The following is a 230,686-nucleotide window of genomic DNA, read 5'->3' as shown; positions in this document are numbered from 1 at the left end:
CCAATGAGTCAAGAGAAATGCCCGTGGTGTTTATCATTGATCCGGCTTTGCCAAAAGGTATAAAAAATATTACTTTGTCGTACACATTCTTTGAGGTTGGTGCTGGTCAGAAAGTGATCACTGGTGAGCACAACAGTAAGCCTTCAAAGATTTAAGATGGAAAATCAAAAAAGAAGTTCCATCGTGATGTTTTTAATCTCCATGAGAGCAGTTTTGTGGGGGTTTTTGGGAGTAAGAAAGAGGTCTGGTCAGGATGCTGATATGGCATCTGTGACTTTTGTTCACATTGTGCTTGCTGGTATTTTGAGCGCAATTATTTTTATGACAATATTGTTGTTCATTGTCAAAGCAGTTGTATCGAATTGATTTTTTAGGAGAGAGAGAATGTCTTCCAGTGTTACTAAAGCCCCGTATTACTTTGTGCCGGCTCCAACACGCCATCCAATTGTTACAAGCATAGGTTTGCTTGGCTTTGGTTCAGGTGCAGCGATGTGGGTTAATGGCAGCACACTTGGTATGTTCCTTTGCTTGGCTGGTGTTATTTGGACCATTGCATCTTTGTATGTGTGGTTCGGTGAAGCCATTGGTGAAGCTGAGAGCGGCATGAATAGTGTGAACGTGGACGTGTCTTATAGATGGTCTATGGCTTGGTTCATCTTCTCAGAAATCATGTTCTTCGGCGCTTTCTTCTCAGCTCTTTTCTACGCAAGAAGTATCGCAATGCCTTGGTTAGGTGATATTGATAACAAACTATTGTGGCCAGATTTTGCAGCCACTTGGCCAAATGCTGGTCCAGCTGGTTTGGTTGAGAGCTTTAAGACCATGGGTCCATGGCCAATTCCAACCATCAACACTATTTTGTTGTTGTCTTCTGGTGTAACCGTTACTTGGGCTCACCACGCGATGCGTGAAGGTCACCGCAAGCAAGTGATCCAAGGTTTGGCAGCGACTGTTGCCCTTGGCGCGATTTTCATGTGCTTCCAGGTTTATGAGTACATCCACGCATACAGCGATTTGAACTTGAAGTTGAGCTCAGGTATCTATGGCTCAACATTCTTCATGTTGACTGGTTTCCACGGCTTCCACGTCACAATGGGTGCCATCATGTTGGCAGTTGTTTTGGTTCGTGTCGCGAAGGGTCATTTCACACCAGAGAACCACTTTGCATTTGAAGGTGCTGCGTGGTACTGGCACTTTGTGGACGTGGTATGGCTCGGTCTTTATGTTGTGATTTATTGGATGTAAAAAACCAATCAGTCTGCAAAGATTGAAAGATTAAAAAACGCCGCAAATGCGGCGTTTTTTAATACAGTGGTGAATATTGGTTCAGTCGTTTTAGTTCAGTGTGCTTGTTTTATTAAGCTGAAACACGGATGCCAGTACTTTGGATGTAGCCCAAGGTGTGAGCAATCCAAATACCAGCAAACAGCACAATAGATAAACCAATGCGTAGCATCAGGGAGTAAACAGTTTTTGAGCTTTTGCCTTTATCGCGCATCATAAAAAACAAAGCAGAGCCTAGGCTGCCCAAAATTAACAAGAAAGCTATAGGGATAATCCAATTCATAGGGGTACATCGTATCATTGCTTTATGTTGAGAAGATTAGTTTTATCGCGTCCGATTGCAACAGCTGCAACCATGATTGTTTGCTCGCTAGGATTGTCTTTGGGTTTTTGGCAGTTGGATCGAATGCAGCAAAAGTTAACGCTTGCAGCTGATATTGCTAAAAAAGAAGAATCACGTCCCTTATTGGCCAATGATAAAGATTGGCAATTGAGTGAAGTGAAACATCACAGGATGATCGCTAGAGGTGTCTATTTGGCAGATCAATCTGTGTGGTTGGAAAACAGACCGCATCCTCAGGGAAGAGATCCTAAGACAGGTATTTCCACGGGTTTTTTGGTGATGACACCTTTGAAGCTAGATGGCAGTCAAAAGATCGTGTGGGTTAACCGCGGCTGGGCTCCACGCGACGGCATGAATCGAGAGGTATTACCAAAAATCAGTACCCCATCAGGAGCTGTTCAGATAGAGGGTTTAGCGTTTGAGTATCCTTCACGCGTCATGAGCATGGGTACTCAAGGTTCTTCAGCAGAAAGTCAAAAAATTCAGCAAAATCTTGATATACAAAAACAATCTAAGTATTTGGGTTTTGATTATTTGCCATTTGTTTTAAGAGAAGTGGCAGAGGCCAATAATGATGGTTTACAAAGAGATTGGCCCTCGATGACGACAGGCGTTGAAAAGCATCAAGGGTATGCTTTTCAGTGGTTTGCACTAACAGTTTTTGCACTTTTATTTTGGTTGATCACAGGTATCTTAAGGAAAAAAATTGATGAATAAAGACAGTGATTTGAATCCACTGATTCCCGCTTCGGAAGGGCAGAGCATTGATGCGGCCACTAAGCGTGGACGTATTCAGATGATCTTGTTATTTTTAGTGTGCGCTGCTCCAGTCATCGTGTCTTACTTTACTTTTTATGTGATCAAGCCAACGGGGGGTAATACCAAAATCGGAGAACTTGTTTATCCAGTCCAAAGTGCGCCTATTGATTCAATCGAGGCGCCACTTCAAGGTAAGTGGACCATGTTGATTGCACGTCCAAGCGTCGAGTGCAAGGTTGGCAATGATCAGTGCGTCAACTTACTCTATTTGATGCGCCAGGTACGCATTGCCATGGGTCGAGAGAGCCAGAGGGTGCAGTTGGTCTGGTTGGTGACCGATCAAGGTGATATTGATCCTGAGATTGCTAAGGCCTATGACCAAGAGAAGGCGGGATTTACTTTTGTGAGGATGCCAAAGGATCCAGTTAAAAAAAATGAAGTGGAAAAATGGCTTGAGTTAGATGGCAAAAAAACAGCGATTCATTTATTGGATCCACGTGCGGACAGAATGATGCGGTTTGCGACTGACAAAGAAGTTCCTGACTTTAAAAAGACATCCAAGGATTTGGAAAAGTTGTTGAAGTGGAATGCCACGGGTAAGGCTACACAATAATGAGCTTGATCGCCTGGATACAATTGTTATTGATTGGTGCTGCTATTGGTGCAGTCTTGTTGCTGATCATGTGGTGGAAATTCAAGCAATTTAGTTTTCATCGCTTGGTTTTATTAACAGTATTTTTCACATTTGATTTGATTTTATTTGGTGCCTTCACACGTTTAACTGACTCAGGATTGGGTTGCCCAGATTGGCCTGGTTGTTATGGTGTGTCAAATCCAATCGCTGCGTTGACGCAAATACGTGAGGCTGAAAGCTTGATGCCCACAGGGCCAGTCACCTTGAGTAAAGCTTGGATAGAAATGTTGCATCGTTACTTTGCCATGGGCGTTGGGTTTTTAATCATCATCTTGGTTGTCTGGTCTTGGATGAAAAAGCAGGCCATTGGAGCAAAGATCAGCAGAACATCCATCGGTATTTTGATCTTGGTGTGTGTTCAAGGTGCATTTGGTGCATGGACTGTGACACTCAAGTTACAGCCAGTGATTGTGACGATTCATTTGATGCTGGGCTTAACTTTGTTGGCCGCACTGACTTATTTATCAAGTCTGAGTTCTCGTTTGCACGCGGATGCAAATTTGAGACCAGTTAAAACTGATGTGCCATTTAAGAAAATTGCCTGGTTTGTTTTAGCCGTTTTGATTTTGCAAATATTCTTGGGTGGCTGGGTGAGTACCAACTATGCAGTTTTGGCTTGTGATGATTTTCCACTGTGTCACGGCGCATGGTATCCGGAGATGAATTTCTCAGAAGGATTTACTTTGTGGCGTGAGCTTGGCAAAGCTGCCGATGGAGACCATTTAAACATTGAAGCCTTGAGAGCAATTCATTGGGCTCATCGGGTCGGCGCAATTTTTGCAGTATTGGCAGTTTTTTACTTGGCTTTTAAATTGTGGATTATTTCAAAAGCCAATCAGACATCTACAATGAAGTTTTGGGCAACCTCATTATTTGGCTTAGGTCTCTTGCAAGTAATCACTGGTATGAGCAATATTATTTTGGATTGGCCATTACTGGCAGCTGTATTGCACACCGGAGGTGCTGCTGCGATGGTGTTTGTGATGATCAGAGTTGTTAACATTGATCATGAAAGGCTTTCTTCATGACTCAAGCTAATTTAGCGCCAATGAAAAAATGGCAACAGTACTGGGCTTTGACCAAACCCAGGGTCACGCAGCTGGCTGTTTTTTGCGCCATCATCGGGATGTTTTTAGCAACGCCTGGAATGGTTCCCTGGTCTGTATTGATTGGCGGCTCTATTGGTATTTGGTTATTAGCTGGAGCGGCCTTTGCGGTGAACTGTTTGGTTGAGCAAAAGCTTGATGCCAAGATGAGAAGAACTGCCTGGCGACCTTCAGCCACTGGTGAACTGGGTCAAAAACAAATCATTGTGTTTGCATTGGTGATAGGTTTGGCTGGCATGGTGTTGCTGTGGAATTTTGCAAATCCATTGACCATGTGGGCAACGTTGATCACTTTTGTTGGCTATGCAATCATTTATACCTTGTTACTCAAGCCAGCAACGCCACAGAATATCGTGATTGGTGGATTGTCTGGAGCCATGCCGCCAGCTTTAGGGTGGGCAGCTGTGGCCAATGATTTACCTGCTGAAGCTTGGTTATTGGTATTGATCATCTTTACTTGGACGCCACCGCATTTCTGGGCTTTGGCCTTGTACCGTCGTGAAGACTACAGGCAATCTGGCTTGCCAATGTTGCCAATCACGCATGGTGAAAGATTCACCTTGTTGCACATCTTGCTCTACACCTTGGTTTTGATTGCAGCCACGATCCTGCCATTTATTTATAAGATGAGCGGCTTGTTTTATTTGGCATCGGCTTTGGTGCTGGGGGGCATGTTCTTGGCATATGCGATTGCGCTCTTTAGAAATTACTCGGATGATCTTGCTAAAAGAACGTTCAGATTTTCGATCATTTATCTTTCATTGTTATTCGCCGCTCTTTTAATAGACCACTACCTATGACATTTCAAATACTTAATCAGCGTTTATTTGCTCGCACCTTGCTTGCTCTTTTGACTGTCTTTGGTGTCATGGCCTGCTCTAATCAAAACATCAAATTTAATAATGTTGATATCACTGGCAGTAAGGCATTTGGCAAAGATTTTTCTTTGACCGACCATAACGGCAAGCGAAGAGAGCTATCAGAGTTCAAAGGGCAGTTGGTGGTGATGTTCTATGGTTACACACAGTGCCCAGATGTTTGCCCAACCACCATGACCGAAATGCAAGGTGTGATGGAGTTACTAGGTAAGGATGCTAGTCGTGTGCAGGTGATGTTTGTCACGGTTGATCCTGAGCGCGATACGCAAGAGTTGTTGTCTCAGTATGTTCCGGCTTTTGATAAACGCTTTTTGGGCTTAAGACCCCAATCAGCTGAAGAGTTAGAAAAAATCACCAAAGACTTCAAAGTTTTTTATAGCAAAGTGCCGGGCAAGAGCCCTACAAGCTACACCATTGATCATACAGCAGGCAGTTACGTTTTTGATACAAAGGGTCAGCTAAGATTATTTTTAAAGCATCAGCAGGGCCCTCAGCCTATAGCGGAAGATTTGAAGAAGTTACTTTGAATTATTTTTGTGTGAAGCGGTTGAGTTAAAAAATGATTTAGGCAGTTAATGCTAGCTTCATTTTTTTTAACGCGGCCGCTTCAATTTGGCGCACGCGTTCTGCAGAAATATTGAACTCTGCAGCAAGATCATGCAAGGTGCTGCCACCAGTTCCATCATCTGTCACATCTAACCAGCGAGACGCAACAATTTTACGGCTGCGCTCATCAAGGCTTGCCAAGGCTTTTTCAATGCCTGGACCTTGTAATTGGCGAGTCTCCTCGCGAGCCAATACTTCAGAGGGCTCATAGCGATTGTCTGATAGCCAGTTGATCGGAGCATAAGATTCGTCATCTGATGAATCTGCCTCAAGGGCCACATCACCCCCGCTCAATCTTTTCTCCATCTCTCGCACATCTTCCTGACGAACATCCAGTGCTTTGGCAAGATGATCAATTTCAGATGAAGATAAAGCATTCAAAGTCGGTTTGTTGCTGCGCAAGTTGAAAAACAATTTGCGGTGAGCTTTGGTTGTGGCAATTTTTACCATTCTCCAATTGCGAAGAATGTATTCGTGAATTTCTGCTTTGATCCAATGAATTGAATAAGTCACCAAACGAGTGCCTTGTTCAGGGTCGTAGCGCTTCACTGCTTTCATAAGACCAATATTGCCCTCTTGTATCAAGTCTGCGTGAGGGATGCCATAGCCAAGGTATTGGCGAGCAATAGACACCACCAAACGAAGATGTGACATCACCAAGGTTTTAGCTGCGTCTAGGTTTTCATGATCTCTGAATTCGCGGGCAAGGCGAATCTCGTCTGATGCGCTGAGCATTGGCAGACGGTTAACGCTTGAGATGTAGGCATCAACACTGCCCACATTCAATTGCATTGGAATCATGGCATTCATATTTGTCATACCTCTATGTTAGCACTCCTGATGTTAGAGTGCTAATTTATGTATAACCATATGATTTATATAGGAATAAATTATTTTGGAATCAAGGATTTAGCAAATTCTGAGGCATTGAATGGCTTCAAATCAGACAGCTGTTCGCCAAGACCAATTGCAAGAACACTGGGGGGGTTATCTGATAGTTCTGAGGCAATCGCACACAAAATACCGCCTTTGGCTGTTCCATCAAGCTTGGTGACGATGATGCCAGTTAGATTGAGGGCTTCATGGAAGGCCTTGACCTGAGCCATGCCATTTTGACCAGTATTGCCATCAATCACCAAAATAGTCTCGTGAGGGGCCGATTCTTGTGCCTTGCCGATGACTCGTTTGACTTTCTTGAGCTCATCCATGAGGTGGGCTTGGGTCGATAGCCTGCCAGCAGTATCAATGATGACAATGTCTTGCTGACGTGATTGACCGGCTTTGACAGCGTCATGGGCTACTGCAGCTGAATCACCACTTTCTTGAGCGATGACGGCCACTTGGTTGCGTTCCCCCCAAGCAATGAGTTGTTCTCTGGCCGCTGCTCTGAAAGTGTCGCCTGCCCCCAATAAAACCTTGCGACCAGATTGTTGAAAGTGATGACAAATTTTGCCAATGCTGGTTGTTTTGCCTGCACCATTAACCCCCACGATCAGCCAGACGGTCGGCTGCCCTGGGGTGCTGGGTAAAAAATCCAGTGGATTTTGGGGTCTTTCAAGTTTGCTCAAGAGATTTTCTACCAATGTGGCTAGAATCATCTTGAGATCTTCAGCAGACTCAGCTTTTTGATTTTTTGCTTCACGACGAAGTTGACTGATCAAGGTTTGAGTGGCGCTCATGCCAACATCCCCCAAAAGAAGTGCTTCTTCTAGGGATTCGTACCATTGTTCATCAACTTTTTGAAGGTTAAATAGGTTTGATAAGGTTTTACGTAATCCGAACATGACCGATACAATTGATTAATTATGAGCATATTAACAACCCTGGCAGGCCGAGCGTTAACTTTTTGTGGCGCCGCAATTATTTCTTTCGGTGGGTATGTACAAAGTGCCCCTCAAAAAACTCTCAACACGCACGAATTTCAGTTATCAAATGGAATGAAAGTGATTGTGCGCGAGGATCATCGTGCGCCAACCGTGGCGCACATGGTTTGGTATCGCGCGGGCTCTATGGATGAAGTCAATGGAAAAACAGGCGTTGCTCATGTCCTAGAGCACATGATGTTCAAGGGCACAAAAAACTTAAAGCCAGGTGAGTTTTCTAAAAAAGTAGCTGCGGTTGGCGGTCGAGATAACGCATTCACCAGCAAAGACTACACCGCTTATTTTCAGCAAATTGAAAAAAGTCATTTACCAGCCATGATGGCATTAGAGGCTGATCGCATGCAGAACCTGCGAATCGATAAAGAAGAATTTGCAAAAGAAATCCAAGTGGTGATGGAAGAGCGTCGTTTAAGAACGGATGATCAATCCCAAGCCATCGTTTATGAACAATTGATGGCTGCTGCATTTACCAATAGCCCATACCGTCACCCAATCATTGGTTGGATGGATGATTTAAAGAGCATGACTTACCAAGATGCTCTTGAGTGGTATCAGGACTGGTATGCCCCAAACAATGCTGTATTGGTAGTAAGTGGCGACGTGATGCCAGATGAAGTGAAAGCTTTGGCAGAAAAATACTACGGAGTAGTTCCTGCAAAAAAAATCAAAGAGAGAAAATCTCAGATTGAAGTTCCTCAAATTGGAACAAGAAGAATTGTGGTGAAGGCCCCCGCAGAAAATCCAGCAATTACTTTTGCTTGGAAAGCTCCAAAAATTGAGCCGAGTGATTTGAACGCGATTGATCCTTATGCTCTGAGTGTTTTATCTGCTATTTTGGATGGCCATGCAAACTCAAGATTAAATCGACAAATGGTGATAGATCAACGTTTGGCTGATAGCGTTGATGCTTCTTACGGAATGTCAGGTAGAGGCCCGCAGCTATTTTCAATTTCAGCAAGTCCTGCTAAAGGTAAAAGCCTTGCTCTCATTGAAGAAAATATCAGAAAGATATTGGCAGACATCAAGGCCAAGGGTGTGAGCAATGCTGAGTTGGATCGGGTTAAATCACAGTTGGTTTCATCTCAGATCTACAAACGTGATTCAATTTTTGCGCAGGCCATGGAAATTGCGATTGCGGAAATGAACGGTATTTCATGGAAGTACTTGGATGATATGTTGCTCAATGTCCAAAAAGTTAAATCAGAAGACATTCAGAGAGTGGTTGAGAAATACCTCGTTGATGATTCATTAACGGTCGCAACTTTAGACCCTCAAGCCATTCAAAAGAAACCTGCTGGTGCGCAAGCCATGCCTTCAGGAATGAGGCACTAAGATGAAACATTTATTAGCAATCATTATTTTTGGTTTCAGTGCTGCAGTTGTTCAGGCGAGCGCAAAGATCAATCATTGGGTCCATGGTAGCGGCGCCTTGGTTTATTTGGTAGAAGCCAGAACCATCCCCATGATCGATTTACAAATTGATTGGTCTGCTGGTTCGGTGAGTGATCCAAAGCATCAGTTGGGTCTAGCAGCTATGACAGCTGGCATGATTGATAAGGGATCAATGGTCAATGGTCGCCTGATTTCTGAAGCAGAGGTTTCAGATCGTTTGGCTGATCTTGGTGCAGGTTTGACTTTCAGCGCCAGTGCTGAGCGAGCCAGTATGCGTTTGCGCACCTTGAGTGATGAAAAGAAAAAGGGGGCTGCGATTGATTTGGCAAGCTCTGTGCTGAAGGCCCCTGTGTTCGACTCTAAAATTCTCAAAAGAGAGCAAGAGCGCACCGTCTCAGCAATCAAAGAAGCTGACTTGAAACCTGAGACAAAGTTATCAAAAGAATTTGATCGTCAAATGTATGGCCAGCATCCTTTTGCTGATTCGCCAACGATTAAAACAATTCAAGCAATCAAATCTGAGGATCTAAAGCGTTTTTATGCCTCACGGTATGCCGCAAAAGGAAGCAAGATCACTGTTGTCGGTGATATTGGGCGTGCTGAGTTAGATCAGTTGCTTGATCGATTGATGGCATCCATACCCAAAGAGATGAAAGAGCAGCAGCATGTTCCTGATGTTGTGAAGTTTGATAAAAGTAAGCAATCAAATTTAGTCATCAAGATTCCTCATGAGGCTCAGCAAGCGCATATCTCAATGGGAATGCCTGCAATCGCAAGGAAAGATCCAGACTACTTCCCTATGTTGGTAGGTAATTACATTTTGGGTGGCGGCGGTTTTGTTTCACGTCTTGTCAAAGAGGTTCGTGAAAAAAGAGGTTTGGCATACAGTGTCTATAGCTATGTGGCACCTGGAAGACAGATTGGTCCCTATGCAGCAGGCATGCAAACTCAAAAAGCCCAAGCTGACTTAGCGGTTGAAGTGATGAAAAAAACCATTGGTGATTTTATTGCCAATGGACCCACTGATGAAGAGCTTCAAGCTGCTAAAAGTAATCTTGTGAATGGATTTCCTTTGAGGATTGATAGCAATCGAAAAATATTGGATAACGTATCAAGTATTGCTTGGAATGATTTGCCTTTGGATACTCTGGATCAATGGACCAATGAGCTGCGCAAAGTGACCAAAGAGCAGGTGGTGGCTGCATTTAAAAAGAATTTAGATGTCAATCAAATGGTGACTGTGGTGGTTGGAGCTCCATGACCACTGGCAAGGTCAGAATCATTGGCGGCGCATGGCGTGGTAGATCAATCAAGGTGATTGATTCGCCAGGTTTGAGGCCAACTGCCGATAGGACCAGAGAAACTTTGTTCAATTGTTTGGGTCAGCGTGTTGATGATTTGATTTGTTTTGATATGTTCGCAGGAACGGGTGCTTTGGGTTTTGAGGCTCTGTCTCGCGGTGCTCAAAAGGTCACCATGATTGATGCCTCGAAACAAGCGCACGATGCACTGAAAGAAAACTATCAGAATTTGGCCAAGGATGGGGCTTTGGGTTTTGCAGAATTCATCAAAGGGAACGCCATTGCAAGTGCTTCTAAGCAGGCTGAAAATTCGATTGATATTTGCTTTATTGACCCTCCATTTTCAGAGCCAGGCTTGTTTTTTGATGCGCTTAAGCAAGCGGTCAGGATCACCAAGAAAAATGATGGATGTGCTATCTATATGGAGCATCCCAAAACAATCAACCCTGAAGAATTGTTGAAAGAAATTGCAGAATATGGGGATTTTTGGGAAATTCGTCGTACCATACGTTCCGGGGTCGCAATTGGTACTTTGATGGCCCCTAAAATAATATAAGTTGCTTAAGGTTGGGAGAGCACCATGACAGTCGCTGTATATCCAGGAACATTTGATCCCTTTACTAGGGGGCACGAAGATTTGGTTCGTCGCGCATCATCAATTTTTGATGAAGTGGTGGTGGGTGTTGCTGATAGTAAGAATAAAAAACCAATTTTTTCCCTTGAGGAAAGAATTGATATTTCTCGTGAAGTTTTAGGCCACTACACCAATGTTCGCGTTGAAGGCTTCAGTGGTTTGTTGAAAGATTTTGTGAGAAAGAATAATGCTCGTGTGATTGTTCGTGGTTTGAGAGCGGTTTCAGATTTTGAATATGAGTTTCAAATGGCAGGCATGAATCGTTATTTGTTGCCTGATGTTGAGACCTTGTTCTTGACGCCTTCAGATCAGTATCAATTTATTTCTGGAACGTTTGTGCGAGAAATTGCTCTTCTGGGTGGCGATGTGAGTAAGTTTGTATTTCCTTCAGTGGAAAAATGGTTGGCCAAGAAGATTTAATGACATTATTTAGGGTATATCAATGGCGCTGATGATTACGGACGAATGCATCAATTGTGATGTGTGTGAGCCTGAGTGCCCGAATGATGCGATCACCATGGGTTTAGAAATCTATGAGATTGATCACAATAAATGCACTGAGTGCGTTGGTCACTATGATGTGCCTCAGTGTCGCCAAGTATGTCCAGTAGATTGCATCCCGCTTCATCCTGAGCATGTGGAGAGCAAAGATCAGTTGATGCAGAAATATAAAAATCTGACTGGTAAATCCAGCTAGTTAAGTGTTGCTGTGCAGCTCCATGGTGGCTGTGCTCATGTCGTTCTTTGAAATCAGCGGCATGACTTTTAGAAAACAAGACATTGCTCGGTCAATATCAATTTGTTCCTCAAGTCTTGGTTTTTTCAGAACATAGTCGGCCACATCTAAATTTCTTTTTCCTTCTTCAGAGTCTCTCGGGTGACCAATGCCAAGCCTCAGGCGCCAGTAGTCATTGGTATTGAGGTGTGCACTGATGTCTTTTAAACCATTGTGTCCACCCAAGCCGCCAGCCCACTTCAGGCGCGCAACGCCAGGCTTTAAGTCCAGTTCATCGTGGACGATCAACATGGCGTCTGGATTGATTTTGTGGAAGCGAGATAAAGCAGCAACGGCTTGACCGCTTCTGTTCATGAATGTTGAGGGCTTTAACAGGTAGGCGTCTTCAGAGCCTAATTTAATTTTAGCGATTTGACCAAAAAATTTAGGATCATCCTGCCAGTTGCCTTGGTATAGACGCGCGATTTCATCCAGCAGCAAAAAGCCAGCATTGTGCCGATCTTTTTCGTGTTTGGTGCCAGGGTTACCAAGGCCAACAATTAATTTGAACATACCGCTACTTTAGTCTATTTTTGGGGCGAAAAAAAACCCGCGCAATGCGGGTTTTTCATCAGGTTGAAAAGATTACTTCTTTTCTTCCTTTGGTTCTTTAGCAGTTGTTGCAACAGGTGCTGCTGGAGCAACTGGAGCTTCGGTTGTTTCTGCCTTAACAGTTGGAATACGAGCATTCGCAACCACTGGGTTTTCAACTTCTAAGTGAGGCACTAGTGAAAGACCTTTTGGTAATGCAATGTCTTTAACGTGAACTGAGTGACCAACTTCGATCTTGCTTAAATCAACTTGAATAAATTCTGGTAAATCTGCAGGTAAGCAAATTACTTCGATTTCAGTTGCGATGTGGCTGATCAAAGCGCCACCTAATTTAACAGCAGGTGCAATCTCAGCATTCACAAAGTGCAAAGGCACTTTCACGTGAATCTTCTTGTTGATATCTACACGTTGGAAGTCAATGTGTAAAACCAATGGCTTGAAAGGGTGCATTTGATAGTTACGCAAAAGAGCTTTTTGAGTCTTTCCTGCAACTTCAATGTCTAAAATTGATGAGTGAAATGCTTCTTTACGCAAAGCGTGAAAAAGTGCATTGTGATCTAGCTCTACAGCTTGAGGGGCTTCAGTACCACCATAAATAATGCCGGGTGTTTTTCCAGCATTGCGCAGGCGGCGGCTCGCACCCGTTCCCTGTACGCTACGTTCGTAAGCGACAACTTTCATATGAACTCCAAATAATTAAAAAATAAAGGCTTTTCTGTTCGCGACCAAACAGGAAAGCCCTCTATTCTATCGTAAAAAGCTTGATTCTTAGGGGAATATATTAAGAATCAGCAAATAGTGACATCACAGAATCACCGGTGCTGATGCGAGAGAGTGTCTCGGCCAGCAATGGTGCTGTAGATAAAACTCTGATTTTATTGAGTTTTTTAGCTTCGTCATTGAGTGGGATGGTGTCAGTGACCACCACCTCATCCAAAGCAGATTCAGCGATACGGCCAACGGCACCGCCCGATAGAACTGGGTGGGTACAGTAAGCCACCACACTCTTGGCACCACGCTCTTTAAGAACTTGAGCTGCCTTACAAAGCGTGCCGCCTGTATCGATCATGTCGTCCATGATCACACAGTGACGGCCTTCAACTTCACCGATCACGTGCATCACTTCTGAAACGTTGGCTTTTGGACGGCGTTTATCGATGATCGCCAAATCACATCCCAACTGTTTGGCCAGAGCTCGTGCTCTAACAACACCACCAACGTCCGGAGACACCACCAATAAATCTGGGCTCTTTTTGGTTTGCAGATCGGTCAAAAGAATCGGTGAGGCGTAAATATTATCAACTGGGATATCAAAAAATCCCTGAATTTGGTCAGCGTGCAAATCCATGGTCAAGACACGGTCAACGCCCGCTACTTGTTGCAGCATATTGGCCACTAAGCGAGCAGAAATCGCCACGCGGGCAGATCTTGGTCTTCTGTCTTGACGGGCATAGCCGAAGTAAGGAATCACTGCGGTAATCCTACCTGCAGATGCACGCTTCAATGCATCAACCATGATCATCAGTTCCATCAGGTTGTCATTGGCAGGGGCGCAGGTTGATTGAAGAACCACCACATGTTTACCACGAACGTTTTCTTGAATTTCTACTTGAATTTCACCGTCTGAAAAGCGACCAACTTCAGCTTTTCCAAGAGGAATATTTAAGTGATCAGTCACGGCCTTGGCCAAAGCAGGATTGGCATTGCCAGTGAAAACCATCATGGTTTCATGTTGCATAAGTTCTTTTGTCATATTTGGTGTTTTATGAATGAGTAGTTAGATTATGCGACAAGTTTTGGCAGGGGAAGAAGGATTCGAACCTTCGCATGCCGGAATCAAAATCCGGTGCCTTAACCAACTTGGCGACTCCCCTCTCGCATCTACTCCTATGAACTTGGATTGTATGACGGATGCCTTGCAAGACCCCGCACCACAAAACCGATCCATTGATGAGGTAGTTGACTCAGTAAATCATTGGCTAGCTCAGATTCAAGGGCAACAAACACGCTGCTACCTGATCCTGACATCCTTGGGCTCGATTGCGGAGCCTGTTGGTGAAGCCAGTTTAATACCGCTGCAACTTCCTGATACTTTTGAATCACAACCTCTTCACAATCGTTCCTGCCAAATTGTTCAAGATTGGGTGAATCAATAAAGTCTGAGATTGTAACGGTTGGGTGATTTCTCGTCAAATTTGGGTCTTTGAAGATGTCCACAGTTGGAATGTGAACTTTTGGATAAACCAATAAAAAACAGGACTCTGGAAGGCTCACAGCTTGAAGAAGCTCGCCGATGCCCTCTACAAAAGCATTTTGGCCAAACAAGAAAAAGGGCACATCGGCACCTAATTTCACCCCTAAATTCATCAATTCTTTGCGGCTTAACTGAAGCCCCCATAATTCATTGAGGCCCCAAAGAGTTGCGGCTGCATCGGATGATCCTCCACCAAGACCAGCTCCCATCGGAATGCGCTTTTCAACTTGAATGGTGCAACCTTGCTTGGTTTGACTGTATTCCTGAAGTAGTTTGGCGGCTCGAACAACCAGATCTTCTTCGGGAGGAACGTTCACAGCGCCTGTTGGGCGGTGCACGAGTCCGTCAGTTGAAGCAGTCAGATAAATATCATCATGAAGATCAATCAATTGGAAAACAGATTGCAATAAGTGATATCCGTCTTTTCTTTGTCCAACAACGTGAAGAAAGCGGTTTATTTTTGCGGGGGCCTTGATGTGCAATGCGTTAGTCATCAAGCTCTTCGAAAATTATTTTTATTTCAATCTGGCCAGCCGTTGTTTTTCTTGCAAGGTCTAGTTTTTTTATTTGATTTTTTTCAGTCCACTGAAATGTCATGGTCCAACCATCTTGGATGATTTTTTGAGCCCTCAGTCGCTCATCTCTTTCAATGCTCGCAGGTGCGCCAACTCTTGCTTCACCACTCAACCATTTTGACAATCCTCTTGCTGGCAAAGGCAGTCCTGTATAGCTTTGCAACAATGCATCAGCATCATGCGCTTCAAAAATCTTATCACCGTCTTCTAGCTTCGCACCTGAAGGATTGATGGTGATTTTTGCCAAGGCACCACCCATTGGGTTTCTGATATCCAAGATGTCGGTTTGAGCCTCATGACTCAAGGTGAATGCACCACTACCACCGTTCTTAGAATCTTTGCCACTGACCTTAACTGCAAAGCGACCATCCCATAATTGAGGAGATTTTTTTGACGAGCTGGGCACTCTCTCTGGCCAAAGTCTGGTCATCGTGTCTTTCAACGTTTTATTGTTGGCATCCAATGCTTCAGATTTTCTCCAGATGGCATCCGCACCTTTGCGATCTTGATTGACCCAAAGAGCTTCTCCCAAGTGGGCGCCAATTTCTGCTTCAGGCTTGGTTTCAAAGGCTTTGTTTAATTGTTCAATCGCTAAGTTTATGTTGCCCAATCGAAAGTTAGCCCATGCAAGACTGTCTAAGATATACATGTCATCGGGCGCCAACTGATGGGCTTTTTTCAGAAGATTGACTGCTTCTGGAAGTCTTATGCCTCTGTCTGCAAAAGAGTAACCCAAGGCATTGAGGGCATTTTTCTCATCAGGTTTTTTTTGAATGATACGTCGCAATGCTTTTTCCATCGCATCATAATTCTTTGCTTTTTCTGCACCCAGTGAAAAAGTGTAAAGAATATCTAAATCATTAATTTGAGGAATGGATCCTTGCAGGATGTTGAAAAAAGCAATGAGGCTGGCCTCTTCATCTTGAGCTCTGGCTAAAAGTGGGCGCCAGGAGTTGATTAATTTTTCTTTGGCTGCGATGGTTTTTAGTTGGCTTAATTGCAGTTGGGCTGGCTTGACACTCTCAGCCCATCGTTGATTCAACATTAAAAGAGTTGTCAGTATTTCTTTAGCATCTTTAGGATTGATTTCATCCCAAAGTTTTGCGGCGTCTAAAGCCAATTCTGGAGAATTGCCAGCAATCGCTATTTCCATGGCTCTTTGAGCAAGCGGGCCATCTCGCAGAGTTCGGGCCATGCTCATATAGGTTTGGTAGGCAGTGGATGCTTCTCCGCGTTGCAGGCTGATTTCTGATGCCAAAATTTGAAACATTTGCTCTGCTGAAAGGCTTTTAGCCGGAGCGGACCATGCCTGAAGGCTGGCTGTGGCAAAGATGGTGCTGAGCAAAAGTTTAAGTTTTATTGTCATAAGCACATTCTAATCTCACCGCCTACAATTGGCATATGCCTGAATTGCCAGAAGTTGAAGTTACCAAACAGGGGGTAGAGCCTCATGTTGTCGGTAAAGCTGTGACCAGTGTTGCCATTTACGATGGCCGCTTGCGTTGGCCTGTGCCTGCGAATTTAAAAAAACTACTTCTAGGAAAAAAACTCACCCAAATTAAACGACGTGGCAAATACTTGTTATTCAGAATGGAAGATGGGTATTTGTTGATTCATCTTGGCATGACCGGTGTGCTCAGAGTGGCAAATCCAAAGGATGAGCTAAAAAAACATGATCGCGTTGAAATTGGTTTTGGTAAAAAATTATTGCGCTTGCATGACCCCAGAAAGTTTGGCGCGGTCTTGTGGGCGGCAGATGAAGATGGTGAAATCGAATGCCATCCACTGATTGCTAAATTAGGGGTTGAACCATTTTCAGATGATTTTTCAGACGAGAAGGCAGGGCCACACTTGTTCGAACATGCAAAGGGCCGACAAATTTCTATCAAACAGTGGTTGCTAGCGGGTCAGGCAGTGGTTGGTGTTGGCAATATTTATTGTTCAGAAAGTTTATTTTTAGCGGGTATTCATCCTGAGATGCCAGCGGGAAAGTTATCTAAGCCAAGGGCATCTTTGTTGGCATTGGCGATCAAAGATACCCTGAGTCGCGCGATCAAAGCGGGTGGTAGCAGCTTGAAAGATTTTGTGAACAGCGATGGTAATCCCGGGCACTTCATGTTGCAAACCAAAGTCTATGATCGTTGTGGATTGCCATGCGTTAATTGCAAAGCCCCCATCAAGCAAATAGTCCAGGGACAGCGGTCCACCTACTTCTGTTCCAAATGTCAGAAAAAGTAATGATATTTTCAGAAGTTAAAAACTTCACACAAGATCTGATTGATTGGCAAAAAAAATTGGGCCGTCATGATTTGCCCTGGCAAAAAAATAGAACTGCTTACCGTGTTTGGTTATCAGAAATCATGTTGCAACAAACACAAGTTTCAACCGTGCTAAATCGTTATGATGAGTTCTTAAAAATATTTCCAACAGTTGAGCGTTTGGGCGCGGCAACAGTCGATGAAGTTTTGGCTCAGTGGAGTGGGATGGGTTATTACACGCGTGCCAGAAATTTACATCGGTGTGCACAATCCGTGATGACTGATCATGATGGGGTCTTTCCGAGTGATCCTAAGGTATTGGAGTCTTTGCCAGGCATTGGCAGATCTACAGCGGCTGCGGTTGCGGTGTTTGCATATGGCAAGAGAGCTGCCATCTTGGATGGAAATGTAAAAAGAGTCTTAGCCAGAATTTGGGGTTTTGATCAAGATTTGACTAAGACGCTGCACACCAATCAATTGTGGTCTCATGCTGAAAATTTATTGCCTCATAAAAAGTCTGATCTGATTGCTTACACGCAAGGTCTGATGGATTTTGGTGCCACTCATTGCACTCAATATCAACCAGCATGTATTGACCCTCAAAAGGGCTCATGCCCATTTAAGAAATCTTGTGTTGCGTATTTAAGCGAACGAATTAATCAAATCCCCTTGAAAGTTAAAAAAGTCAAAGTTGAAAAAATTGATATGACTTGGTGGGTGATGATTCATCAAGATCAAGTCTTATTAGAAAAAAGGCCAGAAAAAGGAATTTGGGCGGGCTTGTGGTGTTTCCCGGAAAGCCAAGAACTGGTAAAAGAACCATCACAAGCAATGCCTGCGTTCAAGCATGTGCTCACACATCGGCAGATGACCATCAAGCCCATCAAAGTGCATCTAAAGAAGCGTGTTCGTTTACAAGAGAATCAACAGTGGTTCTCACTGAATGATGTGGGTGGCCTGGGTTTGCCTAAGCCGATGTCTCTTTTTTTAAAGAGTTTAGATCTAGTTCGCGATGGCGAATGAGTAAGTGAAAATCATCTTCAGCAATCGCTTGAGATTTCTTTTTGAAATAATCAAATAAACAATTGACCAAATAAACCGAGCGATGTTGTCCACCAGTGCAACCAATCGCAATGGTCAGGTAACTTCTTCTATCCGCTTGATACTTTGGTAGCCAGGTTTCTATGAAGCGACGTATGTCATCACCCATCGCTTGAACTTCGGGGTGTTCTCTTAAGAAGTTAGCAACTTCTGGATCGTTACCGGTCAATGGTCTTAATTGTGGATCGTAGTGTGGATTTGGCAGACATCGAACATCAAAAACCAAATCCGCATCTCTTGGAACACCATGTTTGAATCCAAATGACTCAAACAAAATGGTCAGGCCTGGACGTTCATTTTTTAAGAGATCTTGTATCCAAGATCTGAGCGTGTGTGCTTTGATGTGGCTGGTATCAATGTTGTGTGCAGTCTCTGCAAGATCAGCCAAGAGTAAGCGCTCTTTTTCAATCGCATCAATCAATGCAACCTGAGGGCTTCTATTGTCATCAGGTTTTGATAGCGGGTGTCTTCTGCGTGTTTCTGAGAAACGCTGCACCAGAGTTTCTGTGTTTGAATTTAAAAACAGAACGCGCACATCATGATGTTTTTTTAACTGTTCAATGATGGCTGGAAGTTCTTTGATTGATTGTCCGCGCCGTGCATCAACAGCAACAGCTAACTTTTCTCTACCTTGTTTGCTAAGAGATTGAACCAAATCGTGAATGAAATCGACCGGTAAGTTGTCGACACAATCATACCCAGCATCCTCTAGGGCATTCAAGGCAACTGATTTGCCTGAGCCAGAGATCCCGGTGATGATGAAGACGCGCATATTAAATCAGACGACTTTGATTTTTATTGGCATCCTCTGATGCCATCAGCTGACGTTGACGTTCCATGAATTCTTTTAATGTGTCAATGCCACGCAGTTGCAAGATGGTGTTACGCACAGCTGCTTCAACCAACACGGCTAAGTTTCGACCAGCAGCAACTTGAATTTTCACGCTGCGAATAGGAAAGCCAAGCACATCGATTGACTGACCATCAATTGGTAATCTTTCAAACTCACCATCATTTCTTCGAACCAATTGAACGATGAGTCTTAACTTCATTCTTCGTCGAACAGCTGTTTCACCGAAAATGGTGCGGATGTCTAAAAGACCAAGACCGCGAACTTCTAAAAGATCTCTCAAGATTGGCGGGCATCGGCCCTCGATGTAATCCGGGCCAAGTCGGGCAAAATCAACGGCATCATCAGCAACCAAGCCGTGACCCCTTGAAATAAGCTCTAAACCTAATTCACTTTTACCTAAGCCTGAGTCACCCGTGATTAAAACACCCATGCCCAAGATGTCCATGAATACGCCATGCATGGTGACCCGTGGTGCGCCAACTTTGGTCAGGTACATGCGCAAGCGGTCGATGACTTCTGCGGCTGATGTGCTTGATTTAAACAAAGGTGTTGATGATCTTTGACAATAAAGTACCAAGTCATCATGAGGCTCGCAGCCATCTGCCACGATCAAGCATGGCGGTTTTAAAGATATCAGCCCTGCAAGTTCACGCTTGCGATTATCAGGATCTAATTTTTCGTAATAGTTGATTTCTGGAACACCAAAAACCTGCATGCGGTCTGGGTGAATAAGATTCAAGTGACCAACAAGATCTGATGATGAAGAAGCAAGTTTGACTGCTTCAGCGCTGAAGCTGTTATCCGCCCCTTCAAGGCCTGCAATCCAGCTTAATTTCAACTCAGAAATATTGTCATCAAAGAGCGTTTGTGCGGTGACGCTGGCTAAATTGAGTGGCTGGGTCATTTGATTAATTCCAGGCGGTCAGTAATTGATAAATATTATCAGCACTGGGCTCTGTCAGCAGAATGTTTTTATTTTTATTGTTTGAAATGGTTTGGGCTATTTTTGCAAGAATGTCTAGGTGTGCTTGAGTTGCGGCTTCAGGAACGAGCATGATGACCAATGCTTTGACAGGTTGCTTATCAGTTGCATGAAAGTTGATACTTTCTTTCAATCGCACAAAACCGATATGAGCTTGTTCAAGAAACTTTACTCTGCCGTGAGGAATTGCGATGCCATTGCCTAAAGCGGTTGAGCCAAGAGCTTCGCGCTCTTCTAAACAAGCTATGACTGAATTCGCTGAAATGCCGTGATTTTTTTCAAATTGTTGTGCAATGAAAATAAATAACTCTTCACGAGAAGAAACCTCAATATCTAAGGAGATATTGTTGGGGGTGATGAGTTGGGCCAAGGCGTTCATGTGTGGAGTGCATTATAAGATTGCCTTGGCCTATTTAATCAAGTGTTTTTCAAGGTTTGATGGTGATGATCTTGCACTTTTTCTTTGTGCTTGAGTACTTGTCTGTCGAGTTTGTCTACGACTAAGTCCATCGCGTGATACATATCGCCATTGTGGGCCTCGGCAAAGAGGTCTTTGCCTTTCAGGTGAAGCGTGATTTCAGCGTGATTGCGAAGATCCTTCTCTTTTTCATTATTAATAGACAAAGTGACCGTCATGTTCTGTACTTGGTCGAAATGGCCGCTGATTTTTTTTAATTTGTCTTCTAAATGCGAACGCATCCCAGGGGTGATTTCGACGTGATGACCCAAGATTTTTATATTCATCTATTGCTCCCTATTGTTTTCTACGCAAATGAACGGCAGGGATGCGCAGAGATTCCCTGTATTTGGCAATGGTTCGTCTAGCCACCACAAACCCTTTTGAAGCCAGCAGATCAACGATTTGAGTGTCTGAGAGGGGTTTTTCTTTGTTTTCTTCGGCAATAGCCTGTTTGATCAAGCTTCTGATGGCGGTTGACGATACCGAACCACCAGTATCGGTGGATATTTGGCTGCCAAAAAAGTACTTGAATTCAAAACAGCCAGCAGGCGTGGCCATGTATTTTTGAGTGGTTACGCGAGAAACTGTGGATTCATGCATGCCAATCGTGTCTGCAATTTCCCTCAAAACCAGCGGTCGCATAGCGATCGGCCCATGATTGAAGAAGTTTTGCTGTCTATCCACGATTGCTTTTGCAACTTTTAAGATGGTGTCACTTCTTTGTAGCACATTTTTAACCAGCCATCTAGCTTCTTGCAGTTTTTGCTGCAAACCATCCATGCCCTCTTTATTGCGGTTATCTTTGATAACTTTTGCATATTCCTCGTGAAGGCTTATTTTGGGAGCGGCGGCAGGGTTTAGGACGACCGTCCACTGTCCCTTATGATTTTTAACAATGACATCAGGAATCAGGGTTGAATCAACATGGGTGTCAAATCCTGATGCAGGGTTGTGTTTTAAGGTTTTGATTAATTGAATGCTGTCTTGAAGGTCTTCATCATCTATTTTTAAAAGCTTTTTAATTCTGGCCCAATCTTTGTTGGCCAAAATATCAAGATAGTCACTACAAATCTTGTGAGCAATTTTCCAGGCCATGGTTAATTGATGGTCGGCGGGAAAGTTTTCTAGTTGTAAGCGAAGGCATTCTGCTAAGTCCCTGGCACCAACACCGGCTGGTTCAAGTTGTTGCAATCTGACCAAAGCTCTTCAAGAGCGCTGCCATCCTCCGGGTCCATGTGCGGCTTAAGTTCTTCCGCCAACTCTTCTAGATCAGTATCTAGGTAGCCGTGCTCATCGAGGTTTCCGGCAACAAAACCCACCAAGGCTTTTTCTTCAGAGCTGATGCGCAATAACTTGATTTGAGCAATCAATGAATCAAGGAGAGATTCTTGCAAGCTAATTCTTGAAAGGCGATCATCATCTTCATCGCTGAATTGATTGCTCCTTGATCCTCCAAGGCTAAGATGTGAAAAATTCTCTAAGGGCTCTTTATCCGAAAGGCTGGTTTCAGATTCGTAATTAATGAGTGGATTCTGTTCAGCCGCCTGAATCAGTTCTTGCTCAAGCTCCATGGCTGAAAGCTGCAAGAGCTTGATTGATTGTTGCAGTTGAGGTGTTAAGGCCAGATTTTGTGAGAATCTGAGCTGAAGAGATGCTTTCATGTTACGGTCATTTTAGACCGTCATTGCTGTATTGGTACGTTTTTTGCTTAAAAATTACATGCGGAAGTTTTCGCCAAGATAGACTTTTCTAACGGCTTCGTTATCAATGATGGCGGATGGTTCGCCTGCGGCCAACACTTTACCTTCACTGATGATGTAGGCATGATCACAAATACCCAAAGTTTCTCGAACATTGTGGTCGGTGATCAATACGCCAATTTGGCGATCTTTTAAAAATCGCACAATTCTTTGAATTTCACCAACCGCAATTGGATCCACACCAGCAAACGGTTCATCTAACAGAATGAATTTGGGTTGTGATGCCAGGGCTCTTGCAATTTCAACTCTTCGACGTTCGCCGCCGGACAATGACATTGCTGGATTACTGCGCAAATGTGAAATCTGTAATTCTTGTAACAATGAATCTAATCTGCTTTGGATTTCCTTTTTGGAAAGTGGTTGGTCATTTTCTTCTTGTAACTCTAGAACAGCTTGAATATTTTCTTCAACCGTCAGCTTTCTAAATACAGAGGCTTCTTGAGGCAAGTAAGATAGTCCAAGCTTGGCTCGCTCATGAATTGGTAAATGAGTGATGTCTTGTCCGTTAAGAGTGATTTCACCGCCATCCAATGGAACCAAGCCAACAATCATGTAAAAGGAAGTTGTTTTGCCAGCACCATTCGGTCCTAATAAGCCCACCACTTCACCACTTTTTACTTCAACGCCTACTTCGGTAACAACAGTTCTTGAACCATATCTTTTTTGAAGACCAATAGCAGTTAGGGTGGATTGGTGATTGCTCATTATTTTGAAGGTCCTGTTAATTCTTTTCTTCGCGGTGATAAGGTTGATTTCACAGATGCTTTAGAAACAACATTATATTTTTCAGTGTTTCCATCATAATGAATTTTGTCGCCATGCAATTGATCGGTGACCCTCGGGCCAGATATTTGATTCATTCTGGCTTGTTTCTGAAGGATGGCAATGTCTGTTTTGCCATCATATTCAATTAACTCGGCAAAACCCTCAATGAAATCGTTAAATCCAGTATCTCTTTTTTGTCGAAGACTGGCGAGTTCCCCTGGTTTGGCAAAAATGGTGACAAATTGATAGCCCTCAGGATCAATTTTCACTTCAGCTTTTTCACCTTTGATGATCAGTGAGCCTTTGATTAAAAGAACATTGCGCTCAAGATAGTAAATCTGTTTGACGTCATCAAATTGAGCTTTGTCAGAGCTTAAGGCGATGGGTTTGTCTTTGTCGGCTTTTTCCGCGTGTGCAGGGATGGTAAGCAGCCCAAGTGCGATACCGATGCTCAAGCAAAAAGAATATGTAGCTAGGCGAAACCTCACGGTGTATTACCTTTGGATTCTGATTCTATGCGCCCCTTGACCTGGCCAATCATGGTTAGTTTTTGATGAACATTATCAAAAACAGCACCTTCTTGAGATGTCATGATCGATTGACCTTGCTCTAAATTAACAGGGCGATTTGTTTTAACAATGTCGTCATTCATGAGCACTGTGAATTTGCTTGAGCTCATGAATAATCTTGCGCTACCTGCTTGTGTTGCCGTGGCTGCTTGAGCGGGGCGAGTAAGACTGGCATTGCCGACCAAATCTAATACTGTCATGTCACCATCCAAAAAGCCCTTATCGGATTTAACGGTGATAGCAGGTTTTGTTTCATGAAACCTTCTGGCGATGGGCCAATCAATTTCTGAGCTGGCATCATCTTCATAATGCGTCAGCTTTTGACCAACCACACGAAATTTTGTATTACCTGCAGGGCCCAAAGTGGTGACAACAATACCATCCATGATGTAGTCAGGAACGTGACGTTTTTGTTTTTCGGTATCTAGGTTTGGTTCGTTCATTTGAACCATCCAATAAGTGCCCAGCGTCAAGAATGCCATCAATAGCATTGGCAAGAACTTTAAAACCTGGGCCAGGATTCCCATGGTTATAAAGACTCTTGAAGTAAGCGCTGATAGTTGTCTTGAGCCACTAAGATCAAGTCACAAACTTCACGAACTGCACCGGCACCGCCTGAGCGCTTGGTAATAAAGTGCACACGTTTTTTCACTTCTTCATGTGCTTGAGCAGGGCATGCAGCAAAATGAACTTTTGGCAGTACTGACAAATCTGGCCAATCGTCACCCATGGCGGCGCAATCTGACAGCGTTAGCTTGGTTTGCTCCAACAATATTTGCAGAGCTTTGAATTTTTCAGAGACACCCATTTGTACATGTTTGATGCCCAATTCTTTTGCTCGACCTTCAACCATCAAAGAATTGCGTCCCGTGATGATTGCAACAATCACACCGGTTGACTGAAGTAGCTTGATGCCGTGACCGTCCAAACTATCAAAAATCTTGAGAGCTTCTTTACCATCTTGACCGATCAATAAGCTGCCATCAGTTAAAACACCATCCACATCTAAAACAAGAAGTTTGACGTTCGCAGCGCGATCAAGTGCTTGAGGGTGTTCTGTGTATGGGTTGGTGACCATCGGGCTGAATGCATTCGACATATTAAATAACCTGTGCTGCAAAAAGATCGTGAAGGTTAAGAGCTCCCATAAGAACTCCATTTGCATCCACAACCACGAGCTGATTGATGCGATGACGCTCCATCATTTCAACCGCTTCGGCTGCTAAAAGATCGGGGGAGATGGTTCTTGGGTTTGGGGTCATGGCATCTTTTAAAGAGGTGCCTTGAAACTGAATGTTCTTTTCGATCAAACGACGCAAATCACCGTCTGTGAAGATGCCAAGGACTTTTTGTGAGTCATCCACCACCACGGTCATGCCCATGCGCTTGGAAGTGATTTCTAATAAAGCATCTGTGATACTTGCCTTGATGTTTGTGCGAGGCGCTTCTGATCCACCTCTCATCACATCACGCACGTGGGTGAGTAATTTTCTTCCCAAGTTGCCACCTGGATGTGAGCGCGCAAAATCTTCAGGTTTAAAGCCTCTGGCATCGAGTAGTGCAACTGCTAAAGCATCTCCCATCGCTAAAGCGGCAGTGGTGCTGGCAGTTGGTGCCAAATTGAGTGGACAGGCTTCTTTTTCTACTGACACATTGATGTGTGAATCTGCCAGTGATGCCAATGATGATTCTGGATTGCCTGTCAATGCAATGAGTTTTGCACCAGTTCTTTTAATAATAGGAACAATGGCAGTCAGCTCACTGGTTTCACCAGAATTTGAAAATGCCACAAAGACATCATGTTGGGTAACCATGCCTAAATCACCGTGACTTGCTTCAGCTGGGTGAACAAAAAAAGCAGGTGAACCAGTGGATGCGAAGGTCGCTGCAATTTTTCTGCCGATATGGCCAGATTTGCCGATGCCAGAAACCACGATGCGACCCGTGCAAGCCAAGAGCAGTTCAATGGCGTAGGCGAATTTCTCAGCATTTTTTTGCGTGAGATTTTTTTGAAGCGTCAAAATGGCCTCAGCTTCAATGGCCAAAGTTTCTCTAGCCAAATCAATGGCTCGCTGATTTTGTGCAGAAGTTTGATGAGTCATAGCTAGAGTATATGTCTTTAGGCTTATTTCAATAAGGGGGCCAGGTATTTGCCAGTGTAGCTTTTTGCTACTTTAGCAACTTTTTCTGGGGTGCCTACCGCGATGATTTCACCGCCACCGCCACCGCCCTCTGGGCCCAAATCAATGATCCAGTCAGCTGTCTTGATCACGTCCAGATTATGTTCAATGATAACAATGGTGTTGCCATGCTTTTTGAGGGTGTGAATCACCTTGAGCAAGAGCTGAATATCATGGAAATGAAGGCCGGTGGTAGGTTCATCCAAAATATACAAAGTTCTTCCAGTGTCTCGCTTGGATAGCTCCAAAGAGAGCTTCACTCGTTGTGCTTCACCCCCAGATAAGGTGGTGGCACTTTGACCTAGTTTGACGTAGCCCAAACCAACATCGAGCAAGGTTTTAAGTTTTCTTTTGACCGTTGGTACTGCCTCAAAGAATTCATGAGCTTGCTCAATGGTCATGGATAAAACTTCGTGAATATTTTTACCTTTGTAGCGAATATCCAAAGTTTCTCGGTTGTAACGTTTGCCGTGACACACATCGCAAGGAACATAAACATCAGGCAAGAAGTGCATTTCAACTTTTAAGACGCCATCACCCTCACATGTTTCGCAGCGGCCACCTTTGACGTTAAAAGAGAATCTACCGGCTTCGTAGCCACGCTCACGAGCAGCTGGAACTCCCGCGAATAATTCTCTGATCGGAGTAAAAAGACCAGTGTAGGTTGCAGGATTTGATCTGGGTGTTCTGCCAATCGGAGATTGATCAACGTTGATCACTTTGTCAAAATGTTCTAGACCAATGATTTCTTTGTGTTGCGCTGGCTCTGCGTTAGAGCCATAGAGATGCTGAGCAACCGCATGATGCAGCGTATCGTTGATCAAGGTTGATTTGCCTGACCCTGACACACCTGTTACGCAGGTCAACAATCCCAAAGGAATCTCAACATCAACATTTTTAAGGTTGTTTCCTGTGGCACCCAATATTTTTAAAGAATGCTCTCCAACAGGAGTTCTGTTTTTAGGAACCTGAATGGCTTCTTTGCCCGAAAGGTAAGCGCCTGTTAATGAATCTGGATTGGATTCAATTTCTTTTGGAGTGCCTTCTGCGATGATTCTTCCGCCGTGCTCTCCAGCACCTGGGCCAATATCAATCACATGGTCCGAAGCTCTGATCATGTCTTCATCGTGCTCAACCACTAACACTGAATTGCCTAAATCTCGAAGGTGCTTGAGTGTGCCAATGAGTCGATCGTTATCGCGTTGATGTAGACCAATAGAAGGTTCATCTAAAACGTACATCACGCCAGTTAACCCAGAGCCAATTTGTGAGGCCAAGCGAATGCGCTGAGCTTCTCCACCAGAAAGAGTGTCTGCGCTTCTATCCAAAGATAAATAATTTAAGCCAACGTCATTGAGGAAGCTTAAGCGCGCCCCGATTTCAGAAATGATTTTTCCTGCGATTTCTTTTTTGGCACCTTTTAATTCCAAAGAGAGGAAGTAGTCACGTGCTTGACCCAAGGGTAAATTGCTGACCTCATAAATGGCGCGAGCTTGTTTGCCATCACCCACTTTGACATTTCTGGCTTCAGTCCTTAAGCGTGTGCCTTCGCAACTTGGGCAGGGTTTGTTATTTTGATATTTCGCCAGCTCTTCTCTCACGGTTGGTGAGTCAGTTTCTCTGTAGCGTCGCTCAAAGTTGGCCACAATGCCTTCGAAGGCGTGTTCTCGAATAACTACTTTACCTTTTTCGTTTAAATACTCAAATGGAATATCTTGATTGTTAGATCCAAAGAGAAGTAGTTCTTGCGCTTTCTTTGGTAACTCTTCAAACGGCGCCTCTAAATCAAACTTGGCATGCTTTGCAAGGTTCTGTAGCAATCTGAAGTAAAACTGATTGCGGCGATCCCATCCTTTGATGGCCCCTGAAGCTAAAGACAGTTCAGGGTGCGCTACCACGCGTTTTGGATCAAAAAAGCTGATATGACCCAAACCATCGCAACTAGGACAAGCACCCATGGGGTTGTTGAATGAAAACAATCTTGGCTCTAATTCTTGTAAAGAGTAGGAGCAAATAGGGCAGGCAAACTTACTTGAAAAAAGCTGCTCTTTATCGGTGTCCATTTCCAGTGCAATGGCTCTGCCATCGGCTAAGCGCAATGCCGTTTCAAAAGACTCCGCTAAGCGTTGCTGAATATCTGCTTTTATTTTGATACGGTCGACCACCACATCAATGGTGTGCTTTTCGTTTTTAACTAACTTAGGCAACTCATCGACTTCATATATTTTTGCTTTGTTGTGTAAAGCAGTGCCGCCACCTGAGCGAATTCGAAAACGCACAAAACCTTGTGCTTGCAAGTCTTCAAATAGATCAACGTGCTCGCCTTTTCTTTCGCTCACAACAGGCGCCAAGATCATTAGCTTGGTGTCTTCAGGCATTGACATCACTGCATCAACCATTTGTGAAACACTTTGGGCTTCAAGAGGCAGTTGATGTTCTGGGCAGTGAGGGGTTCCGGCGCGCGCAAAAAGTAAACGCAAATAATCGTGTATTTCAGTGACGGTACCAACCGTGGAGCGTGGATTGTGGCTGGTGGCTTTTTGCTCAATAGAAATGGCAGGTGATAAACCTTCGATAGAGTCAACGTCTGGCTTTTCCATCAACTGTAAAAACTGACGGGCGTAGGCAGATAAAGATTCTACGTAGCGTCGTTGTCCTTCAGCGTAAAGCGTATCGAAAGCCAAAGAACTTTTACCCGATCCAGATAGGCCAGTTAAAACCACCAACTGGTTTCGTGGAATATCGAGGTTGATATTTTTAAGGTTGTGGGTGCGAGCACCTCTGATTTTTATCGTATCCATGATTTTTCTCTGCGTAACCAGTTAATATAGCTCTTCTTTATGGAAAAAACAGAACTTCGCGCATCTTTGGCTTTAGCCGGCATTTTTGCCCTTCGTATGTTGGGGCTTTTTTTGATCTTGCCGGTCTTTAGCATGCACGCCAAAGGCTTGCCTGGTGGTGATCAAGCCCTTTTAGTCGGGTTGGCCTTGGGGGTCTACGGCCTTGTTCAGGCATGCCTGCATATCCCGCTAGGCATGCTTTCTGATAAGTACGGTCGCAGACCTGTGGTTGTGGTCGGACTTTTATTGTTTGTTTTAGGTGCTGTTATAGCCGGTAGCCATGATGATTTGATGTGGGTCATTGTCGGGCGAGCGATTCAGGGTGCTGGTGCTGTTTCAGCAGCAGTGACCGCATGGTTGGCCGATTTAACCAAAGAAGAAACTCGCACAAGAGCGATGGCCATGGTTGGAGGCAGTATCGCCCTGACATTTGCCATATCCTTGGTTTTGGCTTCTCCTTTGCATGAATCTATCGGTTTGGACGGCATGTTTTATCTGATGGCTGTTTTAGGGGTGGGCGCCATTTTGTTGGCCTTGTTCGTGGTTCCGCAGCAAGAAAAATCGAACACGCCCTTTACCGCGAAGTTTTCTGATGTTTTCTTAAACACTGATTTATTGAGATTGAACTTTGGGGTGTTTGCTTTACATGCAGCCCAAATCGCATTGTTTTTGACCTTGCCTAGGTTATTGGTCAAAGCCGACTTGCCTTTGGTTTCGCATTGGCATCTCTATTTACCGGCTGTATTGATTTCTTTTGCTTGTATGGCACCCATCATCATGATGAGCGAGAGAAGAAAACGTATCAAGCCAGCCTTTATCTTCGGCATTCTTTCTATGATGGTTGCTCAGCTGATCATAGCCAGCTTTGACACCCTGCCAGCCCTTGCAACAGCGGTGCTGATTTATTTCATCGGGTTCAATATTTTGGAAGCGATGCAACCGTCCTTGGTTTCTCGCTGGGCAAGTCATGCCAAAGGCACTGCTTTAGGCATCTACAACACCACTCAATCAATTGGCTTATTCATTGGCGGATTGGGCGGTGGTTGGTTATTGCAGTGGGGTGGTGAATCAAGTGTTTTTTATGCTTGTGCAGCACTGATTTTTGCCTGGCTTATAATCGCTTTATCGATGAGAGAGTTGCCTCCAAAGGTTAGCTCACCAACTTAATTCGATCAATTTCGGTACAACAAACTTTTCTTCGGGAGACAAAAATGGCATCAGTTAATAAAGTAATCATTGTGGGTAATGTTGGCCGTGATCCAGAAACTCGTCGCCTACCAAGTGGTGACGCAGTGACGAATATTTCAATTGCTACCACTGATCGTTACCGCGACAAGCAATCTGGCGAGATGCGTGAGAACACTGAATGGCATCGCGTTGCATTTTTTGGCAAGGTGGCTGAGGTGGCAGAAAAATACCTCAAAAAAGGTTCACAGGTTTATGTGGAAGGCCGTTTAAGAACGCGTAAATGGACTGACCAAAGTGGTCAAGAAAAGTACTCCACAGAAATCGTTGCAGAAACAATGCAAATGTTGGGTGGTAAAGCGCCAGGATCTTCTGATGGTGGTATGCCAAGCCAAGGCTCATCTGCTTCATCAGCACCCAGATCATCTGCTCCAATGAGCAGCCCAAGCATCAGCGATATTGACGACGATATTCCGTTTTAATTATTGACGTGAGTGCCGGACATTGTCCGGCCACTCAGCGTTGTAATCAGCTCTGAATGGATTGATATCAATGCCGCCTCTGCGTGTATATCGGGCGTAAACCGATAGCTTGCTAGGGCGGCATTTTTCTTTGATGTCCATGAAGATTTTTTCAACGCAGTGCTCATGAAACTCATGATGTTCTCTAAAAGAAATCAGATAGCGCAGTAAACCTTCTTCATCAATGGTTGGGCCAACGTAATTGATTTGAATACTTGCCCAATCAGGTTGAGCGGTCACTGGGCAGTTAGAGCGCAGTAGATGGCTGACCAACGATTCTTCAACAATGCCTAGGCTTGTGTCTGATGTGAGCAAGGCGGCATCCGGCAATTGCTTGGGGTCAATCTCTAAATCTAATCGATCCAACAATTTTCCAGCCATCTCCTTCATGCCTTTTGTGCATTGCTGTTCTGGTGAATTTAATTGCACAGAAACACTGGCACCAGCAGCTTTGGATAAATCGTTCTTGAGTGTTTGAATTAATTCTTCGTTTGATTGGAAGCAATGATTGTTCAAGCTGTTGAGATACAACTTCCACGATTTTGATTCAATGATGTTTGGTGAGTTGGCCGGAACAAAAAAGGTCGCAATTGCAAGCTGAGGCTTTCCTTTTGCGTTCAACCAACTGAGCTCATAGGCATTCCAAATATCAATGCCAAAAAATGGGGGCTCAGCATTTTTAATGCCAATCTTTAATCTATTTTCAGTTCTTGCGATTGGAAATAGAAGTTCGGGGCTGTATTGACTTGGGTTGTCAGAGTTTTTGCCCAATGGTGCTTGATCTAGAGTGCTCATGTGATTATTTGATTTGATTGGCAATGCCAGAAAGAACCTGACCTGTTGGGGCAACGTCTGATGCTAATTCGCAGTGACCCAGTTGATCGTCAAAGAAAAAGTCAGGTTGAAATTCTTTTAAAAAATCTTTTTTAGCTAAACCACCAAGAAACATCGCTTCATCAACTGTGACACCCCAAGCCATCAGAGTTCTGATCGCTCTCTCGTGGGCGGGGGCTGATCTGGCTGTGACCAAGGCAGTTCTGATCTTCATTGGTTGACCAGATTTTTTAGCTGAAACTTGCAGGCGATGCAGCGCTTCTAGTAAAGGTTTGAACGGACCCGGTGGTAGGGGTGTTTCAACTTTATGGCTTTCATGGGCAACGAATGCATCCAGCCCTTTGGCCTGAAAAATTCTTTCAGCTTCATCTGAAAATAAAACAGCATCTCCGTCAAAAGCGATGCGTATTTCATCTGGATTAGATTCAGCCAATTGTTTACTTTGAGGAAACACCATGGCTGCAGGAAAGCCAGCATCCAATGTCGCGCGCACATCATCAGCGTTGGCGGATAAGAAAAGATTGGCCTGCAAAGATTTTAAGTAGTGATACGGGGCGCGACCTCGGGTAAATACCCCGCGCTCAATGGCTAGGCCGGCATTTTTGGCAGAGCGGAAAACTCTCAAACCACTCACTGGGTCATTTCTAGAAAGAATCACGACTTCCACATTTTGTTGGCCACCTTCGTTAAAGGTCAGTAACTTCTTGACCAATGGGTAGGCAACTCCAGGTTTGGCGGGCAGATCAATTCTGTTCAATTGAAGTTGCATGTAGGCGCTGTCATCGCTGGCTTCAAATATTTGATTCTCTTCTTCAAAATCAAATAAGGCCCGCGAGGAAATGGCGACAACTAATTTGCCTTCAAGTGAAAACGCCATGCTTATGCCAAGAAAAGTTTGTAAGCAGGATTATCGCTTTCGTCCCAGTGTGGGTAGCCAAGACCTGCTAAAAATTTCTTCAATTCTTTTTTATCACTTGAAGGCACTTGCATACCAATCAAAATGCGTCCGTAATCCGCGCCATGGTTTCGGTAGTGGAACAAACTGATGTTCCAGTTGGGCGCCATGCTGGTTAAGAATTTCATCAAAGCACCAGGCTTCTCTGGGAACTCAAAGCGATAAAGCAATTCGTTTTTTGCTAACTGTGAACGCCCACCAACCATATGGCGCAAGTGTGACTTGGCCAATTCATCTTGAGTCAAATCAATGGTGTTGAAACCAGATTTGGTGAATGATTTGGCAATGACGGCGCTGTCAGAAGCTTTTTGTGTGGCGATGCCCACAAAAATATGAGCTTGATCAGCATCGGCAATGCGATAGTTGAACTCTGTGACGTTGCGCTCACCAAGAAGTTCGCAGAAACGTTTGAATGAACCTCTTTGTTCTGGAATGGTGACGGCAAAAACAGCTTCTTTGGATTCGCCAACCTCGGCTCTTTCAGCCACGAAGCGGAGTCGATTGAAGTTGATGTTCGCACCGCAAGCAACCGCAACCAAAGTTTGGTTCTTGCACTTCTCGCGCTCAACGTATGCCTTCAGACCTGCAAGCGCAAGCGCTCCAGCGGGCTCCAGGATGCTGCGCGTGTCCGTAAAAACGTCATTGATCGCTGCACAAATAGCATCTGTATCAACAGTGATGATTTCATCAACCACTTGCTGGCAAAGTCTAAAAGTTTCTTTGCCAACCAGTTTGACAGCTGTGCCGTCTGAAAAAAGACCAACATCTTTTAATTCAATTCTGCGACCGGCTTCCAAAGATTTTTTCATGGCATCAGAGTCAACGGTTTGAACACCAATGACCTTGATTTCTGGACGAATAGCTTTGATGTAAGCGCCAACACCTGCAATCAACCCACCGCCACCAATGGCCAAGAAAATGGCATCAATTGGCTCTTGGTGTTGTTGCAGAATCTCCATGGCGATTGTTCCCTGGCCTGCAATGACATCTGGGTCATCAAAGGGGTGGACGAACGTGAGCTGGTGTTTCTTTTCAAGAGATAGGGCGTGTTGATAGGCGTCGCTGTATGAATCGCCATGCAAAACAATTTTGACGGAGCTGCCACCGCGAGCACTCACCGCATCAATTTTTACTTGAGGCGTGGTGGTGGGCATCACGATGATGGCTTTGCAGTCCAATTTTGCTGCGGCTAAAGCCACACCTTGGGCATGATTGCCTGCTGATGCTGCTATGACCCCACGCTTGAGGTCTGCAGGGCTCAAATGAGCCATTTTGTTGTAAGCACCCCTTAACTTAAAGGAGAAAACCGGTTGGTTATCTTCTCTTTTAAGCAAGACTTTGTTATTAATGCGCGCGGAAAGGTGTGAAGCTAGTTCAAGCTCTGTTTCTCGGGCAACGTCATAGACCTTGGCGGTCAATATTTTTCGTAAATAATCTTTAGGCATCCTGTGAGCGTATCACGGCAAAAGCCTAAAATGCTCAAACATGGATATCAATTTACATAATTTTTTGGTTTGGCTTTCTCTACCCACGGTGGGCTTGCCGGCTGTTTTTTCGATTTCATTTGTATCGGCCACCCTTTTGCCACTGGGGTCGGAGCCAGTCTTGTTTGGTTACATCAAGTTAAACCCAGAAATGTTTTGGCCAGCTGTTTTTGTTGCTACCGCGGGTAACACTCTGGGCGGCATGCTGAACTGGTTAATGGGTTACGGGGCTAGCAAGGCGCATGAGAAGCTTTTGGGCCCCAGAGACCACAAATTATTGGGATGGTTCGAAAAGCTAGGCCCCCCAGCCTTGTTGCTATCTTGGTTACCGATTGTTGGGGATCCCTTGTGCGCGGTCGCTGGTTGGCTCAGATTGCCATGGCTTTCTTGCATGATTTATATGGCCGTTGGCAAGTTTGTACGATATGTCACCATGACTTATGCTTTATTGCTGATTCCCGAGGAGTTTTGGACAATCATTGGCCGTTGGCTTGGTTTTCTTTGATGACCTTGCACTATTTAAGGTCACAAAACGGCTCAAAAGAGGCCTTAAGTAAGAATAAGGCGAAGATCTCGATAGTCCTTTAAAATGGCTTTTTAGTTAAAAGTGATGATATGAACGCACCTTTGCCACTCCACAGCATGACAGAGCATCCTCAAAATGCCCCTCGTTTGCGTGAGATACCTTATAACTACACATCTTTCTCAGACAGAGAGATCGTTATCCGTTTATTGGGTGAAGAAGCTTGGCAAATTCTTGACGAACTAAGGTCTGGAAGAAAAACTGGGCGTTCAGCCAGAATGCTTTACGAAGTATTGGGCGATATCTGGGTTGTTCAGCGCAATCCATACCTACAAGACGACCTTTTGGACAATCCTGGCCGTCGCAAGCAATTGATCGAGGCATTGCATCATCGCTTGAAAGAAGTTCAAAAGAGAATGACCACTGATTTGGCCGACAAGGTTGGCAAATTGATGGATAGTGCCACGCTCGCTGTCGAGCAATTCAATGCCGAATTTGATCGTGTTGCGATTTTGCGCAAACGTGTTCGCAAGGTTTTAGGCAAGTTCACCGCGACTGACAATATTGCCTACGATGGTTTGGCTCGCGTTTCTCACGTGACCGATGCAACCGATTGGCGTGTTGAATACCCATTCGTTGTTTTAACGCCTGACACTGAAGAAGAAATTCCTAACTTGGTCAAAGGTTGTATTGAGCTGGGTTTAACCATCATTCCTCGTGGAGGTGGCACTGGGTACACGGGCGGTGCAATTCCTTTGTCTCCAATGTCAGCCGTTATCAATACAGAAAAGCTCGAAACTTTGGGCCCTGTAGAGATGATGCGTTTGCCAGGCTTGAGTGAAGAGGTTGCCACGATTTATTCTGGTGCCGGAGTTGTGACCAAGCGAGTTTCAGATGCAGCAGATAAATCTGGCAATGTTTTTGCTGTAGATCCTACGTCTGCTGAAGCCAGCTGCATTGGTGGAAATATCGCCATGAATGCCGGCGGCAAAAAAGCTGTTTTGTGGGGCACCGCTCTTGATAACTTAGCGTCATGGAGAATGGTTGATCCGGACGGCAACTGGTTAGACATTGAGCGCATTGGCCACAACATGGGCAAGATTCATGATGTCGCCTTTGCCACTTTTAAATTGGTTTGGTCAGATGGTTCTTATGCCCCTGGTCAAAAAGTCATCAAGACTGAAGAGTTGAAGATTGAAGGTAAGACCTTCCGTAAAGAGGGTCTTGGTAAGGATGTGACTGATAAATTTTTATCAGGCTTGCCAGGTATTCAAAAAGAAGGTTGTGATGGTTTGATCACCAGTGCAAGATGGGTCTTGCATCGCATGCCAAAGCAAATTCGCACAGTTTGTCTAGAGTTCTTTGGTCAAGCGCGCGATGCTATTCCAAGCATCGTTGAAATCAAAGCCTACTTAGATCAACAAACCAAACAAGGCGGCGCTATTTTGGCGGGTCTTGAGCATTTGGACGAGCGTTATTTGAAGGCAGTTGGCTATGCCACTAAGTCAAAGCGCAATGTCTTGCCAAAAATGGTTTTGATTGGCGACATCGTTGGTGATGATGAGAATGCTGTGGCGATGGCTGCCAGTGAAGTGATTCGCATGGCCAACACAAGGGTTGGCGAAGGTTTCGTGGCGGTGAGTGCAGAAGCTCGCAAGAAGTTTTGGTTGGATCGCGCCAGAACTGCTGCGATTGCACGTCACACAAACGCATTCAAAGTGAATGAAGACGTCGTGATTCCGTTAGATCGCATGGGTGAGTACACCGATGGTATCGAGCGCATCAACATTGAACTTTCTTTAAAGAACAAGCTTCAGCTTTTGAGTGAGCTTGAGAGTTTCCTTCAGCAAGGTAATTTGCCGCTAGGTAAATCAGAGGATGGCGATGTGCCTGAGGCTGATTTGCTCGAGGGTCGTGTTGCTCAGGCTTTGCAATTGATTGCCTCTGTTAGACAAGAATGGTTAGGCTGGTCACAGAACATGGACCAATACTTCTCAGCCTTGCAAGACAGAAGCTTGCGCGCCTCATGGAAACTTCAAGTCAGAGCTGAGTTAAGAAATATATTCAGTGGTGTTCCGTTTGAGCCGATTTTGAAAGAGTGTGAAGCAATCCACAAGAAGGTTCTTCGCAGTCGTGTATTTGTGGCCTTGCACATGCATGCTGGTGACGGCAATGTGCACACGAACATTCCTGTGAATTCTGATAATTACGACATGCTTCAAGATGCTCATCAATCAGTTGATCGCATCATGAAGTTGGCCAGATCTTTGAATGGTGTGATTTCAGGTGAGCACGGCATTGGTATTACCAAGCTTGAATATCTAACGGAAGAAGAGATCAAAGACTTTAGATCTTATAAGTTGAGAATTGACCCAGAAGGGCGTTTCAATAAAGGCAAATTAATGCAGGGCGCCGATTTGAGAAACGCTTACACGCCAAGTTTTGGATTGATGGGTCATGAATCTCTCATCATGCAGCAAAGCGATATTGGCGCCATTGCGACAAGCATCAAAGATTGCTTGCGCTGTGGAAAATGTAAACCTGTTTGCGCCACGCACGTGCCACGCGCTAACTTGTTATACAGCCCACGTAACAAAATTTTGGCCACATCTTTGTTGGTTGAAGCTTTCTTGTATGAAGAACAAACAAGACGCGGTGTTTCAGTCAAACATTGGGAAGCCTTTGACGATGTCGCTGCTCACTGCACGGTTTGTCATAAGTGTTTAACGCCATGCCCAGTGAAGATTGACTTTGGTGATGTCACCATGAATATGCGTAACTTGTTGCGCAAGATGGGGCAGAAGAAATTCAATCCGGGTGCAACGGCAGCGATGTTCTTCTTGAATGCCACCAACCCTGAAACGATTCAATTGACCAGAAAGTTAATGATCGATTGGGGTTACAAAGCTCAGCGTTTAGCGCACGATTTATTGAAGAAGTTTGCCAAAGCGCAAACAGCCAAGCCTCGTTCAACTGTTACGAAGCCGCCAATTCAAGAGCAGGTGATTCATTTCATCAATAAAAAGATGCCGGGTAATTTGCCGAAGAAGACTGCCAGAGCTTTGTTAGACATTGAAGATTCTGATGTGGTGCCTATCATCAGAAATCCACAAACAACTTCTGTTGATACAGAAGCGGTGTTCTATTTCCCTGGTTGTGGATCAGAAAGATTGTTTTCTCAAGTAGGTTTAGCCACTCAAGCCATGTTGTGGCACGCCGGTGTTCAGACCGTATTGCCTCCAGGTTATTTGTGCTGCGGTTACCCGCAAAGAGGTTCTGGCGATTTTGATAAAGCAGACAAGATCATCACGGACAATCGCGTGCTTTTCCATCGCATGGCCAATACATTGAATTACTTGGACATCAAGACAGTGGTGGTTTCTTGCGGCACCTGTTACGACCAATTAGCGGGCTACGAGTTTGAAAAGATTTTCCCTGGCTGCAGAATCATCGATATCCATGAGTTCTTGTTAGAGAAGGGTATTAAGCTTGAGGGTGCTAAGGGAGTCAGATACATGTATCACGACCCATGCCACAGCCCAATGAAGTTACAAGATCCCTTAAAGACAGTGAATAGCTTGGTGACCACTGAAGACGGTACCGCCATCGCGAAGAATGAGCGTTGCTGTGGTGAATCTGGCACATTGGCAGTCACTCGTCCTGATATCTCATCACAGGTTCGTTTCCGCAAAGAAATCGAAATGAAAAAAGGTGCGGATGAGTTGAGAGATGATTTTGATGGTCAGGTCAAAGTATTGACTAGCTGCCCTTCATGTTTGCAAGGCTTGTCACGCTATGATGAAGACTCTGGCACTAAAGCAGATTACATCGTGGTTGAGATGGCCAATCATTTGCTAGGGGCTAATTGGATGGCTGATTATGTGAAGAGCGCCAATTCAGGCGGTATTGAAAGAGTATTGGTTTAATCATGAGCTCAACAGAAAAAGCACCATTGCCTCAGAACATCATCGTTCATCAGCAGTCCAAAGTTTTGGAGTTAGCTTATGAGAACAAAACATATCAGTTGCCGTTTGAATTTTTAAGAGTGTGGTCACCGTCTGCTGAAGTCAGAGGTCATGGCGTTGGCCAAGAAACTTTGCAAACCGGTAAGCGTGATGTTTTGATCAATAACATTGAGCAAGTTGGTCATTACGCGATCAAGCCAGTGTTTTCTGATGGGCATGACTCAGGTATTTTCAGTTGGGACTATCTTTATGAGATGTGCACCAATCAAGAAGAAATGTGGCAGGACTATCTAGACCGAATGGAGCAAGCGGGAGCTAGTAGAGATATTGCAATGGTGAAGGATGAGCCACGCTCTTGTGGGCATTAATTAATCATGGCACAAACACACTTTGGTTATAAAACCGTGGATGAAACTGAAAAGGCAAGCAAGGTTGCTGAGGTGTTTCATTCTGTAGCAAATAAGTACGACATCATGAATGATTTGATGTCTGGTGGCATGCATCGTTTATGGAAGCATTTCACCATCAGTAAAGCAGCGGTGAGACCTGGTCAAAAAGTTTTGGATATTGCTGGTGGTACGGGTGATCTGTCCTTGAGTTTTGCCAAATCAGTCGGTCTTGAGCGTGAAACAGGTGGTCAGGTTTGGTTAACCGATATCAATGCCTCAATGCTGGGTTTTGGTCGTAATCGTTTAATTGATAAAGGCTACTATTTGCCATGCGTTCAGGTGGATGCTGAGCAAATACCATTTCCAAATAATTATTTTGATTTGACCACGGTTGCATTTGGTCTTCGAAATATGACTCACAAAGAAGTTGCACTGAAGGAAATGTTAAGAGTGATCAAGCCAGGTGGCAAAGCCATGGTTTTGGAGTTTTCTAAACCAGTAGATGCCCTTAAGCCAATTTATGACGCTTATTCATTCAAGATACTTCCATGGCTTGGTGAGAAGGTTGCTGGTGACTCAGAGAGTTACCGCTATCTTGCAGAATCAATTCGGATGCACCCAGATCAAGAAACTTTAAAGACCATGATGGAAAGTGTGGGATTTGACAAGGTTGAATACCACTCCCTCACTGGTGGTATTGTTGCGTTGCATATTGGTTATAAATACTGATACTTATCGAATTTTTGAGAGGTTAAAGATGTTGAAGAAAAGTTTTGTTTATTTAGTTCTTTCTTCCTTTGTGTTGATGGGCGCATCATTTGATGCCGAAGCCAAGCGCATGGGCGGTTCAAAAAGCATGGGTAAACAGTCTCAAGGTGTTACTCAAAAGCAGCAGGCAGCTCCTGCTCAGCCGGCTCAAGCTCCGGCAGCAGCTCCTGCGACTGCAGCTAAGCCAGCTGCTGCTCCGGTTGCTGCGCAACCGAAAAAAGGTTTTGGTATGGGCGGCATTCTAGGTGGCTTGGCTGCTGGTTTGGGCCTTGGTTGGTTGTTGTCACATTTTGGTATGGGTGAGGCAGCAGCATCATTTTTGATGGGCTTTTTAATGGTGGCAGCAGTTGCAATGATCGGTCTTTGGTTGTACAGACGTTTTGCTAACAATGGCCAAGCAACTTACAAAGCCAGTCCTGCTGGTGGAGCATCATGGGACAACCAACAGCGCTTTGATCGTCAGGAGCCAGTCAATATGGGCTCATCATCACCGGTTGCTGAGGCACCTGTTCAAGAAGTTGCAGAGATTGCAATCAAAGACTTTGATCAAGAATCTTTCTTACTTAATGCAAAAAAACATTTCGTGCATTTACAAGAAGCTTGGGATCGTGGCGACTTAGAGAAATTGAGAGAATTTGCAACACCAGAAATGTTTGCAGAACTCAATCAAGATCTTCAAGCTCGAGCAACTGAGCAGAATCGCACCGAAGTGTTAACGATTGAAGCTGATTTATTGGGCATTGAGTCATTGCAGGATGTTTATTTGGCCAGCGTTCGTTTCTCAGGAATGATTCGTGAGCAAGCGGATGGCCCAGCTGAGTCCTTCGTTGAGGTTTGGAATTTGACCAAGCCTGTTAATGGTCAAGGTGGTTGGGTATTAGCTGGTATTCAACAGTTGGTCTGATCTGAAAACGATCGTACATGCTTTAAATTATTTACTGGCCCAAGAAACTTGGGCCAGTGATCTTTTACAAAAGCAAAAAAATAAAACAATCAAATTAGTTTTACCGGTGGTTGAAATGTCCTTGGTCGTGACCGATCAGGGACTTTTTGCTTTGGCGGAACAGTCGCCAAGTGAGCCAAATGTCACATTAACCATTGGTCCAGATGTTTTTAATGCTTATATTGCAGGTGGTAAAGATGCCGCTGTTAAGCACGTGAAAGTTTCAGGAGATGTTGATCTGGCGCAGGCTGTATCAACCTTGGCAGGCCAGCTGCGCTGGGAGGCTGAGGAAGACTTATCCAAGCTGGTCGGTGATCCTATGGCGCATAGAATCATGCAAGCAGCCCAGCAAAGTAAGCAATTTGGGCAAAATGTATTTCAGGATGTGGGTACTAGCGTTTTAGAATATCTTATTCATGAAAAACCAACGCTTGTTAAAAGAGAAGAATTAGTGCGCCATAAAGATGAAATAAGACGTTTGCGCGACGATGTTGAACGCATTGAAAAGCGTGTTGAGCGATTACTCGAGAGGACCTTGTGAAACAATTTTTTAGATTGTTCAAGATCCTTTACACGATTTGGCGTTTTGGTCTTTTAAGAATAGTCAGAGACAGCCTGAGACCTGGTTTGATCAAGGTGATCTTGACAGGTATTTCTTGGACAACCCCAACAGGTTATACCCGTGGAGAAAGTCTGCGATTAGCTTTAGAAGCTCTAGGCCCTATATTTGTTAAGTTTGGTCAAGTCCTATCAACTCGCAGAGATCTCTTGCCTTTAGATGTGGCTGATGAGTTGGCCAAGTTGCAAGATCAAGTGCCACCATTTTCCCAAGCTAAATCAATTGAGCTGATTGAACTATCTTTAGGTAAAAAATTATCAGAGGTCTTTCTGTCCTTTGATGAAAAGCCTGTGGCCAGTGCTTCAGTGGCGCAAGTCCACTTTGCTGTATTGAAGGGAACGGAAAAGTATCCTGAGTGGCAGGGTAAAGAGGTGGCCATCAAAGTTTTACGCCCTGGAATATTGCCGATCATTGAAAGTGATTTGGCTCTCTTGAGGGTGTTGGCGTCTTTGGTTGAGAAGCTGTGGCGAGACGGTAAGCGTTTAAAGCCACGAGAGAACGTTGATGAATTTGATACTTATTTGCACGATGAATTAGATTTAACCCGCGAAGCATCAAATGCAAGTCAGCTGCGCAGAAATTTTGAAGGTTCTAAAAAGCTGATCATCCCTGAAATGTACTGGGATTTATGTGGCATCAATGTGATGGTGATGGAGAGAATGCATGGCATTCCAATTTCACGCTTAGATGATTTACGTGCAGCCGGGATTGATTTTAAAAAATTAGCCTCGGATGGCGTTGAGATATTTTTTACCCAAGTGTTCCACGATGGATTTTTCCATGCGGACATGCACCCAGGTAATATTTTTGTGAGTGTTGCCCCTGAAACTTTTGGCCGTTATATCGCTTTAGATTTTGGCATTGTTGGAGCTCTCTCAGAAACAGATAAAAATTACTTGGCGCACAATTTTTTAGCGTTCTTTAATCGTAATTACAGACGTGTTGCTGAATTGCACATCGAGTCTGGTTGGGTTCCGGCCGATACCCGAGTAGAAGAATTGGAAGGCGCAGTGCGAGCTGTTTGCGAGCCTTATTTTGATCGTCCTTTAAAAGAAATTTCATTGGGCATTGTGCTGATGAGGCTTTTCCAAGCATCTCGACGTTTTAACGTTGAAATTCAACCGCAATTGACCTTGTTACAAAAAACACTGCTGAATGTGGAAGGTTTAGGCCGTCAATTGGATCCTGATATGGATTTATGGAAAACGGCAAAACCAGTTTTAGAGCGATGGGTTGATCAGCAAATCGGTATCAGAGGCTTTATTGAGCGCTTGAAATCAGAGGCTCCGCAGTGGGCTAAGTTAGTGCCCACTATCCCAAGATTGCTTGTTCAATGGTTAGAGGCTAATCAAAAGCAAGGAAATACTTCAGATCACGAGCTGATGTTGAAGTTAGTTCTGGAACAGCAAAAGACAAAAAAGCTAATTTGGGGAAGTATTCTTTTCATGGGCGGTCTTTTGGGTGGAACCTTATTTACGCTCAGTTGGCTAAGCTAAGCCCTATAATTTAAGGCTCCATGAAAAAATATTTTATTGCCGGCATCTTAGTTTGGACTCCATTGGCCGTCACCATTTGGGTGATGACTTGGGGCTTGTCTGTTTTAGATGGCGTATTTGGTTCAGTGATTTCGGCATTGATGGCCGTGTTACCTGTCGACTTAACGCCAGCTTTGAAATCATTCAGAAACTTACCGGGCGTAGGTATTTTGATTGTGATTGCCGTGATTTTGCTGACTGGTGTCGTGGCTGCTAATTTCGCTGGTCAATGGTGGATCCGTTTATGGGATCAAATCATTGCCCGCATTCCAATCGTTAAATCAATCTATTCAAGCGTTAAACAAGTTTCTGGCACACTTTTTTCAAGCAAAGGTAATGCCTTTAGAAAAGCAGTTTTAATCCCTTATCCTAGAAATGGATCTTGGACGATTGCATTTGTCACAGGTAATCCAGCAGAAGAAGTCGCGGGCAAATTAAGCGGTGAACACGTTAACGTGTTCTTGCCAACAACCCCTAACCCAACATCTGGTTTTTTTATGATTGTTCCTCGTGCGGACATCATCGAGTTGGATATGGGCGTTGAAGAAGCCTTGAAGCACATTGTTTCAATGGGCTCAGTAGCCCCTCTCAATCATTCAGTCACATCAGTAAAGTAGGAAGTTTTATGTCAATGCGCAGTCATCAATGTGGCCAAGTCACAGAATCATTAATCGGACAAGAAGTCACCTTAGCGGGTTGGGTGAATCGTCGACGCGATCATGGCGGTGTTATTTTTATCGACTTAAGAGATAGAGATGGCTTCGTTCAGGTTGTTTGTGATCCTGATCGCCAAGAGATGTTCTCGATTGCTGAGCAAGTGCGCAATGAATATTGTGTGCAAATCAAAGGCTTGGTGCGTGCACGTCCGGCTGGAACTGAAAACAACGACTTGGTGAGCGGCAAAGTTGAATTGCTCTGCCATGAATTGAATATCTTGAATGCATCTGTAACGCCACCGTTCCAGTTGGAAGATGACAATCTATCTGAGACAACTCGTTTGACTCATCGTGTCTTGGATTTGCGTCGTCCACAAATGCAAAAGAATTTGCGCCTTCGTTATAACGTTGCGATTGAAACAAGAAAGTATTTAGACCAAGCGGGCTTCATTGATATTGAAACTCCGATGTTGACCAAGAGCACCCCTGAGGGAGCTAGAGATTACTTGGTGCCATCCAGGGTTCATGATGGTCAGTTCTTTGCATTGCCGCAGTCACCACAATTATTTAAGCAGTTATTGATGGTGGCAGGCTTTGACCGCTACTATCAAATCACCAAGTGTTTCAGAGATGAAGACTTGAGAGCCGATCGTCAACCTGAATTTACTCAGATCGACTGTGAGACAGCATTCTTAGATGAATACGAAATACGCGATCTATTTGAAAACATGATTCGTCATATTTTCAAAACAGTGATGAATGTTGAGTTGGCTAATCCATTCCCAGTCATGCCTTACTCAGAAACCATGACTCGTTTCGGATCAGACAAACCTGATTTGCGAGTGAAGCTTGAGTTCACCGAGTTGACTGATGTGATGAAGGATGTTGATTTCAAGGTTTTCTCAGGCCCTGCTAATCAAGAAAATGGTCGCGTGGTTGGTTTGAGAGTCCCGGGTGGCTCAGTGATCAGTCGCAGTGATATTGATGATTACACTCAGTTTGTATCAATTTATGGCGCTAAAGGCTTGGCTTGGATCAAGGTCAATGAAATCGCTAAGGGCCGCGATGGCTTGCAATCTCCAATCGTTAAAAATCTTCATGATGCAGCGATTGCTGAAATCCTTAAGAGAACTGAAGCAAAAGATGGCGACATCATTTTCTTCGGTGCTGATAAAGCCAAAGTGGTCAATGATGCAATCGGCGCATTGCGCTTAAAGATTGGTCATTCTGCTTGGGCCAAAGAAAACGGTTTGATGGAACAAACTTGGCAGCCAATGTGGGTGGTTGATTTCCCAATGTTTGATTATGACGACGATGCTGCACGCTGGGTTGCTTGTCACCATCCATTCACAAGTCCTAAAGACGAACATCTCAACTACCTACAAACAGATCCTGGTAAGTGTTTGGCAAAAGCCTACGATATGGTTCTGAATGGTTGGGAAATCGGTGGTGGTTCAGTTCGTATTCACAAAGAATCTGTGCAAAGCCAAGTATTCCGTGCATTGAACATCGGTCCTGAAGAAGCTCAAGCAAAGTTTGGCTTCTTGTTGGATGCGCTTCAATATGGCGCACCTCCACATGGCGGTATTGCTTTTGGTTTAGATCGAATTGTCACAATGATGACGGGTGCTGAATCAATTCGTGATGTGATTGCTTTCCCTAAAACACAAAGAGCCCAATGTTTGTTAACTCAAGCTCCAAGCCCTGTTGATGAGAAGCAATTGCGCGAACTTCATATTCGTTTGCGCAACACAGAAATGCCTGCATGAAAATCCCAATCTCGGTACTAGTCGTTATTTATACGGCTAGCAACGAGGTTTTGTTGCTAGAAAGAAAAGACCATCCCGGCTATTGGCAGTCTGTGACAGGAAGTCTGGATGATCTTGATGAGCCTTTGATAGAGGCGGCAGCCCGAGAGCTCTTCGAAGAGACGGGCATCGATGTATCTGTTCTACCCCCCAACTCTTTGCAATCCATGAATCAGCAGATTCAGTATGAAATTTATCCTCAATGGCGACATCGTTATGCCGAAGGTGTCACTGTGAACACTGAGCACTGGTTCAAGGTTCTTTTGCCCAATCGCGTGCCGGTTACCTTGGCTCCTAGGGAGCATACCGCCTACCAATGGCAGTCAATTGAATTGGCTGGCCCACTTTGTTTTTCTCCAAGCAACAAACAAGCAATACTGAAGCTTAATTCTGATTAGAATTAAGTCATGTCGCTTCTAAGAAAAGATCGTTGGCAGAGTATTGAAAACCTTGATTTGCTTGAGGGTGGTCATGATTATTTCAAGGTCCTTGAGGCCACTCTTTTGGGTGCTAAAAAATCAATTTATCTTGAGACTTATATCTTCTCAGGTGATGAGCAGGCAAAAAGAATTGCTGAACTATTGTGCCAAGCAGCCAGCAAAGGTTTAGATGTCAAAGTCATTCTTGATTGGCTAGGCTCAAACAACTTCTCTTTCGAACAAGAGTTTTTAAAGTCGGGCGTTCAACTGGTTCATTACAACCCATCATGGTTTGGTCGTTTTGGTTTCTCTAGAACGCATAGAAAATTAGTTGTGATCGATGAAGCTCAAGCCTTTGTTGGTGGTATCAATATTTGTGCTGACAATCTCTCCTCGGATGGAGAAATCTTAAGGGGCATCAGATGGGATTTGGCTTTGCATGCAACGGGAGCCATTGTTGAAAAAGTACATGCAACTTTTTTACGTCAATGGCAAAGAATGCAACCCAAGGCACTGCACCCTCGAAATATCCTAAAAAGAATTTTGGATCAGGAGTTGCCTTGGGGCACAAATCATTTTTTGGGGATCAGGCATGGTCATAAACCCAGTGTCGCCTTCATTGCCAGAGATAACCTCCATCACCGCCGTGATATCGAGAGGGCTTATTTAAAAGCCATCGGGCAGTCAAGAGAAGAGATTTGGTTAGCCACTCCTTACTTCATGCCAGGCAGGCGATTCAGAAAAGCTTTGATCAGAGCTGCGCAGCGCGGAGTGTCGGTTAACTTATTGCTGGGGCGTGATGAATTCAAAGTATTGAATTGGTCTGTGCCAAGTCTTTATGGGCAGTTGTTGGCTGCCAATATTGCTATTTATGAATATCCCTCTGGTTTATTGCATGCCAAAGCCATGGTGGTTGATCGACGTTGGGCAACCTTGGGATCATCAAATTGTGATCATCTGTCATTCTTTTTGAATCATGAAGCCAATCTTATCGTGAGAAATCATTCGGTGATCAAAGAGATCAGATGGAAAATTGAAGATCAGGCTATGGGGCAAGGAGTCAAGGTTGATTCTGACTTGTACGCACAAAGACCATTGCTGGCAAAATTGTTCAATTGGGTTTCTTATGTTTTTGTAAGACTTTTATTGATTTTTTTGTCTGTAGGAACTCGAGATCAAGCTGTGCCTAATTTGGGCGATTAATGATAAAAATGAAAAGTAAGCCATGAGACATATGCAGTCCCAAGATGTTCAAGTTAAGCCAAGTCATGAAAAAAGTAATGATTGGAAGGTGATTGCTAATTTATTGCCTTATCTCTGGACATTTAAAGGGCGAGTGATTTTGGCTTTATCTTGCTTGATTGCGGCCAAGGTTGCGAATCTTGGTGTGCCAATTTTACTCAAGACCTTGGTTGATTTAATGAGTGTGCCACCAGGATTGCAAACTTTGATTGTTGTTCCCGTGGCACTCATCATTGCCTATGGCTTATTGAGGTTATCAGCCTCATTGTTTACGGAGTTAAGAGAGCTCATCTTTTCAAGGGTGACTGAGAGTGCAGTTCGAACTGTTGCACTTCAAGTATTTGAGCACTTGCATGCCCTGTCTTTGCGTTTTCATTTATCAAGACAGACTGGCGGAATGACCAGAGACATTGAAAGAGGTACAAGAGGTATTCAGTCATTGATCTCATATTCCTTGTACAGCATTCTCCCAACCATCGTGGAGCTGGGTTTGGTACTTGGTTATTTTGTTTGGGCCTATAACTACTTATTTGCTTTGATCACTTTGATCGCATTGGTTTTGTATGTGATTTTTACGATTGTTGTGACGGAGTGGCGCACGAAGTATCGTAAGAAAATGAATGAGCTTGATTCAAAGGCTCATCAAAGAGCGGTTGATGCACTGATCAATTTTGAAACAGTTAAATACTTTGGTAACGAAGAGTATGAAACAAAGCGCTACGATGAAAATCTTCGTTGCTTCAGAGAGGCTGCCATTCAGTCTCAGCGCTCTTTGGCTATTTTGAATCTTGGGCAACAAACCATCATTGCCACAGGTCTGATTTTAATTTTGTGGCAGGCCACCATCGGTGTATCGAATGGATCAATGACCTTGGGTGATTTGGTGTTGGTGAATGTGTTGATGATTCAGTTGTACATACCGCTTAACTTTTTGGGTGTGATTTACCGGGAAATCAAGCAAGCTTTGATTGACATGGATCGGATGTTCAAGTTGCTTGGCACTGATCGAGAAATCGCTGATCAAGACGGTGCTCCTGATCTTGTTATAAAAAATCAAGCATTGGGTCCGCACATTCAATTTCGTGATGTGTCATTCTCATATGAGCGCAATCGTCAGATCTTAAAAGGAATTGATTTTGAGGTCTTGCCTGGCAAAACCACTGCTGTGGTCGGTCATAGTGGCGCAGGAAAAAGCACCTTGGCGCGATTGTTATTTCGTTTTTATGATGTGACCAAGGGTTCAATCGAATTTGATCAGCAAAATATCCAAGCGGTGACTCAAAAAAGTGTGAGAGCTTGTATTGGTATTGTTCCCCAGGACACGGTTCTTTTTAATGACACGATTGCCTACAACATTGCTTATGGTCGTCCTGGCGCTTCGCAAGATGAAATAGAAACGACTGCCAAGGCAGCGCAAATCCATGACTTCATCACATCACTACCGGATGGCTATCACTCAGCAGTGGGTGAACGAGGTTTGAAATTATCTGGTGGCGAAAAGCAACGGGTAGCGATTGCCAGGACTCTTTTGAAAAATCCATCCTTCCTGATTTTTGATGAGGCAACTTCTGCCTTGGACTCTGAAACGGAGAGAGCTATTCAGAAAGAATTGATGGCTTTGGCCCAAAACCGTTCGACCTTGATCATCGCCCATCGCTTATCCACCATTATTTATGCCGATCAAATTTTAGTGATGGATGATGGCTGCATCATTGAAAGAGGGACTCATGATGAGCTCTTATCTTTGGGAGGTCGTTATAGTGACATGTGGCAAGCCCAACAATCTCAAACCAAGCTAATATCCTAGTATGGCCATTAAAAATACGCCCCAATTTTTGCGAGCTGCATTTGATGCGGCTTTAAAAACTGCTGACCCTCAAGTGATGCTGCCCGATGGTTTACGCAAGGTTTTCAGCGCACCTTTAAAAGGACGCTGCTTGGTGGTGGGGGCCGGTAAGGCAGCCGCTTCTATGGCTGTTGCTCTTGAGCAATATGCCCAAGAGCATTGGCCTGAGGCAAAGCTTGAAGGCATGGTCATCACTCGTTACGGACATGGCTTGCCAACCAAGCTCATTCAGGTGATTGAAGCTGGTCATCCAGTGCCTGATGAGGCAGGTCTGAATGGCGCCAAAGAAACTCTGCGTTTAATCAGAACCTTACAGCCTGGCGATCAATTGATTGCCCTGATCTCAGGTGGCGGATCAAGTCTTTTGACCTTGCCTGCTGCAGACTTAAGCATCCAGGATTTACAGATCACCACTCAGGCTCTATTGATGTCAGGCGCACCCATTGGCCAAATGAACATTGTGCGCAAGCACTTGTCTGCTATTTTGGGTGGTCATATGGCCAGAGAAGCAGCAAGTCGAGGTGCCAAAGTCGATGCCTTTTTGATTTCTGATGTGACTGGAGATCATCCATCAAGTATTGCCAGTGGACCTTGCGCACCTGATGAATCCACATTTGCAGATGCACTTCAAATTCTTAAAGATTATGATTTGTTGCAAGGGCAGATTCCAAAAGTGGTGACTGATTATTTGCAGAATGGTCTGTCAGGTAAAAATCCTGAGACACCAAAATCAGGCGATTCAATTTTTAAACAAATCAATAATCATCTCTTGGCCACCGCTCATTCTTGTTTAGAGGCAGCGGCCAGCTATTGTGAATCCCAGGGTGTGAAAGCAGTGATTTTGGGAGATACCGTGATGGGAGAAGCCAAAGATGTTGCTTTGATGCAAGCAGCCCTGGCACGAGAAATTTTTCTTCATGACCAACCATTTAAAAAACCAGTGGCTCTTCTTTCGGGTGGAGAATGCACTGTGACAATTCCTCGTGATGTCAAAGGTCGTGGCGGTCGCTGCAGTGAGTTTTTATTATCTCTGTATGTGGCTTGTGAGGATCTTCCTACGCTTTCGGCATTGGCGGCTGATACTGACGGCATTGATGGCAGTGAAGATAATGCGGGTGCTTGGTTTGCATCAGAGTCAAGAAAACTCATGAATAATGATCATCAGTTGGCCAAAGATGGGTTGGCTAAACATGACAGTTATGGTTTTTTTAAAGATTTAAATACTTTGGTTCACACGGGTCCTACTTTGACCAATGTGAATGATTTTAGAATTTTGCTAATAGATAGTGAGTCTTGATACATGAGTTCAGTCAACACAATTGAAATTACTCGTCCTGATGATTGGCATTTGCATATCAGGGATGGCGAGGTCTTGGCTGATTTGCTGAAGCACACAGCAAGTCAATTTGAGCGCGCCATCATCATGCCAAATTTAAAGCCGCCTGTGACCACTGCAGAAATGGCAGCAGCTTATAAAAAACGTATCTTGGCGGCTTTACCGGTTGGTAGTTCATTTACTCCATTGATGGTTTTGTATTTGACCGATAACACTTCCGCAGATGAAGTAAAAAAGGCTCATCAAGAGGGCGTGGTTGGTTTCAAGCTTTATCCCGCTGGTGCCACCACCAACAGTGATGCTGGTGTGACTGATATTAAAAAATGCACCAAGGCTCTGGAAGCGATGGAAGCTTGCGGTATGCCTTTATTGCTCCATGGAGAAGTAACACATGCTGATGTTGATGTGTTTGATCGTGAAGCAGTGTTCATCGACCAAGTACTAGAGCCTTTAAGACAGCGCCACCCTGGTTTAAAAATTATCTTTGAGCACATCACTACGAAGCAAGCAGCGCAATATGTTGAATCTGCAGACGCTCAGCGTTTCGGTGCAATCGCAGCAACCATCACCCCACAGCATTTACTTTACAACCGCAATGCTATTTTTAGTGGCGGGATACGCCCGCATTACTACTGCTTACCAATTTTGAAAAGAGAAGAGCATCGCCAAGAATTGGTTCGTGTTGCCACTTCAGGTAATCCAAGATTTTTCTTAGGCACTGACAGTGCGCCCCATGTAAAAGGTACAAAAGAAAATGCCTGTGGATGTGCCGGTTGTTATACGGCTTGGCATGCCATGCCTTTGTATGCAGAAGTTTTTGATCAAGCCAACGCTCTTGATCGCTTAGAAGCATTTGCCAGTCACTTTGGTCCAGACTTTTATAACTTGCCTAGAAACACAGGTAAGTTGATTTTGAAACGTCAAGCGCAACAAATACCGAATGAGTTCCCGATTGGCACTAGCACCGTTGTTCCTCTTCGAGCTGGTGAAAGTCTTGCTTGGACAATAGTCGGTTAGACTAGCGGGGCAGAGTCGGTAAGGCAACCGCTGCCTTGGTAACAAGGGGGAGGAAAGTCCGGACTCCATAGGACAGGGTGATGGCTAACAGCCATCCACGGTGACGTGAGGAATAGGGCCACAGAGACGAGCGTATTTAGTTACGGTGAAACGCGGTAACCTCCACTCGGAGCAATCCCAAATAGGCAAGCGTTGAGGCGGTCCGCTGAGCTTGCGGGTAGGGAGCTTGATTTCACTGGTAACGGTGAAACTAGATGAATGGTTGCCCCTGCATGAAAATGCGGGCGACAGAATCCGGCTTAATAGCCGGCTCTGCACTTTTTAATTGAATTGATCACAATTCGATCAACTCAATACTGTGAGTGATTTCTGCTGTTTTACCGAGCATGATGGTTGCTGAGCAATACTTGTCATGCGAGAGCTCAACAGCCTTTTCAACACGACTTCTGTCTAGATTTTTACCAATCACGGTAAATTTCATGTGAATTTTAGTGAAAATCTTAGGATCTTCTGCTGCCCTCTCGGCTTGCAATTCAACTTTGCAATCTTGGATATCTTGCCTGGCTCGTTTAAGAATCATCACCACATCAAAACAAGTGCATCCTCCGGCTCCAACCAACATCATTTCCATTGGGCGTGGGGCGAGGTTTTTGCCACCAGCCTCAGGTGCTCCATCCATATTTACCAGGTGGCCACTGCCAGTTTCAGCACTAAAAGCCATACCATCTTTACCCAGCCATTTAATCGTTGCTTGCATATTGCATCTTTCATTTGTACTTTCTGAAGCTATTAAATCATAAGTTGATCATTTTTATTTTGAAAAATAGCTAATAAAAACAACAACATTCTTAGTTTTTCTACAGAGCCCCTTTTTTTTCGAGAAATTATTGCCAAATTCTCGAGATTTTTATAAAATAACGACTTGTCTCCTCCACCCTCATGAAAGGTGGATTTCAGCCCAGGAATTAGCTTCCTGGGTTTTTTTTTGCTACAATTTAAGGCTTTCCTAGTTTGCCCATTAGGGAAATGCTGTACCAGCTGTTAATTTTGAACTGCGAGCCTGCAAACATAAGCGGAGCCAAAGGGATGATGAAATGGTTGTTTTTAGGGCTTAACAATTTAAGGTAATCATGAAAACTTTCTCAGCAAAACCGCATGAGGTGAAGCGCGAGTGGTTCGTGATTGACGCTACGGACAAAGTCCTCGGTCGTGTCGCCAGTGAAGTGGCACACCGTCTACGCGGCAAGCACAAGCCAGAATTCACCCCCCACGTTGATACAGGCGACTTTATCGTCATCATCAATGCTTCTAAGTTGCGCGTGACTGGCACTAAGGGCTTGAATAAAAAATACTACACGCACAGTGGCTATCCTGGCGGCATCTACGAAACTAACTTCGACAAGATGCAAGCTCGTTTCCCTGGTCGTGCTCTCGAGAAGGCTGTTAAGGGCATGTTGCCTAAAGGCCCACTTGGCTATGCAATGATCAAGAAATTGAAAGTTTATGCAGAAGCTGACCACCCACACGCGGCTCAACAGCCAAGCGTTCTTGAGATCTAAGGAGCCGACATGATTGGAAACTGGAACTATGGTACTGGCCGTCGTAAGAGCTCAGTAGCCCGCGTATTCATCAAGGCTGGTAAAGGTGAAATTCTTGTAAACGGCAAGCCAATTGCTGAATACTTTGCTCGTGAAACATCACGTATGATTGTTCGTCAGCCGCTAGAGCTAACTAACCATGGTACAACTTTTGACATCAAAGTCAACGTATCAGGTGGTGGTGAAACTGGCCAAGCTGGTGCAGTTCGTCACGGTGTGACACGTGCATTGATCGACTACGATGCAGCTTTGAAGCCAACGCTTTCAAAAGCTGGTTTTGTTACTCGTGATGCTCGTGAAGTTGAGCGTAAAAAAGTTGGTTTGCATGGCGCGCGTCGTCGCAAACAGTTCAGCAAGCGTTAATTTTTTTTGCTGTTCTACGAAAAGCCGCGCACTGCGCGGCTTTTTCTTTTCTACAATAGAGATATTGGAGGATTTAAATGATCAAAGTTGGCATAGTAGGTGGAACAGGCTATACAGGCGTTGAATTGCTGCGCTTGTTATCTCAGCACCCAGAAGTTCAATTAACGGCTATCACGTCCCGTAAAGAGGCTGGTATGCCTGTTGCTGAAATGTTTCCTTCCTTGAGAGGCAGGGTCGATCTTTGCTTTTCTACGCCAGAAGATGCCAAGCTCACAGAATGTGACGCAGTTTTCTTTGCCACACCCCATGGGGTTGCTATGGCGCAAGCCAAAGAGCTTTTGGCTGCTGGGGTCAAGATATTGGATTTAGCCGCAGACTTTCGTTTGAAGGACACTGCGGAATTTGAAAAATGGTACGGTATGCCGCACGCGTGCCCTGAGATTCTTGCTGAAGCGGTTTACGGTTTGGCAGAAATCAATCGTGAAGCAATTAAAAAAGCCAGGGTGATTGGTTTGGCAGGTTGCTATCCAACCTCAGTTCAGTTGGGATTTGCACCATTGATCTCACCAAAATCAACAGGTGGTAAAAAGCTGATTGATTTGAATAGCTTGATCTCAGATTCAAAATCGGGCGTTTCAGGCGCAGGGCGTAAGGCAGAGGTTGGTACTTTGATGGCCGAAGCCAGTGATAACTTTAAGGCTTATGGCGTGAAGGGTCACAGACACCACCCTGAGATTTGTCAGGGTTTATCAGCCATTGCTGGTGGTCAATCTGTGGGGCTCACGTTTGTGCCTCATTTAACCCCAATGATCAGAGGCATTCATTCAACTTTGTATGCCCGCATCCTGCCTGATGGGAAAGACGTTGATTATCAAAGTCTTTTTGAGAAGTTTTATGCAGGCGAGCCCTTTGTTGATGTGATGCCTGCTGGCAGCACCCCAGAGACAAGATCCGTGAGAGGTAGTAATGCCTTGAGAATTGCGGTTCATCGTCCTCAGGGCGGCGATACCCTGGTTATTTTGGTGGTTGAAGATAACTTGGTAAAGGGTGCTTCAGGCCAAGGGGTTCAGTGTTTGAACTTGATGTTCGGTTTGCCGGAAAAAACCGGGTTAAGTCATATTGCCCTGTTACCATAAACCCCTACAGCAATTATTGGCATTGAAGCCTACAATAGAGTCTATGTATTAAAAGGAGTTCATGATGAGTGCGACACAAACAACACAAAGTACCGAAAATTTAGAGCCGCCGATGCCATTGGTTTTTACTGATAGCGCGGTAGCAAAAGTAGCTGATTTGATCGCTGAAGAAGGTAACCCAGATTTGAAATTGCGCGTATTTGTGCAAGGTGGTGGTTGCTCAGGCTTTCAGTATGGCTTCACATTTGACGAAGCAGTGAACGAAGACGACACATTGGTAACCAAAGACAATGTAACTTTGTTGATTGACTCAATGAGCTTCCAATATTTGGTAGGCGCAGAGATTGATTACAAAGAAGACATCAATGGTTCACAGTTTGTGATCAAGAACCCAAATGCCACAACAACTTGTGGTTGTGGATCTTCTTTCTCAGCTTAATTCATCAAGCAGGGTAGTGCGCACCTAGTACGCGCAAACCTTTAGCACCAGTCACAGCCGGCAAATTTGCTGGCTGTTTTCTTTTGTGCGCCCACGCTAGCCAAGCAAAAGCTCCTGCTTCAACGGTTTGAGGATCAACACCCCTGGCAGCCGTGCTCTGAATATTTTCTTGCGGTATCCAAGTACAAGCATTTTTTATTTGCGCGATGAGGTGACTATTTTTGATGCCACCACCGCAAATCAACAAACTCATTGTTTTAGGAGCATGTTGCTTTAAAGCATGAGCGATTGATTGAGTTGTGAGCGCCAATAAAGTTGCCTGAATATCTTCTGGTTTTTGATTGAGGCAATCATTGATCGTTAAATGATGATTGAGCCATTCAGGATTGAACAAATCTCTACCCGTGCTTTTCGGCGGAGCTTTTTTAAAGTAATCATCACCGAGCATACTGCTCAAAAGCTTTTGAATCACTTGTCCTTTAGCAGCCCATTGACCATCATCATCAAAAGATTGACCAAGGGATTGTTGAACCCAGTGGTCCATCAACACATTGCCTGGACCACAATCGAAGCCGATCATTTTTTCTTGTTGATTGGCGGATATCAGGCTTAGGTTCGCAATTCCACCAATGTTCAATATGGCTAAATCTTCTTTGCACCCAAACTGTGCCGCATGAAAAGCTGGCACCAAGGGGGCGCCTTGACCGCCCGCTGCAATATCTCTACTGCGAAAATCAGCAATCACGTCAATCCCAGTCAGTTCTGCCAATAAAGCAGGGTTCAGGGATTGTTTGGTGTAACCAATGCCATCATGTGCTTGAGGTTGATGACGAATAGTTTGACCATGGGCGCCAATGGCACTGATATCAGATGGCTGAAGTTTTGCCTCCTGAAGAATGGCCGCACAGACCAAATGATAATGTTGAGCCAAATGGTTGGCTGCTAGGGCTTCCTTGTGCAGCTCATTCTGGCTGGGAGCTTGAAGATCAAGATAGGTATTTTTGAGGGATTCCTCAAAAGGAACATCTTTGTGACATAAAACAGAGGTCTGCCCGTCATCGGAAATTTCTGCTAAAACAGCATCAATGCCATCCATGCTGGTTCCGGACATAATGCCAATATAGTAATTCTTCATAGGGTTGACTCTTAAGTGATGCGACAATGATGCTCTAGGAAATTAATGTAACCGATAGATTATGTCTTTAGCTAACGAGAATAAAACAGAACAAGTTAAATATCCAATCACGGATCGTGTTTTGGAGGCCATGGAGGTCTCAAAACGGGGCTGTGATGAATTATTGGTTGAGGCTGAATGGTTGACTAAGTTGGCCCGCAGTGAGGCCACCAAGACCCCTTTAAGGATTAAATTAGGTTTAGACCCGACGGCACCTGATATTCATTTAGGTCATACCGTTGTTTTGAACAAAATGCGCCAATTACAAGATTTGGGCCATACGGTCATTTTCTTGATTGGGGACTTCACCAGCATGATTGGCGACCCTTCTGGCAGAAATGCCACGCGTCCTCCTTTGACCAAAGAAGAGATTGCCATCAATGCTCAAACTTATTATCAGCAAGCAAGCTTGGTTTTAGATCCAAGCAAAACTGAAGTGAGATACAACAGCGAGTGGTGCGACCCATTGGGTGCCAGAGGAATGATTCAATTAGCAGCAAAGTACACCGTGGCACGCATGTTAGAGCGTGATGACTTCACCAAGCGTTACAAAGGTGGCATACCAATTTCTGTCCATGAATTCTTATATCCTTTGATGCAAGGTTACGATTCTGTTGCGCTAAAAAGCGACTTGGAATTGGGTGGCACGGATCAGAAGTTCAATTTATTGGTTGGTCGTGAGCTACAAAAAGAATATGGTCAAGAAGCTCAATGTATTTTGACAATGCCATTGCTGGTTGGTACAGATGGCGTTGATAAGATGAGCAAGTCTAAGAATAACTACATTGGCATCAGTGAAGCGCCAGGTGAGATGTTCGGGAAGTTGATGAGTATTTCTGATGAGTTGATGTGGAGTTATTTCACACTGCTTTCATTCAAGCCTCTTGCTGAAATTGCCAAAATGAAGGAAGAAGTTTTATCTGGCAGAAACCCACGCGATTTTAAAGTGGCCTTGGCGCAAGAAATCCTGACACGTTTTCATGATGCCAGTGCTGCTGATAAGGCATTAGAAGATTTTAATCATCGTGCCAAAGGCGGGGTGCCAGACGATATTCCTGAAATCACCTTAACGGGTGCGCCCATCGGTATTGGTCAGTTGCTCAAACAAGCCAATTTAGTGCCTAGTACATCTGAAGCCATGCGCAACGTTGAGCAAGGCGGGGTAAAGATCGATGGCGCCACTGTTTCTGATAAGGCTCTAAAAGTAGAAGCTGGAACATTTGTGGTGCAAGTGGGTAAACGTAAATTTGCCAAGATAACCTTGTCGTAATCGATGACTGTTATTTATTTAATTCGCCATGGCGAAACGATGTGGAACCGCGAGAAGCGCTTACAGGGCCATATAGATATTGGCTTGAATGACGTTGGTCACCAACAGGCTGAGCGCCTTGCAAAAAGCCTGGTGGATAAAAAAATATCAGCCATCATTTCCAGTGATTTGAGTCGCGCCATTGATACAGCTAAACCGATCGCGCTTCATCATCAATTAGAGCTTAATTTAGATCCAGCTCTAAGAGAAAGACACTATGGCGTGATGCAAGGTTTAAGCCATCAAGAAATTGCTGATCATCATCCTGAAAATCATCAAGCCTGGAAAAAAAGAGACATCCATTTTCAACCAGAGAATGGTGAGAGCTTGGCGCAGTTTAATGACCGAGTGGTGACAGCCATTGCTTCATGGGCTAAAAAATATGCGGGACAAGAGATTGCAATTGTGGCTCACGGTGGGGTATTGGATTGTTTGAACCGTGCTGCTAGAAAAGTGGCTTTGGATGTGGCCAGAGACTTTGAAATATTGAATGCGAGCTTGAATACCCTGACATATCGGGATGAGCAGTTTGCTTTGGTGCATTGGGGTGATGTGAATCACCTCACTGAGAGCCAGGGTCAGCCGAGCAAATCTTTGGATGAGGTCGACGGTAGCCCAAGGTGAGCATAGGCCAGCGGTGTGGCCACTCTGCCTCGTGGAGTTCTTTGTAAAAAACCTTGCTGTATCAAGTAAGGCTCAATCACATCTTCAATCGTTTCTCGTTCTTCACTGATGGCTGAGGCCAAGTTATCAACGCCAACTGGTCCGCCATCAAATTTGTGCACGATGGCTTCAAGCAATTTTCTATCCATCACATCAAAGCCAACGGCATCAACATCCAGCATCGATAAAGCTGCATCAGCAATGCTTTGTGAAATTTTCCCATCGGCTTTTACTTCTGCGTAGTCTCTCACGCGGCGCAGCAGGCGATTAGCAATTCTAGGTGTGCCCCTTGAGCGTTTTGCAATCTCTAGGGCGCCACCATCATCTAAGCCGGCATTCAAAAGATTGGCTGAGCGTTTAACAATCGTCGCCAATTCTTCAATTGAGTAAAACTCTAAGCGCGCAACAATTCCAAAGCGATCGCGCAATGGGTTTGTGAGCATGCCTGCACGTGTGGTTGCACCAATGAGAGTGAAAGGTTTTAAATCAAGCTTGACGCTTCTGGCCGCTGGGCCATCACCAATCATGATGTCAATCGCGTAATCTTCCAAAGCTGGGTACAAGATTTCTTCTACCACTGGAGATAGTCGATGAATCTCATCAATGAATAAAACGTCATTGGTTTCTAAATTGGTCAGTAGCGCAGCTAGATCACCTGGGCGGTCTAAAACAGGACCGCTGGTTTGGCGCAAGTTAACGCCCATCTCGCGAGCAATGATGTGTGCAAGTGTTGTCTTGCCAAGACCCGGTGGGCCAAATAGTAAAACGTGGTCAAGGGCTTCTTGACGTTGTTTTGCTGCCGAGATAAAAATTTCTAGTTGTTCTCTGGCTTTTTTCTGGCCGACATATTCTTCAAGTTGCTTAGGACGTAAGGCACGCTCCAGGGCATTGTCATCGGTGCTAGCAGCGGCCGTGACCAGTCGCTCTTCTTGAGGATCAAATGAGGGGGTGATGTCGTCAGTTTTAATTGCCATGAACAGAGTTTATAACTATTTCTGCTTTGCTTAAGCTTTAGATAATGCTTTGAGTGCTAACCTGATGCCATCAGATACAGAGCTGCCCGGACTGACTTGTTTAAGCGCAAGTTGAGCTTCTTTATCGGAGTAGCCCAGCGAAGTCAAAGCTTGCAAAATCTCAAGCTGACTATCAATTTGCGGTGCTTGGCCAGTTAAGCCAATATCAGCGCCAAATTTACCTTTAAGTTCTAAAAGTAAGCGCTCAGCAGTTTTTTTACCAATGCCCGGTACTTTGGTGAGGCGTCCAGATTCTTGTAATGTGATGGCTTGAGAAAGTTCTTCAACGCTCATGCCCGAGAGCAATGAAAGAGCTGTTCTTGCTCCCACACCGCTGATCTTGATCAGTGCCCTGAAGGCTTCTCTCTCTGAATCAGTCGCAAAGCCAAATAGTTGTTGAGCATCTTCTCTGACCACGAAATGCGTCAACAAGGTGACCTGTTGTCCCACTGATGGCATTTGATAAAGGGTGCTCATGGGGACGTCGACTTCATAGCCAACGCCATGGCAATCAATGATTAATCTGGGTGGGGTGTTGGCAATCAAGGTGCCTTGAATTCTTCCGATCATGTCGACATCTTAAGCTGATTAACGAAATTGGTGAAGACGTTCGTTGAGCTCTCGATGATGAGCGGCACAAATGGCGACCGCAAGAGCGTCTGAGGCATCTGTGCCAGCAAGCTTGTTGAGCTTGAGTAAGCGCTTGACCATTTCTTGAACTTGGCTTTTACTGGCTCTACCAGTACCTACGATGGCTTTCTTGACCTCAAGTGCGCTGAATTCAACCATCGGCAAACCATCAGAGACCAAAGAGGCAATCGCAGCTCCACGGGCTTGACCCAATAAAAGCGTGGATCTTGGATTGACGTTCAGAAACACCTGCTCCATCGACGCTGCATTTGGTTTATACAGCTCGACCACTTCACGAATACCTGCATAAAGTGTTGCCAATCTCTGCGGCACTGGTATTTCTGTGCCACCAGTTTCAATCGTGCCTGATGCAATGTAATGAAGGCGTTGACCCTGTACCTCTATCACGCCAAAGCCTGTGACGCGAAGTGCTGGGTCAATACCTAAAATTCTCATTGATTAATGACGGAAGTGACGTGTGCCGGTGTAAACCATCGCAACACCGCGTTCATCTGCAGCTGCAACCACTTCATCATCACGCATGCTACCGCCTGGTTGAATCACGCAGGTAGCACCTGCATCCACAACCACATCTAAACCGTCTCTGAACGGGAAGAATGCATCGCTGGCCACTGCTGAGTTCTGCAAAGTTAAACCAGCATTTTGAGCTTTGATGCTGGCAATTCTGGCTGAATCAATGCGGCTCATTTGGCCGGCGCCAACCCCAAGGGTCATGCCGTCACCGCAGAAAACAATCGCATTAGATTTAACGTATTTGGCAACACGCCAAGCAAACATCAAGTCTTCCATTTCTTTTGCAGTCGGTTGACGTTTAGTCACTACACGCAATTCAGACGGAAGAACGTTCTTCGAATCAGGGCTTTGAACCAAAAGACCGCCACCAACACGTTTGATGTCTTGTGGATTGATGGTTTCGGCCAATTCGATTTCTAATAAACGAACATTTTGTTTGCTTGCGAGTATGGCCAATGCTTCTGCTGTGAATGCTGGAGCAATTAATACTTCAACGAATTGTTTAGATACAGCCTCTGCTGTTGCGCCATCGCACGGGCGATTAAATGCAATGATGCCGCCAAAAGCTGAGGTTGAATCAGTTTTAAATGCTTTTTGATAAGCCTCGAGTGCTGAAGATGCAACTGCTACTCCGCAAGGATTGGCATGTTTGATGATCACGCAAGCAGGTTGTCCGGAAGTAACGGTACAGCCAAAGCTCTTGACGCATTCCCATGCCGCATCTGCATCGGCAATGTTGTTGTATGACAACTCTTTGCCTTGCAATTGACGGTAGTTAGCCAATGCGCCAATAACAGCTTGAGTGTCTTTATAGAAAGCGGCACTTTGATGTGGGTTTTCACCGTAGCGCATTTCTTGAACCTTATCAAAAGCAAGGTGGAAAGTTTGTGGGTAAGCACTTCTGTTGCCGTGATCTAAATCATCTCCAAGGCTTGATAAATAGTTTGCAATCGCGCCGTCATATTGAGCAGTGTGGGCATACACTTTTTTAGCTAATGCGAAATTTGTTTTAAATGAAACTTCATTCTTGTTAGCGCGCATTTCAGATAAAACTGCATCGTAGTCAGATGGAGAAATCAGCACAGTCACGTCTTGATGGTTTTTTGCTGCTGCACGAAGCATGGCTGGGCCACCAATATCAATGTTCTCAATCGCATCTTCAAATGAACAAGTTTGTTGCGCCACTGTTTTTTGAAATGGGTAAAGATTGATGACCAACATATCAATCGCTTCAATGCCGTGCTTTTTAATAGCTGCCATGTGCTCTGGGGTGTCTCGGCGAGCCAATAAACCACCATGCACCATTGGGTGCAATGTTTTCACGCGACCATCAAGCATTTCTGGAAAGCCAGTGATTTCTGAAACTTCAATCACAGGCAAGCCATTTTCAGCCAGCAGTTTGGCAGTGCCACCTGTAGAGATTAATTTAACGCCACACTCATGAAGTGATTTTGCAAATGGAACAATGCCAGATTTATCGGAGACAGAAAGAAGGGCTGTACGAATCATAGTTATCTTTAAAGTAAAGGTGAGTAAATGAAATTGGATTTAGGTGAAGTGAAGCCTATAAAAGGCCGTGTTCTTGTAACTTTTTTCTGAGGGTGTTTCTATTAATGCCCAAATAATTGGCAGCCAAGGATTGATTTTGTCCGGCGTGCTGCATGATCAGTTCCAGCACAGGCTTTTCCATGACAGTCAAAACCATTTGATAAACATTGCTTGGAGCAGTGTCACCCAAATCATCTAAATAGCGCTTCAGATGTTTTTCGATGGTTTGACTAACAGGGTGTTGAACTGGGGGTTGCATATCAAGCGGCTTCTAAATAAATTAAGTGTTCAGATTCTTGTTTCAGTGAATCAAAAAAATGATTCACTGTTTTTAATTGTTCTTGGCAATCGTCTATTGTATTCATGTGCTGCTTGAAGACATGAGATCCTTTGAGTCCTTTGCAATACCAGGCAATGTGTTTGCGAGCAGTTCTAACACCCGCATATTCACCATAAAAGCTGTAGTGGTCCAACAAGTGATGATTCATGATGTCTTGAATCTCTGAAATTTTCGGTGCAGGTAAATGCTCACCTGTTTCAAGGAAATACAAAATTTCACGAAAAATCCAAGGACGTCCTTGCGCAGCTCGACCAATCATCAAAGCATCCGCCCCGGTTTGTTGAAGAACAAACGCTGCTTTTTCTGGGGAGTTGATGTCGCCATTGGCGACCACAGGAATATTGATGGCAGCTTTAACCGCGGCAATCGTGTCGTATTCAGCTTCACCGCGATATAAATCAGCTTTCGTTCTGCCATGGATGGTGAGCATTTCAATACCGCTGTTGACGGCAATTCTGGCGATATTGAGGGCATTTTTATTGTCTCTGTCCCAACCAGTTCTGATTTTCAAAGTCACTGGCACCAAGGGGTGATCTTTTTTAATTGAAGAGACAATCCTTTCTAAGATTCTTCCCACCAAGACTTCGTCTTTTAAAAGGGCTGACCCAGAGGCCACATTGCATACTTTTTTCGCAGGGCAACCCATATTGATATCGATGATTTGTGCGCCGCGATCCACATTCAAAAGAGCGGCTTCTGCCATCATGTCAGGGTCTGCACCAGCAATTTGGACTGAAATCGGCTCAACTTCACCATCATGATTAGCGCGGCGCAGGGTTTTTGGGCTATTCCAGAGCATGGCATTGGAAGCAATCATTTCAGAAACCGCATATCCCGCACCTAAACGCTTGCAGAGCTGTCTAAAAGGGCGATCTGTAACTCCGGCCATGGGAGCAACAAATAAATGATTGGGAAGCGTGTAGGGGCCTAATTTCATCAGGACGCCACTCTAACATGTCAGACTGACTCTTGCCTAAATTTTAGGCAGATTGATGGTTTACCGCTGACCAAACATCATTTGTCTTGTGATGCTTTGTTTGAGAGGGCTGAGTAATTGAAGGCTGGATAGTGCGATGCCTCTTCCCCAAATGACGGGCTTTAATTTTGAGGTGAAGACTCTGGCCAAAAAGTCTGTTGCGCCAATCGTGGCTTTTCGATCTTTTTTGCGAAGTTCTTGATATCTTTCAAGTGCCAAATGAACATCATTTTCTTCGCACAGCACATCAGCCAGGGTGTGAGCATCTCTTAAGCCTAAATTAAGACCTTGGCCAGCCACTGGGTGCATGGTTTGTGCTGCATTCCCAATCCACACTTCATGTTTATCAATGATTTTTTTTCTGGCATTTAAGCCCAATTGATAACTTCTTAATTCTGCTGCTTCAATGAATGTTCCCGCACGAGATCCGAAGGCTTCTTGCAGTTCTTTGATGAAAGTGGCTTTATCGAGTTGCAGGCGTCGCTCGGTTGATGCAGGGCTGCCGCACCATACCAAATTAAGGTATTCAGGGCCTTGGTGGTTTGGCAGGAGGGCGAGTGGCCCTTCATCTGTGAATCTTTCCCAAGCCATGTTGTGATTCACTTGATTGGTTTTGACCCAGCCAACAATCGCGCTTTGTTGGTAGTCGCGATAAATCTCTTGCCAATCTTGTTGTTTGAAAAGACCACCTTCAGCATGAATAATCACATCACCGAGTTGATCAAGATTCAGTTGATCATTGGCTTGGTTGAAATGCCATTGAAAGTTGGGTGATTGCACCGCAATTTTTTTCAGAGCTTGTCTGAGGGCCAAGTGAATGTCAGCATAACGAACAATGTGACCCAAGGCGTCTTGCTGCAACTCTTCTCTTCTCACAATGGCTTTACCAAAGTGACCTCTGTGAGAAATATGAATGGTATGAATTGCAGGAGAGGGTGTTGGCCAAGCATCAATTGTTTTGAGCAGTAAATGACTGCCTTGTGAAACAGCAATACCGCGACTATCACCTTGTTTGATTGAGTCATCTGCTTCTGGTAGGCGGTCAAATAAATGCAAGTGGGCATCAGGTTGTTTGCTCAACACCCAATTGGCACATGCTAAACCCACAGGGCCGGCGCCGATGATGGCAATTTTTTTCATGAGTTTGCTTAAGATCTCTGCTTCACGATGATTTTTTCATGAGGTACTCAATCTCATCGGCTTTGACTGGCACACCACGACTCATCAGTTCACATTCGCCATTGGTCACCAAGGCATCATCTTCAATGCGAATACCAATGTCCCAATACTGTGGATTCACATCGTCGGCTTTGCGGATATACAAACCAGGCTCGATGGTTAAAACCATATTAGGTTTGAGTGAACGCCAAGCTTTTGGTTTTGTTGAGCTGCCGGGTTCTCTGTAATTGCCAACATCATGAACATCCATGCCTAACCAGTGACTGGTTCTGTGCATGTAAAAGCGTTGATAGGCTTTGGTCTCTAGCGCGTTATCAAGTCCACCAATGGTTTTTTTATCAAGTAGATTTAAATCAAGCAGGCCCTGAGTTAGAACTTTTAATGCTGCGTCGTGAGGCGCTTGAAAATCAAAGCCCATCTTGGTGACAGCAATCGCTGCTTCTTGAGCTGCTAATACGATGTCATAGATGGCCCGTTGTGGCCCAGAAAATTTGCCATTAACAGGAAATGTGCGCGTGATGTCTGAGGCATAACCGTCTAATTCGCAACCAGCATCGATCAAACACAAATCACCATCTTTTAGCTCAGCATTTCCAGCGCGATGGTGAAGGACGCAAGCATTAGCGCCGCCTGCAACAATGCTGTTGTAAGCAACACTTTGCGCACCTGCATTTCTGAATGAATATAGAAGTGATGCTTCTAAGTGGTATTCGCGAAGACCTGGCTTTGAGGCCTTCATAGCGCTGATGTGGCCGTCTGCGGCGATCTTGCCAGCTGTGCGCATGATGTTAACTTCATGAGAATCTTTAAAAAGACGCATTTCATGAATCATCGCTTCAACATCTTCAATTCTGTTAGGAGTACTTGCTCCTGAACGTGACATACCCTTAACTTTATGTAACCAATTTTTGAGTTGATTTTGTAGTGGACCTTCACTACCAAGTCTTGAGTAAATGGCTGGTTGATCTGCTAAAAAATCAGGCATCAAGTTGTCTAATTCACTTTGTGCAAATGCTTGATCAACGCCCAGTTGTACTGGGGCCGCTTCAGGGCCTAAGCGCCAGCCATCCCAAATTTCACGTTCTAAATCTTTGGGACGACAAAAAATAATTGTTTTGCATGATTTTTTATCAACCATCATCACCAGTGTGGCGCCTGGTTCCGTGAATCCAGTCAGGTAGTAAAAATCAGAATCATGTCGATATGGAAAGTCACTGTCTCGGTTTCTAAAATGCTCTGGGGCTGTTTCTAAAACCAAGACACCGCCATCACTTTTCCTCAGCATGATTTCTGCCAACCGCGCTCTTCGATTAGCGTAGATATCTTTGGGGAAGTTATTCATAGTCGTCATGATCACTTATTTAGCTCGGCCAATCTTTCGGGGGTTCCAACATCAACCCATGGAACGCTCAATAACTCGCCTAAAACTTGATCCTCATTCATGGCTTGTCTGAGTATTGGAGCAAGCTTAGCAACTTCTCCTATCTTAATACTTTTAAACAAATCTTGATGGTAGATGCCTGCGCCTGAAAAGGTGAGGCTTGAGCCTTGTGAATCCTTGTCTTTGACCAAGGAACCCTTTAATTGAAAATCTCCTTGAGGATTGTGATCCGGATTCTTAACCAAAAAAAGATAAGCCAGGCTTGTTGGGTGATGATCACGCAATTTTTGGACAATGCCTTGAATTTTTTCAAAGGGAAAATTTGGACAAAACACATCACCATTGATGGCAAAAAAGTAATCATCCAGCTTCATCAAACCCATGCCTTGGCGCAAGCCTCCGGCAGTTTCTAGGGCTGTGAGCTCTTTGGAGAATTGGATATTCAGGTTTGTGCGTTTAGGCTGAGCTAAATGTGCGACCACTTGTTCACCCAACCAAGCGTGATTCACGATCACTTGGCTAAAGCCATTTTCTAAAAGACCGTCTATGTGCCAATCAATCAGTTTCTTTCCTTGAACCTCAAGCAATGGCTTGGGGGTGTGATCGGTCAATGGACGCATTCTTTCCCCTCGGCCTGCAGCCAATACCATGCAAGGAATCGGGGAGAGATTGGTCATTAAAAAGTTAATCCATCTGGACGATCAATGCCTTCGATCGTATCTAAAAGCTGTAGAAGGGGTTTGAGGGCAATGTATCTTTCAGCCACTTTTCGAGTGTATTTGAAAACCAGGGGAATATCTTTCAAATAACCATCTTTGCCATCGCGGTGATAGAGGCGAGCAAAAATGCCCAAAACCTTGAGGTGTCTTTGTAAACCCATCCATTCAAAGTCGCGATAGAAGTCTCCAAACTCAGAAGGTACCGGTAATCCTGCTTTGCGTGCGATGTCCCAGTAGCGGATCAGCCAGTCCATTTGCTCAGGTTCTTCCCACTCAATGTAGGCATCTCGATACAAGGAAGCTAGGTCATACGTGATCGGTCCGTAGACGGCATCCTGAAAATCTAAGATCCCTGGATTGTTATCGCGTGTCACCATTAGATTTCTACTGTGAAAATCGCGGTGAACGTATACCTGCGCTTGGGAGAGGTTGTTTTCCAGAATCAGATCAAAAATATGGGCTAAATCAGCACTTTGTTTTGAATTTAGCTCTAAATTGAGGTGTTTATTCACATACCACTCAGAAAACAGGTTCAGTTCACGGCTGAGCAATTCTTTGTCGTATTCAGGAAGAATCCCTGGTTTACTGGCTAATTGCAGCTGAATCAAGGCGGCATTCGCATCTCCGTAGAGCTTTGGTGCGGATCCCGGATTGAGTGCTGAGAGATAGGTTTCATTGCCTAAATCACTTAAAAGTAAGAAACCCTGCTCTACGTCTTGTTCCAGAACCAGTGGCACATTGAGTTTCGCTTGGGCAAAAAGCTCAGAAATAGCGATAAAAGGCTTGGTGTCCTCGGTTGCCGGTGGGGCATCCATCACGATGAAGCTCTGATGAGCCCCGTTTTTAGTGCCTGTAACCCTAAAATAGCGCCTAAAACTGGCATCGCTTGATGCCGGTGCCAAGCTTTCGAGAGTTAGTGACCACTTGCTTGCCAAAGTGGCCAACCAAGAATTTAATTGAGATAAGCGGATATCAGGGTTCATGGGTTCGTATAATAAAAGCACTTAAGTCATATGCCTAAAACTTTTATCGTTCCGAGCTTCATTCTCGATATCAAACGACTCCCATCACTTCTTCAAGTGGGAGGTTTTTGTGCTTCTTTTTCTCTGGCCTCGATGGTTTTGGCCCAAGATGTTTTGCCCAAAGAAGATCCCCTGAAACTGAAGTTGGAAGACCAGCTGCTGGTAAGACCAGTTGTTCCTGATGACGTGGCGCCGACTTTTACCTCATCTAAGCAATTGGACGGAGTGATGGATCGTCAGATGCGCTTAGAAGGTGACGCGGTCATCAGAAGAAATCGAACCGTGATCAAGGGCGATGTTATTACTTATGACCCTGATACGGATATTGCAGATGTTGATGGCCACGCAACCTTATTAAAAGACTCCACTTCTTTCAAAGGCCCAAAAGCAAAAATCAAGGTTGATGCTCAAGAGGGTTGGATGGATGAGCCAGACTATGAGCTCAGAGATATTGGCGGTGGTGGTAAGGCTCGCCGAGTTGAGTTTAAAGAAGATAACGAAATTGAATTTGAAAAGTTAACTTACAGTACTTGTCGTCCGGAAAATTTAGATTGGTATTTGACCGCTAGTCGAATGGATGTGGAGCAAGATACTCAAACAGCAGTTGGAACCAATGCTGTTCTTCATTTCTTTGAAGTGCCTATTTTGTACACCCCAGTGTTTTCATTGCCAACAGGCTCAGGGCGTCGTTCAGGATTTTTATCTCCAACATACGGCCGTGCAAGTCGTGGCGGGGTCAAGGGTTGGGATATCACGGTTCCCTACTATGTCAATTTGGCGCCTAATCGAGACATGACTTTGTTCCCGCGCTATCTTGAAGGTCGTGGTGAGCAGTTGGGCGTTGAATATCGTTACCTTGATAGAAATTACACGGGTGTTGTAACCGCTGAGGTTTTAGATGATGTTGCTTATGGCAAGAATCGTTGGGCCTTTGGTTTAAAGCACACTCAAAATATTGCTAACGGATTGGTTGGGTATACCGACTACAGCAAAGTATCTGATGATATGTATGTTGATGATCTGGGCAAGAGCTTGAATGGTGTGGTCAATCGTCAGTTCAATCAAGAAGTTGGTGCAAGGTATGGTTATGCTGGCTGGAATATTTTGACCAGGGTCCAGAAGTTCCAAACTTTGCAGCCGGATCCAAACCCTGCATATCAAGTTTTGCTTCCATATGAACGAGAGCCACAAGTCAATGCCAAATATCTCAGAAATAATTGGAATGGCTTGAATGTTAGTGTTGAGACTGATGCCACCAGATTTACGTATAAAGGTTTAGCGGCATCAAGCAGAACCTTCAAAGAAGGTAATCGTGCTTATGCCACCACATCGGTTGCACGACCATTCATGACGCCTGGGTATTACCTGACTCCAAAGGTATCTTTAAGAACAACACAATATTCAGTGGATCCTTTTCCTGGCCAAACAGATTTAAATAGAAATGTTGCTTTACCAACCTTTAGTTTGGATTCTGGTTTGATTTTTGAGCGCGATGCTCTTGAGTTAAATACATTGTTCAGTAGAAACATTTTGATGACTCTTGAGCCAAGAGCTTTTTATGTTTATACGCCTTACCGCTATCAAAATGATTTACCTTTATTTGATACGGCTGATGCAGGTTTTGGTATCTCTCAAATTTTTAGTGAAAATTCATTTGCTGGTAATGACCGTATTGCTGATAACAATAAAGTAACTTTTGGCGTTACTTCAAGAGTATTGGATGCGGATACTGGTATTGAACGCATGCGCGCCACCATCGCTCAACGTATTGATATGGATGGTCAGCGCGTTGGTTTAACCACTGAGCAAACTCCTGTGAAAAGATCCGATTTATTGGCAGGGTTATCAACTCGTTTGGTTGGAAACTTCAACCTTGATGGAGTGGTTCAGTACAACGAGCAGGTATCTAAATTAGTACAGCAAAGTGTCACTGCAAGCTATCGCCCTGAACTCAGAAAATTAATCAATGCCAGCTATAAGAGAGTGATCAACCCAGTTGATACCAAGGCAACTTCAGATCAGTATGAGCTTTCTGGACAATGGCCAATCACACGTCAGTGGTACGGTATTGCACGTTATAACTTTGACTTAATCTCGAATCAAGTATTGAATCGAGTTGCCGGCCTTGAGTATGACGCAGATTGTTGGGTGGTTAGAGTCGTTCATCGCCACTATCAAAATACATCCGTCTTATCAACTTCTGAGATTTACATGCAGATTGACTTTAAGGGGTTCACTGGTCTAGGTAGCAACCCCATTAACTTAATTAGATTTAATATACCTGGATATGAGCCAATCAGCCCTAATCCAGCACCAATATCACCATTTGAAAGTTACGAATGAAGCTAGCTAATATTTTTTTCTGCGCAATTGCTTTGGCACTCTTCAGTGAGATGCCTTTGGCTCAAAATAAAAATAGACCAATCGATGAAGTGGTTGCGGTTGTTGATACAAGCCTGGTGACTAAATTAGAGCTTGAAAACAGAATTGCTCTCATTGAGAAACAATTTAAGGCTGCCAATCGAGCATTGCCACCTGCAGATGAGTTAAGAGTACAAGTCTTGGAGCGTTTAATTTCTGAGCGTATTCAACAAAATTTAGCCAGAGAAACTGGAATTAATGTGAACGATAAGGATTTGGAAAGAATTCTTGAAAACATCGCGGCGCAGGGTAAGTTATCAGTTTCTGAGTTGAAAGCCAAAGTTGAAAAAGAGGGCACCAACTTTAATAAATACAAAGAAGAGATTCGAAAAGAGGTTCAAGCCGCTAGATTACGTGAGCGTGATGTGGATGCTCGTGTAAAGGTCACTGAAAGTGAAATTGATAGCTATATTTCTGAAAAAAATAGAGGCAAGATATCGCAAGAGGGTAATGATGAGATCTATCTTGCCCAGTTGGTGATTGGTTTACCAGCAAATCCAAGTGAGTCTGAGGTTGCTGCAGCGAAATCCAAAGCTGAAGATGTTCTCAAGCAGGCAAGTATTGAAAAAGACTTTTTGGCGTATGGCAAAAAGATTGCTGTGCCAGGCTCAGGTGTTCGAGTTGAAGATCTGGGTTATAGAACTTTGGATCGTTTGCCACAATTATTTGTTGATGGCGCTCAAGGCATTGGTACAAATCAAATGATTCCTCGCATTTTACAAAGTGGAGCCGGTTTCCATGTCATCAAAGTGATTGATAGAAAAGGCATATCATCAGCCAATGCTCAAAATATTGTTGTGACACAAACCCTGGCTCGCCATATTCTTTTGAGGCATCGTCCAGGTGTGACAGATCTTGATGCTCAACGTCGTTTAAATACCTTTAAAGAGCAGATTAAAGTTAAAGCATCTGATTTTCCACAGTTGGCAAAGAAACATTCCGAAGATGGCTCAGCACCTAATGGCGGCACCTTAGGTTGGATGTCCCCTGGCGAATTGGTGCCAGAATTTGAACAGGCCATGAATCAATTAAAGGTCAATGAAGTCAGCGATCCTGTGAGAACTGAATTTGGTTGGCATTTGATTCAAGTGGTCGAAAGACGCCAAGCGCAGCTATCTGGCGATAAGCAACGTGACTATGCCAGAGCTGCTATCAGAGAAAAGAAATTGGACCAGGCTTATCAAGATTGGCTTCGTCAAATCAGAGATGCGGCCACTGTAGAAATTCGCCAATCTAATTAACGATGATTCATATTGCTCTGACAACTGGCGAGCCGGCGGGTATTGGTCCAGAAATCAGTCAGAAGGCTGCTCAGGAGTTTTTGGCGCAACACAATGATGTGAGCATTCACCTGTTGGCTGATCAATCTTTGATTGAGCTTAAAGCGCATGACAGATTAATCGTCAAACATTGTGCCCTTGGGCAAAAGGTTGCGGCTGGTCAGTTGAATGTTTTGAATGCCCCTTATGTATTACAAACCTTGGATGTTGCTATAGACGGTTGTTTGAATGGTGGCTACCAAGCCATGGTCACCGCACCAGTTCAAAAAAGCGTTATTTCTGATTCTGGTGTGAAGTTCAGTGGGCACACTGAATACTTGGCAGAAAAATGCAAGACAGACCTGGTTGTGATGATGCTTTGCGGCAAACCTATTTTTGAATCCAATCTTTTGCCGGATCAGTTAAGGGTGGCCTTGACCACCACGCACATTCCCTTGCAAAAAGTATCTGCTGCAATCACAACAGAATTGATTGAAAAAACAATTGAAATTATTTGGCAAGATCTTAAGAATAAATTTGGCATCAAAGATCCATCAATTTTTGTCACAGGGCTAAATCCACATGCGGGTGAGTCTGGTCACATGGGTCTTGAGGAGAGAGATGTGATTGCTCCGGCCATTGAGCGCATGAAACAGAAAAATTACCGTGTTTCAGGACCGTATTCTGGCGATACTATTTTTAGTCCTGATAAGTTAAAAAGTGCTGATGTGATTTTGGCGATGTATCACGATCAAGGTTTGGCCCCATTTAAATTTGCCACATTTGGTGAAGGTGTGAATGTCACTTTGGGTCTGCCAATCATTCGCACATCGGTGGATCACGGCACTGCTTTAGGCATTGCAGGAAAAGGTCAGGCTGACTCTAGCAGTATGTTGGCTGCCTTGAATGTGGCTTATCAAATGGTAAAGGCTAAAGCTTCGTAGTGGCACATCAAGCTCGCAAACGCTTTGGTCAGCATTTTCTGGTTGATAGTGGGATGATTCATCTCATCATCAAAGCCATCGACCCACAACCACAAGATGCACTGATTGAAATTGGCCCTGGCTTAGGTGCCATGACAAAGCCATTGCTGAATTGCTTGGATGCCATGGCCGTGGTTGAGCTTGATAGAGATTTGGTTAAATTTTGGAAAAACCAAGCCATTCAGAAATTACATGTTCATGAATCAGATGCCCTGAAGTTTGATTTCCAGGCGTGGGCCAAAGAACAAAAGGCGCTACTTCAAAAAAATGCTCCTGAAGCTCGCGTCAAAATTGTGGGCAATCTTCCCTACAATATTTCTTCACCGCTACTGTTTCATTTGATGTCTGCAGTTGCTGATGTTGATGAGCAGGTTTTCATGTTGCAAGCTGAAGTCGTAGAGCGAATGGCTGCACAGCATGGCGATTCAGAATATGGACGACTCTCTGTTATGTTGCAGTCAAAGTATCACATGGAGAATGTTTTAGATGTTCCTCCTGAATGCTTTGATCCTCCGCCAAAAGTAAATTCTGCGATTGTCAAAATGATTCCCAGAAAAGATATTCATTTGACTCCCAAAGAGTATGAGTCATTAGAGCGAATTGTTTCTATGGCTTTTGCTCAAAGAAGAAAAGTCTTGAGAAATAATCTTTCTAGCGTCAAAGATGTTTTGAGGTTGAGTGATGATGTTTTAGGGCTGCGCGCCCAAGATATATCAGTGGAAGACTATATTAGCTGGGCTCGCCAACTGGCCCATTAATTTTATTTTATATAAGCTGGCGCATCAATCACGCGCATTTCAGCTTCAATCCAGCGTTCAGTTTGTTGATGCAATTCTTCAGCTGACTTGTTCTCAGAAGTAATCGCTGGCCCAATTGAGACAGTGATTTTTCCTGGGTATTTGAGAAAGCTATTTCTTGGCCACACATGTCCTGCATTGTGTGCCACGGGAATCACCCATGCCTTGGTGGCGCTTGCCAATCGAGCTCCACCTTTGCGATAGTTCGTGTTTGCGCCTGGTTTTGTTCTAGTGCCCTCAGGGAAGATGATGATCCAAATACCTTGCGCTAAATATTTCTTGCCCTGACTTGCAATCGATTGTGATGCTGCAGATGTTTTTGAGCGATTAATATGAATCATGCGCAGCAAGGCCAATGCCCAGCCAAAAAATGGTATCCAAAGAAGTTCACGCTTGAATACAAAACACAATTGTTTTGGGAATAAGGCGATAAATGAGATGGTTTCCCAAGCCGATTGATGCTTCGATAGGATGATCGCCGGCTGGTCTAGCACAGCCTTCATATTTTCTAAGCCTTTGATCTCATACTCAATGTGGCAGATGACTTTTGCCAAATAAGTGATGGTGATATTCCAACCCTTCACAAACTCATAGCGAGTTGAGGCGTTCACAACTGGAAAGACGATCAAACATGCCACTGCATACACTGGCGTGATGGCCAGCATGGCCAAGAAAAAAATCAGAGACCGGATAAAAATCATGTTCGTCCGATGAAGTGATTTACAAAAGCCATTAAATCTTGATGGATGGCGGTGTAGGGCGGGAGTTCGCCGCTGGCACGTGCTTTCTCACCTTTGCCCGTTAAAACAAGGTGCGGCTCAGCCCCAACACTCACTCCTGCAACCAAATCTCTCACGCTATCACCAACGATGGGCACGCCTTTGATTGGCACACCATAACGTTGTGAAATTTGTTCAATCATGCCGGGCAGCGGTTTTCTGCAATGACACTGATCGGCATCTGTGTGTGGGCAAAAGAAAATGGCATCAACATGTCCACCCACTTTTGCCAAGAGACGGTGAAATTTCATATGAATGGCATTCAAGGTATCCATGTCATAGAGTCCTCGACCAATACCAGATTGGTTGGTTGCAACTGCTATGTGATAGCCCGCTTGATTCAGTTTGGCGATGGCCTCTAGACTGCCTGGTATTGGTTGCCATTCATCTGGTGACTTGATGTAGTGATCGCTGTCATGGTTGATGACGCCATCTCTATCCAAGATGACCAGTTTCGAATGGTTTAACTTTTGTAGCATATCAGCTGGCTAATTTACCAATATCAGCAACTTGATTCATGAGGCCATGCATTTTTGCAAGTAAGGCAAGGCGGTTGTCTCTTAGCTTGGTGTCGGGATCCATCACCATGACATCATTGAAGAAGTTATCAACCTCGACTCTTAAAGTAGCAAAAGCTTGAAGTGCCTCGGTGAACTGACCATTTTTAAAGGACTGATTCACCTGCGGCAGAATTTGATCTAAAGCTTTTGCCAAAGATTTCTCTGCATCTAAAGTGAGTAAATTATTGTCAACGCTTGCTGGTATTGGAAAATCAACCTTCTTCAGGATGTTGCCGATACGCTTGTTTGCAGCAGCTAAGGCAGTTGACTCATCCAAGGCGCTGAATAATCTCACGGCTTTCAGTCTTTCAAGAACATCACCAAAAACAACAGGCAGTTGGCTGACAACAGATTCAACCTCATTGGTTGAATAATTCTTGCCATCCCACTGCTGATCTTTTAGATAAGCTCTTAAGCGATCCAGGATGAAGCCATGAATCACATCAACTGAAGAGTTTTGATGAACTTCTTCTTGTGAGAATTGCTTGATGGTTGCTTGAAGTACGTCACGAATATTCAAAGGCAGTTTCTTCTCTAAAAGAATCCTGCAGATACCCAATGCGTGGCGACGCAAGGCAAATGGATCTTTTTCACCGGTTGGGGCTAAACCAATGCCCCAAATGCCCACAAGGGTTTCTAACTTATCAGCAAGAGCCAAGATGGTGCCGGTATCAGTCACTGGTAGGGCATCTCCTGCAAATCTTGGCGCATAGTGCTCCATACAAGCTGCAGCCACATCAGGGTGCTCTTTGTCGTTCAGGGCGTAATAGCGACCCATGATGCCTTGAAGCTCTGGGAACTCGCCAACCATATCAGTCAATAAGTCAGCCTTGGCCAGTTGCGCTGCGCGCACTGCTAGACTTACGTCAATCGAGCTTTGATGCTTTTTGAGTTCGTTACCAATCACTTCAGCAATTTTGGCAACTCTTTCAGTTCTTTCTAATTGAGTACCCAATTTGTTGTGATAAACCACCTTCGATAGAAGAGCGGTGCGTTCGAACAAAGTTTTTTTACGATCTTGTTCGTAAAAGAATTTTGCGTCCGCTAAGCGAGGTCTCACCACTCGTTCGTTTCCAGAGATGATGGCTTCAGGAGTCGATGTTTCAATGTTTGACACAATCAAGAATTGATTGACCAGCTTACCGTTTTTGTCGGTCATCGCAAAGTATTTTTGATTTGTCTGCATGGTCAGAATCAAGCACTCTTGAGGAACTTCCAAAAATTCTTTTTCAAACTCGCAGGTGTAAATAACTGGCCACTCAACCAATGAACAAACCTCTTCTAAAAGAGACTCAGGCATCAGCACTGAGTGACCATTCGAAGCTTTGAGTAATGACTCGCGAATTTTTTCAAGGCGATTGTTGTAACTGGCGATCACCTTGCCAGATGTTTCTAGAGTTTTAGCGTAGTCGTCAGCATGCTTGATGGTCAGTGTGCCTTTTGATAAAAAGCGGTGACCCAAGGTGGTGTTGTGAGCTTTCAAGCCCAAAGCTTCAATGTTGATGATCTCTGTGCCATGCATGGCCACCAAGCCATGAGCAGGACGAACAAATTCAACATCTTTGACTTGAGCTGTTCCTGGTGCGATTTGGTAGCGCATCAATTTAGGGATTGGTAACTTGGCAATAGCTTGCTCTAGAGCTACTTGTAATCCTGCAGCCAAGGTTTGACCTGTGACTTCAACATTCAAGTAAAAAGTTTCTGCTTTATCGCTGCCTTGTTTTTCTAATTGATCTAAGCTGATATCAGGGTGACCTAAAGCGGCGAGCTTTTTTAATAAAGGCGCTGTTGCTTTTCCATCAGCGTCCAGCGCAATGGCAACTGGCAATAACTTTTCTTTGACTTGTCGATTAGGCGCTTTTGTTAAGACGTCTGATAAGTGAACGGCCAGCCTGCGTGGCGTGGCATAGCTGGTGGTCACACTCGATGAATCCAATAAACCTTGGGTATTCAATGATTGCTGAATGTTTTCAGAAAAACTTTGATCAAACTTCTTTAACGCTTTCGGTGGAAGTTCTTCTGTGAATAATTCAATGATCAATGGGGCGTGGCTCATTTTGTACCCCCTGATTTTTGATTCAGTGGTTGACACATTGGGAATCCCAATTTTTCCCTAGACTCGAAGTAAGCCTGCGCAACGCTGCGAGATAAGTTACGAATACGTCCAATATAAGCTGCGCGCTCTGTGACTGAAATGGCGCCGCGAGCATCTAGTAAGTTGAATGTATGAGCAGCTTTTAAGACCATTTCATAAGCAGGCAAGGCCAAAGGAATTTCCATCAAACGTTTGGCTTCGTTTTCGTAGTTGGTGAACTGCTGAAATAACAAATCTGCATTTGAGTATTCAAAGTTGTATGTTGATTGCTCCACTTCGTTCTGGTGGTAGACGTCGCCGTAGCTGACACCTTCAGTCCATACCAAGTCATAAACGTTTTCAACTTTTTGCAAATACATGGCCAAGCGCTCTAAGCCATAAGTGATTTCACCCAAAATTGGTTTGCAGTCGATGCCGCCCACTTGTTGAAAGTAAGTGAACTGCGTGACTTCCATGCCGTTAAGCCAAACTTCCCAACCAAGACCCCAGGCACCCAAGGTTGGATTTTCCCAGTCGTCTTCAACAAAACGAATGTCATTTTGTTTTAGATCTAAACCTAAAGCTTCTAAGCTTCCAAGATACAAATCTAAAATGTTTTCAGGGGCCGGCTTCAAAACCACTTGATATTGGTAGTAGTGTTGTAAGCGATTGGGATTTTCACCATAGCGGCCATCTTTAGGGCGGCGTGAAGGTTGCACATAAGCAGCCTTCCATGGCTCTGGGCCGATGGCTCTCAAAAATGTCGCTGTGTGCGATGTGCCGGCGCCAACCTCTAGATCGACAGGCTGAAGAAGGGCGCAACCTTGTTGGTCCCAGTAATTTTGAAGAGTAAGAATAACTTGCTGAAAGGTAAGCATATATTAGGTTTCCTGAACCCAGTGATTTTACCTTTCTTGCGACTGTCTGCCCTTATTTTTTGTTCTGATACCAGGCAAATACTAGGAAAAGGGCGCTGATGATCAAAATGGGTAAATCTCCTAACCAAACATAGGGTGTTTTACCCGAATAAGCTTGAACACTTGTTTTGAGGGTGGCCTGCTGAAATTTGGGTAGCTCATAAATAACCTGACCTTGAGAATCGATGACTGCTGTGACGCCAGTGTTCGTTGCTCGTAAGGTAGGAATGCCAGTCTCAATGGATCTTAGGCGGGCCAATCTGAGTTGTTGCTCCGGAGCTTGACTCTCTCCAAACCAGGCTAGATTTGTTAAGTTAATCCACAGATGATGTTCTAGTGATGAATTTCTCTGTCTTTTGGCTAACTCATCACCAAAAACGTCCTCGTAGCAAATCATCAGGCCAATCGCAATTTGATCCGAGCCATGCTCAAGAATATAAGGCACCTGAGTCATCGAACCACGCTCAAAGTTACCCAAAGGTACTTTGAATAAATCGACAAACCATTGAAAACCCCACGGGATGAATTCGCCAAATGGAACCAAGTGACTTTTATCGTATTGATAAATCAAGTTACCTTGATTCAAAGCAATCGCTGAGTTTGTTGGTAAGCCAGAAGGACCCGTACTAACAGCCCCAAGAATCACATTCTTTTTTGCCGTGTTTGGTTTGATCTCTGAAAAGACTTCTTGTGGAATGATCTTGAGCGGCAAAGGAAAGGCAGTTTCTGGCGCAACAACTAAATGACTATCGCTGCTTTTAATGGCGTTGGCATAAAAGTTAATTTGTTGTTGAAGATGTTCAGGATTGAATTGTGTTGATTGCTCAAAATTACCCTGAATCAAAGTCACATCAATCGGCCTACCAATCGGTTCGGTGAAAGCAATCAAGCCTAAAGCATGACTGGCTGAAATGATGGTGATGGACGCAACAAGTTTGGTGAATACGTTGTGTTTGCCTTGACTAAGATAGCCTGCTAAACCAACGCAAAACCATGTGCAGGCCAGGCCTCCCAAAAGTGTTGCCCAGGCAAAGAATGGACCATCTACTTGCGACTCAGCAAGTCCCGCCCAAGGGAAGCCCGTGAATAATTGTCCTCTGGCCCATTCCATGATGGCCCATGAACTAGCAAGCCCTAGAACTCTAGCCGCAGACGAATGAAATTGGTGAACCAGCTTGATCGCAGTGGCTGTAAATAATGCCAAATATGCTGATAAGGCAATGACCGCTAGAACAGAAATTACCGCTGGAACTTTTCCAATGTCATGAAGGCTGATAAAAAGCCACCAAAGTGCATTGCAAAAATAGCCTAAGCCAAATAGCCAGGCAAAAAGGAAGACCCGTTGTTCTTTGAAAATAAAGTGAATGTATGCGGCTAAGCCCAGAATTAAGAACCAGCCGCCAAATGGCAACTCAATCAACCAAGCGCAGATACTTCCTAGTAGGAAAAAAAGTAAAGCTTTAATCAATTTCTAATTTGGTGGCTAATAAAACGTGCACTTGTCTAGCATCTGCTCGTTGAACCTCAAACAGGATATTTCCAATGGTGATGGATTCACCTTTGTGTGGAACTCTGCCTAATTTTTTCAAGATAAATCCAGCAAGCGTGTCATTGTCTTCATCGACAAAGGTGGTTCCTAGCGCTTCATTGACTTGGTCTAGTTCAGTGATGCCGCGGATTCTGAATTTTATTTCACTGACCTTGATGATGTTGTCTTCAATATCATCTGTGTCATGTTCATCTTCAATGTCGCCCACAATTTGTTCTAGAACGTCTTCAATGGTGACCAAGCCTGCAACGCCGCCATATTCATCAACAACAATGGCAATGTGATTGCGGTGCTCTCTGAAGTCTTTTAAAAGCACACTTAAGCGTTTTGATTCAGGGATGAATACAGCAGGCCTTAACCAATCGCGTAACTGAAAATCTTCTTCTTGTGAATGGCGCAATAAATCTTTAGCAAGCAAGATGCCAATCACGTTATCGCGATTGTTCTCGTACACGGGGAATCTTGAGTGTGCAGCTCGGATGACTTCTGCAATCGTGTCTTCAACTGATTCATTGATATCGATCCAGTCAATTTGAGCTCTGGGGATCAAGATGTCTCGGGCTGAAAGCTCGCTGACCTGGAAAACGCCCTCAATCATTGATAAGGCATCTGCATCAATGAGACCTTCCGCTTGAGCCTCTTTGAGAGTTTCCAGTAACTCGCGGCGTTGTTCTGTTGGCGAGGAAGGGCTTGGCGTCAGTAGGGCACTGATGCGTTCTAGGAGGCTTTTCGACTCTGGTTCAGTTGTCATAATTGGTAAGAATAACTGATTTATTTAAATTCAGCAGTAAGGGTTTGCCTGTTTTAGGCTTTTTAGAATATTGATTTCGAGCTCTTCCATCGCTTCAGCTTCAATTTCATCTTCGTGATCAAAACCTTGGGCATGAAGAGTGCCGTGAATAATCAAATGTATCAGGTGTTGCTCAATGGATTTTTTTTGAGCCAAGGCTTCTTTTTTAAGCACCGGTAAACAAATCACCAAATCAGCATTCAGAGCATTACTAACAGGATCAATGTCGTAAGGAAATGTCAGAATATTGGTGGCGTAATCTTTGTGTCGATAAGTACCGTTTAGTTTTTTACTCTCTGCATTTCCAACAAATCTCACGGTCATGCTGGCGTCTTGTTGCAAAGCTTTTTTAATCCAGTTGCCGATTTTTCTTTTATTGATCAGGGGTGACCAAGTTTGTTCAAGAGAGTCACTGGCAAACTGAATATCAAGCGTTAGTTTAAATGCTTGGGCCATTTTTAATTCATTCCTGAATCATCAATTCGCCACGCAAAGAATGAGGCATGGCTTCTGTGAATGTCACTGGCATTAATTTACCAATCAAACGTTTGGCTTGATCTGATCCAGCATTGATCAAAGCAACGCGACCATTTTCTGTGCGGCATTGCAGATGGATGCCGTCGCGTGCCATGCTTTCAACCATGGCCAATTCAGTTTTACCGACCATGCTTTGGTTGATTTCCAATACATGCTGATCGATTTGAGACACCAATCTTTTGAGACGATCATTTTTAATGGCCAATGGGACGTCATCCACGAGATTGGCTGCGGGAGTTCCAGGTCTCTCGCTATAAGTAAAGCAATAGCTATTATCAAATTTAACTTCTTTGACCAACTTCATGAGTTGCTCAAAATCTTCTTCTGTCTCGCCTGGGAAGCCAACGATGAAGTCGCTTGAAATAGAAATGCTGGGACGAACAGCCTTCATCTTTTTGATGATGCTTTTGTATTCCAAAATGGTGTAGCCACGTTTCATGTTGGCTAAAACTCTGTCTGAGCCATGCTGAACTGGTAGGTGCAAATGGTTCACAAGCTTAGGGATTTTTGTGTATGCATCAATCAAGCGTTGCGTGAATTCTTTAGGGTGACTGGTTGTGAAACGAATTCGTTCTACACCAGGGATTTCTGCCACGTATTCCAAAAGCATCGCGAAATCAGCAATCTCGCTAGAGCCTGCAATACTGCCTCTGTAGGCGTTCACGTTTTGACCCAGCAGTTGAATTTCCTGAACACCCTGTTGTGCCAAGCCGGCTACTTCAGTCAAGACATCTTCAAAGGGGCGAGAAACTTCTTCACCTCTGGTGTAGGGAACCACGCAATAGCTGCAATATTTAGAGCAACCTTCCATGATCGATACATAAGCTGCACCACCTTCAACTTTGGCAGGAGGCAAGTTATCAAATTTTTCAATTTCTGGAAAACTGATATCTACCTGAGATAGGCCGCTTGATTGACGCGCTTTAATCAGTTCGGGAAGTCTATGCAGGGTTTGCGGACCAAAAACAATGTCAACATAAGGTGCACGGTTAACAATGTGCTTGCCTTCTTGACTGGCAACACAACCGCCAACACCGATCATTAATTCAGGTCGCTTTAACTTTAATTCACGCAGTCGACCTAAATCAGAAAAAACTTTTTCTTGGGCCTTTTCGCGCACCGAACATGTATTTAAAAGAATTAAATCAGCATCTTCAGGCGTGTCCGTTTTTATCATGCCATCATGATGGTGAAGCACGTCCACCATCTTGTCAGAATCATATTCATTCATCTGACAACCGAAGGTTTTGATATAAACTTTTTTCATTGCTTAGATGAACTGAAACGCAATGATTGCTACGATGGTTGGTGGCAAGGCTGCCAAAAATAACCACAGTGCTGAAACGCTGCCATCAGGGAAATGTTCACGAAGAATGGACATGCCTGCGGGATTTGGTGCATTGGCAATCACGGTCAAGCCACCGCCAGTGATTGCGCCAGCAACCAATGCATATTTAAACTCTTCGCTGGTGCCCTCAACCAAAGATCCTAGATAAGTAAGAGCGGCGTTATCAGTGATGGCAGTCAAGGCTGTTGCACCGTAGTAAACAAGGGTGCTGCTCATGTTTTCTAAAATCGGTTGTAACCACCACTGCTGCATACCGCCAAGCACTACCAAACCTGCCAAGAAGAATGCAACCATCAAAGCTTCTTTTAGTAGCAAAGGACTTTGAAACTTAGCGTAAGCGTGTGTGTAACCCATGAAGAAAAGTAGAAGGCCCATGAACACCACTGGATGGTGAGCAAATACAACGATGCCAGCTAAGAATAGCAAGTGAACTGCCACAACAAAGAGTGGCATCACATCGTTCTGATGGTTTGCATTGGCTTTAGGTAAATCTTTTCTTACCAGCAATGTGACCAATGTAGCGTTCACAATGACCGCTAAAGCTGCTTTAACACCAAATGTTTGGAAAACGTAAGCGGTGTCCCAACCCCAAGCGCTTGCAACCATCAAGATTGGAGGTGCGGCAAAACTGGTTAGCGCACCACCAATAGAAATATTAACGAACAACACGCCAATCGTTAAGTACATCAATTTGGCATTGGATGTTTGGCTGAATACTTTCTTCTTTAAAAGCAGTGCCGCCAAAGTCATCGCTGCTGGTTCAGTGATGAATGAACCAAGCAGTGGAACCATGGCGAGTGTCACAAAGTAACTGGTGGTGACATTGTTGATGCGGAATAACTGGCTAAGTAAACCAGACACCAAACGAACTAACTCAGAAGCAAAGTGCAACACAGGGCGGCTTGCTGCCACAACCATGATCGCAAATACAAACAAAGGCTCGGTATAGTTTCTGCTTTCTAAATACTCAACAGAAGGCTGATAGCCTCCAGCAGCAAATGCCATGAACACAATCAAGATCATCGCCCAAAAACCAAAAACAGCCTCAACTTCACCAAGTAAGTGCCATAGGCCAGAGTGATTGGGTTGCTTATGAGCTAAGTGCTCAAAAAATGATGATGAAAATGTGTGCAACACTGCAATACCAAAAAGTGTTGTGGCAATAATTTGTAAGGTTGTAGGGTTCATTGATAGCCTTGGGTACTCAAATCGTTATGGACTCTATTGTAAGCCACTGAAAACACTGAAAATCCATATAAGAACTAAGTAAATACCAGTGCGCATCGATTGAAGATTTTGATGATGCCTGGGTAATTCTGGGATTTTGTTACTTAAATTGAAGCCTTGGGGCTTTTCAATCAAACCCGCATTCATCGATTGATGCTGCGAGAGGGGAAATTGGTGGCGAATCAGGGATTCGAACCCCGGACCTGCGGATTATGATTCCGTCGCTCTAACCGGCTGAGCTAATTCGCCAAAGACCGAAAGTATAGCTTATTTTGCGAATTTCACCTAGTTAGGGGGCTCTTGGCCTGAAATTAGCTCTTACGAAGTTTCAGCTAAGGGTAAATTGATCAATAGGTTTTGTGGCTTGAACTTCAGGCACTTATCAATGTCATGGGCCATCGCTAGATAAATAGGCTTGCCTGCAATCTCTGGCAGCATGCGACCTTTATCAACAAACTCTAATTTGAATAAGCACAAGACTTGTGCCAATTTTGAGTTGTCCACTGTTTCACCGTTATAGAGTGCATTCAGAATTTCTGTGGCATTCACATCAAGACCAATGTGCCAAGACCACTTGGAGTCTGAGATTTGACCTTGAGGGGTGATCGTGACTTTTGTGCCGTGGAAGTGGAAGATCCACTTTTCAAGAAGTCTGCTGAGTGCTGCTGCACCATCTTGATCGTAGTTGAGTTGCAGAACAAAGTCATGCGCCTCATCACGTTCCCAGTAGTCATCGGCGTTGTCTTTTATCAAAACATCTAAGTCAATACTTCTTAGGGGCGCCGAATTTTGTTTCAGTAATTCACCAATACTGCCAAAGCCACCAGTTTCTGCATATTTCTCAACCGTGATTTGATCGGCTGACATGATGTGACCATCTTCGAGGATGGTGATCTTTTGCATTCTGAATAAAAGCTCTGCAGCTCTTGCTTCAATAGCACTTGGGTTCTCACCCAAAAGGTGCTGACAAAGGATTTGAGTTAACTGGTCAACAAAGAGCGGTGGAACATCAACACCGTCGCCTTGAAATAATCCCAAGTAAAAATTCTCTAATGTGGGCGCTTGAACCAACTTATCTCTGAAGCGCAACCAGATCTCATAGTTCACCTGAATATCAGGATCTTGCATTTTTTTAATTTCAGCAGAATCAATCGTTGCTCTTGGATTATCTGTGAGCAATTGATGGATCTTTTGTTCTTGCGCGCAAGACTCTGGAATAAGAGCAAGCTCAGGCCTTCTTAAATAAGATCTTAAAAAGTCATCAGTGATGATGAGTTGTCGATCTTGATTGATGGATAGAAACTGGTAATTGCTGTTAGGCCAAAATTTGCGCATGTTGTCTCGTTAGAATGTTTTTAGTATTGTGCAATGAAAATGAAATAAATCCATGAAATTGATTCATAGACCGCTTCATTTTTAGGGTTAATGCCAGATTATTTTTGGCTTGTTTTTAAGGCTTTCTTTTCATATTGATGCATCTTGTGGGCGTATACCCAGATGATCGCTAAATAAATCAAGAGTGCCCCTTGGGCGCCCCACCAATAAGTGAAGTTCCAGCCAAAGAAATTAAATCTCAAGGGTTCTGGGGCAAGACCAACCACCAATGTTGTCAAAAACCAAATGCTTAATAAGATGGTGATCAAGCGTTTATTTTTGGACCAAGTTTTCATGGGGTGCCTACCGGAAGATAAACACGCATGCATGTTCCGTACTTCAGCGGCGATTCTTGGTAGATATTTTCAAGAATCTCCAGTTTGCCGCCATGTTGCGTGGCGATCTCTTTCACGATGGCTAAACCTAAACCACTGCCCTCAATATCGCTGCCAAGAACTCGGTAGAACCGTTCTAAAACTCGCTGACGTTCCTCTGGAGGAATACCTGGTCCCGTGTCTTTTACTTCAACGATCAGTAATCCTGCTTGGTTGGCGTGTCTCACATCAACCGTCACGGTGCCATTGTTTGGTGTGTATTTGATGGCGTTATCGAGCAAATTGTTGAATAGCTCTTTTAGCATCACTGGATTGCCATACATTTTGTAGGATTGTTGGTTGGATTGATAACCCAAATCAATGTTTTTTTCCCAGGCAGCGGATAACCAATTTTTGGTTGCATCAGCAGCTGATTGGGATAAATCAATCAAAATCTTTTCACTGAGCTTGTTGGTGTTTTCCATTCTGGCCAGTGACAGTAATTGCTGCACTAGGCGAGTAGCTCGCGTGGAGCTATCAGCGATTTGTTCTAAAGAGCGTTGCAACTCTTCAGGACTATTTTCTCTTTGAGCTAATTCCGCCTGCATGCGCAAACCTGCCAAAGGGGTTTTTAATTGATGGGCGGCATCAGCAATGAATCGCTTCTGTGACTGCACAGAATCTTCAAGCTGATACAAGACGTCATTAAAGCTGGAAATCAAGGGCATGATTTCTTGTGGAGCCGCACGCTCCTCAATCGGACTTGTGTCATCAACCAAGCGATTTCTGATTCTGTTTTGTAGAGCGTTCAATGGTGCAAGACCTCTGCTCAAACCAAACCAAACCAAGACCACCACAATCGGCAAAATAATGAACTGCGGCAAAATCACGCCTTTGATGATTTCATTGGCAAGCTGTGATCGTTTTTCTAAGGTCTCAGCAACTTGAACCATCACGGGGCTGGGGCCAGTTGATGTTGAAAGTATGACCAAGGTTGCGGCAACCCGCACTTCATTGCCAGCAATTCGACTATCACGGTAAGTGATGGTGCCTACTTGTAATGGATCGCCATCAGCAGGCAAAGATAAATCTTTATCACCCGCAATTAATTCTCCGCGTGGGCCAATGACTTGGAAATAAATCGTATCGTTTTCATCGGCGCGCAGAATTTGTCGGGCTGACATTGGTAAGGTCAGCGATATCTGATCGCCGACTGTTTTGATTTGTTGAGAGATGGCTTGAACACTGTTTTCAAGACTTCGATCAAATGGAGCTGTTGCAATTGATTGCGCAACCAAATAGGTCACCGCAATGCTCATGGGCCATAACAACAAAAGCGGGGCCAACATCCAATCTAGGATTTCTCCAAACAGTGATCTTGGACCTTTGCTGGCATGCTTTAAGCCATATGACTCGGGAGGTAATAGTCGTTGAAGTTCCGCATCAATGGCGGGGCGAACATCAGCCATTTCAAATATTAAGCTTCAGATACTTTTGGAGCTTCTGGAGGTGCTTGAAATTTTTCTAGGCAATAACCAAGGCCGCGGATTGTTGCAATTCGAATCCCACCCACTTCAATTTTTTTCCGAAGGCGGTGCACGTAGACTTCAATCGCGTTATTACTGACTTCTTCGCCCCACTCGCACAAATGATCCACCAATTGATCTTTGGAGACGAGACGGCCCACTCTTTTTAATAGAACTTCTAAAAGGCCTAGCTCACGTGCAGATAATTCAAGCATTTTTTCATCGATGTAAGCCACACGACCAACTTGATCGAATTGCAGTGGGCCGTGTTTCACAACAGTTGGTCCGCCACCGGTACCACGACGCGTTAAAGCTCGAACACGGGCTTCTAGTTCCGACAAAGCGAATGGCTTGGCCATGTAATCATCGGCACCCGCGTCCAAACCTTTGACACGTTCTTCGGTAGAGTCAGCAGCGGTCAATATCAGAACGGGGAGCATGGAGTTTCTGGAGCGAAGGCGCTTGAGTACCTCAGGACCCGTCATTTTGGGCAGACCCAAATCTAGGATCAATAAGTCAAATGCTTGGGCGGACAGGGCGAGATCCGCAGATTGGCCATCTTTGACATGGTCTACGGCATAACCCGACTGTCTCAAGGACCTGGTTAACCCATCGGCTAATACGCTATCGTCTTCTGCAATCAGTATTCTCATACAGCCCAATCAGCAAAATCTTGCTCGTTTTTAGGTATTGTCTGACATTAGGCAGCAATAAACTAGTTTCTAGTGCATATTCTAGCCAGATATTAAAAAAATCCTTGCATAGAGTACTGTTTTTATATACAGTAATTACTGTAAATTGACCATTTGTAGACAAAATACACCTAATTTTAAATAAGGACGACCATGGAAGACCAAAAAAAGAAATCTGGATCAGGCCCGGCTGATATTGAGGGAATGAGCTCTGATAAGCAAAAGGCCCTCAATGCAGCACTTGCTCAGATTGAAAAACAGTTTGGTAAGGGCTCCATCATGCGCCTTGGTGACAGTGATATTGGCCAAGATATCCAAGTTGTATCAACAGGCTCTTTAGGCTTAGATATTGCCTTGGGCGTGGGTGGTTTGGCCAGGGGGCGTGTGATTGAGATTTACGGCCCCGAATCTTCAGGTAAAACAACTTTAACTTTGCACGCAGTGGCAGAAATGCAAAAGTTGGGCGGTACATGTGCGTTCATTGATGCTGAGCATGCTTTGGATGTGCAGTACGCCGCTAAATTAGGCGTGGATGTTAATAACTTATTAATCTCTCAGCCGGATACTGGTGAGCAAGCATTGGAAATCGCTGATGCCTTGGTTCGTTCAGGCTCGATTGATTTAATCGTGATTGACTCGGTGGCCGCCTTGGTGCCGCGCGCAGAAATTGAAGGCGACATGGGTGATTCTTTGCCTGGTTTGCAAGCTCGTTTGATGAGCCAAGCTTTGCGTAAATTAACAGGAACAATCAAGCGCACAAATTCAATGGTGATCTTCATCAACCAAATTCGTATGAAGATTGGTGTGATGTTTGGTTCACCTGAAACCACCACAGGTGGTAATGCGTTGAAGTTTTATGCCTCTATGCGTTTAGATATTCGTCGTATTGGTAGCATTAAAAAGGGCGATGACATTGTTGGTAATGAAACACGTGTGAAGGTTGTGAAAAACAAAGTGTCTCCGCCATTCCGTGAAGCTATTTTTGACATCATGTACGGAGAAGGTATTTCTAGACACGGTGAAATCATTGATCTAGGTGTTGAGTGCGACATCGTTGAAAAGTCAGGCGCTTGGTACAGCTATAACGGTGAGCGTGTAGGACAAGGTAAAGATAATGCACGCGAGTTCTTGAAAGAGAATCCTGAGATTGCCAAAGAAATTGAAGCAAGGGTTCGTGAAAAATTAGGCGTTAACACCGGCAGTGTGATCAGCCCTAAAGAAGAAGCGGATGCCTAAACAGCAAGCCCCAAGTTTGATGGGGCGAGCTCTTCGGTATTTATCAAGAAGAGAGCATAGTCGCCAAGAGCTTCGCAAGAAGCTCTTGCCTTATGCGGAATCTGATACTGAGTTGGATGAGCTCATGACAAAGCTTGAGGCGCAGTCTTGGTTATCAGACGAGCGTTTTGCAGAGAGCTTGGTGCGTCGCAAATCTGGGCGATATGGCAGCTTGAAAATCGTCGATGAGTTAAAGCAACAAGGCATTGAAGGTGACTCTTTAATGGAAATCAAAGAGCGACTAAAAGTGTCTGATGCGATGAGAGCTTGGGAGCTGTGGCAAAGAAAATTTGATTCCATGGTCACCAAAGATCCTAAAGAAAAATCCAAGCAAATGCGTTACTTGGTCTCCAAAGGTTTTCCCTTGAGCGTGGTGACAAAGATCATTGATGGGCGATTTTCGCCGATTGAGGAAGAATCTCAATAATTTGAGCTGGTGTAGACTTTGTGAATGAGCTCACCTTCCACATCCAGTCGCACCCTGATACACACCCGAGACATCAAGACCCAAGCCTTTCGTCGAGATGATGGTCTATGGGATATTGAAGCCACCCTGTTGGATGTCAAAGATAAAGACTTTCAATTGGCTTCAGGGGTTAAACCCAAGGGTGAGGCCATTCATCAAATGGTTTTAACCGTCACCATTGATACAAAATTCAATGTTGTTGATGCTCATGCCAATATGCATGCAGCTCCATACGATGATCACTGCAAAGCCATTGAACCTGACTATAAAAAACTCATTGGACTCAATTTGGCGAAGGGTTTTCGTGGTGCTGTGAAAGAGCGCTTGAGTGGTATCTCTGGGTGCTCTCACCTGACAGAGCTTTGTTCTGTATTACCCACCGTGGCTATTCAGGCATTTGGTGGAGAAGTTTTCAAAATCGTAGACCATGAGTCTGGGAGCATGCCATTTCAGCTCAACCGATGTCATGCCTTAAGAACCGATGGTGAAACAGTCAAAATGTATCACCGGGCATGGTTTGGAGCCCCATTAACACCTGTTGAAATGTCAAAAAAAGAGCCTTAGTCCCCGAAAAAGCGATAATAGTGAGATTACTTAGCAAAAGTAGTAAATCGACAGAGTTAAGTAAGCTAAAAATACTAATATTTCGGACTATTCAATAGGGAGCCTTAATGAAGATCCACGAGTACCAAGGCAAGGAAATCTTGCGTCAGTTCAATGTTCCAGTGCCAAATGGCATTTCTGCTTTAAGCGTTGATGAGGCAGTTGAAGCAGCTAAAAAACTGGGTGGCCCAGTTTGGGTTGTGAAAGCCCAAATTCACGCAGGTGGACGCGGTAAGGGTGGTGGCGTTAAGGTTGCCAAGAGCCTTGATGAAGTGAAGACTTATGCAACTCAAATTTTGGGTATGCAGTTAAAAACTCATCAAACAGGCCCAGAAGGTCAAAAAGTTCGCCGTTTGTTGGTTGAAGACGGTGCGGACATCAAAAAAGAATATTACGTAGGTATCTTGACTGATCGTGGCACACAATCAGTGGTGGTGATGGCGTCTAGCGAAGGCGGCATGGATATCGAAGAAGTGGCAGAAAAAACTCCAGAGAAAATCATCAAAGCGTTTGTGAACCCATTGATTGGTTTAACAGATGCTGATGCAACTAAATTGGCGCAAGGTATTGGCGTGCCTGAGGCATCACAAGCCATGGCAAAGGAAGCTTTGCAAAACTTGTACAAAGTGTATATGGACACAGATGCATCATTGGTTGAAATCAATCCATTGATTCTTGAAGGCAACGGCAAGATCAAAGCTTTGGACGCTAAGTTCAACTTTGATTCAAACGCTTTGTACCGTCATCCAGAAATCGTTGCTTATCGCGACTTGGATGAAGAAGATCCTGCTGAAGTAGAAGCGTCTAAATTTGATTTAGCCTACATTTCATTGGACGGCAACATTGGTTGCTTGGTGAACGGTGCAGGTTTGGCGATGGCAACCATGGACACAATTAAGTTGTTTGGTGGTGAGCCAGCAAACTTCTTGGACGTTGGTGGTGGCGCAACTGCTGAAAAAGTAACAGAAGCATTCAAGATCATGTTGAAGAACAAAGATGTGAAAGCTATTTTGGTGAATATTTTCGGCGGCATCATGAAGTGTGATGTGATTGCCGATGGCGTCATCAAAGCTTGTAAAGCGGTGAACTTGAACGTACCTTTGGTGGTTCGTATGAAGGGCACGAACGAGGACCTTGGCAAGAAGATGTTAGCTGAGTCAGGTCTACCAATCATCAGTGCAGACACGATGGCTGAGGCAGCAACTAAAGCTGTTGCAGCGGTTAAATAAGCCACCGGCCACGAAAGGAATTTAAATGTCTATTCTTATTAATAAAAACACACGAGTCATTACTCAAGGTATCACTGGTAAAACAGGTCAGTTCCACACTGAAAAGTGTCAAGAGTACGCAAACGGCAAAGAATGTTTTGTTGCTGGCGTGAACCCTAAAAAAGCTGGCGAGAAAATTTTCAACATTCCTATTTATGGATCAGTGAAAGAAGCTGCTGCAGAAACAGGTGCAACTGTTTCAGTGATTTATGTGCCACCAGCGGGTGCTGCGGCTGCTATCTGGGAAGCTGTTGAAGCAGACCTAGATTTGGCGATCTGTATCACAGAAGGTATTCCAGTTCGTGACATGTTAGAAGTTCGCAACAGAATGGCTGCTAAGGAAGCTAAAGGCGGCAAAAAGACTTTGTTGTTGGGACCAAACTGCCCAGGCTTGATCACTCCTGAAGAAATCAAGATTGGCATCATGCCAGGCCACATTCACCGCAAAGGTCGTATTGGTGTTGTGAGTCGCTCAGGTACTTTGACTTATGAAGCTGTTGCTCAGTTAACAGAAATTGGTCTTGGCCAATCTTCAGCAGTTGGTATCGGTGGTGACCCAATCAACGGTCTTAAGCACATTGATGTGATGAGAGCGTTCAATGACGATCCAGACACTGATGCAGTGATCATGATTGGTGAAATTGGCGGTCCTGATGAAGCTGAAGCAGCTCGTTGGTGCAAAGCTAATATGAAAAAACCAGTGGTAGGTTTCATTGCTGGTGTTACTGCTCCTGCAGGTAAGCGCATGGGCCATGCTGGTGCGTTGATTTCTGGTGGTGCCGACACAGCTGATGCTAAGTTGGCCATCATGGAAGAGTGTGGCTTCACAGTGACACGCAATCCATCAGAAATGGGCAAATTGCTTAAGGCATTGTTGTAATATCCCTTTAATGGGTCAAAATTAACGGGAGCCTAGCTCCCGTTTTTTGTTTAAATAATAAAAATATGAGGTTGACATGGAATTTCTAGCGACGATTGATTGGGCAGTGATTGCTCAAATCATCATGATCGATATTTTATTGGGTGGTGATAATGCGGTTGTGATCGCGTTGGCTTGTCGTAATTTGCATCCTAATCAGCGACGCAGAGGCATCATGTGGGGCACTGCGGGGGCGATTATTTTGCGTATTGCCTTGGTGGCATTTGCAGTGACGTTGTTACAAATTCCATTCTTGAAGTTCACAGGCGGTATTTTGTTATTGTGGATTGGTTACAAGTTAATGGTGCAATCAGAAGATGATGAGGGCCATGAGCTTGAAGCATCCGATAAATTATGGGCTGCTGTTAAAACCATTATCGTGGCTGACATTGCCATGAGCGTTGATAACGTGATTGCGATTGCGGGTGCTGCTGGTCAAGTCGATGCAGCTCATCACCAATTTGGATACATTGTGTTTGGTTTGTTGGTTTCAATTCCATTGATCGTGGGCGGAAGTCAAATCGTCCTTTATCTCATCGATCGTTTCCCATGGATCGTGACTTTGGGTGCCGGCTTATTGGGTTGGATTGCAGGCGGAATGATTTTCTCTGATCCTGGACTCATTAAACACTTTGGTGCGGGCATTGAGAACTATGCAACGATTGCAGGCATTGCTGCCGCTGTCGGCGTGATGCTTTATGGCGAAGTGATGAAGAGGCAAAAGAAGAAGACAAAACAAGCTTAATTGCTTGTTCTTTGACTCAACTCAAAATCAGAGCTTTCTGACAACGATATAGTCCTTGTTGATGGGCATCATCTGAGATGATGGTCTCCCATTAACAAAGGATTGAATGAATGAAAAATAAAAACCTTATGACATCAAAGCAAGACGCTTCAACAAATAAAAAAAATGGTTTCACTTTGATTGAGTTGATGGTGGTGATTGCCATCATTGGTATTTTGGCCGCCATCGCAGTGCCGAAGTATCAAGACTACATTGCTAAAACGCGTGTGACTGAAGGCTTGAGTTTGGCAGCGGGCGCTAAATTGGCCGTGACCGAGGTTTACTCGAGTAAGGGTGCTGCAGACATGGCTGAGGCAACAGAGTCAACGTTCAAGAGCACAACAACGAACAGTATTAAAGACATCAAGATTGAAAAATCTGGCGCTATTTTGATCACATACCAATCTAGTGTTGCTCCTGAAGGCACCAACACCTTGAGTATTGTGCCGGTCAACAATGCCAGTAGCGATGCTGTCACAGCTTTGGATTTAAGTGTTAAGGGTGAACAGCCATGGGCAGGTATTTGGTCATGCAAGTCACCAGCAACAACCTTGCCCGCAAAACTTCAGCCAAGTGATTGCAAGTAAGGCATCAAAGTTGTAAAAAACTTAAAGTGACAAACTAACGGTGTCACAATAAAAGAAAAGGCGAAGAATCTTCGCCTTTTTTACTTTTAAGATTCTATGAAGAATCAACGTTTCTTTATGCCTTTAAGTAAATCTTCAGGAGTTACCTCAAGAGCATTACTAATTCTGAGTATTGCTTCAATTGAAGGGTTAGCAATACATCTTTCAATTTCGCTCATATAGCTTCTATCAATACCTGAGATAAGTCCAAGCTTTTCCTGACTTAATCCTTTAAGTTTTCTATATTTCTTGATGTTTGAGCTGAGGATTTCTTTAAGGTCGTCTAGTTTGACTTTCATGACTAACACTTTGTCAGTTTGAGGGCTGAAAGACGACAGGCTATATCCCGACGGGTTATATCCTACAAATATGCTATTATTTATAAAAATGATAAATGTCACGGGTTGTTTAGACCTTCGAAAGGTAATTTATGAGCTTTAAATACATTGGATATCTTGGTGCAGTTGCCTTTCTATTGGCACTCCAGGGGTGTTTTCCAACATCTTTGGTTGACCAACAAAAGGATATGCAAGAGGCAAAGGGTCAAGGTGACAACATCTCGGTCGGTAAAGTTCAGAGAGAGATTAAGGTTGGAATGAGTTCTTCAGATGTTGTGGTTGCCCTTGGATCTCCAAATATGGTTACTACAGACGATAAAAGAAGAGAAACTTGGGTTTATGACAAAGTCTCTACAGAAGCAATGATTTCTGCTTCAAGCGGGATGCGGTTCTTCTGGTTACCTGCTGATGGTAAAGCTGCCGCATCAACAACTCAAAAAACTTTGACAATCATTATCAAGTTTGATGAAAAAGCAAAAGTTAGAGATTTTGCCTATCACCAATCAAAGTTCTGAGGTAGTCATGCTAAATAAAAAACTAATTTGTGGTGCATTAGCGGGAATACTTTTAATTTCAGGATGTGCCACAACTATTCCTCCAGAAGCTCTCAAATTTAACCCAGATACATTGGCAAATAGACAGCTTCAAGCACGTAAATTTGATACAAAAAATGAAAAAGAACTTCTCTCAGCAGCAGCAGCGGTATTGCAAGACTTAGGATTTAATTTAGACGAATCTGCTCCTGGTATTGGTGTTTTAGTTGGCTCAAAAAAGAGAGATGCAAGAGATTCAGGGCAAATTGCAGGTCAAATAATGTTAGGCCTCCTATTTGGAGCAAGTGCAATGTCCATTGATTCAGAACAATTAATAAGAGCTTCGCTAATTACTAAACCTGCAGAGAATGGAAATGGCTACATTTTGAGAGTAACTTTCCAGAGAGTAGTTTGGAATCAAAATAAGCAAGTATCAAAAATTGAAGCTATTAATGACATAGAAACATACAAAGGTTTCTTTGATAAGTTAAGTAAGTCTGTATTCCTAGAGGCGCAAAATATATGAAATTAATCATCAGAAAAGTATCAATAGTATTTGTAGTTGTCTCATCTGTTTTTGTGCTGTCTGGTTGCGAAACTATGCAGGCACGGGTCCTTGACTCATCAACTAATAAATCTGCTGTGCAATTGCGATCAATGCAATCAAGAGCATTTGAAACGACAGATAGACAAAAAACCATGCGAACAGTTATCGCAACACTTCAAGACTTAAGTTTTGTTGTTGACAAAGCGGACACGGAGCTGGGTAGTATTTCTGCCACGAAACTTGATGGATATGCATTAAGAATGACCGTATCAATTCGACCGCATAGTGATAAGAGAGTAATTGTTCGAGCAAATGCTCAATTCAATATAACTCCAGTAACGGACCCAAAACCATATCAAGATTTTTTTGTGGCGCTTGAGAAAGCAATGTTTTTAACAGCGCAACAAGTTGAATAAATTAAGAAATATTTTTAATTTTTTGTTAGTTATTTATTAAAGGAGAAGTTATGAAGAAAATATTATTAGGATTAGCGGTTCTTATGTCAACAAATGCAATGGCTCAGGAATCAAAGTGGTATGTTGGCGGAGAATTAGGATCTAGTAAGGTTGATAACGAAACTGCATACATGGCAAATTCATTTGTAAATCAAGTTGGTGGTTCAGCTACTGCAACTCAAAATACAAGCGTTGGGGTTGCTCGTATTTTTGCCGGGTATAAAGTAAATCCGATGGTTGACTTGGAATTAGGTTACTTCCAATCAAATGACATTGCTTACAGAGTAAATGGTGTCTCCGGTGGATCAGTATCCTATGCAGCATCTGCTGATGTTAGTTTCTCAGGATTTGATTACAGCGTTTTATTAAGACCACTTTCATTTAATGATGCGGCTAGAGGGTTCTTTATCAAATTGGGTGGACATCGTTCTGAAGCGGAGACTGATGTTCGACTTACTGCCGGTAGTGTTTCAGTAGGAACTTCCTCAAAACAGAGTGGAAGCGGTGCATTGTATGGTTTAGGTTATGACTTTGAGTTTAGTAAGAGTATGTTTGGTCGTGCATCTGTAACTGAATATAAAAAAGTGGCAGGTATTAGCGATAATGATGGAACCATTTACTCTGTTGGTTTAGGTTATAAGTTCTAATATTCTAAAATTTGAGGATGTAAGAAGCCACTTTCGAGTGGCTTTTTCTTTTAATAGGAATGAACCCTTCCGCATAAGCTTATTACTTACCACCTCTGTGTATGATTGAAGCTATTTTCTATCCTCATTGGGACAGAATTGGTACAAAGGTATTTTTCGGCTGTTTCTTTGTCTTGCTTAGTTAGCGCCTACTAATCCGCGACCCAAGTGCCTGATTTGCCACCACTCTTTTCAAGCAGCTTCACTTCTTTAATCACCATGCCACGGTCTACGGCTTTGCACATGTCGTAAATGGTGAGCAAGCCAATTTGCACGCCCGTTAAGGCTTCAATTTCAACGCCGGTCTGGCCAATGTTCTCTGTGGTCACGGTGCAGTGAATGGTTGAATTCGATTCATCGGGGATGAATTCAACAGCGACCCTGGTCAATGCGATAGGATGGCACAGAGGAATTAAATCAGGACTCTTTTTGGTGGCTTGAATAGCCGCAATTCTGGCGATACCAATCACATCACCTTTTTTGTGACTTCCAGACATCACCATGTCGAAAGTGGCTTTTTGCATTTGTATACTGCCAGTAGCGGTTGCAATTCGGTGCGTATGCGCCTTTTGGCCCACATCTACCATGTGGGCTTGGCCAGTTTCATCAAAATGAGTCAGTTTGTTCATGCGGTATTTGTACCATAATTAGGGATATGAATCGTAAAAAGAATAAAGTTGCGCAGAAAATAATAGCGGGCTCGCTCGCTTTCATTTTCTATCCAAGCTGCTTATTGGCCCAAGTCGATAACAATCGAGTGGCGCAGGAAAATATTGATCGCACCATGCAGTCTTCTAGGGCTGGCTCTGAGTTTGCTGCTCCTGGCAAGAAAACTCAACAACCTCAATTGGTTTTACCTGATTTAGGAGATTCATCGAGTGCAGCCCTATCTCCCACTGATGAAAAACTGCTGGGTGCGCGCATCATGCGCGATATTCGCAGAGACCCAGATTATTCAAAAGACCCAGTTTTTTATGATTACCTCAACACAATCGGCCAGCATTTAATTGCTACTGCTAAAAAACAAGGGATTGCTGGTTTAGAGGGAGAGGGAAGCTTTTTAATTAATTTTGAACTTTTTGGAGTGCGAGATAAAAGTATCAATGCTTTTGCTTTGCCAGGCGGATATATTGGTGTGCACACTGGTTTGATTGTTTCTGCAGAAACAGAGTCTGAATTGGCTTCAGTGCTGGGTCATGAAATCGGTCACGTCACTCAAAAACACATTGCGCGCATGTTTGGTCAGCAGGGCACCAATTCAATGATTGCCTTAGCGTCGATCATTTTGGCCGTGGTTGCTGCCAGTCGTAATCCAAATGCAGCTCAAGGCCTTGCCATGGGCGGTCAAGCGTTAGCGATACAAAATCAGTTGGCTTACTCTAGAGATGCTGAGCGAGAGGCTGACCGAGTAGGTTTTCAGATTCTTCAGGCGGGTGGTTTTGATGTTCAAGGCATGCCAGACTTTTTCCATAGAATGCAAAGAGCCAACAGCATCATGGAAAGTGGGGTGCCTGGTTATGTGCGATCTCACCCACTAACAACCGATCGTATTGCTGATATGCAAGACCGAGTCCGTGGCTTGAGTAAACCGAAAGTCAATTCATCGGTAGAGTTTTACTTGCTAAAGTCCAGGGCGAGATTAATACAAACGATCAGCTCAAGTAATTATCCAGAGCTAAAACAACTTTATGAAAGCCTTGCTAGAAAAGGCGATCCAATCAAACAGTTGGAAGGTAACTATGGCCTGGCATTGTTAAGCTTAAAGCAACAAAAAATAACTGAAGCAGAATCATATTTACAGAAAAGTAAGGTATTGATGCAAACGGTTTCCGCACAAGGATCTCCTGTACAGCGCTCCAGCCTTTCTTTAGAGTCAACAGCAATCGATATTTTATTTGCCAAAGGACAGCATGCCGAAGGGTTGAAGCAAATTGCTCAAATCAAAGCAACGTATCCTCAATCAAGATCTTTGAATATCTTGACGATTGAGGGTCAACTAAAGACCCGACAGTATGAGCAAGCCATTAATTGGCTAAAGACTCAAACAAGAGCACAGCCAGAAAATTCAATATGGTGGGACTTGCTAGCAAGGGCTTATTCTCAGGCTGGCAAAAAAGCTCTTTCGCATGCGGCACTGGCAGAAAAGTATGTTGCTGATGGTGCATGGATTGGTGGAATTGAGCAGATGCGTTTAGCCAAACTCGCAGGAGATGCTGATTTTTATCAATCTTCAGAAATTGATGCGCGCGCCAGACAAATTCAAGATTTATATCGTCAAGAACTTATTCAACAAAAACAAAAATAGTTTTTAAATGATTTGATCAGTGGAAGCCGTGAATGGTGCTTGGCAGCTGAATGTGTTCTTCTTGAGCTGGGCTTGTGTGAATATGGGCAATTCTCCAGCCCATAGGACCTTGAACCAAAATGTAGGTGAAGTTCAAGAAAAACTCTGGTTCAATTTGCTCAGCTTCTAAACGAACGGCTTCGGTTGAGTCAAAGAAGGATATGCCAATGCCTGTATGCCCAATCACCTGGATCGGGTCAAGCCACAAGAAATGATCTTCAAGTATTTTCTTCAATCCCTCACGAAGCTCAGCATGCCCATTCAAGCGTTTGCCGCCTGGCAAGATGCAGGTGATTGAATCTTCATCCATCCATAGATCAATAGATCCATCCAAATCATTGCGATGCAATGATTCACGCCATGCATCGATGACTTCTTCTGGCATTTGAAATAATCTGGCTTGACTTGGCATGGTATTTTTAATGAGTTAGTTGATTGATGGAGTTTAGGACGTCTTTTACTTCTATGTCCACTAAACATTTCAAATGACCTAGAGGGCAAGTTCTCTTAAAGCAGGGACTGCATTCAAGGTGCAACCAATGAATTGCGGCAAGCTTTGATAGTGGTGGCGTATGCCTTGGGTCACTGGATCCAAAAATAGCCACTTGAGGGCGCCTAAATGCCGCGGCAATGTGCATCAATCCAGAATCATTGCTGATAACCGCCGTGGCATTACTGATGGCTGCCATCGCATCTTCAAGGCTGGTTTGACCGCACCAATTGATCACTTTGTTTGGGTGAGTGCTCATTGAGGCAATATCACTGCCAATAGAAAACTCTTTCTTGCTGCCCAATATCACCACCAATGCGTTTTCTTTTGTTTCGATGATATTTTTGGCTAATTGGCCAAAATGTTCGATCGGCCATTGCTTGGCAGGACCATACTCGGCACCAGGACAGAGCACATAGAGCTCTTGATGCGCCTGAATGTTTTGAAGCATTTGCTGGCTCTGGTCAATCATTGCTTCTGGCAATGATAGGTGCGGCTGGGGAACTTCTGATGATGTCTGACCTGACAGCGCAAAGTAATGACTCGACATCGGTGGGCGATGTGAGCGGGATGGATTTCTATGCGCTTGATTGATGAGGCCCCAACGCATTTCACCTTGATAGCCAATTCTCAGAGGAATCTTAGCCAGCCAAGGGATCAGCGCTGATTTAAAACTGTTGGGTAAAACATAGGCGTGGGTATAAGCGCTTTGGGCCAATTGTTTGGCCAGAGCTTTGCGCTCTTTCCATTGCAATGCGCCATGCTGAAAATCAGCGGTGATGATTTGATCAACCGCTGGTATTGCTTTCATGATGCTAGCCACCCATGGGGTCGCTAAAACATCGATCTGACTGTTAGAGTTGTTTTTTTTAAGTTGAGATATCAGAGGCTCAGTCATCACTGCATCGCCAATCCAATTGGGTGCAATGATGAGTATCTTTACCATCTTAGTGACCGTGTGGCTTTGTGCCAGGCAGGAGCTCATACTCAGTGCCACAGTAAGGGCACTTGGCATGGCCAGTGGTCAGTACATCTAGAAAGACGCGAGGGTGCAAGCTCCAGGCAGGAGAGTTATTGTTGGGGCAATGAAGGGGTAAATCTTTATTACCATCGACTTTGATAACACTTTGCTGACTCATGATGACCTCGGTTTTCTTAAACCACCGTTAACCAGTGACGATATTTGTCGCTCTTACCGGCCACTGCATCAAAGAATATTTGCTGAACTTTCGTGGTGATCGGGCCACGTTTGCCATCGCCGATGATGCGGTCATCAAGCTCACGAATCGGCGTTACTTCAGCAGCTGTACCAGTGAAGAAGGCTTCATCGCAGCAGTACATTTCATCGCGCGTGATGCGCTTTTCTTTAATTTCAATACCAAGATCTTTAGCAATTGTAAAAATCGCATCACGAGTAATGCCGTCTAAACATGAAGCCAAATCAGGCGTGTAGATAACGCCATCTCTAACGATGAACACGTTCTCGCCTGAGCCTTCAGAAACATAACCGTCCGTGTCTAAAAGAAGGGCTTCGTCGTAACCTTGTGCGGTCACTTCTTGGTTAGCAAGGATTGAGTTGATGTAATAACCAGAAGCTTTGGCTCTCACCAAAGAAACGTTCACGTGATGTCTGGTGAATGAAGATACCTTGACGCGAATACCTTTGTTCAAACCATCTTCACCTAAATAAGCACCCCATTCCCAAGCAGCAACTGCGGCGTGAATTGAATTACTTCTTGCAGAAATACCTAGTTTTTCAGAGCCAATCCAAACAATTGGACGAATGTAGCAAGAAGCCAATTTATTTTCTTTAACAACTTCAATAATTGCTTGGGCCATTTGCTCTTCGGTGTAGTTCATCTTCATCTGGAAGATTTTTGCTGAATTGAATAAGCGACGTGTGTGCTCTTTCAAACGGAAGATCGCTGGACCAGCTTCAGTTTTGTAGGCTCTGATGCCTTCAAAGACGCCCATGCCATAGTGAAGGGTGTGAGTTAACACGTGGATGTTTGCGTCTCTCCAAGGGACCATCTTGCCGTCCATCCAAATAAAGCCATCACGATTTGCCATTGACATGGTTTGTTTCCTAAATTCTGAGAAAAATGGGTTGAGGCGCCATTGTAAAACAGCCATCGGGAGATGGCTATGACGAAGACATCTGTGCTCCCTATAATCAAAGATCCTCTTAGACGACTCAATTCATAGTGATCTGGTTCTCAAACAATAAAAAACACCTACTTGAAGGCAGTAAAACCATGTCAAAAGCTGGTTTTGCGATCTTCACTTGGGCACTCGTGACCGGCATGGCCATGGCTGAATCAAGCTTGAGCACCGCCCAAGCCATTGGTATGTCTTTCTTGGTTTACGCCGCCTCTGCCCAATTAGCAGCTTTACCCCTGATTGCGGGCGATTTTCCTCTTTGGACTATTTTTGTCACTGCCATCATTGTGAACTTGAGATTCGTCGTTTTCAGTGCTGGCATTCAGCCCTATTTCAAAAATAGAAGTTTTTGGAAAAGATCGGTGTTGGGCTACTTGAACGGCGATTTGAATTTTGCGTTGTTCATGTCTAGATTCCCAAAATACCAAAAAGACCCATCTCACTTGCCGTTTTTCTTGGGCATGTCTTTGACCAATTGGTCGATCTGGCAAATCGGATCTTTGACGGGTATTTTTGTTGCTGGAGCAGTCCCAGACTCTTGGGGTTTGGGCTTTGCCGGAACCTTGGCCCTGATAGCTATTTTGTTGCCAATGCTCGATCAACTATCTGCGCGTTTGGCAGCTTTATCTGCTTTATTGGTGGCTCTATTGGCCAATGATTTACCCTACAAGCTCAGCATTGTTTTGGCAGTTGTTGTGGCTATTTTTGTTGGAATCATGTGTGACCGCTTCATCAAAAGAGAAGGGGGTGCCACTTGAGCTCGTTTGAAATTTGGGCGGTGATATTGGGTTTGACCGTGATCACATTCATCACCAGGGGCTTTTTTCTTTTGATGGGTGAGCGCATAGAGTTGTCTGAAACACTTCAAAATGCCCTCAGGTATGCACCTGCAGCTGCTTTGGTAGCAATCATTGCTCCTGAGATGTTTTTTACCGAAGGCCCTAATGAGTTGGAGATCAATTCAGCTTACTTTTGGGGCGGAATATGCTCAATCATTGCATTTTGGCTCACAAAAAGCATGCTTTTGACGATTATCTTGGGGATGTTGGCCTTCACGGCCATTCGGCTTGTTTTGGCTTAAAAAAGACTCAGGATTGACCGTAAAAAGGTAAAATCTTACTTTCTTGTCTTTTGTCGAAAATTCGCTATGCCAGGCACATCAAAACTTCAATTCAATCGCCTTTCCACCTTGGCCGCTAATGGCCAGCTAAAAGGTAAACGGGTGTTCATCAGGGCTGATTTGAACGTTCCCCAGGATGAGGCAGGCAATATCACTGAAGACACTCGTATCAGAGCATCTATTCCTGCCATTAAATTGGCTTTGGATTCAGGTGCAGCTGTGATGGTGACATCTCATTTAGGTCGTCCTACTGAAGGTGAATTCAGGCCTGAAGATACTTTGGCACCAGTTGCAGACAGAATTGCAGAATTGATGGAGCGCAAAGTTCCATTGATCAGTCACTGGGTAGAGGGTGGTTTTGAAATACAGCCAGGTGATTTGGTCCTTTTGGAGAATTGCCGTCTGAACAAAGGCGAAAAGAAAAACAATGACGAGTTGGCTAAAAAAATGGCCAGCTTGTGCGATGTTTATGTGAATGATGCATTCGGTACAGCTCATCGTGCCGAAGCGACCACTCATGGCATGGCTAAATTTGCACCTGTTGCGTGTGCGGGCCCTTTGATGGCCGCTGAACTAGATGCCTTGGGTAAAGCATTGACAGATCCAAAGCGTCCATTGGTGGCGATTGTTGCAGGATCAAAAGTTTCAACAAAATTAACGATTCTTAAATCATTGGCAGAAAAAGTGGATCAACTGATCGTGGGTGGCGGCATTGCCAACACCTTCATGTTGGCAGCGGGCTTGCCAATTGGCAGATCTTTGGCTGAACCAGATTTGATCAACGAAGCAAAAGCCATCATCGATTTGATGGCCAAGCGTGGTGCGAGTGTGCCTATTCCTGTTGATGTGGTGGTGGCGAATGAGTTATCACCATTGGCGCGTGCCAACAGAGTCGCATCCACCGATGTTCGACCAGATGACATGATTTTGGACGTGGGTCCAAAAACATCGGCTGAGTTAACTAGCATCATTGCGCATGCCGGAACCATTGTTTGGAATGGCCCAATCGGTGTTTTTGAGATTGATCAGTTTGGTGGTGGTACCAAAATGTTGGCCGCTGCGATTGCGCACTCTCCAGCATTCTCCATCGCTGGTGGTGGTGATACCTTGGCAGCGATTGCTAAGTACGGTATTGAAAAGCAGGTCGACTATATTTCTACTGGCGGTGGTGCTTTCTTGGAATTCTTGGAAGGTAAAACATTGCCAGCCTTTGCTATCTTGTCAGAAAGAGCGGATAAATAATGCGTGCAACAAAAATTGTTGCGACCTTAGGTCCAGCATCAAGCAGCGCTGAAGTTCTGAAAAAATTAATGGAAGCAGGCGTTGATGTTGTCCGTTTAAATTTCTCACACGGTACTGCCGCAGATCACCAGGCCAGAGCTCAGCTTGTTCGAGAGGTTTCTAAAGCGGCTGGTCGTGAAGTTGCCATCATGGCAGACTTGCAAGGCCCAAAAATCAGAGTTGGCAAATTTGAAAATAACAAAATTATTTTGAAGGCTGGCGAAAAGTTCACTTTGGATGCCAATTGCACTTTGGGCGATGAAACCAAAGTTGGTCTTGATTACAAGAACTTGCCCAATGATGTGAGGGTTGGCGATAAGTTATTGCTCAACGATGGTTTGTTGGTGATTCGAGTCGAAGGTGTTGAAGGTTCATGCATCCACACCATTGTTGAATTAGGTGGTGAGCTTTCAAATAACAAAGGCATCAATCGTGCAGGTGGCGGTTTGACTGCGCCAGCATTGACCGATAAAGACAAAGAAGATTTAAAAACAGCAGTTGCCTTGGGCGCCGATTACATTGCGATCAGTTTTCCTAAAAATGCTGAAGACATGAAAATTGCCCGTGGTCTCGCCGATGTCGCTAGCAAAGAGTTTGGACACAAAACAAAACTGATCGCAAAGATTGAACGTGCTGAAGCTGTCATGCCGGGCGTATTGGAAGAAATTCTTGAGGTCAGTGACGGCATCATGGTCGCTCGCGGTGACTTGGCAGTTGAAGTTGGTAATGCCACAGTTCCAGCACTTCAAAAACGAATGATTCGTTTGGCTCGCGAGGCAAACAAGGTGGTGATCACTGCCACTCAAATGATGGAATCAATGATTCAAAATCCAGTGCCAACCAGAGCCGAGGTCAGCGATGTGGCCAATGCTGTTTTGGATGGTACAGATGCTGTGATGTTATCGGCTGAAACTGCATCAGGTCAGTACCCGATTGAAACTGTTTTGCAGATGGCCGCTATTTGTTTGGAGGCAGAGAAGACTGAAGTTCATCATTTGGATGCTGACTTCTTTGACCAAAAATTCACGCGCATTGATCAGTCAATTGCTTTTGGAGCTTTGTTCACGGCCTACCATTTGGGTGTGAAAGCGATTGCTGCATTAACTGACTCTGGTTCTACGGCTTTATGGATGAGTCGACACAAGATTCAGGTGCCTATTTTTGCCATGACCACCAAATTGACCAGCCAGAGAGCAATGGCGCTTTACAGGAACGTGCACCCTTTGCATTTGGATACCAGCAATGACAGGGATACTGCTTTAGAGCAAGCAGAAGCAAGAATTAAAAAATTAGGTGTTGTCACCTCTGGTGATGCAATTGTTTTGACTGTGGGTGAGCCAATGGGGCAAGTTGGTGGAACGAACACGCTCAAAATTGTGAATGTTAAATAAATTTTAATTTAAGGAAATAGCAATGGCTCTTGTATCTTTGCGCCAATTATTGGACCACGCAGCTGAGAATGCTTATGGATTACCAGCATTCAATGTCAACAATCTTGAACAGGTGCAAGCCATCATGGCTGCTGCCGATGAAGTCAATGCACCAGTCATCATGCAAGCTTCTGCCGGCGCACGTAAATATGCTGGCGAAGCATTTTTGCGTCATTTGATTGATGCGGCTGTTGAAGCATACCCGCACATTCCGGTGGTGATGCACCAAGACCACGGTCAAAGTCCAGCAGTTTGTATGGCGGCGATTCGCTCAGGCTTTACATCAGTGATGATGGATGGTTCCTTGATGGCTGACGGTAAGTCAGTTGCTTCATATGAATATAACGTTGGCGTATCTCAAGAAGTTGTGAAGTTTGCGCATTCAATTGGCGTGACTGTGGAAGCTGAGTTGGGCGTTCTAGGTTCTTTAGAAACCATGATGGGCGATAAAGAAGATGGTCACGGCGCTGAAGGTGCCATGACTCGCGAACAGTTATTGACCGATGTTGAGCAAGCCGCTGATTTTGTGAAGCAAACACAATGTGATGCCTTGGCGATTGCGATTGGTACCAGCCATGGCGCTTATAAATTCACCAAAAAACCAACGGGTGATATTTTGGCGATTGATCGCATCAAGGAAATCAATCAACGCATTCCAAACACGCACCTCGTGATGCATGGTTCTTCCAGTGTGCCGCAAGAGTTACTCGCAATCATTCGTGAGTTTGGTGGCGATATGAAAGAAACTTACGGCGTACCTGTTGAAGAAATTCAGCAAGGCATCAAGCACGGCGTTAGAAAAATCAATATCGACACGGATATTCGTTTGGCAATGACTGCCGCGATTCGTAAATATTTGTTTGAGAACCCAGGCAAGTTTGATCCACGCGATTATTTGAAGCCAGCACGTGAAGCTGCCAAAGAAATTTGTAAAGCGCGCTATTTGGCGTTTGGTTGCGAAGGCCAGGCTGGCAAGATCAAATCAATTCCTTTGGAACAAATGGCTGAGCGTTACAAAAGCGGTCAATTGGCTCAATTAGTTAAATAAGGTATTCATGCAAGCTCTTTACGAATCTTCGATCAAATCATTGCCATTAATCTCAAAAGGCAAGGTAAGAGATATCTACGCAATTGGTGATGATCAGTTGTTGATGGTGACCACTGATCGTTTATCAGCATTTGATGTGGTCATGGGCGAGCCTATTCCTGGCAAGGGAATTGTTCTCAATGAGATGGCGAATTTTTGGTTTGGAAAATTAAGCCACGTGATTCCTAATCATTTGACGGGTATCGATCCATGTTCAGTTGTCACTGCCGATGAGGTGAATCAAGTCAAGGGTCGCGCGATTGTGACGAAGCGTTTGAAGCCAATCATGGTCGAAGCGGTGGTGCGTGGCTATTTGTCGGGAAGTGGCTGGAAAGATTATCAAGACACTGGGGCCATTTGCGGCATCAAATTACCAGCCGGTCTTAAAAACGCACAACAATTGCCAGAGCCTATTTTTACGCCAGCCGCAAAAGCGGATGTTGGTGAGCATGATGAAAATATTTCTTATGCAGAAGTTGAAAAACGCATTGGCCAAGAATTGGCTGCAAAAATCAAAGAAGTCAGCATTCGTTTGTACAAAGAGGCATCGATTTATGCCGCAAGCAAGGGCATCATCATTGCAGATACAAAATTTGAATTTGGCTTGGATGAAAATAATGCTTTGGTCTTGATGGATGAAGTTTTAACGGCTGACTCCTCTCGTTTTTGGCCAGCTGCTTCATACCAAGTGGGCTCTAATCCACCCTCATTTGATAAGCAGTTTGTGCGTGACTGGCTTGAGTCTGTGAGACTGGATGGCCGGCCATGGAATAAATCTGCGCCTGCACCAAAGTTACCTGATGATGTGATTGAAAAAACAGCGGCTAAATACCGTGAAGCATTAGCAACACTGACTGCTTAATTGCTCGATAAAAGCAAAAAGGAAAAAAGATGAGTAAACCAATTGTTGGAATCTTGATGGGTTCAAATTCTGATTGGGACACCATGCAAAATGCAGCTCAAACTCTCACTGAGTTTGGCGTTGCCTTTGAAGCCAAGGTGATTTCTGCACATCGCATGCCTGATGATATGTTTGCTTATGCTGAAACTGCAGCAGAGCGTGGTATCAAAGCAATCATTGCTGGTGCTGGCGGTGCTGCCCATTTGCCAGGGATGTTGGCAGCAAAAACAATCGTACCGATCTTTGGTGTGCCTGTGGCCTCAAAGCATCTAAGTGGCGAAGATTCACTGTTATCTATTGTGCAAATGCCTAAAGGCATTCCTGTGGCAACGTTTGCGATCGGTGATGCGGGTGCAGCCAATGCTGCTTTGCATGTGATTGCTAATCTTGCAGTTAATGATCCTGCCTTGGCTAAAAAGTTAGAGGCATTCCGTGGTGCTCAAACTGAAAAAGCACGTGCCATGAACTTACCAGGGCATTCTTGATCTATGGCTGATCGTCAAAACCCAATTTTGCCGGGATCTTTTTTAGGGATTCTTGGTGGTGGTCAATTGGGTCGCATGTTCACTCATGCTGCTCAAGCCATGGGATACAAAGTCTGTGTCTTAGATCCTGATGAACACAGTCCTGCCGGAATCGTTGCGGACAAACATATTCAAGCAAGTTATACCGATAGCGCTGCGTTAAAAGAGATGGCAGCTATCTGCCAGGCAGCTAGTACTGAATTTGAAAATGTGCCAGCTAAGGCACTTGATGAGCTAGAGTCTTTGGGTGTATTTGTTGCCCCAAGAAGTGCTGGGGTATCTATTGCACAAGACCGTGTTGCAGAAAAGAAGTTTTTAGCAACGTGGCAAAAAGAAGCTGGTATTGGTCCAGCACCTTATCAGGTGATTGAAAAGCAAAGTGACGCTGAAGCAGTTTCTGCTGATTTATTTCCAGGCATTTTAAAAACCGCTCGTATGGGTTATGACGGTAAAGGTCAAGTGACGGTTCATGATCGTGATGAGCTTGTGAAAGCCTGGAATAGTTTTGGCGAAGTGGTGTGTGTTTTAGAAAAACGCATGGATTTGGCTTTTGAAGTATCAGCATTGGTGGTGCGAGGTCATGATGATGAAGTCGTTGCATATCCAATCGCACAAAATATTCATAAAAATGGCATTTTGCACACAACAACTGTGCCAGCACCATCAATCAATCCTGCTCAAGAAGCGAAAATCATCGACGCCGCTAAAGAAATTATTCGTCGTTTAGATTACGTGGGTGTGTTGTGTGTTGAGTTCTTTGTTCTAAAAAATGGCGAAGTCGTTGCTAACGAGATTGCTCCACGCCCACATAATTCTGGGCACTACACACAAAATGCATGCTTAACCAGTCAATTTGAGCAACAAGTCAGAGCGATGGCACGTTTGCCTTTAGGTAGTACTGAGTTGATTGGTCCAAGCATCATGCTCAATATCTTGGGTGATGAGTGGTTGGTCTCTGGAAAACAAGCAGAGCCTTCATGGGAAAAAATTCTGAAAGCGCCTTCTGCAAAGCTGCATCTTTATGGCAAAGCTGAGCCTCGCGTTGGGCGCAAGATGGGGCACGTTAATTTTGTGGGCAAAACTTCATCAGCTGTTGAGTCAGTTTGCCAAGAGGCTATACAAGTCCTAAAAATTGCGCGCTGATCATGTCTGATTCAATCCAAAGGGCCGTAGACGTTCTTAAGGCTGGTGGTTTGGTGGGAATGCCCACCGAAACAGTATATGGACTGGCAGCTGATGCGAATAACGTTTCAGCAATCAATAAAATATTTTCTAGTAAAGGCCGCCCCTCTGGTCACCCTTTGATTGTGCATATCGCTCAAGCTGAAGTGAGTGTTGCTAATGACCGGCAAGCCAGTGCAATTGCGTGGCGCGAAATTCTCAGTCAATGGTCAAGGGATGTTTCTCCAGAAGCTTTGATCTTGGCCCATGCATTCTGGCCAGGTCCTTTGACCATGATTCTTCCAAAAGCCAAACATGTTTTATCGGAAGTCACAGGTGGGCAAGAGACGGTTGGAATTCGGTGTCCGCAACATCCTATCGCACAACAATTATTAAAGGCATTCGGTGGTGGTTTGGCAGCACCTTCTGCCAATCGTTTTGGCAGAATTTCTCCAACCACAGCAGAGCACGTGCGTGAAGAATTTCCAGGTGATGAAGTATTGGTGCTTGATGGCGGTCCCTGCGATGTTGGTATTGAATCAACCATTGTTGATCTGACTCGCCTTGATAGTCATGGTGCTGTGGTTTTGCGGCCAGGAGCGATCACTCAGGCAATGATTGAACAAGCGCTTGGTAGAAGTGACGTGACTGATGGTGCCTCAGTAAATATTGGATCGGCTCCAAGGGTCTCTGGAAGTTTGAGTGCGCACTATGCGCCAAAGACAAAATTGGTTTTATACGATGCCAAAGACGCTGAGTCATTATTTTCTAAAGTGAATAACTCTGATAACAAGAAAGTTGCCTGGGTCCATTTTCCAAAAGATTTGGCTGATAAAAACTTTGGTTTAAAGAATGTGGCAAAAGAGGTGCTGTTGCCTCTTGAATCAAAAGCATTGGCCAGGGAGCTTTATGCAATGCTCAGGCAGTTAGATGCACTGAACATGGATTGCATCTTCTTTGAACAGTTACCCGACGGTGTTGAGTGGGACGCTATCAGAGATAGGTTGGGGCGTGCCTCAGTGGGCTCTGGCGTGTAGTTGCTGCGGGCCATCATCAAGAAGCCAAGTCATTAATGCATCATGTATGCCTCGCCCAGAGCCAGCATTACGATGATTGATGAAAGATGAAATCGCATACACCTGACCTGATTTGCTCACAACATAACCTGAAATACTTCTGACATCTACCAAAGACCCCGTTTTAATATAAGCACCATATTTTTTGATGGGTTTGGGGAACTGAGACACATTCTTTTCAAATGCTTGTACCTCGGCTTTTTTGGGAATGTATTGACGAAGTTTATCCATCAAGCGATGTTTCATGGTTCCATCCACTCCAGCAATAGGGAGTGATTCAGTGAAGTAATCTCGAGTAGAAGAATTCAAGCCAAGTAGTAACACTTGATTAAGATGTTTGGAACTGATTCTTTCGATTCTTGAAAGCCCTGAACCATTCTCAATGACAAGCTCAGGCATATCTAATTGATATTTCTTGAGCCATGATTTAACAACCATATTGCCATTATCAGTATTGCCAGGTGCGCCATTCTTTTCTAAGGCAAGTGTGAGTAAAACTTGTCTGGCCATCACATTGTTTGATAGCTTATTGATGTCTTTGACTGATTCATACAAGGGTATACCAAAGTGTGTCACGATTGGCCTAAAAGATTCGGTCAGTTGACCATTTTTAATGCCTGGCTTCTTGCCCCATGTGCCACCAAGGTCTTCCCACGCAGCAATTAAGCTCTGTGATAAAAATTGATCGTTGTCAGAGGCGACAATATTCCAATTGGCGGTAGAGCAAGCACTGGGATATTTGCCATGAAAGCTCGCAACCCATCCTGAGTTTTTCTCAGCCTTCAAGGACATTGTGATGTCGTCTCGCCAATTGGTGCAGGGGCCATCGACCACCACCAAGTTATTGTCAATAGATAGGTTGGCCATGCGCGGAGTTTGTTTGATAACAACCAAGCGATTCTCAATATTTGGAAAAAACTGAAAACTAAAACTATTAAAGGCAAACAAAAGAGCATCTGGAGCAACGTTATAGGCACGAGTTGGATCGCCATCAGAGAATGATGACTCTTTGACTGATTTGTCGTACGCACTTCTGTCAAAAATCAAGTCTCCATGGATATTTTTTACCCCGCTTGCCTTGAGGTTGGCTAAAAGCTTATTCACCTCTTCTGGAATGAGCTTAGGGTCACCACTACCTCTGATGAGTAAGTCTCCGCGCAGAGTTCCTTTTGAGATTTGACCATTGGTAAACAGATCCGTTTTCCACCTGTATTGAGGACCCAGCATTTCCATCGCGGCTAAGCTTGTGACAAGCTTCATTGTAGAAGCTGGATTCATGCCTAAACTCTCTTGCCAATGAATCACATCATGAGAGTTGAAGGTGGCATGTCCCTGTTGACTGGTGATTTTATCGACGGAAATTGAAATGGCTTCTTTGGGAATCCCGCTTTTTTTAATGGCTGATTCAACCGGGGCGGGTAAAAAATCTTTTGCAAATGAACCAAAGCTTTGTGTGATTAAAACAAAGCCTGTCAATATCAATAAATGTCTCTTAAATGGCATGCCTGAATCATAGTGCCTAATAAGCATTTATGTACATATGCTTATGGTGCTGAGGTAATCTTTTTTAATAGCTTATTAGAGCGAGTCAGGGCAATGCACAGATCATAAAAAAGAGGGCGGTGAGGCTGAGGGATTTTCACCTGAAATTGTTCACAAATTTTGGCCAGTCTTGAGTCATTGCTTAGTTTGGCGCCACCAAGCAATTTATGAGCCATGCCTTTTAATTCCATTTCACTCAATACCCATTTTTGTTTTCCAAGGCATTGCTGTAAAAGATCCAAAGATTTTTCTTGATAGTTCAAGATTTCTCCGGCAATGATCTTGAGCATTGAATGTGGGGAATCAGCAGGGTCTTTGAATGTCATTGAATATGTTTTTTCAAGAGACAGTTCTAGTTGCCAATCTTTCAAGGATGCTGGCTTGATCAAAACAAAATCAAACACATTATTAGGGTTCAGCAATCGATGCGCTCCATCAGTGTGTGCAGTGATGCCAAATATTTTGATTTTTGACCCGTAGTGTTGATGAGTAGCGATCGCTAATTGATCTCCATTAATGATGGGCATGGTCAAGTCTGTGACCAAAATATCAAAAGAAGTTTCACGAATTTTATCTAAGGCTTGTTGACTGCAAGCGCTTGAATGAACGCAATATCCCATGTCTTTGAATTGAGCCTCTGTGATGAGTCTGCTTGGGGCGTGATCATCCACAATCATCACGCTTTCATGATGAGTGATGGTGGGTGCAACCTTCTCATAAGTTGGATTGGATCTTGTGTACTTGGGTTGCTGTATGGATCTTTTAAAAGAAAGCGTGAAGCTCACGGATGTGCCAAGCCCCTCTTCGGAGTCAATTTCTAGCTTGCCGCCCATCATCGCGATGAGTTGCTTTGCAATGGTTAAGCCAAGCCCTGTACTTGACTGTGAATACTCTGTATCACTATGTTCATATTGTTCGTAGGGTTGGAAGATCCTTGCTATATGAGCTTGGGGTATCCCTTTGCCATTATCAGAAACCTCAAAATAGATAATTTGAGCAAAATGATCATTTGCAAGAGTTCGAGTCGTGATTTGAACTTTTTGGTTTGGACTGAACTTGATGGCATTGCTGATCAAGTTATGTAACACCTGGCCCAATCTCGTGCCATCAGCAATCAAGCTTTCTGCAATTTCTGGACAAATATGACAGTGGACTGTGGTGTTATTTTTTTGTGCAAGGGTGCTGAATGTTCGGTTGATGTTTTTAATCAAATTACCTAAATTGCAAGCCTCTGTTTTGAGTTTCATTTTTCCAGCATCAATTTTGGATAAATCCAATAACTGATTCAATACTTCCAGCATGGATTCTGCTGAGGCATGAGCGCTTTCTAAAATGGTTTTTTCAGAATGGTCTAAATGATTGTTGCGCAGCAGTTTTTCTTGGATACCAAGTATGGCACTGATGGGTGTTCTTATTTCATGGCTGATGGTTGAGATCGCCTGATTCTTTGTTTCTTGAAATGCGCTGAGATTTTGTTGATTTTTGTGGGCGAGATTCGACCAATGCTTATTTCTAATCAGTAAGTAAAGGCTGAATAAGCAAATGCAAAGGAATGCGAAGAGAACTAGCGGATGTTCGTTAAGCATCAGTGATTCGATTGGTTCTACAGAACGTGATTAACTCTGCGATGTTGCTCACACCAATTTTTTTATAAACACGGGTTTTGTATGTTGATACTGTTTTTGTGCTGATGTGAAGAAACTCTGAGATAGCACTGTTGGGATGTCCATCGGCCAAGTATTTAATGACCTGAAATTCTCTTGGTGAGAATGATGAAATGATCTGATCATCACTGCTGAATATTTTCGATGAATTATTGACATGAAAAAATGTATAGCCTTGAGATACCGCTAGGCAAGCGGCCAGGATGATGTCTGAGCTCGCTGTTTTGTTGATAAAGCCATGCCCACCAATGCTTCTGACGCGACTACCATAGACCTTGGCTTCTAAAGAAGACACGACTAGGATTCTGCTGTCTGGAGAAATGATTTTCAAGCGGCGAATGACATCGAAGCCATCTACTTTTGGCATATCTATATCCAGAATGATCAAGTCTGTTTCATTTTCTCTAACGAACTCAAGGCAGCCATCGCCATCGACTGCCTCCCCGATGATTTCAAAGTGAACTTGTTGTGCCAGCATGTTTTTAAGTGCCCAAAGCATTGCTGGGTGGTCGTCAACCAATAGGACTTTTTTCCTCATCTAATTCACTCCTTTTGAGACTGTTTGTTCATCAGTTGTTTCATGGCTAATTGTTGTTTGGCTATTTTACCCATCTTGAGCACTTGGTGAAGTGTCATTTGCGGCATGATGTGCTTGCCGTAGTAACAATCAATGGCATGCTTTTCGGCCACAGATTTTTCGTGCATGAGTTTGATTGGGCCGGCCACCGATCTTGCATCATTGGCGTGTATGAGTGCTTTAAGCGCCATCAATTTCTTTTCACACTGACTTCCTGGGATTGCTTGCCTAATGAGATCACTCGCCAGGTGGATGTGGGTGAATCGATGATTGAGCATCAGTTGGCATTCTTCATCCTGTCCTGTGAAATTAAGAAGATGGAACAAAATACCGAGGCGTTGTAATTGAACCAACGCTTCTTGTAGCTGATGAGCTTCTTTTGATTGTGCCAAGCCGCTAATACCAACATGAATGAGTCCAACGGGTAAATAGCACTTCAGCAGAACTTCTTGAAAGTCATTCATCAAGCCTGGATCACTCAACCATTCGGCTTTCATGGCCAGCATGATGGCGTGAGGTTTGGTGGAGCTGTGCCAATAATTGGCGGCACGAATACCTTCTTTGACCAGACCAATCACAGCCTCTTTTGAGGCTTGTTCAAGGGATGTGAGGGTGACAAATTCAGTGACGAGGTCTTTAGAGCTCAATACCAGCTCAAAAGATAAATCTTGAGAGTTTGCCCATGCCTCGAGCTGTTTACTCTCAGGTTGCATCATCACTTCATACAGTTGCCCCTGGTGGAACTCTTTAACGGCCAACCCTGGTTTTTTTGTCCAATTTTTAACAAGCGAATAGAGCCGAGACTTAGGTTTCATAATTAAATCCAATAAAATCAATTATTTAGTGACTTTTGATCACCAATAGTTACATTGCTCTTGAGAAAAGCTTGTGTGTGAGTGCTTAGGAAATCCATTCTTTGAATGGAAAGTCTGGTCATGACTCTTGAAATGCTGAGCTTCCATCCCTATAATTAGCACTCAACCAGTTAGAGTGCTAACAATGCGTTTCAGTTTGGTAGCACTACTTCTGGAAATTATAATTAATTATTTTTACTAACTGTTAAGTAAATACTTACTAACTTTTTTAAAGGAGTCAAAATGAATTTACGCCCTTTACATGATCGCGTGATCATCAAGCGTTTAGACAACGAAACAAAAACAGCTTCAGGTTTAGTGATTCCAGAGACTGCAGCTGAAAAGCCAGATCAAGGCGAGATCCTTGCTGTTGGCACAGGTAAAAAAGATGAGTCAGGCAAAGTTATTCCACTAGATGTGAAAGTGGGCGACCGTGTTTTGTTTGGCAAGTATGCGGGTCAGACAGTAAAAGTTGATGGCGATGAGCTTCTCGTGATGCGCGAAGAAGACATCATGGCAGTTGTACAGAAGTAATTTAATAAGAGACATCGAAAGGAATTCAAATGGCAGCAAAAGATGTATTTTTCAGTGACAGCGCGCGTACGCGCATGGTCGAGGGCGTTAACATTTTGGCTAACGCAGTTAAAGTAACTTTAGGACCTAAGGGTCGTAACGTGGTTTTAGAGCGTTCATTTGGTGGCCCATTAGTGACTAAAGACGGTGTGTCAGTTGCTAAAGAAATTGAGCTAAAAGACAAGCTACAAAACATGGGTGCACAGATGGTGAAGGAAGTTGCATCTAAGACAGCTGACAACGCTGGTGACGGTACAACAACTGCAACAGTATTGGCTCAGTCAATTGTTCGTGAAGGCATGAAGTATGTAGTTGCTGGTCACAACCCAATGGATTTGAAGCGCGGTATTGATAAAGCAGTGACTGCAGCAATCGCAGAAATCACAAAAATCAGCAAGCCATGCACAACCACAAAAGAAATCGCTCAAGTTGGTTCTATTTCAGCAAACAGCGATTACAGCATTGGTGAGCGAATCGCTGAAGCCATGGAAAAAGTGGGTAAAGAAGGTGTTATCACTGTTGAAGATGGCAAATCATTGGCAGATGAATTAGATGTTGTAGAAGGTATGCAGTTTGACCGCGGTTACCTTTCACCATATTTCATCAGCAACCCAGAAAAGCAAGTAGCTATTCTTGAGAACCCATTCGTTTTGTTGTTTGACAAGAAGATCAGCAACATTCGTGACTTGTTGCCAGTATTGGAGCAAGTAGCTAAAGCTGGTCGTCCATTGTTGATCATCGCTGAAGACATCGAAGGCGAAGCATTGGCAACGTTGGTGGTTAACAACATTCGTGGCATCTTGAAGACTTGTGCTGTTAAAGCACCAGGTTTCGGTGATCGTCGTAAAGCCATGCTTGAAGACATCGCTATTTTGACTGGTGGTCAAGTGATTGCTGAAGAAGTTGGTTTGACACTAGAAAAAGTAACACTACAAGATTTAGGTCAAGCTAAGCGCATTGAAATCGGTAAAGAAAACACAACCATCATTGATGGCGCAGGCGAAGCTAAGAACATTGAAACTCGCGTTAAGCAAATTCGTGCACAAATCGAAGAAGCTACCAGCGACTACGATCGTGAAAAGCTACAAGAGCGCGTTGCTAAATTGGCAGGCGGTGTTGCAGTTCTACGTGTTGGCGCAGCCACAGAAGTAGAAATGAAAGAGAAGAAGGCTCGTGTTGACGACGCATTGCACGCTACACGTGCTGCTGTTGAAGAAGGTATTGTTCCTGGTGGCGGTGTTGCTTTGGTACGTGCTAAGCAAGCCATCATGAATATGAAGGGCGATAACGCAGATCAAAATGCTGGTATCAGCATCGTGTTGCGCGCCATGGAAGAGCCACTTCGCATCATCGTTTCAAACGCTGGTGACGAGGCAAGTGTTGTTGTGAATAACGTGGCTGCCGGTAAAGGCAACTATGGTTACAACGCAGCATCTGGTGAATATGGTGACATGGTTGAGATGGGTGTTATCGATCCAGCCAAAGTAACTAAGACAGCTTTAGTGAACGCAGCATCTGTTGCTGGTTTGTTGTTGACAACAGACTGCGCAGTGGTTGATTCACCAAAGGATGATGCTCCAGCAATGCCTGATATGGGCGGCATGGGTGGCATGGGTGGTATGGGCGGCATGATGTAATTGAGTCCATACTCAAATAAAAAAGGCGCTTCGGCGCCTTTTTTATTTCCTCTTCATAAAACCATCAAACATTACGCATTAATTCAGAGACTCACTGTGTCGATGTTTATGGCCTCTTGTGGTTAAAGCCTTCTTACGACTTTTCACTACTTGGGTGGCTTTCTTCTGGCCATACATCTTCGGCGGAACACCGGCCATCAATAATGCTTGGCGTTTGATTTGAGCCAGAGATAAACGTTTTTTGATATTCATGATTCAACTATACGATAGTCAATGTGGGGCAATCAAATTTCGGTTTAGTGTGGATGATTGTTGTGAGCAACAAAAAACCGCCCGGAGGCGGTTCTTTGCGAAGCGATTGAGGATTACTCAACAGCTTTGACCATGTCTTCAATGACTTTCTTCGCATCACCGAAGACCATCATTGTTTTGTCCATGTAGAACAATTCGTTATCTAGGCCGGCATAACCTGAAGCCATAGAACGTTTGTTCACAATCACAGTCTTGGCTTTGTAAGCCTCAAGAATTGGCATGCCGAAAATTGGGCTGCCTGGAGTTCTTGCAGCTGGGTTCACCACGTCGTTGGCACCTAGAATCAATACCACGTCGGCTTGACCGAATTCACTGTTGATGTCTTCCATCTCGAACACTTGATCGTATGGAACTTCAGCTTCAGCCAAAAGCACGTTCATGTGACCTGGCATACGACCAGCCACTGGGTGAATCGCATACTTCACTGTGACGCCAGCGTGAGTTAGTTTTTCTGTGAGTTCTTTTAGTGCGTGCTGGGCACGAGCAACTGCAAGACCATAACCCGGAACAATGATCACTGTTTCAGCGTTGGTCATCAAGAAGGCTGCATCATCTGCAGAACCTGATTTAACATTGCGCTGCTCTTGTGAGCCGCCAGCTGCTGCAGTACCTGCATCGCCACCGAAGCCACCAAGAATCACATTGAAGAATGAACGGTTCATCGCCTTACACATGATGTATGACAAGATGGCACCAGAAGAGCCTACCAATGAACCAGCCACAATCAACATTGAGTTATTCAATGAGAAACCAATACCGGCTGCAGCCCAGCCAGAGTATGAGTTCAACATGGAAACAACCACAGGCATGTCAGCACCACCAATTGGGATGATGATCAAAACGCCTAAAATGAAGGCAATCGCTACCATCACAACGAAGTAGTTCCAAGCAGGTTCTGCACCAGGGGCGATAGAGAACATCACACCGCAACCCACCATCACAATTGCAAGAATCAGATTGAGCATGTGCTGACCTGGGAAAGTAACAGGTGCACCTTGGAACAAACGGAACTTGTATTTGCCAGATAATTTACCGAAGGCAATCACTGATCCTGAGAAAGTAATTGCACCAACAAATGTACCGATGAACAACTCAAGACGGTTACCCAATGGAATTGGTTCACCTACAGCCACGATACCGAAAGCATGTGGTTCTGCAACTGCAGCCACAGCGATACAAACCGCTGCAAGACCAATCATGCTGTGCATGAATGCCACTAGCTCAGGCATTTTTGTCATTTCAACGCGCTTGGCCATGATGGCACCAGCACCGCCACCAACCACAAGACCTGCTAGAACATAAGCCATGCCACCCGCTGCTGATTCTTTAGCAAGCATCATGACCAAGCCAACGGTTGTGATGATGGCAATCGCCATGCCTGTCATACCAAACACATTTCCTTTGATAGAAGTGGTTGGATGAGATAAGCCTTTAAGTGCCTGAATAAAACAAATCGAGGCAACCAAATACAAAAGCGTCACGAGATTTAAGCTCATGCTGTTTCTCCTTTAGCTTTTTTATCTTTTTTCTTAAACATTTCTAGCATGCGTCTTGTTACCAAGAAACCACCAAACACGTTCACTGCTGCTAAAGCAACAGCAATCGTGCCCATGGATTTACCAAGCGTGCCCTCAGTTAGAGCAGCTGCAAGCATGGCGCCAACGATGATGATGGCTGAAATCGCATTCGTCACAGCCATCAAAGGCGTGTGAAGTGCTGGGGTGACGTTCCATACAACGTGATAGCCAACATAAATGGCTAGCACGAAGATGATGAGGTTATAAATAGTTGGGCTGATCATGTCCATGATTTTTTCCTTGTAATTCTTCTTATGCGTTCTGACGAAGAACTTGACCGTTTTGACACATCAAGCAAGCTGTCACGATGTCATCATCCGTTGGAATAGCAAGAGCTGCTTCTTTATCAACGATGAGCTTCATGAAGTCTAGAAGATTGCGGGCATACAGTGCAGAGGCATCGGCCGCAACCATGCTGGCTAAGTTGGTGTAACCAACCAATTTAACGCCATGCTTCACAACCACTTTGTCTGCTTCTGTGAGTGGGCAGTTACCACCACCATTGTCACCTTTACCGGCCGCCAAATCGATCACGACTGAACCAGGTTTCATTTGCGCAACAGTTTCTGAGTGCAATAGGGTTGGTGCTTTACGACCTGGAATCAACGCGGTTGCAATCACGATATCTGCTTGCTTGGCACGTTCTGCAACCAAGGCTGCTTGACGTTGCATCCAAGACGCAGGCATTGGACGGGCATAACCACCAACACCTTGAGCGATTTCGCGTTCTTCTTCAGTTTCAAAAGGCACGTCTACAAACTTACCACCCAATGATTCGATTTGTTCTTTAGCAGCAGGGCGCACGTCTGAAGCTTCAATCACTGCGCCCAAACGCTTAGCAGTCGCAATCGCTTGCAAACCAGCAACACCAGCACCCAGAATCAATACGCGAGCAGCTTTCACTGTTCCAGCCGCTGTCATCAACATTGGCATAAAGCGTTGGTATTCATTCGCAGCAACCATCACAGCTTTATAGCCAGCAATGTTGGCCTGTGACGACAAAACGTCCAAGCTTTGAGCTCGGGTGGTTCTTGGGGCCGCTTCAAGTGCAAAGGCAGTGATGCCTTTAGCAGCCATGGCAGCATTGTTGGCGTTGTCAAATGGATCAAGCATGCCTAACAAGACAGCGTTTGATTTCATTTGAGCTAATTCATTGGAGTCTGGTGCTCTGACCTTGAGCACAATATCTGCGCCCAATGCATCAGCAGCAGAACCTATACTCGCACCAACTGCTTCATAAGCGGAATCGGGCTGGCTACTTGCGACGCCAGCATTGTTTTGAACTATAACTGTGTGACCTTGAGTGATGAATTTCTTCACTGTTTCAGGTGTAGCAGCAACGCGCGTTTCATTCGCCCGCGTTTCTAAGGGCACGCCAATGCGCATGGGTTTCTCCCTGTTATTGTAAAAAGTTTAAGATTACCCTAATTTTTCGGGTTTTCTGATCAAATTGACCCTTCATTTTACGTTTTTTTGGTCATTTAGTGCTTTATCCTAACTTTAATGAGTAACTTATTTTGACAACACCTATGACCTTCCCTGCGTTTGACACAGGCTTTTTGGAAGCAGCGCCAGTTTTGCCGCCCGCCACTGTTGTGATCGGGATGTCTGGAGGGGTTGACTCATCAGTGGCTGCTTGGATTTTGAAGCAGCAGGGATATCACGTGGTGGGTCTTTTCATGAAGAATTGGGAAGACGATGACAACAGCGAATTTTGTTCTTCGCGCCAGGATTGGTTGGATGTTGTTTCAGTGGCTGATTTAATTGGTATTGATGTTGAAGCAGTTAATTTTGCGGCTGAGTACAAAGATCGTGTTTTTGCTGAATTCTTAAAAGAATACTCAGCAGGTAGAACGCCTAATCCAGATGTTCTATGCAATGCGGAAATTAAATTCAAAGCTTTTTTAGATCACGCCATCAGTTTGGGTGCGCAGGCCATCGCCACTGGTCATTACGCAAAAACTGCAAGGTCTGATGACGGCGTTCATTTGCTCAAAGCCATTGATGAGACCAAAGATCAAAGTTACTTTTTATATCGTTTAACTCAACAACAATTGAGTCATGTGATTTTTCCATTGGGCGGTATTAGAAAATCGATGGTCAGAGAAATTGCAGAAATGATTGGTTTACCCAATGCCAAGAAAAAAGATTCAACAGGCATTTGTTTTATTGGTGAGCGACCTTTCAGAGATTTCTTGAATCGCTATTTACCGAATAAACCAGGCCCAATTAAAACGGAAGATGGCAAGGTGATTGGCGAGCACATTGGTTTGGCTTTTTATACCCTGGGCCAAAGAAAAGGCATTGGCATGGGGGGTAGCAAGGATGGCAGTGGTGATCCATGGTTTGTGGCTAAGAAAGACATGGCCAGCAATTCGCTGTACATCGTTCAAGGTCATGAGCACCCATGGTTATTGAACAAGGTTTTGCAGGCCTCACAAATCAGTTGGACGTTTGATGATTTGCCAGCAACAAAAAGCTACACCGCAAAAACAAGATACAGACAATCAGATGCACCTTGCCAATTAATGCAGGTCTCTGCGGATGGCTTCACACTTGATTTTGATCAAGCCCAATGGGCTGTAACGCCAGGTCAGTCAGCTGTTTTGTATGACGGAGAGCGTTGCTTGGGCGGTGGAATTATCACCAGTTAAAACGATTTAACTGGTGAAACAAAATTAATTATTTTGGTGGTGCTGTGTTTGCAAAAGAAGGTCGTGACATCAACTTTTTGTGAAGTTGTTTCAAATTTGGATAAGACGCTTGCCATTGATTATTTGGAAATCTAAAAATCAAATAATCTAAAGCGCAACCTACAGAAATATCAGCCAAACTCATCTGATTGCCAAAGCACCATTCTGATTCACCCAAACCGTTAGACATCGCTTTGAGTGAGACATCCACTTTATGCAGTTGGCGATCTATCCAGGCTTGGCTCTTTTGCTCGTCTGGTCTCCATGTTGCTTCTAACCTTGCAAGAATGGAAGCATCCAAAATGCCATCTGCCAAAGCTTCCCATGTTTTAACCGCTGCTCGCTCTTTACCAGAGGGTGGAATGAGTTTGTTCACGGGGCTCAGAGTGTCGGCGTATTCAACAATCACGCGCGAGTCGAACATCGCTCCGCCATCATCCATGACTAAGCAAGGAACCTTCCCCAGGGGGTTGGCTTGCATGATGGTGGTGTCTTGGCTCCACACATTCTCTTGAATCAGTGGAACTTCAATCTTTTTTTCGGCAAAAACAATTCTTGCTTTGCGAACGTAGGGGCTGGTGAGTGATCCAATTAATTTCATGGTGTAAGTATAGCTATTTAGGCTTATCTCTTCAGAAAGACTAAAATCATGTTTTCGATGCTTTTTTAGGAATTAGCTGTGACTACTCAACTATCTACATTAAGTGCTTTATCCCCTTTGGATGGCCGTTACGCCTCAAAAACAGACGGTTTGCGTCCTTGGCTATCAGAGGCTGCCTTCATGAAGCAGCGTGTTCAGGTTGAGGTTCACTGGTTAATCGCCCTTTCTCAAGCCAAATTACCCGATTTCCCAAGTTTTAGCGCGAATGCTGAGGCTGTTTTGTTGAAATTGGTCGCAGATTTTTCTGATGTAGATGCAGAACGAATCAAAGCGATTGAAGCTGTGACCAATCATGACGTGAAAGCCGTTGAATATTGGATGAAAGAAAAAGTGGTTGGTCATGCTGAATTAGAAAAAGCCAGCGAGTTCATCCACTTTGCTTGTACATCGGAAGATATCAACAACACATCGCATGGTTTGATGTTGAAGGGTGCTCGCCAAGAAGTGATCTTGCCTAAATTGCGTGAGCTTCTATCAGCCCTGACTAACTTGGCAGTGGTCAATGCGGATGTGCCGATGTTGTCTCGCACACATGGACAGCCTGCTTCACCAACAACTTTGGGTAAAGAAATGGCAAACGTGGCCATGCGTTTACAAAGAGCCATTGCCAACATTGAAAAAGTACCTTTGCTTGGAAAGATGAATGGCGCGGTTGGTAACTACAACGCACATTTGTCAGCATACCCAGATGTGGATTGGGAAAAGTTTTCAAAGGAAGTGGTTGAGAAGCGCTTAGGTTTGGAGTTCAATCCATACACCATTCAGATCGAGCCTCATGACTACATGGCTGAATTGTTTGATGCGGTTGCCAGAGCCAATACGATTTTGTTAGATATGAACCGTGATATTTGGGGTTACATCTCGGTTGGTTATTTCAAACAAAAAACCAAGGCAGGCGAAATCGGTTCATCCACCATGCCTCACAAAGTCAACCCGATTGATTTTGAAAACTCAGAAGGTAACTTGGGCATTGCCAACGCACTTCTAAAACATTTGTCAGAAAAATTACCTGTGTCACGCTGGCAAAGAGATTTAACAGATTCAACAGTGTTGCGTAATTTGGGCACGGCTTTGGGCCATAGTCTTTTGGCCTATGACAGCGCACTGAAAGGTTTGGGTAAATTAGAAACCAACCCTGAGCGCTTGGCTGAAGATCTGAATAATTGTTGGGAAGTATTGGCGGAACCAGTACAAACAGTGATGCGTCGTTTTGGTGTGCCTAATCCTTATGAGCAGTTAAAAGAATTGACCCGAGGTAAAGGTATTACTCCAGAAGGTTTGAGGAGCTTCATCCAAGGTTTGGCGATTCCTGATCATGCCAAGAAACTTCTTTTAGAAATGACTCCTGCTTCTTATATCGGTAAAGCAACAGAGTTAGCGCAGCGTCTAAAAAAATAATGACGTCTGCAGGTCATGCCCCAATGAGGATCAGTCATCGATTGATGATGGGGCTTTACCAATTTATTTGGTATCTGGCCTTGCCCTTAGCGCTTGCTCGTTTGCTATGGAAGGGCAGGCTGCAACAAGGCTACCGAGATCACATCAATGAGCGCCTAGGGATGTCTTGGCCTATTAGTGGCGCAATTCCACGTATTTGGGTACACGCAGTCTCTGTGGGTGAAACGAGGGCTGCCGCACCATTGATTGACGCCTTGATTCAGAGTGGTGAAAAGATCTTGTTGACTCACATGACGCCCACGGGAAGAGACACTGGGCGCCAGTTGTTTGCAAACCACATAGCCTCTGGCCAATTGGTGCAAAGCTATCTTCCATATGACATCCATTGGGCTGTGAATTCGTTTTACCGATACTTTTCAATCAAAGTCGGTTTGATCATGGAAACTGAAGTTTGGCCAAGTTTGATTTTGTCTGCTCGCCAAAAATCTTTGCCGGTCATTCTTGTTAATGCCAGATTGTCGGAGCGCAGTGCCCGTCGGGTCAGTCGTTTTGCAAATTTTGCTCAATTAATTTATCAGTCTTTCACTAAAATTCTGGCTCAAACAAATTTGGATGCCAAGCGCTATCACTCTTTGGGTTTAAGCAATGTGTTGGTGACTGGTAATTTGAAATTTGATGTCATCCCTCATCCTGACCAGATTGAGCACGCCTTGGCGCTTAAGAAACAACTCAATCATCAGGTTCAAATTGTCTGCGCTGCCAGTACCAGGGATGGTGAGGAAGCATTGATCATTGAAGCGTGGCAAAAATTTCTGAAGAGTAAAGAAAATACCAGTGACGCCAATTATTTTTGTTTGTTCATTGTGCCAAGACATCCGCAGCGATTTGATGATGTTTTTACTCAATTGCAGTCAAGTTTTATAAAAGTGTCACGTCGATCAACCATGAACGATCAAGAATTTACTGACGTTATTAATCATGGCGGGGTAATACTTGGTGACTCGATGGGTGAGATGAGTTTTTATTACGCCTTATCCGACATTGTGATCATGGGTGGCAGTTTATTGCCATTGGGTGGTCAAAATTTCATTGAAGCGTGTGCATTGGGTCGACCAATCATTCTGGGTGAGCACACCTTTAATTTTCAACAAGCCAGTGCAGATGTGATTGATTCTAGAGCTGCCATTCGGATTACCGATATTGATGATTTAGTGAAAGCCATGGATTTATTGTTGACCAATCATCAAGTCAAAGAAGGCATGAGTACCAACGCCCTTGATTTTGCTAATCAACACACGGGTGCCACAAAAAAGATCATCGCGGTTGTTCGGGAAGCCCTTTAACTCCTAGAGCAATTCCCTATTGTTTATAAGGTTTAATGGTTAATTCCATTGTTTCTATAGAATCCCTCAAAACATCTGGGGAGTAGCCAGCTCATAGTCATGAGTCTTATGTATCGTCAACACGGCGCTTTAGCGCCCGGTACATGAGGGGAATGGGTCCTTGGCAAGACCAAATACTATAAAAAGGAAACTCTATGGATTTCATGTCCATTGATGCTATTTGGGCTGTTTTGGCGATTATTCTCATCGACCTAGTGCTCGCAGGAGACAACGCATTAGTGATTGGTATGGCAGCCAATCGTTTGCCACCACATTTGCGTAAGAAAGCAATTTTCTGGGGCACCTTTGGCGCCATCGCGATTCGTTTTATTTCTGTCGCTATCATCACTTACCTCATGATGCTTCCTGGTTTAAGACTTGTGGGCGGTATTGCTTTGGTATGGATTGGTTGGAAGCTAGCCTTCCAGGACGATCACGAAGAAGTTAAATCAGCCGATACATTTTGGTCAGCCATTACAACCATTGTGATTGCTGATGCTGTCATGGGTGTTGATAACGCCCTGGGCATTGCTGCAGCAGCAAATGGTAATTGGGGCTTCATCATCATGGGTCTATTGATCAGTATCCCAGTGGTTATTTTCGGTTCTAGCATGGTGACCAAGATTTTGGATCGTTGGCCTAACGCGGTTTTTATCGGTGGCTTTGTTCTATTTGCTGTATCTGTTCAAATGGTTTTGAAAGAGATCTTGTTTGTTGACATGCTTGCAGGTGTAGATCCTTGGATACTCAAACTATCTCCATGGATGTTTGCTATTGCTGTGACAGCCCTTCAGTTCAAGCTTTCAAAGAAAGCCAGTAAAAAAGCTGCAGTAACTATTTAAATAACAATGACTAAATTAGTTACTGATTAACAGTTATCGAGGAAGACAATAAAAAAGCGGGCATTGCCCGCTTTTTTATTTGAAAGAGATGCTTAAGAAGTATTTAAACTTGAGCACCAAAATTAGGGTCATCAGTTTTAGTAGCAGTTGCGCTGGCTTTTGCGTCAGCAGAAACGAGATCTTCGCGTTTGATGCCAAACCACATGGCCAAGGCCGCGGCAACGAAAACCGAAGAGTAGATACCAAATAAGATGCCGATGGTCAGGGCCAAAGAGAAGTAGTAAAGCGTTGGACCACCAAACAGCAACATCGCTAAAACCATCATCTGTGTGCTGCCGTGAGTGATGATCGTTCTACTGGTGGTGCTGGTGATCGCGTTATCAATCACTGCAGACACTTCCATTTTTCTGTACTTGCGGAAGTTTTCTCTGATACGGTCAAAAATAACCACTGACTCGTTCACTGAGTATCCAAGAACGGCCAGAACGGCGGCCAAGACTGATAGTGAGAATTCCCACTGGAACAAAGCAAAGCATCCCAAAATGATCACAACGTCGTGAAGGTTGGCCAAAATGCCTGCCACAGCAAACTTCCATTCGAAGCGAATGGACAGGTAAATAACAATACCCAGAATAACGAATAGCAGAGCAAGTAAGCCATCAGTTGCCAATTCTTTACCCACTTGAGGCCCTACGAATTCAACACGTTTGAGGGTAACGTCAGAGCTCGAGGCTTTGAGTGTCTCGAGCACTTGATTGCTTTGCTGTGAAGATGAGATGGCTTTACCTTGAGCATCTCTTTGAAGTGGCAAGCGAATCAGCACGTCTTTTGAGCTACCAAAGTTTTGAACTTGAATATCTTGGTAGCCCAGTTTGCTTAAGTCTGCTCTGATAGAGTTTAACGGGGCTGCTTGTTGATAGCTGATTTCCATGACTGTGCCACCTGTGAACTCCACAGATAGATGTAAGCCTTTGGTTACTAGAAAAAAGACAGCGGCTAAAAAAGTGATCGCGGAAATCGCATTAAGCACCAAAGCATGGCGCATAAAGGGAATGTCACGGCGAATGCGAAAAAATTCCATGTTGTTTTCCTTTTATTCAGTAGGGCGCCAAACTTCGCCAATAGATAAGTTATCTAATTTCTTCTTGCGACCGTACCAAAGATTGGCAAGGCCTCTTGCAAAAAATACCGCTGAGAACATCGAGGTCAAGATGCCCAAGCTGTGCACAACAGCAAAGCCTCTAACGGGGCCTGAGCCAAATGCCAATAAAGCAACACCTGCAATCAAGGTGGTGATGTTTGAGTCAAGGATGGTTCCCCAAGCTTTTTCAAAGCCCGTTGCAATAGCGGCTTGTGGGGTGGCTCCTGCGCGCAATTCTTCACGAATACGCTCATTGATGAGAACGTTTGAGTCAATCGCCATACCAAGAGCAAGAGCCATCGCAGCAATACCAGGGAGTGTCAAGGTTGCTTGAAGCATTGAAAGAATTGCCACAAGCAAGAATAGGTTGACTGATAAAGCGATGACGGAAAAAACCCCGAACAACATGTAATAAACAATCATGAATATCGCAATGGCGATAAATCCATAAATCACGGAGTTAAAGCCCATTGAAATATTTTCAGCGCCCAAGCTAGGGCCAATGGTTCTTTCTTCAATGATTTCCATTGGAGCTGCCAATGAGCCTGCACGCAGTAATAGAGCTAAGTCATTAGCACTGTCAGTGCTTGGCTGGCCAGTGATTTGAAACTTTGAACCAAACTCGCTTTGAATCGTTGCAACTGTTAATACTTCGCCACGACCCTTTTCAAAAAGAATCATGCCCATGGGCTTGCCAATATTTTCGCGAGTGATCTCTTGCATCACTCGTCCACCTGCAGAATCAAGAGTGATGCTAACGGCTGGACGCTGATTTGAATCAAAGCCTGCTGACGCGCTGGTGATTCGATCGCCACTGAAAATCACTGACTTCTTAAATACAACCTGACGGCCGTCACCGGTTTTGAAAACATCAGAGCCGGGAGGAGGCTGTTCGCCGGAGAGTAAATATGTTTTGACTGGGTCTGCTAAGCGAGATTCAAGGGTGGCAGTTCGTCCGATGATGTCTTTTGCTCTGGCTGTATCTTGTACACCTGGCAATTGCACAATGATTCTGTCTTGACCTTGCTGCTGAATCACTGGCTCTGCCACGCCTAATTCATTCACGCGATTGTGCAGTGTGGAAATGTTTTGTTTGACAGCATTTTCTTGAACTTCTTTGACCGCTGAATCTTTGAATTTACCGACCAATTTGAAGCCATCTGCAGACTTCTCAACATTGAAGTCAAGACTTTGCAAATTGGTATTCAGTAAAGCTCTGGCGCTTGTGGCATCTTCTTGGTTAGGGAATCTAACAACAATGGTGTCTCCCTGACGCTCGATGCCAGAGTGACGTAAACCTTTTTCACGAAGCTGTGACCGAGTATCGGTGCTCAAGCTCTCTAATTTCTTTTGTAGTGCGCCTCGCATGTCCACTTGTAAAAGGAAGTGAACGCCGCCTCTTAGGTCAAGGCCCAAATACATTGGCATGGCACCGATGGAGGTGAGCCAGGCGGGTGTATTGGAGATCAGATTAAGCGCGATGACATAACTTTGATCATTGCTATCTGGGTTCAAGGATTTTTGTAAAACATCCTTGGCTTTTAATTGAGTATCAGTGCTGGCAAGACGAATCTTGATTGTGCCGTTAGCACCAATGCGTTCAAATTGGATACCTTTTGGATCAATTTGCGCACTTTTTAAGATGTCAGCAATGCGCTCTTGCATATTGCTGTCAATCTTTACAGTGACTTTACCCGCTGAGATTTGAACTGCCGGGGCCTCTCCGAAAAAGTTAGGAAGAGTGTATAGGGCTCCAATAACAAGCGCTATAACAATGACGAGGTATTTCCACAGCGGGTAACGGTTCATGCTGAAACTTTCTTAGATTTCTTTGATCGTGCCTTTTGGCAAAACAGCTGTAATTGCATTTTTTTGCATCTTTACTTCTGTTCCTGGCAGTAGTTCAACTGTTACATACGGATCTTTTAGGGTGGTTACTTTACCCATTAGGCCGCCAACAGTCACAACCTCATCACCAACGGCTAGTGCCTCAAGCATGTTTCTAACTTCTTTTTGGCGCTTCATTTGTGGACGAATCATCACAAAATACAAAACGACAAACATCAATATCAAAGGTATAAAACCCATTAATCCGCCAGATTCTGCTCCGGCTGTCTGTGCATATGCGTTACTGATCAACATCTTATTTCCTCCAAGTAGAAAGTCTGATTTTACCCTGTAGTCTCAAGGACGCCTAAAGCTCTGTTTTTATGAAATTCCTTAATAAATTCAGGGAATAGATCCTCGTCTAAGGACTGCCTAATTTCACTCATCAGATTGATGTAATAGTGAATGTTGTGAATCGTGTTGAGTTGCGCCCCAAGGATCTCATTGGTTTTTTGCAAATGGTGCAAATACGCCCTTGAAAAGTTGCGGCAGGTGTAGCAACCACAGCTTGCATCTAAAGGACGTGTATCGTCTTTAAAGGCCGCATTTCTGAGCTTTAAGTCACCAAATCGTGTGAATAACCAGCCATTTCTAGCGTTTCTGGTCGGCATCACGCAATCAAACATATCAATGCCTTGGCTCACACCAAGAACCAAATCTTCAGGTGTGCCAACGCCCATCAAATAATGAGGTTTGTTTTCAGGTAACTTGGGCCCAATGTGACTCAGAATTCTTTCAAATTCTGGTTTTGGCTCTCCTACTGACAAGCCACCAATGGCAATACCGTCAAAATCTTGATTGGCAACTCCATCCAAAGAGACATCCCTTAGATGCTCAAACATACCGCCTTGCACGATTCCGAATAAAGCGTTGCCTGTATTGAGTTCTCTGAATCTGCGTATAGAACGCTCACCCCATCTCAAAGACAGCTCTAATGAGTTCTTCGCGGTTTTTTCATCGGTGGTGATGCCATTGGTTTCGTAAGGGGTGCACTCATCAAATTGCATCGCAATATCACTGTTTAAGACTGCTTGAATATCCATCGATATCTCGGGAGACATGAATAACTTATCTCCGTTCACCGGTGATGCAAAGGCAACACCCTCTTCGGTGATTTTTCTCAAAGCACCCAAACTAAATACTTGAAAACCACCAGAGTCCGTCAGAATGGGCTTTTTCCAACCCATGAAATCATGCAAGCCATGATGCTTGCCGATCACATCAAGACCTGGTCTGAGCCATAAATGAAAAGTGTTGCCAAGCACGATTTGCGCAGCTGCTTCCTCGAGGTCTCTAGGCGTCATTCCTTTGACAGTGCCGTAAGTTCCTACTGGCATAAAAATAGGAGTTTGAACTTTGCCATGTGTGAGGGTTAGCTCACCTCGGCGGGCGTGTGTTCGCGGATCTTTTTTAAGAAGTTTGAAGTTAAATGAATTCATTGACGTGTGAGTAACATGGCGTCGCCATAGCTGAAGAAGCGATATTGTTGTTGAATAGCATGATCATAAGCTTTTCTGATGGGCTCTACCCCAGCAAAAGCACTGACTAACATGAGCAAAGTTGAACAGGGTAAATGAAAGTTGGTGATCAATTGATCAATCACTTTGAATTCATATCCAGGGGTGATGAATAACTTAGTTTCACCCTCTTGAATGTTAAAAGCAGCTGATGACTCAAGGGCTCTAAGACTGGTGGTGCCCACGGCAATCACTTTACCTCCCGCCAACTTGGTTTTTTTGATGAGCTCCTGAGTTTCTGCGGGAATCGAAAACCATTCGCTGTGCATTTTGTGTTCAGACAAATCTTCTGTTCTCACTGGCGTGAATGTTCCCGCTCCGACATGAAGGGTCAAGGTGGTGTAGTTGACTCCTTTGGCCATGATCTTGTCTAAAGTTGCTTGATCGAAATGCAGGCCTGCTGTTGGCGCAGCCACGGCCCCAGGGTTCTTGGCCACAACGGTTTGATAGCGCTCCAAATCATCAGCATTGGCTTCATGGGTGATGTAGGGTGGTAGTGGCAGTTGCCCATGTTTTTCTAGTAAAGATAAACATGGGGATGAGAATTTAATTTCATAGAAGCGATTGTCTGAATCATCAGGACGTCCAATGATTTCTATTTCAAAGGGCTCTTCATCGCTACCCAAGATAATTTTGTTTCCGGGTTTTGGTGATTTTGATGCCCTTATTTGCGCAACTGCTGTGGTTTCACCAGTGATTCGCTCAAGAAATACTTCAACAGCACCACCAGATTCTTTTTTGCCAAACAAACGAGCTGGGATAACTTTTGTATCATTGAATACCAATAAGTCATTGGGATTTAATAGATCGATCAAATCAGTGAATTGTTGATCTTTGATGACAACGTCTGTGACATGATTTTCCAAGACGAGTAATCTGCTAGCCGTTCTGTTGGGTAGTGGGTGTTGAGCAATTAACTCAGGCGGCAGGTTGTAATTAAAGTCTGAAAGACGCATCGCTGTACCATGGGAATATAAAGATTTTATCAATGACCAAAAAAGCCAGTTCACCCTCATTAGAAAAGCTAGGATTACATTCCAGCTTGGACTGCGTTTTGCATCTACCGATTCGTTATGAGGACGAAACCAAATTATCAACCATTGGGCAGGCTGTTGGCACTTTTGGTGGATTGACCTTTCAGGTGCAAGGGGTTGTGATCAAGCAAGAGGTTTTGTTTCGTCCCAGAAGGCAATTATTGGTTGTCATCAGGGATGAGCATGGGGATGAGTTATTCCTGAGATGGTTGAATTTCTATCCCAGCCAACAAAAGCAAATGGCTGTTGGGGTTAATTTGAGGGTACGCGGTGAAATCAGGGATGGTTTTTATGGCCCCGAGATGGTCCATCCAGGAGTTAAAGCAGTGAGCCCTGATGCGCCATTACCAACCACCTTGACGCCGGTGTATTCAACCGTAGCAGGGGTTGGTCAGCACGTGATTCGTCAGGCCATCAGCAAAGCGTTTAAAGATGATGAATTGCAGTCACATTTAAAAGATCTTTTGCCCAGAGAAGTCATGACAAGTACTTTTGTAGGTTTGAGCATTCCAAGTTTGTGGGATGCTTTAAATACTTTGCACCAGCCAGGCAAATCCGATGATTTGGCAGCGATTCAGGATCGTCATCATCCAGCTTGGAGGCGTGTTCAGATAGAAGAGTTGTTGGCTCAGCAGTTATCTCTTTTGCAGGCTCGTGAAAAGCGTCTGGCACGCCAAGCTGTGCGCATGAGTCAGCAGGCCATCAAGGGTGGCGTGCTGGAGAATTTCTTAAAGCAATTGCCTTTTCAATTGACCAATGCTCAGCAGCAATCATGGCTGGGTATTCTGAAAGACTTGGGCGAGTCATATCCAATGAACCGGCTTTTACAGGGTGATGTTGGTAGCGGTAAAACAGTGGTTGCTACTTTGGCGGCCCTTCATTGCATTGATCATGGCTATCAAGCAGCGATCATGGCGCCAACAGAAATACTCGCAGAGCAACACTACCGCAAATTAAAAAATTGGCTTGAGCCTTTGGGTGTGAAGATCGCCTGGTTAACGGGCTCTTTGAAAGCCAAAGAAAAAAGAGAGGCTCAGGAGCTGATCTCGAATGGTCAAGCGCAGTTGGTGATTGGTACGCATGCATTGATTCAAGAAGGAGTTGAGTTCGCAAGGCTTGGGTTTGCAGTGATTGATGAGCAACACCGATTTGGGGTCAAGCAGCGTTTGCGTTTGCAGCAAAAGATTGATGACGTGGAAGTTGATTGTCATCAGTTGATGATGTCCGCAACGCCGATACCAAGAACTTTGGCGATGACTTTTTATGCTGACCTAGAGGTGTCTGTCATCAATGAATTGCCACCTGGTAGAACTCCGATTGTCACCAAATTAGTTAAAAATGAGCGTCGCCAAGAGTTGGTCTTGGGTTTGGTGTCTGAGTTAAATAAAGGGCGCCAAGTTTATTGGGTGTGCCCTTTGATTGAAGAGTCTGAGGTCTTGCAGCTAAAAACAGCCGTGGAGACTCACGCGGCACTGCAAGAGGCTTTGCCTGGGGTATCGATTGGTTTGGTGCATGGTCGCTTAAAGGGAGCTGAAAAAAATGCAGTGATGCAAGCATTTGCAGCGGGAGACATTCAGGTATTGGTGGCCACAACGGTGATTGAGGTGGGGGTTGATGTGCCCAATGCCTCATTGATGATCATTGAGCATGCGGAAAGATTCGGTTACTCGCAGCTTCATCAATTAAGAGGTCGAGTCGGACGAGGCTCAGCAGAGTCGGTGTGTATCTTGCTGTATGGTCCAGAGCTATCAATGGCAGCAAAAGAGCGTTTGCAGACCCTTAAAGAGACGCAAGATGGTTTTGTGATTGCTGAGCGAGATTTGGCTTTGCGCGGACCGGGTGAATTGCTAGGCTCAAAGCAATCGGGTGATGCGATGTTGCGATTCATCGATTTACAAAAAGAATCTTGGCTGATTGAAAAAACTCAAGAGTTGGCCAAGCAACTTCTCATCAGTCATCCCGATATTGCCCAGGAACATTTATTGCGTTGGTTGGGTAATCGTGCTGAATACCTAAAAGCTTGATATCCTCTCTGTATGACACTCACAGAACTTAGATATATCGTTGCCGTTGCAAGAGAGCGCCACTTTGGCCGAGCAGCTGAGGCCTGTTTTGTGTCTCAGCCGACCTTGTCAGTTGCGATCAAAAAGTTAGAAGACGAACTCAATGTCCAAATTTTTGAGCGTTCTGGTTCTGAACTAGCCATCACTGCCTTGGGCCAGACAATCATTCATCAGGCCCAAAAGGTTTTAGATGATGCTCAGGTCATCAAGCACCTGGCTCAACATGGTCAAGATCCTCTTTCAGGGCCTGTGCGTCTAGGAACCATCTACACGATTGCGCCTTATTTGTTGCCAAAGTTGATTGCTAAATCTCGTGAAGCTTTACCGCAGATGCCTTTGTACCTTCAAGAAAATTTCACCTCAAAGCTTTTAGAGCTTTTAAAGCAAGGTGATATTGATGCTGCGATCATGGCTGATACATTTTCACAAAGTGGTCTTGAGGTTTTACCTTTGTATGAAGAAGGTTTTATGGTCGCGGTGCCTCAAGGACATCCTTGGCAAACCCTATCCATCATTCAGCATAATGAATTGCAATCACAAAAAACATTGTTGTTGGGCGAAGGGCATTGCTTCAGAGATCAGGTTTTAGATATTTGTCCTGACATGCAGAAAAATCAAAAAGATGGAGAGCTCAGTACTTTTGAAGGATCCTCTTTAGAAACTATCAGGCAGATGGTGGCTGGCGGTATTGGTATCAGCATCATGCCAATCACATCGATTCCTGATGATGCTAATAGCCATGGTTTGATTCGCTACATTCCTTTTGCCAATCCGATTCCAAAGCGTCGCGTGGTCTTGGCTTGGCGTAAAAGTTACGCCAGAACAAAAGCCATGCACGCTTTAGCGGATGCCATTAAAAATTCTGGTATGACTGGGGTGGAATTCTTGTAATGTCTTCAAGGTTGTCTGATTATTTAGCGCTGATTCGATTTGATAAACCGATTGGCACCTTATTGGTCTTGTGGCCAACTTTATGGGGTTTATGGATTGCATCGATTGGTCAGCCAAAAGCATCCCATCTGATTATTTTTGTTTTGGGTTGCTTTTTGATGAGAAGCGCTGGTTGTGCCATCAATGATTATGCTGACAAAGACTTTGATAAGCATGTTTCAAGAACCCAAGATCGCCCCATCACTGCAGGAAGGGTCAAGCCCGTAGAAGCCTTGATCATTGCGGCAATGCTTGCGATTGTGGCGTTCATCTTGATTTTGCCACTCAACACCTTCACAAAACTTCTATCTGTTCCCGCAGTAGCCATTGCAATTGTTTATCCTTTCACTAAACGATTTTTCTCAATCCCTCAAGCCATTTTGGGCATTGCTTTTTCGTTCGGTATCCCCATGGCCTTTGCGGCCGTTTTGAACGAGATACCTGCTCACGCATGGTTGCTGGTGCTTGCAAACATCGCTTGGGCGATTGCTTACGATACCGCCTATGCCATGGTTGATCGGGATGATGATGTGAAGTTGGGTATCAAGACGTCTGCCATCACATTTGGGCGGTTTGATGTTTTGGCCATTTGCATTTGCTACGGCATCTGCCTTCTTAGCTTTGCTGTGCTTGGATGGTTGTTGGCATTCCCTACAATCTTTTGGATCTTTTTAGGATTGGCCTTTTTGCTGGCTATTTATTATTTCCAACTGATCAAAGATCGTCAAAAAGAAAAATGCTTTTTGGCATTTAGAAGAAACAATTGGTTTGGCATGAGCCTGTTTTTGGCCATCGCCTTTGCCTATTAGCATTTAAAAACAGCAAAACTCCAAACTACTGCTTACTGAATTCTTCGCCCATGGCTTCACTGCGATCGCTGGCGGCTGCAACCGCTTTCATCATGATGTTGGCCCAAGATTCTTGCTCAAGAACAGTGAGTGCCGCATAGGTGGTGCCGCCCTTTGAGGTCACACGCTCTCTGAGAGTTGCTGGTGACTCTGAAGATTGAGCTGCAAGCTTGGCGGCCCCCTGCAAGGTTTGTATTGCTAACAGACGGGCTTGCTCTTGTGAGAGACCTTGTGCAATCGCCGCTTTTTCAAGAGATTCCAAGAAGGCAAATACATAGGCTGGACCACTGCCAGATACCGCGGTGATGTCGTCCATTTGTTTTTCAGAATCCACCCAAACAATCTTGCCCACGGCTTCACAAATGGAGCTCGCTAGTGATTTATCTGTAGCGCTGATATTGCTATCTGCAAATAAGCCAGTCATGCCCTCGCCAATCAGGGCGGGCGTGTTGGGCATGGCACGGATGATTCTTTGGTGACCAAGCCACTTGGCCATATCAGCTGTTTTAATTCCGGCAGCCACGCTCAAGCAAAGAGGTTTGCTTGTGATCGATTTCAGCACAAGTGCTAACTCAGTAGCTGCTTCTTTAAATTGTTGCGGCTTAACAGCCATCACAAGAACATCACAGTTTTCAATGTGTGGTGCTAGCTTATCAACTGAAGCGGCACAGATGATGGAGAGGTCTCTTTCAAGGCGCTGGCGCGTTTGATCAAATGGATCAGCGACAAACATATTTTTTGCCAAAGCCCCCTGATTGATCAGACCACCAATCAAAGCGCTGGCCATGTTTCCGCCACCAATAAAGCCGATTTTTAAATTTGCTAATGAAGTCATAAATATGTTCTTTTGCCGAAAATTGCTGTGCCAACACGCACCATCGTACTACCTTCTGCAATCGCTGCTTCAATATCTGAAGACATGCCCATAGATAAAGTATCTAACTGGATCTTTTGATGATCCAGTGCAGTGGATTTCTGTAACTGACTTAAAAGCTCACGTAATTGTTGGTGAGACTTTCTTTGAGATTGCACATCATCTGTGGGCTCTGGAATACTCATGAGGCCTCTTAGGTGCAGATGGGGCATGGCTGATATTTTTTGGCAGATATCTAAAAGCTCGTCTGGCCCAATACCACTCTTGGATGCTTCGCCACTGATGTTCACTTGCACGCAAACTTCTAATGGCGGCAAATGAGAGGGTCTCTGATCATTTAAGCGTTGCGCAATTTTGATGCGATCAATGCTGTGCACCCAGTCAAAGTTTTCTGCCACATCTTTCGATTTGTTACTTTGAATCGGGCCGATAAAGTGCCACTCAAGGCTTGAGCGCAAATCTTTTAGTTCTAATACTTTGGCAACACCTTCTTGAACATAGTTTTCACCAAAGCATGTTTGACCAAGAGAGTGAGCATCCCTGACATCTTCTGCTGGAAATGTCTTAGAGACCGCTAGTAACTTAATGTCTTGCGCAGAGCGTCCACAAGCGATGGCAGCTTGATGGATGCGCTCTTTGATGGCATTTAAATTATTTTGAAGTGCTGACATGTCCCATGTTCTTCTCGATGAGAGAATCAATCAGTTCAATCCAATGTTCAACAGGTGTTGTTTCATTTTGTAAATGCGTGATACAGCCAACGTTGGCAGAAACAATTCTTTGCGCTTGATGCTCATTGACGGCTTGCTGAAGATTATTCAGTTTTTGCTCTTTTAATTGTTTCGATAGATCCGCTTGCAAAATCGAATAAGTACCAGCTGATCCACAACATAAATGGCTGTCTTCGCATGTATTGATGCTGATACCAAGTTTTCCAAGCATGCCTTCTAACTGGCCTTTGATTTTCTGACCATGCTGCAAAGTGCAAGGTGGATGGAAAATCACACCTTCTTGTTTTGCTCGATCGCCAACCAAACCTTGAAGCTTTTCAAGATACTGAGGTAAAACTTCGACCAAGTCTTTGCAGAGGTCTGAGATGACTTGAGCTTTTTTGGCGTAGATGGGGTCGTCTTTTAGGATGTGACCATATTCTTTGATGGTGACGCCGCAGCCTGAGGCGTTCATCAAGATGGCCTGAACCTTCTCTCCTTGGCATTCAGGAGCAGTTCCTTCAATGTATGGCCACCATGCGTCAATATTGCGACGCATATCATTCAAGCCAGCTTCTTGTTCGTTCAAATGGTATTTCAGAGCGCCACAACAACCAGCTTTAGGGGCTGCTAAAACATCAACGCCCAAGTGAGACATCACCCTGAAGCTTGCGTTATTGATATTGGGCAGCATGCCCGGTTGAACACAACCTTCCAAGATCAACATTTTGGTTTTATTTAAGTTGGCCGCAGGTCTTGTGCCAGGATTTTTTCCTTGAGGAATTTTTTGCTTGATGGCTGCTGGCATGAGAGGGCGCACAATTCTTCCGATGCGCATCGCGTTATCAAACAGAGTTTTGTTTGTTAAGCCATTGGCCAAGGCTTTGCGAAGCATTCTTTCCATGAATGGTCTTGGATTGGTTTGTTCTTCAGCCCATTTACGACCAATATCAATCAAGTGGCCATAGTCAACGCCACTAGGACAGGTGCTTTCGCAGTTGCGGCAGGTCAAGCAGCGATCCAAGTGTTCTCTGGTTTTTTCAGTGGCTTGCTTGCCTTCAGCGATTTGTTTGATCAAATAAATACGTCCACGTGGACCATCTAATTCATCACCCAGTAGCTGATAGGTGGGGCAGGTTGCTGTACAAAAACCACAATGCACGCATTTGCTCAAAATACTTTGAACCATCGTGCCATCAGGGGTGCCTATAAATTGAGGAGCTAATTCTGTTTGCATATCAGGCCAATCTTCCAGTTGCAAAAACGCCATGTGGATCGAATGCTTTTAGTAGACGATCTTGAATGATTGCCAAGGGACTTGTTAAAGGGTTATCTTTTAGTGAACTGAGCATCGCTTGGTTTTTATTGCTGGCTCTAAAAATGCTCGCATGCCCGTTGGCTCTGAAAGCAATCTTCTTGGCGCTTTCTGCATCCAGCTGACCTTTCCACCAACGCTGTCCACCATGCCATTCAAGCAAGGTGGTGCCAGGTAAATCTAATGGCTCGGATGTTGATGCAACTGCGAAGCGCCACAGTGGTGATTCGCTTGATTCATTGAACCAAGTATTTTTTTGTTCTTTTAAATCATTCCAAAAAATAGTGGCCTGATCTTCATCAATAACTTTCATGCCGTATTTTTGACCAAAAGTTTGGATGGCAGATTGAACAGCTGCTTTGGCACCACTTAATCGTAGGTGCAAAGTGCCTGAGCCATCACCTTGCCAGCAAGATGCGCTCAAAGGCCAAGGTTGACTGGCCAATAAGTTCATTAGCTGAATCGCTTCAGCTTGAGTAATTTGCGTTGCAACCGTGGCACTTGCCGCTGGCTTTGGCAACACTTTGATGGATACATCCAGCAGTAGTCCCAAAGTGCCGAATGAACCTGGCATTAATCTTGAGACATCATAGCCGGCCACGTTTTTCATGACGGTGCCGCCGAAGTTCATGATTTGAGCTTGCCCATCCATGATTTTTGCGCCCAAAACAAAATCTCTGAGATTGCCAGCACTCACCCGACCAGGGCCTGCCAAGCCAGCACCAACCATGCCACCAATGGTTGCATTAGCGCCAAAGTGTGGAGATTCAAATGAGAATTGCTGGTTCTTTTCTGCAAGGATTGATTCAACTTCTTTGACTGATGTGCCAGCCTTGACTGTGATGACTAATTCATCTGGCTGATAACTCATCACGCCCTGATAATCTTTGGTTGAGAGGGGTGTGCCTTTGAGCTCACCGCCTAACCAATCCTTAGATCCTGAGCCTGTGATGCGCAACAATTGTTTGGCTTGAACTGCGCCTTGGATTTGCTCTGCAAATCCTTTTAATAACTGATCACTCATTTAGAAGCGCTCCAATTCTGGGTGAGGTAACACCCCTCCAGTGACGCGCATGCGACCGTATTCAGCACAGCGATTGAGTGTTGGGATTGCTTTATCAGGATTCAATAATTTATCTGGATCAAAAGCCGCTTTCACTCTCCAGAAAAGTTCGCGCTCTGAGTCACTGAACTGAACACACATCTCATTGATCTTCTCAATGCCTACGCCGTGTTCACCAGTGATGGTTCCGCCAAGCTCAACACAGGTTCTTAAAATGTCACTGCCGAATGCTTCAGCGCGATGCCATTCAGCTTCATCTGCGCCGTTGAACATGATGAGTGGATGCATATTGCCATCGCCTGCGTGGAACACGTTCATGCAGCCTAATTGGTATTTCTTTTCCATTTCCTGAATGCGTTTTAGCAAAGTGGCAATGTGTTGACGTGGAATGGTTCCATCCATGCAGTAGTAGTCAGCTGAAATTCTGCCGGCGGCTGGGAAAGCATTTTTTCTGCCGCTCCAAAACTTCAGGCGCTCAGCTTCACTTTGTGACACTTGAAGACGGATGGCACCACTATTTTTTAAAACAGCCGTCATGCGTTCAATTTCTTCTGCCACTTCTTCAGGTGTGCCATCAGATTCACACAACAAAATTGCAGCGGCATTGATGTCGTAACCAGCATGAACAAATTCTTCGACAGCACGCGTGGCGGCTTGATCCATCATTTCTAGACCTGCGGGAATGATGCCTGCTGCAATAATCGCTGCAACCGCGTTACCGCCTTTTTCTACGTCATCGAAACTGGCCATGATGACCTGTGCCAATTGAGGTTTAGGAACTAATTTCACCGTCACCTCTGTGATCACGGCTAGCATGCCTTCGCTACCCACCAAGATTGAAATCAAGTCTAATCCAGGTGCATCTGGCGCTAGACTGCCAAATTCAACCACCTCACCACTCATCAAAATACCGCGCACCTTGAGGATGTTATGTAGTGTCAAACCATACTTTAAGCAATGCACACCACCAGAATTCTCGCTAACATTACCGCCAATTGAACAGGCAATTTGAGAGGATGGATCAGGGGCGTAATACAAACCATGTTTTGCAACGGCCTCAGAAATCGCTAAATTTCTAACGCCAGGTTGTACTACGGCAGTTCTAGCAATAGGATCGACGTGGACGATTTTCTTGAGTTTCGCCAATGACAGCACCAAACCTTGAGAAATTGGCATCGCACCACCTGAGAGACCGGTTCCTGCCCCCCTTGGGACGATTGGCACCTGCAATTCTTTACAAACCTTGATGACTTCAACGGCTTGGGCTTCGTTTTCTGGAAGGGCAACCGCTAAAGGCATTTGGCGATAAGCCGCCAAACCATCGCATTCATAAGGAATTGTGTCTTCAGGCTCCCATAACAGTGCGTGCTCAGGTAGATGAGGCTTTAGAGCCTTTACCAGGTGGGCTTGGCGGGCTTTGATGAAAGCCTCAGAGTTCTCGTTTACGGTATTCATATGTCTCTATTTTTGGTGGTTTAGCTCTATTCTAGCCATTTCCCTATAATCAGTCATATGGGTAAAAGATTGACACAAATTGCAACACGCACAGGCGATGCTGGCACCACCGGTTTAGGTGATGGCCAACGCGTTGATAAAGACCATCTCAGAATCTGCGCCATGGGCGATGTTGATGAATTAAATTCAGAAATTGGGGTCTTGATCACTGAAGATATTCCTCAGGTCATCGCTTCTGAATTACGAGAATTATTTTCTAGAGTCCAACACGATTTATTTGATTTGGGCGGAGAGTTATGCATCCCTAACTACACTTTGCTCAAAGAAGAGCAAGTTGCTCAGTTAGATATTTGGCTTGAAAATTACAATGCCAGCTTGCCCCGCTTAGAGGAATTTATTCTTCCTGGCGGCACGCGTGCAGCAGCCCAAGCTCATGTGTGTAGAACAGTTTGCAGAAGAGCTGAGCGTTCAATCGTGAAGTTGGGTCGTCATGAGCCTATTCATGATTCACCCCGTCAGTACGTCAACAGACTTTCAGATTTATTGTTTGTTTTGGCTCGTGTATTAAATCGTGCTGCAGGTGGTACTGATGTTTTGTGGAATCACAAAAAAGACCCCGAAGGGTCTTGATTGCTTACTGAATGACTAACTTAGCTAAATGCTGAGTTAGTTAACTGTCAGATCACTTCTTACGACGCTTTTTAACGCCTTCTGCAAGAATCTCTAGTACATCCAAAGAGTCATCCCAACCAATGCATGCATCAGTGATGCTGGTTGCATACTTGAGTTCTTGAGGATTGTCTTTGCCGGGGGTGAATTTTTGTGCTCCAGCAAATAGATGACTTTCCACCATCACACCAAATACTTGTTTTGAGCCTTTGGCCAATTGACCAGCAATGTCTTTGGCTACTTCAATCTGACGCTCATGCTGCTTGCTTGAGTTAGCGTGAGAGCAGTCAACCATCAATGAAGCTGGTAATTTGGCCACTTCAAGTTCACTACAAGCTTTAGCGACACTTGCCTCATCGTAGTTCGTGGTTTTACCGCCGCGAAGAATGACGTGACAATCGCCATTACCTTTTGTTTCAACAATCGCCACCTGACCATTTTTATGAACTGACAAGAAGTGGTGTGGACGACTGGCTGATTGAATCGCATCAGTAGCAATTTTGATGTTGCCATCAGTGCCATTTTTAAAGCCAATCGGTGCTGAGATACCAGAAGCAAGTTCACGGTGAATTTGGCTTTCTGTGGTTCTGGCGCCAATGGCACCCCAAGAAATAAGGTCACCGATGTATTGTGGAGAGATCACATCCAAGAATTCGCTGCCAGCAGGCATACCCATTCGGTTGATTTCAATCAATAGGTGACGAGCGATTCTCAAGCCTTCATCAATGCGGTAGCTTTCATCAAGGTATGGATCATTGATCAGACCTTTCCAACCCACCGTTGTGCGAGGCTTTTCAAAATAAACGCGCATCACGATTTCTAATTCGCCTTCGTATTTTTTGCGTTGCTCTAATAATTTATGCGCATAAGCAATCGCTGCACTTGGATCATGAATAGAGCAAGGCCCGATGATCACCAAAAGACGGTCATCTTTGCCGTGCATGATGTCGCGAATCTTCTTTCTGGTTTTGCTGATCAACTTCTCAACAGATGTTCCCTGAATAGGAAAGAAGCGAATGAGATGCTCTGGCGGTGGTAGCACCGTGATGTTTTGAATGCGGGCATCATCAGTCTCTGACGTTTTATCAATGCTGGCATACCAGCTATCTCTTGTGCTGAGAGATTTATCAACCATTTCATTAACTCCTTTTTCTATTACCGTCATTCTTAAATCTGTAAAAAAAAACCGCCGTTAGTGTCGGCGGTTATTTTGAGTGCTGGAAATTTATGCTTGAATTTCTGCCTCTCGACCGCCTTGGGCTGAGAACCAAAAGTAAAAGAAATAAAATTTATTTGCAGACATGGGGGTTAATGTAGCACAGTTTTATTTGTTTTAGTGATTAAGCAGTTCCACCAACTGTCATATTGTCAATCCGCAGAGTAGGCTGACCAACGCCAACGGGCACACTTTGACCTTCTTTGCCGCAAACGCCAATGCCGCTGTCCAAGTCCATGTCATTGCCAATCATGCTGATCTCTTTGAGTGACTCAGGACCGTTGCCGATTATGGTGGCACCTTTGACGGGGTACAAAATTTTGCCGTTTTCAACCCAATAGGCCTCAGAAGCTGAAAACACAAACTTGCCGCTGGTGATATCAACTTGCCCGCCACCAAAATTGGCCGCATAGAGACCTTTTTTAATGCTGCTAATGATTTCTTGGGGGTCTTCTTTACCGCCCAACATATAAGTGTTGGTCATGCGAGGCATGGGTAAAGATGCATAGCTTTCGCGTCTGGCATTACCAGTTGTTGGCATCTTCATTAGGCGAGCGTTGAGACTGTCTTGTATGTAACCTTTAAGAATGCCATCTTCAATCAAAGTGGTGCATTGAGTAGGGGTGCCTTCATCATCAACAGATAAAGAGCCGCGTCTGCCTGGAATGGTGCCGTCATCCACAACAGTGACACCTTTGGCAGCCACCCGTTGCCCGATCTTTCCTGAGAATGCTGAGGAACCTTTGCGATTGAAGTCACCTTCAAGGCCATGACCGATGGCTTCGTGCAGCAATACGCCTGGCCAACCTGGACCTAAAACAACCGTCATGGGGCCTGCTGGTGCAGGTCGAGATTCAAGATTGACGAGAGCGGAGCGAACCGCTTCATTGATCCAGTGATCAATCTTATCTTTGACAAAAAAGTGATAATCAAATCGACCGCCACCGCCTGATGAGCCCATTTCGCGACGACCATTTTGTTCTGCAATCACTGTGATTGAAATGCGCACCAGCGGACGTATATCGGCTGCTAAAACACCGTTTGCGCGTGCCACCAACACAACATCAAATTCGCCGGCAAGTCCCGCCATCACTTGCACAATGCGAGGATCTTTGGCTTTGGCCTTGCGCTCAATGTCTTCAAGGATGGCAATTTTTGCTTTGGCATCCAGACTATCTAATGGATTGAATGATTGATACAGAGCATGGGTTGCCGGTGTTTTCCATTTGGGACTGATATAAGTGCTCTTTTGTTGAGCGCCGATCACGCGCGTTGCTTCTGCAGCGTTTCTTAATGCCAAAGCGCTGATCTCATCAGAGTAAGCGAATGCTGTTTTGTCATGACTGACTGCGCGAACGCCAACACCTTGATCAATGCTAAAGCTGCCTGATTTAACTATGCCTTCTTCAAGACTCCAAGATTCATTGTGAGTTCTTTGAAAATACAAATCAGCATCATCTAATTGATGGGTGTACATGTGCGCAAGAGTCTTTTGAAGATCTTGTTCCGAAATACCCGCTGGGGCCAAAAGAATTTCTTTTGCAATATTTAAAGCATCAGCTCGACTAAGATGAAGGGAATTTTCTAGTGCAAGAGTTGAATTCATTATTTTCTTTAAATGGTGCGATGTTGTAGTGAAGGTAATTTTGCTCGAATTTCATCAATTCTGCTTTTATCCAAAATACCCAAGGTAAACCCTGCGCCTTCTTTTAGCTCCGATTGAATGTCACCCCAAGGATCGATCAGCATGCTTTGCCCCCAAGTGCTACGACCATTGGTGTGTTGCCCACTTTGAGCACTGGCTAAAAGATAGGATTGATTTTCAATGGCCCTGGCTCGAAGGAGGATTTCCCAATGCGCTTTGCCAGTGGTGTGGGTAAAAGCGGCTGAAACAATGTGGCAGTCAACCGGACCAATTTGTCTGTACAACTCAGGGAAGCGAATGTCGTAGCAAATGGTGACGCCAAATTTCCAATCAACGCCATTCTTTTGAATACTGAAACTACAAGGCAATGAACCTGGTTCAATGGTTTTTGATTCTTGATATTCCTCGTCGCCTTGTTTAAAGCCAAACAAGTGAATCTTGTCGTATCTACTGATAACTTCACCAGCAGGGCCAAAAACCAAGCTGGTATTTTTAACTTGGTGCTTGTTTTGAGTGCTCAGAGGAATTGTTCCGGCAATCAGGTGAATTTGATGTTGCTTGGCCATCAAACTCAGGGAGTCTTGCATGCGACCCTGACCAAAATTTTCTTTGATGGTCACTTTGTCTTGATCTGTGTGCCCCATCAAACAGAAATACTCTGGCAAGACCATGACGTCGGCGCCGGCTTTTTTTGCCGCTTGGATTAATTGATCGGCCGTTTGTAAATTTTCTTCAACAGAATCAGTCGAAGTCATTTGAATTGCGGCAACAGTTAATTGATTGGGATTCATTAACTTGATATTAACTCTGATCTACTTTTTGGTGGGAGTTTGTTGCTTGAGTAAGGATTTATCCCTGATCTCTTTTAATTGTTTTTCATCCAATGGTTTGCCCTTGTTATCAAGTGCAATGATTTGAGGGTCTGCCCAAGTGCCTTGAACAAGATAATCTAATTGAAATAGCTTGCTGACTTCATCCGCAATTAAATATTGACCGACCATGGTGCTTAAACCAATGATTGGGTTGATGAAAGTGTAGGCCAAGGAAGCAGAGCCCGCATTGAAGTTGGGAACAACGGTTACTCGGATGTCTTGATTTTCTTGAAGTAAATCTGCTTTGCCAGTTAAGCGAATATTTCCTTGGGGTCCGCGCATGCTCAAATCTTTGATGTTGGCAATGCCATTATTAATAGAGCCTGTTGAAGTGATTCTGTCAAAAGGAGTTCCCTTGCTAACAATTGGTTTGAGTACGCCACCAATATCCAGTGTCGCAATTCTAGTTAAGCCTTGAAAGCTAAGAACACCTAGCAATCTTGCAACACCTGGATCAACTTGCAAAATCGTTCCCTTGATTAAATCTAAAGATAGTTCCGCATTCAAAGATTTGATGTCAAAGCTGTAGGGAGCATTCTCCCAATGAATTTGCCCCACCAGCTTTCCTGATCCATCATCAATTGCCTTGGGGAAGCCTAATTTAGATAAAAGTTTGCCGGCATTGTTGATGTCTAACTCAAAATTCAATTCTGTTTTGCCGGCATTCAATTGTTTGGTTTCTTTCGGAAGTGTCCATTTGCCAGTTGCATTAATTTGGGCATCAGCCGTTTTTAAAGATAACTTTTCAATTTTCCAGTCATTTTTATCATTGCTGGCAATTAGTTCCATTTGCCCATAAGACTTATTATTAAAAATAAGCTCATCAGATTGAATATCTAAAGCCGGAATTTTTTGAATGCGTTTGTTGACACTCTTGGTAACGGTATCGCCAGACTCGGTATTCTCAATCACCAACTGCTGGAGGCGTGCAGTTAGCTTTCCTTGAGGGAAACCTGCTCGGGCTGATTTCCATTGCACCAGACCCTTAGCAACCGGCGATTGAATGCTGGCATGCCACTGTTCTTTATCGTGAGTGGCTTGTATTGCGACGTTTTTGAATGACTTATCAGCGAGCTTTAGATTTTTAATGTTCGCTGAAACAGTATCAACATCAAAATCTGAGCTTGGTGCAGCATTGGCGCTCGCCTTTTTTGGTGATTCTGGGAAGTTTTTATCCAGCCAACCTTGCCAAACTGATACATCTAGCTGATCCAAAACAATCGTGCTTGAAAAACCTTTTTGAGGCACGTAACCAGGGGTGTTGATGCCAACGCCAAGACGTAATTTTTGCTTGTCACCGAAAACAAACTTTGCATCTATGAGTTTGCCAACTTTGAACTGGCCTGAGGTCGCCTTATCTGAGCTCTCACTTAAATTACTTAAATTAAATTGACCGGTGAGTGCCTGACCAGATTTTTTATTGAATGGGGCAGGGAATAGAGAGTTGAGTTGGTCGAGCTTGAGGCCTAAGTCTAAAAGATAGCCTTGGGAGCGAACGGCCAGTTTGCCATCATAAGCAACCAAGCCATTTAACTGGGCTTGAATTTTCTTGATTTCAGACGAGTCTGAAGTATTCAATGCCTCGATCAATTGATTGATATCAACCTTGCCAGACACTTTCATTTCTGATGATGATTGCCATGGTAATTTGCTGGCGTTATCAATCAAAACTTCTCCGCCCAGTAATTGAGCTCTTAAGTTACGACCAAGGATGTTTTCTTCAGAAAACAAAATGTCGCCAGTTATTTCTTGCACATCGAGCTTTTGATTGATTTTGGCTTGATTTCGATCAAGCTTCACTTCACCTTGTAATTTGGTTTTCTTGGTGTCATTAAGGGGCATATCAATATTAATTTTTAATTGAGCATTGCCAGAGATCTCAATTTTTTTACTGGCCGCCTCTATGCTTTTTCCAGAAGGGCTATCAACGTAGTACTTGAGTAACTCTTGACTGGATCCTTTAGCCACACCGTTGATTTTTAATGTTGCCGTTGGGCTGACGATGTTTTCAATCACGCCTTGAATATCACTCAATTGAACGCTTTCAAAAGAAGCGCTTTTTAAATCAAGCTGAAGTTTCGGGCCTTTGAATAAAACAGTGCCATGCACATCTGAAAAGTCTGACCATTGCCCTTGTTTCTTGTCGTTAGCGGGTGCTGGCGAGTATTGCACTTGTTCAATTGGTAAGTTGAGCTCAAAGATGCCCGGAAACTTTGTGTCAAATGGGATGTGCAGTGGATCTCCGTGAATATGGATTTGACCATTGCGAACACGACCTTCTTTGAGAGCTGCATTCAAATAAGTTCTTGCGCTCTTAGACATCTCCAAGGGGAAGTACCTGGTCAAGTTCTTAACTTGGGCTTCTTGGATATCTGCTTTGATATAGAGATCAGCGGGTGTTTTAGCGGTTTTTGATTTGTAATTTGCATCAAAAATCAAATTTACCGAATCATTTTTTAGTTTGAGCTTACTGATTTGATATTCCAAGCCAGCATCTTTTTTAAGCCATTTAACTTTTCCTTCGATCAAGTCTAGCGCAAGGTTGTCGTTTTCTAAAATTTGGGGAAGGGTGATGAATGTGTCTTCGCTATCAAGGATGAGCTCGCCACCAAGTTCGGTTGCGTAGAGCCTACCTGTTAAATTGGCGATTGAAAGAAGACCTTGTTTCTCTGGCTTGAGATAGGCATTTTCAAAATTAAATGAAAGTTTGTAGTGAGATTGATTGAAGCCTGGAATTTTTATATTGAACGGTAGCTTGCTCGCCTCTGCATGCCAATTTGCATCTAGATTTTTCAATATCCCTGAAGGTTGGTATTGCTTGATGAATTCAGTGATGTCTTTGGGTAGTGGGAATTGCTTTGCCAGTTGCTCAACAAGATTGATATCAATTTCATCGGCTTTAACTCCCGCATGAATGATGGCATCAATATTAGCTGCCATATCCCAGTACACGCTGATGCCATTTAATTCTTTTGATGGGGACTTGTCAGTCACTTGCCATTTGAGCAATGGCGCGCTGATAGACATTCTTTTGCCGGAGGTTGTTTGTTTTAGTTCTGTATCTACTCTTGCGATCTTGAGTGGAGCACCTAGGCGTGGCCATTCAATGTGAAGATTCTGCGCCGCAAGTTTTGTTAGGCCGCCATCTAATGCGCCACTGTCAATATAGGTATGTCCTTGAGAGTTAACCTGACCAGAAATAACGTCAACGGGGCTGTCAAATAATTGGTTGATCTTGGCGAGGTTCAGTTCATTGATTTGCCATTCAAGTCTGCCGATCCAGTTTTTCCAGTTGCCTGCATTGCCCAAAAAGCTGTGTCTGAAGTCAGCTTTGATGGATGCTGTATTGGCATTCCATGGCGTTTTGAGGTTTAAATCAATGGTGTGTTTGAACCAAGAATTTTTTAATGTAAGAGATTCAATGTCTATTGAATATTGACTACTTTGAAAGCGTTGATCTAACCAATTAATTTTGGCGTTTTTAACTTCAAGACTGTCTTGCTCAAATAACCAATTACCAAATTTATAACCAGCCGTTGATTGATCTAACTTGATGCCTGCAATATTCCAGTTACCTTTTGAATCACGTTGTATCTGAATCAAGGCATCATCAAAGCTCAGATCATGAAAGTGAGGCTCTAATTTCCAAAGAGTTTCCCAGGATAACTTTCCGGTTACTTGAGGGATGCTTAGTTTGGGTGTGTTGGATTCGCCAAGTTCATAAAGCTTGATATTGTCAACTTTGAATGCTGGCCAAAGAAAATCCCAACTGGTTTCAATATTTTCAATTTTTAAATTGACGCCCAGTGTTTGACTGATCGCCTGTTCAAATGAAGCCTTATTTTTTTCAACTTGTGGCCAAAGATAAAAGCGAGTCAAAGCATGGGCTGCAATGAAAAGTAGTGCACTCAACAAAAGAAGCCATTGGGCTCTTTTTTTCCAAATGGCAAGACTATTCTCGTGAACTTGAAGTTTACGGATGCTTTCCAGAGGGTTGAATTTGGGTAACCATGACATTTTTATAATTATGCTGTAGCCGAGCAGGTATTGATAGCGATAACATGATACCTATGACAACAATTCACCCTAAACTTTCTACTCTTTTGGATCATTCAGCCTATGCTGTGCGTTGGCTAACTGCCCGCCCAGAATGGTCCTCAGAAATTGGAGAAATGGCCGCCAGCCCTGTGAGTGAAGCTGTGATTGAAGGTTTGCTCAAGGCAGCAATGCCAACTGAGCCAGATCATGCTCAAAGTATTGATGATTTGGCTGCTAATTTACGTCTAGCGCGCCAAAAGTTTATGTTGCTGATCGCTGCCCGAGATTTTAATGGCACAGCTGATGTGCAAGAAGTCACTCAAGCCATGAGTTGCTTTGCTGAAAAGGTCACTGCAGTGGCTATAGAAGCCATTCGTCAAGACATCAAGCCCACGGTGGGTGAGCCCTTGAACCAGCAGGGTGATTACTCGCCCATGTTGATTGTTGGCATGGGCAAATTAGGCGGGCGTGAGCTCAATGTTTCATCAGACATTGATTTGGTCTTTTTGTACGAAGAAGATGGTGAAACCCAAGGCGGCTCAAAAAGTATTTCTCATCAAGAGTGGTACACCCGTGTTGGCAAGCGTCTGATTGCCTTGTTGAGCGAATTAAGGTCTGAGGGTTTTATATTCAGAGTCGATATGCGTTTAAGACCCAATGGCGATTCCGGTCCTTTGGTGTGTAGCTTAGGGATGCTGGAGGAGTACTTCTGTGTTCAAGGGCGTGAATGGGAGAGATACGCCTGGATCAAGGGGCGCATGATTTACCCCTTGCCTGACATGCCAGCCTATGAACGTTGCCAAAAAGGCCTACAAGATTTGGTCAGGCCGTTTGTCTACAGGCGCTACCTTGATTTTGGGGTGATTGCAGCGATCAGAGAGCTGCATGGACAAATTCAGCAAGAAGCTGAAAAGCGGAGCCTGTTACACCCAGAAAGAGCGGCGGATGTGAAGTTGGGGCGTGGCGGGATTCGTGAAATTGAATTCATGGCCCAAATGTTTCAACTGGTGCGAGGCGGTCAAGATCCAGGGTTGAGGATTCGCCCCACCTTAGAAGTTTTAAAAGCTGTGTTTGAGCGCCAGTTAATTGGACAGGTAGAGCTTGATCAACTCACCAATGCCTATCTCTACCTCAGAAAATTAGAGCACCGCTTGCAATATTGGGAGGATGCTCAAACACACCATCTTCCAGGGGATGACGCTTCGCAACAAAGGCTTGGTGTTGCGATGGGGCATGCGAGCTTGGATGAATTTAAAAAGCAATTGGCCGAACACAGAAATAATGTCGCGACATTATTCGCTAATGCCTTCGTATTGAAAAAGCATCAAGCAGAGGTTGATTCAGAGGGGGTCAATCTTGCGGTATGGTCGCCACCCGCCGACTATTCTGCTTTGACTGAAAAATGGAGTGAGTGGTGGGGGAGTGCGCGCTGGCGCTCTTTATCAGACTCATCCAGAAGAAAGTTCACGCAATTGATGTCTGCAGCGGCGAGTTATGTCGAACAGCAAGACTGGGGATTATCAAGATCTGATGAGGTCATGGTGAGAATGATGAATTTGCTAGATTCAATTTCTAGGCGATCATCGTATCTTGCCCTGTTGAGTGAGTACCCTCATATTCTGAGTAGGCTCATCGCATTAATTTCTGCCTCTAAGTGGGGAACTGACTATCTGATCAAGCACCCGCATTTGTTGGACGATCTTTTGACTGGTCAAGGTCAATACACTCCAGAAGATCATCCTGCGGTTTATTGGGCGAAGCTCAAAGCGGACATCAATATTTTGTTAGACGACGCCATGGACAATGGTGACCAAGCTGAGCAAGCCATGGATATTTTGAGGCAAGTTCACCACACTGAGACATTTCTGACGTTGTTAGCAGAATTGGGCATTGGACGAAATGAACCATTACCGATTGAAAAAGTGAGTGATCGACTTTCCGCCTTGGCTGATTTGATTCTTGGTTTAACTCTGGAAAGAGTTTGGCCAATGGTGGCGAAAAAGTTCCAATTAAACGAAGTGACCCCACCTGCCTTTGCAGTGATTGCTTATGGCAAGCTAGGCGGCAAAGAGTTGGGATACGCATCAGATTTGGACATCGTGTTTTTATACGATGCTCCAGAGTCTGATCAAAATGCGGGCGAAATTTATGCTTTCTATGCAAGACGTTTGATTGCTTGGCTCACTGCATCAACTTCAGCCGGTATTCTTTTTGAAATCGACACTCGTTTAAGACCGAATGGTGCAGCTGGATTGTTGGTGACCAGTATTGACTCATTCAGACGTTATCAATTGCGAGAGGGAGATAACTCCGCCTGGCTTTGGGAGCATCAAGCTTTAACGCGCGCTCGTTTTTGTGCTGGTGATATTGCGATTGGTGAGAAGTTTGAAAAAATCAGATCTGAAGTGTTGGCGCAAGAAAGAAATGAAGCTTTGCTCAAGCAAGAAATTCTAGACATGCGTCAAAAAGTCAGTGAAGGCCACCCGAATGACTCAGGCTTATTTGATATCAAGCATGACAGCGGTGGCATGGTTGATATTGAATTCATTGTGCAATATTTGGTGTTGCGTTTCAGTGTGGGTCATCCAATACTTTTGGGTAACTTGGGGAATATTGCTTTGTTATCTCTCGCCAGCGAAGAAGGTTTGATTCCAAGCGAGCAAGCATTGCAGGCTGCGAATGCTTATCGGCTTTATCGTGAATACCAGCATCGCATCAGATTGGATGGCGCTGATAAGACCAGGGTGTCTCAGGATGAGATGGATGCCGCTTTGGTTGAGTCGCGAGATTGCGTTAAGAAGCTTTGGGAAAAAGTTTTACTTACCTAGTAGCTCTCGGGCGTGACGTCTGGTGGTGTCTGTGATTTCTGCGCCACCAAGCATTCTTGCAATTTCTTCAACACGCTCTTGCCTGCTCAAGATTTGCATGCTTGAAATGGTCACGTTATCTTGGCTTTGCTTGGCAACTTTCCAGTGTTGATGTCCCTCTGCGGCTACTTGAGGCAAGTGGGTGACACACAAGACTTGATGTGCTTGCCCCAATTCTTTTAAGCGCTTACCCACTGTTTCAGCAACTGCGCCACCAATTCCAGAATCTACTTCGTCAAAAATCAAAGTGGGGATTTGGCTTGCTTCAGAAGTGATCACGCTGATGGCCAAACTGATTCGAGCCAACTCACCACCAGAAGCTACTTTTGCCAGCTGCTTGGGTGTTGCGCCAGGATGCCCCGCGACCAAGAATTCAACTTGCTCTAAACCATGAGCATTGCCTTCTTCAAGCCCTTCAATTTGGATTGCAAACACTCCGCCAGCCATGGCCAAATCTTGCATGGCTGCGGTGACCAGTGTTTCTAATGTTTTTGCTGCTGCGATTCTTTCTTGGCTTAACTTTTTGGCACTCTTTGAATAGGCTGCCAAAGTTTTGCTGAGATTTTGCTCAAGAGCACCCAAGTCTTGTGAGTTTTTAATGGCAGTGACTTGCTCTTGAATCTCTGCCCATTTTTCTGGGAGATCGTTCGGCATCACTTTGAATTTTTTAGCAGCGCTGTGCAGTGCCTTGAGTCGTTCTTCAACGGTGGCTAGGCGCTCAGGATCGACATCTATTTTTTGTAAATAGCGATTCAGGCTGTGACTTGCTTCGCCAATTTGTATTTGCGCAGATTCAATGGCGATTTTTGCATCTTCTAAGTTGCTGTCAAGCTTTGCTAGATCGGCAATCTCATGAAATGCTTTCGAGAGCAATTCTTCTGCATTGCCTTCTTGATCTTGGAGCGCTTGTATGGCGTTTTGAGAGCCCTCAATGAGTTTGGCTGCATTCGCTAAGCGCGCATGGTCTTGCTCAATCTCTGCCCACTCACCAGCTTGTGGTGCCAGCGCATCTAATTCTTCAAGCTGCCAAGCCAAACGCTCTTGCTCTTTTTGTAAGTTCTCACCAGCGTTCTTTGCAAGCTCTAGTTGCTTCTTGGCTGTTTGCCAGGCTTGATAGAGTTGTTTGACCTCTGCAACCAGTCCATCAAGATTGGCTTGGTTGTCTAAAAGATCTCTTTGGGCGCCAGACTTAAGGAGTAATTGATGTGCGTGCTGTCCATGGATGTCAACCAAGAAGCTTGAGAGTTCTTTGAGTTGACTCAGGGTGGCTGTGCCACCATTGATAAAAGCCTTGCTGCGCCCTGTGGTATCAATCACTCTTTTGAGAATGATGGTTGCGCCATCGTCTTCGGCAGAAAATTCTTGTGACTCTAGCCATGAAGAAATGGTTTTTTTAAGAGGATCATTCAAAGAAAAAATGGCAGATATCTCCGCACGATTTTTTCCTTCTCTGATTTGGCTTGGGTCTGCTCTCTCACCCATTGCCAGCGAAAGGGCGTCGAGCAATATAGATTTACCTGCGCCAGTCTCGCCAGTTAAAACTGTGAAGCCACTTTCCAAGTCGATGTCTAGTTCATCGACAATCACAAAGTCGCGAATATATAAGCTACGTAACATGGTTAGAAAGAAGAGGGGTGTTCGTTCCAGTGCAGCTTCTGTCGAAGAGCTCTGTAATCGCTGTGATCAATTGGATGAAGCAGCGTGATTGTTTTTTGAGATTGTTTGATTTTAATCTGATCGCCCACTTGAAGTCGGGTCAGCGATTGCATGTCAAAGTTAACGCTGACATCTTTGCCGCCAACCAATTCAATCTCAATCAATGAATCGCTGGGCAAAACAATGGGGCGATTGGATAGGGCATGAGGCGCAATCGGCGCCAACACCACCCCTGCAACTGAAGGATGAAGGATCGGACCGCCTGCAGACATTGCATAGGCAGTTGAACCAGTTGGTGTCGCCACAATCAAACCATCCGACCGTTGGTTGTACATGAACTGACCGTTCACGCGAACAGTGAGCTCAAGCATGCCCGAGATACCAGAACGATTCACAACAACATCATTCAAGGCTGAACCCGTACCAATGATCTGATCATTTCTGTAAACCTCTGCTTCAAGCAGATAACGATTGTCAGACTCATAGTGACCTTTGAGCATTTCAGTTAAAACCAATTCAACATCTTGAAGAGGAATGTCAGTCATGTAACCAAGCGTTCCCATATTGATACCTATCAAAGGAACGTCTTGACCTGCAATTTGTCTTGCGATGCCAAGCATGGTGCCATCACCACCCAGAACAATCACCAAGTCAATATTCGATTGAAAGTCTTTGGCAGCAACACTCGAAATTTGAGTAATCGTTGTGTTTTGGGCTGTTTCTGCCTCTAAAAAGACCTCGCATCCCAAGTTTTTAAGGATGTTGGCGAGGTTCAAAAGCATGTGCGCAAAGCCATCTGCCTGGTATTTGCCTACCAAGGCGATTTTTTTAAAATGTCTCTGAGCGCTTTTTGTCTTAAGATTTGACATGTTGATGATTAAACCATAGCCCCAATAGCCCTACAATTGATAAATGATGGATGACCGTTCAAAAAGCCTACTAAAAACCCTGATTGAGCACTATATCGCCGACGGCCAGCCCGTTGGCTCTCGCGCTTTGTCTAAATTTTCAGGTTTGGATCTATCGGCTGCGACGATTCGCAATGTCATGGCTGATTTAGAGGAGATGGGTTTTGTGGCCAGTCCGCACACCTCTGCCGGTCGCATCCCAACGCCTAAGGGTTATCGACTCTTTGTCGATACGATGCTCACCGTGAAGCCAGTTGAAGAAATCATGGCTCATGAAGCGCAAGATGCTATTCAGGCAGATGCTCCACAAAGAGTGGTGGCGGCAGCGGCCCAAGTTTTATCAAATTTATCTAATTTTGCTGGGGTGGTCATGACCCCAAGGCGTTCAGAAGTTTTCAAGCAAGTAGAGTTCTTGAGATTGTCAGAGAAGCGCGTGCTTTTAATTCTGGTGACGCCTGAGGGTGACGTTCAAAACAGAATCATTCTGACTGAGCGAGATTACGGCCCTTCAGAATTGATTGAGGCCAGTAATTATTTGAACAGTCAATTTGCGGGGCTGAGTTTTTTTGCGGTTAAAGAGAAATTGCGTCAAGAGTTAGAGGGTATCCGCTCAGGCATCTCATCTTTGATGGAAGCTGCTTTAAAAGTGGGCGCAGAAAATGCCAAGCCTGATTCAAACATGATCATCTCTGGCGAGAGACGTTTGTTGAACGTTGGTGATCTTTCTTCTGACATGGTCAAGTTGAAGCAGTTGTTTGGCATGTTTGAAGAGAAAACTGAATTGCTTCAGTTATTGGATGTGTCTTCTCGAGCTGAAGGTGTTCAAGTATTCATTGGTGGTGAAAGTGAGTTGGTGCCCATGGAAGACATGGCAGTGATCACAGCACCGTACAGTGTGGATGGCAGGATTGTTGGTACCTTGGGAGTGATTGGCCCAACCCGTATGGCCTATGAGAGGGTGATACCGATTGTTGATATCACGTCAAAATTACTATCAAGCGCTTTGAGTAGCGGCATTTTTAATAAGTGAGGAAGTTTTATGGCCATTAGTCGCCAAGCGCAACGCACAGCAGTTTTGTTGATTAACTTAGGTACGCCAGATGCTCCTACTGCTGCAGCTGTGAAACCGTATCTCAAACAATTTTTATCTGACCCACGCGTGGTTGAAATACCTAAAGTTATTTGGTGGTGCATTCTGAACCTGATTATTTTGCCGATTCGTTCAGGTGCTTCAGCAAAAAAATATGCCAGTGTTTGGATGCCTGGTCCTGATGGTGGGGCGCCATTATTGGTGCACTCAAAAAATACGGCCAAAGCCTTAGAGCAGAAGTTCATTGCTCAAGGCAAAGATGTCTTGGTGGATATTGCGATGCGCTATGGCAATCCAAGCATGGAGTCAGTTTTGAAGAAACTTGAAGCGAAAGGCATGGAAAGATTATTGATTTTGCCTCTTTACCCACAGTATTCGGCAACCACCACAGCATCAACCTTTGATGAAGTTTTTAGAATCGTGAGTGGCTGGCGTAATCAGCCAGAGCTTCGATTGATCAAGCACTATCACGATCACCCAAGCTATATCAACGCGCTCAAAGAGCAAGTTGAATGGTATTGGCAAAGTCATGGTCGCCCTGACTTTGCCGCTGGCGATAAATTATTATTTTCATTCCATGGTGTGCCCAAGAGAACTTTAGATAAGGGTGATCCTTATCACTGCGAATGTCACAAAACAGGACGTTTACTCCGCGAGGCATTGGGTTTGAATGCTGAGCAGGCGATGGTGACTTTCCAATCACGTTTTGGTAAGGCTGAGTGGCTAAAGCCATACACAGCTCCAACGGTTGAATCATTGGGTCATCAAAAAACTCGTCGCTTGGATATTTTCTGCCCAGGTTTCCCTGCTGATTGTTTGGAAACATTGGAAGAGATTGCCATGGAAGTTCGTGATGAATTTTTGACAGCCGGTGGTGGTGAGTATCACTACATTGCTTGCTTGAATAACAGTCCAGCATGGATTTCTGGTTTGGCAGAAATAGCGAATGATCACTTAGGTGGTTGGCCGCAGGTGCCAGAGTCAGAACAAGCCTTGGCTTTGAGCATGCAAAGAGCGGCGGCATTGGCTGATAAAAAATAAAGATAAATCAAAGATAAAGTGAAGATAGGGCCTTGAAATTTCATTTTTAGGCCCTATATGGTCATTTATTACACGAATAAATGACTTATGAGCCAAGATAAAAACCAAGAAATACCTTCGTCTGCACAAGAAAATACTCATGAAATCAATGAGTTGAATCAGGCTGCCGAAGCATCAGATCCATCCAATGTCCCTTTGACGCCGGAAGAAATCATTTTGGCCTTAGAGGCTCAAATCAAAGAGTTTCAAGACCAATTTTTACGTGCCAAGGCTGAAGTAGAAAATGCCCGCAGACGTTCTATGGAAGATGTGGCCAAAGCCCATAAATTTGCCATTGAAGGGTTTGCTGAGAATTTATTGCCTGTTTTGGATAGCTTGAACGCTGCCTTAACAGACAGTGGCGCAGACTCTGCCAAGATGAAAGAGGGCATCGAGTTAACGCTCAAGCAATTGGTTTCTGCTTTGGAAAAAGGCAGGGTTCTAGAAATCAACCCAGTTGGCGAGAAATTCGATCCTCATCGCCATCAAGCCATCGCAATGGTTCCTCATGAACAAGAGGCCAATACTGTTGTGACTGTCTTGCAAAAAGGCTATTTGATCGAAGACCGCGTTTTAAGGCCTGCTTTGGTGACCGTTAGTCAGCCCAAGTAAGCACAAGTAAACCAGGCCTTGAAATCACATCATTCATCCCCAAATTACATACATAAAACAATTTTTAGGAGTTAAGCATGGCAAAGATCATCGGTATTGACTTAGGAACAACCAATTCGTGCGTTTCAATTTTGGAGGGTAATACCCCTAAAGTGATTGAGAACGCAGAAGGTGCGCGCACAACCCCTTCCATCATTGCTTATATGGAAGACGGTGAAATCTTGGTGGGTGCTCCTGCTAAACGCCAATCTGTGACGAATCCACGTAACACGCTATACGCGGTGAAGCGTTTGATTGGCCGCAAGTTTGAAGAGAAAGAAGTTCAAAAAGACATCAATTTGATGCCTTACACGATTGCAAAAGCTGATAACGGCGATGCATGGGTTGAGGTGCGTGGTAAAAAAATGGCCCCTCCACAAATTTCTGCTGAAGTTCTTCGCAAAATGAAGAAGACTGCTGAAGATTACTTGGGTGAGGAAGTCACTGAAGCTGTGATCACTGTGCCTGCGTATTTCAACGACAGCCAACGTCAAGCAACCAAAGATGCTGGCCGTATTGCTGGCTTAGATGTTAAGCGCATCATCAACGAGCCAACTGCAGCAGCACTTGCCTTTGGTTTGGACAAGCAAGAAAAAGGCGATCGCAAGATTGCTGTTTATGACTTGGGTGGTGGTACGTTTGACGTATCAATCATTGAGATTGCTGATGTCGATGGTGAAAAGCAATTTGAAGTGTTGTCAACCAACGGTGACACATTCTTAGGTGGTGAAGACTTTGACCAGCGCATCATTGATTACATCATTGATGAGTTCAAAAAAGAACAAGGCGTGGATCTTTCAAAAGACGTATTGGCTTTGCAGCGTTTGAAAGAAGCTGCTGAAAAAGCAAAAATCGAATTGTCATCAAGCGCTCAATCAGACATTAACTTGCCATACATCACCGCTGATGCATCAGGTCCTAAGCATTTAAACATCAAAATGACTCGTGCCAAATTAGAGTCTTTGGTGGATGACTTGATCGCACGCACGATTGATCCTTGCCGCACAGCCATCAAAGATGCTGGCGTTGCTGTGGGTGATATTCATGATGTGATCTTGGTAGGCGGTATGACCCGTATGCCTAAGGTTCAGGAGAAAGTAAAAGAATTTTTCGGTCAAGAGCCACGCAAAGATGTGAACCCAGACGAAGCTGTTGCTGTCGGCGCTGCGATTCAGGGAGCGGTTTTATCAGGCGATCGTACCGATGTGTTGTTATTGGATGTAACACCTTTGTCATTGGGTATCGAAACTTTGGGTGGCGTGATGACAAAGATGATCACAAAAAATACCACCATCCCAACCAAGCATGCTCAAGTGTTCTCAACTGCAGAAGATAATCAACCTGCGGTGACCATCAAGGTTTTCCAAGGTGAGCGCGAGATGGCTTCTGCGAACAAAGTCTTGGGTGAGTTCAACCTAGAAGGTATTGCTCCAGCATCACGTGGCACGCCACAGATTGAAGTGTCTTTTGACATTGATGCTAACGGTATTTTGCACGTGGGCGCCAAAGACAAAGCAACTGGTAAAGAAAACAAAATCACCATCAAGGCCAATTCTGGTTTGTCTGAAGAGGAAATCCAACGCATGGTGAAAGATGCGGAAGAGAACGCAGAAGAAGATAAGAAGTTGCGTGAATTGGTGGATACAAAAAATACAGCCGAAGCTTTGGTTCATTCAACCAAGAAGGCCCTTGAAGAGCATGGCGCTTCTTTAGAGGCTGGTGAAAAAGAAAAAATTGAAGCGGCCATGAAAGACTTGGAAGAAGCAGCTAAAGGCACTGACAAAGATGCCATTGCTGCCAAAACTGAAGAGTTGGGCAAGGTTAGTCAGAAGTTAGGTGAAAAAGTGTATGCTGCCATGGCTGAAAAAAACCAAGCAGCTCAAGCTGGCGGTGATAATGCTAAACCTAAAGACGACAATGTCGTTGATGCAGAATTCAAGGAAGTAAACGACAAGAAGTAAGGAATAGTTTTGGCTAACAAGCGCGATTTTTATGACATTCTGGGGGTAGCTCGGAATGCCACTGACGAAGAGATCAAAAAATCTTATCGTAAGTTGGCAATGAAGTATCACCCAGACCGTAATCCTGATAGCAAAGAGGCTGAGGATAAATTCAAAGAAGCCAAAGAGGCTTATGAGATGCTATCTGATCCTCAGAAGCGCGCTGCCTATGATCAATATGGTCATGCTGGTGTCGATCCTAATATGGGCGGCATGGGCGGTGGCCAAGGTTTTGGCGGCTTTTCAGATGCCTTTGGCGACATCTTCGGAGATATCTTCGGTGGTGGCGCTGCGGGTGGTCGCGGTGGCCGTGGTGGACCTCAGGTCTATCGTGGTGCCGATCTTCGCTACAGCATGGAAATCTCGCTTGAAGAAGCTGCTCATGGTCACGAGACGCAGATCAGAGTCCCAAGTTGGTCTAACTGCGAACATTGCGGTGGAGAGGGTGCTGAGCCAGGAACAAAAGTTGAAACATGTGGAACTTGTCATGGCGCTGGCCAAGTCAGAGTTTCTCAAGGCTTTTTTTCTATGGAGCAAACTTGCCCGCGATGCAATGGATCGGGGAAACACATTCCTAAGCCATGTAAAAAATGTCATGGCGCAGGTAAAACAAAATCTCAAAAAACACTCGAAGTCAAAATCCCTGCGGGTATTGATGATGGTATGAGAATTCGTTCGACTGGCAATGGTGAGCCTGGCGTGAATGGTGGCCCAAGCGGTGATTTGTATGTTGAAGTTCATATCAAAGAACACCCAGTGTTCGAGCGTGATGGCGATGACTTGCATTGTCAAATGCCGATTTCATTCATTGATGCAGCTTTGGGTGGTGAGATCCAAGTCCCAACGCTGTCTGGCAAAGCCAGCTTCGATGTTCCAGAAGGAACTCAGAGCGGTAAGACATTTAGATTGAGATCAAAAGGCATCAAGAGCTTGAGAACATCTTTACCCGGTGACTTGTACATCCATGTTCAAGTAGAAACACCGGTGAAGCTCAATCAAGAGCAAAAAGATATCTTGAAGAAATTAGATGAAAGTTTGAAATCAGGCGGTGCCAAACACAATCCTCAACAAAAGGGCTGGGTGGATCGCGTGAAAGACTTCTTTAATTAAGTAGATTTAAAGCAGTGCTCAGGACCGGGAAATTTCCCGGTTTTGACTTCTTGGATGTAGGATTTGAATGCAGCCTCTATTGAGCTTTGTCCAGATAAGAAGTTTTTAACAAATTTAGGACTTCTTCCTGGAAATGCACCCAACATGTCATGCATCACCAGCACTTGACCAGAGCAATCAGGTCCAGCACCGATGCCAATGGTTGGAATTTGAATTGCGTCCGTCACTTTTTTACCAAGCTCTGATGGAATGGCCTCTAAAACTAACAGTTGGGCTCCTGCCTCTTGCAGTGCTTTGGCATCATTGATCAACATCTGCGCTGATTCTGTCGATTTGCCTTGTACTTTGAAGCCGCCGATGGTGTGAACTGACTGAGGAAGTAAGCCCAAGTGAGCTGAAACTGGAACACTTCTCTCCACTAAAAACTTCACGGTTTGGGCAAGCCAAGCCCCACCTTCTAATTTGACCATGTGAGCACCAGCTCTCATCAGCTCTGCCGCGTTGAGCATGGCTTGTTCAGGTGTTGAATATGATCCAAAAGGCATGTCAGCAATCAAGAAAGCAGATTCTTGTCCTTTGGCGACGCAACTGGTGTGATAGACCATGTGCTCAAGTGTCACTGGGATGGTGCTGGATTCACCTTGAACAACGTTGCCCAAAGAGTCGCCAATTAAAATCACATCAATACCAGCTTGATCCATGAGAGCTGTAAAGCTTGCATCGTAAGCAGTTAAAACAGCGATTTTTTCACCTGCTTGACGCATTTCTTGAAGTTTGGAAATGGTCACAAGTCCACGCGTGGTGGCTGATTCTTGTAAATAACTCATGTGTATCTTGCCTTTTAAATATGCTGAGTAGGGCAATTGCACCCTTGCATCCTGTTAATTCTTTGATGCTCAACATTTGGTATGTATTTCGTTAATTTACCAAATCCGGGCAAGTCAATATCCGGAGCAATTTCTAAAAGGGGAAAAAGAACGAATGATCGTTCGATCATGCGCGGGTGTGGAATCGTTAATCTTTCGTTTTGGATCGCTAAATCATCGTAAGCCAAAACATCTAAATCAAGTGTGCGTGGGGCATTGATATAAGGACGCTCTCTACCAAAAGTATTTTCAATGCTTTGACAGATAGACAAAAGATCATCAGGAGTTAGTTGAGTTTCAATTGAAATGACTGCGTTGATGAAATCAGGACCTTCGGCACCAACAGGGGCGCTCTGATACATGCAGCTGCGCGTGAGTATCCGTAGCTCAGGATGTTGAGCTAAACAAACAATGGCGTCTTTGATGAATTGCTGCGTATCACCAATGTTGCCACCAAGACCAATGAAGGCCAATGCCATTGGAACTCCCTTTTCAATATAGCTGTACTTTATCGTTTTTTTAATTAGTTTGCTCGACTGCTGGTTTTGCGGCTTTTGAGCGGGTTCTGCGACGTCTTTTTTTAGGAGCCGATGACGTTCCGGCCGCTTCAGGGGTATTTTTAACCTGTAGCATCAAATCTGCCCTTAAGAAATCGTCGCCTTGCCAAAAGTCAGTCCACCATTGGCCGATTTCAGCATCAATTTCATTGGTTTGACAGCGCAGCAATAAGAAATCGTAAGCGGCTTTGAATTTTGGACTTTCAACCAGGCGATAAGGGTATCGACCCACACGCTTTTCTAAGCGGGGTTGCATGGTCCAAATTTCTCGCATGTCAGCTTCGTGTCTTCTTTGCATGCCCAAGAATTCTTTTTGACGTTCAAAGACCTGATCGATGGCAGCATGTAATGCTGGAACCGCTGGCATGGAAGTGTTTTCAAAATTGATCCATGCTTCTTGTACGTCATGCCAAAGAAGTGTGGCGAACAAGAAACCTGCAGACACTGGTTTGCCAGATTTGATTCTTTCATCAGTGTTTTCTAGAGACTTCTTAACAAAGGCAGTTCTATCTTCGTCACTCAAAATGACCTCAATGAGGGGCAGTATTTTGTGATGTAAACCGACTTTTTCTAATCCTTCAATCGAAGCCCAGGCGTGACCGGACATGAGTAATTTAAGAATCTCATCAAATAGTCGTGAGCTTGGCACGTCCTGAATTAAATCGCCCAATTGCTCGATGGGGGCAAGAGTTTCTTTTTCAATCACAAAGCCAGTTTTGGCAGCGAATCGAATGGCTCTTAGCATGCGAACAGGGTCTTCACGGTATCGCTGAGTTGGTTCGCCAATCATTCTGATAATTTTGGCGTTTAAGTCTTTCATGCCGTCGTGATAATCCAACACGACTTCAGTTTGCGGATCGTAGTACATCGCATTGATGGAAAAATCTCTGCGTGTGGCATCTTCTGCTTGATCGCCCCAAACGTTGTCTCGAAGAATTCTGCCGCTGGCAGCCACATCGGCTTGATCAGCTTGAGCATGCGCTCTGAACGTAGAAACTTCAATGATCTCAGGGCGCTCTTTGCCGTAGAAGGTAACGTGCACAATCTGGAATCGTCGACCAATCAATCTTGAACGACGGAATAGTTTTTGAACTTGATCAGGGGTGGCGTTGGTCGCCACATCAAAATCTTTGGGTGCAATACCTAGGAGCAAGTCACGCACCGCTCCACCCACGATGTAAGCGTCATAACCAGCGTCTTGAAGGACATGGGTTACTTTGACAGCATTCTTTGAAAGTAACTCAGGATTGATTCGATGAGTGCGCTTATTGATTTTTTGCGCCATCAGCGCATGACCATGGATCAGCTTCTTTTGCCCCGTTGGCTTTTTTAGAAGTTTATTGATGAACCGACGAATCATGCAAATAATTCCAAAATAGGCCACTGATTTTTTACTGCATGCTCACGCAGTCTGGCGTCCGGATTGGTTGCCACTGGGTGAGATGCTTTTTCAAGTAGGGGTAAATCATTGATGGAGTCTGAGTAAAAGTAACTGCCCTGCACAGCGCTTAAAGATAGCCCTTGATCTTTGAGCCATGCTTCTAAGCGAGTGACTTTACCTTCTTTAAAGTTAGGGAGACCTAAGACCTTGCCTGAAAAGTTGCCAGTCATGGGATCGCCAATCACCTCGGGTTCAGTGGCAATCAAGTGATCAATCTGAAATGCAGCAACAATGGGTCTTGTCACAAAGCTATTGGTGGCAGTGACAACGCAACACAAGTCGCCTGCATCTTGATGACGTTTCACCAAATCAAAAGCACTTGGTTTAAGTTGAGGTTGAATCACTTCTTTCATGAATTGAAGATGCCATTCATTTAACTGGGCTCTTGAGTGTTCTGATAAGGGCTTTAGAGCAAACTCAAGAAAAGCATAGATATCTAGGCGACCAGCTTTGTAGTCAGCGTAAAAGCGTTCGTTTTGCAAAGCGTAATAATCAGAGTCAACCACCCCAATTTTGGCTAAAAATCTCCCCCATTCATGATCACTGTCAATGGGCAATAAGGTGTGGTCTAAGTCAAATAAGGCAATTTGTGTCATCTATGTCACATTATGCTCAATTTTTTTGAGCAAGCATTTCTTTCAATAATGGCAGAGTGATGGCTCTTTTGGTTTCAAGAGAGTAATTATCCAGAGCTTCAAGCAAGGACATCAGGCTTGGCATGTCGCGGTGAAAGTGCTTCAAGAGCCAAGGAGCAACTTCACTGGAGATTTGTAAACCTCGTTCAGTGGCGGCTTGCTGAAGTGCTTGTAATTTTTCAGAATCAGACAAGGCGTGCATCTGAAACACCAAACCCCAGACCAAGCGAGTTTTTAAATCTTCTCGTATGTGTAAATTCGAAGATGGCGCAAGACTGGTCGTGATCAGGTGTTGATGACTGGCTTCGCGAATCAAGTTGTGAAGTCTGAATAAGGCGCCTTGAGCAAATTCACTCAGATGGTCAATATCGTCAACACACAGTAAACCTGGTGCTTGATTGTGTTCAACTAACATATCTGCGCAGGCGCGCCATTCATCCATGCTGCTGTCGTGGTTGAGCAAATAAGCACGAATGCCCAACTCAGAAGCTTGTAATTGAAGGGCTGATAAGAGGTGGGTACGACCAGAGCCACTAGCGCCCCACAAATGAATCATCTTTGAATCAGTGCTTAATGCATTTTTCTCTGAGGGGGCTTGCTGCCATTTACCTTGAATATCTTTTAAAACGGCGATTAAATTTTCATTGCCGGTGGCAATGAAGTTATCTAGCGTTGGCTTGGGTGTGTGACCAAGATCAAGCGCTATTTGGCGAGGCAGTGACGGCGATTGAGACACTAAGACTGACCTCTGTACCAAGATGAGTTTTTATAGAAGATCATCAAGTGACGTCCTAAAACCAGCACGATGGCACTCATTGGAAGGGCCAAGAGAATTCCGAAGAAGCCAAACCAGCCACCAAAAAGAATCAATGCAAACACCACCAAGACTGGATGTAAACCAATTTTCTCACCCACCAATTTAGGTGTGAGGAAGAAGCTTTCAATCGTTTGACCAACGATATAAAGCGCGAGCACGGCCAAAATGCTGACCCCTGTCTCAGCCTGCAATAGAGCCGATAGTAGTGCCAAGATCAGTGCGACACCGTAACCGATATAAGGGATGAAGATGGCAAGACCTGTGAAGAGGCCCAGTGCAATTGCACCAGTCACACCTAAGAAGTAAAGACCCATTGAGTAGTAAACAGACAGTACTGCAATCACCAAGAGTTGACCTCTTAGGTATTGAGATAAGAGCTCGTCAATCTCTACCAAAATTTGTTTGGTTTGACCAAGCCATCTCGGAGGAATCATCGGGCTCATCTTTTTGAAAAAATCTTCCCACTGAATGATCAAGTAAAAAACCACAAAAATAATCAAGACAAGACCAACGATGCTGCCAATGATGGTTTGTCCAGAATTTAAAACTGTTGATAAACCATGGCTGATCAATGTGTCGGCATTGTTTGATAGGTGAGCGCTGACTTTGGTTTGAATCGTCTCTTGGATTTTTTCCAAATCAAAGCCAAGTGCCAGACTGTCCAGCCAAGGTTGGGTGAGTTTATGAATTTGTTCAAGCCAGGTGGGTAATTGCTGTCTTAAGGCAGGCAATTCTTTTTGTAAAACACTTAAAAAAAGCACCATCAAGCCAAAAACACCTAAAAACCCGATTAAAACGGTCAAAAATGCTGAAACGGTTTTATGGGCTCCCAAGCCTACAAGGCTCTTGTACAAAGGCCTTAAGACGTAAGCCAAGATAAATGCAGCCAAGAAAGTTGTTAATAAAGAAGCCATAGGTTTAGCGTATCCACTAGAATTCTAAGATTCTACTGATTCAAATACATTTATAGCCATGTCTGATCAAAATTCTTCTAAATCTCAAGGTCTTTCTTACCGCGATGCGGGTGTTGATATGGAGGCCGGTGACGCACTGGTTGAGCGTATTAAGCCGATGGCAAAGAAAACCATGCGCGAAGGTGTTTTGGCGGGCATTGGTGGCTTCGGAGCTCTTTTTGAGGTGCCTAAGCGCTATAAAGAGCCAGTCTTGGTATCTGGCACCGACGGAGTTGGCACAAAGTTAAAACTCGCTTTCGACTGGAACCGTCATGACACAGTTGGCCAAGATTTGGTGGCCATGAGCGTGAATGATATTTTGGTACAGGGCGCCGAGCCACTATTTTTCTTAGATTACTTTGCTTGCGGTAAGTTGTCTGTTGATACAGCTGCAACAGTGGTGGGTGGTATTGCTCAAGGTTGCGAATTGGCTGGTTGCGCACTGATTGGTGGTGAAACAGCAGAAATGCCTGGCATGTACCCAGAGGGTGAATATGACTTAGCGGGCTTTGCTGTCGGTGCGGTTGAGAAGTCAGCCATGATTGATGGCAGAAGTATTCAAGCAGGCGATGTTATTTTAGGTTTGGCATCAAGTGGTGCTCACTCCAATGGCTATTCTTTGATCAGAAAAATCATTGATCGTGCTGGTGCAAAAGCCAATGATGATTTCCATGGTCAAAGCATGACAGATGTTGTGATGGCGCCAACCCGTATTTACGTTAAATCAATGTTAGCTTTGATTGCAAAAATCAAAGTGAAGGGCATGGCTCACATCACTGGCGGTGGTTTGGTTGAAAACGTGCCGCGCGTGTTGCCTGAAAACACCCAAGCTGTTTTGCACCGTGATGCATGGCAGTTGCCGCAACTGTTCCAATGGTTGCAAAAGAATGGCGGCGTTGAAGACGCTGAGATGCACCGCGTGTTCAACTGCGGTGTTGGCATGGTGGTGATTTTGAGTGCCTCAGATGCAAAAGCTGCCAAAGCGCAACTTGAATCAACAGGTGAGACGGTCTATGAATTAGGTGAGATCGTTGAAAGACCTGCTGGCGCACATCAAACCATCGTTATCTAATTCAAGATTTAGATTATTTGAATTAAATCATTTGATAGTGAGCAAGTACATCTTGCTCACATTTCTTCATTTGACTGCTGTCTAAAGAGTCAACCACTTCTTTTGTTTGCATGCCTCTCAACCAAGTTAATTGGCGCTTGGCCAATTGTCTTGTGGCAGCAATCGCCTGATCTTGAAATTCTTGAAAAGTGAGATTGCCATCCAAATAATCCCAAGCTTGACGATATCCCACGGCTCTCATGGATGGTAAGTCTGGATGTAAATGGGGATTTTGATGAAGAACTTTCATTTCATCTAAAAAACCTGCGGTCATCATGATTTCAAAGCGCTTTGCAATGCGGTCATGAAGTACTGAGCGATCGCTTGGTTCAATTGAAATTAAACGAAGATTGATGGGGGTATTGTGATCGAGGCTGCCATCATTGCTAACACTGGCGCCACCGTCTCCTCTGCCACTGTCTTTCGGTTGCTCTTGAAGCCACTCAGACATCGGCTTACCACTTTGTAAATAAATTTCAAGGGCTCGTTGCACGCGCTGAGTGTCATTTTTCTCGAGTCGTGCAGCAGTTTCTGGGTCAACTTCTCTTAGTTCATCATGAATCGCTGGCCAACCAAGTTTGGCTGCGCGCGACTCAATGTCTGCGCGGATTTCTGGGGAGGCGGCTGGCATATTGGATAAGCCATGTGCAAGTGCGCGCCAGTACAACATCGTGCCACCAACAATCAATGGGATGTTGTTTCTTGCGCGTATCTCTTTGAGCCATTGTTTGGCATCATGCGCAAATTTTGCTGCTGAATAAGGATCTTCTGGTTCGGCAATGTCGATGCCATGATGACGCACTTCTTGCATTTCAGCTTTACTTGGCTTGGCAGTGCCAATGTCCATGCCCCGATATACCAAGGCTGAATCCATGCTGATGATTTCTATGGTTTTGCCAAGTGATTTTGCTGACCGGGCGATGGCCATCGCCAGTGAACTTTTGCCACTGGCCGTTGGGCCAACGATGGTGATGACTGCTTGATCAGGTGTCACGATCAACGGCCACGCAGAAATAATTTATCCAAATCTTGAATGCTCAACTGTATCCAAGTGGGGCGTCCGTGATTGCACTGATCAGCTCTTTCGGTTTGCTCCATCTGGCGCAGCAGGGCATCCATTTCGGTCAGGGTCAGTGTGCGGTGTGCTCTAACAGCCGCATGACAAGCTTGCGTTGCTAGGCGTTCATGTTGAGCGGCGTCGACCACTGCTTGAGATCCTGTTGAATCCAAATCATTTAAAAGGTTTCTCACCAAGCTGATCGGCTCTGCTTTTTGCAACAGTGTTGGAATGGTTCTGATCGCCAACTGAGTCGGTGATAGGGTTGCTACATCAAAGCCTAATTGATTCAGTGTGGTGCGATGTTCTTGTGCCTTACCAACTTCTAATTCTGAGGCGTGCATCACCACAGGAACCAAGAGTTGTTGAACCTTGATGCCTGATGCCAAATCTTCTTTGAGTTTTTCGTACAAGACTCTTTCGTGAGCCGCATGCATATCAACCAAGACCAAGCCAAATTTATTTTGAGCCAAGATGTAAATGCCATGGATTTGAGCCAGCGCATGACCCAAGGGCAAGTCATTATTTTCGGTTGGGGCCAGGTGATCAGTTGGACGATTATTCAGTTGAATAAAAAAGTTATCAATTTCACTTTTGCTGCTTTGGCTTAAAGGTAGGTTCTGGTTGCTGAAAGAACTTACAGAATTCACATAACTTGTAGAGCCAGCGCCAGATGCTTGAGCAAAGCTATAGCTTGGAGTGTATTGGGTGGATGGGTCTGTCGATTGACCAGCGGCAGTGCCAAGAGCGTGTTGGATCGCTTTGTAGATGAACTGATGAACGGCGCCACCTTCTCTGAATCTGACTTCAGTTTTGGCTGGGTGCACGTTCACGTCGACCAATTGAGGATCAATCTCTAATGAGAGCACCACCATTGGTTGGCGATCGCCATGCAGAACATCTTGATAGGCGCTGCGAATCGCGTGCTGAATCACTTTATCTCTGACAAAGCGACCATTAACAAAGCTGTATTGTTGATCTGCCCTTGCGCGACTGGAGGTTGGTTTACTGATAAATCCTCTGACCGTTAAAGGGCCTGAGATATGTTCAAGGGCAATCTTAGAGCTCTGAAATTCTTGACCGAGGATCGCGTCCACGCGTTGTTCAATATTGCATGATGCCCAACGCTCGATCACCTTACCGTTGTGCCAAATAGCAAAACCAATGTCTGGGCGAGATAAAGCAATTCTGCGAATCAGTTCCAGGCAATGGCCGAGTTCAGTCGCACTACTTTTTAAAAACTTTCTTCTGGCTGGGGTGTTGAAATACAAATCTTGAACGTCAACGGTTGTGCCGATGGGACCAGAAGAGGGGACTGCATCACCCATGGTTTGACCACCATTGACCTGAATTTGCCAAGCATGATCATCTTCGCTGGTTCGTGTGGTGATACTGAATCTTGATACCGATGCAATTGATGCGAGCGCTTCACCTCTGAAGCCCAAGGATATGACTGATTCGAGATCTGCAAGTGAAGTGATCTTGCTGGTGGCGTGACGCTGAATCGCAAGATGAAGTTCTGTGTGGGCAATGCCTGAACCGTCATCTTGAATGGAGATTCTTTGGCAACCGCCTTCTTCCAATCGAATCGTGATGGCTTGAGCGCCGGCGTCAATGGCGTTCTCAAGAACTTCCTTCACCACTGAGGCTGGTCTTTCGACCACTTCGCCTGCTGCAATTTGACTGATCAGCGTGTCCGGCAGCGCGGCGATGACTTTTCTCATAAAGCAATCAGATTCGTTTAATGGTGACGATGCTGTTCTTCAAGCTCAATGATCTGTGCTCGAATTTCATCTAGGTCACTGGCTTCTTCTGTGCCATCCAAATACGTTTGCATGTCTTCAATGGCAGGTCTGATGTAATCAAGTTGTGCCAATGCAATCCCGCGGTCTCTGATTTCTTCTAATGCATCTGGAAGCAAAATAACCAAGCGCTGCTGAACGCCTAAAAGTCTTTCCCATCTCTCTTGTTGTGTGTAGATGGCTTTTAGGTTGCGCAAAAAACGGGACAAGATTTCTCGTGAGCTCGACGATCTTAAAAAGGCACTCAAAGGCAGTTGATACTCGCCACGATATCCTTGAGCATCCAAATATGGATCGAGCATTTGTTGCAGTTCTTCTTTGGACAGAGAGGTTCCAGTCAAAGGATCAAGGATCACTTCGCCCTGAGGCAAAGATAGGCGAACCATGAAATGGTTGGGGAAAGAAACGCCTTTGATGTTCAGGCCAATTTGTTGCCCAATCTCCATGAAGACCAAAGCCAAAGAAATCGGAATGCCTCTTCTTGTTTCTAAAACACTGTGCAAGTAAGAGTTGTTTGGGTCGTAATAGTCATTGCGGTTAGGCCCAAACCCCAACTCTTTATAAAAGAAGTTTTTTAAGATTTGTAACTTCTGAATCCCGGCCATTTCATGAGTGACACGTTGCTTGAGTTTGTCACCCAATAAGTCTAATTCATCAAACACATGCTGAACCACTAAATCTGGGTATGCGTGTTGAGCAATAGCAATCGCTGATTCTGTCAGTGGGAAATGATCGTCCTCTGAAACCAATGAAGCAAAGTAATCAAGTTGTTGTGTTGGCATAGTTCTAAAAAATCTGTTTTATGTTGCTTTGTATAAAAAATCTTTAACCCTGAAACCTGTTAGCCATAGAGTACCCAAATAAACGCCGCCGGCCAGTGCCAACCATAAACCTAGCCAAGCAATTCTGATGAATGGCGTATTTTTCAATTCTAACCAGTCGTGCTGAAGGGCGCCGTAGTAAAAAACAACGCCGATCGCTACCAAGGCAATGCTCAACTTGAATAAAAATTTAAGCCACCCGGCATTTTTTGCCAGCAAACCTTGTTTATGAAGACCGCGCCACAACAAGTAGGCATTCAAGCAGGCTCCTAAGCCAATTGAGAGAGCCAGGCCTGCATGATTGAGCCATGGGACCAAAACAATATTGGCCAGTTGAGTTAACACCAATACCGTGATGGCAATTTTCACAGGTGTTTTGATGTCTTGTCTTGAGTAATAGGCTGGTGCCAGAATTTTTATCATAATCAAACCAATCAAACCAACACCATACGCAGCCAATGCATGCTGAGTCATGGTCACATCGACTGCCGTGAACTGACCATAGTGATACAAGACCGCAGCCAGTGGTTGACCGAATATGAATAATGCCAAAGCGGCAGGCGCTGCCAAGACAAACGTTAACTTCAGGCCCCAGTCAACTAACTGAGTCATTTGTGTTTTGTCTTCAAGAGCATTGGCTTTTGAGAGACTTGGTAATAAGACTGTACCAATTGCAACGCCCAGCAAGGCGGTTGGGAACTCCATCAAGCGATCAGCGTATGAAAGCCAAGACACACTTCCTACGGCAAGGTGTGAAGCAATATTGGTATTGATGATGAGTGAGAGTTGAGCCACTGAAACACCAAACAGTGCTGGCAACATCAAGCGCAATACTTTTTTTGCTCCAGGGTGATCCCAGGCACTTTGAATTTTGCTAAAGCTCAATCCAATGCTAGGGAGCATGCCGATTTTTTTAAGTGCAGGTATCTGAATCGCTAATTGAGTGATACCCCCTAGGATCACACCAACACCTAAAGCGTAGATGGGTGTTTCAAAGTGGGGTGAGAGTAACCATGATGAAAAGATCATGGATAAATTCAATAAAACTGGAGTAAACGCTGGAACAGCAAATTTCTTATAAGTATTTAAGATGCCAGCAGACAATGACACCATTGAAATGAGACCAATGTAGGGGAACATGATCCGAGTCAACGTCAAACTGGCTTCATGAGCTCCGGTCTCACGCAAGCCTGAGGCCACCAAGAAGATGATCCATGGGGCGCCAATCACGCCTAAAAGAACTGTGGCTACCAATGCCCAAAATAATAGGGTGGCAATCGCACTGACCATCAATGAGGTGCCTTCCTGGCCCTCTTTGGTGTTGGTTTCGCTTAAAACTGGCACAAATGCCTGAGAAAACGCCCCTTCAGCGAATAAACGCCTCAATAAATTGGGGATTCGGAAGGCCACGTTGAAGGCGTCAGTCCACTCTGAAGCCCCGTAGGTTCGGGCTATCAGGGTTTCTCGGAGCAATCCCGTGATGCGGGAGAGCATGGTAAAGCTGCTGATTTTGGCGGCGGCAGATAATAAGTTCACAGGCGTAGTTTTACAGATTTCTAGCGGGGGTGGTAGCCTTCCTCAGGATAAGTTATAATCTTTTTCTTTTGGCAATACCCCTAAAGGTTATAAACATGGCAAATACCGCCCAAGCTCGTAAACGTGCCCGCCAGGCAGTTTCTCAAAATGAACACAACACCAGCTTGCGTTCACGTCTTCGCACAGCTATCAAGTCTGTTCGCAAAGCCGTAGATGCTGGTGATAAAGCTGCTGCAGCCAAGGTTTTCCAAGCTGCACAGGCAACTATCGACAAGATTGCAGACAAAAAAGTAGTGCATAAAAACACTGCTGCGCGTACAAAATCACGCTTATCTGCGGCTGTTAAGGGCATGACTGCCTAATTCAGGTCAGTTTTAAAAAAGCCCGTTCCCTTATCCGGAGCGGGTTTTTTGTTTCTAGTTGTTTGATTTTATTGGGATTTCGCAGGCCTCAACAATCGGAAGATTGTTATCTTTGGCAAAGTTTTTCACGAAATCCATGGCTTTTGGCTCGATATCCCTTAGGCGTTCATCGACAACCACACACTTTGTGCCTGCAATGATCACGGGTTTAACAAAAGGTGAATATGTGAAGCGAGGGTCGCCTGGATCATTTTCTGGTCGAAATTGAGCCATGACACCGCAAAGTCTTTCAGCCCAATCACTGGGTCGAAATGGCTTGCCATCCTGCGTGAGACCTTGGATGAAGAATTGTTTGGTCGTCACGATGTGTATGCGGTATAAATGAATAATTAGTTGGGGGAAACCCGACTATTTTAGCAGTCTAGAACTATCGTGAATCAATTATTGAGTTAATCAGGTATTTGAAATTTATGGCGTCAAATCTTGCTGTTAGACATTATTTACAGTTCACTGATTTCAGTGCGGATGAGTACGCTTATCTTTTAGAAAGATCAGCTTTTTTAAAGGCTAAATTTAAAAGATACGAAACCTGGCACCCACTTCATGACCGAACCTTGGCCATGATTTTTGAAAAAAACTCCACGCGCACCAGATTATCTTTTGAAGCAGGCATCCATCAGTTGGGTGGCCATGCTGTGTTTTTGAATACCAAAGACACCCAGTTGGGTCGTGGTGAGCCGGTTGAGGATGCAGCTCAAGTGATCTCACGCATGACTGACATCATCATGATTAGAACATTTGGTCAAGACATCATTGAGCGGTTTGCCGCTCATTCACGTGTGCCAGTGATCAATGGTTTGACCAATGAATACCACCCTTGCCAAGTATTGGCTGACATCTTCACGTATGTGGAGCACCGTGACAGCATCAAGGGTAAAACCGTTGCCTGGGTGGGTGACGCCAACAACATGGCTTACACATGGATACAAGCGGCTGAGATTTTGGACTTCAAGGTGCACTTTTCTGCTCCTTCAACCTATCAGCTAGATCAAAAGATGTTGAGCCCAAATGCTAAAAAACATTTAACGATTTTTGAAAACCCTATTGATGCTTGTCGTGGCGCTGATTTGGTGACCACCGATGTTTGGACCAGCATGGGTTATGAAGCTGAAAATCAAATTCGCTTGAAAGCTTTCAAGGGTTGGATGGTCAATGATGATTTGATGACCGTCGCCAACTCAGGCGCATTGTTCATGCATTGTTTGCCTGCCCACAGGGGCGAAGAAGTTTCTGCCTCAGTGATTGATGGTCCTCAGAGCGTTGTTTGGGATGAGGCTGAAAATCGCCTGCATGTACAAAAAGCGTTGATGGAATTTTTACTTTGCGGCAAGTTGTAATTTTTACTTAAACTTTAATTAATTAGATAGATATGTCAGATATTAAAAAAGTTGTTCTAGCTTATTCTGGTGGCTTAGATACCAGCGTTATTTTGAAATGGTTGCAAGACACATACCAATGTGAAATCGTGACTTTTACGGCTGACTTGGGTCAGGGCGAAGAGCTTGAGCCAGCAAGAGCAAAGGCACTTAAGTTTGGTATCAAGCCTGAAAATATTTTCATTGATGATTTGCGTGAAGAATTTGTTAGAGATTTTGTTTTTCCAATGTTCCGCGCTAACACCATTTATGAAGGCGAGTATTTATTGGGCACATCCATTGCCCGCCCTTTGATTGCCAAGCGTCAAATTGAAATTGCACGTCAAACCGGTGCTGATTCTGTATCGCATGGCGCTACAGGCAAGGGCAATGATCAAGTTCGTTTTGAGCTTGGCTACTATTCATTAGAGCCATCCATCAAAGTGATTGCTCCATGGCGCGAATGGGATTTGTTGTCGCGCGAAAAATTATTGGCCTATGCCGAGCAACATGGCATTCCAGTTGAAATGAAACACAAGCAAGGTGGCGCACCCTATTCTATGGATGCCAACTTATTGCACATCAGTTACGAGGGCCGTCATCTTGAAGATCCTAAGGCTGAAGCTGAAGAATCTATGTGGCGTTGGACAGTGTCACCAGAGCAGGCTCCTGATGCCCCTGAGTACCTCGATATAGAATTTGAGCGTGGTGATGCAGTGGCCATTAACGGTAAGCGTTACAAGGCCCATGAAATGCTCGCAGAACTTAACAAAATCGGCGGCAAGCATGGCATTGGACGTTTAGACCTTGTTGAAAACCGCTATGTTGGTATGAAGAGCCGTGGTTGCTACGAAACTCCTGGCGGCACGATTCTATTGAAGGCTCATAGAGGTATCGAGAGCATCACTTTGGATCGCGAAGTGGCTCATTTGAAAGATGATTTGATGCCGCGTTATGCCAGCATGATTTACAACGGATATTGGTGGGCGCCAGAGCGTGTGGCGATTCAGACATTGATTGATCACACTCAACAAAGCGTGAGTGGTTTTGTGCGAGTGAAGTTGTACAAAGGTTCTGCCACCGTGGTTGCACGTGATTCTGTCAACACATTGTTCGATCAAAACATTGCTACGTTTGACGATGATGGTGGTGCTTACAACCAAGCCGATGCAGGTGGATTCATCAAATTAAATGCCTTGCGCATGCGCATTGCTGCCAATGCACGTCGCAAGCGTGGTTCTTAATAGCTAACAAGATTAAAGGGTAAGAGATGCAATTCGATCAAGTAACAGTTAATAAAAAAGCCAACGTTTTTTTTGACGGTAAATGTGTTTCTCACACAGTGACATTGCCAAGTGGCGAGCGCAAGTCTGTTGGCGTGATTTTGCCAAGTACATTGCGCTTTGACTTAACAACCAAAGAAGTGATGGAAGTGGTTGATGGCACAGCTCATGTGAGCATCAACGGTGCCGCAGAGCAAGCGTTTGCTGCTGGTCAATCATGGGCAGTTGAAGCGGGCGGTTATTTTGTGATCCGCGCTGAACAGCCAGTTCATTACGTTTGTCACTTCGGTTAATAACTAATTAACCGATTAATTCCTGGGCAGACCAGTGATGGTGTGCCCAGGAAGAACCCCTTTCTTGCTGAACCAGCCTTGGTTCATTTCTAAAGCAAAGCGAACGGGTTTTGTTGGGCAATGATTATCTTCAGTCATTGCTTTCATTTCTAGAATATTCACAATCTTCCCGTCATCTGCAATGAAAGCGATGGCCAAAGGAATTTTTGTGTTTCTCATCCAAAAGCAATGTGTGGCGCTTTGCTCAAAAATAAACAGCATGCCGTCATCTGCAGGCATATAGGTGCGGTGCATGAGGCCTAATTGACGAGCTTTTTCTGTTTTTGCTACTTCCGCATGTATTTTGTACAGACCCGCATACAAGTCAATCGCGGGGCCTTGTTGGGCATTGGCTGAGGAGCCAAGAATCAAGAACGAAAAAAAGGATACGATGATTTTTTGCAGCATTGCGAAGAAAATCCTGAAAAATTTATTTATTGCATTCATCATACTTTAATGAGATTCATCAAAATAAAACTTCCATTAAATCTTCAATAACTGACTGGTTTTAATATGAATTTATATTCATAAAAAATACCAAAAATAGGGCTTCCACCCAATTTCAAACTTATGTTTAGAATAGGGCATATGAGTCGAAAACCTAAAACAGCCAACCCGATAGATTTACCTGCTTTTCAGGAGGATCACACCACGGTGATGGATCGCCAATCTGAGCGTGTTCAACCACCTAAGATGTACCGCGTTGTTTTATTGAATGATGATTTCACGCCCATGGAATTTGTGGTGATGGTGATTCAAGAGTATTTTCATCACGATCAAGAACGCGCCACTCGCATCATGTTACAAGTACACCTAGAAGGAAAAGGGGTTTGTGGTGTATATACTAAAGATGTCGCTTTAACCAAAGTTCAACAAGTTGTAGATAGAGCCCGAGAGTCTGGGCACCCATTGCAGTGCACTATGGAGGAAGCATGATTGCTCAAGAGTTAGAAGTTACCTTACATATGGCATTTGTGGACGCTAGAGCGTCAAGACATGAATTCATAACGGTTGAACATTTACTGTGTGGCTTGCTCGACAACGCCACAGCGGCGGATGTATTGAAAGCTTGCGCGGTCAACATTGATGACCTGAAAAGTAATCTAAAAAACTTCATAAATGACAACACACCAATCGTGCCTGGATCAGATGATGTGGACACTCAGCCAACTTTGGGCTTCCAAAGAGTGATTCAGCGCGCCATCATGCACGTGCAGTCAACGTCTAATGGTAAAAAAGAAGTGACAGGCGCCAACGTGTTGGTAGCTATTTTTGGTGAAAAAGATTCTCACGCTGTTTACTATCTGCAGCAGCAAGGGGTGACGCGCCTTGATATCGTTAACTACATCAGTCATGGCATTAGGAAAGACCAAGTAGACGCTCCAAAAGCGAGTGAACCTAGTACTGAGGGTGAAGATGCTGGTGGGGCTGGCAAAGACAGCCCGCTTGAGCAGTACACCCAAAATCTGAACGTGTTGGCTAAGCAAGGACGCATCGATCCATTGATCGGTCGCGAAGGCGAAGTTGAAAGAGTGATTCAGGTTTTATGTCGTCGCAGAAAAAACAACCCTTTGTTGGTGGGTGAGGCTGGTGTGGGTAAAACAGCCATTGCTGAAGGCTTGGCTTGGAGAATCACGCAGAACGATGTGCCAGAGGTTTTGGCCAAGGCCACGGTGTATTCATTGGACATGGGCGCTTTGCTAGCTGGTACAAAGTACCGCGGTGACTTTGAGCAACGTCTGAAAGGTGTTTTAAAGAACCTGAAAGACAATCCAGATGCCATTTTGTTCATCGATGAAATTCATACACTGATTGGCGCTGGTGCAGCATCAGGTGGCACGTTGGATGCCAGCAATCTATTGAAGCCAGCTTTGTCTAGTGGGCAAATGAAATGTATTGGCGCAACCACCTTTAATGAATACCGCGGTATTTTCGAAAAAGATGCGGCGCTTTCAAGACGTTTCCAAAAGGTCGATGTTTTAGAGCCATCTGTTGATCAAACAGTACAAATTTTGCGCGGTCTTAAGTCAAAGTTCGAAGAGCATCATGGCGTTAAATATGCTCAGGCAGCTTTGACAGCTGCTGCAGAGTTGTCTGCACGTTATATCAATGACAGACACCTGCCTGACAAGGCGATCGATGTGATCGATGAGGCGGGTGCTGCGCAACGCATTTTACCAAAATCAAAACAGAAGAAAACGATTGGTCGCCAAGAAGTTGAAGACATCGTGGCAAAGATTGCACGCATTCCACCGCAGTCAGTGTCTGTGGACGATCGCAGTAAGTTGCAAACTCTGGATCGTGACTTGAAGAGCGTTGTGTTTGGTCAAGAGCCTGCCATCGAAGCATTGGCATCAGCCATCAAAATGTCGAGAGCTGGCTTGGGTAAAGATGACAAACCAATCGGTTCTTTCTTGTTCTCTGGCCCAACCGGTGTTGGTAAGACTGAGGTAGCCAAGCAATTGGCCTTCATCATGGGCATTGAGCTGATTCGTTTTGACATGTCTGAGTACATGGAGCGTCATGCGGTGAGTCGGATGATTGGTGCCCCTCCAGGATATGTTGGCTTTGATCAGGGTGGTTTATTGACTGAGGCGGTGAATAAGAAGCCTCACTGCGTCTTATTGCTTGATGAGATTGAAAAAGCTCACCCAGATATTTTCAATATTCTGTTGCAAGTGATGGACCATGGCACATTGACTGATAACAATGGCCGTAAAGCAGACTTCAGAAATGTCATCATCATCATGACCACCAATGCTGGTGCAGAAGCGATGCAGAAGTCCACCATTGGATTCACGACTGTGCGTCAAGCCGGCGATGAAATGGGTGACATTAAACGCACCTTCACGCCAGAATTCCGCAATCGTTTAGATGCCATCGTGAGCTTCAAGGCTTTGGATGAAAGCATCATCTTGCGTGTGGTTGATAAGTTCTTGATGCAACTTGAAGAGCAGTTACATGAGAAGAAAGTGGACGCAAGTTTCACTGAAAATCTCAGAGCTTATTTGGCCAAGCATGGCTTTGACCCATTGATGGGTGCAAGACCAATGCAAAGACTGATTCAAGACTTGGTGCGCAAGGCCCTTGCTGATGAATTGCTATTTGGTAAGTTGGTTCATGGCGGTCATGTGGTTGTAGACGTAGATGCCGATGAGAAGATCATTCTTGATTTTGATGCGCCTGTTAGACCTGCCGTTAAAAAGGCTTCAGCAGGTCGTGAGGTTCAAGAAATTTAAGGAAAAAGCAGGGCTTAATTAATATTCTTGATTAAGCTCTGCCAGTACTTCCAAATCCGCCTGCGCCTCTGTCGCTGGCGCTGAATTCTGTGACTTCAGCCCATTCAACCTGTGCCACTGGAACAATCACTAACTGTGCCAGCCGCTCCATTGGCTCAAGCTTGAAAGCGGTTTGACCGCGATTCCAAGTGCTGACCATCAATTGCCCCTGGTAGTCTGAGTCAATCAAACCCACAAGATTGCCCAATACGATGCCGTGCTTGTGACCTAAGCCAGATCTAGGCAAGATCAAAGCAGCGTAGCCAGGATCATCCAAGAAAATAGATAAACCGGTTGGTACCAACACTGTTTGACCCGGCTCGATGACAATCGCTTCGTCTAAGCATGCTCTTAAGTCTAGGCCAGCACTGCCGCTCGTAGCGTATTGCGGCAGATTGTTTCTCATGCGTTCATCAAGAATTTTGACTTGTAGTTTTTTCATATCTTATTGGGTTAAATTTTTGTGGAAACGAGTTGGATGATTTCGCGAGACAAAGCAATTTTGCTGAGCTTATTGGTTTTAGTCATGCCTTTTTCTTCAACAATCAATAATTGGTTGTCATCAAGTCCAAAAGTGTCTGGACCAAGATTACCTAAAAGCATTGGTATATTTTTCTTGATGCGCTTTTCTTGTGCGTGCTTTTCTAAATCATTGGTTTCTGCGGCAAATCCAATGCAGTAGGGCTTCTTGCCTGATGCTTTCTTGGCAGCTTCAGCCAAAATGTCAGGATTTAATTCAAATTCCAACGCTGGATTAGATTGGTCAGATTTTTTAATTTTCTGTGCAGATGCATTCTTCACTGACCAATCTGCAACAGCAGCAACTGCAAAGAAAACATCGCAATCAAGATGATTCATCACGGCGGCATGCATATCTTTTGCGCTGATCACATCGGTGCGTTTGATTTTTCCGGTGTATTCAAGTGGTGTTGTCAAATGACAAGGACCTGCAATCAATTGAACTTCAGCGCCAGCCTCCACAGCGGCTTTGGCTAATGCAAAGCCCATCTTGCCAGAGCTTCGATTGGTGATGCCTCTAACAGGATCAATGGCCTCGTATGTTGGGCCGGCAGTGATCAATACTTTTTTACCGGCCAATACTTTTTTTTGAAAAAAAGCGATGATGCCTTCCAAGATCTCGGCAGCTTCAAGCATCCGACCCATGCCGTTTTCACCACACGCTTGGGTGCCACTGGTAGGACCCAGCACAGTGATGCCGTCTGCTTGCAGTTGTTGCATATTTCTTTGGGTGGCAGCGTTTTCCCACATTTGCTTGTTCATCGCAGGCACCACAATCAAAGGGCACTCTTTGGCCAAACAAGTGGCGCTGACAAGATCGTTCGCTAAACCATGTGAAATCTTTGCCAATAAGTCTGCGCTGGCAGGAACAGCCACAATGACATCTGCTTTTCTAGAAAGCTCGATGTGTGCCATGTTGTTAGAAATACGCGCATCCCATTGATCTGTGAAGACGTGATTGCCAGTGAGTGCTTGCATGGTCACCGGCGTCATGAATTTGGTCGCGGCTTCACTCATGATGACTTGCACTGTGGCGCCTTCTTGTATGAGAGAGCGTGCTAACTCAGCCACTTTAAATGCGGCAATACCACCTGACATGGTCAGAAGGATATGTTTGCCTTGAAGTGATTGCATGAGCTATTGACCTTGAGTTATTTGTTGACGCGCTTGATTTCATCTAAGATTAACAGAATCACACCAATGGTGATCGCGCTATCTGCAATATTGAAAGCAGGCCAGTGCCAGCCAGCGTAATGAAGATCAACAAAATCAACAACGGCACCATACAAGATGCGATCGATCACATTGCCGATGGCACCACTTAAAACCAAGCTCATGGCCAGGCAAAAAAGAGTTTGACTGGTATTTTTTCTGATCAACCAAATCATCACAACTGCAGCGATCAGGCCAAGGCCAGTGAAAAACCAACGTTGCCAACCACCCGCTTGCGCTAAAAATGAAAATGCTGCGCCAGGGTTGTAAACCAAGGTCCAATTGAGAAAGCTGGTCACTGGTTGGGAGATGCCTTCAATCAAATTGCCTTTAGCGATGACCTTGGTCAATTGATCAAGGATCAAAATAAGTGCGGCCGTTCCCATCCAAAGTAAGAAGCTTTGTTGGTTGCCAGATGATTTGATAGAGCGAGCCAAATAATTCTCCTTGGATACTTTTAGGCGATGTGACGCTTTTCACCGTCGCCAAATAAGTTGCTGGTGCAGCGGCCGCACAAAGTAGGGTGCTCAGCGTCATGCCCAACATCCTCTCTGTAATGCCAGCATCGACCACATTTTTGATGGCTTGATGATTTAACCGTTACTTTGATTTCTTCAAGAGAAGCATTTTCGGTCACGTTCACGCTTGAAGTGATGGTGATGAACTTTAAGTCGTCGCCAAGTGACTTCAAGAGCGCTGCATCACTGGCAGGTGCTTCAATCTGAAGTTCAGCTTGCAATGAAGAACCAACGTTGCCAGCCTCACGCTCAAATTCAATCGCTTTGGTGATGTCTGAACGCATCACACGAATGCGATCCCATTTAGCGATCAGAGCGCTGGCATCATTGATTGATGGTAGCTGGTAAAACTCTTCAGTAAAGATCGTGTCTTTGCTCTTGGTCTTGTGAGCAAAAATACCCCAAACTTCTTCAGCTGTGAATGATAAGAATGGCGCACTCAAACGCAAGAATGATTGTGTGATGTGGAACAGCGCGTTTTGAGCAGAGCGACGAGCTGGAGCATTGGCGGTCAATGTGTACAAACGATCTTTGATGATGTCTAGGTAGAAGCCGCCCATGTCTTCTGAGCAGAAGGTCATTAATCTAGATACTGCTGGATGGAATTCATAACGATCGTAGTGAGCCGTTAATTCTTTTTGCATTTCTTCAGTCACTGCTAGTGCGTAGCGATCAAGCTCTAACCAATCCTTTGGATCCATGCGGTGTTGGTCAATATCAAAATCTGAAAGGTTGGCCAATAAAAATCTCAATGTGTTGCGAATGCGGCGATAGCTTTCAACCACGCGCTTCAAGATTTCATCAGAAATGGTCATTTCACCTGAATAGTCTGTAGAAGCTACCCACAAACGAATGATCTCAGCGCCCATTTTGTCAGCAACTTCTTGCGGGGCAATCACGTTGCCCACGGACTTACTCATTTTTCTACCTTGACCATCGACCGTGAAGCCGTGAGTCAATAGTGCTTTATAGGGTGGTTTGCCATCAAGCATCGAGCCTGTGAGAAGAGATGAGTGGAACCAGCCACGGTGTTGATCTGATCCTTCAAGATACAAGTCAGCCCAACGCTCATTGGGATTGTTCCTGGATGCATCTGCCAATGTGGCAGCATGAGAGCCACGGATCACGTGCCAGTGAGTGGTGCCTGAATCGAACCAGACATCCAAAGTGTCTTTGTTCTTTTCATACATCGCAGCTTCATCACCGATGAGCTCTTTGATGTCAATCGATTGCCAAGCTTCAATACCTTCTTTTTCAACACGCTTAGCAATGATTTCTAATAGTTCAGGTGTGCGCGGATGAAGTTCACCACTTTCTTTGTGAATGAGGAAGGCCATTGGCACACCCCATTGACGCTGTCTTGAGAGTGTCCAATCTGGACGATTAGCAATCATGTTACGCAAGCGCTGTTTGCCCCATGCTGGGTAAAACTCAGTGGTTTCAATACCCTCCAAAGCTGTTTCTCTCAGACTCTTACCTGAGGCAACTTTTTTATCCATGCTGGCAAACCATTGTGCAGTTGCTCGGTACACAACAGGTGTTTTGTGTCTCCAGCAGTGCATGTAGAAATGCTTGAGTTTTGCTGACTTTAGAAGTGAACCCGCCTGTTGAAGTGCTTCAACAATTTGTGGGTTGGCTTTCCAAATGGTGAGTCCTGCAAACAAAGGTAGCCAAGATGCATAAACACCGTCACCCATCACTGGGTTCAAAATATCTTGATCTTTCAAACCATGTGTTTTGCAAGATTTAAAGTCTTCCTCGCCATAAGCGGGTGCGCAATGAACCATGCCAGTGCCGCTATCGATCGTCACGTATTCGGCCAAGTAAATCGGTGAGCGACGATCAAAGCCTTCATGTGCTTTGCTCAATGGGTGGTGAAACTCTAGGCCTGCCAGTGCTTGACCTTTGCAAGTGGCAATCACTTGTCCTTCAAGCTCATATTCTTTTAAACAAGCTTCGGTGCGATCTTTGGCAAGAATCAACAAACCTCTTGCTGTGTTCACCAAAGCATACTCAATCTCAGGGTGCACATTCAGCGCTTGGTTGGATGGGATGGTCCAAGGCGTGGTGGTCCAGATCACGGCCATGCCCTCTGATTTTGGCAGTTGATTCAATGAAAACGCTTTGGCGATTGCTGGTAATTGATCTTTGGGGAATGCAAAGCCAACATCCACTGCCAGATCCTCTTTGTCTTGATACTCAACTTCAGCTTCAGCCAAAGCAGAGCCGCAATCAAAGCACCAGTTCACTGGCTTTAAGCCGCGATAAACATAACCGTCTTCAAGGATTTTTCCAAGAGCACGAATTTCATCGGCTTCATTTTTGAAGTCCATCGTGAGGTATGGGTTTTGCCAATCACCAAGAACGCCTAAACGCTCAAAGTCTTGTTTTTGTTTTGCGATTTGAACTTTTGCATAGGCCCTGGCTTTCTCTTGAACCTCTGCAGTAGGTAAATGTTTACCAAATTGCTTTTCAATTTGAATTTCAATTGGCATGCCGTGGCAATCCCAACCAGGAACGTATCTGGCGTCATAACCAGCAAAGCCTTTGGCTTTGACAATCATGTCCTTCAGAATTTTATTAACAGCATGTCCGATGTGAATGTCGCCGTTCGCATACGGAGGGCCGTCATGCAAAATAAATGTTTTCTTACCGGCTTTGGCTTCACGTATTTTTTGATAGATTTTTTTCTCTTGCCATTCTTTTACCCAAATCGGTTCGCGTTTAGGCAAATCGCCACGCATCGGAAATGTCGTGTCGAGTAAGTTGACGGGGTAAGAATTTTTTTTATCAGACATGGTCATTTATTTCAAAGTAATTTTTTGCTGCTAGTGCATCGTTATTGATGGCGTTTTTGAGTGTTTCTAAATCGTTGTACTTTTCTTCATTTCTTAATTTTTTGACAAGCTCAACACGCAGTAATTTTCCATAAACATTTTTATCAAAATTAAAGATGTGAACTTCTAACAAATATCTTCCTGAATCATCCACCGTGGGCCTTTGCCCAAGGCTTGCAACAGCAGGTAGTGGATTGTCGCTTAAGCCGTGCACTTGTGCGATAAAAATACCTTGTGCCGCTGGCTTTCTTTTGTGGAGTCTATTGGCAACAGCCAAGTTCAAGGTTGGAAAACCAAGTGTTCTACCCAGCTTTTGGCCATGCAAAACGTGGCCACTCAACATGTAGGGGCGACCGAGTAATTGTTGGGCTCGATCCATCTGCCCATTTTGAAGTGCCAGCCTGATGGCAGAGCTTGAAATTCTTTCTTGATCTTCAACCAAGGTTTCCATGCGCTCCACTGAGAAACCAAATTGTTGACCCGCGATTTGTAAATCAGAAAAATTACCAGCGCGCTTCGCACCGTAATGAAAGTCATCACCAATCAAAATTGATTTCACTTTTAAGCCATCAACCAGGATGTCTTTAACGAAGGCTTCGGGGCTCAAGTTGGCAAATGCTTGATTGAAGTGAATCACCAATACTTGATCAATACCGATTTCTGCCAAAGCTTCTAATTTGTCTCTTAAACCCAAAATTCTTGCGGGGGCTTTTTCAGGTGCAAAGTATTCGATTGGGTGAGGCTCAAAGGTCATCACACATGATTGCACTTGAAGGGCTTTGGCCTTGGCCACTAATTTTTTTAGCAAGGCCTGATGCCCCCGATGCACGCCATCAAAATTGCCGATGGTCAGGGCGCAGGGGGTCCAATCAGTTGCGGGAGGGATGCCTCTAATTACCTTCACGTTAAGGTATGAATTATATTGGCGGGCATGACTTCAATTGTTATTCTTATTTCTGGTCGCGGCTCCAACATGGAAGCCATTGTTCATGCAGCTCAAAAAGAGGCTTGGCCGGCCAAAATTGCAGCCGTTATTTCTAACCGTCCCAATGCTGGAGGCCTTGATTTTGCTAGGTCTCAGGGTATTGAGGCGGCGGTATTGGATCACGCCCAATTTAAGGACCGAGCCAGTTTTGATGCTGAATTAATCAAGTTAATTGACTCATATTCCCCAGATTTAGTGGTTTTGGCTGGATTTATGCGGATTTTGACGGGTGGTTTTGTGAAGCACTACGAAGGTCGGCTGTTAAATATCCATCCCTCTTTGCTGCCTTTGTTCCCTGGATTGCACACCCATGAGCAGGCATTAGAGGCTGGTGTGAAAGAGCATGGAGCCACAGTTCACTTTGTGACAGAGGCCTTAGACCATGGTCCCATGGTGATTCAGGCAAGTGTTCCAGTGCTTGCGGGTGACACCCCAGACCTTTTAGCTCAGCGAGTTTTAAAGCAAGAGCATGTTATTTATCCCCGCGCTGTGCGCTGGTTCATTGATAATCGCTTAACTATTAGCGACAATCGAGTTTTAGTGAGCCCTCCAGAGCTTCAAATGCTCACCTCTACGGATAAATAATTAATGACCACTGATCAAAAAGCCATTGCAGCAAGGGCAAAAGCACTCCCGCAACACGTTGAGCATCTCGGAATCGTTATCACTGAGTTGATGAAATTTGCTCACCCAGCTGATATGGTGGTGAGTAGATACTTTCGCTCCAACCCTCGCTTAGGCAATAGAGACCGGGCATTGATTGCTGAAGCCTCATTTGCATTCTTGCGCAGAAAAACTGAAATTTCACAATTTGCTGAGAGTGGCGCGGGCCCCTTGGCCAGACGTTTGGCGCTCTTGTCATTGTTGGTCACGATGATTGAAAGTGGTTTGGGCTCGGGCAATCGTGCAGAAAGCGCCTTGGCTGACTTGGCATTTGTGGTGCACCCCAATGAAATTGATTGGTTGCAACGTTTTGGCACCATCGAAAGAAATACCCTGGCTCCTTTAACTCGAGTCAATTTGCCCGAGTGGATCTGGAATGCCCTGGGATCATCTGTTCCTAAAGATGAGTGTTTGCCATTGGCTGAGGCGATGCTCAAGGCAGCTTCTTTAGATTTGCGCGTGAACACCATCAAAACTCAAAGAGAAGACCTTCTAGGCGTTTTAAACGACCTTGGCGGCCGTTATGCGGCAGAACCAACCCCTTACGCTCCAAATGGCGTTCGATTGAAAGGCAAGCCCGCTCTTCAGACCCAAGAATTTTTTAAAAATGGCTTTGCTGAAGTCCAGGACGAAGGCAGTCAATTGCTGGCCATGCTTTTAGAGCCTAAGCGTGGCGAGATGGTGGTGGATTTTTGTGCTGGAGCAGGCGGCAAGACCCTGTCTTTAGGCGCCATGATGAAATCCAGTGGCCGTTTGTACGCTTTTGATGTTTCTGAGAAGCGCCTCGCTAACTTGAAGCCTCGTTTAGCCAAGAGTGGCCTGTCCAACGTTCATCCAGTGTGGATCGACAATGAGAATGATGCCAAGGTGAAACGTTTGGCTGGCAAGATTGACAGGGTCTTGGTGGATGCCCCTTGCAGTGGCCTGGGTACTTTGCGCCGTAATCCTGATCTTAAATGGCGTCAGTCCCCGCAAAGCGTCGCTGAATTGACGCAAAAGCAGCTATCTATCCTCACTTCAGCGGCCAGATTGTTAAAGCCAGGCGGTCGCTTAGTCTATGCGACCTGCAGCTTGATTTATCAAGAAAATCAAGGTGTTGTTGAGGCCTTTTTGGCCAACAACCCTCAATTTGAGCTAAAAGATCCTAAAGAAGTCTTAAGAGACAGCTTTCCAATGATGGGTGATTTGCCGATTGGAACAAGCAAAAACAGCTCTTACTGGCAGTTATTTCCTCATATTCATGGCACAGACGCGTTTTTTGGCGCCATTTTGGTACGAAAAGCCGCAACTTAACTAAAAGTAGCTAAATTTCACTAACTAATTCGATTTATTAGCTAAAAAACATGATTTAGATTAAATCTGTTTTAAGTTTGCTGTGTGAATATATTGAAAGCTTGATAAAATACCACTCTTAAGCATATTGAGAGGATGGCCGCATGGCTTGGTTAGAACAAACTAGAGATTTTGTGTTGAATTGGATTGCAAATGGCTACCTGAATTGGTCTTGGTGGCAGATTTTGTTGATCACACTGTTGTTGACTCACATCACCATTGCCAGCGTGACAATCTTTTTGCATCGTTGTCAGGCTCATCGCGCCTTAGAGTTACACGCCATCCCGTCTCATTTCTTCCGTTTTTGGTTGTGGTTGACCACTGGTATGGTGACCAAAGAGTGGGCGGCTATTCATCGCAAGCACCACGCTAAGTGCGAAAGCATTGATGATCCTCACAGTCCTCAAGTTTTGGGTATCAATACTGTTTTATCCAGAGGCGCGGAGTTGTATCGTGCCGAAGCGAAGAACAAAGAAACGATTGAAAAGTTTGGTCACGGTACTCCTGATGACTGGATGGAAAAAAATCTTTATTCAAAATATCAATGGCAAGGTGTTGCCTTGATGTTGATCATTGATGTGATTCTTTTTGGAGCACTTGGTGCCACTGTTTGGGCTGTTCAAATGTTGTGGATCCCAATCACTGCGGCTGGCATCATCAATGGCATGGGCCACTACTGGGGCTATCGCAATTACGATTGTGAAGACGCGTCAACTAATTTAATTCCTTGGGGCATTTTGATTGGTGGTGAAGAGTTGCATAACAATCATCACACCTACGCAACCAGCGCGAAGCTTTCTAACAAATGGTACGAGTTTGATATTGGTTGGGTTTATATCCGTGCATTAGAAATGGCTGGTTTAGCTAAAGTTAAAAAGTTGCCACCTAAGCCAGTATTGGCTGAGCTTGAGCAGGCATCAGAAAAAACTTTGCAAGCAGTGATCGCTAACCGATATGAAGTGATGGCGCGTTATTCAAAAACTTTGCGTCAAACATTTGATGCTGAAGTTGCCCACATGAAAGAACTGGCCGCTCAGTTTGGTGATCAGCGTCTTTGGTTGTACAAAGATGAAGCCAAGTTAACAGAAGCTGAGCTTGCAAGCCTTGAGAATCTCATGGCAACGAATAAGTCAGTGAAGTTAATGGTTGAGATGCGCCGTGAATTAGCCAGCCTATGGCAGCGTTCACACGTCACCAAAGAGCAATTGATCGCTCAGTTGCAGCAATGGTGTCATAAAGCTGAAACAAGTGGCATGGCGGGCTTGCAAGAGTTCTCCTTGCGCTTACGCAGATACACCGTTTAAAGCTGAACAGGTGGCTTTAAATAGCCACCTGATGGTTTGAAAGATGGCTAGTTAGTATTCAGCAATAGATAACAAAAAGTAGACAACAAAAAACCCGCTCTAGAGCGGGTTTTTTATTTGATCAAGTAAATCTAGTTGATTTGATTAAACCAAGATTTATTTGATCTTTGTTTCTTTGTAAGACACATGCTTGCGAGCTTTAGGATCAAACTTCATGATTTCCATCTTCTCAGGCATGGTACGTTTGTTCTTAGTCGTTGTGTAGAAGTGACCAGTACCTGCAGTCGATTCTAATTTGATTTTCTCGCGTCCACCTTTAGCCATTTTGCCGCTCCTTAGATTTCACCGCGAGTACGCAAATCAACCAATACAGCGTCGATGCCTACTTTATCGATCATGCGAAGACCGGCGTTGGTAATGCGTAAGCTTACCCAACGGTTTTCAGATTCAACCCAAAAACGACGATTTTGCAGATTAGGCAAAAAACGACGCTTTGTCTTATTGTTTGCATGGGAAACATTATTGCCGACCATCGGCTTTTTCCCGGTGACTTGGCATACTTTTGCCATGACACACTCCTTGAATTGCGAAAAAAAGAGATTGTAGCAGGTGGCGAGAAACTATTCCACTATTTACTCAAGGGCATTCCGAATCGGATCAAAAAAAGTCTTTGATTTGACCTACGTTACACTCAAAATGGCCTTTTAAGTTAGTGTTTACTACCTTTAAAAGGCATTATCTTAAGCTCTAAAAAAGATGAGGCCCCTCTTTTTGTCACAATGCAGTGATCTAAGAGATTGACCTCAAGAAGTTGCAGTGCCTCATGCAAAACAATGGTCAAACCAATGTCCTCTTGACTGGGTTTTAAGCTCCCGCTGGGATGATTGTGAGCAATGATCAAATTACTCGCATTTCTCAAGAGACATTCTTTGGCAATTTCACGAATATGTACGGTTGTTTCAGAGATGGATCCTCTGAAGATTTCATGGGCATCAATCAACCTTAAATGGATATCCAGATAGAGACAAACAAAGACCTCATACTCCCTTTGGCCAATCAGACCGATCAAATAGCTTTTGACTAAATCTGTCGAAGTCAAAATACTTTGTTGTTTGATCTTCTCTTTGTAGCTGCGTTGCACCAGCTCATGAATGACTTGAAGTTGTGACCATTTAGAAATACCAATCCCTTTGTAGGCTTCAAAGTCTTTCAGGCTGGCGGTGAGGATTGATGAGAGTGAGCCAAATTCCTGAATGAGTCGATGAGATAAATTCAATGAATTTTCTCCTTGGTTGCCTGTTCTGAGGATGATGGAGAGTAGCTCAGCATCGTTCATAGAGCTTGGCCCACTTAACAGAAGTTTTTCTCGTGGCTGCGACTGTTTTGGCCAATTTTTAATCGATGTTTGGCCAGATTTCTCAGGGCTAGTTAAAATGTCGCTATGACTGAATCTAATATGGCTAGCGGAGCCGTAGTTACCGCCAATTCGTTCTTGACCTTGAACTACAGGATTTCTTTGCCTGAGGGTGGAGACGTCATGAACACTTTCGAGGACAAGCCTGCCACTTTGATGATGGGCACTGGACAATTCTCGCCCACGCTCGAGCAAGCATTGGTTGGCATGCTTTTGAGTGAGCGTAAAACTTTCACCATGGCTCCAGAGGCTGCCTTTGGCGAGAAGAACCCAGATTTGATCAGAACAATCTCTTTGACAACCTTGCGTGAAAACTCTTCTCCTGAAGAAGAGTATTTGCCTGGCGACATGATTGAGTTCAATGCACCTAATGGTGCGACATACTCTGGAACCCTTTTGGCAATTGATGGTGACTCTGCAACTTTTGACTTCAACCATCCTTTGTCTGGCCAAACAATTTTGTTCGAAGCAGAAATCATTGCGATTCTTTAAATGACAACGCCTGTTCAAGCAACTTCTGAAGTGGTGAATGACGGCGAAATCTTGCTGGCTCAACCCAGAGGCTTTTGTGCAGGAGTTGATCGTGCCATCACGATTGTTGAACAGGCTTTGACTAAGTTTGGGGCGCCTATTTACGTGCGTCATGAAATTGTTCATAACGCTTATGTGGTGAATGATTTGCGAGCACGCGGCGCCATCTTTGTGGATGATCTCCATGAGGTTCCGGCGGGTAATACTCTGATCTTCAGTGCTCATGGTGTTTCGCCAGCGGTGAGACAAGAGGCAGAAGAGCGTGGCTTGAAGATATTTGATGCGACTTGTCCTTTGGTGACGAAGGTGCACGTTGAAGTTATAAAAATGCGCAAAGAGGGCATGACGATCATCATGATTGGTCATCGTGGTCATCCTGAAGTTGAGGGCACCTTAGGCCAGGCACCGGAAGGCATTCAACTGGTGGAAAACATTCATGATGTTCAAACCCTGACGATTCCGGCAAACAGTCCTGTTGCTTATGTCACTCAAACAACTTTATCGGTTGATGAAACCAAAGAAATTGTGGATGCATTAAAAGCAAAGTACCCACACATTCAGCAGCCGAAAAAACAAGACATTTGCTACGCCACTCAAAATCGTCAAGATGCTGTGAAGTTCATGGCTCCACAAGTTGATTTAGTGATTGTGGTTGGTAGCCCTAATAGCTCTAACTCCAATCGCTTGAGAGAATTGTCTGAAAAGTTGGGAGTTGTTTCCTACATGGTGGACCATCCCAGTCAGTTAAAGCCTGAGTGGTTTGTAGGTAAAAAGAGAATTGGATTGACTGCAGGTGCATCTGCACCAGAGAGCTTGGCTCAATCAATCATTGATCGCATCAAAGAGCTTGGGCCAAAGAGTGTGAGACCTTTAGAGGGGATTGTTGAGAAGACAGCATTCCCATTGCCTAAAGGTCTTTGATGCGGCCTTTAGGCTGCTTTTAAACTGTCTTTGGTACTCTTTTAGTACTGCCCTGATCTGCTACTTAATTGATTTGATCACGCCTCTTAAGAGGTCTACCATTTGTTTTAATTCTTCACGGCTGATATTCAGCGCTGGCATGAAACGAATTAAATTTGGGCGTGGAGAATTCAATAGAAGACCAATCGGCTCAAGATTGCGAGCGCGCTCAACGATTTCAGGTCCGATGTCACGATTCAATTTGAGAGCTCTCAATAAGCCTTCACCGCGCTCACCATCAAGACCGAGTTCTTTGCTCAGGTCTAGCAATAGCTCTCTTAAGTACTGACCTTTGGCAAGCACTTCATCCAAGAATCCTGGTGCCAATAATTGAGAAATCACACTGAACCCAACTGCAGTCATCAATGGGTTACCGTTATAAGTACCCCCTTGATCGCCTGGTTCAAAGCAAGCAACCTCATCGGTAGCAAGAAGTGCAGCCAACGGCACGCCACCACCAATACCTTTACCAAGCGTCATGATGTCAGGGTTGATGTTATATAGCTGATGGGCAAATAGTTTGCCAGTACGTCCGCAGCCAGCTTGAACTTCATCAACAATCAACAAGATTTTATTTTTCTTGGTGATTTCACGAAGATCACGCATGAACTGATGATCCGCCGGAATAACACCACCTTCACCTTGAACAGGTTCAAGCATGATGGCCACAGTTTTATCGTTGATCAGTTTTTTGACTGATTCAATATCGTTCAGTTCTGCTTTGGGAAAACCAGGAACTTGAGGGGCAAACATGGTGTCCCAGCCTTCTTTGCCAGAAGCACTCATCGTGGCCAATGTTCTGCCATGAAAGCCATGATTGAAGGTGATGATTTCAAAGGCATTGTTTTTGTGAAGCTTGCCCCATTTACGCGCTAGCTTGATAGCACCTTCGTTGGCTTCAGCACCACTGTTGGCAAAAAATACTTTATCAAAGCAGCTATTGGCTGTCAGTAAATTAGACAGCGCAATCATCGGCTCGTTATAAAAAGCAGGACTTGGGTTGATGACCTTTTTAGCTTGCTTTTCAATCGCTTCAATCATGCCTGGATTAGAGTGGCCTAAGCAGTTAACAGCCCAACCTTGTAAAAAGTCTAAATATTTTTTACCGTTCTGATCAAGCAACCAAGAACCCTGACCTTCGGTGAAAACCAAGTCTGGACGTTTGGTGATGTACATCACTGAATGGGTATCGATGGTCATGTCTTTATTTATCTGTTTCAGGGTTGATCAAAAATTTAGTCTTTATCAAATTTTAAGCTGTAGCATTTTTCTTAGCTAAGTCAGCAGCAGATGTGAATGCGTCTGCATAAAACTCATCAGCCGGTAAGTGACATTTTGCAACGAAATCGTTTTTAGCGGATTCAACCACAATCGGTGCGCCACAGGCATACACTTGGTAGGCCGACATGTCTGGATTATCTTCCATGGCTGCCACATGCACAAAGCCTGTTCGACCAGTCCATTGATCTTCTGGGGTAGGCTCTGAAGCAACTGGAATGTATGAGAAATTAGGCATTTCTTTGGCCCATGATTGGCACAAGGCGTCGCGATAAAAATCTTTTGGTCGACGACCACCCCAGTAAAGCTTCACTGGACGAGTGATGCCTGAGTGGCGCATGTGCTCAATGATGCCTCTGATAGGGGCAAAGCCGGTGCCTGAGGCAATAAAGATGATTGGTTTGTCAGAATCTTCGCGCAAGAAGAAGCTGCCCATAGGGCCCTCAAAACGCAAAATATCTTTTTCTTTGAGGGTCGTGCCGTTCTCAGTTTTGCCAAAAACAAAGTCGGTGAATGAGCCACCAGGCATGTGCCTGATGTGAAGCTCTAAAGGGCCTTCTTCATGCGGGGCGCTTGCAATCGAGTAAGCGCGGCGTTTGTCTTTTAATAAAAACTCAATGTATTGACCAGCTAAAAACTGAAATTTCTCAGTTGCGGGTAATTGAAGTTTCACAATTACCACGTCATCGGCCGCTTGCTCTAAGCTGGCCACGCGGCAAGGAATTTTCTTGACAGTGACATCCCCATTCAAAGGCACTTCTTTCACATCAATCACCAAATCTGATTCTGCCTTGGCGCAGCAAAATAGCGCGCAGCCATTGAAGGCCTCTTCAGGAGTCAAAGCCTTTTCTTGGTGTTGGCCATGTGAAACCTGACCAGATTCAATCTTGCCTTTGCAAGAGCCGCAAGCACCATTCTTACAACCATAAGGTAAATTGATGCCTTGACGCATGGCGGCTTCTAAAACAGTTTCATCGCCGTTGGCACTAAATGTTTTTCCGCTGGTTTTAATGGTTATTTGGTAAGACACTGACATTCCTTTTTTAAAGCATTACGATTGAGTTTATGCAACGTATTGGTAAACCTAGAATTCTTATCGTTGGTTGTGGCGACGTCGGTATGCGCTTGCTGCCGCTATTGGTGAAAAAGTACCGAGTGTTTGCTCTGACTTCTTCATCCAGCAGGATGTCGGCATTGAGACAGGCTGGAGCAATTCCTGTCTATGGGAACCTTGACCAGCCAGAGACTCTATGGCGTTTACCTCACTTGGCTGCCCAAGTGATCCATTTGGCCCCGCCAGCTACTCAAGGCCTTCAAGATCGTCGTACAAGTAACTTGCTGTCGATTTTATCTCACGGGGCAGGATTTATCAGGCAACTGATTTATATCAGCACCACAGGCGTCTATGGCGATTGTCAGGGAGCCCTTATCGACGAAACCAAAACCCTTAATCCAAGTACGGCTAGAGCTCAAAGAAGGGTGTCTGCCGAGCAGCAAATCAGGGCATGGGGCATGTCAGGGGTTCAGACTCACATTTTGAGGGTGCCAGGCATTTATGCCGGTGATCGACTTCCTGTCGAAAGATTGGGAAGGGGAACTCCTGTGCTGAATGCTGATGAGGATGTCTATACGAATCACGTCAATGCTGATGACTTAGCCAGATTGATCACTTATGTTTTGTGGAGAGGTAAATCTCAGCGCGTCATCAACGCCTGTGATGACAGTCAATTAAAAATGGCTGATTACTTTGATTTGATCGCTCAAAAGATGAATTTGCCAAAACCACCAAGAGCATCGAGACAGGACTTGAGCGCACAGTTAGATCCTATGATGCTGTCGTTCATGAGTGAGTCGCGACGCATTCAGAATAAGCGCTTGAAAGAACTCAAATTTAAACTTCGTTACCCGACTGTGGAAGACTGTTTAAATTCTCTTTAAAGTTTTTTAAGTCTTTAAAACTCTTTGAGATTTACTTCCAAGTATCTTTCAAGCCCACACACAAGTTAAACACTGGGTTGGATGCTGTGTGGTCAATTCGATCCGCCACAAAATAACCATGACGTTCAAATTGGAAGCGCTGTTCAGCTTGCGCATCCTTTAGGCTTGGCTCTAAGTAAGCATTCAAAATTTGTTTTGAATCTTGATTGATAGCATCCAAGAAGTTCTTATCACCACTGTCTGGATGTGGGTCAGTGAATAAACGATCGTAAACACGGATCTCAGCCTTGATGCCTTCTTTGGCGCTGACCCAGTGAAGATTGCCCTTCACCTTGTAATTATTCGACTCAGGTGTACCACTCTTGCTATCAGGGAAGTAATTGGCATGAACTGCAATCACTTTGCCGCTGGCATCAGTGTCGTAGCCAGTGCACTCAATCACAAAGCCGTGGCGCAGACGCACACGACTGCCTGCTTCACCATTCGCAGGTGGGTAGAGTCTAAAGAAACCTTTGATTGGTTCAACCATGAAGTCATCTTCTTCAATCCAAAGCTCTTTGCTTAAATTAAATTCGCGGCGACCCCAATCTTCATGGTGAGGATGTTTGGGCGCAGAGCAAGGTTCGCTGTGGTTGGCATCAAAGTTATCAATGATCAGTTTGAGAGGCTTTAACACCACAAAGGCACGCTCGGCCTTGGCGTCTAGATCATCACGCAGGGCTTGCTCAAGCACAGACATATCAATCCAGCTATCCGCTTTGGATACACCAATGCGTTCGCAGAACAAACGAATACTTTCAGGCGTGAAACCACGGCGCCTAATACCTACCAAGGTTGGCAAGCGCGGATCATCCCAGCCATCCACACGTTTTTCTTCAACCAACTGCAATAGCTTGCGCTTGCTGGTGATGGCATAAGTTAAATTCAAACGTGCGAATTCATATTGCTTTGGTAAAGGATCCTGGAAGACGCCGACTTCTTTTAAAGCCTCTAACACCCAGTCATAGAGTGGGCGATTGTTCTCAAACTCCAAAGTACAGATCGAGTGAGTGATGTTTTCTAAAGCATCAGAGATGCAATGAGTGAAGTCATAAAGTGGGTAGATGCACCACTTATCACCCGTGCGATGATGGTGAGCGTGACGAATGCGGTACACCACTGGATCACGCAAAACAATGTTTGGATGACTCATGTCAATTTTGAGTCTCAACACATGAGCGCCATCTGGATATTTGCCAGACTTCATCTCTCTGAATAAAGCCAAATTCTCTTCCGCGCTGCGGTTTCTGAATGGACTGTTGGTGCCTAGCTGAGTAAAGTTACCTCGATTTTTATGAATCTCATCAGCAGATTGACTGTCAACATAAGCCTTATTAGCTTCAATTAATTTTTCTGCAAATTCGTATAACTGGTCAAAATAGTCGCTGGCATAGTGTTGATGTTCAACACCCTCATGGATCCAGTCAAAGCCTAACCAACGGACGGCATCAATGATGCTATCAACATATTCAGTCTCTTCTTTACTAGGATTGGTGTCATCAAAGCGCATGTTGCAGCGGGCGCCATGCAAGGCCTGTGAGTAATCTCTGGCAAGGCCAAAGTTCAGACAAATACTCTTGGCATGACCGATGTGCAGGTAACCGTTCGGCTCAGGCGGGAACCGTGTGATAACGCTAGGGAGGGGTTTGCCAGATGAGTCTAGGCGCTTTGAGTGCTTGCCCTGGGCAAGATCAGCATCAATGATTTGACGCAAAAAATTCGAGACCTCTAGGGTCTCGAATTTAGAAGGAATTGGGTTCTTCTTTTCAGACATACCCACATTGTAAATTTATTCTTCGACGAAAGCCTCTTCTCTGGTTTTTTTCACTGCTGGAAGAGTCACAATAACAACTAATGCGGCTGCGGCAATCAATAAACCAAGAGACAGCGGACGAGTGAAGAAAACCGTGAAATCACCTCTGGCAAGGAGCATGGCGCGACGGAAGTTCTCTTCCATCATCGGTCCTAGAACAAAGCCAAGTAGCAATGGAGGTGCTTCGCAACCCAACTTGAAGAACAAGTAGCCAGCAATACCAAAAGCGGCGGTCATGAAAATATCAAAGTTGGTGTTGTTAACGGTGTACACGCCAATACAGCAGAAAACCAAGATAGCTGGATAGAGGTGGCGATAAGGAATCGTCAACATTTTGACCCACACACCAATCAATGGCAGGTTCAAAATGATCAACATCAAGTTACCGATCCACATCGATGCAATCAAGCCCCAAAATAAAGCTGGGTTAGAGGTCATCACCTGTGGGCCTGGTTGAATGTTATGAATTGTCATCGCACCCACCATCAAAGCCATCACGGCATTTGGTGGAATACCAAGAGTCAGTAAGGGAATGAATGATGTTTGTGATGCGGCATTATTCGCACTTTCAGGGCCAGCCACACCTTCAATGGCGCCTTTGCCAAATTCTGCACTGTGTTTCGATGTTTTCTTTTCAACTGAGTAGGCGGCAAACGCAGCCAGTGCTGCTCCTCCTCCAGGTAGAACACCCAAGATAGAGCCAATGCTTGTTCCGCGAAGGATCGACGGAATCATGCGCTTGAAGTCTTCCTTGCCAGGCCAAAGTGATGTGACTTTATCCAAGAAAGTTTCGCGCTTCTCTTTTTGCTCAAGGTTATTCATGATTTCAGCGAAACCAAACACACCCATCGCAATGGCCACAAAACCAATGCCGTCTGTTAATTCAGGGATGTCGAATGAATAACGTGCTGTGCCAGAGTTAACGTCTGTACCAATCAAACCAAGCAACAAGCCAAGCACAATCATGCCAATCGCTTTGACCAATGAGCCTGAAGCCAAAACCACGGCACCAATCAAACCCAGAACCATCAAGGAGAAATACTCGGCGGGGCCAAACTTAAAGGCAACTTCTGCCAATGGTGCAGCAAATGCAGCAAGCACCAAAGTAGCCACGCAACCAGCGAAGAAAGAACCAAAGCCAGCTGTGAATAGAGCGACGCCAGCACGACCGCGACGAGCCATTTGATAACCGTCAATCGCAGTCACGACCGAGGATGACTCTCCAGGGATGTTGACCAAAATAGCAGTTGTAGAGCCACCGTACTGGGCGCCATAGTAAATACCTGCCAACATGATCAAGGCTGCAATTGGAGGTAATGCATAAGTTGCAGGTAAGAGCATCGCGATTGTCGCGATTGGGCCTAAGCCTGGAAGAACACCAATCATTGTGCCAAGTAAGCAACCAATGAAACAGTAAAGCAAGTTTTGCAGGGTAAAAGCAGTCGCAAAGCCCAGCGAGAGGTTGTCTAATAATTCCATGATGTATCTTCTCCGAGATTTAAGGAGTTAAAAAGCTTGGCCAAACTTGGAACTGAAGTTTCAGTCCCCAGATAAAGGCAACGTAGGCAATTAAATTCATGATCACAATGTTTACTACGGTGCCCTTCCAGTGGAATTCATGGCTGGCCATGGCTGAGATGAAGACCAGGAGTGCCAATGAAACAACCAAGCCCATTGGCTTTAAAACAAGACCAAATAAAACCACTGAGCCAGTGACCCATAGGACAGATATCCAGTCCCATTTTGCAAGTTTGTCTGACTCACCTTTTTTAGACATTGAAGTCATGGTCACAATGGCACCAATCATGGCTAGGACAATCCCCAACCAAAACGGGAAGTATCCAGGACCCATCTTGGCGGGTGTACCCATGGGATAGGTTGTTGCAACGTAGGCAAAACCAAGTCCGATTAATACAAACATGATTCCTGAGGCGAAGTCTTTTTGACTGCGAATATGCATCGTTAGGCCCTCTTTATTTTTATCAGTGAGTGTTGAAGGAGCAATTGTAAGCTTTCTTAAAGCTTAGATTCCCATTTTTTGGCTTGGGGTTTGTACCAATGAGCCTTGTCTGAGTCATAATTACGCACATGAAAGTTACTCAAATACGCCAAAATTTCTTAAAGTTCTTTGAATCCAAAGGCCATCAAGTGGTCTCGTCAAGTCCGGTTGTGCCGGGCGATGATCCAACCTTGCTTTTCACCAACGCGGGCATGAATCAGTTCAAAGATGTTTTCTTGGGCTTTGATAAGCGCGCTTACAGCAGAGCGACCACAGCGCAGAAATGTATTCGTGCCGGTGGTAAGCACAACGACTTAGATAATGTCGGCTACACGGCCCGTCATCACACCTTCTTTGAGATGTTGGGTAACTTCTCTTTTGGTGATTACTTTAAAAAAGATGCGATCAGTTACGCTTGGGAACTATTGACCACTGTTTATAAGTTGCCAGCTGAGAAGTTGTGGGTGACTGTTTATGCTGAAGATGATGAAGCATATGACATTTGGCAAAAAGAAATTGGTGTGCCAGCTGAAAGAATCATTCGCATTGGTGATAACAAAGGTGGTCGTTACGCCTCAGATAACTTTTGGATGATGGGTGACACCGGTCCTTGCGGTCCTTGTACAGAAATTTTTTATGACCATGGCGATCACATTGCTGGCGGTCCTCCTGGTAGTCCTGATGAAGATGGCGACCGCTATATCGAAATCTGGAATAACGTCTTCATGCAATTCAATCGCGATGAAGATGGTGTGATGCATCCGTTGCCTAAGCCAAGTGTTGATACAGGCATGGGGCTTGAGCGCATTGCAGCAGTGTTGCAACACGTTCACTCAAATTACGAAATTGATTTATTTGTTAATTTACTCAACGCTGCGAAAGCAGCGGTTGATGGTGCTGGTGCTGGCAATTGTGATGCCAACAGCCCGTCACTCAAAGTGATTGCAGACCATATTCGCGCATGCTCTTTCACCGTGGCAGATGGCGTGATCCCGGGTAATGCAGGGCGTGGTTATGTTTTACGTCGTATCACTCGCCGCGCGATTCGTCACGGTTATAAATTGGGCGCACGCGCTCCATTCTTCCACAAGATAGTTGCTGCTTTGGTTCAAGAAATGGGTGAGGCTTACCCAGAGCTGAAAGCTAACCAAGCACGAGTCACAGAAGTATTAAAGCAAGAAGAGGAAAGATTCTTCCAAACAATCACGAACGGCATGGAAATTCTTGAATCTGCTTTGGCCAATAGTTCAAAAGTGATTGATGGTGAAACTGCATTCAAGTTGCATGACACCTTTGGTTTCCCGCTTGATTTAACAGCAGACGTCTGTCGCGAGCGTGGCGTGACGGTTGATGAGGCTGGCTTTGAAGTTGCCATGAATCGTCAACGTGATCAAGCACGTGCTGCAGGTAAATTCAAAATGGCACAGGGCCTTGAGTACAGTGGAGCGCCAACCGTGTTCCACGGTTATGACACTTTGAATAAAGATTCTGCCAAGGTCTTGGCACTTTATGTTGATGGCTCACAAGTCAATTCAATCAAGGCGGGTGATAACGCTGTTTTGGTTTTAGATAACACACCTTTCTATGCTGAATCTGGCGGTCAAGTGGGTGATGCTGGCGAGTTGCGCAATCAATCCAGTTTGTTTGAAGTTGAAGATACGCTGAAAATTCAGGCGGATGTCTTTGGTCATCATGGTCAAGTGCTTGAGGGTGAAATCAAAGTGGGCGATCAGCTCAATGCGAAAGTGAATGCTGAAAGACGTGCAAGAACGATTCGTCACCACAGTGCTACCCATTTGATGCACAAAGCATTGCGTGAAGTGTTGGGCGCACATGTGCAGCAAAAAGGCTCATTGGTCGATGCTGATAAAACACGTTTTGACTTCACACACACGGCAGCTATGACGCCAGAGCAGATTGCTCAGGTAGAGCAATTGGTCAATGCTGAAATTCTTGCGAACGCTGCAACCTCAGCCAAAGTGATGAGTTTGGATGATGCGCAGAAAACGGGCGCCATGATGTTGTTCGGCGAAAAGTACGGCGAGTCTGTGCGCGTTTTAGAAATCGGTTCATCCAAAGAGTTGTGTGGTGGTACACACGTTCAAAGAACTGGTGATATTGGTATTTTTAAAATATTGTCAGAAAGCGGTGTTGCTGCTGGTATTCGCCGAGTGGAGGCCATCACTGGTGATCGTGCTTTGACTTATTTGCAAAAACTAGACACTCAGATCAATCAATTGGCCGCGAGCCTGAAAGCAACCCCGAGTGATTTGGCCCAGAGAATCACACAGCTTCAAGATCACGCACGTTCTTTGGAAAAAGAATTGGAGCGCTTGGGATCTAAGTTGGCTGCTAGTCAAGGTGATGAATTGATGTCACAAGCTGTTGAGGTGAATGGCGTGAAAATCTTGGCAGCCCTTCTTGAAGGTGCAGACGCCAAAGTTTTACGAGAAACCTTGGATCAGCTTAAAAATAAATTGAAGTCAGCAGCGATTGTTTTGGCTTCTGTTCAAGATGGAAAAGTTCAATTGGCTGCTGGTGTGACTACAGACACGATTGCCAAAGTCAAAGCTGGTGATTTGGTGAACCATGTGGCGCAACAGGTCGGCGGTAAGGGTGGCGGTAAGCCTGACATGGCGATGGCTGGTGGCACCGATCCAAAAGGCCTCACGGTGGCTCTTAAGAGCGTTCAAGCTTGGGTATCAGAGCGTTTATGAGTCAGCAAGTAGATAAAGAAGTGGATGCCAGTGGGCTGAATTGCCCACTGCCTATTTTGCGAGCCAAAAAAGCATTGGCAGAGATGCAAAGTGGGGAAGTTCTTAAAGTGACAGCCACCGATGCGGGCGCTGAGCAAGATTTTCCAACCTTTGCCAAGCACACCGGTAATGAGTTGCTGCTCACTGAGAAATTAGCTGACGCTTTTGTTTTTTATCTCAAGCGCCGCTAAAGATTGATTTGATTGATCAGCGAGTTTTAAGAAACTCGCTGAAGCCGTCCTTGACTTCAGGGTGACGCAAGGCAAAGTCCACAGTGGCTTTTAAATAACCGAGTTTGCTGCCACAGTCATAGCGCACACCTTCATACTCATAAGCCAATACTTGCTCTTGACTGAGCAGCGATTGAATCGCATCAGTTAACTGTAATTCTCCGCCTGCACCTGGTTTGATTGTTTTGATGTGATCAAAAATTCTTGAAGACAAAATGTAGCGACCCACAACACCCATGTTAGATGGGGCATCTGCTGGAGCTGGCTTTTCAACAATGCCGCTCAGCTTGTAAATACGCTCGTCAAATAATTTACCGTCAATCACACCGTATGATTTACTTTGCTCGGGTGAGATTTTTTCAACGCCCAAGATAGAGCTGCGATAGTGCTGGTATTTATCAACCATCTGCTTCATCACGGGTACTTTGCCATCCAATAAGTCATCCGCCAAGATCACGGCAAAAGCTTCATCGCGGATCAATTTTTCGGCGCACAAAACAGCATGCCCCAAACCAAGCGCCTCTGGCTGTCGGACGTACACACAATCCACATGGCTTGGTTTGATGCTACGAACCAAGGCAAGTAAATCTTGTTTATTTTTAGCTTCTAATTCAGCTTCTAGTTCATAAGCTTTATCGAAGTGATCTTCAATCGCTCGTTTACTGCGACCGGTGACGAAAATCATTTCAGTGATGCCGGCAGCCATGGCTTCTTCAACGGCATACTGAATCAGTGGTTTATCAACCACATTCAACATTTCTTTAGGGCTGGCTTTGGTCGCTGGTAAGAAGCGGGTGCCAAGGCCTGCAACAGGGAAAACTGCTTTGGTAATGGTTGTATTCATATTAGGATGGTAAACGACTTAATTGACTGTTCAGTTTTTCTAATAAAGATTCAAAATCTGCCAAACGCTGCTTCTCTTGAATCACCACAGCTTCAGGGGCTCTTGCCACAAAGCTTTCGTTGTTTAATTTTGAATTCGCTTTATTGATTTCTGCGCTGATGCGCTCAATCTCTTTGCTCAAGCGAGCTTTTTCAGCAGCCGCATCAATTTCAACCTTGAGTAATATTTTGGTATTACCCACGATCGCCACTGGTGCACCTGCGCCATCTTTTTCTAGGCTTGCATCATCTTCATAAATTTTTACTTCTGATAATTTTGCCAATGCCTGGATGTAGGGAGCTGCTAATTTCAAGAACTCAGAATCCCCTTTGATGTACAAAGGCACCCGCAGTGCTGGAGAAATTTGCATCTCACCTCTGAGGTTGCGGCAAGCGTCTACCAAAGCCTTGACTTCGGCCACCCAAGCTTCGCTCTTGGCACATATCTTCTCTGGCTGAGCCATTGGGTAGGCTTGCAATGCAATCGTTTGCTTTTCTTGTTGAGCAAGTTCTTTGCCAGACATCGGACCAACAATTTGCCACAATTCTTCGGTGATGAATGGGATCACTGGGTGCGCCAAGCGCAAGATGGTTTCTAGTACGCGCAAAAGAGTTCTGCGGGTGGCGCGTTGTTGAGCAGGCGTACCGTTTTGTAATTGAACTTTGGCAAGCTCTAAGTACCAATCGCAATATTCATCCCAAACAAACTGATAGATGGACGTTGAGATATTGTCAAAACGATAATCTTTGAAACCTTTATCGATGTCTTCCTCAACTCTTTGCAACAAGGACACGATCCACTTGTCTACTGGCGAGAAATCTAAATAACCGTCTGGACCACATTCGCCAACGCACTGGGCAATGCCATTGTCTTCAGGTGTGCCTGGGCAGTTCATCAACACGAAGCGAGTCGCATTCCATAGCTTGTTACAGAAATTGCGATAGCCTTCACAGCGCTTTTGATCAAAATTGATATTTCTACCAAGTGTTGCCATCGATGCGAATGTGAATCTCAATGCATCTGTACCAAAGGCAGGGATGCCGTCCGGGAATTCTTTTTTGGTTTTCTTCGTGATGCTTTCGGCTTGCTTAGGATTCATCAAACCTGTTGTGCGTTTCGCCAACAAGGTATCTAAGTCAATACCGTCTATCAGATCAATTGGATCCAAAGTATTGCCTTTGGACTTACTCATCTTTTGACCTTCGGCATCGCGCACCAAGCCATGCACGTAAACAGTTTCAAATGGGATCTTGCCAGTGAAATGGCAGGTCATCATGACCATGCGAGCCACCCAGAAGAAAATGATGTCAAAGCCTGTTACCAATGCTGATGAAGGTAAGAAATGAGCCAGTTCTGGCGTTTTGTTTGGCCAACCCAATGATGAGAATGGCACCAAGGCAGAGCTGAACCATGTGTCCAAAACATCTTCATCGCGGCGCAGAGCACCTGTGTAGCCATTGGCTTTTGCTTTTGCGGCAGCTTCTGCTTCTGTGCGCGCCACAACAATCTTGCCGTCTTCTTGATACCAAGCAGGGATTTGATGACCCCACCAGAGTTGACGTGAAATACACCAATCTTGAATACCTTCTAACCATTGGTTATAGGTGGTAGTCCAATTTTCTGGAACAAACTTCACATCGCCACACTTCACTGCATCCAAAGCTGCCTCAGCAATTGATTTGCCTGGGCGATACAGATTGTGCTCGGTCGGTTTAGACATCGCCACAAACCACTGATCTGTGAGCATTGGCTCAATCACAGACTTGGTGCGATCACCGCGAGGCACCATCAAGGTGTGTGGTTGAACTTTTTCTAATAAACCCAAACCTTCAAGATCGGCAACAATCAACTTGCGGGCTTCAAAGCGATCAAGACCTTGATATTTTTTAGGGGCGTGTTCATTGATCTTGGCATCCAAGGTCAAAATATTGATCATCTCTAATTGATGACGCAAGCCAACAGCGTAGTCATTGAAGTCGTGGGCTGGAGTGACTTTGACTACCCCAGTACCGAATTCTTTATCGACATAATCATCAGCAATGATCGGAATCTGTCTGTCTGATAAAGGTAAGTTAACTGTTTGACCAATCAAATGCTTGTAGCGCTCATCTTCTGGATGAATCATCACTGCTACGTCACCCAACATGGTTTCTGGACGAGTTGTGGCAACCGTGAGATGTCCTTGACCATTCGATAGTGGGTAACGAATGTGCCACATCGAGCCTTGTTCTTCTTCGCTCTCAACTTCTAGATCAGAAACTGCTGTACCCAAAATAGGGTCCCAGTTCACCAAACGTTTACCGCGGTAAATCAAACCTTGTTCGTACAAGCTGACAAATACTTCAACCACTGCTTGGGACATTTTGTCGTCCATCGTGAAGTATTCACGGCTCCAATCAATCGAAGCACCTAAGCGTCTAATTTGATTGGTGATGGTAGAGCCAGATTGCTCTTTCCAGGCCCACACTTTTTCTAAGAATTTTTCACGACCCAAATCATGTCTTGAAATTTTTTGAGCGTCTAATTGTCTTTCCACCACAATTTGTGTCGCAATACCTGCGTGGTCAGTGCCAGGAACCCAAAGGGTGTTTTTGCCTTGCATGCGAGCGTGTCTTGCCAAGCCATCCATGATGGTTTGATTGAAGGCGTGACCCATGTGAAGGGTGCCTGTGACGTTCGGTGGCGGCAATTGGATGCAAAAACTATCCTTTTTGTCGTCCAAAGTAGCGGTGGCAATACCCCTTTTTTCCCACTCAGGACCCCATTGGGCCTCGATTTGGGAGGGTTCGAAAGATTTAGCGAGGTCAGAAAGATTTTTAGACATAAGCCCGAATTATAATTTTTTGTTGAACGTAAAGGCGCATGTGACGAATATTCTTAATAATTTAAATCCAGAACAGCTAGAAGCTGTGACTTTGCCGCCTGTTAATGAGGCGGGTAATAGTCAATCAGCCATGATTTTAGCGGGTGCTGGCAGCGGCAAAACCAAAGTATTGACCACCAGAATTGCTTGGCTGATTCAGACAGGTCAGGCATCGCCAGTAGGTGTTTTGGCTGTGACCTTTACAAATAAGGCTGCTAAAGAGATGTTGACGCGTCTTTCTGCCATGATGCCCATCAACACCAGGGGTATGTGGGTTGGCACCTTCCACGGCCTGTGTAATCGTTTATTGAGAGCCCATCACAAAGATGCCGGCTTGCCATCCACATTTCAGATTTTGGATACCCAAGATCAATTGTCTGCCATCAAAAGACTTTTGAAGTCACTCAAAATTGATGATGAGAAGTATCCGCCCAAACAACTTCAATACTTCATTGCCCATGCCAAAGAAAAAGGCATGCGTGCCAAAGACATGGATCGCGGAGATTCTTTCCAAAACACCATGGTTGAGCTGTATCAAGCTTATGAAGAGCAATGTCAGCGTGAAGGCGTGGTTGATTTTGCAGAATTGTTACTTCGCAGCTATGAGCTTTTAAAACATCACCAACCGATTCGTGAGCATTATCAAGAGAGATTTCGCCACATTTTGGTCGACGAGTTTCAAGACACCAATGCTTTGCAATACGCATGGCTAAAACTCTTGTCTGGCCACGGCACATCTTCACCATGCTCTGTGTTTGCAGTCGGTGATGATGATCAAAGTATTTATGCCTTCAGGGGCGCTGATGTTGAGAACATGAAATTGTTTGAGCGTCATTACAAGCCTTACTTGGTCAAGCTTGAACAAAACTATCGCTCCTACGGACACATCCTGGATGCTGCCAATCATTTGATTGCCAATAACACTGAGCGCCTTGGTAAAAATTTGAGAACAGACGCAGGTCATGGTGAACCCGTGAGAGTTTATGAGGCTGCCACTGATGGCACTGAAGCTGCGTGGATGGTTGATGAAATCAAGAGCTTGATCAACACCGGTAGCATGCGCACCGAGATTGCCATTCTTTATCGCAGCAATGCTCAGTCACGCATCATCGAGCATGGACTTTTTTCTGCAGGCATTCCTTATCGTGTTTATGGCGGTTTGCGATTCTTTGAGCGTGCTGAGATCAAGCATGCCTTGGCTTATTTGCGTTTATTAGAAAACCCCAATGACGATACTTCCTTTGCGCGGGTGGTGAATTTTCCAACCCGAGGTATAGGAGCTAAAAGTATTGAGACGTTGCAAGACAGTGCCAAATTAAATAATTGTTCTTTCTATGCTGCAGCCCCTTACTTGGAAGGTAAAGCAGGAACCTCTATTTCAGCATTTGTGCGCTTGATTGATCACATGCGTGATGCCACGCGTCACAACACCTTGCCTGAAACAGTTGATTACGTGATACAAAACAGCGGTTTGATTCAGCATTATTTGACAGAGCGTGAAGGTCAAGACCGTGTAGAAAACTTACAAGAATTGGTCAACGCTGCCACAGCGTTCATCGCTGAAGAAGGATTTGCTCAAGACACAGTGGCCGGCACTGATCAGACTGAAGTGATCACCGAGATGTCGCCCTTGGCTGGTTTCTTAGCGCATGCTTCACTTGAGGCAGGAGATAACCAAGCTCAAGCCGGTCAGGATGCTGTTCAATTGATGACAGTACACGCCGCCAAAGGTCTTGAGTTCACCAACGTGTTCATCACTGGTTTGGAAGAAGGTTTGTTCCCTCATGAAAACAGCATCAATGAGGATGATGGTTTAGAAGAAGAGCGACGTTTGATGTACGTGGCCATCACCAGAGCCAAGGAAAGATTATTTTTATCTCACACGCAATCAAGACTGCTGCATGGTCAGGTGAGATATAACTTGCCATCAAGATTTTTAGATGAGTTACCAGCAGAATCTTTGAAGCATTTGACGCCTAAAAACAAAGATGCGCGTTGGGGCAGCAGTACAACTACCACCAGAATGCCGTCATGGTCTGAGGGCAGTGATTGGGGTGGTCCAGCAGCAACGATCTCAAGGTCTTCTAGAAGCAGCGCCATCACTGTGCCGATCAGTAGCTTGCCGCAAAAAGACAATGGGCATGGCTTCAGGGTTGGGCAGAGCGTGTTTCACACAAAATTTGGTGAGGGAAGAATTTTGGCCATTGAAGGTCAAGCTGATCAAGCCAAGGCCAATGTGAACTTTAATCGCCATGGGCCTAAATGGTTGCAATTGGCGATTGCTAAATTAACCGCCATTGATTGATCATTCTTTGTTGAAGCAAGCCTTCCAAGTGGCAAAGAATGAGCAGTACATCACTGTCAGGGCCGCCATTGAATAAGGTGGAATGATGAATGGGATGGCGGCTCTAAGACCAATGCTATCAAGCAGTGCTTCCAAGAAAAACGGCACAGCAACAATCAGGACTGCCCAAATCATCAAGTAAAAAATAAAGGCGGCTTTATTGGTCCAGCAAGCAACCCAGCTTGAGAAAAGCGCTTGAGCCACTGACATTTTTTCCCAAGCAACCAAAACTGGGGCGAACCACATCACCATCGCCACTGGCAAATAAAGCAAAAGGCCGATGGTCAGCCCAGTGTACAAACCTTGAACATCTCTGATGGTCGGTTCTTTTTGTTGCGTTAGTAGGGTGACCAATTGTTTGAAATCAATAAAAGCACTGGCGATCAAACTCAAAATCAAAATAGCGAAGGCATAGACTGTGCCCAATACCAATAAATTCTTTTTGGTGATTGAATCCGTTCCTCTGAAGCCTGCGAGGTAAACGGTGGGCATCACTCGCTCGCCACGAATCACCATTTGACAAGCTGTCATGAAGCCAACGGTGAGGGCTGGGGTTAAAAGCAATACTGCAAAAACCCCGAACACTGGGATCAGGATCGCGAACTGAGCAATAAACACATAAAGAAATACCAGCATCAAGAATGCCAATGGATTTTTCTTAAAAAGCCAGAAGCCTTGTCTTACCCATACGTAACCGTCGCCGGAAGGAGCTTTATTTAGTTGCATGTTTAGCAGAATTATTTGGAAGGTAAGAGCTTACCTCACGGCGTGAGATCAGAATTCTCTCAAAATGAGTAGGGTCATGCGGCGTCAACATTTTTGCCTCTCGCGGTAGGTGATAGTCCCAAAGGCGAGACACCCAAAAGCGCAGAGCTGCTGCTCGCAACATCATGTTCCAAGAATTAATTTCGGCTGGTTCAAAAGATCGAACGGCCTGATACTTTTCAATCATGCCTGCGTATCTTGCTTGGTCAATTTCACCGGTCGCTAAATCGATGCACCAGTCATTGATGGTGACGGCTAAATCAAACAACCATTTATCGTTACCAGCAAAGTAAAAGTCAAAAAATCCACCGAGTTCATCTTGCCCAGATACGTTATCAAACAACACATTGTCTCTGAACAAATCGCAATGACTTGGTCCAGAGGGCAGTGATTGGTATTCGGCACTGTTAAAGAAATTGATTTGTGCCACAAGTTCTGACTGAATCAACTGATCTTGAGCTGAATTCAGATGAGGAATGACCAAAGGCACAGTGCTTTTCCACCAATCAATGCTGCGCAGGTTTGCTTGAGAGAGCTGGAAGTCAAGACCTGCCAAATGCATTTTGGCCAAGGCGTCGCCCACTAATTCGCAATGACGCACAGAAGGATTTAAAAATGATTTTCCAGAAAGCTTTGTAACGATGGTTGCTGGCTTGCCATTTAAGTCACCGACGATTTGATGAGCATTGTTTCTGAGGGGAGCTGGAACCTTGATGCCTTTTTTTGACAGATGTTCCATCAACTCTAAATAGTAGGGCAACTGTTCTTTTGATAAGCGCTCGAACAACGTCAAAACAAATTCGCGTTGAGTTCCACCCATTTGCGTGGTCAAGAAGAAATTAGAATTCTCGATCCCACTGCTGATGCCTTTTAATTCTGAAGCAGTTCCTACTCGGTAATTCTTTTCTAACCAAGCATTGACTTCATCGAGAGTGACAGATGTGAAGACCGCCATAAATATTAAAAGGGCATTCGAATGGTTGGTACACGATTAACGTTCTGATCTCTGATTTTGGGTGAGGCTGCATCATCAGGAGTGCTCAGTTCGTAGCGAGTTCCAAAGGAGCTTTCAACAATGACTTCGGTTGCTTTGCCACCCTCTTTGTATTCCTTGATGCTTGTACCATCGGCCTCTTGATGCTGAAAAGTTGGCTTTTTTTCAGTCAATTTGCCAGTTTCAGCATTATTTTTAACTTTTGGAGTAATGGGTTGCTGATTGATTCTTTGCAACTCCTCTGCACTCAAAGCTTGGGTGTTCTGCGCCATAAGTCCTTGAGATACAAGGATTAATGTGGTGATAAGGCTACTTAAAACAAGCTTAAAAGGCGTGTTTTTTGAGGCGTTGATTTGAGAAAAAGTCGGAGTCTTCATGCATCAATTGTACGATTGTGGGATGTCTACACATCGCCTTTTGCTAGTTGACGGTTCTAGCTACCTTTACCGTGCCTTTCATGCCATGCCAGATTTGCGCAATGCGCAAGGTTTTCCAACCGGTGCAATTCAAGGCATGGTCAATATGATGAGGCGCGCCAGAACAGAACTAGACGCCGATCACATCGCTTGTGTCTTCGATGCCAAAGGGAAAACCTTTCGCGATGAGATGTATCCGGAGTACAAAGCCAACCGTTCATCCATGCCAGAGGATTTGGCTTTACAGATTGAAGCAATCCATCAAGTGGTGCGCGCCATGGGTTGGCCAGTGTTGGTTGTGCCAGGCATTGAAGCTGATGATGTGATTGGAACTTTGGCCAAGCAAGCCAAGGCAGCCGATTGGAATGTGCTCATTTCAACGGGTGATAAAGATTTGGCGCAATTGGTTGAGCCGGGCATTAGCTTGATCAACACCATGACAGAAGAGCGTTTAGATAGTGCTGGTGTATTGAATAAATTTGGCGTTCCACCAGAAAGAATCGTTGATTACCTCTCTATCATGGGCGATAGCGTTGATAACGTTCCTGGGGTACCTAAGGCCGGCCCAAAAACTGCTGTCAAATGGTTGAATGAATTTGGCACTTTGGATGAGTTGATGAAGCGCTCTGCCGAGGTGAAGGGCGTGGTTGGAGAAAATTTACGTGCCAGCCTCGATTGGTTACCAAAGGCCCGAGAATTAGTCACTGTCAAAATTGACTGTGATCTCAAAGAGCATTTGATTGGTTTGCATGAGCTTCATGCCAAGTCAGAAGACAAAGAGACTCTCAGAGAGTTGTTCACGCAGTTTGGATTTAAATCCTTGTTGAGAGAGTTAGATCGTGGATCTAATTCGGCTCCATCAGGAACTCAAGGGGCAACTCAAGCAGCATCAGATGTAAAAACAGAAGCAAAAATAGCTGATGTAAAGGAAATGTCAGCTGGCGACCTATTGGGCTTTGTCGCTGAACTGCCGACTGAAAAAATAGAGCGTCATTATTCATGTGTGACCACCGAAGCTGAATTGGATGTTTGGTTAAGGAAAATCAATTCAGCCGCATTGACGTGCGTTGATACAGAAACAACCGGCTTAGATGCATTAAGAGTTGATCTTGTGGGTATTTCATTGGCTGTCTCCCCTGGTGAGGCTTGTTACATTCCGTTGGCGCACACCACCAATGAAGATCAATTGAATAAACAATCGGTGCTTGAACAACTCAAGCCATGGTTAGAGAGTGATGAACATGCCAAGCTTGGCCAAAACTTAAAATATGACATTCATATTTTTGATGGTTGTGGCATCAAACTTCGAGGCATTCAGCACGACACACTCTTACAGTCCTATGTTTTAGAGTCGCACAGAAGTCACGACATGGACAGCTTGGCCATGCGTCACTTGGGTGAGAAAACCATTGCCTATGAAGAGGTTTGTGGCAAAGGTGTTCATCAAATCACTTTTGATCAGGTGAATCTTGAAACTGCCACCCAATATGCGGCTGAAGATGCTGATATCACTTTGAGACTTCATCACGCCATGTATCCAGCCATTGCAGCGGATGAAAAGTTGCTGCGCATTTATCGCGAGATTGAGATGCCAGCGATGCTGGCTCTTGCAGTGATGGAGCGTAATGGCATTTTGATTGACAGTGCCAAATTGGCTGCTCAAGGGCAAATCGTTGGGCAGCGTTTGCTGGAATTGGAAAAACAAATTCATGAACTGGCTGGTCAGCCATTCAATATTCAGTCTCCCAAGCAAATCGCAGAAATATTGTTTGGCAAACTTGAACTACCTGTTGTTAAGAAAACTCCTTCTGGTGCACCGTCCACCGATGAAGAGGTGTTGCAAAAGTTGGCAGAAAACTATCCCTTGCCAGCCAGAATCTTGGACTACAGAAGCTTGGCCAAGTTGCAATCAACTTATATTGAAAAATTACCAAGAATGGTCAACCCTAAAACTGGCAGGGTGCACACAAACTATTCTCAGGCAGTGGCTGTGACGGGGCGCTTGGCTTCAAGTGAGCCAAATTTACAAAATATCCCAGTGAGAACCGAAGAGGGCAGGAAAATTCGGGAAGCATTTATTGCAAAACCTGGATCGGTCATGGTTTCTGCAGACTACTCACAAATTGAATTGCGCATCATGGCTCACATTGCCGAAGATGAAAGTTTATTAAAAGCTTTTGCAGCGGGTGAAGATATTCATAAAGCCACGGCTGCTGAAATGTTCCATGTGGCGCTTGATCAAGTGAGTTCTGAGCAAAGACGTTACGCCAAGGTGATTAATTTTGGTTTGATCTATGGCATGAGTGCTTTTGGATTGGCTGGTAATTTGGGCATCGAACGATCAGCCGCTCAGCAGTACATCGATACCTATTTTGCTAGGTACCCAGGTGTGGCTGATTACATGGCGAGTACCCGGGTGATTGCCAAAGAAAATGGATACGTTGAAACAGTTTTTGGTCGTCGTTTATGGTTACCTGAAATCAGAAGTGCCAATGGTATGCGTCGTCAGGGCGCTGAAAGAGCTGCAATCAACGCCCCCATGCAAGGAACTGCTGCAGATTTGATTAAATTGGCAATGATTGCGGTTCAGGATTGGATAGAGCAAAATCACATGCAAACATGTATGCTTTTGCAAGTCCATGATGAATTGGTGCTTGAGGTGCCTGAGTCTGAACTTGAATTGGTGAAAGAAAATTTACCAAAACTGATGACAGGTGTTGCGTCCTTAAAAGTGCCGTTATTGGTTGAAGTTGGAGTTGGTGCTAATTGGGAAGAAGCCCATTAATAAAACAATGACTACTAAAATGACTAAGAGGAGAATGCTGTGGATAAGAATCTAATCAAAGAAGCTGAGTCGCTATTAAATAATACTGGCACCAATCGCCGCAGTTTTTTAAAAACCGGCGCTGTTGCCACTGTTGGTTTGGGGTATGTAGCTGCTGCTGAACCAGTTTTAGCGCAGGCGATTAAAACAAACTTTGATGGCATTGATGGACAAGAAGTGACTTTTACTTCTAAGGGATTTGATGTTCCTGCCTATGTGGCCAGACCAAAGAAGACGCCTAAAAATGGCTTACCTGTGGTTTTTGTTGTCAGTGAGATTTTTGGTGTTCACGAATACATTGCTGATGTGGCTAGAAGATTTGCCAAGATGGGTTACTTGGCGATTGCCCCAGAATTTTTTGTTCGAGCAGGAGATCCCAATACATTGGGCACCATGGCTGAAATCTTGAAAGAGATTGTTGGTAAAACATCCGATGAGCAAGTGATGGCTGATCTGCAGGCTGGTATTGATTGGGCTGGTAAAAACGGCGGTGACCTGAAGCGAATTGGCATCACTGGTTTTTGTTGGGGCGGCCGCATCACATGGTTAGCTTGCGCACAAATTCCGCAAATGCGTGCGGGTGTGGCTTGGTATGGTCGAGTGATTGGGGACAAGACTCCTAATAGCCCACTGCACCCAGTTGATCTAGCAGCACAAATGAAAGCACCTGTTCTTGGCTTATATGGTGGTGCAGACACTGGTATTTCTTTAGAGAGTGTTGATCAAATGAAGCAGGCTTTGGCCGCAGCTAAAACCAATAAAGCTGCTCAAGCATCTCGTTTCGAAATTTATCCAGACGCACCTCATGCTTTCCATGCTGATTACCGAGCCACTTATCGTGAAGGCCCAGCAAAAGATGGTTGGGATAAGTGCTTGGCTTGGTTTAAGCAACAAGGGGTTGTATGACATTGTTTTGGATCATCCTGGCCACCACGGTGGCTGGGTTATTGAGTATTGCTGCTGCAGCCAGCTTGTCTTTGACTGTCCTATCAAGAATGGTCAACAAGATGGTGAGTCTCTCGGTTGGTGTTTTATTAGCAACCGCTTTATTACATTCTTTGCCAGAAGCTTTCACGACCCCTGGCGCTGATATTTCTTCTTTGTTTATTGCGCTGCTGGCTGGATTACTGGGTTTCTTCATTTTGGAGAAGGCTGCGCTTTTAAGACACAGTCATCATCACGAGCACGATGGACATGGTCATCATCATGGTCATGATGCGGAGTCTGCTGGTAAGAGTGGTTGGGTGATTTTGTTGGGCGATGGCCTGCACAATTTTGCCGATGGTATTTTGATCGCCGCTGCATTTTTAGTGGACCCACAAATTGGGGTCTTAACGGCCGTTGCTATTGCTTTGCATGAAATACCGCAAGAAGTTGGCGATTTCATTATTTTGCTGAATGCAGGGTTTAGCAAAGCAAAAGCTTTGCTCTATAACTTCATATCTAGCTTAATGGCTGTGATTGGTGGGGTGCTTGGATACTTCTTTTTGGACAGTGCACAAGCCTTGATCCCATATGTCATCGTCTTGGCTTCTAGTAGCTTCATTTACATTGCCGTGAGTGATTTGATGCCGCAGATGCACAGACGACCAAAACTCAAGGAGTCACTTGAGCAAGTCTTTTTGATTGTTCTGGGTGTGGCCTTGGTTTTGTTTATTTCAGAGCTAAGTCACTTGGGTCATAGTCACTAAGACTCTTGTGTCGCTGCTGAGTTAAAAACCCAATCGATTTATTTTTCAATAGGGCGAGCGGGATCTGCGCACCACTCGCTCCAGCTGCCTGGGTAAATCATGGATGATTTCAGACCAGCCAATTCCATCGCAAACATATTGTGGCAAGCAGTGATGCCTGAGCCGCATTGATGAATGATGGATTCACTTGGGGTGTCCCCAAGCAACTCTTTGAACTCTTTTGCTAAGACATCAGCTGATTTAAATTGACCATTGGCATCCAAGTTATTTTTGAAGAAACGATTGATCGCCCCAGGAATATGTCCGCCCACAGGGTCAAGCGTTTCATTCTCGCCACGGAAGCGATCAGCAGATCGTGCATCCAGAACCACGAATTTTTTACTGGATAAGTTATTAAGAATGTCTGAAGCTAAAAGCGCATCCTTGTATTCATCAGTAGCAGTGTTGCCTGATGGTGATGGAGAGCTATTTGATCTGTGACGCTCTGTTGTCTCGCCTGCAAAACCGGCAGCCAACCAAGCGGCATAGCCACCATTGAGCAATCGAATCTTGTTATGGCCTGTGGCTCTTAACATCCACCACATTCTGACGGCGTACATGCATGACTGATTGTCATAAATGACGATGTTGCTATCTTTTGTGATGCCAAGGCTGGCACATGTTTTGAGCCACTGCTCAATCGTTGGTAAAGGATGTCTACCATTTTGACCATTTTTCTCAGAAGCCAAATCATGATCAACATCCACGTAGATAGCAGATGGAATGTGCCCATCTAAATAAGATTCATAACCTGCTTTAGGGTTGACCAGATCAAAGCGGCAATCAAATAACAAAAATTCTTTACCTGACTCCAAATCTTTTTTTAATTCAGTGGCTTCAATCAATAACATCATCAATCCCTTAATCCTATAGTCCTTTAGTTCTTTACTTGTAGGACATTGCTTTTCTGTACCACTCGTGGAAGTGTTGCATGCCATCTTCCATCGGGCTTTGATATGGACCCACTTCATTCACACCGCGATCCAGGAGGGCTTTTCTACCTTGGTCCATGCGTTCTGCAATTTCGTCATCTTCAATGCATGTTTCCATGTAAGCAGCTCTTTCTGCTTCAATGAACTCTCGCTCAAACAATGCAAGCTCTTCTGGGTAATAAAACTCAACGATGTTTCTGGTTTTATTCACGCCCATGGGTTGCAGCGTTGACACACATAAAACACCTGGATACCACTCCACCATGATGTTCGGATAGTAAGTTAACCAAATGGCGCCATGCTTTGGCATTTTTTCTGGATGGGTTTTTAAAACGGCATCGTGCCAACGTTGATAAGTTGGCGAGCCAGCATGCTTCAATTGATTTTTAATGCCAACGGTTTGAACACTGAACCAGTCTTCAAATTGCCAAGATAAATCTTCGCAAGAAACAAACTTGCCTAAGCCAGGGTGGAAGGGTTCAACGTGATAGTCCTCGAGGTAGACCTCAATGAATGTTTTCCAGTTGTAATTACATTCATGCACTTCTACGTGATCCAACATGTATCCAGAGAAATCCAGATCTTTTGAAATCCCCATGTTCATCAAGTCAGCATGAACATCTCTTGGGCCCTCAAATAGAAGACCTTGCCAGTTTTGTAAAGGACTCTTACCTAAATTCAGGCAAGGTTGATCATCAAAATGCGGTGCACCCAATAAAGTGCCATCCGTTTTATAGGTCCAGCGGTGCAATGGGCAAACAATATTGTCTACATGGCCTCGTCCGTTCAGCATGATGGCTTGACGGTGGCGACACACATTTGAGAGCAGTTCAATCCCTTGATCGTTGCGGATCAATACGCGACCTTCATTCTCGGCACTTAAGGTTTGGTAGTCACCAATTTCTGGAACCATGAGCTCATGACCGACGTAACCAGGCCCCTGCTTAAAAAGCAGGTCAATTTCTCTTTGATACAGCTCTGCATCAAAGTAAGCCGATACTGGCAGTTGTAGCTTGGACTGCGCAAGATGCTGCGCGCTAGCTAGATTAGTCATTCTTCCCACCCCCGAAAAAAGTCAGCCGAAGCTAAGCGGAATAACCAATCCAACCATCGACGGGTCGATATTGGATAGGGAAAAAGATTATAACCGTCCCTAAAGCCTTAAAATCGGTCAGTGAATTGTTTTTTATCAAATAAAAGGGATTTTTATGCCTAAAAAGACTGGCGCTGAAGCTACTCCTGCTTCCTCCACTTCTTTGAGCCCTGATCTTCGTTATGAGGATGCTGTTTCTGAGCTCGAGGGTTTGATCGCGACCATGGAATCGGGCAAGTTAAGTCTTGAAGATACCTTGACTGCTTATAAGCGTGGCGCTGAATTATTGAAGCATTGCCAGCATGTTTTAGGGCAGGTTGAGCAGCAAGTGAAGATGGTTCAAGGGTAATTTGAAGCCGGGTGATTCAACTTCTGTCTGGCTGCAACGTTCAACAGAGCGTCTGGATCAGGCCATCCTCAGATATGTTGATGAGCAAGTCTCAGTTGCATCAGGCTTGAAGTCTGCCATACACTATGCCGCCACTGGCGGTGGCAAAAGAGTGCGCCCTTTATTGACTTACGCAACAGCCAGTCTTGCTGGTAAAGAGTTGGACCAGGTGGCTGGACTTGATGCCTGTGCAGTGGCTCTGGAATTGTTTCACACGTATTCATTGGTTCATGATGATTTGCCTTGCATGGATAACGACGACCTACGTCGTGGCAGACCAACCGTTCATAAAGCGTTTGATGAAGCCAGTGCCCTGTTGGTGGGTGATGCCCTGCAAACCATGGCGTTTCAGTTGATTGCGCAAAGCGCACTCAACGACGCTCAGAAAGTACAAGTGATCACCAGCCTGAGCACGGCTGGTGGCATGGCTGGTATGGCGGGTGGTCAAGCCATTGATTTGGCAAGTGTTGGTAAACAGTTAACGCAAAATGAACTAGAGCAGATGCACCGTTTAAAAACAGGAGCTCTGTTAAGAACGGCTGTGCAAATTGGTGCAATTGCGATTCATTTGAATGACCAAGAGAAAAAATCCTTGGATGTGTTTGCCAGTGCTTTGGGTTTGGCGTTTCAGGTGGTGGATGATGTTTTGGATGCGAGTTCAGATAGTCAAACTTTGGGCAAAACCGCAGGAAAAGATGCTGCTGCCAATAAGCCAACATTTGTTTCTTTGATGGGTTTGGATGGCGCAAGAGAATTTGCAAGACAATTGCATCAAGAAGCCCTCGATAGCCTGAGCATTTGGGGCGACAATGCTGACTTATTAAGAGCTATTGCTAGTAAAGTGGTGAATAGAGAGAACTGACAGCAGTCTTGCTGACTGCAATTAAAATAATTTATGACTGATTTACTTAAAACAATTGATGATCCAAAAGATTTACGCGAGTTAAGTCGGGATCAATTACCAAAGCTTGCGGCAGAGTTGCGCGAATTTTTGGTGGATTCAGTTGCAAAGACTGGTGGACATCTATCGTCTAATTTGGGCACGGTTGAATTAACAGTGGCCTTGCATTACGTGTTTCAAACACCTTATGACCGCTTGATTTGGGATGTGGGTCATCAAAGTTACCCACATAAAATTTTGACAGGTCGTCGTGAGCGCATGGATACGCTCAGACAGTATGGTGGCATCTCAGGTTTCCCGCGTCGTTCTGAAAGTGAATACGATACTTTTGGTACAGCTCATTCTTCAACCAGTATCTCTGCAGCAATTGGTATGGCACTGGGTGCTCGTGCTCAAGGCGAAAAGCGCGTGGCCGTGGCCGTGATTGGTGATGGTGCGATGAGTGCCGGTATGGCCTTTGAAGCCTTGAACAATGGCGGCATACACAAAGATTTACCTTTGGTCGTGGTTCTGAATGATAACGACATGTCGATTTCTCCAGCAGTGGGCGCCTTGAACCGTTATTTGGCGCGTTTGATGAGTGGTCGTTTTTACGCCGCCACCAAAAAAGGTTTGGACAGTGTTTTATCGATGGCGCCACCTTTGCGAGAATTTGCAAAAAGATTAGAAGAGCACGCCAAAGGCATGGTTGTGCCTGGAACTATTTTTGAAGAGTTTGGTTTTAATTACATTGGACCAATTGATGGTCACGATCTTGACTCTTTGGTGCCGACTCTTCAAAACGTCAGACGTTTGGCCTTGGATGGTGAAGGCCCACAGTTTTTGCATGTGGTCACTAAAAAAGGACAAGGTTACAAATTAGCAGAAGCTGATCCTATTCTTTATCACGGACCAGGTAAGTTTGATCCTGCACAGGGCATTAATACTGCAAAACCAAGTGCCCCAAGTAAAAAAACATTCACACAAATTTTTGGTGAATGGTTGTGCGATATGGCTGAGGCAGACAAGCGTTTGGTCGCAGTCACGCCAGCGATGCGCGAAGGATCTGGCTTGGTCGAATTTGAGGCGCGCTTCCCTGATCGTTATTTCGATGTTGGTATTGCTGAACAGCACGCTGTGACCTTTGCGGGTGGCTTGGCTTGCGAAGGTATGAAACCAGTGGTTGCGATTTACTCAACATTCTTGCAACGTGGTTACGATCAGTTGATCCATGATGTGGCCTTGCAAGACCTGCCAGTTGTCTTTGCAATGGATCGTTCAGGTTTGGTTGGAGCAGACGGTGCGACCCACGCTGGTGCTTATGACATCCCTTACTTGCGTTGTATTCCAAACATGTTGTTGATGGCTCCTGCAGACGAAGCAGAGTGCCGTGATTTATTGACCACCGCTTTTAAACAAAATCATCCATCGGCTGTGCGCTATCCGCGCGGTGCTGGAGTTGGTGCCGTCGTGAGTAAAGAACTCAAAGAATTACCGCTGGGTAAAGCTGAAATTAGACGCAGCACTCCAGGTCTTCAAGGTAAAAAAGTGGCGATTCTTGCATTCGGTACCTTGTTGTACCCAGCGCTAGAAGTTGCGCCTGACTTTGACGCCACGGTTGTGAATATGCGATTCATCAAGCCATTGGACGTTGATCTTGTGTGCAAGATGGCCCAAGAGCATGACTTGATTGTCACCTTGGAAGAAGGTGCTGTGGGTGGTGGGGCAGGCAGTGCTTGCCTTGAAGCCTTATCAGTAGCAGGCATTCAAGTGCCAACTTTGGTGCTCGGTTTGCCTGATCGATTCGTTGATCATGGCGACCATGCTTTGCTGATGAAAGAGTGTGGTTTGGATGCGGCAGGCATTCGCAAAGCCATTGCGGAAAAACTGGGAATTCCAGCAAAACAGCAAGCTGCGTAAAATTGCAGGACAATATAGCCATGAATGACATCAACACATCTTTCCTAAAAACATCGGCCATGGCCGATGTTCAGTCGTCCGTTGACCATCGCAACATCGTGATTAATCGCGTTGGAATTCGTGGTGTGCGCCATCCTATTCAGGTCACAACCGAATCAGGCGTGCAACCTAGCGTTGCCATGATTGATTTAGATGTTTTATTACCAGCGGATAAAAAGGGCACACACATGTCCCGTTTTATCGCTTTGTTGCAAGACAGTCATGCGCCTTTGAATGCTCATGAGATGCGTTCAATGATTGGCAAAATGTTGCCATTGCTAGAAGCGCAGGCTGGTCAGATTTCACTTAAATACACTCACTTCATCAATAAAACAGCACCGATCTCTGGTGTACAAAGTTTGCTTGATTACGATGTGACTTGGGTGGCTAACGCTAAAAATTTGAATGGCCAAGTAGAGGTAGATTTAAAGCTTCAGGCTGTTGTGCCTGTCACAAGCTTGTGCCCATGCTCAAAAGAGATCTCTGAGTACGGCGCTCACAATCAACGCTCACATGTCACGATGAATGTGACTTTACAAAAAGACATTGATTTGAGCATTGAAGATTTGGTCAGGATCGCTGAAGCAGAGGCTTCATGTGAGTTGTGGGGCTTGTTAAAGCGCCCAGATGAAAAGTTCGTGACCGAAAGAGCTTACGACAATCCAAAGTTTGTTGAAGATTTGGTGCGTGATGTGGCCGGTCGATTGAAGGCAGATGAAAGAATCAAATCTTTTGTTGTTGAAGCTGAAAACTTTGAGTCGATTCACAACCACAGTGCGTATGCACTGATTCAGTCAGACTAATTCTTTAGAATTTTCACTCTAAATCATCCAAAGGCCATCGGGGCCTCACGTCAAATCCCCAATGTTTGGTAGCAAGTTGGGGATTTTTCTTTAGGCGCATAGCGCCAGCAAAAGCAATCATCGCACCATTGTCGGTGCACAAATGCATCGGTGGGTAATGAACTGAAAAATCTTCTTTAGCGCAAGACTGAGCTAAAGATTCTCTCAGTTGTTCATTGGCGCCAACTCCACCAGCGACAACCAAAGTTGTTAAGCCCGTTTGCTTCAAAGCACTGATGGATTTACTGACCAACACTTCGACGATGGCATCAACAAATCCTCTGGCGACATCCGCTTTAGCCGAATCACTCAAGTGACCATTGTTGGCAGCAGTGACTTTTTTAACTTGGGTCAGTACCGATGTTTTTAAACCAGCAAATGAAAAATCCAAATCACCAGAATGTTTCATGGGTCTAGGAAATTGATGGGTGCTTGGATTACCAGTTTTGGACAAATTTGAAACAGCCGGTCCTCCTGGGTAACTCAAGCCCAACATCTTGGCAGTTTTATCAAACGCCTCGCCAGCAGCATCATCCAAAGTTTCTCCAAGGATCGTGTATTCGCCAACCCCAGTCACTTTCATGAGTTGCGTGTGCCCACCTGACACCAAGAGGGCCACGAATGGAAAATTAATATTGGCATCATCGGCCAGTAATGGCGATAAAAGGTGACCTTCCAGGTGGTGGATGCCCAAAACGGGCTTATTCAGGGCCAAGGCCATGCCTTTTGCCACGGATGCGCCCACCAAAAGTGCTCCGGCCAGGCCGGGACCTTGGGTAAAAGCGATCGCATCAATGTCTTCTAAGCCACCAGGAGTTTCTTTAAGTACCTGATTTATAAGAGGTATTATTCTTTTGATGTGATCTCGAGAGGCTAATTCGGGTACCACGCCGCCGTAATCAATGTGCATGGCTATTTGAGAGTACAGAGCTTGGCCTAATAAGCCCATCCCAGCAGGCTTCCCGGCCTCCCAGGGGGCTGTATCCACAATTGCCACACCTGTTTCATCACAAGAAGTTTCTATACCAAGTACTCGCATGACTGTATTTTGCCGTGCTACAATCTCGTTTTACAGTTTTTTCTGACTTTTTTTTCAGATCCTATTTAGAGAACTACAGCATGACAACAATCCGCTTACGCGAAAACGAACCATTTGAAGTAGCACTGCGCCGTTTCAAGCGCACCATCGAGAAGAACGGTCTTTTGACTGAGCTACGTGCTCGTGAGTTCTACGAAAAGCCAACAGCTGAGCGCAAGCGTTTGAAGGCTGCTGCTGCTAAACGCCATTACAAGCGTATTCGCAGCCAGATGTTGCCTAAGAAAATGTATTAATTTTTTCTCAGGCTGGATTTCTAGCCTTGGGATAAGACAAACCCACTGACGGTTATCCCGCAGTGGGTTTTTTTATTTGAGGAGTAAAGATGAGCTTAAAAGACCAAATCACAGAAGATATGAAAAATGCTATGCGCGCAAAAGACACTGCTCGCTTGGGAACAATCCGTTTATTGTTAGCTGCCATGAAGCAAAAAGAAGTGGATGAGCGCATTGAGTTGGATGACGGCGCGGTGGTTGCCATCATTGAAAAACTGATCAAGCAACGCAAGGATTCTATTTCTCAATTTCAGGCGGCCAAGCGTGATGACTTGGTGGCAATTGAGAGTGCTGAACTGATTGTTTTGCAGGCTTATATGCCAGAGCAAATGTCTGAAGCCGAAGTGGCTGCAGTAGTTGCAAAAGCAGTGACAGAAGTTGGCGCAACTGGGCCACAAGATATGGGCAAGGTGATGGGTCTTGTTAAATCACAATTGGCTGGTAAAGCTGATATGGGTGTTGTCTCTGCTCAAGTGAAAGCTGCTTTAACAAAATAAAGAATTGTCATAGACTGCCAACATGATTCCTCAATCCTTCATTGCTGATTTATTGAATCGCATCGATATCGTCGAGGTTGTGGGGCGTCATGTGACATTGAAAAAAGGCGGCGCTAACTTTCAAGGTTTGTGCCCCTTTCATAACGAGAAGTCTCCATCATTCAGCGTCTCACCGACCAAACAGTTTTATCACTGCTTCGGTTGTGGAGCGCATGGCTCTGCGATCAGTTTTCTCATGGAGCATTCTGGTCTAACGTATGTAGATGCTATTGAAGAATTGGCAAGATCTGCTGGCTTGACTGTGCCACGTGAAGAGCGCAGACCACAAGACCTTGCTAAGCAACAGCAAGCAATGGCCCTCAGTGAAGTCATGTCTCCGGCGGCTGATTGGTATAAGCAACAGCTAAAAAAAAATACACGGGCCATTGATTACCTAAAAGGTCGTGGCTTGAGTGGAGAAATTGCTAAGCGATTTAACTTGGGTTACGCGCCAGAATCTTGGCAGGGATTGGAAGCTGTTTTTGGTTCATATTCTCAAGACTCGATCGCCAATGTTTTGGTTGAAGCTGGACTGATTATTCAGTCTGAAGCAAAACGCTATGATCGTTTTCGTGATCGAATCATGTTCCCAATTCGCAATCCCAAAGGGCAGGTAATTGCTTTCGGAGGTCGAATCTTAGATGCTGGCGAACCTAAATATTTAAATTCACCAGAAACACCACTGTTCTCTAAAGGCAATACTTTGTATGGTTTGTTTGAAGCGCGACAAGCCATCAGAGATAAGGGGTATGTGATTGTTTGTGAGGGCTACATGGATGTGGTGGCGCTTGCTCAATTGGGCTTTGCCAATGGTGTGGCCACTTTGGGTACGGCGTGTACAGCCAATCACGTCAGAGCGTTGATGCGTCAAACTGATCGCATCATTTTTTCATTCGACGGTGATGCTGCAGGTCAGCGTGCTGCGAAGAGAGCTCTTGAAGCTTGTTTGCCAATGATGGCTGATGACAAAGAAATCAAATTCTTATTTTTGCCAACAGAACACGATCCTGATAGTTTTGTCAGAGAGCGTGGTGCACCAGCATTTGATGAAGCAATTCGCCAAGCGATGCCTCTATCTTCGTTTTTAATTCAAGTGGCCAATGAAGGTCATGATTGGAATACACCTGAAGGTAGAGCGCAAACCCAACATGCAGCTAAGCCATTGTTGTTATCGATGCCTGCGATCGCATTAAGAGCGCAATTGATTCGTGAGTTGGCTCAAAGAATTGGCATTACTCCTGCAGAGCTTGAATCATTTTGTGGATTCAAACCTGTTGTTGAGCAAAAACCAATGACGCAGGTAGCAAACAATGGATCAAATAAATACATGACTGGTGCCGGCTCGAATGGTAAAAAGCCATGGGCTAAAAAAGCACCTGTTTCATCTGGCCCGCCACCCACAGCGCCAACCGATTTGGCAGAGCAAATTTTAAGAATTCTTTTGCAATTCCCATTCTTTGCCAGAACTCTTGAGCCTGAAGCTAAGCGACTGATTTTGGGCGCAGCCCAAAAAAGATCAGAGAAGGCCATGGCATTGATGGCAGATTTGATTTTCCAGTGTGAGCAAATGCCATCCAATGTTGGTTTTGCGGTATTTCAGGAACAATTGGATCGGGCGCCTTTGGCCAAGTCTTATGCCATCCTTCGTGAAAGAATCATGCAAAGTGATTTAACCGAAGATATTGCCAAAGAAGACTTTTACAGCACCCTTAAAAAACTGGAACATATTGATTTAAAGGATCAAATGACCGAAATCGCTACCAGAATAGCGGCTGGTCAAACCCAGGAAGGCGATGTTGAGCGCTACCGTCAATTAATGACAAAACTCAAATAATCTGGAAAAACTCCAACTCACCGACTATAATACAAGGTTTCCGAATTTCTAATGAAATTCAATAAGTTAGCAGTTCTGTAACTTCTTAGTCTATTAAAGTGAGTGAGTACTAACATTATGCCAGCATCTAAAGCCAAAAAAGTCATTTCTAAGGCAGCCCCCAAAAAAGTAATTGCAAAACCAGTGGCTAAGAAGCCAGCTGCAAAAGTTGCTAAGCCGGCACCAAAAAAAGCAGCCACCAAACCTGTGGCTAAAAAACCTGTAGCCAAACCAGTGGCTAAGAAGCCAGCTGCAAAAGTTGCTAAGCCGGCACCAAAAAAAGCAGCCACCAAACCTGTGGCTAAAAAAGTTGCCGCCAAACCAGTGGCCAAGAAAGCTGCTGCTAAGCCTGTGGCTAAAAAAGCTGTCAAAGCAGTTGCTAAGCCAGCGCCTAAAAAAGCAGTAGCAAAGCCTGTGGCTAAAAAAGCCATTGCTAAGGTTCCAGCTAAGCCAGTTAAGCCAACCAAGCCTGCAGTTAAAACAGCAAAAGAATTAAAAGAAGAAGCAAAGCTAGCCAAAGCTTTGGCTAAAGAATTGGCCAAAGCAGAAAAACAAAAAAATGCTGGCAAGAAAGTTAAAGAGAGCGAAGCAACTTTAGAAGTTGCAGTAGATGAAAACGGCGAGCCCATTAAAAAAACACGTGGACGTAAACCAAAGCCAGTAGAGCCGGTTGATCCAAATGTGGATAACCGCACAGATCGTCAAAAGGCACGTGATCGCAAAGCAAAAGAAAAAGCATTGTTGCAAGAGTTCAATGCTCAGAAATTAGGCAGTGAAGAACAACAAGAGTTGCGCCGTGCTCGCTTGAAGCATTTGATCAAGATGGGTAAGTCACGCGGCTACTTAACGCATGGCGAAATCAATGACGTGATGTCAGATGAAATTTCTGATTCTGATTCATTGGAAACATTGATCAGCTTGTTGAGCGACATCAGCATCACTGTTTACGAACAAGCACCTGATGCAGAAACATTGTTGTTAAATGAAAATGCGCCATCTGCCACAACCGAAGAAGAAGCTGAAGAAGAAGCTGAAGCAGCTTTATCAACTGTTGACTCTGAGTTTGGTAGAACAACAGATCCAGTCCGTATGTACATGCGTGAAATGGGCACAGTTGATCTTTTAACTCGCGAAGGCGAGATTGTCATTGCTAAGAAAATTGAAGCCGGTCTTAAAGAAATGGTGATGGCATTGTCAGCATGCCCTGTAACGATCATTGAGATTTTGGATAACGTCAAGAAGATCGAAGAAGGCACGATGGAGATTGATGAGTTTGTCGATGGTTTGGTTGATCCAAACGCAGAAGACATTCCAATGACTGCCGTTGAAGAAGAAGAGCCTCTTGAAGATGAAGAAGGTGAAGAGGGTGATGAAGAATCAGGTGGCGGCGGTGGTGGTAACACTGCATCAGCCAAGCAGCTTGAAGAATTAAAGCAACTTTCTCTCGTTAAGTTTGTGGTGATCCGCAATCAATTTGACAAGATGCGCAAAGCGCATGAGAAAGAGGGCTACAACTCTCCTGGCTACAAAAAAGCACAAGAAGCGATTCGTAATGAATTGATGGGCTTCCGTTTAACGGCCAAGTCTGTAGAAAAACTATGCGACACGATGCGCAAGCAAGTTGATCAAGTATGGACATTGGAGCGCAGCTTGGTTCGAGTACTTGTAGATAAAGTGGGTGTGCCGCGTGGTGAAGTTCTAGCAGCTCTACCAAAACAAGCATTGAACTTGAAGTGGTCTTCAATCTTGTTGAAAGATGCCAAGTCTTACGCAGCCATCCTTGAAAGAAACATCCCTGCAATTCAAGAAATTCAACAAAAGTTAATTGATATTCAAAATAACGTGGTCTTGCCACTTCCAGAATTAAAAGAAGTGAACAAGAAGATGAACGAGGGCGAAAAACGTGCTCGTGCTGCTAAACGTGAAATGACTGTTGCTAACTTGCGTTTGGTGATTTCGATTGCTAAAAAATACACCAACCGTGGTTTGCAGTTCTTGGACTTGATCCAAGAGGGCAATATTGGTTTGATGAAGGCGGTCGATAAGTTTGAATACCGTCGTGGTTATAAGTTCTCAACATACGCAACATGGTGGATTCGTCAGGCGATCACGCGTTCAATCGCTGACCAGGCCCGCACAATCCGTATTCCTGTTCACATGATTGAAACCATCAATAAGATGAATCGTATCAGTCGTCAAATTTTGCAAGAGACAGGTGTAGAGCCTGATGCTGCAACATTGGCGTTGAAGATGGAGATTCCAGAAGACAAGATTCGCAAGATCATGAAGATCGCTAAAGAGCCTATCTCAATGGAAACTCCAATTGGTGATGATGCTGATTCAAACTTGGGCGACTTCATCGAAGACACGAACACTTTGGCTCCACAAGAAGCTGCTTTGCATGATTCAATGCGTGATGTGGTCAAAGACATCCTTGATTCATTGACACCGCGTGAAGCCAAAGTGTTGAGAATGCGTTTTGGTATTGAGATGAGCACTGACCATACTTTGGAAGAAGTGGGTAAACAGTTTGACGTTACACGTGAGCGTATACGTCAAATTGAAGCAAAAGCTTTGCGTAAAATGCGTCATCCAAGCAGAAGCGACAAACTGAAGAGCTTCTTAGAGGAAGATTAATCCATAAGGGCCCTTAGCTCAGTTGGTTAGAGCAGAGGACTCATAATCCTTTGGTCCGCGGTTCAAGTCCGCGAGGGCCCACCAGTCGTAACGAACCCTCATCAGCAATGATGGGGGTTTTATCTATTAAGACTCAATTCTCCACTCAATGAAGTGCTTAAATTTAGGGTAAGATTCTTAAAACAATCCTTGGCACTGATCAAATGATACAAACAAGTACCGGCCTTCGTTACGAAGATAAAGTCGTTGGAACTGGAGTAGGTGCGACCGTTGGCAAATCGGTTGCTATCCATTACACCTGTTGGCTCACAGGTTTTGGTAAAGATCCCGTCAAGATCGGTGAAACAGCTCGTTCAGACCCTTTTTGGTTCACCATCGGGGATAAGTTGGTTATTCAGGGTTGGGATGAAGCAGTGAGAGGTATGAAGGTTGGAGGAATAAGAGAAGTCATAATTCCCCCTTACCTAGCTTATGGTGCTGAAGGCCTTGGTAAAAAAGTACCACCTAATTCTGAATTAATCACTGAAATTGAATTAATCATCATTGATTGATGAATGACAGATGAAATACAGAGTTTGTCTGTCACAAATTGAGGTGCAGATATTAATTTTTGAAAATCAAAGATTGATAAAAAAATCGTAAAAACACGCAAAATTCCGGTAAATAAAAAAACTATAAACCGATAAAAAGAGTGATCAAGCTCTTGAAATCCAAATCATTTTATTTTGAGTGCCGGCTCTCATCATTTATGGATGATTGGCATATCCACCCCCTAGAAGCTCGATAAAGTAAGGGCCTGGAGAGAAGGCTTAGATAAACTTCTGATGAATCTTTTTTATTTAATAAAAATATTGATTGCAAAAAATAAAGTTGGCTCTTGAGCTAATGGTCTCCCCTAGATGGACCAAAATGATTTGGAATAGGGAAAACCACTAGTGTATCCACAAAAAATCAGAGTACTATGAGTCAGCTACTTGTCTAAGACAATTTAGTTATTCATGTGTTTTTAACTAATAGTTTTAAATGCAGTTACACAATAATTTTTTTATGGAGAAGCAAATGATTACATTCAAAAACGCTTTAATCCGATGTAAATCAGCACTAGGTTTGGTCACTCTAGGTCTTATTGCATCACCTGCATACGCAGAAACTCTGGTCCTCAAGTCAACAGACTTCGTTGGAATTTCATTTTGGTTGATTTCAATGGCGCTTGTTGCTTCAACAGCATTTTTCTTCTTGGAGAGAGATCGCGTTAGCCCTAAATGGAAGACTTCATTAACTGTATCAGGTTTGGTTACATTAATTGCTGCTGTGCATTATTTCTATATGCGCGATGTATGGGTTTCAACAGGTGCATCACCAACTGTTTTCCGTTACATCGACTGGTTAATCACAGTACCGCTATTGATGATTGAGTTCTACTTGATTCTTCAAGCAATTGCTAAAGTGCCAGTTGGCGTGTTTTGGCGTTTGATGATTGGTACATTGGTCATGTTGGTTGGTGGATACCTAGGCGAAGCTGGATACATGGCTGTATGGCCTGCATTCATCATCGGTATGATTGGTTGGGCATATATCCTTTGGGAAATCTTCGCAGGCGAAGCCAGCAAGATCAATGCACAACAAGCACCAGCAAATGTACAGTCAGCATTTAACTTAATGCGTTGGATTGTGACAATTGGTTGGGCAATCTATCCAATTGGTTATTTCTTCGGTTACCTAACAGGCGCTTCTCCAGAAGCTAGTTCCAATGCTTTGAATATCATTTACAACCTTGCTGACGTTCTAAACAAGATTGCATTTGGTGTGATCATTTGGTCAGTAGCTGTGTCTGAAAGCGAAAAGAAGTAATAGTCAATAACTAGAGTCATATATTCGGGCATATCTTTAAATTGATAAAAACAATTAAAAAGATGTGCCCGATATTTTTTGAAATCATTAAATGACAGCTCAAACATTAATTAAATTATCTAAATCATCAAAAGGTTTGGATTCATCTATTGACGAATTAATTCGTCAAGTTGATGCATTAATTAACGGGCACATATTCGGCACTGTTACCGAATCATCACAAATTCAAAACTTAGCGCTTCAGGCAGCTAAGTACCATCTAGATGCGCCAGGTCAAAAAGTTAGAATGAGACTTTGTCTCAGTGCATGTCTAGAATTAGATGTAGAGCATGACGATATGCTGATCATCTCAGCAGTATCTGAGTTATTGCATAACGCATCCCTTATCCATGATGATATTCAGGATATGGATGAGATCCGTAGAGGTCAAATAACGGTTTGGAAAAAATACAGTACTAACATTGCTATCTGTGCAGGCGATCTTTTGCTTTCAAGTGCTTATAGTTTGCTGGGTGGAATCAGCAACACAAAATTATTGCCAATCATTATTTCACTTGTTGGTCGACGCACTTCCTCGGTCATCGAGGGTCAGTCAGATGACATAGAATGCAAAGTCAATCCTATTCAATGCATTGATACCTACGTAAGAATTGCAAAGGCAAAATCCGGTGCTTTATTGGGCTTGCCGCTAGAGCTTGCAATCGTCTTATCGTCACAAAATCAATATTTGGAAATCGTTAGAAAAAGTGTCAGCGCTTTTTCTGTTGCATATCAAATGGCTGATGATCTGCAAGACATTGAAAAAGATTCACCGACCAATGGTCAGCAAAAATCACTGAACGTGGTTCATTTGCTAAAAGATGCGGGATCCGTCGATCCTGTTGGTAGTGCGATTAAGTTAACGGAACAATATTTATCAGAAGCGGGGCAGTCAGCAGAAATGTTGCCAGATGCCATGAGCGAACACCTGCTAAAAATGATTCAACAGATTCAAGCACAATTAAAAAATGACCACTATTCCTAGGCAGGCTGTAGTTATTGGTTCTGGCTTTGGTGGCATTGCTTCTGCTTTAAGATTGAGGGCTAAGGGTTATCAAGTAAAAATCATTGATAGAAGCCCGATGTTGGGAGGTAGGGCTCAAGTATTCGTCAGAAATGGGTTCAAGCATGATGCTGGACCAACGGTTATAACAGCGCCGTTTCTACTCGAAGAGTTATTTGAACTCTTTAACGAGAAACTTGAGGATCATGTTCAATTGGTCCCTCTGACACCATGGTATCGCTTTTATTTCTCAGATAAAACAACTTTTGATTATGGCGGTACGATCGAAGATACTCTGGCTGAAATCGATAAGATAGAGCCCCGAGATAAAGAGGGTTACAAAAAGCTACTCATTCATTCTAAAAATATCTATGACATAGCTTTTACAAAGCTATCGGCTATTCCATTTCATCGCTTTATGTTGATGATCTCTCTTGTGCCAAAACTGCTTGTTTTGAAGAGTTATGAGAGCGTTTGGGGAATGGTCTCAAGACATTTAATGAATCCAAAGTTACGACAAGCATTTTCAATCCAGCCATTATTGGTAGGGGGAAACCCGTTTTCAACGACGAGCATTTATGGACTGATCCATTATTTAGAAAGAAGATTCGGCGTCTTTTTTGCTATGGGTGGCACCGGCGCCATTGTTAATGCTTATAAGAACCTGATGGAAAGAAATAATATTGAAATTATTTTGAATCAATCTGTTAAGAAAATCATCATTGATAACGGTAAGGCCGTTGGGTTAACTCTGGATGATGGCTCTAAGGTGGGTGCCGATATCATCGTTTCTAACGCTGATCCTACATACCTGTACCAAAATATGGTTGATCAGGACGACGTTGCCATAGCGTCAAAGGTAAAAATTAAACTAGCCCATTATTCAATGGGCTTAATGGTGATCTACTTTGGTACCACTAGAAAATATCCTGATGTCGTCCATCATACTATTTGGCTAGGAAAAACCTATAAAGAATTGCTCAGTAATATTTTTGATAAAAAAATATTATCCGATGATTTCTCACTCTACATTCATCGCCCTACTGCAACAGATGCATCTTTTGCCCCTGAAGGTTGCGATAGTTTTTATGTCTTATGCCCAGTTCCTAATCTAAAGGCAGATATTGACTGGTCAATCGAGGGTGAAATACTCAAAAATAAAATCATTGATGCACTAGACCAAACGATTCTGCCTGATTTGAAAAAACACATGACTGAAGACTTTTTTATGACACCAAAAGACTTTCAGAGTAATTATCTAAGTACGCATGGGGCAGGATTTTCAATTGCTCCTTTATTTCGACAGTCAGCATGGTTTAGATTCCACAATAAGGCAGAAGGCATAAAAAACCTATACATCTCTGGGGCAGGAACTCATCCAGGAGCCGGATTGCCAGGCGTTCTTTGTTCAGCTAAAGTGATTGATCATCTAATACCAGTAGCTGCAGACTTTAAATGACCCCAGTTGATCAATATTCAATTGATTACATAAAAGAATCAAACAACATACTGGCCCAAAAAGGTAAAACTTTTTTTTGGGCTAAATTCCTTTTAAAGCATGAGCATGCAGAAGATGCAACGAGGCTCTACAGATTTTGTCGATATATAGATGATATTGGGGATGATGGTGACGATATAACTCTCGCACATCAGACTCTCTCGCAAATAATCACTGAGATCAATGCTGGCACATCAAATGACCCCGTCATCAACGATGCAATAAAACTTTTCAATAAGAAGAATATTGATACAAGAGTGCCTGTAGAGCTGATCCATGGTGTTTTGTCAGATCTAAAATCTGTTCGTATTGAATCTGAAGATCAACTTCTTATTTATTGTTATCAAGTTGCTGGTACGGTTGGCCTGATGATGAGTAAGATACTTGATGTAAGAGATGAGCAGGCATACGCTCATGCCATTGATTTGGGAATTGCTATGCAGCTTACCAACATTTGTAGAGATGTGGCAGAGGACGCCATGATGGATAGAAGGTATATTCCGGGAGGTATGTGCAAAAACCTAGAGCCAGGCTTATTCATTAATCCTGACATGGATACAAAAAACCTTATTTCTCAAAATCTAACTTATTTGCTGAATAGGGCAGATATTTATTATCAAAGCGGCCATCAGGGCCTATGTTTTTTGCCATTAAGAGCAAGAATGGGGATGGCGATTGCAGCATTTTTATACCGGCATATTGGAGTAAAACTTAAAAATAATCATTATGAGTTTTGGAATGGAAGAGTGTTTGTTTCAAAATCATTAAAGTTGGGTTTAACAATCCAAATACTGTTAAGCTCTTTTTTTGATACTGGTTTTTATAGGTACAAAGGACAGCATCAAGCCAAGCTTCATCAATCATTAAAAAATCTTCCTCACGTTCATGAATCAACACTTTGACCTTGTTATTATTGGTGGCGGTTGTGCAGGATTGAGTCTTGCTTACCAACTGTCTCAATTTGGCGAGAATTGTCCCAAAACTTTGATTATTGAAGAGCGGGAAGCTTATACAAATGATCGCACATGGTGCTTCTGGGATGTGAAGGGGCCCATCCATAGAGATTTAGCCCCGTTCAAGTGGAATACATTCTCGATCAAGAATAATCACATGGATTTTGAATATAGCTGCAACGAAACGCCATATTTAATGCTACCCAGTGACATTTTTTACAAAAATACTTTAAATGCCATTAATTCAAATAAAAAGATTCAGCTGCTAACTGGTGAAAAATTAGTTGATAAAGTCATCAAAAGAGATGCTTGGCATATTCCAACGTCAAAATTTTTAGCCACCGCCTCAAATGTTGTTGATACAAGACCAATCAAGTCTATGACTAAAAAAGATTCGCTGATGTGGCAATCTTTTGTTGGGTATGAGGTGGAGCTTGATGGCGCTCTATTTGTAGAAGATAAGTTGGTATTAATGGACTTTGATTCGAATTTTAAAGAAGGTTTAGCTTTTATCTACTGCCTGCCTACTTCAAATAGTAGAGCTTTGATAGAGTACACGGTATTTTCAGAGGATTTATTTACTGCCGATCAATTAACTGATCGACTGCTTGAGAAGATCGAAATATATACGCAAAACAAAAGTTACACAATTATTCGTCAGGAAAAGGGAATTCTGCCAATGGGGAATAATCATATTGAGCAGGTAGACGATCCCACATATTTATTTGCTGGCTTATTTGCGGGGGCCGCCAGACCAAGTTCAGGTTATGCTTTCCAGAGAATACAAACCTGGTCAAAAGATTGTGCTGTTGAATTAAAGAATAATCGCCAGTTAATAAAGTTTAAAAAAGACTCATGGATGCAAACTTGGATGGATTTCTTATTCATCACTGTCATCAAGAAAAATCCAATCATTGGGGCAAAGATATTTGTAGAGCTCTTTAAAAACTGTGATGTCAGGACTGTGGCTGAT

General features: G+C 44.5%; 221 protein-coding genes, 3 tRNA genes, 1 other RNA gene and 1 pseudogene (2 of these 226 only partly in view). 113 read left to right on the top strand and 113 right to left on the bottom strand.

Features of this window, described 5'->3' with window-relative positions; all coding sequences use genetic code 11:
* The 3 genes in view from AOC33_RS01455 to AOC33_RS01445 are tightly spaced (at most 18 nt apart) and all read left to right on the top strand, a layout consistent with a single transcriptional unit that may run on beyond the window.
* Window positions 1-155, top strand: partial view of a cytochrome c oxidase assembly protein gene (locus AOC33_RS01455; protein WP_089514831.1) — the 3' end only. The gene continues 439 nt to the left of window position 1, outside the view; the window shows 155 of its 594 coding nt (coding positions 440-594); the start codon falls outside the window, past its left edge; its stop codon occupies window positions 153-155.
* Window position 156: 1 nt separating this feature from the next.
* The gene (locus AOC33_RS01450) at window positions 157-366 is read left to right on the top strand and encodes a DUF2970 domain-containing protein (protein ID WP_089514830.1); all 210 of its coding nucleotides are present in this window, start codon (window positions 157-159) and stop codon (window positions 364-366) included.
* An 18-nt stretch (window positions 367-384) separates the two neighbouring features.
* Window positions 385-1,245, top strand: a complete 861-nt coding sequence (locus AOC33_RS01445) for a cytochrome c oxidase subunit 3 (protein ID WP_089514829.1) — start codon at window positions 385-387, stop codon at window positions 1,243-1,245.
* A gap of 112 nt (window positions 1,246-1,357) precedes the next feature.
* On the opposite strand, the gene AOC33_RS01440 is transcribed toward AOC33_RS01445, so the two are convergent.
* Window positions 1,358-1,567: a twin transmembrane helix small protein gene (locus tag AOC33_RS01440; protein ID WP_089514828.1), complete on the bottom strand. Its 210-nt coding sequence runs from the start codon at window positions 1,565-1,567 to the stop codon at window positions 1,358-1,360.
* A 24-nt stretch (window positions 1,568-1,591) separates the two neighbouring features.
* Here AOC33_RS01440 and AOC33_RS01435 point away from each other — a divergent pair, with 24 nt between their 5' ends.
* The 5 genes from AOC33_RS01435 to AOC33_RS01415 are packed head-to-tail and all read left to right on the top strand — an operon-like array spanning window position 1,592 to window position 5,591.
* Complete coding sequence (locus AOC33_RS01435) at window positions 1,592-2,344, top strand: SURF1 family protein (RefSeq protein ID WP_089514827.1); 753 nt, start codon at window positions 1,592-1,594, stop codon at window positions 2,342-2,344.
* Window positions 2,337-2,999: a hypothetical protein gene (locus tag AOC33_RS01430; RefSeq protein ID WP_089514826.1), complete on the top strand. Its 663-nt coding sequence runs from the start codon at window positions 2,337-2,339 to the stop codon at window positions 2,997-2,999. The genes AOC33_RS01435 and AOC33_RS01430 overlap by 8 nt, the downstream gene beginning before the upstream one ends.
* Window positions 2,999-4,108, top strand: coding sequence for a COX15/CtaA family protein (locus tag AOC33_RS01425; protein ID WP_089514825.1), 1,110 nt, complete (start codon window positions 2,999-3,001; stop codon window positions 4,106-4,108). The genes AOC33_RS01430 and AOC33_RS01425 overlap by 1 nt, the downstream gene beginning before the upstream one ends.
* Window positions 4,105-4,986, top strand: a complete 882-nt coding sequence (gene cyoE / locus AOC33_RS01420; protein WP_089514824.1) for a heme o synthase — start codon at window positions 4,105-4,107, stop codon at window positions 4,984-4,986. The genes AOC33_RS01425 and cyoE overlap by 4 nt, the downstream gene beginning before the upstream one ends.
* The gene (locus AOC33_RS01415) at window positions 4,983-5,591 is read left to right on the top strand and encodes an SCO family protein (protein ID WP_089514823.1); all 609 of its coding nucleotides are present in this window, start codon (window positions 4,983-4,985) and stop codon (window positions 5,589-5,591) included. Before cyoE ends, AOC33_RS01415 begins: the two co-directional genes overlap by 4 nt.
* 37 nt (window positions 5,592-5,628) lie before the next feature.
* Here the strand turns inward: AOC33_RS01415 and rpoH are convergent, their stop codons facing one another.
* The gene (gene rpoH / locus AOC33_RS01410; RefSeq protein WP_089514822.1) at window positions 5,629-6,489 is read right to left on the bottom strand and encodes an RNA polymerase sigma factor RpoH; all 861 of its coding nucleotides are present in this window, start codon (window positions 6,487-6,489) and stop codon (window positions 5,629-5,631) included.
* 71 nt (window positions 6,490-6,560) lie between these two features.
* A complete protein-coding gene (gene ftsY, locus AOC33_RS01405; RefSeq protein ID WP_089514821.1) occupies window positions 6,561-7,454 on the bottom strand; it encodes a signal recognition particle-docking protein FtsY in 894 nt (297 codons plus the stop codon).
* Between the two features lie 21 nt (window positions 7,455-7,475).
* On the opposite strand from ftsY, the gene AOC33_RS01400 reads away from it, so the two are divergent.
* Genes AOC33_RS01400 through AOC33_RS01380 form a run of 5 tightly spaced genes read left to right on the top strand, consistent with a single transcriptional unit; the run spans window position 7,476 to window position 11,577 of the window.
* Entirely contained in the window at window positions 7,476-8,885 is a 1,410-nt protein-coding gene (locus AOC33_RS01400) for a M16 family metallopeptidase (protein ID WP_089514820.1), read from the top strand.
* Between the two features lies 1 nt (window position 8,886).
* Entirely contained in the window at window positions 8,887-10,206 is a 1,320-nt protein-coding gene (locus AOC33_RS01395; protein ID WP_089514819.1) for a M16 family metallopeptidase, read from the top strand.
* A complete protein-coding gene (rsmD, locus tag AOC33_RS01390) occupies window positions 10,203-10,802 on the top strand; it encodes a 16S rRNA (guanine(966)-N(2))-methyltransferase RsmD (protein ID WP_089514818.1) in 600 nt (199 codons plus the stop codon). The genes AOC33_RS01395 and rsmD overlap by 4 nt, the downstream gene beginning before the upstream one ends.
* A 24-nt stretch (window positions 10,803-10,826) precedes the next feature.
* Window positions 10,827-11,300: a pantetheine-phosphate adenylyltransferase gene (gene coaD, locus AOC33_RS01385; RefSeq protein ID WP_089514817.1), complete on the top strand. Its 474-nt coding sequence runs from the start codon at window positions 10,827-10,829 to the stop codon at window positions 11,298-11,300.
* Between the two features lie 22 nt (window positions 11,301-11,322).
* Entirely contained in the window at window positions 11,323-11,577 is a 255-nt protein-coding gene (locus AOC33_RS01380; RefSeq protein ID WP_089514816.1) for a YfhL family 4Fe-4S dicluster ferredoxin, read from the top strand.
* On the opposite strand, the gene pth is transcribed toward AOC33_RS01380, so the two are convergent.
* From pth to AOC33_RS01350, 6 genes are all read right to left on the bottom strand, one after another.
* Window positions 11,578-12,168: an aminoacyl-tRNA hydrolase gene (gene pth, locus AOC33_RS01375; RefSeq protein ID WP_089514815.1), complete on the bottom strand. Its 591-nt coding sequence runs from the start codon at window positions 12,166-12,168 to the stop codon at window positions 11,578-11,580.
* Window positions 12,169-12,240: 72 nt separating this feature from the next.
* The gene (locus AOC33_RS01370; protein ID WP_089514814.1) at window positions 12,241-12,888 is read right to left on the bottom strand and encodes a 50S ribosomal protein L25/general stress protein Ctc; all 648 of its coding nucleotides are present in this window, start codon (window positions 12,886-12,888) and stop codon (window positions 12,241-12,243) included.
* Between the two features lie 100 nt (window positions 12,889-12,988).
* On the bottom strand, window positions 12,989-13,945 hold the full coding sequence (locus AOC33_RS01365; protein WP_089515550.1) for a ribose-phosphate pyrophosphokinase: 957 nt from the start codon (window positions 13,943-13,945) through the stop codon (window positions 12,989-12,991).
* Between the two features lie 59 nt (window positions 13,946-14,004).
* Window positions 14,005-14,081 (bottom strand) — tRNA-Gln (locus AOC33_RS01360).
* A gap of 13 nt (window positions 14,082-14,094) precedes the next feature.
* Complete coding sequence (ispE, locus tag AOC33_RS01355) at window positions 14,095-14,955, bottom strand: 4-(cytidine 5'-diphospho)-2-C-methyl-D-erythritol kinase (protein WP_089514813.1); 861 nt, start codon at window positions 14,953-14,955, stop codon at window positions 14,095-14,097.
* Window positions 14,948-16,402 (bottom strand): lipoprotein insertase outer membrane protein LolB, encoded by a 1,455-nt coding sequence (locus AOC33_RS01350; RefSeq protein WP_089514812.1) that lies wholly within the window; start codon window positions 16,400-16,402, stop codon window positions 14,948-14,950. The genes ispE and AOC33_RS01350 overlap by 8 nt, the downstream gene beginning before the upstream one ends.
* A gap of 35 nt (window positions 16,403-16,437) precedes the next feature.
* Between AOC33_RS01350 and mutM the strand changes: the two genes are divergently transcribed.
* A complete protein-coding gene (gene mutM, locus AOC33_RS01345) occupies window positions 16,438-17,274 on the top strand; it encodes a bifunctional DNA-formamidopyrimidine glycosylase/DNA-(apurinic or apyrimidinic site) lyase (RefSeq protein WP_089514811.1) in 837 nt (278 codons plus the stop codon).
* Window positions 17,274-18,317 carry an A/G-specific adenine glycosylase gene (gene mutY, locus AOC33_RS01340; RefSeq protein WP_143744002.1) on the top strand — a complete coding sequence of 348 codons (1,044 nt, stop codon included), beginning with the start codon at window positions 17,274-17,276 and terminating at the stop codon, window positions 18,315-18,317. Before mutM ends, mutY begins: the two co-directional genes overlap by 1 nt.
* Here mutY and rapZ read toward each other — a convergent pair.
* The 11 genes and pseudogenes from rapZ to uvrA all read right to left on the bottom strand — a co-directional run bounded on the left by rapZ (window position 18,262) and on the right by uvrA (window position 28,765).
* Entirely contained in the window at window positions 18,262-19,167 is a 906-nt protein-coding gene (gene rapZ / locus AOC33_RS01335; RefSeq protein WP_089514809.1) for an RNase adapter RapZ, read from the bottom strand. The two genes, mutY and rapZ, sit on opposite strands and share 56 nt — an antisense overlap.
* A 1-nt stretch (window position 19,168) precedes the next feature.
* Window positions 19,169-20,152, bottom strand: coding sequence for an HPr(Ser) kinase/phosphatase (gene hprK / locus AOC33_RS01330; RefSeq protein WP_089514808.1), 984 nt, complete (start codon window positions 20,150-20,152; stop codon window positions 19,169-19,171).
* A 4-nt stretch (window positions 20,153-20,156) separates the two neighbouring features.
* Window positions 20,157-20,609 (bottom strand): PTS sugar transporter subunit IIA, encoded by a 453-nt coding sequence (locus AOC33_RS01325; RefSeq protein WP_089514807.1) that lies wholly within the window; start codon window positions 20,607-20,609, stop codon window positions 20,157-20,159.
* A gap of 38 nt (window positions 20,610-20,647) precedes the next feature.
* The gene (gene hpf / locus AOC33_RS01320; RefSeq protein ID WP_089514806.1) at window positions 20,648-20,974 is read right to left on the bottom strand and encodes a ribosome hibernation-promoting factor, HPF/YfiA family; all 327 of its coding nucleotides are present in this window, start codon (window positions 20,972-20,974) and stop codon (window positions 20,648-20,650) included.
* A 10-nt stretch (window positions 20,975-20,984) separates the two neighbouring features.
* Window positions 20,985-22,351, bottom strand: a pseudogene (rpoN, locus tag AOC33_RS01315) (RNA polymerase factor sigma-54).
* Window positions 22,352-22,405: 54 nt separating this feature from the next.
* Window positions 22,406-23,155 carry an LPS export ABC transporter ATP-binding protein gene (gene lptB / locus AOC33_RS01310; protein WP_089514805.1) on the bottom strand — a complete coding sequence of 250 codons (750 nt, stop codon included), beginning with the start codon at window positions 23,153-23,155 and terminating at the stop codon, window positions 22,406-22,408.
* Complete coding sequence (gene lptA, locus AOC33_RS01305) at window positions 23,155-23,703, bottom strand: lipopolysaccharide transport periplasmic protein LptA (RefSeq protein WP_089514804.1); 549 nt, start codon at window positions 23,701-23,703, stop codon at window positions 23,155-23,157. The genes lptB and lptA overlap by 1 nt, the downstream gene beginning before the upstream one ends.
* On the bottom strand, window positions 23,700-24,311 hold the full coding sequence (gene lptC, locus AOC33_RS01300) for an LPS export ABC transporter periplasmic protein LptC (RefSeq protein WP_089514803.1): 612 nt from the start codon (window positions 24,309-24,311) through the stop codon (window positions 23,700-23,702). Before lptC ends, lptA begins: the two co-directional genes overlap by 4 nt.
* Before the next feature lie 2 nt (window positions 24,312-24,313).
* Complete coding sequence (locus tag AOC33_RS01295) at window positions 24,314-24,883, bottom strand: KdsC family phosphatase (protein WP_089514802.1); 570 nt, start codon at window positions 24,881-24,883, stop codon at window positions 24,314-24,316.
* Window position 24,884: 1 nt separating this feature from the next.
* The gene (locus AOC33_RS01290; protein WP_089514801.1) at window positions 24,885-25,886 is read right to left on the bottom strand and encodes a KpsF/GutQ family sugar-phosphate isomerase; all 1,002 of its coding nucleotides are present in this window, start codon (window positions 25,884-25,886) and stop codon (window positions 24,885-24,887) included.
* Between the two features lie 23 nt (window positions 25,887-25,909).
* The gene (uvrA, locus tag AOC33_RS01285) at window positions 25,910-28,765 is read right to left on the bottom strand and encodes an excinuclease ABC subunit UvrA (RefSeq protein WP_180738070.1); all 2,856 of its coding nucleotides are present in this window, start codon (window positions 28,763-28,765) and stop codon (window positions 25,910-25,912) included.
* Window positions 28,766-28,804: 39 nt separating this feature from the next.
* On the opposite strand from uvrA, the gene AOC33_RS01280 reads away from it, so the two are divergent.
* The gene (locus AOC33_RS01280; RefSeq protein ID WP_089514799.1) at window positions 28,805-29,971 is read left to right on the top strand and encodes an MFS transporter; all 1,167 of its coding nucleotides are present in this window, start codon (window positions 28,805-28,807) and stop codon (window positions 29,969-29,971) included.
* A gap of 44 nt (window positions 29,972-30,015) precedes the next feature.
* Entirely contained in the window at window positions 30,016-30,471 is a 456-nt protein-coding gene (gene ssb, locus AOC33_RS01275) for a single-stranded DNA-binding protein (RefSeq protein WP_089514798.1), read from the top strand.
* Here the strand turns inward: ssb and queF are convergent, their stop codons facing one another.
* From queF to ilvA, 3 genes are read right to left on the bottom strand one after another with little or no spacing between them, the layout of a single operon-like run.
* The gene (gene queF, locus AOC33_RS01270) at window positions 30,472-31,305 is read right to left on the bottom strand and encodes an NADPH-dependent 7-cyano-7-deazaguanine reductase QueF (RefSeq protein ID WP_089514797.1); all 834 of its coding nucleotides are present in this window, start codon (window positions 31,303-31,305) and stop codon (window positions 30,472-30,474) included.
* Window positions 31,306-31,309: 4 nt separating this feature from the next.
* A complete protein-coding gene (locus AOC33_RS01265; protein ID WP_089514796.1) occupies window positions 31,310-32,221 on the bottom strand; it encodes a 5'-nucleotidase in 912 nt (303 codons plus the stop codon).
* Between the two features lie 2 nt (window positions 32,222-32,223).
* Window positions 32,224-33,744 (bottom strand): threonine ammonia-lyase, biosynthetic, encoded by a 1,521-nt coding sequence (ilvA, locus tag AOC33_RS01260; protein ID WP_089514795.1) that lies wholly within the window; start codon window positions 33,742-33,744, stop codon window positions 32,224-32,226.
* A 40-nt stretch (window positions 33,745-33,784) separates the two neighbouring features.
* On the opposite strand from ilvA, the gene AOC33_RS01255 reads away from it, so the two are divergent.
* The 15 genes from AOC33_RS01255 (at window position 33,785) to rnpB (ending at window position 51,167) form a co-directional block, all read left to right on the top strand.
* A complete protein-coding gene (locus AOC33_RS01255; RefSeq protein WP_089514794.1) occupies window positions 33,785-34,288 on the top strand; it encodes a YqaA family protein in 504 nt (167 codons plus the stop codon).
* 110 nt (window positions 34,289-34,398) lie between these two features.
* The gene (locus tag AOC33_RS01250; protein ID WP_089514793.1) at window positions 34,399-38,232 is read left to right on the top strand and encodes a DUF3683 domain-containing protein; all 3,834 of its coding nucleotides are present in this window, start codon (window positions 34,399-34,401) and stop codon (window positions 38,230-38,232) included.
* A 2-nt stretch (window positions 38,233-38,234) separates the two neighbouring features.
* Window positions 38,235-38,639 carry a gamma-butyrobetaine hydroxylase family protein gene (locus AOC33_RS01245; protein WP_089514792.1) on the top strand — a complete coding sequence of 135 codons (405 nt, stop codon included), beginning with the start codon at window positions 38,235-38,237 and terminating at the stop codon, window positions 38,637-38,639.
* Window positions 38,640-38,645: 6 nt separating this feature from the next.
* Entirely contained in the window at window positions 38,646-39,389 is a 744-nt protein-coding gene (ubiE, locus tag AOC33_RS01240) for a bifunctional demethylmenaquinone methyltransferase/2-methoxy-6-polyprenyl-1,4-benzoquinol methylase UbiE (RefSeq protein WP_089514791.1), read from the top strand.
* Between the two features lie 28 nt (window positions 39,390-39,417).
* A complete protein-coding gene (locus tag AOC33_RS01235) occupies window positions 39,418-40,332 on the top strand; it encodes a Tim44 domain-containing protein (RefSeq protein ID WP_089514790.1) in 915 nt (304 codons plus the stop codon).
* Window positions 40,310-40,912 carry a ubiquinone biosynthesis accessory factor UbiJ gene (locus AOC33_RS01230; RefSeq protein ID WP_089514789.1) on the top strand — a complete coding sequence of 201 codons (603 nt, stop codon included), beginning with the start codon at window positions 40,310-40,312 and terminating at the stop codon, window positions 40,910-40,912. Before AOC33_RS01235 ends, AOC33_RS01230 begins: the two co-directional genes overlap by 23 nt.
* Complete coding sequence (ubiB, locus tag AOC33_RS01225; RefSeq protein WP_089514788.1) at window positions 40,909-42,486, top strand: ubiquinone biosynthesis regulatory protein kinase UbiB; 1,578 nt, start codon at window positions 40,909-40,911, stop codon at window positions 42,484-42,486. The genes AOC33_RS01230 and ubiB overlap by 4 nt, the downstream gene beginning before the upstream one ends.
* 20 nt (window positions 42,487-42,506) lie before the next feature.
* On the top strand, window positions 42,507-43,142 hold the full coding sequence (locus AOC33_RS01220; RefSeq protein ID WP_089514787.1) for a DUF502 domain-containing protein: 636 nt from the start codon (window positions 42,507-42,509) through the stop codon (window positions 43,140-43,142).
* A gap of 8 nt (window positions 43,143-43,150) precedes the next feature.
* Window positions 43,151-44,950, top strand: coding sequence for an aspartate--tRNA ligase (aspS, locus tag AOC33_RS01215; RefSeq protein WP_089514786.1), 1,800 nt, complete (start codon window positions 43,151-43,153; stop codon window positions 44,948-44,950).
* Complete coding sequence (gene nudB, locus AOC33_RS01210; protein ID WP_089514785.1) at window positions 44,947-45,387, top strand: dihydroneopterin triphosphate diphosphatase; 441 nt, start codon at window positions 44,947-44,949, stop codon at window positions 45,385-45,387. Before aspS ends, nudB begins: the two co-directional genes overlap by 4 nt.
* Window positions 45,388-45,396: 9 nt before the next feature.
* Window positions 45,397-46,611: a phospholipase D-like domain-containing protein gene (locus tag AOC33_RS01205; RefSeq protein WP_089514784.1), complete on the top strand. Its 1,215-nt coding sequence runs from the start codon at window positions 45,397-45,399 to the stop codon at window positions 46,609-46,611.
* A 31-nt stretch (window positions 46,612-46,642) separates the two neighbouring features.
* Window positions 46,643-48,457 (top strand): ABCB family ABC transporter ATP-binding protein/permease, encoded by a 1,815-nt coding sequence (locus AOC33_RS01200; protein ID WP_089514783.1) that lies wholly within the window; start codon window positions 46,643-46,645, stop codon window positions 48,455-48,457.
* A gap of 1 nt (window position 48,458) precedes the next feature.
* On the top strand, window positions 48,459-49,793 hold the full coding sequence (locus AOC33_RS01195) for a glycerate kinase type-2 family protein (protein ID WP_089514782.1): 1,335 nt from the start codon (window positions 48,459-48,461) through the stop codon (window positions 49,791-49,793).
* A gap of 3 nt (window positions 49,794-49,796) precedes the next feature.
* Window positions 49,797-50,849, top strand: coding sequence for a dihydroorotase (gene pyrC / locus AOC33_RS01190; protein ID WP_089514781.1), 1,053 nt, complete (start codon window positions 49,797-49,799; stop codon window positions 50,847-50,849).
* 11 nt (window positions 50,850-50,860) lie between these two features.
* An RNA gene (gene rnpB / locus AOC33_RS01185) (RNase P RNA component class A) lies at window positions 50,861-51,167 on the top strand.
* A gap of 16 nt (window positions 51,168-51,183) precedes the next feature.
* On the opposite strand, the gene AOC33_RS01180 is transcribed toward rnpB, so the two are convergent.
* A complete protein-coding gene (locus AOC33_RS01180; RefSeq protein WP_089514780.1) occupies window positions 51,184-51,606 on the bottom strand; it encodes an OsmC family protein in 423 nt (140 codons plus the stop codon).
* Window positions 51,607-51,979: 373 nt separating this feature from the next.
* Between AOC33_RS01180 and rplM the strand changes: the two genes are divergently transcribed.
* The 4 genes from rplM to erpA all read left to right on the top strand — a co-directional run bounded on the left by rplM (window position 51,980) and on the right by erpA (window position 54,385).
* Window positions 51,980-52,408 (top strand): 50S ribosomal protein L13, encoded by a 429-nt coding sequence (rplM, locus tag AOC33_RS01175; protein WP_088812964.1) that lies wholly within the window; start codon window positions 51,980-51,982, stop codon window positions 52,406-52,408.
* 9 nt (window positions 52,409-52,417) lie between these two features.
* Complete coding sequence (rpsI, locus tag AOC33_RS01170; protein ID WP_088812966.1) at window positions 52,418-52,810, top strand: 30S ribosomal protein S9; 393 nt, start codon at window positions 52,418-52,420, stop codon at window positions 52,808-52,810.
* Window positions 52,811-52,887: 77 nt separating this feature from the next.
* Complete coding sequence (gene argC, locus AOC33_RS01165) at window positions 52,888-53,946, top strand: N-acetyl-gamma-glutamyl-phosphate reductase (RefSeq protein ID WP_089514779.1); 1,059 nt, start codon at window positions 52,888-52,890, stop codon at window positions 53,944-53,946.
* 64 nt (window positions 53,947-54,010) lie between these two features.
* On the top strand, window positions 54,011-54,385 hold the full coding sequence (erpA, locus tag AOC33_RS01160; RefSeq protein ID WP_089514778.1) for an iron-sulfur cluster insertion protein ErpA: 375 nt from the start codon (window positions 54,011-54,013) through the stop codon (window positions 54,383-54,385).
* Window positions 54,386-54,389: 4 nt separating this feature from the next.
* Here erpA and AOC33_RS01155 read toward each other — a convergent pair whose 3' ends face one another.
* Complete coding sequence (locus AOC33_RS01155) at window positions 54,390-55,520, bottom strand: anhydro-N-acetylmuramic acid kinase (protein WP_089514777.1); 1,131 nt, start codon at window positions 55,518-55,520, stop codon at window positions 54,390-54,392.
* Window positions 55,521-55,581: 61 nt separating this feature from the next.
* Here AOC33_RS01155 and tyrS point away from each other — a divergent pair, with 61 nt between their 5' ends.
* Window positions 55,582-56,829 (top strand): tyrosine--tRNA ligase, encoded by a 1,248-nt coding sequence (tyrS, locus tag AOC33_RS01150; RefSeq protein WP_089514776.1) that lies wholly within the window; start codon window positions 55,582-55,584, stop codon window positions 56,827-56,829.
* A 3-nt stretch (window positions 56,830-56,832) separates the two neighbouring features.
* A complete protein-coding gene (locus AOC33_RS01145) occupies window positions 56,833-57,492 on the top strand; it encodes a histidine phosphatase family protein (protein ID WP_089514775.1) in 660 nt (219 codons plus the stop codon).
* Here the strand turns inward: AOC33_RS01145 and ruvB are convergent.
* The 10 genes from ruvB to AOC33_RS01095 are packed head-to-tail and all read right to left on the bottom strand — an operon-like array spanning window position 57,447 to window position 66,834.
* The gene (gene ruvB, locus AOC33_RS01140) at window positions 57,447-58,505 is read right to left on the bottom strand and encodes a Holliday junction branch migration DNA helicase RuvB (RefSeq protein WP_089514774.1); all 1,059 of its coding nucleotides are present in this window, start codon (window positions 58,503-58,505) and stop codon (window positions 57,447-57,449) included. The genes AOC33_RS01145 and ruvB overlap by 46 nt on opposite strands.
* A gap of 30 nt (window positions 58,506-58,535) precedes the next feature.
* Complete coding sequence (gene ruvA / locus AOC33_RS01135) at window positions 58,536-59,114, bottom strand: Holliday junction branch migration protein RuvA (protein ID WP_089514773.1); 579 nt, start codon at window positions 59,112-59,114, stop codon at window positions 58,536-58,538.
* Window positions 59,115-59,132: 18 nt separating this feature from the next.
* Window positions 59,133-59,630 carry a crossover junction endodeoxyribonuclease RuvC gene (gene ruvC / locus AOC33_RS01130; protein WP_089514772.1) on the bottom strand — a complete coding sequence of 166 codons (498 nt, stop codon included), beginning with the start codon at window positions 59,628-59,630 and terminating at the stop codon, window positions 59,133-59,135.
* Window positions 59,631-59,633: 3 nt separating this feature from the next.
* Entirely contained in the window at window positions 59,634-61,217 is a 1,584-nt protein-coding gene (gene purH / locus AOC33_RS01125) for a bifunctional phosphoribosylaminoimidazolecarboxamide formyltransferase/IMP cyclohydrolase (RefSeq protein ID WP_089514771.1), read from the bottom strand.
* Between the two features lie 55 nt (window positions 61,218-61,272).
* On the bottom strand, window positions 61,273-61,515 hold the full coding sequence (locus tag AOC33_RS01120) for a helix-turn-helix domain-containing protein (RefSeq protein WP_089514770.1): 243 nt from the start codon (window positions 61,513-61,515) through the stop codon (window positions 61,273-61,275).
* Window position 61,516: 1 nt separating this feature from the next.
* Window positions 61,517-62,533 (bottom strand): tRNA dihydrouridine synthase DusB, encoded by a 1,017-nt coding sequence (dusB, locus tag AOC33_RS01115; RefSeq protein WP_089514769.1) that lies wholly within the window; start codon window positions 62,531-62,533, stop codon window positions 61,517-61,519.
* 60 nt (window positions 62,534-62,593) lie between these two features.
* Window positions 62,594-63,712, bottom strand: coding sequence for an FAD-dependent monooxygenase (locus tag AOC33_RS01110; RefSeq protein WP_089514768.1), 1,119 nt, complete (start codon window positions 63,710-63,712; stop codon window positions 62,594-62,596).
* A gap of 22 nt (window positions 63,713-63,734) precedes the next feature.
* A complete protein-coding gene (locus AOC33_RS01105; protein ID WP_089514767.1) occupies window positions 63,735-65,102 on the bottom strand; it encodes an aminopeptidase P N-terminal domain-containing protein in 1,368 nt (455 codons plus the stop codon).
* 2 nt (window positions 65,103-65,104) lie between these two features.
* On the bottom strand, window positions 65,105-65,809 hold the full coding sequence (gene murU / locus AOC33_RS01100; protein WP_089514766.1) for an N-acetylmuramate alpha-1-phosphate uridylyltransferase MurU: 705 nt from the start codon (window positions 65,807-65,809) through the stop codon (window positions 65,105-65,107).
* The gene (locus tag AOC33_RS01095; protein ID WP_089514765.1) at window positions 65,809-66,834 is read right to left on the bottom strand and encodes an aminoglycoside phosphotransferase family protein; all 1,026 of its coding nucleotides are present in this window, start codon (window positions 66,832-66,834) and stop codon (window positions 65,809-65,811) included. The genes murU and AOC33_RS01095 overlap by 1 nt, the downstream gene beginning before the upstream one ends.
* A 30-nt stretch (window positions 66,835-66,864) precedes the next feature.
* On the opposite strand from AOC33_RS01095, the gene AOC33_RS01090 reads away from it, so the two are divergent.
* The 4 genes from AOC33_RS01090 to rsmA are packed head-to-tail and all read left to right on the top strand — an operon-like array spanning window position 66,865 to window position 72,294.
* The gene (locus AOC33_RS01090) at window positions 66,865-69,216 is read left to right on the top strand and encodes an LPS-assembly protein LptD (RefSeq protein ID WP_089514764.1); all 2,352 of its coding nucleotides are present in this window, start codon (window positions 66,865-66,867) and stop codon (window positions 69,214-69,216) included.
* Window positions 69,213-70,535, top strand: a complete 1,323-nt coding sequence (locus AOC33_RS01085) for a peptidylprolyl isomerase (protein ID WP_089514763.1) — start codon at window positions 69,213-69,215, stop codon at window positions 70,533-70,535. The genes AOC33_RS01090 and AOC33_RS01085 overlap by 4 nt, the downstream gene beginning before the upstream one ends.
* 2 nt (window positions 70,536-70,537) lie before the next feature.
* Window positions 70,538-71,497, top strand: coding sequence for a 4-hydroxythreonine-4-phosphate dehydrogenase PdxA (gene pdxA, locus AOC33_RS01080; protein ID WP_089514762.1), 960 nt, complete (start codon window positions 70,538-70,540; stop codon window positions 71,495-71,497).
* Complete coding sequence (rsmA, locus tag AOC33_RS01075; RefSeq protein WP_089514761.1) at window positions 71,497-72,294, top strand: 16S rRNA (adenine(1518)-N(6)/adenine(1519)-N(6))-dimethyltransferase RsmA; 798 nt, start codon at window positions 71,497-71,499, stop codon at window positions 72,292-72,294. Before pdxA ends, rsmA begins: the two co-directional genes overlap by 1 nt.
* Window positions 72,295-72,296: 2 nt before the next feature.
* On the opposite strand, the gene AOC33_RS01070 is transcribed toward rsmA, so the two are convergent.
* The 14 genes from AOC33_RS01070 to AOC33_RS01005 form a co-directional block, all read right to left on the bottom strand.
* Window positions 72,297-73,034 (bottom strand): lysophospholipid acyltransferase family protein, encoded by a 738-nt coding sequence (locus AOC33_RS01070; protein ID WP_089514760.1) that lies wholly within the window; start codon window positions 73,032-73,034, stop codon window positions 72,297-72,299.
* Window positions 73,031-73,591: a D-glycero-beta-D-manno-heptose 1,7-bisphosphate 7-phosphatase gene (gene gmhB, locus AOC33_RS01065; RefSeq protein ID WP_089514759.1), complete on the bottom strand. Its 561-nt coding sequence runs from the start codon at window positions 73,589-73,591 to the stop codon at window positions 73,031-73,033. The genes AOC33_RS01070 and gmhB overlap by 4 nt, the downstream gene beginning before the upstream one ends.
* A 1-nt stretch (window position 73,592) precedes the next feature.
* Entirely contained in the window at window positions 73,593-75,728 is a 2,136-nt protein-coding gene (gene glyS / locus AOC33_RS01060; protein ID WP_089514758.1) for a glycine--tRNA ligase subunit beta, read from the bottom strand.
* Window positions 75,725-76,624, bottom strand: coding sequence for a glycine--tRNA ligase subunit alpha (gene glyQ / locus AOC33_RS01055; RefSeq protein WP_089514757.1), 900 nt, complete (start codon window positions 76,622-76,624; stop codon window positions 75,725-75,727). Before glyQ ends, glyS begins: the two co-directional genes overlap by 4 nt.
* A 52-nt stretch (window positions 76,625-76,676) precedes the next feature.
* On the bottom strand, window positions 76,677-78,131 hold the full coding sequence (lnt, locus tag AOC33_RS01050) for an apolipoprotein N-acyltransferase (protein ID WP_089514756.1): 1,455 nt from the start codon (window positions 78,129-78,131) through the stop codon (window positions 76,677-76,679).
* Window positions 78,124-78,963 carry a CorC family transporter gene (locus AOC33_RS01045; RefSeq protein ID WP_089514755.1) on the bottom strand — a complete coding sequence of 280 codons (840 nt, stop codon included), beginning with the start codon at window positions 78,961-78,963 and terminating at the stop codon, window positions 78,124-78,126. Before AOC33_RS01045 ends, lnt begins: the two co-directional genes overlap by 8 nt.
* 30 nt (window positions 78,964-78,993) lie before the next feature.
* Window positions 78,994-79,458: an rRNA maturation RNase YbeY gene (ybeY, locus tag AOC33_RS01040; protein WP_089514754.1), complete on the bottom strand. Its 465-nt coding sequence runs from the start codon at window positions 79,456-79,458 to the stop codon at window positions 78,994-78,996.
* A 7-nt stretch (window positions 79,459-79,465) separates the two neighbouring features.
* Window positions 79,466-80,806, bottom strand: coding sequence for a tRNA (N6-isopentenyl adenosine(37)-C2)-methylthiotransferase MiaB (gene miaB, locus AOC33_RS01035; protein ID WP_089514753.1), 1,341 nt, complete (start codon window positions 80,804-80,806; stop codon window positions 79,466-79,468).
* Between the two features lie 3 nt (window positions 80,807-80,809).
* A complete protein-coding gene (locus tag AOC33_RS01030; protein WP_089514752.1) occupies window positions 80,810-82,075 on the bottom strand; it encodes a putative Na+/H+ antiporter in 1,266 nt (421 codons plus the stop codon).
* A gap of 211 nt (window positions 82,076-82,286) precedes the next feature.
* Window positions 82,287-82,363 (bottom strand) — tRNA-Met (locus AOC33_RS01025).
* 69 nt (window positions 82,364-82,432) lie between these two features.
* Window positions 82,433-83,449 (bottom strand): DUF6352 family protein, encoded by a 1,017-nt coding sequence (locus AOC33_RS01020; RefSeq protein WP_089514751.1) that lies wholly within the window; start codon window positions 83,447-83,449, stop codon window positions 82,433-82,435.
* A 98-nt stretch (window positions 83,450-83,547) separates the two neighbouring features.
* Window positions 83,548-83,784, bottom strand: a complete 237-nt coding sequence (locus AOC33_RS01015; protein ID WP_089514750.1) for a DUF4212 domain-containing protein — start codon at window positions 83,782-83,784, stop codon at window positions 83,548-83,550.
* Window positions 83,781-85,271, bottom strand: coding sequence for a sensor histidine kinase (locus AOC33_RS01010; protein ID WP_089514749.1), 1,491 nt, complete (start codon window positions 85,269-85,271; stop codon window positions 83,781-83,783). Before AOC33_RS01010 ends, AOC33_RS01015 begins: the two co-directional genes overlap by 4 nt.
* An 8-nt stretch (window positions 85,272-85,279) precedes the next feature.
* The gene (locus AOC33_RS01005) at window positions 85,280-85,981 is read right to left on the bottom strand and encodes a response regulator (protein WP_089514748.1); all 702 of its coding nucleotides are present in this window, start codon (window positions 85,979-85,981) and stop codon (window positions 85,280-85,282) included.
* A gap of 192 nt (window positions 85,982-86,173) precedes the next feature.
* Here AOC33_RS01005 and recA point away from each other — a divergent pair, with 192 nt between their 5' ends.
* The 7 genes from recA (at window position 86,174) to AOC33_RS00970 (ending at window position 91,922) form a co-directional block, all read left to right on the top strand.
* Window positions 86,174-87,256, top strand: a complete 1,083-nt coding sequence (gene recA, locus AOC33_RS01000; RefSeq protein ID WP_089514747.1) for a recombinase RecA — start codon at window positions 86,174-86,176, stop codon at window positions 87,254-87,256.
* The gene (recX, locus tag AOC33_RS00995) at window positions 87,249-87,722 is read left to right on the top strand and encodes a recombination regulator RecX (protein ID WP_089514746.1); all 474 of its coding nucleotides are present in this window, start codon (window positions 87,249-87,251) and stop codon (window positions 87,720-87,722) included. The genes recA and recX overlap by 8 nt, the downstream gene beginning before the upstream one ends.
* A 24-nt stretch (window positions 87,723-87,746) precedes the next feature.
* Window positions 87,747-88,325 (top strand): DUF2889 domain-containing protein, encoded by a 579-nt coding sequence (locus tag AOC33_RS00990; protein WP_089514745.1) that lies wholly within the window; start codon window positions 87,747-87,749, stop codon window positions 88,323-88,325.
* Between the two features lie 107 nt (window positions 88,326-88,432).
* A complete protein-coding gene (gene sucC / locus AOC33_RS00985) occupies window positions 88,433-89,593 on the top strand; it encodes an ADP-forming succinate--CoA ligase subunit beta (protein ID WP_089514744.1) in 1,161 nt (386 codons plus the stop codon).
* A 25-nt stretch (window positions 89,594-89,618) separates the two neighbouring features.
* Window positions 89,619-90,512 (top strand): succinate--CoA ligase subunit alpha, encoded by an 894-nt coding sequence (gene sucD / locus AOC33_RS00980; RefSeq protein WP_089514743.1) that lies wholly within the window; start codon window positions 89,619-89,621, stop codon window positions 90,510-90,512.
* Between the two features lie 76 nt (window positions 90,513-90,588).
* Window positions 90,589-91,296: a TerC family protein gene (locus AOC33_RS00975; protein ID WP_089514742.1), complete on the top strand. Its 708-nt coding sequence runs from the start codon at window positions 90,589-90,591 to the stop codon at window positions 91,294-91,296.
* Between the two features lie 128 nt (window positions 91,297-91,424).
* Window positions 91,425-91,922 (top strand): pilin, encoded by a 498-nt coding sequence (locus AOC33_RS00970; protein WP_089515549.1) that lies wholly within the window; start codon window positions 91,425-91,427, stop codon window positions 91,920-91,922.
* A 104-nt stretch (window positions 91,923-92,026) separates the two neighbouring features.
* Here AOC33_RS00970 and AOC33_RS00965 read toward each other — a convergent pair whose 3' ends face one another.
* On the bottom strand, window positions 92,027-92,260 hold the full coding sequence (locus tag AOC33_RS00965; protein ID WP_089514741.1) for a helix-turn-helix domain-containing protein: 234 nt from the start codon (window positions 92,258-92,260) through the stop codon (window positions 92,027-92,029).
* A 131-nt stretch (window positions 92,261-92,391) separates the two neighbouring features.
* On the opposite strand from AOC33_RS00965, the gene AOC33_RS00960 reads away from it, so the two are divergent.
* The 4 genes from AOC33_RS00960 to AOC33_RS00945 are packed head-to-tail and all read left to right on the top strand — an operon-like array spanning window position 92,392 to window position 94,481.
* Window positions 92,392-92,814, top strand: a complete 423-nt coding sequence (locus tag AOC33_RS00960; RefSeq protein WP_089514740.1) for a hypothetical protein — start codon at window positions 92,392-92,394, stop codon at window positions 92,812-92,814.
* Complete coding sequence (locus AOC33_RS00955) at window positions 92,765-93,358, top strand: hypothetical protein (RefSeq protein WP_245835557.1); 594 nt, start codon at window positions 92,765-92,767, stop codon at window positions 93,356-93,358. The genes AOC33_RS00960 and AOC33_RS00955 overlap by 50 nt, the downstream gene beginning before the upstream one ends.
* The gene (locus AOC33_RS00950; protein WP_089514738.1) at window positions 93,355-93,795 is read left to right on the top strand and encodes a hypothetical protein; all 441 of its coding nucleotides are present in this window, start codon (window positions 93,355-93,357) and stop codon (window positions 93,793-93,795) included. Before AOC33_RS00955 ends, AOC33_RS00950 begins: the two co-directional genes overlap by 4 nt.
* A gap of 50 nt (window positions 93,796-93,845) precedes the next feature.
* On the top strand, window positions 93,846-94,481 hold the full coding sequence (locus tag AOC33_RS00945; protein ID WP_089514737.1) for an outer membrane beta-barrel protein: 636 nt from the start codon (window positions 93,846-93,848) through the stop codon (window positions 94,479-94,481).
* 191 nt (window positions 94,482-94,672) lie between these two features.
* On the opposite strand, the gene moaC is transcribed toward AOC33_RS00945, so the two are convergent.
* Window positions 94,673-95,149, bottom strand: coding sequence for a cyclic pyranopterin monophosphate synthase MoaC (gene moaC, locus AOC33_RS00940; RefSeq protein WP_089514736.1), 477 nt, complete (start codon window positions 95,147-95,149; stop codon window positions 94,673-94,675).
* Between the two features lie 26 nt (window positions 95,150-95,175).
* Here moaC and AOC33_RS00935 point away from each other — a divergent pair, with 26 nt between their 5' ends.
* Window positions 95,176-96,825 (top strand): beta-barrel assembly-enhancing protease, encoded by a 1,650-nt coding sequence (locus tag AOC33_RS00935; protein WP_089514735.1) that lies wholly within the window; start codon window positions 95,176-95,178, stop codon window positions 96,823-96,825.
* Window positions 96,826-96,841: 16 nt separating this feature from the next.
* On the opposite strand, the gene AOC33_RS00930 is transcribed toward AOC33_RS00935, so the two are convergent.
* The 4 genes from AOC33_RS00930 to AOC33_RS00915 are packed head-to-tail and all read right to left on the bottom strand — an operon-like array spanning window position 96,842 to window position 99,430.
* A complete protein-coding gene (locus AOC33_RS00930; protein WP_089514734.1) occupies window positions 96,842-97,276 on the bottom strand; it encodes a YybH family protein in 435 nt (144 codons plus the stop codon).
* 7 nt (window positions 97,277-97,283) lie between these two features.
* On the bottom strand, window positions 97,284-98,300 hold the full coding sequence (gene waaF / locus AOC33_RS00925) for a lipopolysaccharide heptosyltransferase II (RefSeq protein ID WP_089514733.1): 1,017 nt from the start codon (window positions 98,298-98,300) through the stop codon (window positions 97,284-97,286).
* Window position 98,301: 1 nt separating this feature from the next.
* On the bottom strand, window positions 98,302-98,493 hold the full coding sequence (locus AOC33_RS00920) for a zinc-finger domain-containing protein (RefSeq protein WP_089514732.1): 192 nt from the start codon (window positions 98,491-98,493) through the stop codon (window positions 98,302-98,304).
* Window positions 98,494-98,509: 16 nt separating this feature from the next.
* Window positions 98,510-99,430, bottom strand: coding sequence for a branched-chain amino acid transaminase (locus tag AOC33_RS00915; protein ID WP_089515548.1), 921 nt, complete (start codon window positions 99,428-99,430; stop codon window positions 98,510-98,512).
* Window positions 99,431-99,609: 179 nt separating this feature from the next.
* Here AOC33_RS00915 and AOC33_RS00910 point away from each other — a divergent pair, with 179 nt between their 5' ends.
* The 9 genes from AOC33_RS00910 to AOC33_RS00870 all read left to right on the top strand — a co-directional run bounded on the left by AOC33_RS00910 (window position 99,610) and on the right by AOC33_RS00870 (window position 108,055).
* Window positions 99,610-100,272 (top strand): AzlC family ABC transporter permease, encoded by a 663-nt coding sequence (locus tag AOC33_RS00910; RefSeq protein WP_089514731.1) that lies wholly within the window; start codon window positions 99,610-99,612, stop codon window positions 100,270-100,272.
* Window positions 100,269-100,595, top strand: a complete 327-nt coding sequence (locus AOC33_RS00905) for an AzlD domain-containing protein (RefSeq protein ID WP_089514730.1) — start codon at window positions 100,269-100,271, stop codon at window positions 100,593-100,595. The genes AOC33_RS00910 and AOC33_RS00905 overlap by 4 nt, the downstream gene beginning before the upstream one ends.
* A gap of 66 nt (window positions 100,596-100,661) precedes the next feature.
* On the top strand, window positions 100,662-101,876 hold the full coding sequence (locus tag AOC33_RS00900; RefSeq protein ID WP_089514729.1) for a phosphoglycerate kinase: 1,215 nt from the start codon (window positions 100,662-100,664) through the stop codon (window positions 101,874-101,876).
* Window positions 101,873-103,306, top strand: coding sequence for a pyruvate kinase (gene pyk / locus AOC33_RS00895; protein ID WP_089514728.1), 1,434 nt, complete (start codon window positions 101,873-101,875; stop codon window positions 103,304-103,306). The genes AOC33_RS00900 and pyk overlap by 4 nt, the downstream gene beginning before the upstream one ends.
* A 22-nt stretch (window positions 103,307-103,328) precedes the next feature.
* Window positions 103,329-104,393, top strand: coding sequence for a class II fructose-bisphosphate aldolase (gene fba / locus AOC33_RS00890; RefSeq protein ID WP_089514727.1), 1,065 nt, complete (start codon window positions 103,329-103,331; stop codon window positions 104,391-104,393).
* A 7-nt stretch (window positions 104,394-104,400) separates the two neighbouring features.
* Window positions 104,401-105,294, top strand: a complete 894-nt coding sequence (locus AOC33_RS00885) for a phosphoribosylaminoimidazolesuccinocarboxamide synthase (protein ID WP_089514726.1) — start codon at window positions 104,401-104,403, stop codon at window positions 105,292-105,294.
* A 29-nt stretch (window positions 105,295-105,323) separates the two neighbouring features.
* A complete protein-coding gene (gene purE, locus AOC33_RS00880; RefSeq protein ID WP_089514725.1) occupies window positions 105,324-105,818 on the top strand; it encodes a 5-(carboxyamino)imidazole ribonucleotide mutase in 495 nt (164 codons plus the stop codon).
* A 3-nt stretch (window positions 105,819-105,821) separates the two neighbouring features.
* Window positions 105,822-107,000 carry a 5-(carboxyamino)imidazole ribonucleotide synthase gene (locus tag AOC33_RS00875; RefSeq protein ID WP_089514724.1) on the top strand — a complete coding sequence of 393 codons (1,179 nt, stop codon included), beginning with the start codon at window positions 105,822-105,824 and terminating at the stop codon, window positions 106,998-107,000.
* Window positions 107,001-107,002: 2 nt separating this feature from the next.
* The gene (locus AOC33_RS00870; protein WP_089514723.1) at window positions 107,003-108,055 is read left to right on the top strand and encodes an L-threonylcarbamoyladenylate synthase; all 1,053 of its coding nucleotides are present in this window, start codon (window positions 107,003-107,005) and stop codon (window positions 108,053-108,055) included.
* Here AOC33_RS00870 and dacB read toward each other — a convergent pair.
* The 4 genes from dacB to AOC33_RS00850 are packed head-to-tail and all read right to left on the bottom strand — an operon-like array spanning window position 108,035 to window position 112,692.
* Window positions 108,035-109,597, bottom strand: coding sequence for a D-alanyl-D-alanine carboxypeptidase/D-alanyl-D-alanine endopeptidase (dacB, locus tag AOC33_RS00865; RefSeq protein ID WP_089514722.1), 1,563 nt, complete (start codon window positions 109,595-109,597; stop codon window positions 108,035-108,037). The two genes, AOC33_RS00870 and dacB, sit on opposite strands and share 21 nt — an antisense overlap.
* A gap of 41 nt (window positions 109,598-109,638) precedes the next feature.
* A complete protein-coding gene (locus AOC33_RS00860) occupies window positions 109,639-111,222 on the bottom strand; it encodes an ATP-binding response regulator (RefSeq protein WP_089514721.1) in 1,584 nt (527 codons plus the stop codon).
* Window positions 111,215-111,838: a response regulator gene (locus AOC33_RS00855; RefSeq protein ID WP_089514720.1), complete on the bottom strand. Its 624-nt coding sequence runs from the start codon at window positions 111,836-111,838 to the stop codon at window positions 111,215-111,217. Before AOC33_RS00855 ends, AOC33_RS00860 begins: the two co-directional genes overlap by 8 nt.
* Window positions 111,839-111,843: 5 nt before the next feature.
* Entirely contained in the window at window positions 111,844-112,692 is an 849-nt protein-coding gene (locus AOC33_RS00850) for an EAL domain-containing protein (protein ID WP_089514719.1), read from the bottom strand.
* 282 nt (window positions 112,693-112,974) lie between these two features.
* Here AOC33_RS00850 and groES point away from each other — a divergent pair, with 282 nt between their 5' ends.
* Window positions 112,975-113,265: a co-chaperone GroES gene (gene groES / locus AOC33_RS00845; protein WP_089514718.1), complete on the top strand. Its 291-nt coding sequence runs from the start codon at window positions 112,975-112,977 to the stop codon at window positions 113,263-113,265.
* 29 nt (window positions 113,266-113,294) lie between these two features.
* Window positions 113,295-114,941, top strand: a complete 1,647-nt coding sequence (gene groL, locus AOC33_RS00840) for a chaperonin GroEL (protein ID WP_089514717.1) — start codon at window positions 113,295-113,297, stop codon at window positions 114,939-114,941.
* A gap of 78 nt (window positions 114,942-115,019) precedes the next feature.
* Here groL and AOC33_RS09095 read toward each other — a convergent pair whose 3' ends face one another.
* The 4 genes from AOC33_RS09095 to AOC33_RS00825 form a co-directional block, all read right to left on the bottom strand.
* The gene (locus tag AOC33_RS09095; RefSeq protein WP_180738069.1) at window positions 115,020-115,193 is read right to left on the bottom strand and encodes a hypothetical protein; all 174 of its coding nucleotides are present in this window, start codon (window positions 115,191-115,193) and stop codon (window positions 115,020-115,022) included.
* Between the two features lie 113 nt (window positions 115,194-115,306).
* Window positions 115,307-116,749 carry an NAD(P)(+) transhydrogenase (Re/Si-specific) subunit beta gene (locus AOC33_RS00835; RefSeq protein ID WP_089514716.1) on the bottom strand — a complete coding sequence of 481 codons (1,443 nt, stop codon included), beginning with the start codon at window positions 116,747-116,749 and terminating at the stop codon, window positions 115,307-115,309.
* A complete protein-coding gene (locus tag AOC33_RS00830; protein WP_089514715.1) occupies window positions 116,746-117,060 on the bottom strand; it encodes an NAD(P) transhydrogenase subunit alpha part 2 in 315 nt (104 codons plus the stop codon). Before AOC33_RS00830 ends, AOC33_RS00835 begins: the two co-directional genes overlap by 4 nt.
* A 22-nt stretch (window positions 117,061-117,082) precedes the next feature.
* Window positions 117,083-118,216 (bottom strand): Re/Si-specific NAD(P)(+) transhydrogenase subunit alpha, encoded by a 1,134-nt coding sequence (locus tag AOC33_RS00825; RefSeq protein WP_089514714.1) that lies wholly within the window; start codon window positions 118,214-118,216, stop codon window positions 117,083-117,085.
* A 218-nt stretch (window positions 118,217-118,434) separates the two neighbouring features.
* On the opposite strand from AOC33_RS00825, the gene mnmA reads away from it, so the two are divergent.
* Complete coding sequence (gene mnmA, locus AOC33_RS00820) at window positions 118,435-119,484, top strand: tRNA 2-thiouridine(34) synthase MnmA (protein ID WP_245835600.1); 1,050 nt, start codon at window positions 118,435-118,437, stop codon at window positions 119,482-119,484.
* Window positions 119,485-119,512: 28 nt separating this feature from the next.
* On the opposite strand, the gene AOC33_RS00815 is transcribed toward mnmA, so the two are convergent.
* Window positions 119,513-120,124: a glutathione S-transferase N-terminal domain-containing protein gene (locus tag AOC33_RS00815; RefSeq protein WP_089514712.1), complete on the bottom strand. Its 612-nt coding sequence runs from the start codon at window positions 120,122-120,124 to the stop codon at window positions 119,513-119,515.
* A gap of 78 nt (window positions 120,125-120,202) precedes the next feature.
* Here AOC33_RS00815 and purB point away from each other — a divergent pair, with 78 nt between their 5' ends.
* The 3 genes from purB (at window position 120,203) to AOC33_RS00800 (ending at window position 123,806) form a co-directional block, all read left to right on the top strand.
* Complete coding sequence (gene purB / locus AOC33_RS00810) at window positions 120,203-121,582, top strand: adenylosuccinate lyase (RefSeq protein ID WP_089514711.1); 1,380 nt, start codon at window positions 120,203-120,205, stop codon at window positions 121,580-121,582.
* On the top strand, window positions 121,582-122,925 hold the full coding sequence (locus AOC33_RS00805) for a 3-deoxy-D-manno-octulosonic acid transferase (protein ID WP_245835556.1): 1,344 nt from the start codon (window positions 121,582-121,584) through the stop codon (window positions 122,923-122,925). The genes purB and AOC33_RS00805 overlap by 1 nt, the downstream gene beginning before the upstream one ends.
* A gap of 194 nt (window positions 122,926-123,119) precedes the next feature.
* Entirely contained in the window at window positions 123,120-123,806 is a 687-nt protein-coding gene (locus tag AOC33_RS00800; protein ID WP_089514710.1) for a TerC family protein, read from the top strand.
* A gap of 103 nt (window positions 123,807-123,909) precedes the next feature.
* On the opposite strand, the gene secF is transcribed toward AOC33_RS00800, so the two are convergent.
* Genes secF through queA form a run of 5 tightly spaced genes read right to left on the bottom strand, consistent with a single transcriptional unit; the run spans window position 123,910 to window position 129,307 of the window.
* Complete coding sequence (secF, locus tag AOC33_RS00795) at window positions 123,910-124,887, bottom strand: protein translocase subunit SecF (RefSeq protein ID WP_089514709.1); 978 nt, start codon at window positions 124,885-124,887, stop codon at window positions 123,910-123,912.
* A gap of 12 nt (window positions 124,888-124,899) precedes the next feature.
* The gene (gene secD, locus AOC33_RS00790; protein WP_089514708.1) at window positions 124,900-126,756 is read right to left on the bottom strand and encodes a protein translocase subunit SecD; all 1,857 of its coding nucleotides are present in this window, start codon (window positions 126,754-126,756) and stop codon (window positions 124,900-124,902) included.
* A gap of 12 nt (window positions 126,757-126,768) precedes the next feature.
* Entirely contained in the window at window positions 126,769-127,089 is a 321-nt protein-coding gene (gene yajC / locus AOC33_RS00785) for a preprotein translocase subunit YajC (RefSeq protein ID WP_089514707.1), read from the bottom strand.
* Window positions 127,090-127,118: 29 nt separating this feature from the next.
* Window positions 127,119-128,273, bottom strand: a complete 1,155-nt coding sequence (gene tgt, locus AOC33_RS00780) for a tRNA guanosine(34) transglycosylase Tgt (protein WP_089514706.1) — start codon at window positions 128,271-128,273, stop codon at window positions 127,119-127,121.
* Window positions 128,270-129,307, bottom strand: coding sequence for a tRNA preQ1(34) S-adenosylmethionine ribosyltransferase-isomerase QueA (gene queA, locus AOC33_RS00775; RefSeq protein ID WP_089514705.1), 1,038 nt, complete (start codon window positions 129,305-129,307; stop codon window positions 128,270-128,272). The genes tgt and queA overlap by 4 nt, the downstream gene beginning before the upstream one ends.
* On the opposite strand from queA, the gene recG reads away from it, so the two are divergent.
* From recG to ubiA, 3 genes are read left to right on the top strand one after another with little or no spacing between them, the layout of a single operon-like run.
* On the top strand, window positions 129,295-131,409 hold the full coding sequence (gene recG, locus AOC33_RS00770) for an ATP-dependent DNA helicase RecG (protein WP_425439816.1): 2,115 nt from the start codon (window positions 129,295-129,297) through the stop codon (window positions 131,407-131,409). The genes queA and recG overlap by 13 nt on opposite strands.
* A 12-nt stretch (window positions 131,410-131,421) precedes the next feature.
* Window positions 131,422-132,339, top strand: a complete 918-nt coding sequence (locus AOC33_RS00765) for a LysR substrate-binding domain-containing protein (protein ID WP_089514703.1) — start codon at window positions 131,422-131,424, stop codon at window positions 132,337-132,339.
* A complete protein-coding gene (ubiA, locus tag AOC33_RS00760; protein WP_089514702.1) occupies window positions 132,339-133,187 on the top strand; it encodes a 4-hydroxybenzoate octaprenyltransferase in 849 nt (282 codons plus the stop codon). The genes AOC33_RS00765 and ubiA overlap by 1 nt, the downstream gene beginning before the upstream one ends.
* A 25-nt stretch (window positions 133,188-133,212) precedes the next feature.
* Here the strand turns inward: ubiA and proC are convergent, their stop codons facing one another.
* From proC to AOC33_RS00735, 5 genes are read right to left on the bottom strand one after another with little or no spacing between them, the layout of a single operon-like run.
* The gene (gene proC / locus AOC33_RS00755) at window positions 133,213-134,061 is read right to left on the bottom strand and encodes a pyrroline-5-carboxylate reductase (RefSeq protein ID WP_089514701.1); all 849 of its coding nucleotides are present in this window, start codon (window positions 134,059-134,061) and stop codon (window positions 133,213-133,215) included.
* Window positions 134,058-134,771, bottom strand: coding sequence for a YggS family pyridoxal phosphate-dependent enzyme (locus tag AOC33_RS00750; RefSeq protein WP_089514700.1), 714 nt, complete (start codon window positions 134,769-134,771; stop codon window positions 134,058-134,060). Before AOC33_RS00750 ends, proC begins: the two co-directional genes overlap by 4 nt.
* Entirely contained in the window at window positions 134,752-136,047 is a 1,296-nt protein-coding gene (glcF, locus tag AOC33_RS00745) for a glycolate oxidase subunit GlcF (protein ID WP_089515546.1), read from the bottom strand. The genes AOC33_RS00750 and glcF overlap by 20 nt, the downstream gene beginning before the upstream one ends.
* A 1-nt stretch (window position 136,048) precedes the next feature.
* Window positions 136,049-137,149 (bottom strand): glycolate oxidase subunit GlcE, encoded by a 1,101-nt coding sequence (gene glcE, locus AOC33_RS00740; protein ID WP_089514699.1) that lies wholly within the window; start codon window positions 137,147-137,149, stop codon window positions 136,049-136,051.
* The gene (locus AOC33_RS00735) at window positions 137,150-138,643 is read right to left on the bottom strand and encodes an FAD-linked oxidase C-terminal domain-containing protein (protein ID WP_089514698.1); all 1,494 of its coding nucleotides are present in this window, start codon (window positions 138,641-138,643) and stop codon (window positions 137,150-137,152) included.
* Window positions 138,644-138,700: 57 nt separating this feature from the next.
* On the opposite strand from AOC33_RS00735, the gene AOC33_RS00730 reads away from it, so the two are divergent.
* Entirely contained in the window at window positions 138,701-139,273 is a 573-nt protein-coding gene (locus AOC33_RS00730; protein WP_089514697.1) for a cob(I)yrinic acid a,c-diamide adenosyltransferase, read from the top strand.
* A gap of 52 nt (window positions 139,274-139,325) precedes the next feature.
* Here the strand turns inward: AOC33_RS00730 and AOC33_RS00725 are convergent, their stop codons facing one another.
* From AOC33_RS00725 to AOC33_RS00710, 4 genes are all read right to left on the bottom strand, one after another.
* The gene (locus tag AOC33_RS00725; protein ID WP_089514696.1) at window positions 139,326-140,447 is read right to left on the bottom strand and encodes a 3-deoxy-7-phosphoheptulonate synthase; all 1,122 of its coding nucleotides are present in this window, start codon (window positions 140,445-140,447) and stop codon (window positions 139,326-139,328) included.
* A gap of 205 nt (window positions 140,448-140,652) precedes the next feature.
* Complete coding sequence (tldD, locus tag AOC33_RS00720; protein ID WP_089514695.1) at window positions 140,653-142,134, bottom strand: metalloprotease TldD; 1,482 nt, start codon at window positions 142,132-142,134, stop codon at window positions 140,653-140,655.
* 8 nt (window positions 142,135-142,142) lie between these two features.
* Window positions 142,143-142,964, bottom strand: coding sequence for a carbon-nitrogen hydrolase family protein (locus AOC33_RS00715; protein WP_089514694.1), 822 nt, complete (start codon window positions 142,962-142,964; stop codon window positions 142,143-142,145).
* 21 nt (window positions 142,965-142,985) lie between these two features.
* Complete coding sequence (locus AOC33_RS00710; RefSeq protein ID WP_089514693.1) at window positions 142,986-147,062, bottom strand: YhdP family protein; 4,077 nt, start codon at window positions 147,060-147,062, stop codon at window positions 142,986-142,988.
* 53 nt (window positions 147,063-147,115) lie between these two features.
* Here AOC33_RS00710 and glnE point away from each other — a divergent pair, with 53 nt between their 5' ends.
* The gene (gene glnE / locus AOC33_RS00705) at window positions 147,116-149,911 is read left to right on the top strand and encodes a bifunctional [glutamate--ammonia ligase]-adenylyl-L-tyrosine phosphorylase/[glutamate--ammonia-ligase] adenylyltransferase (RefSeq protein ID WP_089514692.1); all 2,796 of its coding nucleotides are present in this window, start codon (window positions 147,116-147,118) and stop codon (window positions 149,909-149,911) included.
* On the opposite strand, the gene recN is transcribed toward glnE, so the two are convergent.
* Complete coding sequence (recN, locus tag AOC33_RS00700; RefSeq protein WP_089514691.1) at window positions 149,900-151,567, bottom strand: DNA repair protein RecN; 1,668 nt, start codon at window positions 151,565-151,567, stop codon at window positions 149,900-149,902. The genes glnE and recN overlap by 12 nt on opposite strands.
* Before the next feature lie 2 nt (window positions 151,568-151,569).
* Window positions 151,570-152,475 carry an NAD kinase gene (locus AOC33_RS00695; RefSeq protein WP_089514690.1) on the bottom strand — a complete coding sequence of 302 codons (906 nt, stop codon included), beginning with the start codon at window positions 152,473-152,475 and terminating at the stop codon, window positions 151,570-151,572.
* Window positions 152,476-152,518: 43 nt separating this feature from the next.
* On the opposite strand from AOC33_RS00695, the gene hrcA reads away from it, so the two are divergent.
* The 5 genes from hrcA to dnaJ all read left to right on the top strand — a co-directional run bounded on the left by hrcA (window position 152,519) and on the right by dnaJ (window position 158,445).
* Complete coding sequence (gene hrcA / locus AOC33_RS00690) at window positions 152,519-153,544, top strand: heat-inducible transcriptional repressor HrcA (protein WP_219349889.1); 1,026 nt, start codon at window positions 152,519-152,521, stop codon at window positions 153,542-153,544.
* A 9-nt stretch (window positions 153,545-153,553) separates the two neighbouring features.
* A complete protein-coding gene (gene hemH, locus AOC33_RS00685) occupies window positions 153,554-154,645 on the top strand; it encodes a ferrochelatase (protein ID WP_089514688.1) in 1,092 nt (363 codons plus the stop codon).
* Window positions 154,646-154,732: 87 nt separating this feature from the next.
* On the top strand, window positions 154,733-155,296 hold the full coding sequence (gene grpE, locus AOC33_RS00680; protein WP_089514687.1) for a nucleotide exchange factor GrpE: 564 nt from the start codon (window positions 154,733-154,735) through the stop codon (window positions 155,294-155,296).
* Between the two features lie 77 nt (window positions 155,297-155,373).
* Window positions 155,374-157,296, top strand: coding sequence for a molecular chaperone DnaK (dnaK, locus tag AOC33_RS00675; protein ID WP_089514686.1), 1,923 nt, complete (start codon window positions 155,374-155,376; stop codon window positions 157,294-157,296).
* Between the two features lie 9 nt (window positions 157,297-157,305).
* Window positions 157,306-158,445: a molecular chaperone DnaJ gene (dnaJ, locus tag AOC33_RS00670; RefSeq protein ID WP_089514685.1), complete on the top strand. Its 1,140-nt coding sequence runs from the start codon at window positions 157,306-157,308 to the stop codon at window positions 158,443-158,445.
* On the opposite strand, the gene panB is transcribed toward dnaJ, so the two are convergent.
* From panB to AOC33_RS00640, 6 genes are read right to left on the bottom strand one after another with little or no spacing between them, the layout of a single operon-like run.
* The gene (panB, locus tag AOC33_RS00665) at window positions 158,442-159,272 is read right to left on the bottom strand and encodes a 3-methyl-2-oxobutanoate hydroxymethyltransferase (protein WP_089514684.1); all 831 of its coding nucleotides are present in this window, start codon (window positions 159,270-159,272) and stop codon (window positions 158,442-158,444) included. The two genes, dnaJ and panB, sit on opposite strands and share 4 nt — an antisense overlap.
* Window positions 159,273-159,286: 14 nt before the next feature.
* A complete protein-coding gene (folK, locus tag AOC33_RS00660; protein WP_089514683.1) occupies window positions 159,287-159,790 on the bottom strand; it encodes a 2-amino-4-hydroxy-6-hydroxymethyldihydropteridine diphosphokinase in 504 nt (167 codons plus the stop codon).
* A 40-nt stretch (window positions 159,791-159,830) separates the two neighbouring features.
* Window positions 159,831-161,228 carry a polynucleotide adenylyltransferase PcnB gene (gene pcnB / locus AOC33_RS00655; protein WP_089514682.1) on the bottom strand — a complete coding sequence of 466 codons (1,398 nt, stop codon included), beginning with the start codon at window positions 161,226-161,228 and terminating at the stop codon, window positions 159,831-159,833.
* Entirely contained in the window at window positions 161,225-161,905 is a 681-nt protein-coding gene (locus AOC33_RS00650) for a histidinol-phosphatase (RefSeq protein WP_089514681.1), read from the bottom strand. The genes pcnB and AOC33_RS00650 overlap by 4 nt, the downstream gene beginning before the upstream one ends.
* A gap of 16 nt (window positions 161,906-161,921) precedes the next feature.
* Window positions 161,922-162,680 carry a DnaA regulatory inactivator Hda gene (gene hda / locus AOC33_RS00645; RefSeq protein ID WP_180738068.1) on the bottom strand — a complete coding sequence of 253 codons (759 nt, stop codon included), beginning with the start codon at window positions 162,678-162,680 and terminating at the stop codon, window positions 161,922-161,924.
* A complete protein-coding gene (locus AOC33_RS00640; protein ID WP_089514679.1) occupies window positions 162,680-163,675 on the bottom strand; it encodes an AI-2E family transporter in 996 nt (331 codons plus the stop codon). Before AOC33_RS00640 ends, hda begins: the two co-directional genes overlap by 1 nt.
* A gap of 58 nt (window positions 163,676-163,733) precedes the next feature.
* Here AOC33_RS00640 and purM point away from each other — a divergent pair, with 58 nt between their 5' ends.
* Window positions 163,734-164,786: a phosphoribosylformylglycinamidine cyclo-ligase gene (gene purM / locus AOC33_RS00635; RefSeq protein WP_089514678.1), complete on the top strand. Its 1,053-nt coding sequence runs from the start codon at window positions 163,734-163,736 to the stop codon at window positions 164,784-164,786.
* A gap of 22 nt (window positions 164,787-164,808) precedes the next feature.
* Here purM and miaA read toward each other — a convergent pair whose 3' ends face one another.
* Genes miaA through murJ form a run of 4 tightly spaced genes read right to left on the bottom strand, consistent with a single transcriptional unit; the run spans window position 164,809 to window position 170,041 of the window.
* Window positions 164,809-165,819 (bottom strand): tRNA (adenosine(37)-N6)-dimethylallyltransferase MiaA, encoded by a 1,011-nt coding sequence (gene miaA / locus AOC33_RS00630; protein ID WP_245835555.1) that lies wholly within the window; start codon window positions 165,817-165,819, stop codon window positions 164,809-164,811.
* A 2-nt stretch (window positions 165,820-165,821) separates the two neighbouring features.
* Complete coding sequence (gene mutL / locus AOC33_RS00625) at window positions 165,822-167,606, bottom strand: DNA mismatch repair endonuclease MutL (RefSeq protein ID WP_089514676.1); 1,785 nt, start codon at window positions 167,604-167,606, stop codon at window positions 165,822-165,824.
* A 17-nt stretch (window positions 167,607-167,623) separates the two neighbouring features.
* Window positions 167,624-168,466 (bottom strand): SirB1 family protein, encoded by an 843-nt coding sequence (locus tag AOC33_RS00620; protein ID WP_089514675.1) that lies wholly within the window; start codon window positions 168,464-168,466, stop codon window positions 167,624-167,626.
* A gap of 18 nt (window positions 168,467-168,484) precedes the next feature.
* Window positions 168,485-170,041 (bottom strand): murein biosynthesis integral membrane protein MurJ, encoded by a 1,557-nt coding sequence (gene murJ, locus AOC33_RS00615; RefSeq protein ID WP_089514674.1) that lies wholly within the window; start codon window positions 170,039-170,041, stop codon window positions 168,485-168,487.
* Window positions 170,042-170,136: 95 nt separating this feature from the next.
* Here murJ and rpsT point away from each other — a divergent pair, with 95 nt between their 5' ends.
* The gene (rpsT, locus tag AOC33_RS00610; RefSeq protein ID WP_089514673.1) at window positions 170,137-170,403 is read left to right on the top strand and encodes a 30S ribosomal protein S20; all 267 of its coding nucleotides are present in this window, start codon (window positions 170,137-170,139) and stop codon (window positions 170,401-170,403) included.
* Window positions 170,404-170,457: 54 nt separating this feature from the next.
* Here the strand turns inward: rpsT and AOC33_RS00605 are convergent, their stop codons facing one another.
* Window positions 170,458-170,766, bottom strand: coding sequence for a DUF3579 domain-containing protein (locus AOC33_RS00605; RefSeq protein WP_089514672.1), 309 nt, complete (start codon window positions 170,764-170,766; stop codon window positions 170,458-170,460).
* A gap of 107 nt (window positions 170,767-170,873) precedes the next feature.
* On the opposite strand from AOC33_RS00605, the gene argF reads away from it, so the two are divergent.
* The 3 genes from argF to ppnP are packed head-to-tail and all read left to right on the top strand — an operon-like array spanning window position 170,874 to window position 173,394.
* Complete coding sequence (gene argF / locus AOC33_RS00600) at window positions 170,874-171,800, top strand: ornithine carbamoyltransferase (RefSeq protein ID WP_089514671.1); 927 nt, start codon at window positions 170,874-170,876, stop codon at window positions 171,798-171,800.
* A gap of 32 nt (window positions 171,801-171,832) precedes the next feature.
* The gene (locus AOC33_RS00595; protein ID WP_089514670.1) at window positions 171,833-173,062 is read left to right on the top strand and encodes an argininosuccinate synthase; all 1,230 of its coding nucleotides are present in this window, start codon (window positions 171,833-171,835) and stop codon (window positions 173,060-173,062) included.
* 26 nt (window positions 173,063-173,088) lie between these two features.
* Entirely contained in the window at window positions 173,089-173,394 is a 306-nt protein-coding gene (gene ppnP, locus AOC33_RS00590; protein WP_089514669.1) for a pyrimidine/purine nucleoside phosphorylase, read from the top strand.
* 15 nt (window positions 173,395-173,409) lie between these two features.
* On the opposite strand, the gene AOC33_RS00585 is transcribed toward ppnP, so the two are convergent.
* A complete protein-coding gene (locus AOC33_RS00585; RefSeq protein WP_089514668.1) occupies window positions 173,410-173,841 on the bottom strand; it encodes a DUF192 domain-containing protein in 432 nt (143 codons plus the stop codon).
* Window positions 173,842-174,090: 249 nt separating this feature from the next.
* Between AOC33_RS00585 and clpS the strand changes: the two genes are divergently transcribed.
* Entirely contained in the window at window positions 174,091-174,369 is a 279-nt protein-coding gene (clpS, locus tag AOC33_RS00580) for an ATP-dependent Clp protease adapter ClpS (RefSeq protein WP_245835599.1), read from the top strand.
* Window positions 174,366-176,672 carry an ATP-dependent Clp protease ATP-binding subunit ClpA gene (gene clpA, locus AOC33_RS00575; protein WP_089514666.1) on the top strand — a complete coding sequence of 769 codons (2,307 nt, stop codon included), beginning with the start codon at window positions 174,366-174,368 and terminating at the stop codon, window positions 176,670-176,672. The genes clpS and clpA overlap by 4 nt, the downstream gene beginning before the upstream one ends.
* Window positions 176,673-176,703: 31 nt before the next feature.
* On the opposite strand, the gene dut is transcribed toward clpA, so the two are convergent.
* From dut to AOC33_RS00550, 5 genes are read right to left on the bottom strand one after another with little or no spacing between them, the layout of a single operon-like run.
* Window positions 176,704-177,153, bottom strand: a complete 450-nt coding sequence (gene dut / locus AOC33_RS00570; protein ID WP_089514665.1) for a dUTP diphosphatase — start codon at window positions 177,151-177,153, stop codon at window positions 176,704-176,706.
* A gap of 11 nt (window positions 177,154-177,164) precedes the next feature.
* On the bottom strand, window positions 177,165-178,364 hold the full coding sequence (gene coaBC / locus AOC33_RS00565) for a bifunctional phosphopantothenoylcysteine decarboxylase/phosphopantothenate--cysteine ligase CoaBC (protein WP_089514664.1): 1,200 nt from the start codon (window positions 178,362-178,364) through the stop codon (window positions 177,165-177,167).
* Window positions 178,365-178,381: 17 nt separating this feature from the next.
* Window positions 178,382-178,879, bottom strand: coding sequence for a signal peptidase II (gene lspA / locus AOC33_RS00560; protein WP_089514663.1), 498 nt, complete (start codon window positions 178,877-178,879; stop codon window positions 178,382-178,384).
* 20 nt (window positions 178,880-178,899) lie between these two features.
* On the bottom strand, window positions 178,900-181,758 hold the full coding sequence (gene ileS / locus AOC33_RS00555; RefSeq protein WP_089514662.1) for an isoleucine--tRNA ligase: 2,859 nt from the start codon (window positions 181,756-181,758) through the stop codon (window positions 178,900-178,902).
* Complete coding sequence (locus tag AOC33_RS00550) at window positions 181,751-182,701, bottom strand: bifunctional riboflavin kinase/FAD synthetase (RefSeq protein ID WP_089514661.1); 951 nt, start codon at window positions 182,699-182,701, stop codon at window positions 181,751-181,753. Before AOC33_RS00550 ends, ileS begins: the two co-directional genes overlap by 8 nt.
* Before the next feature lie 27 nt (window positions 182,702-182,728).
* Here AOC33_RS00550 and purN point away from each other — a divergent pair, with 27 nt between their 5' ends.
* The 3 genes from purN to AOC33_RS00535 all read left to right on the top strand — a co-directional run bounded on the left by purN (window position 182,729) and on the right by AOC33_RS00535 (window position 186,081).
* Entirely contained in the window at window positions 182,729-183,367 is a 639-nt protein-coding gene (purN, locus tag AOC33_RS00545; RefSeq protein WP_089514660.1) for a phosphoribosylglycinamide formyltransferase, read from the top strand.
* 3 nt (window positions 183,368-183,370) lie between these two features.
* Window positions 183,371-184,738 carry an RsmB/NOP family class I SAM-dependent RNA methyltransferase gene (locus tag AOC33_RS00540; protein WP_089514659.1) on the top strand — a complete coding sequence of 456 codons (1,368 nt, stop codon included), beginning with the start codon at window positions 183,371-183,373 and terminating at the stop codon, window positions 184,736-184,738.
* Between the two features lie 143 nt (window positions 184,739-184,881).
* Window positions 184,882-186,081, top strand: coding sequence for a DesA family fatty acid desaturase (locus AOC33_RS00535; protein ID WP_089514658.1), 1,200 nt, complete (start codon window positions 184,882-184,884; stop codon window positions 186,079-186,081).
* Window positions 186,082-186,237: 156 nt separating this feature from the next.
* On the opposite strand, the gene rpmG is transcribed toward AOC33_RS00535, so the two are convergent.
* The 3 genes from rpmG to radC form a co-directional block, all read right to left on the bottom strand.
* Window positions 186,238-186,405, bottom strand: a complete 168-nt coding sequence (gene rpmG / locus AOC33_RS00530) for a 50S ribosomal protein L33 (RefSeq protein ID WP_089514657.1) — start codon at window positions 186,403-186,405, stop codon at window positions 186,238-186,240.
* Window positions 186,406-186,416: 11 nt separating this feature from the next.
* Window positions 186,417-186,650 carry a 50S ribosomal protein L28 gene (gene rpmB / locus AOC33_RS00525; RefSeq protein ID WP_089514656.1) on the bottom strand — a complete coding sequence of 78 codons (234 nt, stop codon included), beginning with the start codon at window positions 186,648-186,650 and terminating at the stop codon, window positions 186,417-186,419.
* A gap of 140 nt (window positions 186,651-186,790) precedes the next feature.
* On the bottom strand, window positions 186,791-187,480 hold the full coding sequence (gene radC, locus AOC33_RS00520; RefSeq protein WP_281252749.1) for a RadC family protein: 690 nt from the start codon (window positions 187,478-187,480) through the stop codon (window positions 186,791-186,793).
* Between the two features lie 42 nt (window positions 187,481-187,522).
* Here radC and AOC33_RS00515 point away from each other — a divergent pair, with 42 nt between their 5' ends.
* Together AOC33_RS00515 and ispH are read left to right on the top strand one after the other, a co-directional pair.
* Window positions 187,523-187,987, top strand: coding sequence for an FKBP-type peptidyl-prolyl cis-trans isomerase (locus AOC33_RS00515; protein WP_089514655.1), 465 nt, complete (start codon window positions 187,523-187,525; stop codon window positions 187,985-187,987).
* Complete coding sequence (gene ispH, locus AOC33_RS00510; protein WP_089514654.1) at window positions 187,988-188,947, top strand: 4-hydroxy-3-methylbut-2-enyl diphosphate reductase; 960 nt, start codon at window positions 187,988-187,990, stop codon at window positions 188,945-188,947.
* A gap of 60 nt (window positions 188,948-189,007) precedes the next feature.
* Here the strand turns inward: ispH and AOC33_RS00505 are convergent, their stop codons facing one another.
* Together AOC33_RS00505 and AOC33_RS00500 are read right to left on the bottom strand one after the other, a co-directional pair.
* On the bottom strand, window positions 189,008-190,186 hold the full coding sequence (locus tag AOC33_RS00505; protein ID WP_089514653.1) for an acetylornithine transaminase: 1,179 nt from the start codon (window positions 190,184-190,186) through the stop codon (window positions 189,008-189,010).
* A gap of 52 nt (window positions 190,187-190,238) precedes the next feature.
* Entirely contained in the window at window positions 190,239-191,294 is a 1,056-nt protein-coding gene (locus AOC33_RS00500) for a CDP-6-deoxy-delta-3,4-glucoseen reductase (RefSeq protein ID WP_089515544.1), read from the bottom strand.
* 35 nt (window positions 191,295-191,329) lie between these two features.
* Here AOC33_RS00500 and AOC33_RS00495 point away from each other — a divergent pair, with 35 nt between their 5' ends.
* On the top strand, window positions 191,330-192,202 hold the full coding sequence (locus AOC33_RS00495) for an SDR family oxidoreductase (protein ID WP_089514652.1): 873 nt from the start codon (window positions 191,330-191,332) through the stop codon (window positions 192,200-192,202).
* A gap of 31 nt (window positions 192,203-192,233) precedes the next feature.
* On the opposite strand, the gene AOC33_RS00490 is transcribed toward AOC33_RS00495, so the two are convergent.
* Genes AOC33_RS00490 through AOC33_RS00480 form a run of 3 tightly spaced genes read right to left on the bottom strand, consistent with a single transcriptional unit; the run spans window position 192,234 to window position 196,014 of the window.
* Window positions 192,234-194,015 (bottom strand): glutamine--tRNA ligase/YqeY domain fusion protein, encoded by a 1,782-nt coding sequence (locus AOC33_RS00490; RefSeq protein ID WP_089514651.1) that lies wholly within the window; start codon window positions 194,013-194,015, stop codon window positions 192,234-192,236.
* A 15-nt stretch (window positions 194,016-194,030) separates the two neighbouring features.
* The gene (locus AOC33_RS00485; protein WP_089514650.1) at window positions 194,031-195,533 is read right to left on the bottom strand and encodes a tripartite tricarboxylate transporter permease; all 1,503 of its coding nucleotides are present in this window, start codon (window positions 195,531-195,533) and stop codon (window positions 194,031-194,033) included.
* A gap of 19 nt (window positions 195,534-195,552) precedes the next feature.
* The gene (locus AOC33_RS00480) at window positions 195,553-196,014 is read right to left on the bottom strand and encodes a tripartite tricarboxylate transporter TctB family protein (RefSeq protein ID WP_089514649.1); all 462 of its coding nucleotides are present in this window, start codon (window positions 196,012-196,014) and stop codon (window positions 195,553-195,555) included.
* Between the two features lie 128 nt (window positions 196,015-196,142).
* Between AOC33_RS00480 and alaS the strand changes: the two genes are divergently transcribed.
* Together alaS and AOC33_RS00470 are read left to right on the top strand one after the other, a co-directional pair.
* Window positions 196,143-198,770 (top strand): alanine--tRNA ligase, encoded by a 2,628-nt coding sequence (gene alaS / locus AOC33_RS00475; RefSeq protein ID WP_089514648.1) that lies wholly within the window; start codon window positions 196,143-196,145, stop codon window positions 198,768-198,770.
* On the top strand, window positions 198,767-199,000 hold the full coding sequence (locus AOC33_RS00470; RefSeq protein WP_089514647.1) for a sulfurtransferase TusA family protein: 234 nt from the start codon (window positions 198,767-198,769) through the stop codon (window positions 198,998-199,000). The genes alaS and AOC33_RS00470 overlap by 4 nt, the downstream gene beginning before the upstream one ends.
* A gap of 16 nt (window positions 199,001-199,016) precedes the next feature.
* Here AOC33_RS00470 and galU read toward each other — a convergent pair whose 3' ends face one another.
* Together galU and AOC33_RS00460 are read right to left on the bottom strand one after the other, a co-directional pair.
* Window positions 199,017-199,883: a UTP--glucose-1-phosphate uridylyltransferase GalU gene (gene galU / locus AOC33_RS00465; RefSeq protein WP_089514646.1), complete on the bottom strand. Its 867-nt coding sequence runs from the start codon at window positions 199,881-199,883 to the stop codon at window positions 199,017-199,019.
* Window position 199,884: 1 nt separating this feature from the next.
* Window positions 199,885-202,746, bottom strand: coding sequence for a valine--tRNA ligase (locus tag AOC33_RS00460; protein WP_089514645.1), 2,862 nt, complete (start codon window positions 202,744-202,746; stop codon window positions 199,885-199,887).
* Window positions 202,747-202,786: 40 nt separating this feature from the next.
* Between AOC33_RS00460 and AOC33_RS00455 the strand changes: the two genes are divergently transcribed.
* On the top strand, window positions 202,787-205,090 hold the full coding sequence (locus tag AOC33_RS00455) for a UvrD-helicase domain-containing protein (protein WP_089514644.1): 2,304 nt from the start codon (window positions 202,787-202,789) through the stop codon (window positions 205,088-205,090).
* On the opposite strand, the gene AOC33_RS00450 is transcribed toward AOC33_RS00455, so the two are convergent.
* The 3 genes from AOC33_RS00450 to AOC33_RS00440 are packed head-to-tail and all read right to left on the bottom strand — an operon-like array spanning window position 205,091 to window position 207,160.
* The gene (locus AOC33_RS00450) at window positions 205,091-205,855 is read right to left on the bottom strand and encodes a BPSS1780 family membrane protein (RefSeq protein ID WP_089514643.1); all 765 of its coding nucleotides are present in this window, start codon (window positions 205,853-205,855) and stop codon (window positions 205,091-205,093) included.
* Window positions 205,842-206,849, bottom strand: coding sequence for a homoserine kinase (locus AOC33_RS00445; protein WP_089514642.1), 1,008 nt, complete (start codon window positions 206,847-206,849; stop codon window positions 205,842-205,844). Before AOC33_RS00445 ends, AOC33_RS00450 begins: the two co-directional genes overlap by 14 nt.
* 5 nt (window positions 206,850-206,854) lie before the next feature.
* Window positions 206,855-207,160, bottom strand: coding sequence for a hypothetical protein (locus tag AOC33_RS00440; RefSeq protein ID WP_143743999.1), 306 nt, complete (start codon window positions 207,158-207,160; stop codon window positions 206,855-206,857).
* Between the two features lie 127 nt (window positions 207,161-207,287).
* Between AOC33_RS00440 and polA the strand changes: the two genes are divergently transcribed.
* From polA to AOC33_RS00425, 3 genes are read left to right on the top strand one after another with little or no spacing between them, the layout of a single operon-like run.
* Window positions 207,288-210,089, top strand: a complete 2,802-nt coding sequence (polA, locus tag AOC33_RS00435; protein ID WP_089515543.1) for a DNA polymerase I — start codon at window positions 207,288-207,290, stop codon at window positions 210,087-210,089.
* 39 nt (window positions 210,090-210,128) lie between these two features.
* Window positions 210,129-211,034 carry a dienelactone hydrolase family protein gene (locus AOC33_RS00430; RefSeq protein ID WP_089514640.1) on the top strand — a complete coding sequence of 302 codons (906 nt, stop codon included), beginning with the start codon at window positions 210,129-210,131 and terminating at the stop codon, window positions 211,032-211,034.
* Window positions 211,031-211,819 (top strand): ZIP family metal transporter, encoded by a 789-nt coding sequence (locus tag AOC33_RS00425; RefSeq protein WP_089514639.1) that lies wholly within the window; start codon window positions 211,031-211,033, stop codon window positions 211,817-211,819. Before AOC33_RS00430 ends, AOC33_RS00425 begins: the two co-directional genes overlap by 4 nt.
* Before the next feature lie 38 nt (window positions 211,820-211,857).
* On the opposite strand, the gene AOC33_RS00420 is transcribed toward AOC33_RS00425, so the two are convergent.
* Both AOC33_RS00420 and AOC33_RS00415 read right to left on the bottom strand, forming a co-directional pair.
* Window positions 211,858-212,712, bottom strand: a complete 855-nt coding sequence (locus AOC33_RS00420; RefSeq protein WP_089514638.1) for a sulfurtransferase — start codon at window positions 212,710-212,712, stop codon at window positions 211,858-211,860.
* Window positions 212,713-212,743: 31 nt separating this feature from the next.
* Window positions 212,744-213,844 (bottom strand): aromatic ring-hydroxylating oxygenase subunit alpha, encoded by a 1,101-nt coding sequence (locus AOC33_RS00415; protein WP_089514637.1) that lies wholly within the window; start codon window positions 213,842-213,844, stop codon window positions 212,744-212,746.
* Between the two features lie 154 nt (window positions 213,845-213,998).
* On the opposite strand from AOC33_RS00415, the gene xseB reads away from it, so the two are divergent.
* Genes xseB through folE2 form a run of 4 tightly spaced genes read left to right on the top strand, consistent with a single transcriptional unit; the run spans window position 213,999 to window position 217,913 of the window.
* Complete coding sequence (xseB, locus tag AOC33_RS00410; protein ID WP_089514636.1) at window positions 213,999-214,232, top strand: exodeoxyribonuclease VII small subunit; 234 nt, start codon at window positions 213,999-214,001, stop codon at window positions 214,230-214,232.
* A gap of 1 nt (window position 214,233) precedes the next feature.
* Window positions 214,234-215,133 (top strand): polyprenyl synthetase family protein, encoded by a 900-nt coding sequence (locus AOC33_RS00405; protein WP_089514635.1) that lies wholly within the window; start codon window positions 214,234-214,236, stop codon window positions 215,131-215,133.
* 33 nt (window positions 215,134-215,166) lie between these two features.
* Window positions 215,167-217,071, top strand: a complete 1,905-nt coding sequence (dxs, locus tag AOC33_RS00400; protein ID WP_089514634.1) for a 1-deoxy-D-xylulose-5-phosphate synthase — start codon at window positions 215,167-215,169, stop codon at window positions 217,069-217,071.
* A 20-nt stretch (window positions 217,072-217,091) separates the two neighbouring features.
* The gene (folE2, locus tag AOC33_RS00395) at window positions 217,092-217,913 is read left to right on the top strand and encodes a GTP cyclohydrolase FolE2 (protein WP_089514633.1); all 822 of its coding nucleotides are present in this window, start codon (window positions 217,092-217,094) and stop codon (window positions 217,911-217,913) included.
* A gap of 13 nt (window positions 217,914-217,926) precedes the next feature.
* Here folE2 and tsaD read toward each other — a convergent pair whose 3' ends face one another.
* Entirely contained in the window at window positions 217,927-218,991 is a 1,065-nt protein-coding gene (gene tsaD, locus AOC33_RS00390; RefSeq protein ID WP_089514632.1) for a tRNA (adenosine(37)-N6)-threonylcarbamoyltransferase complex transferase subunit TsaD, read from the bottom strand.
* A gap of 80 nt (window positions 218,992-219,071) precedes the next feature.
* On the opposite strand from tsaD, the gene rpsU reads away from it, so the two are divergent.
* From rpsU to AOC33_RS00335, 11 genes are all read left to right on the top strand, one after another.
* Window positions 219,072-219,284: a 30S ribosomal protein S21 gene (gene rpsU, locus AOC33_RS00385; protein ID WP_088813122.1), complete on the top strand. Its 213-nt coding sequence runs from the start codon at window positions 219,072-219,074 to the stop codon at window positions 219,282-219,284.
* An 89-nt stretch (window positions 219,285-219,373) separates the two neighbouring features.
* Window positions 219,374-219,820, top strand: coding sequence for a GatB/YqeY domain-containing protein (locus AOC33_RS00380; RefSeq protein ID WP_089514631.1), 447 nt, complete (start codon window positions 219,374-219,376; stop codon window positions 219,818-219,820).
* Window positions 219,821-219,842: 22 nt separating this feature from the next.
* Entirely contained in the window at window positions 219,843-221,693 is a 1,851-nt protein-coding gene (gene dnaG, locus AOC33_RS00375; protein WP_089514630.1) for a DNA primase, read from the top strand.
* 117 nt (window positions 221,694-221,810) lie between these two features.
* The gene (gene rpoD / locus AOC33_RS00370) at window positions 221,811-224,369 is read left to right on the top strand and encodes an RNA polymerase sigma factor RpoD (protein ID WP_089514629.1); all 2,559 of its coding nucleotides are present in this window, start codon (window positions 221,811-221,813) and stop codon (window positions 224,367-224,369) included.
* 7 nt (window positions 224,370-224,376) lie between these two features.
* Window positions 224,377-224,453: transfer RNA gene (locus tag AOC33_RS00365), tRNA-Ile, on the top strand.
* 119 nt (window positions 224,454-224,572) lie between these two features.
* On the top strand, window positions 224,573-224,920 hold the full coding sequence (locus AOC33_RS00360) for an FKBP-type peptidyl-prolyl cis-trans isomerase (RefSeq protein WP_089514628.1): 348 nt from the start codon (window positions 224,573-224,575) through the stop codon (window positions 224,918-224,920).
* A 508-nt stretch (window positions 224,921-225,428) separates the two neighbouring features.
* Entirely contained in the window at window positions 225,429-226,220 is a 792-nt protein-coding gene (locus AOC33_RS00355; protein ID WP_089515542.1) for a bacteriorhodopsin-like, read from the top strand.
* 91 nt (window positions 226,221-226,311) lie between these two features.
* Window positions 226,312-227,244: a polyprenyl synthetase family protein gene (locus AOC33_RS00350; RefSeq protein ID WP_089514627.1), complete on the top strand. Its 933-nt coding sequence runs from the start codon at window positions 226,312-226,314 to the stop codon at window positions 227,242-227,244.
* Window positions 227,228-228,721: a phytoene desaturase family protein gene (crtI, locus tag AOC33_RS00345; protein ID WP_089514626.1), complete on the top strand. Its 1,494-nt coding sequence runs from the start codon at window positions 227,228-227,230 to the stop codon at window positions 228,719-228,721. Before AOC33_RS00350 ends, crtI begins: the two co-directional genes overlap by 17 nt.
* Window positions 228,718-229,662 carry a phytoene/squalene synthase family protein gene (locus AOC33_RS00340; RefSeq protein ID WP_089514625.1) on the top strand — a complete coding sequence of 315 codons (945 nt, stop codon included), beginning with the start codon at window positions 228,718-228,720 and terminating at the stop codon, window positions 229,660-229,662. Before crtI ends, AOC33_RS00340 begins: the two co-directional genes overlap by 4 nt.
* Window positions 229,646-230,686: the 5' portion of a lycopene cyclase family protein gene (locus tag AOC33_RS00335; protein ID WP_089514624.1), read on the top strand. 132 nt of this gene lie beyond the right edge of the window; only the first 1,041 of its 1,173 coding nucleotides appear in the window; the start codon lies at window positions 229,646-229,648; the stop codon falls past the right edge of the window. Before AOC33_RS00340 ends, AOC33_RS00335 begins: the two co-directional genes overlap by 17 nt.

This window comes from Polynucleobacter cosmopolitanus (genome assembly GCF_002224225.1).
GTDB lineage: Bacteria > Pseudomonadota > Gammaproteobacteria > Burkholderiales > Burkholderiaceae > Polynucleobacter > Polynucleobacter cosmopolitanus.
Note: the sequence above shows the minus strand (reverse complement) of the source record. Positions and strands in the feature narration are given on the sequence as shown.

Bases quoted from the DNA above. Each gene is read 5' to 3' on its own strand.
- AOC33_RS01450 (WP_089514830.1), top strand. From the start codon at position 157: ATGGAAAATCAAAAAAGAAGTTCCATCGTGATGTTTTTAATCTCCATG.
- AOC33_RS01445 (WP_089514829.1), top strand. From the start codon at position 385: ATGTCTTCCAGTGTTACTAAAGCCCCGTATTACTTTGTGCCGGCTCCA.
- AOC33_RS01440 (WP_089514828.1), bottom strand. From the start codon at position 1,567: ATGAATTGGATTATCCCTATAGCTTTCTTGTTAATTTTGGGCAGCCTA.
- AOC33_RS01435 (WP_089514827.1), top strand. From the start codon at position 1,592: ATGTTGAGAAGATTAGTTTTATCGCGTCCGATTGCAACAGCTGCAACC.
- AOC33_RS01430 (WP_089514826.1), top strand. From the start codon at position 2,337: ATGAATAAAGACAGTGATTTGAATCCACTGATTCCCGCTTCGGAAGGG.
- AOC33_RS01425 (WP_089514825.1), top strand. From the start codon at position 2,999: ATGAGCTTGATCGCCTGGATACAATTGTTATTGATTGGTGCTGCTATT.
- cyoE (WP_089514824.1), top strand. From the start codon at position 4,105: ATGACTCAAGCTAATTTAGCGCCAATGAAAAAATGGCAACAGTACTGG.
- AOC33_RS01415 (WP_089514823.1), top strand. From the start codon at position 4,983: ATGACATTTCAAATACTTAATCAGCGTTTATTTGCTCGCACCTTGCTT.
- rpoH (WP_089514822.1), bottom strand. From the start codon at position 6,489: ATGACAAATATGAATGCCATGATTCCAATGCAATTGAATGTGGGCAGT.
- ftsY (WP_089514821.1), bottom strand. From the start codon at position 7,454: ATGTTCGGATTACGTAAAACCTTATCAAACCTATTTAACCTTCAAAAA.
- AOC33_RS01400 (WP_089514820.1), top strand. From the start codon at position 7,476: ATGAGCATATTAACAACCCTGGCAGGCCGAGCGTTAACTTTTTGTGGC.
- AOC33_RS01395 (WP_089514819.1), top strand. From the start codon at position 8,887: ATGAAACATTTATTAGCAATCATTATTTTTGGTTTCAGTGCTGCAGTT.
- rsmD (WP_089514818.1), top strand. From the start codon at position 10,203: ATGACCACTGGCAAGGTCAGAATCATTGGCGGCGCATGGCGTGGTAGA.
- coaD (WP_089514817.1), top strand. From the start codon at position 10,827: ATGACAGTCGCTGTATATCCAGGAACATTTGATCCCTTTACTAGGGGG.
- AOC33_RS01380 (WP_089514816.1), top strand. From the start codon at position 11,323: ATGGCGCTGATGATTACGGACGAATGCATCAATTGTGATGTGTGTGAG.
- pth (WP_089514815.1), bottom strand. From the start codon at position 12,168: ATGTTCAAATTAATTGTTGGCCTTGGTAACCCTGGCACCAAACACGAA.
- AOC33_RS01370 (WP_089514814.1), bottom strand. From the start codon at position 12,888: ATGAAAGTTGTCGCTTACGAACGTAGCGTACAGGGAACGGGTGCGAGC.
- AOC33_RS01365 (WP_089515550.1), bottom strand. From the start codon at position 13,945: ATGCAACATGAAACCATGATGGTTTTCACTGGCAATGCCAATCCTGCT.
- ispE (WP_089514813.1), bottom strand. From the start codon at position 14,955: ATGACTAACGCATTGCACATCAAGGCCCCCGCAAAAATAAACCGCTTT.
- AOC33_RS01350 (WP_089514812.1), bottom strand. From the start codon at position 16,402: ATGACAATAAAACTTAAACTTTTGCTCAGCACCATCTTTGCCACAGCC.
- mutM (WP_089514811.1), top strand. From the start codon at position 16,438: ATGCCTGAATTGCCAGAAGTTGAAGTTACCAAACAGGGGGTAGAGCCT.
- mutY (WP_143744002.1), top strand. From the start codon at position 17,274: ATGATATTTTCAGAAGTTAAAAACTTCACACAAGATCTGATTGATTGG.
- rapZ (WP_089514809.1), bottom strand. From the start codon at position 19,167: ATGCGCGTCTTCATCATCACCGGGATCTCTGGCTCAGGCAAATCAGTT.
- hprK (WP_089514808.1), bottom strand. From the start codon at position 20,152: ATGACCCAGCCACTCAATTTAGCCAGCGTCACCGCACAAACGCTCTTT.
- AOC33_RS01325 (WP_089514807.1), bottom strand. From the start codon at position 20,609: ATGAACGCCTTGGCCCAACTCATCACCCCCAACAATATCTCCTTAGAT.
- hpf (WP_089514806.1), bottom strand. From the start codon at position 20,974: ATGAATATAAAAATCTTGGGTCATCACGTCGAAATCACCCCTGGGATG.
- lptB (WP_089514805.1), bottom strand. From the start codon at position 23,155: ATGAGCAATCACCAATCCACCCTAACTGCTATTGGTCTTCAAAAAAGA.
- lptC (WP_089514803.1), bottom strand. From the start codon at position 24,311: ATGGGAATCCTGGCCCAGGTTTTAAAGTTCTTGCCAATGCTATTGATG.
- AOC33_RS01295 (WP_089514802.1), bottom strand. From the start codon at position 24,883: ATGTCGAATGCATTCAGCCCGATGGTCACCAACCCATACACAGAACAC.
- AOC33_RS01290 (WP_089514801.1), bottom strand. From the start codon at position 25,886: ATGACTCATCAAACTTCTGCACAAAATCAGCGAGCCATTGATTTGGCT.
- uvrA (WP_180738070.1), bottom strand. From the start codon at position 28,765: ATGGATACGATAAAAATCAGAGGTGCTCGCACCCACAACCTTAAAAAT.
- AOC33_RS01280 (WP_089514799.1), top strand. From the start codon at position 28,805: ATGGAAAAAACAGAACTTCGCGCATCTTTGGCTTTAGCCGGCATTTTT.
- ssb (WP_089514798.1), top strand. From the start codon at position 30,016: ATGGCATCAGTTAATAAAGTAATCATTGTGGGTAATGTTGGCCGTGAT.
- queF (WP_089514797.1), bottom strand. From the start codon at position 31,305: ATGAGCACTCTAGATCAAGCACCATTGGGCAAAAACTCTGACAACCCA.
- AOC33_RS01265 (WP_089514796.1), bottom strand. From the start codon at position 32,221: ATGGCGTTTTCACTTGAAGGCAAATTAGTTGTCGCCATTTCCTCGCGG.
- ilvA (WP_089514795.1), bottom strand. From the start codon at position 33,744: ATGCCTAAAGATTATTTACGAAAAATATTGACCGCCAAGGTCTATGAC.
- AOC33_RS01255 (WP_089514794.1), top strand. From the start codon at position 33,785: ATGGATATCAATTTACATAATTTTTTGGTTTGGCTTTCTCTACCCACG.
- AOC33_RS01250 (WP_089514793.1), top strand. From the start codon at position 34,399: ATGAACGCACCTTTGCCACTCCACAGCATGACAGAGCATCCTCAAAAT.
- AOC33_RS01245 (WP_089514792.1), top strand. From the start codon at position 38,235: ATGAGCTCAACAGAAAAAGCACCATTGCCTCAGAACATCATCGTTCAT.
- ubiE (WP_089514791.1), top strand. From the start codon at position 38,646: ATGGCACAAACACACTTTGGTTATAAAACCGTGGATGAAACTGAAAAG.
- AOC33_RS01235 (WP_089514790.1), top strand. From the start codon at position 39,418: ATGTTGAAGAAAAGTTTTGTTTATTTAGTTCTTTCTTCCTTTGTGTTG.
- AOC33_RS01220 (WP_089514787.1), top strand. From the start codon at position 42,507: ATGAAAAAATATTTTATTGCCGGCATCTTAGTTTGGACTCCATTGGCC.
- aspS (WP_089514786.1), top strand. From the start codon at position 43,151: ATGTCAATGCGCAGTCATCAATGTGGCCAAGTCACAGAATCATTAATC.
- nudB (WP_089514785.1), top strand. From the start codon at position 44,947: ATGAAAATCCCAATCTCGGTACTAGTCGTTATTTATACGGCTAGCAAC.
- AOC33_RS01205 (WP_089514784.1), top strand. From the start codon at position 45,397: ATGTCGCTTCTAAGAAAAGATCGTTGGCAGAGTATTGAAAACCTTGAT.
- AOC33_RS01200 (WP_089514783.1), top strand. From the start codon at position 46,643: ATGCAGTCCCAAGATGTTCAAGTTAAGCCAAGTCATGAAAAAAGTAAT.
- AOC33_RS01195 (WP_089514782.1), top strand. From the start codon at position 48,459: ATGGCCATTAAAAATACGCCCCAATTTTTGCGAGCTGCATTTGATGCG.
- pyrC (WP_089514781.1), top strand. From the start codon at position 49,797: ATGAGTTCAGTCAACACAATTGAAATTACTCGTCCTGATGATTGGCAT.
- AOC33_RS01180 (WP_089514780.1), bottom strand. From the start codon at position 51,606: ATGCAAGCAACGATTAAATGGCTGGGTAAAGATGGTATGGCTTTTAGT.
- rplM (WP_088812964.1), top strand. From the start codon at position 51,980: ATGAAAACTTTCTCAGCAAAACCGCATGAGGTGAAGCGCGAGTGGTTC.
- rpsI (WP_088812966.1), top strand. From the start codon at position 52,418: ATGATTGGAAACTGGAACTATGGTACTGGCCGTCGTAAGAGCTCAGTA.
- argC (WP_089514779.1), top strand. From the start codon at position 52,888: ATGATCAAAGTTGGCATAGTAGGTGGAACAGGCTATACAGGCGTTGAA.
- erpA (WP_089514778.1), top strand. From the start codon at position 54,011: ATGAGTGCGACACAAACAACACAAAGTACCGAAAATTTAGAGCCGCCG.
- AOC33_RS01155 (WP_089514777.1), bottom strand. From the start codon at position 55,520: ATGAAGAATTACTATATTGGCATTATGTCCGGAACCAGCATGGATGGC.
- tyrS (WP_089514776.1), top strand. From the start codon at position 55,582: ATGTCTTTAGCTAACGAGAATAAAACAGAACAAGTTAAATATCCAATC.
- AOC33_RS01145 (WP_089514775.1), top strand. From the start codon at position 56,833: ATGACTGTTATTTATTTAATTCGCCATGGCGAAACGATGTGGAACCGC.
- ruvB (WP_089514774.1), bottom strand. From the start codon at position 58,505: ATGGCAATTAAAACTGACGACATCACCCCCTCATTTGATCCTCAAGAA.
- ruvA (WP_089514773.1), bottom strand. From the start codon at position 59,114: ATGATCGGAAGAATTCAAGGCACCTTGATTGCCAACACCCCACCCAGA.
- ruvC (WP_089514772.1), bottom strand. From the start codon at position 59,630: ATGAGAATTTTAGGTATTGACCCAGCACTTCGCGTCACAGGCTTTGGC.
- purH (WP_089514771.1), bottom strand. From the start codon at position 61,217: ATGATTCGTACAGCCCTTCTTTCTGTCTCCGATAAATCTGGCATTGTT.
- AOC33_RS01120 (WP_089514770.1), bottom strand. From the start codon at position 61,515: ATGCAACCCCCAGTTCAACACCCTGTTAGTCAAACCATCGAAAAACAT.
- dusB (WP_089514769.1), bottom strand. From the start codon at position 62,533: ATGAAATTAGGCCCCTACACGCTTCCCAATCATTTATTTGTTGCTCCC.
- AOC33_RS01110 (WP_089514768.1), bottom strand. From the start codon at position 63,712: ATGAAAAAAATTGCCATCATCGGCGCCGGCCCTGTGGGTTTAGCATGT.
- AOC33_RS01105 (WP_089514767.1), bottom strand. From the start codon at position 65,102: ATGACGACTATGAATAACTTCCCCAAAGATATCTACGCTAATCGAAGA.
- murU (WP_089514766.1), bottom strand. From the start codon at position 65,809: ATGACCAATCTCTCCCCGATTCCTTGCATGGTATTGGCTGCAGGCCGA.
- AOC33_RS01095 (WP_089514765.1), bottom strand. From the start codon at position 66,834: ATGAACCCTGATATCCGCTTATCTCAATTAAATTCTTGGTTGGCCACT.
- AOC33_RS01090 (WP_089514764.1), top strand. From the start codon at position 66,865: ATGCCTAAAACTTTTATCGTTCCGAGCTTCATTCTCGATATCAAACGA.
- AOC33_RS01085 (WP_089514763.1), top strand. From the start codon at position 69,213: ATGAAGCTAGCTAATATTTTTTTCTGCGCAATTGCTTTGGCACTCTTC.
- pdxA (WP_089514762.1), top strand. From the start codon at position 70,538: ATGATTCATATTGCTCTGACAACTGGCGAGCCGGCGGGTATTGGTCCA.
- AOC33_RS01070 (WP_089514760.1), bottom strand. From the start codon at position 73,034: ATGATTTTTATCCGGTCTCTGATTTTTTTCTTGGCCATGCTGGCCATC.
- gmhB (WP_089514759.1), bottom strand. From the start codon at position 73,591: ATGCTACAAAAGTTAAACCATTCGAAACTGGTCATCTTGGATAGAGAT.
- glyS (WP_089514758.1), bottom strand. From the start codon at position 75,728: ATGAGCCACGCCCCATTGATCATTGAATTATTCACAGAAGAACTTCCA.
- glyQ (WP_089514757.1), bottom strand. From the start codon at position 76,624: ATGCTTACCTTTCAGCAAGTTATTCTTACTCTTCAAAATTACTGGGAC.
- AOC33_RS01045 (WP_089514755.1), bottom strand. From the start codon at position 78,963: ATGACAACTGAACCAGAGTCGAAAAGCCTCCTAGAACGCATCAGTGCC.
- ybeY (WP_089514754.1), bottom strand. From the start codon at position 79,458: ATGGCCCAAGCATTTAAACTAACGCTTGATATTCAGTTTGCCAGTGAC.
- miaB (WP_089514753.1), bottom strand. From the start codon at position 80,806: ATGAAAAAAGTTTATATCAAAACCTTCGGTTGTCAGATGAATGAATAT.
- AOC33_RS01030 (WP_089514752.1), bottom strand. From the start codon at position 82,075: ATGAACCCTACAACCTTACAAATTATTGCCACAACACTTTTTGGTATT.
- AOC33_RS01020 (WP_089514751.1), bottom strand. From the start codon at position 83,449: ATGCGCAAATTTTGGCCTAACAGCAATTACCAGTTTCTATCCATCAAT.
- AOC33_RS01015 (WP_089514750.1), bottom strand. From the start codon at position 83,784: ATGAAAACTTGGTCCAAAAATAAACGCTTGATCACCATCTTATTAAGC.
- AOC33_RS01010 (WP_089514749.1), bottom strand. From the start codon at position 85,271: ATGGCTGATGTTCGCCCCGCCATTGATGCGGAACTTCAACGACTATTA.
- AOC33_RS01005 (WP_089514748.1), bottom strand. From the start codon at position 85,981: ATGAGAATACTGATTGCAGAAGACGATAGCGTATTAGCCGATGGGTTA.
- recA (WP_089514747.1), top strand. From the start codon at position 86,174: ATGGAAGACCAAAAAAAGAAATCTGGATCAGGCCCGGCTGATATTGAG.
- recX (WP_089514746.1), top strand. From the start codon at position 87,249: ATGCCTAAACAGCAAGCCCCAAGTTTGATGGGGCGAGCTCTTCGGTAT.
- AOC33_RS00990 (WP_089514745.1), top strand. From the start codon at position 87,747: ATGAGCTCACCTTCCACATCCAGTCGCACCCTGATACACACCCGAGAC.
- sucC (WP_089514744.1), top strand. From the start codon at position 88,433: ATGAAGATCCACGAGTACCAAGGCAAGGAAATCTTGCGTCAGTTCAAT.
- sucD (WP_089514743.1), top strand. From the start codon at position 89,619: ATGTCTATTCTTATTAATAAAAACACACGAGTCATTACTCAAGGTATC.
- AOC33_RS00975 (WP_089514742.1), top strand. From the start codon at position 90,589: ATGGAATTTCTAGCGACGATTGATTGGGCAGTGATTGCTCAAATCATC.
- AOC33_RS00970 (WP_089515549.1), top strand. From the start codon at position 91,425: ATGACATCAAAGCAAGACGCTTCAACAAATAAAAAAAATGGTTTCACT.
- AOC33_RS00965 (WP_089514741.1), bottom strand. From the start codon at position 92,260: ATGAAAGTCAAACTAGACGACCTTAAAGAAATCCTCAGCTCAAACATC.
- AOC33_RS00960 (WP_089514740.1), top strand. From the start codon at position 92,392: ATGAGCTTTAAATACATTGGATATCTTGGTGCAGTTGCCTTTCTATTG.
- AOC33_RS00955 (WP_245835557.1), top strand. From the start codon at position 92,765: ATGAAAAAGCAAAAGTTAGAGATTTTGCCTATCACCAATCAAAGTTCT.
- AOC33_RS00950 (WP_089514738.1), top strand. From the start codon at position 93,355: ATGAAATTAATCATCAGAAAAGTATCAATAGTATTTGTAGTTGTCTCA.
- AOC33_RS00945 (WP_089514737.1), top strand. From the start codon at position 93,846: ATGAAGAAAATATTATTAGGATTAGCGGTTCTTATGTCAACAAATGCA.
- moaC (WP_089514736.1), bottom strand. From the start codon at position 95,149: ATGAACAAACTGACTCATTTTGATGAAACTGGCCAAGCCCACATGGTA.
- AOC33_RS00935 (WP_089514735.1), top strand. From the start codon at position 95,176: ATGAATCGTAAAAAGAATAAAGTTGCGCAGAAAATAATAGCGGGCTCG.
- AOC33_RS00930 (WP_089514734.1), bottom strand. From the start codon at position 97,276: ATGCCAAGTCAAGCCAGATTATTTCAAATGCCAGAAGAAGTCATCGAT.
- waaF (WP_089514733.1), bottom strand. From the start codon at position 98,300: ATGGTAAAGATACTCATCATTGCACCCAATTGGATTGGCGATGCAGTG.
- AOC33_RS00920 (WP_089514732.1), bottom strand. From the start codon at position 98,493: ATGAGTCAGCAAAGTGTTATCAAAGTCGATGGTAATAAAGATTTACCC.
- AOC33_RS00915 (WP_089515548.1), bottom strand. From the start codon at position 99,430: ATGTCAATGGCAAATCGTGATGGCTTTATTTGGATGGACGGCAAGATG.
- AOC33_RS00910 (WP_089514731.1), top strand. From the start codon at position 99,610: ATGTCAAAAGCTGGTTTTGCGATCTTCACTTGGGCACTCGTGACCGGC.
- AOC33_RS00900 (WP_089514729.1), top strand. From the start codon at position 100,662: ATGCCAGGCACATCAAAACTTCAATTCAATCGCCTTTCCACCTTGGCC.
- fba (WP_089514727.1), top strand. From the start codon at position 103,329: ATGGCTCTTGTATCTTTGCGCCAATTATTGGACCACGCAGCTGAGAAT.
- AOC33_RS00885 (WP_089514726.1), top strand. From the start codon at position 104,401: ATGCAAGCTCTTTACGAATCTTCGATCAAATCATTGCCATTAATCTCA.
- purE (WP_089514725.1), top strand. From the start codon at position 105,324: ATGAGTAAACCAATTGTTGGAATCTTGATGGGTTCAAATTCTGATTGG.
- AOC33_RS00875 (WP_089514724.1), top strand. From the start codon at position 105,822: ATGGCTGATCGTCAAAACCCAATTTTGCCGGGATCTTTTTTAGGGATT.
- AOC33_RS00870 (WP_089514723.1), top strand. From the start codon at position 107,003: ATGTCTGATTCAATCCAAAGGGCCGTAGACGTTCTTAAGGCTGGTGGT.
- dacB (WP_089514722.1), bottom strand. From the start codon at position 109,597: ATGCCATTTAAGAGACATTTATTGATATTGACAGGCTTTGTTTTAATC.
- AOC33_RS00860 (WP_089514721.1), bottom strand. From the start codon at position 111,222: ATGCTTAACGAACATCCGCTAGTTCTCTTCGCATTCCTTTGCATTTGC.
- AOC33_RS00855 (WP_089514720.1), bottom strand. From the start codon at position 111,838: ATGAGGAAAAAAGTCCTATTGGTTGACGACCACCCAGCAATGCTTTGG.
- AOC33_RS00850 (WP_089514719.1), bottom strand. From the start codon at position 112,692: ATGAAACCTAAGTCTCGGCTCTATTCGCTTGTTAAAAATTGGACAAAA.
- groES (WP_089514718.1), top strand. From the start codon at position 112,975: ATGAATTTACGCCCTTTACATGATCGCGTGATCATCAAGCGTTTAGAC.
- groL (WP_089514717.1), top strand. From the start codon at position 113,295: ATGGCAGCAAAAGATGTATTTTTCAGTGACAGCGCGCGTACGCGCATG.
- AOC33_RS09095 (WP_180738069.1), bottom strand. From the start codon at position 115,193: ATGAATATCAAAAAACGTTTATCTCTGGCTCAAATCAAACGCCAAGCA.
- AOC33_RS00835 (WP_089514716.1), bottom strand. From the start codon at position 116,749: ATGAGCTTAAATCTCGTGACGCTTTTGTATTTGGTTGCCTCGATTTGT.
- AOC33_RS00830 (WP_089514715.1), bottom strand. From the start codon at position 117,060: ATGGACATGATCAGCCCAACTATTTATAACCTCATCATCTTCGTGCTA.
- AOC33_RS00825 (WP_089514714.1), bottom strand. From the start codon at position 118,216: ATGCGCATTGGCGTGCCCTTAGAAACGCGGGCGAATGAAACGCGCGTT.
- mnmA (WP_245835600.1), top strand. From the start codon at position 118,435: ATGTCTGGAGGGGTTGACTCATCAGTGGCTGCTTGGATTTTGAAGCAG.
- AOC33_RS00815 (WP_089514712.1), bottom strand. From the start codon at position 120,124: ATGAAATTAATTGGATCACTCACCAGCCCCTACGTTCGCAAAGCAAGA.
- AOC33_RS00805 (WP_245835556.1), top strand. From the start codon at position 121,582: ATGACGTCTGCAGGTCATGCCCCAATGAGGATCAGTCATCGATTGATG.
- AOC33_RS00800 (WP_089514710.1), top strand. From the start codon at position 123,120: ATGGATTTCATGTCCATTGATGCTATTTGGGCTGTTTTGGCGATTATT.
- secF (WP_089514709.1), bottom strand. From the start codon at position 124,887: ATGGAATTTTTTCGCATTCGCCGTGACATTCCCTTTATGCGCCATGCT.
- secD (WP_089514708.1), bottom strand. From the start codon at position 126,756: ATGAACCGTTACCCGCTGTGGAAATACCTCGTCATTGTTATAGCGCTT.
- yajC (WP_089514707.1), bottom strand. From the start codon at position 127,089: ATGTTGATCAGTAACGCATATGCACAGACAGCCGGAGCAGAATCTGGC.
- tgt (WP_089514706.1), bottom strand. From the start codon at position 128,273: ATGAATTCATTTAACTTCAAACTTCTTAAAAAAGATCCGCGAACACAC.
- queA (WP_089514705.1), bottom strand. From the start codon at position 129,307: ATGCGTCTTTCAGACTTTAATTACAACCTGCCGCCTGAGTTAATTGCT.
- AOC33_RS00765 (WP_089514703.1), top strand. From the start codon at position 131,422: ATGACACTCACAGAACTTAGATATATCGTTGCCGTTGCAAGAGAGCGC.
- ubiA (WP_089514702.1), top strand. From the start codon at position 132,339: ATGTCTTCAAGGTTGTCTGATTATTTAGCGCTGATTCGATTTGATAAA.
- proC (WP_089514701.1), bottom strand. From the start codon at position 134,061: ATGACTTCATTAGCAAATTTAAAAATCGGCTTTATTGGTGGCGGAAAC.
- AOC33_RS00750 (WP_089514700.1), bottom strand. From the start codon at position 134,771: ATGTCAGCACTTCAAAATAATTTAAATGCCATCAAAGAGCGCATCCAT.
- glcF (WP_089515546.1), bottom strand. From the start codon at position 136,047: ATGCAAACAGAATTAGCTCCTCAATTTATAGGCACCCCTGATGGCACG.
- glcE (WP_089514699.1), bottom strand. From the start codon at position 137,149: ATGAGTGATCAGTTATTAAAAGGATTTGCAGAGCAAATCCAAGGCGCA.
- AOC33_RS00735 (WP_089514698.1), bottom strand. From the start codon at position 138,643: ATGAATACCGTAAACGAGAACTCTGAGGCTTTCATCAAAGCCCGCCAA.
- AOC33_RS00730 (WP_089514697.1), top strand. From the start codon at position 138,701: ATGGGTAAAAGATTGACACAAATTGCAACACGCACAGGCGATGCTGGC.
- AOC33_RS00725 (WP_089514696.1), bottom strand. From the start codon at position 140,447: ATGGTTGATAAATCTCTCAGCACAAGAGATAGCTGGTATGCCAGCATT.
- tldD (WP_089514695.1), bottom strand. From the start codon at position 142,134: ATGAATTCAACTCTTGCACTAGAAAATTCCCTTCATCTTAGTCGAGCT.
- AOC33_RS00715 (WP_089514694.1), bottom strand. From the start codon at position 142,964: ATGAATCCCAATCAATTAACTGTTGCCGCAATTCAAATGACTTCGACT.
- AOC33_RS00710 (WP_089514693.1), bottom strand. From the start codon at position 147,062: ATGTCATGGTTACCCAAATTCAACCCTCTGGAAAGCATCCGTAAACTT.
- glnE (WP_089514692.1), top strand. From the start codon at position 147,116: ATGACAACAATTCACCCTAAACTTTCTACTCTTTTGGATCATTCAGCC.
- recN (WP_089514691.1), bottom strand. From the start codon at position 151,567: ATGTTACGTAGCTTATATATTCGCGACTTTGTGATTGTCGATGAACTA.
- AOC33_RS00695 (WP_089514690.1), bottom strand. From the start codon at position 152,475: ATGTCAAATCTTAAGACAAAAAGCGCTCAGAGACATTTTAAAAAAATC.
- hrcA (WP_219349889.1), top strand. From the start codon at position 152,519: ATGATGGATGACCGTTCAAAAAGCCTACTAAAAACCCTGATTGAGCAC.
- hemH (WP_089514688.1), top strand. From the start codon at position 153,554: ATGGCCATTAGTCGCCAAGCGCAACGCACAGCAGTTTTGTTGATTAAC.
- grpE (WP_089514687.1), top strand. From the start codon at position 154,733: ATGAGCCAAGATAAAAACCAAGAAATACCTTCGTCTGCACAAGAAAAT.
- dnaK (WP_089514686.1), top strand. From the start codon at position 155,374: ATGGCAAAGATCATCGGTATTGACTTAGGAACAACCAATTCGTGCGTT.
- panB (WP_089514684.1), bottom strand. From the start codon at position 159,272: ATGAGTTATTTACAAGAATCAGCCACCACGCGTGGACTTGTGACCATT.
- folK (WP_089514683.1), bottom strand. From the start codon at position 159,790: ATGGCATTGGCCTTCATTGGTCTTGGTGGCAACATTGGTGATACGCAG.
- pcnB (WP_089514682.1), bottom strand. From the start codon at position 161,228: ATGATTCGTCGGTTCATCAATAAACTTCTAAAAAAGCCAACGGGGCAA.
- AOC33_RS00650 (WP_089514681.1), bottom strand. From the start codon at position 161,905: ATGACACAAATTGCCTTATTTGACTTAGACCACACCTTATTGCCCATT.
- AOC33_RS00640 (WP_089514679.1), bottom strand. From the start codon at position 163,675: ATGGCTTCTTTATTAACAACTTTCTTGGCTGCATTTATCTTGGCTTAC.
- purM (WP_089514678.1), top strand. From the start codon at position 163,734: ATGTCTGATCAAAATTCTTCTAAATCTCAAGGTCTTTCTTACCGCGAT.
- mutL (WP_089514676.1), bottom strand. From the start codon at position 167,606: ATGAGAAAAGTCATCGCCGCGCTGCCGGACACGCTGATCAGTCAAATT.
- AOC33_RS00620 (WP_089514675.1), bottom strand. From the start codon at position 168,466: ATGCCAACACAACAACTTGATTACTTTGCTTCATTGGTTTCAGAGGAC.
- rpsT (WP_089514673.1), top strand. From the start codon at position 170,137: ATGGCAAATACCGCCCAAGCTCGTAAACGTGCCCGCCAGGCAGTTTCT.
- argF (WP_089514671.1), top strand. From the start codon at position 170,874: ATGGCGTCAAATCTTGCTGTTAGACATTATTTACAGTTCACTGATTTC.
- AOC33_RS00595 (WP_089514670.1), top strand. From the start codon at position 171,833: ATGTCAGATATTAAAAAAGTTGTTCTAGCTTATTCTGGTGGCTTAGAT.
- ppnP (WP_089514669.1), top strand. From the start codon at position 173,089: ATGCAATTCGATCAAGTAACAGTTAATAAAAAAGCCAACGTTTTTTTT.
- AOC33_RS00585 (WP_089514668.1), bottom strand. From the start codon at position 173,841: ATGCTGCAAAAAATCATCGTATCCTTTTTTTCGTTCTTGATTCTTGGC.
- clpS (WP_245835599.1), top strand. From the start codon at position 174,091: ATGGATCGCCAATCTGAGCGTGTTCAACCACCTAAGATGTACCGCGTT.
- clpA (WP_089514666.1), top strand. From the start codon at position 174,366: ATGATTGCTCAAGAGTTAGAAGTTACCTTACATATGGCATTTGTGGAC.
- dut (WP_089514665.1), bottom strand. From the start codon at position 177,153: ATGAAAAAACTACAAGTCAAAATTCTTGATGAACGCATGAGAAACAAT.
- coaBC (WP_089514664.1), bottom strand. From the start codon at position 178,364: ATGCAATCACTTCAAGGCAAACATATCCTTCTGACCATGTCAGGTGGT.
- ileS (WP_089514662.1), bottom strand. From the start codon at position 181,758: ATGTCTGATAAAAAAAATTCTTACCCCGTCAACTTACTCGACACGACA.
- purN (WP_089514660.1), top strand. From the start codon at position 182,729: ATGACTTCAATTGTTATTCTTATTTCTGGTCGCGGCTCCAACATGGAA.
- AOC33_RS00540 (WP_089514659.1), top strand. From the start codon at position 183,371: ATGACCACTGATCAAAAAGCCATTGCAGCAAGGGCAAAAGCACTCCCG.
- AOC33_RS00535 (WP_089514658.1), top strand. From the start codon at position 184,882: ATGGCTTGGTTAGAACAAACTAGAGATTTTGTGTTGAATTGGATTGCA.
- rpmG (WP_089514657.1), bottom strand. From the start codon at position 186,405: ATGGCTAAAGGTGGACGCGAGAAAATCAAATTAGAATCGACTGCAGGT.
- rpmB (WP_089514656.1), bottom strand. From the start codon at position 186,650: ATGGCAAAAGTATGCCAAGTCACCGGGAAAAAGCCGATGGTCGGCAAT.
- AOC33_RS00515 (WP_089514655.1), top strand. From the start codon at position 187,523: ATGACTGAATCTAATATGGCTAGCGGAGCCGTAGTTACCGCCAATTCG.
- ispH (WP_089514654.1), top strand. From the start codon at position 187,988: ATGACAACGCCTGTTCAAGCAACTTCTGAAGTGGTGAATGACGGCGAA.
- AOC33_RS00505 (WP_089514653.1), bottom strand. From the start codon at position 190,186: ATGACCATCGATACCCATTCAGTGATGTACATCACCAAACGTCCAGAC.
- AOC33_RS00495 (WP_089514652.1), top strand. From the start codon at position 191,330: ATGCAACGTATTGGTAAACCTAGAATTCTTATCGTTGGTTGTGGCGAC.
- AOC33_RS00490 (WP_089514651.1), bottom strand. From the start codon at position 194,015: ATGTCTGAAAAGAAGAACCCAATTCCTTCTAAATTCGAGACCCTAGAG.
- AOC33_RS00485 (WP_089514650.1), bottom strand. From the start codon at position 195,533: ATGGAATTATTAGACAACCTCTCGCTGGGCTTTGCGACTGCTTTTACC.
- AOC33_RS00480 (WP_089514649.1), bottom strand. From the start codon at position 196,014: ATGCATATTCGCAGTCAAAAAGACTTCGCCTCAGGAATCATGTTTGTA.
- alaS (WP_089514648.1), top strand. From the start codon at position 196,143: ATGAAAGTTACTCAAATACGCCAAAATTTCTTAAAGTTCTTTGAATCC.
- AOC33_RS00470 (WP_089514647.1), top strand. From the start codon at position 198,767: ATGAGTCAGCAAGTAGATAAAGAAGTGGATGCCAGTGGGCTGAATTGC.
- galU (WP_089514646.1), bottom strand. From the start codon at position 199,883: ATGAATACAACCATTACCAAAGCAGTTTTCCCTGTTGCAGGCCTTGGC.
- AOC33_RS00460 (WP_089514645.1), bottom strand. From the start codon at position 202,746: ATGTCTAAAAATCTTTCTGACCTCGCTAAATCTTTCGAACCCTCCCAA.
- AOC33_RS00450 (WP_089514643.1), bottom strand. From the start codon at position 205,855: ATGCAACTAAATAAAGCTCCTTCCGGCGACGGTTACGTATGGGTAAGA.
- AOC33_RS00445 (WP_089514642.1), bottom strand. From the start codon at position 206,849: ATGGCGGTCTTCACATCTGTCACTCTCGATGAAGTCAATGCTTGGTTA.
- AOC33_RS00440 (WP_143743999.1), bottom strand. From the start codon at position 207,160: ATGGCGCAGAACACCCAAGCTTTGAGTGCAGAGGAGTTGCAAAGAATC.
- polA (WP_089515543.1), top strand. From the start codon at position 207,288: ATGTCTACACATCGCCTTTTGCTAGTTGACGGTTCTAGCTACCTTTAC.
- AOC33_RS00425 (WP_089514639.1), top strand. From the start codon at position 211,031: ATGACATTGTTTTGGATCATCCTGGCCACCACGGTGGCTGGGTTATTG.
- AOC33_RS00420 (WP_089514638.1), bottom strand. From the start codon at position 212,712: ATGATGTTATTGATTGAAGCCACTGAATTAAAAAAAGATTTGGAGTCA.
- AOC33_RS00415 (WP_089514637.1), bottom strand. From the start codon at position 213,844: ATGACTAATCTAGCTAGCGCGCAGCATCTTGCGCAGTCCAAGCTACAA.
- xseB (WP_089514636.1), top strand. From the start codon at position 213,999: ATGCCTAAAAAGACTGGCGCTGAAGCTACTCCTGCTTCCTCCACTTCT.
- dxs (WP_089514634.1), top strand. From the start codon at position 215,167: ATGACTGATTTACTTAAAACAATTGATGATCCAAAAGATTTACGCGAG.
- folE2 (WP_089514633.1), top strand. From the start codon at position 217,092: ATGAATGACATCAACACATCTTTCCTAAAAACATCGGCCATGGCCGAT.
- tsaD (WP_089514632.1), bottom strand. From the start codon at position 218,991: ATGCGAGTACTTGGTATAGAAACTTCTTGTGATGAAACAGGTGTGGCA.
- rpsU (WP_088813122.1), top strand. From the start codon at position 219,072: ATGACAACAATCCGCTTACGCGAAAACGAACCATTTGAAGTAGCACTG.
- AOC33_RS00380 (WP_089514631.1), top strand. From the start codon at position 219,374: ATGAGCTTAAAAGACCAAATCACAGAAGATATGAAAAATGCTATGCGC.
- dnaG (WP_089514630.1), top strand. From the start codon at position 219,843: ATGATTCCTCAATCCTTCATTGCTGATTTATTGAATCGCATCGATATC.
- rpoD (WP_089514629.1), top strand. From the start codon at position 221,811: ATGCCAGCATCTAAAGCCAAAAAAGTCATTTCTAAGGCAGCCCCCAAA.
- AOC33_RS00360 (WP_089514628.1), top strand. From the start codon at position 224,573: ATGATACAAACAAGTACCGGCCTTCGTTACGAAGATAAAGTCGTTGGA.
- AOC33_RS00355 (WP_089515542.1), top strand. From the start codon at position 225,429: ATGATTACATTCAAAAACGCTTTAATCCGATGTAAATCAGCACTAGGT.
- AOC33_RS00350 (WP_089514627.1), top strand. From the start codon at position 226,312: ATGACAGCTCAAACATTAATTAAATTATCTAAATCATCAAAAGGTTTG.
- crtI (WP_089514626.1), top strand. From the start codon at position 227,228: ATGACCACTATTCCTAGGCAGGCTGTAGTTATTGGTTCTGGCTTTGGT.
- AOC33_RS00340 (WP_089514625.1), top strand. From the start codon at position 228,718: ATGACCCCAGTTGATCAATATTCAATTGATTACATAAAAGAATCAAAC.